The sequence below is a fragment of the Methylobacterium fujisawaense genome (assembly GCF_039619325.1).
Taxonomy (GTDB): Bacteria; Pseudomonadota; Alphaproteobacteria; order Rhizobiales; family Beijerinckiaceae; genus Methylobacterium; species Methylobacterium fujisawaense.
This window is the reverse complement of the sequence record NZ_CP155000.1, coordinates 2,836,471-3,058,372: the sequence shown is the minus strand read 5'-3', so window position 1 is coordinate 3,058,372 and position 221,902 is coordinate 2,836,471. Positions and strand designations below refer to the sequence as shown.

224 protein-coding genes and 1 pseudogene (1 of these 225 cut by a window edge) are annotated in these 221,902 nt (G+C 71.1%); 113 read left to right on the top strand and 112 right to left on the bottom strand.

Going from position 1 to position 221,902, the window contains the following annotated elements; all coding sequences use genetic code 11:
- Positions 1–327 carry the 3' portion of a cupin domain-containing protein gene (locus ABC766_RS14575; protein WP_043389080.1) on the top strand. 198 nt of this gene lie to the left of the window's left edge, so the window shows 327 of its 525 coding nt (coding positions 199–525); its start codon lies off the left edge, out of view; the stop codon is at positions 325–327.
- Between the two features lie 115 nt (positions 328–442).
- On the opposite strand, the gene ABC766_RS14570 is transcribed toward ABC766_RS14575, so the two are convergent.
- Entirely contained in the window at positions 443–1,303 is an 861-nt protein-coding gene (locus ABC766_RS14570; protein ID WP_043357896.1) for a hypothetical protein, read from the bottom strand.
- 59 nt (positions 1,304–1,362) lie between these two features.
- A complete protein-coding gene (locus ABC766_RS14565; protein ID WP_342143749.1) occupies positions 1,363–1,638 on the bottom strand; it encodes a hypothetical protein in 276 nt (91 codons plus the stop codon).
- 154 nt (positions 1,639–1,792) lie between these two features.
- Here ABC766_RS14565 and ppk2 point away from each other — a divergent pair, with 154 nt between their 5' ends.
- From ppk2 to ABC766_RS14550, 3 genes are all read left to right on the top strand, one after another.
- The gene (ppk2, locus tag ABC766_RS14560) at positions 1,793–2,710 is read left to right on the top strand and encodes a polyphosphate kinase 2 (protein ID WP_043357892.1); all 918 of its coding nucleotides are present in this window, start codon (positions 1,793–1,795) and stop codon (positions 2,708–2,710) included.
- 80 nt (positions 2,711–2,790) lie between these two features.
- Positions 2,791–3,039 (top strand): hypothetical protein, encoded by a 249-nt coding sequence (locus ABC766_RS14555; RefSeq protein ID WP_124262955.1) that lies wholly within the window; start codon positions 2,791–2,793, stop codon positions 3,037–3,039.
- 523 nt (positions 3,040–3,562) lie between these two features.
- Positions 3,563–3,790: a hypothetical protein gene (locus tag ABC766_RS14550; RefSeq protein ID WP_043357889.1), complete on the top strand. Its 228-nt coding sequence runs from the start codon at positions 3,563–3,565 to the stop codon at positions 3,788–3,790.
- A 7-nt stretch (positions 3,791–3,797) separates the two neighbouring features.
- Here ABC766_RS14550 and ABC766_RS14545 read toward each other — a convergent pair whose 3' ends face one another.
- On the bottom strand, positions 3,798–4,754 hold the full coding sequence (locus ABC766_RS14545) for a helix-turn-helix domain-containing protein (protein WP_279900038.1): 957 nt from the start codon (positions 4,752–4,754) through the stop codon (positions 3,798–3,800).
- A gap of 121 nt (positions 4,755–4,875) precedes the next feature.
- Between ABC766_RS14545 and ABC766_RS14540 the strand changes: the two genes are divergently transcribed.
- Positions 4,876–5,319 (top strand): MucR family transcriptional regulator, encoded by a 444-nt coding sequence (locus ABC766_RS14540; RefSeq protein WP_420845336.1) that lies wholly within the window; start codon positions 4,876–4,878, stop codon positions 5,317–5,319.
- Between the two features lie 141 nt (positions 5,320–5,460).
- Here ABC766_RS14540 and ABC766_RS14535 read toward each other — a convergent pair whose 3' ends face one another.
- The 16 genes from ABC766_RS14535 to ABC766_RS14460 all read right to left on the bottom strand — a co-directional run bounded on the left by ABC766_RS14535 (position 5,461) and on the right by ABC766_RS14460 (position 23,946).
- The gene (locus tag ABC766_RS14535; RefSeq protein WP_345822520.1) at positions 5,461–5,964 is read right to left on the bottom strand and encodes a hypothetical protein; all 504 of its coding nucleotides are present in this window, start codon (positions 5,962–5,964) and stop codon (positions 5,461–5,463) included.
- Positions 5,965–5,995: 31 nt separating this feature from the next.
- Positions 5,996–6,520, bottom strand: coding sequence for a hypothetical protein (locus ABC766_RS14530; RefSeq protein ID WP_043389068.1), 525 nt, complete (start codon positions 6,518–6,520; stop codon positions 5,996–5,998).
- A 168-nt stretch (positions 6,521–6,688) separates the two neighbouring features.
- The gene (locus ABC766_RS14525) at positions 6,689–7,627 is read right to left on the bottom strand and encodes a pirin family protein (protein ID WP_345822519.1); all 939 of its coding nucleotides are present in this window, start codon (positions 7,625–7,627) and stop codon (positions 6,689–6,691) included.
- Between the two features lie 197 nt (positions 7,628–7,824).
- Positions 7,825–8,856 (bottom strand): aldo/keto reductase, encoded by a 1,032-nt coding sequence (locus ABC766_RS14520; protein WP_345822518.1) that lies wholly within the window; start codon positions 8,854–8,856, stop codon positions 7,825–7,827.
- Between the two features lie 111 nt (positions 8,857–8,967).
- Entirely contained in the window at positions 8,968–9,963 is a 996-nt protein-coding gene (locus tag ABC766_RS14515; protein WP_179697585.1) for an HlyD family secretion protein, read from the bottom strand.
- A 1-nt stretch (position 9,964) separates the two neighbouring features.
- The gene (locus tag ABC766_RS14510) at positions 9,965–10,180 is read right to left on the bottom strand and encodes a DUF1656 domain-containing protein (RefSeq protein ID WP_236952766.1); all 216 of its coding nucleotides are present in this window, start codon (positions 10,178–10,180) and stop codon (positions 9,965–9,967) included.
- Positions 10,177–12,033 carry an FUSC family protein gene (locus ABC766_RS14505; protein WP_345822517.1) on the bottom strand — a complete coding sequence of 619 codons (1,857 nt, stop codon included), beginning with the start codon at positions 12,031–12,033 and terminating at the stop codon, positions 10,177–10,179. Before ABC766_RS14505 ends, ABC766_RS14510 begins: the two co-directional genes overlap by 4 nt.
- A gap of 47 nt (positions 12,034–12,080) precedes the next feature.
- Complete coding sequence (gene cydB / locus ABC766_RS14500; protein ID WP_345822516.1) at positions 12,081–13,067, bottom strand: cytochrome d ubiquinol oxidase subunit II; 987 nt, start codon at positions 13,065–13,067, stop codon at positions 12,081–12,083.
- Between the two features lie 6 nt (positions 13,068–13,073).
- Entirely contained in the window at positions 13,074–14,498 is a 1,425-nt protein-coding gene (locus ABC766_RS14495) for a cytochrome ubiquinol oxidase subunit I (protein ID WP_053609659.1), read from the bottom strand.
- A gap of 107 nt (positions 14,499–14,605) precedes the next feature.
- Positions 14,606–16,117 carry a malate dehydrogenase (quinone) gene (gene mqo / locus ABC766_RS14490; protein WP_342143259.1) on the bottom strand — a complete coding sequence of 504 codons (1,512 nt, stop codon included), beginning with the start codon at positions 16,115–16,117 and terminating at the stop codon, positions 14,606–14,608.
- A 31-nt stretch (positions 16,118–16,148) separates the two neighbouring features.
- Positions 16,149–16,544: a hypothetical protein gene (locus tag ABC766_RS14485; protein ID WP_043389052.1), complete on the bottom strand. Its 396-nt coding sequence runs from the start codon at positions 16,542–16,544 to the stop codon at positions 16,149–16,151.
- Positions 16,545–16,574: 30 nt separating this feature from the next.
- Positions 16,575–18,302, bottom strand: coding sequence for a ubiquinone-dependent pyruvate dehydrogenase (gene poxB, locus ABC766_RS14480; RefSeq protein WP_342143260.1), 1,728 nt, complete (start codon positions 18,300–18,302; stop codon positions 16,575–16,577).
- Positions 18,303–18,348: 46 nt separating this feature from the next.
- A complete protein-coding gene (fumC, locus tag ABC766_RS14475) occupies positions 18,349–19,806 on the bottom strand; it encodes a class II fumarate hydratase (RefSeq protein WP_345822515.1) in 1,458 nt (485 codons plus the stop codon).
- 270 nt (positions 19,807–20,076) lie between these two features.
- Entirely contained in the window at positions 20,077–21,519 is a 1,443-nt protein-coding gene (locus ABC766_RS14470) for a CoA transferase (protein ID WP_345822514.1), read from the bottom strand.
- Positions 21,520–21,745: 226 nt separating this feature from the next.
- Complete coding sequence (locus ABC766_RS14465) at positions 21,746–22,609, bottom strand: class II aldolase/adducin family protein (protein WP_043760040.1); 864 nt, start codon at positions 22,607–22,609, stop codon at positions 21,746–21,748.
- A 32-nt stretch (positions 22,610–22,641) separates the two neighbouring features.
- Positions 22,642–23,946, bottom strand: a complete 1,305-nt coding sequence (locus tag ABC766_RS14460; RefSeq protein ID WP_053609664.1) for an MFS transporter — start codon at positions 23,944–23,946, stop codon at positions 22,642–22,644.
- 131 nt (positions 23,947–24,077) lie between these two features.
- Here ABC766_RS14460 and ABC766_RS14455 point away from each other — a divergent pair, with 131 nt between their 5' ends.
- Complete coding sequence (locus tag ABC766_RS14455; RefSeq protein ID WP_345822513.1) at positions 24,078–24,971, top strand: LysR substrate-binding domain-containing protein; 894 nt, start codon at positions 24,078–24,080, stop codon at positions 24,969–24,971.
- A gap of 296 nt (positions 24,972–25,267) precedes the next feature.
- Positions 25,268–26,629, top strand: coding sequence for an NAD(P)H-dependent oxidoreductase (locus ABC766_RS14450; protein WP_345822512.1), 1,362 nt, complete (start codon positions 25,268–25,270; stop codon positions 26,627–26,629).
- Positions 26,630–26,633: 4 nt separating this feature from the next.
- Here the strand turns inward: ABC766_RS14450 and ABC766_RS14445 are convergent, their stop codons facing one another.
- Positions 26,634–27,524, bottom strand: a complete 891-nt coding sequence (locus tag ABC766_RS14445) for an AraC family transcriptional regulator (protein ID WP_075381212.1) — start codon at positions 27,522–27,524, stop codon at positions 26,634–26,636.
- An 81-nt stretch (positions 27,525–27,605) separates the two neighbouring features.
- Positions 27,606–27,836, bottom strand: coding sequence for a hypothetical protein (locus ABC766_RS14440; RefSeq protein ID WP_043357549.1), 231 nt, complete (start codon positions 27,834–27,836; stop codon positions 27,606–27,608).
- A gap of 553 nt (positions 27,837–28,389) precedes the next feature.
- On the opposite strand from ABC766_RS14440, the gene ABC766_RS14435 reads away from it, so the two are divergent.
- Positions 28,390–29,706: an HlyD family secretion protein gene (locus tag ABC766_RS14435; RefSeq protein ID WP_043357543.1), complete on the top strand. Its 1,317-nt coding sequence runs from the start codon at positions 28,390–28,392 to the stop codon at positions 29,704–29,706.
- The gene (locus ABC766_RS14430; RefSeq protein ID WP_345822511.1) at positions 29,703–31,835 is read left to right on the top strand and encodes a peptidase domain-containing ABC transporter; all 2,133 of its coding nucleotides are present in this window, start codon (positions 29,703–29,705) and stop codon (positions 31,833–31,835) included. Before ABC766_RS14435 ends, ABC766_RS14430 begins: the two co-directional genes overlap by 4 nt.
- Positions 31,836–31,845: 10 nt before the next feature.
- Here ABC766_RS14430 and ABC766_RS14425 read toward each other — a convergent pair whose 3' ends face one another.
- From ABC766_RS14425 to ABC766_RS14410, 4 genes are all read right to left on the bottom strand, one after another.
- Positions 31,846–32,805 carry a helix-turn-helix domain-containing protein gene (locus ABC766_RS14425; RefSeq protein ID WP_342143270.1) on the bottom strand — a complete coding sequence of 320 codons (960 nt, stop codon included), beginning with the start codon at positions 32,803–32,805 and terminating at the stop codon, positions 31,846–31,848.
- A gap of 124 nt (positions 32,806–32,929) precedes the next feature.
- Positions 32,930–34,339 (bottom strand): MFS transporter, encoded by a 1,410-nt coding sequence (locus tag ABC766_RS14420; protein WP_342143271.1) that lies wholly within the window; start codon positions 34,337–34,339, stop codon positions 32,930–32,932.
- A 250-nt stretch (positions 34,340–34,589) separates the two neighbouring features.
- Positions 34,590–34,835: a hypothetical protein gene (locus ABC766_RS14415; protein WP_342143272.1), complete on the bottom strand. Its 246-nt coding sequence runs from the start codon at positions 34,833–34,835 to the stop codon at positions 34,590–34,592.
- Positions 34,836–35,067: 232 nt separating this feature from the next.
- Positions 35,068–35,481, bottom strand: a complete 414-nt coding sequence (locus ABC766_RS14410; RefSeq protein WP_043389239.1) for a MucR family transcriptional regulator — start codon at positions 35,479–35,481, stop codon at positions 35,068–35,070.
- Between the two features lie 529 nt (positions 35,482–36,010).
- Between ABC766_RS14410 and ABC766_RS14405 the strand changes: the two genes are divergently transcribed.
- From ABC766_RS14405 to ABC766_RS14395, 3 genes are all read left to right on the top strand, one after another.
- Positions 36,011–36,271: a hypothetical protein gene (locus tag ABC766_RS14405; RefSeq protein WP_043357527.1), complete on the top strand. Its 261-nt coding sequence runs from the start codon at positions 36,011–36,013 to the stop codon at positions 36,269–36,271.
- Complete coding sequence (locus tag ABC766_RS14400) at positions 36,271–36,678, top strand: hypothetical protein (protein ID WP_342143274.1); 408 nt, start codon at positions 36,271–36,273, stop codon at positions 36,676–36,678. Before ABC766_RS14405 ends, ABC766_RS14400 begins: the two co-directional genes overlap by 1 nt.
- Positions 36,679–36,763: 85 nt before the next feature.
- Positions 36,764–37,075 (top strand): hypothetical protein, encoded by a 312-nt coding sequence (locus tag ABC766_RS14395; protein ID WP_342143276.1) that lies wholly within the window; start codon positions 36,764–36,766, stop codon positions 37,073–37,075.
- Positions 37,076–37,102: 27 nt separating this feature from the next.
- Here ABC766_RS14395 and ABC766_RS14390 read toward each other — a convergent pair whose 3' ends face one another.
- The 7 genes from ABC766_RS14390 to osmF form a co-directional block, all read right to left on the bottom strand.
- Positions 37,103–37,555, bottom strand: a complete 453-nt coding sequence (locus tag ABC766_RS14390; protein WP_043389021.1) for a hypothetical protein — start codon at positions 37,553–37,555, stop codon at positions 37,103–37,105.
- Between the two features lie 52 nt (positions 37,556–37,607).
- Positions 37,608–37,970, bottom strand: a complete 363-nt coding sequence (locus ABC766_RS14385; protein WP_345822510.1) for a hypothetical protein — start codon at positions 37,968–37,970, stop codon at positions 37,608–37,610.
- Positions 37,971–38,437: 467 nt separating this feature from the next.
- Positions 38,438–38,650: a hypothetical protein gene (locus tag ABC766_RS14380; RefSeq protein WP_043389020.1), complete on the bottom strand. Its 213-nt coding sequence runs from the start codon at positions 38,648–38,650 to the stop codon at positions 38,438–38,440.
- A 257-nt stretch (positions 38,651–38,907) separates the two neighbouring features.
- Positions 38,908–39,651, bottom strand: a complete 744-nt coding sequence (locus ABC766_RS14375) for an ABC transporter permease (RefSeq protein WP_053609670.1) — start codon at positions 39,649–39,651, stop codon at positions 38,908–38,910.
- The gene (locus tag ABC766_RS14370) at positions 39,648–40,580 is read right to left on the bottom strand and encodes an ABC transporter ATP-binding protein (protein ID WP_345822509.1); all 933 of its coding nucleotides are present in this window, start codon (positions 40,578–40,580) and stop codon (positions 39,648–39,650) included. The genes ABC766_RS14375 and ABC766_RS14370 overlap by 4 nt, the downstream gene beginning before the upstream one ends.
- The gene (locus ABC766_RS14365) at positions 40,577–41,767 is read right to left on the bottom strand and encodes an ABC transporter permease (RefSeq protein ID WP_278306262.1); all 1,191 of its coding nucleotides are present in this window, start codon (positions 41,765–41,767) and stop codon (positions 40,577–40,579) included. The genes ABC766_RS14370 and ABC766_RS14365 overlap by 4 nt, the downstream gene beginning before the upstream one ends.
- A gap of 118 nt (positions 41,768–41,885) precedes the next feature.
- Positions 41,886–42,779, bottom strand: a complete 894-nt coding sequence (osmF, locus tag ABC766_RS14360) for a glycine betaine ABC transporter substrate-binding protein OsmF (RefSeq protein ID WP_043389235.1) — start codon at positions 42,777–42,779, stop codon at positions 41,886–41,888.
- Between the two features lie 419 nt (positions 42,780–43,198).
- Here osmF and ABC766_RS14355 point away from each other — a divergent pair, with 419 nt between their 5' ends.
- On the top strand, positions 43,199–43,414 hold the full coding sequence (locus tag ABC766_RS14355; protein ID WP_043357502.1) for a hypothetical protein: 216 nt from the start codon (positions 43,199–43,201) through the stop codon (positions 43,412–43,414).
- A gap of 16 nt (positions 43,415–43,430) precedes the next feature.
- On the opposite strand, the gene ABC766_RS14350 is transcribed toward ABC766_RS14355, so the two are convergent.
- From ABC766_RS14350 to ABC766_RS14330, 5 genes are all read right to left on the bottom strand, one after another.
- Positions 43,431–44,906: a protein adenylyltransferase SelO gene (locus ABC766_RS14350; protein WP_345822508.1), complete on the bottom strand. Its 1,476-nt coding sequence runs from the start codon at positions 44,904–44,906 to the stop codon at positions 43,431–43,433.
- Between the two features lie 332 nt (positions 44,907–45,238).
- Complete coding sequence (locus ABC766_RS14345; RefSeq protein WP_043357512.1) at positions 45,239–45,499, bottom strand: hypothetical protein; 261 nt, start codon at positions 45,497–45,499, stop codon at positions 45,239–45,241.
- A gap of 178 nt (positions 45,500–45,677) precedes the next feature.
- On the bottom strand, positions 45,678–46,208 hold the full coding sequence (locus ABC766_RS14340) for a MucR family transcriptional regulator (protein WP_043357498.1): 531 nt from the start codon (positions 46,206–46,208) through the stop codon (positions 45,678–45,680).
- A gap of 352 nt (positions 46,209–46,560) precedes the next feature.
- On the bottom strand, positions 46,561–46,863 hold the full coding sequence (locus ABC766_RS14335) for a hypothetical protein (RefSeq protein ID WP_043357496.1): 303 nt from the start codon (positions 46,861–46,863) through the stop codon (positions 46,561–46,563).
- Between the two features lie 180 nt (positions 46,864–47,043).
- A complete protein-coding gene (locus ABC766_RS14330; protein ID WP_043357494.1) occupies positions 47,044–47,424 on the bottom strand; it encodes a hypothetical protein in 381 nt (126 codons plus the stop codon).
- A 96-nt stretch (positions 47,425–47,520) separates the two neighbouring features.
- Between ABC766_RS14330 and ABC766_RS14325 the strand changes: the two genes are divergently transcribed.
- The 3 genes from ABC766_RS14325 (at position 47,521) to ABC766_RS14315 (ending at position 49,122) form a co-directional block, all read left to right on the top strand.
- On the top strand, positions 47,521–48,279 hold the full coding sequence (locus ABC766_RS14325; RefSeq protein WP_345822507.1) for a CDP-diacylglycerol diphosphatase: 759 nt from the start codon (positions 47,521–47,523) through the stop codon (positions 48,277–48,279).
- Between the two features lie 85 nt (positions 48,280–48,364).
- Positions 48,365–48,694, top strand: coding sequence for a hypothetical protein (locus ABC766_RS14320; RefSeq protein WP_236952769.1), 330 nt, complete (start codon positions 48,365–48,367; stop codon positions 48,692–48,694).
- A 182-nt stretch (positions 48,695–48,876) separates the two neighbouring features.
- Positions 48,877–49,122 carry a hypothetical protein gene (locus tag ABC766_RS14315; protein ID WP_345822506.1) on the top strand — a complete coding sequence of 82 codons (246 nt, stop codon included), beginning with the start codon at positions 48,877–48,879 and terminating at the stop codon, positions 49,120–49,122.
- A gap of 16 nt (positions 49,123–49,138) precedes the next feature.
- Here ABC766_RS14315 and ABC766_RS14310 read toward each other — a convergent pair whose 3' ends face one another.
- Both ABC766_RS14310 and ABC766_RS14305 read right to left on the bottom strand, forming a co-directional pair.
- Positions 49,139–49,327, bottom strand: a complete 189-nt coding sequence (locus ABC766_RS14310; RefSeq protein WP_043357488.1) for a hypothetical protein — start codon at positions 49,325–49,327, stop codon at positions 49,139–49,141.
- A gap of 173 nt (positions 49,328–49,500) precedes the next feature.
- Positions 49,501–49,764 (bottom strand): hypothetical protein, encoded by a 264-nt coding sequence (locus tag ABC766_RS14305; RefSeq protein WP_043389003.1) that lies wholly within the window; start codon positions 49,762–49,764, stop codon positions 49,501–49,503.
- 238 nt (positions 49,765–50,002) lie between these two features.
- Here ABC766_RS14305 and ABC766_RS14300 point away from each other — a divergent pair, with 238 nt between their 5' ends.
- From ABC766_RS14300 to ABC766_RS14285, 4 genes are all read left to right on the top strand, one after another.
- Positions 50,003–50,389, top strand: coding sequence for a hypothetical protein (locus ABC766_RS14300; protein WP_043357484.1), 387 nt, complete (start codon positions 50,003–50,005; stop codon positions 50,387–50,389).
- Positions 50,390–50,409: 20 nt separating this feature from the next.
- Positions 50,410–50,595, top strand: coding sequence for a hypothetical protein (locus ABC766_RS14295; RefSeq protein ID WP_345822505.1), 186 nt, complete (start codon positions 50,410–50,412; stop codon positions 50,593–50,595).
- A 64-nt stretch (positions 50,596–50,659) separates the two neighbouring features.
- On the top strand, positions 50,660–50,923 hold the full coding sequence (locus ABC766_RS14290) for a hypothetical protein (protein WP_043357480.1): 264 nt from the start codon (positions 50,660–50,662) through the stop codon (positions 50,921–50,923).
- Positions 50,924–51,219: 296 nt separating this feature from the next.
- Complete coding sequence (locus tag ABC766_RS14285) at positions 51,220–51,465, top strand: hypothetical protein (protein ID WP_043357477.1); 246 nt, start codon at positions 51,220–51,222, stop codon at positions 51,463–51,465.
- An 18-nt stretch (positions 51,466–51,483) separates the two neighbouring features.
- On the opposite strand, the gene ABC766_RS14280 is transcribed toward ABC766_RS14285, so the two are convergent.
- Both ABC766_RS14280 and ABC766_RS14275 read right to left on the bottom strand, forming a co-directional pair.
- Positions 51,484–52,224 carry a DUF4336 domain-containing protein gene (locus ABC766_RS14280; RefSeq protein WP_345822504.1) on the bottom strand — a complete coding sequence of 247 codons (741 nt, stop codon included), beginning with the start codon at positions 52,222–52,224 and terminating at the stop codon, positions 51,484–51,486.
- 358 nt (positions 52,225–52,582) lie between these two features.
- Positions 52,583–52,882: a hypothetical protein gene (locus ABC766_RS14275; protein ID WP_345822503.1), complete on the bottom strand. Its 300-nt coding sequence runs from the start codon at positions 52,880–52,882 to the stop codon at positions 52,583–52,585.
- A 190-nt stretch (positions 52,883–53,072) separates the two neighbouring features.
- Here ABC766_RS14275 and ABC766_RS14270 point away from each other — a divergent pair, with 190 nt between their 5' ends.
- Positions 53,073–53,801: an SDR family oxidoreductase gene (locus ABC766_RS14270; RefSeq protein ID WP_345822502.1), complete on the top strand. Its 729-nt coding sequence runs from the start codon at positions 53,073–53,075 to the stop codon at positions 53,799–53,801.
- An 18-nt stretch (positions 53,802–53,819) separates the two neighbouring features.
- Here ABC766_RS14270 and ABC766_RS14265 read toward each other — a convergent pair whose 3' ends face one another.
- The 3 genes from ABC766_RS14265 to ABC766_RS14255 all read right to left on the bottom strand — a co-directional run bounded on the left by ABC766_RS14265 (position 53,820) and on the right by ABC766_RS14255 (position 56,196).
- Positions 53,820–54,581: an amino acid ABC transporter ATP-binding protein gene (locus ABC766_RS14265; protein WP_043357471.1), complete on the bottom strand. Its 762-nt coding sequence runs from the start codon at positions 54,579–54,581 to the stop codon at positions 53,820–53,822.
- Positions 54,578–55,258: an amino acid ABC transporter permease gene (locus ABC766_RS14260; RefSeq protein ID WP_043760078.1), complete on the bottom strand. Its 681-nt coding sequence runs from the start codon at positions 55,256–55,258 to the stop codon at positions 54,578–54,580. Before ABC766_RS14260 ends, ABC766_RS14265 begins: the two co-directional genes overlap by 4 nt.
- 221 nt (positions 55,259–55,479) lie before the next feature.
- Positions 55,480–56,196 carry an amino acid ABC transporter substrate-binding protein gene (locus ABC766_RS14255; protein WP_374701391.1) on the bottom strand — a complete coding sequence of 239 codons (717 nt, stop codon included), beginning with the start codon at positions 56,194–56,196 and terminating at the stop codon, positions 55,480–55,482.
- A gap of 388 nt (positions 56,197–56,584) precedes the next feature.
- On the opposite strand from ABC766_RS14255, the gene ABC766_RS14250 reads away from it, so the two are divergent.
- Positions 56,585–57,511 (top strand): dihydrodipicolinate synthase family protein, encoded by a 927-nt coding sequence (locus tag ABC766_RS14250; RefSeq protein WP_043357464.1) that lies wholly within the window; start codon positions 56,585–56,587, stop codon positions 57,509–57,511.
- Between the two features lie 158 nt (positions 57,512–57,669).
- Here the strand turns inward: ABC766_RS14250 and ABC766_RS14245 are convergent, their stop codons facing one another.
- A complete protein-coding gene (locus ABC766_RS14245; protein WP_043760080.1) occupies positions 57,670–58,890 on the bottom strand; it encodes a pyridoxal phosphate-dependent aminotransferase in 1,221 nt (406 codons plus the stop codon).
- A gap of 261 nt (positions 58,891–59,151) precedes the next feature.
- Between ABC766_RS14245 and ABC766_RS14240 the strand changes: the two genes are divergently transcribed.
- The 4 genes from ABC766_RS14240 to ABC766_RS14225 are packed head-to-tail and all read left to right on the top strand — an operon-like array spanning position 59,152 to position 62,331.
- Positions 59,152–60,570 carry a cytochrome ubiquinol oxidase subunit I gene (locus tag ABC766_RS14240; RefSeq protein ID WP_345822501.1) on the top strand — a complete coding sequence of 473 codons (1,419 nt, stop codon included), beginning with the start codon at positions 59,152–59,154 and terminating at the stop codon, positions 60,568–60,570.
- A 7-nt stretch (positions 60,571–60,577) separates the two neighbouring features.
- A complete protein-coding gene (cydB, locus tag ABC766_RS14235) occupies positions 60,578–61,585 on the top strand; it encodes a cytochrome d ubiquinol oxidase subunit II (RefSeq protein ID WP_287089261.1) in 1,008 nt (335 codons plus the stop codon).
- Positions 61,585–61,707, top strand: coding sequence for a DUF2474 family protein (locus ABC766_RS14230; RefSeq protein ID WP_043346965.1), 123 nt, complete (start codon positions 61,585–61,587; stop codon positions 61,705–61,707). The genes cydB (ABC766_RS14235) and ABC766_RS14230 overlap by 1 nt, the downstream gene beginning before the upstream one ends.
- A gap of 45 nt (positions 61,708–61,752) precedes the next feature.
- The gene (locus ABC766_RS14225) at positions 61,753–62,331 is read left to right on the top strand and encodes a GbsR/MarR family transcriptional regulator (RefSeq protein ID WP_075381225.1); all 579 of its coding nucleotides are present in this window, start codon (positions 61,753–61,755) and stop codon (positions 62,329–62,331) included.
- Positions 62,332–62,373: 42 nt separating this feature from the next.
- On the opposite strand, the gene ABC766_RS14220 is transcribed toward ABC766_RS14225, so the two are convergent.
- Positions 62,374–63,069 carry a GntR family transcriptional regulator gene (locus ABC766_RS14220; RefSeq protein ID WP_345822500.1) on the bottom strand — a complete coding sequence of 232 codons (696 nt, stop codon included), beginning with the start codon at positions 63,067–63,069 and terminating at the stop codon, positions 62,374–62,376.
- A 284-nt stretch (positions 63,070–63,353) separates the two neighbouring features.
- Positions 63,354–64,292, bottom strand: a complete 939-nt coding sequence (locus ABC766_RS14215) for a LysR family transcriptional regulator (protein WP_345822499.1) — start codon at positions 64,290–64,292, stop codon at positions 63,354–63,356.
- A gap of 119 nt (positions 64,293–64,411) precedes the next feature.
- On the opposite strand from ABC766_RS14215, the gene ABC766_RS14210 reads away from it, so the two are divergent.
- The 5 genes from ABC766_RS14210 to ABC766_RS14190 all read left to right on the top strand — a co-directional run bounded on the left by ABC766_RS14210 (position 64,412) and on the right by ABC766_RS14190 (position 68,421).
- A complete protein-coding gene (locus ABC766_RS14210; RefSeq protein ID WP_345822498.1) occupies positions 64,412–65,335 on the top strand; it encodes a ring-cleaving dioxygenase in 924 nt (307 codons plus the stop codon).
- A 71-nt stretch (positions 65,336–65,406) separates the two neighbouring features.
- Positions 65,407–66,039: an alpha/beta hydrolase gene (locus ABC766_RS14205; RefSeq protein ID WP_345822497.1), complete on the top strand. Its 633-nt coding sequence runs from the start codon at positions 65,407–65,409 to the stop codon at positions 66,037–66,039.
- A gap of 34 nt (positions 66,040–66,073) precedes the next feature.
- On the top strand, positions 66,074–66,484 hold the full coding sequence (locus tag ABC766_RS14200; protein WP_345822496.1) for a DoxX family protein: 411 nt from the start codon (positions 66,074–66,076) through the stop codon (positions 66,482–66,484).
- Between the two features lie 37 nt (positions 66,485–66,521).
- Entirely contained in the window at positions 66,522–67,343 is an 822-nt protein-coding gene (locus ABC766_RS14195; RefSeq protein WP_043346975.1) for an alpha/beta fold hydrolase, read from the top strand.
- A gap of 100 nt (positions 67,344–67,443) precedes the next feature.
- The gene (locus ABC766_RS14190) at positions 67,444–68,421 is read left to right on the top strand and encodes a Gfo/Idh/MocA family protein (RefSeq protein ID WP_043760089.1); all 978 of its coding nucleotides are present in this window, start codon (positions 67,444–67,446) and stop codon (positions 68,419–68,421) included.
- Between the two features lie 171 nt (positions 68,422–68,592).
- Here the strand turns inward: ABC766_RS14190 and ABC766_RS14185 are convergent, their stop codons facing one another.
- Genes ABC766_RS14185 through argJ form a run of 3 tightly spaced genes read right to left on the bottom strand, consistent with a single transcriptional unit; the run spans position 68,593 to position 70,981 of the window.
- Entirely contained in the window at positions 68,593–69,021 is a 429-nt protein-coding gene (locus ABC766_RS14185; RefSeq protein WP_043346979.1) for a (deoxy)nucleoside triphosphate pyrophosphohydrolase, read from the bottom strand.
- Entirely contained in the window at positions 69,018–69,734 is a 717-nt protein-coding gene (locus ABC766_RS14180; RefSeq protein WP_043346980.1) for an SIMPL domain-containing protein, read from the bottom strand. The genes ABC766_RS14185 and ABC766_RS14180 overlap by 4 nt, the downstream gene beginning before the upstream one ends.
- Positions 69,731–70,981 carry a bifunctional glutamate N-acetyltransferase/amino-acid acetyltransferase ArgJ gene (gene argJ, locus ABC766_RS14175; RefSeq protein ID WP_345822495.1) on the bottom strand — a complete coding sequence of 417 codons (1,251 nt, stop codon included), beginning with the start codon at positions 70,979–70,981 and terminating at the stop codon, positions 69,731–69,733. Before argJ ends, ABC766_RS14180 begins: the two co-directional genes overlap by 4 nt.
- A 228-nt stretch (positions 70,982–71,209) precedes the next feature.
- Here argJ and ABC766_RS14170 point away from each other — a divergent pair, with 228 nt between their 5' ends.
- Both ABC766_RS14170 and ABC766_RS14165 read left to right on the top strand, forming a co-directional pair.
- A complete protein-coding gene (locus ABC766_RS14170) occupies positions 71,210–71,644 on the top strand; it encodes a histidine kinase (protein ID WP_342143024.1) in 435 nt (144 codons plus the stop codon).
- Positions 71,645–72,184: 540 nt separating this feature from the next.
- A complete protein-coding gene (locus ABC766_RS14165; protein WP_342143025.1) occupies positions 72,185–74,131 on the top strand; it encodes a methyl-accepting chemotaxis protein in 1,947 nt (648 codons plus the stop codon).
- Between the two features lie 13 nt (positions 74,132–74,144).
- On the opposite strand, the gene ABC766_RS14160 is transcribed toward ABC766_RS14165, so the two are convergent.
- The 7 genes from ABC766_RS14160 to ABC766_RS14130 all read right to left on the bottom strand — a co-directional run bounded on the left by ABC766_RS14160 (position 74,145) and on the right by ABC766_RS14130 (position 81,019).
- Complete coding sequence (locus ABC766_RS14160; RefSeq protein ID WP_342143027.1) at positions 74,145–74,966, bottom strand: TetR/AcrR family transcriptional regulator; 822 nt, start codon at positions 74,964–74,966, stop codon at positions 74,145–74,147.
- A 102-nt stretch (positions 74,967–75,068) separates the two neighbouring features.
- A complete protein-coding gene (proC, locus tag ABC766_RS14155) occupies positions 75,069–75,878 on the bottom strand; it encodes a pyrroline-5-carboxylate reductase (protein ID WP_053609270.1) in 810 nt (269 codons plus the stop codon).
- An 8-nt stretch (positions 75,879–75,886) separates the two neighbouring features.
- Entirely contained in the window at positions 75,887–76,396 is a 510-nt protein-coding gene (locus ABC766_RS14150) for a YbjN domain-containing protein (RefSeq protein ID WP_043346992.1), read from the bottom strand.
- Positions 76,397–76,686: 290 nt separating this feature from the next.
- Positions 76,687–76,971, bottom strand: coding sequence for an accessory factor UbiK family protein (locus ABC766_RS14145; RefSeq protein WP_345822494.1), 285 nt, complete (start codon positions 76,969–76,971; stop codon positions 76,687–76,689).
- Positions 76,972–77,119: 148 nt separating this feature from the next.
- Positions 77,120–77,368 (bottom strand): hypothetical protein, encoded by a 249-nt coding sequence (locus ABC766_RS14140; RefSeq protein WP_043346996.1) that lies wholly within the window; start codon positions 77,366–77,368, stop codon positions 77,120–77,122.
- Positions 77,369–77,501: 133 nt separating this feature from the next.
- The gene (locus tag ABC766_RS14135; protein WP_012321860.1) at positions 77,502–78,218 is read right to left on the bottom strand and encodes a PhoH family protein; all 717 of its coding nucleotides are present in this window, start codon (positions 78,216–78,218) and stop codon (positions 77,502–77,504) included.
- Between the two features lie 419 nt (positions 78,219–78,637).
- Positions 78,638–81,019 (bottom strand): ATP-dependent helicase, encoded by a 2,382-nt coding sequence (locus tag ABC766_RS14130; protein WP_043389230.1) that lies wholly within the window; start codon positions 81,017–81,019, stop codon positions 78,638–78,640.
- A gap of 509 nt (positions 81,020–81,528) precedes the next feature.
- On the opposite strand from ABC766_RS14130, the gene ABC766_RS14125 reads away from it, so the two are divergent.
- Positions 81,529–84,984, top strand: coding sequence for an AsmA-like C-terminal region-containing protein (locus ABC766_RS14125; RefSeq protein ID WP_345822493.1), 3,456 nt, complete (start codon positions 81,529–81,531; stop codon positions 84,982–84,984).
- Between the two features lie 141 nt (positions 84,985–85,125).
- Here ABC766_RS14125 and ABC766_RS14120 read toward each other — a convergent pair whose 3' ends face one another.
- From ABC766_RS14120 to ABC766_RS14100, 5 genes are all read right to left on the bottom strand, one after another.
- Complete coding sequence (locus ABC766_RS14120) at positions 85,126–87,261, bottom strand: S9 family peptidase (RefSeq protein WP_053609259.1); 2,136 nt, start codon at positions 87,259–87,261, stop codon at positions 85,126–85,128.
- A gap of 297 nt (positions 87,262–87,558) precedes the next feature.
- A complete protein-coding gene (locus ABC766_RS14115) occupies positions 87,559–88,473 on the bottom strand; it encodes a manganese catalase family protein (protein WP_043355261.1) in 915 nt (304 codons plus the stop codon).
- 553 nt (positions 88,474–89,026) lie between these two features.
- Positions 89,027–89,359: a hypothetical protein gene (locus tag ABC766_RS14110; protein WP_345822870.1), complete on the bottom strand. Its 333-nt coding sequence runs from the start codon at positions 89,357–89,359 to the stop codon at positions 89,027–89,029.
- 266 nt (positions 89,360–89,625) lie between these two features.
- Positions 89,626–95,076, bottom strand: a complete 5,451-nt coding sequence (locus ABC766_RS14105; protein ID WP_345822492.1) for a S8 family serine peptidase — start codon at positions 95,074–95,076, stop codon at positions 89,626–89,628.
- 1,034 nt (positions 95,077–96,110) lie between these two features.
- Positions 96,111–96,422, bottom strand: a complete 312-nt coding sequence (locus ABC766_RS14100; protein ID WP_345822491.1) for a hypothetical protein — start codon at positions 96,420–96,422, stop codon at positions 96,111–96,113.
- A gap of 184 nt (positions 96,423–96,606) precedes the next feature.
- Here ABC766_RS14100 and ABC766_RS14095 point away from each other — a divergent pair, with 184 nt between their 5' ends.
- Both ABC766_RS14095 and ABC766_RS14090 read left to right on the top strand, forming a co-directional pair.
- A complete protein-coding gene (locus tag ABC766_RS14095; protein ID WP_345822490.1) occupies positions 96,607–103,416 on the top strand; it encodes an amidase family protein in 6,810 nt (2,269 codons plus the stop codon).
- 397 nt (positions 103,417–103,813) lie between these two features.
- On the top strand, positions 103,814–104,197 hold the full coding sequence (locus ABC766_RS14090) for a nuclear transport factor 2 family protein (RefSeq protein ID WP_075381239.1): 384 nt from the start codon (positions 103,814–103,816) through the stop codon (positions 104,195–104,197).
- Positions 104,198–104,484: 287 nt separating this feature from the next.
- On the opposite strand, the gene ABC766_RS14085 is transcribed toward ABC766_RS14090, so the two are convergent.
- Positions 104,485–104,655, bottom strand: a complete 171-nt coding sequence (locus ABC766_RS14085) for a hypothetical protein (RefSeq protein ID WP_164706349.1) — start codon at positions 104,653–104,655, stop codon at positions 104,485–104,487.
- 527 nt (positions 104,656–105,182) lie between these two features.
- Between ABC766_RS14085 and ABC766_RS14080 the strand changes: the two genes are divergently transcribed.
- From ABC766_RS14080 to ABC766_RS14070, 3 genes are all read left to right on the top strand, one after another.
- Positions 105,183–106,670: a PAS domain-containing protein gene (locus tag ABC766_RS14080; protein ID WP_345822489.1), complete on the top strand. Its 1,488-nt coding sequence runs from the start codon at positions 105,183–105,185 to the stop codon at positions 106,668–106,670.
- 162 nt (positions 106,671–106,832) lie between these two features.
- The gene (locus tag ABC766_RS14075) at positions 106,833–107,069 is read left to right on the top strand and encodes a hypothetical protein (protein ID WP_051976022.1); all 237 of its coding nucleotides are present in this window, start codon (positions 106,833–106,835) and stop codon (positions 107,067–107,069) included.
- Between the two features lie 93 nt (positions 107,070–107,162).
- The gene (locus ABC766_RS14070; RefSeq protein WP_345822488.1) at positions 107,163–108,014 is read left to right on the top strand and encodes a DUF6456 domain-containing protein; all 852 of its coding nucleotides are present in this window, start codon (positions 107,163–107,165) and stop codon (positions 108,012–108,014) included.
- A gap of 5 nt (positions 108,015–108,019) precedes the next feature.
- On the opposite strand, the gene ABC766_RS14065 is transcribed toward ABC766_RS14070, so the two are convergent.
- Both ABC766_RS14065 and ABC766_RS14060 read right to left on the bottom strand, forming a co-directional pair.
- A complete protein-coding gene (locus tag ABC766_RS14065; protein ID WP_345822487.1) occupies positions 108,020–108,448 on the bottom strand; it encodes a SufE family protein in 429 nt (142 codons plus the stop codon).
- Positions 108,449–108,528: 80 nt separating this feature from the next.
- Positions 108,529–109,620 carry a PAS domain S-box protein gene (locus tag ABC766_RS14060; protein WP_345822486.1) on the bottom strand — a complete coding sequence of 364 codons (1,092 nt, stop codon included), beginning with the start codon at positions 109,618–109,620 and terminating at the stop codon, positions 108,529–108,531.
- 345 nt (positions 109,621–109,965) lie between these two features.
- On the opposite strand from ABC766_RS14060, the gene ABC766_RS14055 reads away from it, so the two are divergent.
- From ABC766_RS14055 to ABC766_RS14045, 3 genes are all read left to right on the top strand, one after another.
- A complete protein-coding gene (locus ABC766_RS14055; RefSeq protein ID WP_342143224.1) occupies positions 109,966–110,349 on the top strand; it encodes a DUF3761 domain-containing protein in 384 nt (127 codons plus the stop codon).
- Between the two features lie 121 nt (positions 110,350–110,470).
- Entirely contained in the window at positions 110,471–111,109 is a 639-nt protein-coding gene (locus ABC766_RS14050; RefSeq protein ID WP_043381487.1) for a helix-turn-helix domain-containing protein, read from the top strand.
- The gene (locus tag ABC766_RS14045; RefSeq protein ID WP_342143225.1) at positions 111,075–112,376 is read left to right on the top strand and encodes a DNA-packaging protein; all 1,302 of its coding nucleotides are present in this window, start codon (positions 111,075–111,077) and stop codon (positions 112,374–112,376) included. The genes ABC766_RS14050 and ABC766_RS14045 overlap by 35 nt, the downstream gene beginning before the upstream one ends.
- A gap of 321 nt (positions 112,377–112,697) precedes the next feature.
- Here the strand turns inward: ABC766_RS14045 and ABC766_RS14040 are convergent, their stop codons facing one another.
- Positions 112,698–113,675 (bottom strand): hypothetical protein, encoded by a 978-nt coding sequence (locus ABC766_RS14040; protein WP_342140972.1) that lies wholly within the window; start codon positions 113,673–113,675, stop codon positions 112,698–112,700.
- A gap of 30 nt (positions 113,676–113,705) precedes the next feature.
- On the opposite strand from ABC766_RS14040, the gene ABC766_RS14035 reads away from it, so the two are divergent.
- From ABC766_RS14035 to ABC766_RS14025, 3 genes are all read left to right on the top strand, one after another.
- Positions 113,706–114,899 (top strand): phage portal protein, encoded by a 1,194-nt coding sequence (locus tag ABC766_RS14035; RefSeq protein WP_342140973.1) that lies wholly within the window; start codon positions 113,706–113,708, stop codon positions 114,897–114,899.
- 93 nt (positions 114,900–114,992) lie between these two features.
- Positions 114,993–115,505, top strand: a complete 513-nt coding sequence (locus tag ABC766_RS14030) for an HK97 family phage prohead protease (protein ID WP_182591287.1) — start codon at positions 114,993–114,995, stop codon at positions 115,503–115,505.
- Between the two features lie 26 nt (positions 115,506–115,531).
- Positions 115,532–116,824 (top strand): phage major capsid protein, encoded by a 1,293-nt coding sequence (locus ABC766_RS14025; RefSeq protein WP_342140974.1) that lies wholly within the window; start codon positions 115,532–115,534, stop codon positions 116,822–116,824.
- Between the two features lie 243 nt (positions 116,825–117,067).
- On the opposite strand, the gene dps is transcribed toward ABC766_RS14025, so the two are convergent.
- The 3 genes from dps to ABC766_RS14010 all read right to left on the bottom strand — a co-directional run bounded on the left by dps (position 117,068) and on the right by ABC766_RS14010 (position 119,546).
- The gene (gene dps / locus ABC766_RS14020; protein WP_043353382.1) at positions 117,068–117,613 is read right to left on the bottom strand and encodes a DNA starvation/stationary phase protection protein Dps; all 546 of its coding nucleotides are present in this window, start codon (positions 117,611–117,613) and stop codon (positions 117,068–117,070) included.
- Between the two features lie 112 nt (positions 117,614–117,725).
- The gene (locus ABC766_RS14015; protein WP_078947095.1) at positions 117,726–118,649 is read right to left on the bottom strand and encodes a S1 family peptidase; all 924 of its coding nucleotides are present in this window, start codon (positions 118,647–118,649) and stop codon (positions 117,726–117,728) included.
- A 126-nt stretch (positions 118,650–118,775) separates the two neighbouring features.
- Complete coding sequence (locus ABC766_RS14010) at positions 118,776–119,546, bottom strand: S1 family peptidase (RefSeq protein WP_342140975.1); 771 nt, start codon at positions 119,544–119,546, stop codon at positions 118,776–118,778.
- A gap of 25 nt (positions 119,547–119,571) precedes the next feature.
- On the opposite strand from ABC766_RS14010, the gene ABC766_RS14005 reads away from it, so the two are divergent.
- Genes ABC766_RS14005 through ABC766_RS13950 form a run of 12 tightly spaced genes read left to right on the top strand, consistent with a single transcriptional unit; the run spans position 119,572 to position 129,826 of the window.
- Positions 119,572–120,135, top strand: coding sequence for a head-tail connector protein (locus tag ABC766_RS14005; protein ID WP_342140976.1), 564 nt, complete (start codon positions 119,572–119,574; stop codon positions 120,133–120,135).
- 34 nt (positions 120,136–120,169) lie between these two features.
- Entirely contained in the window at positions 120,170–120,523 is a 354-nt protein-coding gene (locus ABC766_RS14000) for a head-tail adaptor protein (protein ID WP_342140977.1), read from the top strand.
- Positions 120,520–120,948 carry a tail completion protein gp17 gene (gp17, locus tag ABC766_RS13995; protein ID WP_043349542.1) on the top strand — a complete coding sequence of 143 codons (429 nt, stop codon included), beginning with the start codon at positions 120,520–120,522 and terminating at the stop codon, positions 120,946–120,948. The genes ABC766_RS14000 and gp17 overlap by 4 nt, the downstream gene beginning before the upstream one ends.
- Positions 120,949–120,959: 11 nt before the next feature.
- A complete protein-coding gene (locus tag ABC766_RS13990) occupies positions 120,960–121,370 on the top strand; it encodes a phage major tail protein, TP901-1 family (RefSeq protein ID WP_043349538.1) in 411 nt (136 codons plus the stop codon).
- Positions 121,371–121,375: 5 nt separating this feature from the next.
- On the top strand, positions 121,376–121,708 hold the full coding sequence (locus ABC766_RS13985; RefSeq protein ID WP_345822485.1) for a gene transfer agent family protein: 333 nt from the start codon (positions 121,376–121,378) through the stop codon (positions 121,706–121,708).
- A gap of 14 nt (positions 121,709–121,722) precedes the next feature.
- Positions 121,723–121,926: a phage tail assembly chaperone gene (locus ABC766_RS13980; protein ID WP_345822762.1), complete on the top strand. Its 204-nt coding sequence runs from the start codon at positions 121,723–121,725 to the stop codon at positions 121,924–121,926.
- 9 nt (positions 121,927–121,935) lie between these two features.
- Positions 121,936–122,508, top strand: coding sequence for a phage tail tape measure protein (locus ABC766_RS13975; protein WP_345822484.1), 573 nt, complete (start codon positions 121,936–121,938; stop codon positions 122,506–122,508).
- A gap of 43 nt (positions 122,509–122,551) precedes the next feature.
- Positions 122,552–123,193 carry a DUF2460 domain-containing protein gene (locus tag ABC766_RS13970; protein ID WP_345822483.1) on the top strand — a complete coding sequence of 214 codons (642 nt, stop codon included), beginning with the start codon at positions 122,552–122,554 and terminating at the stop codon, positions 123,191–123,193.
- Between the two features lie 14 nt (positions 123,194–123,207).
- Positions 123,208–124,083: a DUF2163 domain-containing protein gene (locus ABC766_RS13965; protein ID WP_345822482.1), complete on the top strand. Its 876-nt coding sequence runs from the start codon at positions 123,208–123,210 to the stop codon at positions 124,081–124,083.
- Positions 124,080–124,655 (top strand): NlpC/P60 family protein, encoded by a 576-nt coding sequence (locus tag ABC766_RS13960; RefSeq protein ID WP_345822481.1) that lies wholly within the window; start codon positions 124,080–124,082, stop codon positions 124,653–124,655. Before ABC766_RS13965 ends, ABC766_RS13960 begins: the two co-directional genes overlap by 4 nt.
- Positions 124,643–128,551: a baseplate multidomain protein megatron gene (locus ABC766_RS13955; RefSeq protein ID WP_345822480.1), complete on the top strand. Its 3,909-nt coding sequence runs from the start codon at positions 124,643–124,645 to the stop codon at positions 128,549–128,551. The genes ABC766_RS13960 and ABC766_RS13955 overlap by 13 nt, the downstream gene beginning before the upstream one ends.
- An 18-nt stretch (positions 128,552–128,569) precedes the next feature.
- Complete coding sequence (locus ABC766_RS13950) at positions 128,570–129,826, top strand: DUF2793 domain-containing protein (RefSeq protein WP_345822479.1); 1,257 nt, start codon at positions 128,570–128,572, stop codon at positions 129,824–129,826.
- Between the two features lie 39 nt (positions 129,827–129,865).
- On the opposite strand, the gene ABC766_RS13945 is transcribed toward ABC766_RS13950, so the two are convergent.
- Positions 129,866–130,426 carry a GDSL-type esterase/lipase family protein gene (locus tag ABC766_RS13945; protein WP_342140980.1) on the bottom strand — a complete coding sequence of 187 codons (561 nt, stop codon included), beginning with the start codon at positions 130,424–130,426 and terminating at the stop codon, positions 129,866–129,868.
- A gap of 86 nt (positions 130,427–130,512) precedes the next feature.
- Between ABC766_RS13945 and ABC766_RS13940 the strand changes: the two genes are divergently transcribed.
- The 17 genes from ABC766_RS13940 (at position 130,513) to ABC766_RS13860 (ending at position 146,596) form a co-directional block, all read left to right on the top strand.
- A complete protein-coding gene (locus ABC766_RS13940) occupies positions 130,513–131,022 on the top strand; it encodes a phage tail tip lysozyme (RefSeq protein WP_287091396.1) in 510 nt (169 codons plus the stop codon).
- A 66-nt stretch (positions 131,023–131,088) separates the two neighbouring features.
- Positions 131,089–131,610 carry a hypothetical protein gene (locus ABC766_RS13935; RefSeq protein ID WP_051976246.1) on the top strand — a complete coding sequence of 174 codons (522 nt, stop codon included), beginning with the start codon at positions 131,089–131,091 and terminating at the stop codon, positions 131,608–131,610.
- 40 nt (positions 131,611–131,650) lie between these two features.
- Positions 131,651–132,010, top strand: a complete 360-nt coding sequence (locus tag ABC766_RS13930; RefSeq protein ID WP_287091395.1) for a hypothetical protein — start codon at positions 131,651–131,653, stop codon at positions 132,008–132,010.
- 1 nt (position 132,011) lies between these two features.
- Positions 132,012–132,233 (top strand): hypothetical protein, encoded by a 222-nt coding sequence (locus tag ABC766_RS13925; protein ID WP_043354856.1) that lies wholly within the window; start codon positions 132,012–132,014, stop codon positions 132,231–132,233.
- Positions 132,234–132,430: 197 nt separating this feature from the next.
- Entirely contained in the window at positions 132,431–132,802 is a 372-nt protein-coding gene (locus ABC766_RS13920) for a PepSY domain-containing protein (protein WP_043354854.1), read from the top strand.
- Positions 132,803–132,837: 35 nt separating this feature from the next.
- Positions 132,838–133,515 carry a response regulator transcription factor gene (locus ABC766_RS13915; protein WP_012321897.1) on the top strand — a complete coding sequence of 226 codons (678 nt, stop codon included), beginning with the start codon at positions 132,838–132,840 and terminating at the stop codon, positions 133,513–133,515.
- On the top strand, positions 133,512–133,877 hold the full coding sequence (locus ABC766_RS13910) for a PrpF domain-containing protein (RefSeq protein WP_345822478.1): 366 nt from the start codon (positions 133,512–133,514) through the stop codon (positions 133,875–133,877). Before ABC766_RS13915 ends, ABC766_RS13910 begins: the two co-directional genes overlap by 4 nt.
- Positions 133,878–133,892: 15 nt before the next feature.
- Complete coding sequence (locus ABC766_RS13905; protein ID WP_043349505.1) at positions 133,893–135,311, top strand: ATP-binding protein; 1,419 nt, start codon at positions 133,893–133,895, stop codon at positions 135,309–135,311.
- Between the two features lie 192 nt (positions 135,312–135,503).
- Positions 135,504–136,994, top strand: a complete 1,491-nt coding sequence (gene ccmI / locus ABC766_RS13900) for a c-type cytochrome biogenesis protein CcmI (protein ID WP_345822477.1) — start codon at positions 135,504–135,506, stop codon at positions 136,992–136,994.
- Between the two features lie 184 nt (positions 136,995–137,178).
- On the top strand, positions 137,179–137,691 hold the full coding sequence (ccmE, locus tag ABC766_RS13895) for a cytochrome c maturation protein CcmE (RefSeq protein ID WP_043388080.1): 513 nt from the start codon (positions 137,179–137,181) through the stop codon (positions 137,689–137,691).
- Between the two features lie 10 nt (positions 137,692–137,701).
- Positions 137,702–139,702, top strand: coding sequence for a heme lyase CcmF/NrfE family subunit (locus ABC766_RS13890; protein WP_043760138.1), 2,001 nt, complete (start codon positions 137,702–137,704; stop codon positions 139,700–139,702).
- Complete coding sequence (locus tag ABC766_RS13885; protein WP_043388082.1) at positions 139,702–140,166, top strand: cytochrome c-type biogenesis protein; 465 nt, start codon at positions 139,702–139,704, stop codon at positions 140,164–140,166. Before ABC766_RS13890 ends, ABC766_RS13885 begins: the two co-directional genes overlap by 1 nt.
- A gap of 97 nt (positions 140,167–140,263) precedes the next feature.
- Positions 140,264–140,920 (top strand): glutathione S-transferase family protein, encoded by a 657-nt coding sequence (locus ABC766_RS13880; RefSeq protein WP_053609266.1) that lies wholly within the window; start codon positions 140,264–140,266, stop codon positions 140,918–140,920.
- A gap of 459 nt (positions 140,921–141,379) precedes the next feature.
- Positions 141,380–141,853 (top strand): formate dehydrogenase subunit gamma, encoded by a 474-nt coding sequence (locus ABC766_RS13875; protein WP_010684574.1) that lies wholly within the window; start codon positions 141,380–141,382, stop codon positions 141,851–141,853.
- On the top strand, positions 141,850–143,409 hold the full coding sequence (locus ABC766_RS13870) for a formate dehydrogenase beta subunit (RefSeq protein ID WP_342140985.1): 1,560 nt from the start codon (positions 141,850–141,852) through the stop codon (positions 143,407–143,409). Before ABC766_RS13875 ends, ABC766_RS13870 begins: the two co-directional genes overlap by 4 nt.
- Before the next feature lie 10 nt (positions 143,410–143,419).
- Positions 143,420–146,293: a formate dehydrogenase subunit alpha gene (gene fdhF / locus ABC766_RS13865; RefSeq protein WP_043349489.1), complete on the top strand. Its 2,874-nt coding sequence runs from the start codon at positions 143,420–143,422 to the stop codon at positions 146,291–146,293.
- 9 nt (positions 146,294–146,302) lie between these two features.
- Positions 146,303–146,596: a formate dehydrogenase subunit delta gene (locus ABC766_RS13860; RefSeq protein ID WP_043349488.1), complete on the top strand. Its 294-nt coding sequence runs from the start codon at positions 146,303–146,305 to the stop codon at positions 146,594–146,596.
- Positions 146,597–146,864: 268 nt separating this feature from the next.
- On the opposite strand, the gene ABC766_RS13855 is transcribed toward ABC766_RS13860, so the two are convergent.
- On the bottom strand, positions 146,865–147,527 hold the full coding sequence (locus ABC766_RS13855; RefSeq protein WP_342140986.1) for a 3-oxoacid CoA-transferase subunit B: 663 nt from the start codon (positions 147,525–147,527) through the stop codon (positions 146,865–146,867).
- A gap of 24 nt (positions 147,528–147,551) precedes the next feature.
- Entirely contained in the window at positions 147,552–148,292 is a 741-nt protein-coding gene (locus ABC766_RS13850; protein ID WP_043349483.1) for a CoA transferase subunit A, read from the bottom strand.
- A gap of 307 nt (positions 148,293–148,599) precedes the next feature.
- On the opposite strand from ABC766_RS13850, the gene ABC766_RS13845 reads away from it, so the two are divergent.
- A complete protein-coding gene (locus tag ABC766_RS13845) occupies positions 148,600–150,432 on the top strand; it encodes an AsmA family protein (RefSeq protein ID WP_345822476.1) in 1,833 nt (610 codons plus the stop codon).
- Positions 150,433–150,499: 67 nt separating this feature from the next.
- Positions 150,500–151,279 carry a DUF1499 domain-containing protein gene (locus tag ABC766_RS13840; RefSeq protein WP_043349473.1) on the top strand — a complete coding sequence of 260 codons (780 nt, stop codon included), beginning with the start codon at positions 150,500–150,502 and terminating at the stop codon, positions 151,277–151,279.
- A 13-nt stretch (positions 151,280–151,292) separates the two neighbouring features.
- On the opposite strand, the gene ABC766_RS13835 is transcribed toward ABC766_RS13840, so the two are convergent.
- Both ABC766_RS13835 and ABC766_RS13830 read right to left on the bottom strand, forming a co-directional pair.
- On the bottom strand, positions 151,293–152,213 hold the full coding sequence (locus ABC766_RS13835; RefSeq protein ID WP_345822475.1) for an MBL fold metallo-hydrolase: 921 nt from the start codon (positions 152,211–152,213) through the stop codon (positions 151,293–151,295).
- A 228-nt stretch (positions 152,214–152,441) separates the two neighbouring features.
- Positions 152,442–152,618, bottom strand: coding sequence for a hypothetical protein (locus tag ABC766_RS13830; protein WP_164706346.1), 177 nt, complete (start codon positions 152,616–152,618; stop codon positions 152,442–152,444).
- 208 nt (positions 152,619–152,826) lie between these two features.
- On the opposite strand from ABC766_RS13830, the gene ABC766_RS13825 reads away from it, so the two are divergent.
- Entirely contained in the window at positions 152,827–153,003 is a 177-nt protein-coding gene (locus tag ABC766_RS13825; RefSeq protein ID WP_007568853.1) for a DUF1328 domain-containing protein, read from the top strand.
- Positions 153,004–153,188: 185 nt separating this feature from the next.
- Here the strand turns inward: ABC766_RS13825 and ABC766_RS13820 are convergent, their stop codons facing one another.
- Positions 153,189–153,536: a NepR family anti-sigma factor gene (locus tag ABC766_RS13820; protein WP_236952776.1), complete on the bottom strand. Its 348-nt coding sequence runs from the start codon at positions 153,534–153,536 to the stop codon at positions 153,189–153,191.
- A gap of 173 nt (positions 153,537–153,709) precedes the next feature.
- On the opposite strand from ABC766_RS13820, the gene ABC766_RS13815 reads away from it, so the two are divergent.
- Together ABC766_RS13815 and ABC766_RS13810 are read left to right on the top strand one after the other, a co-directional pair.
- Positions 153,710–154,513 carry a response regulator gene (locus ABC766_RS13815; protein ID WP_043349459.1) on the top strand — a complete coding sequence of 268 codons (804 nt, stop codon included), beginning with the start codon at positions 153,710–153,712 and terminating at the stop codon, positions 154,511–154,513.
- A 466-nt stretch (positions 154,514–154,979) separates the two neighbouring features.
- Positions 154,980–155,354, top strand: a complete 375-nt coding sequence (locus ABC766_RS13810) for a hypothetical protein (RefSeq protein WP_345822474.1) — start codon at positions 154,980–154,982, stop codon at positions 155,352–155,354.
- A 147-nt stretch (positions 155,355–155,501) separates the two neighbouring features.
- Here the strand turns inward: ABC766_RS13810 and ABC766_RS13805 are convergent, their stop codons facing one another.
- Complete coding sequence (locus tag ABC766_RS13805; RefSeq protein ID WP_043349455.1) at positions 155,502–155,690, bottom strand: general stress protein; 189 nt, start codon at positions 155,688–155,690, stop codon at positions 155,502–155,504.
- 243 nt (positions 155,691–155,933) lie between these two features.
- Here ABC766_RS13805 and ABC766_RS13800 point away from each other — a divergent pair, with 243 nt between their 5' ends.
- The gene (locus ABC766_RS13800; protein ID WP_342140991.1) at positions 155,934–156,140 is read left to right on the top strand and encodes a hypothetical protein; all 207 of its coding nucleotides are present in this window, start codon (positions 155,934–155,936) and stop codon (positions 156,138–156,140) included.
- Positions 156,141–156,158: 18 nt separating this feature from the next.
- Here the strand turns inward: ABC766_RS13800 and ABC766_RS13795 are convergent, their stop codons facing one another.
- Positions 156,159–156,974, bottom strand: coding sequence for an electron transporter (locus ABC766_RS13795; protein ID WP_345822473.1), 816 nt, complete (start codon positions 156,972–156,974; stop codon positions 156,159–156,161).
- Between the two features lie 79 nt (positions 156,975–157,053).
- On the opposite strand from ABC766_RS13795, the gene ABC766_RS13790 reads away from it, so the two are divergent.
- The gene (locus ABC766_RS13790) at positions 157,054–157,497 is read left to right on the top strand and encodes a Crp/Fnr family transcriptional regulator (protein WP_345822472.1); all 444 of its coding nucleotides are present in this window, start codon (positions 157,054–157,056) and stop codon (positions 157,495–157,497) included.
- Here ABC766_RS13790 and ABC766_RS13785 read toward each other — a convergent pair whose 3' ends face one another.
- The gene (locus tag ABC766_RS13785; RefSeq protein ID WP_345822471.1) at positions 157,498–157,938 is read right to left on the bottom strand and encodes a VOC family protein; all 441 of its coding nucleotides are present in this window, start codon (positions 157,936–157,938) and stop codon (positions 157,498–157,500) included.
- A 171-nt stretch (positions 157,939–158,109) separates the two neighbouring features.
- Between ABC766_RS13785 and ABC766_RS13780 the strand changes: the two genes are divergently transcribed.
- On the top strand, positions 158,110–158,790 hold the full coding sequence (locus ABC766_RS13780) for a L,D-transpeptidase (protein WP_043349444.1): 681 nt from the start codon (positions 158,110–158,112) through the stop codon (positions 158,788–158,790).
- 46 nt (positions 158,791–158,836) lie between these two features.
- Here ABC766_RS13780 and ABC766_RS13775 read toward each other — a convergent pair whose 3' ends face one another.
- Entirely contained in the window at positions 158,837–159,097 is a 261-nt protein-coding gene (locus ABC766_RS13775) for a hypothetical protein (RefSeq protein ID WP_053609223.1), read from the bottom strand.
- A gap of 221 nt (positions 159,098–159,318) precedes the next feature.
- Between ABC766_RS13775 and ABC766_RS13770 the strand changes: the two genes are divergently transcribed.
- Positions 159,319–159,813: a thermonuclease family protein gene (locus ABC766_RS13770; RefSeq protein WP_345822470.1), complete on the top strand. Its 495-nt coding sequence runs from the start codon at positions 159,319–159,321 to the stop codon at positions 159,811–159,813.
- A 13-nt stretch (positions 159,814–159,826) separates the two neighbouring features.
- Here ABC766_RS13770 and ABC766_RS13765 read toward each other — a convergent pair whose 3' ends face one another.
- The gene (locus tag ABC766_RS13765; protein ID WP_043350201.1) at positions 159,827–160,945 is read right to left on the bottom strand and encodes an AI-2E family transporter; all 1,119 of its coding nucleotides are present in this window, start codon (positions 160,943–160,945) and stop codon (positions 159,827–159,829) included.
- A gap of 302 nt (positions 160,946–161,247) precedes the next feature.
- Between ABC766_RS13765 and ABC766_RS13760 the strand changes: the two genes are divergently transcribed.
- From ABC766_RS13760 to ABC766_RS13735, 6 genes are all read left to right on the top strand, one after another.
- On the top strand, positions 161,248–161,556 hold the full coding sequence (locus ABC766_RS13760) for an acyl carrier protein (protein ID WP_010683687.1): 309 nt from the start codon (positions 161,248–161,250) through the stop codon (positions 161,554–161,556).
- 22 nt (positions 161,557–161,578) lie between these two features.
- Positions 161,579–162,058, top strand: a complete 480-nt coding sequence (locus ABC766_RS13755) for a 3-hydroxyacyl-ACP dehydratase FabZ family protein (protein WP_043350198.1) — start codon at positions 161,579–161,581, stop codon at positions 162,056–162,058.
- Between the two features lie 7 nt (positions 162,059–162,065).
- Positions 162,066–163,193 carry a beta-ketoacyl-ACP synthase gene (locus ABC766_RS13750; protein ID WP_345822469.1) on the top strand — a complete coding sequence of 376 codons (1,128 nt, stop codon included), beginning with the start codon at positions 162,066–162,068 and terminating at the stop codon, positions 163,191–163,193.
- 370 nt (positions 163,194–163,563) lie between these two features.
- Positions 163,564–163,773, top strand: a complete 210-nt coding sequence (locus ABC766_RS13745; RefSeq protein ID WP_010683690.1) for a cold-shock protein — start codon at positions 163,564–163,566, stop codon at positions 163,771–163,773.
- A 123-nt stretch (positions 163,774–163,896) separates the two neighbouring features.
- Positions 163,897–164,265, top strand: a complete 369-nt coding sequence (locus ABC766_RS13740) for a DUF6481 family protein (protein ID WP_345822468.1) — start codon at positions 163,897–163,899, stop codon at positions 164,263–164,265.
- Between the two features lie 35 nt (positions 164,266–164,300).
- On the top strand, positions 164,301–164,501 hold the full coding sequence (locus ABC766_RS13735) for a hypothetical protein (RefSeq protein ID WP_043350192.1): 201 nt from the start codon (positions 164,301–164,303) through the stop codon (positions 164,499–164,501).
- A 12-nt stretch (positions 164,502–164,513) separates the two neighbouring features.
- Here the strand turns inward: ABC766_RS13735 and ABC766_RS13730 are convergent, their stop codons facing one another.
- Both ABC766_RS13730 and ABC766_RS13725 read right to left on the bottom strand, forming a co-directional pair.
- Positions 164,514–164,996, bottom strand: a complete 483-nt coding sequence (locus ABC766_RS13730; RefSeq protein WP_043761689.1) for a GNAT family N-acetyltransferase — start codon at positions 164,994–164,996, stop codon at positions 164,514–164,516.
- 2 nt (positions 164,997–164,998) lie between these two features.
- Positions 164,999–165,766: an NAD kinase gene (locus ABC766_RS13725; RefSeq protein ID WP_043350190.1), complete on the bottom strand. Its 768-nt coding sequence runs from the start codon at positions 165,764–165,766 to the stop codon at positions 164,999–165,001.
- 143 nt (positions 165,767–165,909) lie between these two features.
- Between ABC766_RS13725 and cutA the strand changes: the two genes are divergently transcribed.
- From cutA to ABC766_RS13710, 3 genes are all read left to right on the top strand, one after another.
- Complete coding sequence (gene cutA, locus ABC766_RS13720) at positions 165,910–166,263, top strand: divalent-cation tolerance protein CutA (protein ID WP_043350188.1); 354 nt, start codon at positions 165,910–165,912, stop codon at positions 166,261–166,263.
- Between the two features lie 140 nt (positions 166,264–166,403).
- Positions 166,404–166,883, top strand: a complete 480-nt coding sequence (locus ABC766_RS13715; RefSeq protein ID WP_342140995.1) for a hypothetical protein — start codon at positions 166,404–166,406, stop codon at positions 166,881–166,883.
- 85 nt (positions 166,884–166,968) lie between these two features.
- Positions 166,969–167,556, top strand: a complete 588-nt coding sequence (locus ABC766_RS13710; protein WP_342140996.1) for a hypothetical protein — start codon at positions 166,969–166,971, stop codon at positions 167,554–167,556.
- Positions 167,557–167,603: 47 nt separating this feature from the next.
- Here ABC766_RS13710 and ABC766_RS13705 read toward each other — a convergent pair whose 3' ends face one another.
- From ABC766_RS13705 to ABC766_RS13690, 4 genes are all read right to left on the bottom strand, one after another.
- The gene (locus tag ABC766_RS13705) at positions 167,604–168,740 is read right to left on the bottom strand and encodes a glycosyltransferase family 2 protein (RefSeq protein WP_345822467.1); all 1,137 of its coding nucleotides are present in this window, start codon (positions 168,738–168,740) and stop codon (positions 167,604–167,606) included.
- Between the two features lie 67 nt (positions 168,741–168,807).
- Positions 168,808–169,566 carry a lysophospholipid acyltransferase family protein gene (locus ABC766_RS13700; protein ID WP_345822759.1) on the bottom strand — a complete coding sequence of 253 codons (759 nt, stop codon included), beginning with the start codon at positions 169,564–169,566 and terminating at the stop codon, positions 168,808–168,810.
- Positions 169,567–169,661: 95 nt separating this feature from the next.
- Entirely contained in the window at positions 169,662–171,191 is a 1,530-nt protein-coding gene (locus tag ABC766_RS13695) for a phytoene desaturase family protein (RefSeq protein ID WP_345822466.1), read from the bottom strand.
- A gap of 105 nt (positions 171,192–171,296) precedes the next feature.
- Positions 171,297–172,139 (bottom strand): type 1 glutamine amidotransferase, encoded by an 843-nt coding sequence (locus ABC766_RS13690; protein ID WP_345822465.1) that lies wholly within the window; start codon positions 172,137–172,139, stop codon positions 171,297–171,299.
- Positions 172,140–172,658: 519 nt separating this feature from the next.
- Between ABC766_RS13690 and ABC766_RS13685 the strand changes: the two genes are divergently transcribed.
- Both ABC766_RS13685 and ABC766_RS13680 read left to right on the top strand, forming a co-directional pair.
- A complete protein-coding gene (locus ABC766_RS13685) occupies positions 172,659–173,000 on the top strand; it encodes a hypothetical protein (protein WP_345822464.1) in 342 nt (113 codons plus the stop codon).
- Between the two features lie 78 nt (positions 173,001–173,078).
- Positions 173,079–173,531, top strand: a complete 453-nt coding sequence (locus ABC766_RS13680; protein ID WP_345822463.1) for a cache domain-containing protein — start codon at positions 173,079–173,081, stop codon at positions 173,529–173,531.
- Positions 173,532–173,563: 32 nt separating this feature from the next.
- Here ABC766_RS13680 and ABC766_RS13675 read toward each other — a convergent pair whose 3' ends face one another.
- The 6 genes from ABC766_RS13675 to croR all read right to left on the bottom strand — a co-directional run bounded on the left by ABC766_RS13675 (position 173,564) and on the right by croR (position 179,523).
- Positions 173,564–174,772, bottom strand: coding sequence for an ABC transporter permease (locus ABC766_RS13675; protein WP_043386036.1), 1,209 nt, complete (start codon positions 174,770–174,772; stop codon positions 173,564–173,566).
- Positions 174,769–175,746 carry an ABC transporter ATP-binding protein gene (locus ABC766_RS13670; RefSeq protein WP_043350168.1) on the bottom strand — a complete coding sequence of 326 codons (978 nt, stop codon included), beginning with the start codon at positions 175,744–175,746 and terminating at the stop codon, positions 174,769–174,771. The genes ABC766_RS13675 and ABC766_RS13670 overlap by 4 nt, the downstream gene beginning before the upstream one ends.
- Before the next feature lie 4 nt (positions 175,747–175,750).
- On the bottom strand, positions 175,751–176,170 hold the full coding sequence (locus ABC766_RS13665; RefSeq protein WP_043350167.1) for a DUF2141 domain-containing protein: 420 nt from the start codon (positions 176,168–176,170) through the stop codon (positions 175,751–175,753).
- Positions 176,171–176,217: 47 nt separating this feature from the next.
- A complete protein-coding gene (gene crtI, locus ABC766_RS13660; protein WP_043350165.1) occupies positions 176,218–177,807 on the bottom strand; it encodes a phytoene desaturase family protein in 1,590 nt (529 codons plus the stop codon).
- A gap of 413 nt (positions 177,808–178,220) precedes the next feature.
- Positions 178,221–179,048, bottom strand: a complete 828-nt coding sequence (locus ABC766_RS13655) for an RNA methyltransferase (RefSeq protein ID WP_345822462.1) — start codon at positions 179,046–179,048, stop codon at positions 178,221–178,223.
- 1 nt (position 179,049) lies between these two features.
- Positions 179,050–179,523: a 3-hydroxybutyryl-CoA dehydratase gene (gene croR, locus ABC766_RS13650; protein WP_043386041.1), complete on the bottom strand. Its 474-nt coding sequence runs from the start codon at positions 179,521–179,523 to the stop codon at positions 179,050–179,052.
- Between the two features lie 189 nt (positions 179,524–179,712).
- Here croR and ABC766_RS13645 point away from each other — a divergent pair, with 189 nt between their 5' ends.
- From ABC766_RS13645 to ABC766_RS13635, 3 genes are all read left to right on the top strand, one after another.
- A complete protein-coding gene (locus ABC766_RS13645) occupies positions 179,713–180,318 on the top strand; it encodes a cation transporter (protein ID WP_182591268.1) in 606 nt (201 codons plus the stop codon).
- 21 nt (positions 180,319–180,339) lie between these two features.
- Complete coding sequence (locus ABC766_RS13640; protein ID WP_345822461.1) at positions 180,340–181,191, top strand: metallophosphoesterase; 852 nt, start codon at positions 180,340–180,342, stop codon at positions 181,189–181,191.
- Positions 181,192–181,331: 140 nt separating this feature from the next.
- Positions 181,332–182,225: a transporter gene (locus tag ABC766_RS13635; RefSeq protein WP_043350152.1), complete on the top strand. Its 894-nt coding sequence runs from the start codon at positions 181,332–181,334 to the stop codon at positions 182,223–182,225.
- A gap of 227 nt (positions 182,226–182,452) precedes the next feature.
- Here ABC766_RS13635 and ABC766_RS13630 read toward each other — a convergent pair whose 3' ends face one another.
- Positions 182,453–183,898 carry a homospermidine synthase gene (locus ABC766_RS13630; RefSeq protein WP_182591266.1) on the bottom strand — a complete coding sequence of 482 codons (1,446 nt, stop codon included), beginning with the start codon at positions 183,896–183,898 and terminating at the stop codon, positions 182,453–182,455.
- Positions 183,899–184,274: 376 nt separating this feature from the next.
- Between ABC766_RS13630 and ABC766_RS13625 the strand changes: the two genes are divergently transcribed.
- From ABC766_RS13625 to ABC766_RS13610, 4 genes are all read left to right on the top strand, one after another.
- The gene (locus tag ABC766_RS13625; protein ID WP_164706345.1) at positions 184,275–184,451 is read left to right on the top strand and encodes a hypothetical protein; all 177 of its coding nucleotides are present in this window, start codon (positions 184,275–184,277) and stop codon (positions 184,449–184,451) included.
- Positions 184,452–184,553: 102 nt separating this feature from the next.
- Positions 184,554–185,261 (top strand): invasion associated locus B family protein, encoded by a 708-nt coding sequence (locus ABC766_RS13620; protein WP_043760167.1) that lies wholly within the window; start codon positions 184,554–184,556, stop codon positions 185,259–185,261.
- Between the two features lie 127 nt (positions 185,262–185,388).
- Entirely contained in the window at positions 185,389–188,781 is a 3,393-nt protein-coding gene (locus ABC766_RS13615; RefSeq protein ID WP_345822460.1) for a hypothetical protein, read from the top strand.
- Complete coding sequence (locus ABC766_RS13610; protein WP_279901022.1) at positions 188,778–188,939, top strand: hypothetical protein; 162 nt, start codon at positions 188,778–188,780, stop codon at positions 188,937–188,939. Before ABC766_RS13615 ends, ABC766_RS13610 begins: the two co-directional genes overlap by 4 nt.
- Before the next feature lie 124 nt (positions 188,940–189,063).
- On the opposite strand, the gene fliP is transcribed toward ABC766_RS13610, so the two are convergent.
- Genes fliP through ABC766_RS13595 form a run of 3 tightly spaced genes read right to left on the bottom strand, consistent with a single transcriptional unit; the run spans position 189,064 to position 191,370 of the window.
- The gene (gene fliP / locus ABC766_RS13605) at positions 189,064–189,828 is read right to left on the bottom strand and encodes a flagellar type III secretion system pore protein FliP (RefSeq protein ID WP_043350145.1); all 765 of its coding nucleotides are present in this window, start codon (positions 189,826–189,828) and stop codon (positions 189,064–189,066) included.
- A 14-nt stretch (positions 189,829–189,842) separates the two neighbouring features.
- Entirely contained in the window at positions 189,843–190,910 is a 1,068-nt protein-coding gene (locus ABC766_RS13600; protein ID WP_427902307.1) for a lysylphosphatidylglycerol synthase domain-containing protein, read from the bottom strand.
- 55 nt (positions 190,911–190,965) lie between these two features.
- Positions 190,966–191,370 carry a hypothetical protein gene (locus ABC766_RS13595; RefSeq protein ID WP_345822458.1) on the bottom strand — a complete coding sequence of 135 codons (405 nt, stop codon included), beginning with the start codon at positions 191,368–191,370 and terminating at the stop codon, positions 190,966–190,968.
- 219 nt (positions 191,371–191,589) lie between these two features.
- On the opposite strand from ABC766_RS13595, the gene ABC766_RS13590 reads away from it, so the two are divergent.
- Both ABC766_RS13590 and ABC766_RS13585 read left to right on the top strand, forming a co-directional pair.
- On the top strand, positions 191,590–192,900 hold the full coding sequence (locus ABC766_RS13590; RefSeq protein ID WP_043386053.1) for a capsule biosynthesis protein: 1,311 nt from the start codon (positions 191,590–191,592) through the stop codon (positions 192,898–192,900).
- Between the two features lie 102 nt (positions 192,901–193,002).
- On the top strand, positions 193,003–193,287 hold the full coding sequence (locus ABC766_RS13585; protein ID WP_043347393.1) for a hypothetical protein: 285 nt from the start codon (positions 193,003–193,005) through the stop codon (positions 193,285–193,287).
- 109 nt (positions 193,288–193,396) lie between these two features.
- Here ABC766_RS13585 and ABC766_RS13580 read toward each other — a convergent pair whose 3' ends face one another.
- From ABC766_RS13580 to ABC766_RS13545, 8 genes and pseudogenes are all read right to left on the bottom strand, one after another.
- The gene (locus ABC766_RS13580) at positions 193,397–194,758 is read right to left on the bottom strand and encodes a sigma-54-dependent transcriptional regulator (protein ID WP_043386056.1); all 1,362 of its coding nucleotides are present in this window, start codon (positions 194,756–194,758) and stop codon (positions 193,397–193,399) included.
- A 93-nt stretch (positions 194,759–194,851) separates the two neighbouring features.
- Positions 194,852–195,184, bottom strand: a complete 333-nt coding sequence (gene fliN, locus ABC766_RS13575; RefSeq protein WP_012321962.1) for a flagellar motor switch protein FliN — start codon at positions 195,182–195,184, stop codon at positions 194,852–194,854.
- Between the two features lie 10 nt (positions 195,185–195,194).
- Complete coding sequence (locus ABC766_RS13570) at positions 195,195–195,806, bottom strand: FliH/SctL family protein (RefSeq protein ID WP_043347399.1); 612 nt, start codon at positions 195,804–195,806, stop codon at positions 195,195–195,197.
- Positions 195,803–196,861 carry a flagellar motor switch protein FliG gene (locus ABC766_RS13565; protein ID WP_043347401.1) on the bottom strand — a complete coding sequence of 353 codons (1,059 nt, stop codon included), beginning with the start codon at positions 196,859–196,861 and terminating at the stop codon, positions 195,803–195,805. The genes ABC766_RS13570 and ABC766_RS13565 overlap by 4 nt, the downstream gene beginning before the upstream one ends.
- Before the next feature lie 25 nt (positions 196,862–196,886).
- Positions 196,887–198,516 (bottom strand): annotated as a pseudogene (gene fliF / locus ABC766_RS13560) (flagellar basal-body MS-ring/collar protein FliF).
- Between the two features lie 370 nt (positions 198,517–198,886).
- The gene (locus tag ABC766_RS13555; RefSeq protein ID WP_007569077.1) at positions 198,887–199,162 is read right to left on the bottom strand and encodes a DUF1153 domain-containing protein; all 276 of its coding nucleotides are present in this window, start codon (positions 199,160–199,162) and stop codon (positions 198,887–198,889) included.
- Positions 199,163–199,253: 91 nt separating this feature from the next.
- Positions 199,254–199,943, bottom strand: a complete 690-nt coding sequence (locus ABC766_RS13550; protein WP_043386058.1) for a flagellar hook assembly protein FlgD — start codon at positions 199,941–199,943, stop codon at positions 199,254–199,256.
- A gap of 89 nt (positions 199,944–200,032) precedes the next feature.
- Positions 200,033–201,520 (bottom strand): flagellar hook-length control protein FliK, encoded by a 1,488-nt coding sequence (locus ABC766_RS13545; RefSeq protein WP_345822457.1) that lies wholly within the window; start codon positions 201,518–201,520, stop codon positions 200,033–200,035.
- A 333-nt stretch (positions 201,521–201,853) separates the two neighbouring features.
- Between ABC766_RS13545 and mnmA the strand changes: the two genes are divergently transcribed.
- The 4 genes from mnmA to ABC766_RS13525 all read left to right on the top strand — a co-directional run bounded on the left by mnmA (position 201,854) and on the right by ABC766_RS13525 (position 206,176).
- On the top strand, positions 201,854–203,008 hold the full coding sequence (gene mnmA, locus ABC766_RS13540; RefSeq protein ID WP_345822456.1) for a tRNA 2-thiouridine(34) synthase MnmA: 1,155 nt from the start codon (positions 201,854–201,856) through the stop codon (positions 203,006–203,008).
- Positions 203,009–203,033: 25 nt separating this feature from the next.
- Positions 203,034–203,687, top strand: a complete 654-nt coding sequence (locus ABC766_RS13535) for a class I SAM-dependent methyltransferase (RefSeq protein ID WP_043357432.1) — start codon at positions 203,034–203,036, stop codon at positions 203,685–203,687.
- Positions 203,684–204,478, top strand: a complete 795-nt coding sequence (locus tag ABC766_RS13530; protein ID WP_043357430.1) for a TVP38/TMEM64 family protein — start codon at positions 203,684–203,686, stop codon at positions 204,476–204,478. Before ABC766_RS13535 ends, ABC766_RS13530 begins: the two co-directional genes overlap by 4 nt.
- A 210-nt stretch (positions 204,479–204,688) precedes the next feature.
- On the top strand, positions 204,689–206,176 hold the full coding sequence (locus tag ABC766_RS13525) for a sensor histidine kinase (RefSeq protein WP_053610827.1): 1,488 nt from the start codon (positions 204,689–204,691) through the stop codon (positions 206,174–206,176).
- A 107-nt stretch (positions 206,177–206,283) separates the two neighbouring features.
- On the opposite strand, the gene bioB is transcribed toward ABC766_RS13525, so the two are convergent.
- Both bioB and ABC766_RS13515 read right to left on the bottom strand, forming a co-directional pair.
- The gene (bioB, locus tag ABC766_RS13520; RefSeq protein ID WP_043386070.1) at positions 206,284–207,297 is read right to left on the bottom strand and encodes a biotin synthase BioB; all 1,014 of its coding nucleotides are present in this window, start codon (positions 207,295–207,297) and stop codon (positions 206,284–206,286) included.
- A 513-nt stretch (positions 207,298–207,810) separates the two neighbouring features.
- Positions 207,811–208,695 (bottom strand): fumarylacetoacetate hydrolase family protein, encoded by an 885-nt coding sequence (locus tag ABC766_RS13515; RefSeq protein ID WP_043357420.1) that lies wholly within the window; start codon positions 208,693–208,695, stop codon positions 207,811–207,813.
- Between the two features lie 413 nt (positions 208,696–209,108).
- Here ABC766_RS13515 and ABC766_RS13510 point away from each other — a divergent pair, with 413 nt between their 5' ends.
- A complete protein-coding gene (locus ABC766_RS13510; protein ID WP_345822756.1) occupies positions 209,109–210,422 on the top strand; it encodes an OmpP1/FadL family transporter in 1,314 nt (437 codons plus the stop codon).
- A gap of 82 nt (positions 210,423–210,504) precedes the next feature.
- Here the strand turns inward: ABC766_RS13510 and ABC766_RS13505 are convergent, their stop codons facing one another.
- On the bottom strand, positions 210,505–212,286 hold the full coding sequence (locus ABC766_RS13505) for a class I poly(R)-hydroxyalkanoic acid synthase (RefSeq protein WP_345822754.1): 1,782 nt from the start codon (positions 212,284–212,286) through the stop codon (positions 210,505–210,507).
- A gap of 216 nt (positions 212,287–212,502) precedes the next feature.
- On the opposite strand from ABC766_RS13505, the gene ABC766_RS13500 reads away from it, so the two are divergent.
- The 4 genes from ABC766_RS13500 (at position 212,503) to ABC766_RS13485 (ending at position 215,038) form a co-directional block, all read left to right on the top strand.
- A complete protein-coding gene (locus ABC766_RS13500; RefSeq protein WP_287089840.1) occupies positions 212,503–212,880 on the top strand; it encodes a hypothetical protein in 378 nt (125 codons plus the stop codon).
- A 120-nt stretch (positions 212,881–213,000) separates the two neighbouring features.
- Positions 213,001–214,218 (top strand): LL-diaminopimelate aminotransferase, encoded by a 1,218-nt coding sequence (locus ABC766_RS13495; protein WP_043357422.1) that lies wholly within the window; start codon positions 213,001–213,003, stop codon positions 214,216–214,218.
- A gap of 134 nt (positions 214,219–214,352) precedes the next feature.
- Positions 214,353–214,565 (top strand): hypothetical protein, encoded by a 213-nt coding sequence (locus ABC766_RS13490; RefSeq protein WP_020090818.1) that lies wholly within the window; start codon positions 214,353–214,355, stop codon positions 214,563–214,565.
- A 113-nt stretch (positions 214,566–214,678) separates the two neighbouring features.
- A complete protein-coding gene (locus tag ABC766_RS13485; protein ID WP_043357408.1) occupies positions 214,679–215,038 on the top strand; it encodes a hypothetical protein in 360 nt (119 codons plus the stop codon).
- A gap of 21 nt (positions 215,039–215,059) precedes the next feature.
- On the opposite strand, the gene ABC766_RS13480 is transcribed toward ABC766_RS13485, so the two are convergent.
- Positions 215,060–215,398 carry a DUF3140 domain-containing protein gene (locus tag ABC766_RS13480; RefSeq protein ID WP_043385613.1) on the bottom strand — a complete coding sequence of 113 codons (339 nt, stop codon included), beginning with the start codon at positions 215,396–215,398 and terminating at the stop codon, positions 215,060–215,062.
- A gap of 199 nt (positions 215,399–215,597) precedes the next feature.
- Between ABC766_RS13480 and prfB the strand changes: the two genes are divergently transcribed.
- Positions 215,598–216,726 (top strand): peptide chain release factor 2 gene (prfB, locus tag ABC766_RS13475; protein WP_100794053.1). Its coding sequence is split into 2 segments (ribosomal slippage): positions 215,598–215,666 and positions 215,668–216,726, totalling 1,128 coding nucleotides; the frame shifts between segments, so codons are not numbered across the junction.
- Positions 216,727–216,943: 217 nt separating this feature from the next.
- Here the strand turns inward: prfB and ggt are convergent.
- The 4 genes from ggt to ABC766_RS13455 all read right to left on the bottom strand — a co-directional run bounded on the left by ggt (position 216,944) and on the right by ABC766_RS13455 (position 221,607).
- A complete protein-coding gene (ggt, locus tag ABC766_RS13470) occupies positions 216,944–218,545 on the bottom strand; it encodes a gamma-glutamyltransferase (protein WP_287090101.1) in 1,602 nt (533 codons plus the stop codon).
- 202 nt (positions 218,546–218,747) lie between these two features.
- Positions 218,748–219,671 (bottom strand): ABC transporter ATP-binding protein, encoded by a 924-nt coding sequence (locus ABC766_RS13465; protein ID WP_345822455.1) that lies wholly within the window; start codon positions 219,669–219,671, stop codon positions 218,748–218,750.
- Complete coding sequence (locus ABC766_RS13460; protein WP_342142338.1) at positions 219,668–220,696, bottom strand: ABC transporter ATP-binding protein; 1,029 nt, start codon at positions 220,694–220,696, stop codon at positions 219,668–219,670. The genes ABC766_RS13465 and ABC766_RS13460 overlap by 4 nt, the downstream gene beginning before the upstream one ends.
- Entirely contained in the window at positions 220,693–221,607 is a 915-nt protein-coding gene (locus ABC766_RS13455; protein ID WP_342142339.1) for an ABC transporter permease, read from the bottom strand. The genes ABC766_RS13460 and ABC766_RS13455 overlap by 4 nt, the downstream gene beginning before the upstream one ends.
- Positions 221,608–221,902 lie beyond the last annotated feature (295 nt).

Below are 221,902 nucleotides of genomic sequence, written 5' to 3'. Positions count from 1 at the left end.
GCCGGCACGGTGGCGATCCAGCCCGACGCCAAGACCGGCGTGCACCATCACGGCGAGCTGGAGAGCGTGATCTACGTGGTCTCCGGCCGGGCCCGGATGCGCTGGGGCGACAAGCTCGAATACGTGGCCGAGGCCGGCCCCGGCGACTTCATCTTCGTGCCGCCCTTCGTGCCGCACCAGGAGATCAACGCCTCGACCGACGAGCCCCTGCATTGCGTGCTGGTGCGCTCCGACAACGAGGCGGTGGTGGTCAACCTGCCCGATGTCGAGGCCGCCGAGACGCCCGAGACCGTCTACTGGGTCGATCCGATCCACAGGCATCCGTGAGCGACCGGCGCCCGCGGCGATAGGCCGGACGCCGCGCCCCGGCGGCCGCGTCGAGTGCGACAGCGGCCTCGCCCGGCCGGCCCACCGCGTCTTCCCGCCGGACGCTTCGCCGGCCTCAGACGGGCCCCGATCCGGGATGCGGGCCCATGCGGCGGCGGTCGTGTTCGATGGCGAAGACATGGGCGTAGAGGTTGGCGACCCAGCCCCGGCCCTCGACCGTGAGGTCGAGGAAGCGGATCGCATCCCCGATCACGGGCTCGATCTTGCCCCAGAAGAAGGACGGATAGCGCTCGGCAAGGTCGGCCGGGCTGTCGTAGCCGAGTTCCGCGTTGACGCCGATCTCGGCGAATTCGTGAAACAGCGCATTCAACTTGCGCGGATAAAGCGGGTCGCCGAGCTGCCCGATCAGGTCGGCCGCCCGCAACAGGCCCGCCTCGGTCCCGGTCTCGCGATGCGCGTCGTCTTCCGGCACCGGGAAGCGGGTCAGCTCGATCGCCCGGATGACCCGGCCCGCATCGACGAGATCGTGCGTGCCGAAGCGCTCCTGGACAGCGAGTTTCGAGCGCTCGACGTGATACGGCGCCAGCGCCGCATCGGAGGCCCCGCGGGGCAGGCACACGGTCCCGCCCCGCGCGTCGATGACGAAGGCCTGGGCCCGGTCGCCCGCGCAGACGCCGCGCACGTAACCGATGTCGTGGTAGAGGGCGGCCAGGATCATGTGCAGCCAGTCCTCCGGCGTGACACCCTCGTGCAGGAAGCGGCCGCGCAGGATGTCCTGGGCGACCAGGGTGACGAGGGCCGTATGATCGCCGTCATGGTAGAGGGCATCGCTCCCGACGATCCGCTCGATCGTCAGGCGCGCCGAGGCCTCGATGATCTCGGCATAGCGCGGCTCCCGGCTGCCGAAGGTCCGCTGGTAGGTGACGGCGAGGTGCTCGCCGAGGGCATCGGCGAGCATCTTGGTCGCGTCGAACATGGTCGGGCCTCGCCGTCAGCTGCGGCCGGCGGCGACGCGCCGGGCCGGGTCGGTGCAGATCACGTGGACCGCTCCCCGCGTTGCACCAGCCGTTCTTCGAGATAGGCCGCCGCATCCGCGTAGAGTTCGTAGCGGCGGAGCAGGACCGCGCGCTTCTCGGCCGGCGTCGCCGCATCGAGCTTGCCGTGGGCCTTGTCGGCGCGGGCGCGCAGCTTCCTGGCGAGCTTCTCGAACGCCGCGTCGATCCGGGCGCCGACCTTCTCGCCTTCGGCCCGCGCCGGATCCAGATCGCCCGGCGCCCGCCCCGGCGGGGGCTTCGTCGCTTCTCCAGCCATGACGCGTCTCCGGTCGCGGTGCTCCGTGGCCGAAGCGTATGACGGAACGATCACGGGGGCGATACCGGATCGTCCGCCCGCGGACCGATCGCTTCTCAGGCCTGTCACGGAAGGCTGCTCTAGCTCGGCCGTCCGACACGCAGGGGGACCCGCGATGAGGCTCGACGACAGTGCTGCCCTGGATGCCGCCCTGGAGGCGATCCGGCGCGACCTTGCCGACAGCTACGATGAGGAGGTGGAACTCGGGCTCGAGGAGGAGCGCCTCGATCGGCTCGCCGCCGACGGCGCACAGCCCGAGCGCCTGGACCGCAAGGTCTATTTCCGCGAACTGCTGCGCCTGCAGCACGAACTGGTCCGCCTCCAGGACTGGGTGCAGGATCGGAAGCTGCGTGTCGTCGTCCTCTTCGAGGGCCGCGATTCGGCCGGCAAGGGCGGCGTGATCAAGCGGATCACCCAGCGCCTCAACCCCCGCGTCTGCCGCGTGGCCGCCCTGCCGGCCCCGAGCGAGCGCGAGCGGACGCAATGGTACTTCCAGCGCTACGTCTCTCACCTGCCGGCCGGCGGGGAGATCGTGCTGTTCGACCGGTCCTGGTACAACCGCGCCGGGGTCGAGCGGGTGATGGGCTTCTGCACCGAGGCGGAGGTCGAGGAGTTCTTCCGCTCGGTGCCCGAATTCGAGCGGATGCTGGTGCGCTCCGGCATCGTCCTCCTCAAATACTGGTTCTCGATCACCGACGCGGAACAGGAATTCCGCTTCCAGATGCGGATCCGCGATCCGCTCAAGCAGTGGAAGCTGTCGCCGATGGACGTCGAGTCGCGTCGGCGCTGGGAGGATTACACGCGGGCGAAGGAGGACATGCTGGCGCGCACCCACATCCCCGAGGCGCCCTGGCGGGTGGTCGAGGCGGTGGACAAGCGCCGGGCCCGCCTGAACTGCATCAGCCATCTGCTCGGCCAGATCCCGTACGGCAGCGTGGAGCACCCGCCGGTCCACCTGCCGGCCCGCCTGCGGCATGCGGATTACGTGCGCGGTCCGGTCCCCGCCGAGATGTACGTGCCGGACGCGTACTGAACGGGGCGCCGCGGCCCGGGGCGGGAGTCGTGATCCTGTCGTGCAGACGCCGCTATAGCGCCGCCATGGCGAAGCGCCCGATGACCCTCGACCTGTTCACGACCCTCGACATCGTCGATGACGACGTCTCGGCCGTCGTGGACGCGTATCTGGCCGATCCCACGCCCGGCTCGGTGGCGTTCGGGGACGGCTTCCGCATCGACCCTGCGGTGGCGGTGGCCTCGCATCCCTTCGCCCGGACGCTGATCGATCAGCCCTGGGCCGATACCGGACTGCGCCGGGCGGCGATCCGCGCCGCCATCCTGCTGGCGGAGCCCGAACGGGTCTGATCGAACCGGGCCGTTCGGCCCGTGACTGCCGCACTCGGGATGGCGGGGCCCGTCGCACCGCCGGCGCGGTCGCGTCGCGGCGGCGCCCGGTCGGCCCGCTTGCGCGCGATCTGCGCCCGATCTGCGCCCGGGTCGGACCTCCTCCTAAAGCGGTATGCGCGCGGCCTTCCATCGGCGCGGCGACCCGGATCTATCCTGGGGCGATCACGGGGCGGATGGACGGCCCGCCGCCACGGTGAACGATTGGTTTACCCAATCGGCAAACTTGCACCGACCGCCCCGATCCGGATGCGATCGGCCGGCGTTCTACGGGCAGTTCCACCGGAGACGTGCTGCCATGCTGATCTTGAATCCGCTGACCGGACAAACCGTCGAGGTGCGTGTTCCCCGGCCGAAGCCGAAAGCCGCCTGAACGCGCGTCGCGTTCCGCTCGGCGGGCGGCCCCGGAGGCCTCCCGCGCTCCGCTCGCTTCCCCTGCACGTCCGCGGCATCGGCGGCGTGCCCCTCCAGACCCGCCTACGCCATGATGCCGACCGACCTCGACAGACCCGCCGAACTGACTCTCTGGCCGGGCTACGCGCCCGCCCGGGTCGCCGACTCGCGCAGCTTCCCGACGCTGCGGGCCGCCCTGGCCGCCGCGGTCGCGGCGATCGACGCCGAGGATGCCAGCCCGTGGATCATCACGGAGGACGGCGACATCCTCGCGCCGGGATGGATCCGGGCGAACTCCGCGGGGGCCCGTCCCCAATAGCCGGCCGTCAGCCCGCGATCCCGGGCGCCCTCCGGTAATCGCTCGGTGAGAGTCCGTAGCTCTCCTTGAAGCGTCGGCTGAAGTGGCTCTGGGTACTGAAGCCGCAGCTATAGGCCAGCTCGCCCACGGACAGGTGGCTGAAGCCGGGATCCGTGAGCCGCTGTGCGGCGCTCTCCAGACGCCGCCGCCAGATCCAGTCTGCGATGTTGCGGTCCTGCTCGCGGAACAGCGTCTGCAGGTGGCGCAGCGACACGCCGACCGCCGCCGCGAGCTGGGCGGGGTCGAGATTCACGTCGCCCAGATTGGCCTCGATATGGGCCAAGGCGCGCTGAAAGATGAGGATCCCCTGGATGTTCCTCGGGGGCTCGTGGGCGAGGCGCTCCGCGATGCTGGCGACCACCAGATCGACGCCGATCGAGGCCATGCGGTTCGCCATGTCCGGGCTCATCTGACCGGCGGTGCGGGCGAGCTCCTGGAAGAAGGTCGTGACCATCGACGTGCCGACCTGGTCGGCCCCGATCGTCAGGGCCGTGAAGCGGCGCGTCGAGCCGAGCGCCCGTTCCAGGCACGCGCGCGGCATCTCGATGAACAGCGTCTGCGTGTCGCCATCCGAACCCATGACGGCTGGCCGCCGATCCATCACGACGATGTCGCCGGGATTTTGGATCGCCGTGCGATCGTCCTGCGCGCTGAACACGCGGCCCTTCAGCGTGATCGCGACGTTCAGCGTCTCGTATTTGCCGTGCCGCCGGATCGTGTCCGGGGTCGCGACGGTCGTGACGGCACTCTGCGTCACCCGGGTGATGAGCAGAGGTCCGACCTCGGCGGCCTCCAGGGAGCCGGCGAATCCGTGAGCGGCGGTGGGCGTAAGTTCGACAGGCACAATGCGATCGAAGATCGTCTCACGCCAGAAGCGGAAACTGTCTTCTGGCGCGTAATCCGCCGTCGAGAACAAAGTCCTCATTGCAACTTCTTGTATTCGGGCGCCCGCGTGCGCGCTCAGGAAAACGGTAGCACGCTTCCAGGCAAGCGCAATGGGACGGACCAACCTATGAAGGTTTTCATCCCATTCAGGAGGCCGCCCCGTGTCCCCATCGACTCCGATGAGCCCCCAATCCAATATCGAGCTGGTTGCTGGGCTCGTCGTTGCCTACGTGTCGAATAACCGGGTCCCCGTGAGCGAACTGCCGGCCCTGATTGCGCAGTGCCACAGCGCGATCAGCGCCCTGGCGTATCCCGGGAGCGGGCCGGTGACGGCGGCCCCGGATCTGCAGGTGCGGCTCGACAAGCCGAGCGCGGCACAGGTCCGCGGCTCGGTCCGGCCCGACGGCATCATGAGCTTCATCGACGGGCGCGTCTACAAGACCCTCAAGCGCCATCTGACGGCGCATGGGCTGGACCCGCAGAGCTATCGCGCGCGCTTCGGCCTGCCGGGCGACTATCCGATGGTCGCCCGGGAATATGCCGAACGCCGGGCCGCGCTGGCGCGTGCGATCGCCCAGGGCGTGCCCCGCGACCGGGCCGCCTGAGCAGACGGATTTCGCCAAGCTGAGGCCGACCCACGTCGGATTCCGCCGAGGGGCTTCTCCTGACCGGGCAACGGGCGGTCTTCCCGGGGCCGATGACCCACCGGGAGACCGGCGTTTCCGAAAGGCCCGGCGTCCCGCGCTTCAGGCGGCCGCATGCCGGCCGTCCGGCAGCAGATCCCGGCTGGCCTGTTCGATACGCTTGAGCCAGTCCTCGGCCGACTCCGCCCGCACGATCGCGGCCTCGGCGCGCTCGTCGGCGTCCCGGACCCGCCCGTCGGCCAGCGCCTCGACCTCGCGGACGCGCGATGCCGCCTGGGTCTGCACCTCCTGCAGATGCGCCCGCAGCGCCTCGATTTCCTGCCGGGCCGCCTGCAACTCCGCAGACAGGGTCTCGCAGGTGGCGGATCGCTGGCGCAGGCGCTGATCCTGCTCCTGGGCCGCGATGCTCGCGGCCGACAGCGTGTCCAGAACCTGGCTCCAGTCCGCATCCGGCCGCGACGGTGGCTCGGACGGCGTCTCGGGACCCGCTCCGGAGGCCGCCACCGGGTGCGGCCCGGCGACCGCCGGATTGCCGTCGGCGGTCGCCGGGGCCGGCTCCGCGCGCGCGATGCGTGCGTCGAGCTCTGCCCAGAAGGCCGCGTTCATCGCCGCCGCGATCCGGCCGGGCCCGCGCGGGTCACGAGGCCGCCCGGGTGGCGGAGGCCCGGGTCCGGGCGTCCTGTGGGCCCGCCTGCGTCACGAACTCCGCGTCGATCGTCTCGGCGATGCGTTGGAGCATGAGTTCCGCCGCTGCAGCCCGCTCTTCGGCGGCCGCGGCCCGGTCCTCGGCGGCCTGGATCAGTTTGATCGCCTGCGCATGGACCTCGTGGGTCTCCCGCTCGGCCGCCTGCACCTGGGCGCGGGCCGCATCCATGTCGGCCCGCACCTGCCGCAGGAGATCCTGGACGTGCGTCTCCTGCTCCTGCGCCCGGTCTTCGACGTCCCGGATGTACCGGGCCGCGCCCTGCACCCGCTCCAGCAGGTCCGGCCACCGCTCCACCGGCGACGGGTTCGGGTTCCGGCCCTGCGCGGTGGCGCGCTCGTCCGCGGCGAGAAGGACCAGGTTACCGGTCCGGATCCGGGTCGTCGGCTCGCGGACGTCGCGCGCGGCGGCTTCGATCGGGGTCAGCGTCTCGGCCTTGGGGTGCTTCGTCTGTTCCATCATGCGTCCTGCCGGCAGGGTGCAGCGCAAGCCTCCGATGAGGCATCGGTGTCCGTCCCACACCGATGGAAAATGGTTAACAACTCCTTAATACTCGCGCTAGGGTTGCGTTCGAGCGACCATGATCGCCTGTCGCTGCACGCCGGACCGCCGGATCGGGCTGTCGGCTCAGGGGTAGCGGACGGGCTGCGGATCCTCCGGCAAGGGGATGAATTCGGCGTCGTTCGGCACCGTGTCGAATCGGCCCTGGCGCCAATCCTCCTTGGCCTGCGCGATCCGCTCGGGGCGGGAGGAGACGAAGTTCCACCACAAGTGGCGTGGACCATCCATCGGCTCGCCGCCCAGCACCATGATCCGGGCCCCCTCCAGGGCGCGCACGCTGATGCGGTCGCCGGGCCGGAACACCAGCAGCTGGCCGGGCCCGAAGCCGTCGCCGGCGATCTCGATGGCGCCCGCCACCGTGTAGATCGCCCGCTCGTCGTAGGTCGGATCGAGGGGCAGGACGGCCCCGGCCTCGAGCGCCACGTCGGCGTAGACCATCGGGCTCGAGGTGCGCACCGGCGAGCGTGCGCCGAAGGCCTCGCCTGCGATCAGCCGGACGGTCTTGCCTTCGCCGGTGAGGACCGGCAGCGCGGCGGCGTCGTAATGCTCGAAGGTGGGGGCGTTCTCCTCGTCCCGGTCGGTGAGGGCGACCCAGCTCTGGATGCCGAACAGCCGGGAGCCGGTCTGCCGCAGCGTCGGGGCCGTGCGCTCCGAATGGGTGATTCCGCGGCCCGCGGTCATCCAGTTCAGCTCGCCCGGCCGGATCGGCAACTCCGTGCCGAGGCTGTCGCGGTGCATGATCTCGCCGTCGAACAGGTAGGTGACGGTGGAGAGGCCGATATGCGGATGCGGCCGCACGTCCATGCCCTGCCCGAGCAGGAACTCGGAGGGGCCCATCTGATCGAAGAAGATGAAGGGGCCGACCATCCGGCACTCGGTGGAGGGCAGCGCCCGCCGCACCGCGAAGGAGCCGAGATCGCGCGAGCGGGGCACGATCAGGGTCCGGATCGCGTCGCAGCTGAAATGGTCGCCCGGGATCGGATCCTCGGCACTGTGCCAGCTCATCGCCTTGCTCCTTCGCGCGGGGAGGGAGGAGCGCCATCGGCTGCTGCGCGGCGCCCCGGATGGCGGAGCCGACATCGTTCGGGATCGGCCGGCCATCCGCAGGCATCCTGGACCGGGACCGCACGAGTTGAAACAGAAACGATCGAAACGCATCGTTTCCGATTTCCGCCCTCAGGGTCCCGGCCGCGCGCCGCTGGCTACCAGACCGTCGGCTTCGGGTTGCGCTCGTCAAAGCCCTTCTGGTGCCAGTACGGATAGATCGGCGTCTCGTGGCTCGCCGCGTCGAGGCGGGCGACCTGCTCGGCGGTCAGGGTCCAGCCCAGGGCGTCGAGATTCTGCTTCAGCTGTTCCTCGGTGCGGGCGCCGACCACGATGTTGCACACGGTCGGCCGGGTCAGCAGCCAGTTGAGCGCCACCTGCGCCACCGTCTTGCCGGTCTCGGCCGCCACGGCGTCGAGGGCGTCGACCACGCCGAACAGGTATTCGTCGGAGACCGGCGGCCCACCTTCGGCGCCACCGGCGGCGATGCGGCCGCTCTGGTTGGCCTGTCCGCGGCGGATCTTCCCGGTGAGGCGGCCCCAGCCCAGCGGACTCCAGACCATCAGGCCGACACCCTGGTCGATCCCGAGGGGCATCAACTCCCACTCGTAGTGCCGGCCGATCAGCGAATAGTAGCCCTGGTAGGCGACGTAGCGGGCGAGGCCGTGGCGCTCCGAGGTCGCGAGCGCCTTCATGAGCTGCCAGCCGGAAAAATTCGAGGCGCCGATGTAGCCGATCTTGCCCGCGCGGGTGAGGTCGTCCAGCGCCCGCAGGGTCTCGTCCACGGGGGTGAGCGCATCGAACCCGTGCATGAAGTAGACGTCGATATGGTCGGTACCGAGCCGCTTCAGGCTGGCCTCGCAGGCGCGGACCAGGTGGTAGCGCGAGGAGCCCACCTGGTTCAGGTCGTCGTTGAACCGGAAGGTCGCCTTGGTGGAGATCAGCGCCCGGTCGCGCTTGCCCTTGAGGGCCTGGCCCAGGATCTCCTCGGAGGCGCCGCCCGAGTAGATGTCGGCCGTGTCGAAGAAGTTGACCCCGGAATCGAGGCAAAGATCGACCATGCGGGTCGCCTCCGCGACGTCCGTCTGGCCCCAGCGCTGGAAGAATTCGTTCGTGCCGCCGAAGGTGCCGGTGCCGAAGCTGAGCACCGGCACGGTAAGGCCGGAGCGTCCGAACTGCCTGTAGTCCATCGGATCCTCATCGCGATCGCGGGCGCCGCATGTCGGCGCGCCTGCCGGTCTAACGCGGCCGCCGCCCCGGTTTTCCCGGCGGCGGGCATGCCACGACGAGGGCCGTGCGCGTCAGCGCCGCGACTCGACGACCGGCGCCCCCTCGCAGCGCTGGCCGGCGGCCGCGCCCGTGCGCCGGTCGGGCGGCAGGGCGTCCGGGGATCCGGCCTTCTCGGGCAGGATCGCGACATTCGCCGTCATCCCCGCCGCCAGCACGATCGGGCACGGCACGTCGTCGAGGTCGATCCGGATCGGCACCCTTTGCGCCAGCCGGACCCAGGTGAAGATCGGGTTGACCGTCGGTAGCCCCTGAACGCCCGGGGCGGCGTCGGCGACGCTGATGCCGCGGCCGAGGCCGGTCACCCGGCCTTGGATCGGACGGTCCGGCCACGCCATCAGCGACACCCGCGCGGCGTCACCCTCGCCGATGCGCGGCAACTGAGTCTCCTCGAAGTAGCCTTCGATCCAGAAGCTGTCGCCGTTGACCAGCGTCAGCGCCGGCTGCCCCGTGGCGGCGAACCCGCCCTCCTGCAGCAGCAGGTTGGTGACCCAGCCGTTCACGGTGGCCCGCAGGGTCGTGCGCTCCAGGTTGAGCCGCGCCTGCGCCAGCGCGCCCTCCGCCTGGACCACGTTGGCCTGGGCGGCCTGCGCCTGGCCGCTGGTCGTCTGCTTCTGCTGCGGGGTGGTGGCGAGATCGTCGAGTTCGGCGGTGCGCTGCGCGATCCCCGCGAGGTAGCCGGCCTGTGCCCGGGCGCTGGCGAGGGCGCCCTCCGCCTGGGTCACGGCGTTCCTGAACGTGCCGGGATCGATCGTGAACAGCACGTCGCCCTTGCGGACGAACTGGTTGTCCCGGACGCGGACCGCCACCACCGTCCCGGAGACCTCAGGAGCCACCTGCACGGTGTAGACGCGCACGCGCCCGTCCCGGGTCCAGGGCGTGTAGGCGTAGTAGAGGAAGGCGAGGTAGGCGAGGCCCATTGCCGCCGCCAGCGCCAGCAGGGTGGCGGCGACGTTGTAGGCGGGCGGCGGCTGCCAGTCGCGCAGGGACGGTCGCGGGGTCGTGGCCATGTCACGGACCCTGGACGCGCAGGGACAGGATCAGCAGAGCCGTCACGGCGGTCAGGAGGCTGAAGTCGAACAGGGCGCGGTTCCAGACAAGGTGGTTGATGCCGATCCAGTCCAGGATCCAGCGCAGGCCCCAGGTGATCACCAGGGCGGCGAGCAGGCAGATCACCGCGGGCTCGACGTAGAGCCCCAGCACGTCGACCGCCCGCAATCCGATCACGCCCGCACCCCCGGATCGAGGTTCGGCCAGCCCGCGCGGTCGAGATCCGACACGAGGGCGGCCAGCGCCCCGATGCGCTCCGCCTGGAGCGGCAGGGTCGCCCGGTCGGCGAGCTCGCGCAAGGGATCCGGCACCGCATCCGCCTCTGCCGGACGGGACGCGGCGAGCCGGGCCCAGACCGCCCGGCCGACCCGGCGGCCTTCCCGGTCGTCCGTCTCCCGCAGGGCGAGCAGCAGGAGCCCGATGACGAGCAGGCGCTCGCCGCCCCGGGCCATCGCCTCATCCGCGCCGATGAGGGCGAGCCGGCCGAAGCCCCGGGCGAGGTAGCGGTCGCGGGGCGGCAGCAGGAGCGCCGGATCGAGGGCCGCGCCGCGCACCGACCGGACCAGCCGGCGGCGGGCCCGCAGCCGCAGCGTCGCGGGGCTCACCGGCGGCGGCAGGGCGGCGAACGCGACCGCCGCCACCGCCATCCCGAGCAGCTCGGCCAGCACGGTGTTGAGCGAGTCGGCGAGGTCGTAGGTCATCGGGTTCTTGGGATCGAGGACGCCGAAGACGAAGAAGCCGAAGCCGATGCCGTAGATCGCGCGCTTGTCGGCCCGGCCGACCACCGCCAGCATCGCCACCGGCAGCAGCACGGCGGCCAGGAGCACGAAGCTCCCGGTGGTGGTCAGCAGGGTGTAGCGCAGGGTCAGCCCGACCACGGCGGCGAGCAGCGCGCCGATCAGGAAGGCGCGGGATTCCGCCCGCGGGTCGGCGTGGGCGGCGAGCAGGACGCAGACGAGGCTCGCCCAGGTCGCGGCGCCGGCCCCGTGCGACCAGCCGGTGACGTACCAGAAGCCGTTGACGAGCAGGACGGCGGCGGCGGTGCGCAGGCCGTTGTCGAAGGCGTGCCAGCCGTCCCAGTCCAGGTCGTTCCACAGGAGCAGGTGCGGGCGGAACGGCACGCGCCGCCGCCCCACCCGGCCCCCGGCCCGCAGGAGCCGCGCCGAGACCCGGACGCGCCCGATCTGCCGGACGGCGATCGCCCCGCCGGCCCCGATCAGGTCGGTCGAGCGCGATCCCGGCCGGTCCGGCAGCAGGGCCCGCAGCAGGCCTGCGGCGAGCACGCGCCGCAGCCGGGGGGCGGCGTTGCGGATCCCCCGGCCGCCGGAACGGAGGGAGGGCTGCTCGGTGAACGTGTCGGTGACCTCCTCGCCGAGCGTCATCACGGCGGCGATGGGCATCGGGCCCGGCCGCTCGCCCCGCCGCAGGGCGGCCATCCAGGCGTCGCAGGCCTGCGCGGCCGCCTCGAGCCGCCCCGCCAGGGCGCGGCTGACGGCGGGGACGCCCGGCGCCACGAACACGTTCGACGCGTAGGCGCAGCCGATCCCGAGCAGGATCGTCGAGCAGCGGTCGACGCCGATCTGGAACACCGTCTCGGGGCTCTGCACGTCGGCCAGGGCGATGATCGGCACCGTGAAGCCCATGGAGGCGAAGCCGTAGGCGCGCTGGCCGCTCTCGACGCTGGAGGCCGCGGTGAGCAGGCCCATCCACAGGGCCAGGGCGAGGTCGAAGGCCAGGGTCGCCTGGGCGAAATTGGCCACCAGCACCATCGCGACGGTGACGCCGACAAGCGTGCTGCCGGCCCGCCACAGGCTCTTGCGCAGGGAGGCCGCGCGGGTGGCGAGCGTCACCGAGATGACCGTCCAGCCGGCCCAGTGCGGCAGCGCCAGTTCGAGCCACATGGCGAGCCAGATCGCCGCGATGGCGGTGAGCGCGATGCGCACGGCCTCGGCCGCCTCCCGCGGCCACCACGCGGCGAGGCGCTGCAGGAGGCCCGGCGCGTCCTCGGAGAGCGCGACCTCACCGGCCACGGCGCGGCCTCAGCGGCCGGGGCGGGTCGGGGAGCCCGGTCGCGGGCTCACTCATAATGCTCGGCGACGTCGACCTTCCCCTTGAACACCCGATAGACGACCAGGGTGTAGATCAGGGTGATCGGCAGGACCACGATCCCCGCGCCCCAGAACATGAAGGACAGGCTCGCCTCCGGCGCTGCCGCCTCGGTCACCGTCACGCTGAACGGCACCATGTAGGGCAGGAACGAGGCGGCGAGCGTCGCGAAGGCGGCGGCGAAGATCAGCGCCACCAGCGGGAACGGCAGGGCGTCGTTCCGGCGCCGCGCCGCGTAGAGGAGCCCCGCGCAGGCCGCGGCCCCCACGAGGGGCAGGACCAGCATCTCGGGCCGCTCGATCCAGCGGTGCAGCACCCGCAGGTTGATCGCCAGCGCGTACACGAAGGCCGCGCCCAGGAAGGCCAGCACCCCGAGCAGGAGCCGCGGCAGCAGCCGGAAGCCGAGGTCGCGCACGTCGGACTCGGTCTTGCCGCACAGCCACGCGGCGCCGAGCAGCGCGTAGCCGAGGCACAGGCCGAGCCCGCAGAGCAGCGAGAAGGGCGTGAGCCACCCGAACGCCCCGCCGACATAGAGCCCGTCCCGGACCGGCAGTTCCTGCACCAGCGCCCCGACCGTCACGCCCTGCACGAAGGCCGCGCAAAAGGAGCCGCCGACGAAGCCCGCGTCCCAGACCCGCCGCAGCCGCCGGGACTTGTAGCGGAACTCGAAGGCGACGCCGCGCAGGATCAGGGCCGCGAGCATCAGGAGGAGCGGCAGGTAGAAGGCCGAGAGCAGCAGCGCGTAGACCGCGGGGAAGGCCCCGAACAGGATCGTCGCGGCCAGAACCAGCCAGGTCTCGTTGCCGTCCCAGACCGGGGCGATCGCCTGCATCATGTCGCGGCGCGCCGCCTCGTCCGGGGCGATCCCGAACAGCATGCCGACGCCGAGGTCGAATCCGTCGAGCAGCACGTAGAGCATCAGGGTGAGGGCGAGGGCGGCAGCCCAGAATTCGATCATGGCTGCTCACTCCGCCGGTGTGCCGGTCGGCGTGGCGCCGGGTGTGCCGGGACTGTCGCCCGGTACGGCGAGCGGCCTTTTGGGGTTGGCGGCGCTCCCCGCATGCGCGGGCGTCGGCAGGATGCCGGCCCTGAGCATGCGGTAGATGTAGACGGTGCCGGCCGCGAAGATCAGCGCGTAGACCGCGCCGAACACGGCGAGGGAGGTCGCCACCTGCGGGGATGTCAGGAACGGCGTCGCCGCATCGGCAGTGCGGAGCTGGCCGTAGACCGTCCAGGGCTGGCGCCCGACCTCGGCGGTGAACCATCCGGTCAGCGTCGCGACGAAGCCCAGGGGGAACGACAGGAAGATCGCCCATTGCAGCCAGCGCGCCCGCTCCAGCCGCCCGGTGGCGTAGAAGGCCATCCCGCCCCAGGCGAGCGCCAGCATCAGCAGCCCGCAGCCGACCATGATGCGGAAGGCGAAGAACGGGATCAGCACCGGCGGCCGGTCGGCCTTGGGGATATCCTTGATGCCGATCACCTTGCCGGTGAGGGTGCCGTCGTCGATCAGGCTGCCGGCGGGGGCGGGCAGGGCGATGACGAAGTGGTTTGTCTCCTGCGCCTCGTCGGGCCACGCGAACAGGATCTCGCCGGCCGGCGCCCGGCTCTCCCAGTGGCCCTCGATGGCGGCGATCTTCGAGGGCTGGTGCCGGACGACGTAGTCGCCAGTGAGGTGGCCGAAGAACAGCTGCAGCGGCACGAGGACCGCGGCGAGGCCGAGCCCCATCCGGACCATGGCGCGGGCCTCCACACGGTCCCGGCCCCGCAGCATGGACCACGCGCCCGTCGCCGCCACGCAGAAGCTGGTGGTGACGTAGGCGGCCAGGACCATGTGGGGGAAGCGGACCCAGACGACCCCGTTGAAGAGGATCGCCCACCAGTCGGTCGGCACGAACACGCCGTCCGGCCGCAGGGCGAAGCCGGTCGGATACTGCATCCACGAGTTGTTCACGAGGATCCAGAACGACGACAGGCTGGTGCCGAGGCAGACCATCAGGCAGGCGAACAGGTAGAACCAGCGGGGCACGCGCCGCCGGCCGAACATCAGCACGCCGAAGAACGAGGCCTCCAGCGCGAAGGCCGTGAAGCTCTCGTAGCCGAGGAGCGGTCCCTGGATCGGCCCGGTGCGGCGGGCGAGCTCGCTCCAGTTGGTGCCGAACTGGAACGCCATGACGATGCCGGAGACGACTCCGAGCCCGAAGGCGACCGCGAAGATCTTGAGCCAGAAGTCGAACAGGCGGTCGTAGACCGGCTCGCCCGAGATCATCGCCCGCGCCTGGAGGAAGGCGAGCCAGGCCGCCAGCCCGACCGTGAAGGCCGGGAAGATGATGTGGAACGAGACCGTGAAGGCGAACTGGATGCGCGACAGCATCAGGGCGGAGATGTCCATCGTTCCTCTCTCCAGCCGAAGCTCGCCGGTCCGCCGCCCCCGTTCGGGCGCGTCGCACCCTCAGATGTCCACCGGCGGGGCGCGGGGAACCGCGCCTCGCGGAAGTGTCAGACGGTGTCGATCCTCAGGATCGGCGCCGTCTCGGCCCGGCTGCGCCGACAGGCCTCGGCGTCCTGCTTGAGGTCGATGCCGTAGGTCGGGATCACGGCCTTGAGGCGGGGCAGCCAGCCCTCCGGCGTCAGCCGGTCGGCGAAGCACTTCTCGAGGACCTCGACCGCGATGAAGGCCGCCGTCGAGGCGCCAGGCGAGGCGCCGAGCAGCGCGCAGATCGAGTGGTCGGCGGCGGCCACGAGCTCGGTGCCGAACTCGAGGTAGCCCTCCTCCAGCGGGTTCGACTGGCCGGTCGGCTTGATCGTCTGCACCCGCTGGCCGGCGACCGCCGACGTCCAGTCCTGCTTCAGCGCCTTGGGGAAGAACTGCTTCAGGGTCGCGAACTGGTGGTCGGAACTCTGGAGCACTTGGCCCACGAGGTACTCGGTCAGCGCGACGTTGTCCTTGGCGACGTCGAGCAGCGGCACGATGTTGTGCGGGGTCAGCGCGGTGAACAGGTCCGTGAGCGCGCCGTGCTTGAGGAAGCGCGACGAGAAGCCCGCATAGGGTCCGAACAGCAGCGAGCGCTTGCCGCCGATGATGCGGGTGTCGAGGTGGGGCACCGACATCGGCGGCGAGCCGGAGGCCGCCTTGCCGTAGACCTTGGCGTGGTGGCGCGCGCTGACCGCGTCGACGTCGCAGCGCAGCCAGATCCCCGAGACCGGGAAGCCGCCGTAGCCGCGCCCCTCCGGGATCTTCGAGGCCTGCAGCAGCGGCAGCGAGCCGCCGCCCGCGCCGATGAACACGAACTTCGCCGTCACGGTCTGGCGCGTGCCGTCGTAGGTGTCCTCGACGGTGACGGCCCAGCGGCCGTGGTCGACCCGGTCGAGGGCGACGACCTTCCGGTTGTAGTGCACGGAAAAGCCGGGCTGCGCCGCGAGCTGCTTGACCAGCAGGTGCGTGAGGGCGCCGTAATCGACATCCGTCCCGGTGACGATCCGGGTGGCGGCGATGGGCTCGCCGGGGGCGCGGCCCTCGATGATCAGCGGCGCCCAGCCGGCGATGACCTGCGGGTCCTCGCTGTACTCCATGCCGTGATAGCAATGATGCGCCGACATCGCGGCGTAGCGCGCCTTGAGGAACGCGACGTTCTCGGCCCCCCAGACGAAGCTCATGTGCGGGCAGGGATGGATGAAGGCGCGGGGATCGGGGATCGCGCCCTTCCGCACGAGATGCGCCCAGAGCTGGCGCGAGATGTCGAACTCGGTGTTGACCTCCAGGGCCTTGGCGATGTCGACGCTGCCGTCGGGGCGCTGGGGCGTGTAGTTCAACTCGCAATTGGCCGCGTGGCCGGTGCCGGCGTTGTTCCAGCCCTCCGAGCTTTCCTGGGCGCAGTCGTGGAGCGTCTCGAACATCGCGATCCGCAGCGACGGCTCCAGCTCCTTCAGGACGGTGCCGAAGGTCGCGCTCATGATCCCGGCGCCGATCAGCACCACGTCGGGAGTGTCGTCGTCGCTTAGGCCGGCCATCGCGGAACTCCTGGCACCGGTTCGGGGGAACTCACTGGGCGTTCGGGACGAAGGGCAGCCGGGCCTCGGCGCCGGGGGCGAGGATCACGTAGGCCCGGCACCAGGGCTCGTCGTCGACGAGGCGCCAGGAATGGCCGGAGCCGGCGGTGTCCTCGGCGATGAGGATGTCGCCGGGGCGGATCGTGAAATGCGCCCCGGCCTTCGTCTGGAAGTCGAGGGTGCCGCGCAGGGTGATGACGAACTGGCGGGTCGGGGCCGTGTGCCACGCGTAGGTGCCGCCGGACTGCGTCTCCCGGAAGGAGATCGAGACCACGTCGGTCGTGCCGCTGAGGATGTCGCCGCGCTCGCCGTGGGGCAGGTCAATGACGCCCTCCGCGAAGTGGGAATTGCCGTCGTCACCGGTCCAGATGCGAACGCAGCGGATCATCGGGCTGACCTCCAGCTTGGGATCGGCGCGTCAGCGCCAGAGGTTGGTCTTGGCGAGGTCGACGATCTCGGTCCCGCGCCCGTCGATCACCGCCTTGGCGAGCCACATCCCGAAGCCCGTCACCTGCTCGAGGCCGACCTTCGGCGGCATCGACAGTTCCTGGCGGGCCGAGACGACGTCGAGCAGGGCGGGGCCGTCATGGGCGAGCATCTCGGCCATCGCGTCCGGCAGCGCGGCCGGATCCTCCACGCGCCGGGCGAAGATGCCGGCCCCGCGCGCCATGGCGGCGAAGTCCGGGTTCACCAGTTCGACGCCGGTCTCGAGGAAGCCCGCGGCCTTCATCTCCATCTCGACGAAGCCCAGGGTGCCGTTGTTCAGCACCACGATCTTCACCGGCAGCTTGTGCTGGTTGAGGGTCAGCAGGTCGCCCATCAGCATGGCGAAGCCGCCGTCGCCGGAGAACGAGATGATCTGCCGCCCGGGATAGGCCGCCTGCGCGCCGATCGCCTGCGGCAGGGCATTGGCCATGGAGCCGTGGTTGAGCGAGCCGATCAGCCGGCGCTTGCCGTTCATAGCGAGGTAGCGGGCCGCCCAGATCGTCGGCGTGCCGACGTCGAAGGTGAAGACCGCGTCCTCGGAGGCCGCCTCGCTGAGCGTCCGTGCGACGTATTGCGGGTGGATCTTGCCGCCGGGCTTGCCCACCGCCAGGGCGTCGAGCCCGGCGCGGGCCTTGCGGTAATGGGCGAGGCTGTCGTCGAGATGCGCCCGGTCGGTCTTCGCCTGCAGCTTCGGCAGCAGCGCCGTGATCGTCGCGCCGACGTCGCCGATCAGGCCGAGATCGATCCGGCAGTGGCGCCCCAGGCTCCCGGCCCGCAGGTCGACCTGCGCGATCTTGGCGTCCTCCGGGTAGAACTGGCGATAGGGGAAGCCGGTGCCGAGCAGAAGCAGGGTGTCGCAGTCGAGCATCGCCCGGTAGCCTGAGGAGAAGCCGATCAGCCCGGTCATGCCGACGTCGTAGGGATTGTCCCACTCGACGTATTCCTTGCCGCCCAGCGCGTGGACCACCGGCGCCTTCAGCGCCTCGGCGAGCTGCAGCAGCTCCGCGTGGGCGCCGGCGCAGCCGCGGCCGCAGAACAGGGTCACGCGGCCGGCATCGTTGAGCATCCCGGCCAGCGCATCGAGGTCGGCGTCGCGCGGGCGCACCACGGGCGGGGCCGGCACCAGGGCGGCGGAGAGTTCGGGCGCGTTCCCCGGCATGGCCATGAGGCCGACATCGCCGGGGATCACCACCACGGCGACCCCGCGCTCGGCGACGGCGACGCGGATCGCGGTCTCGATCACGCCGGGCAGCTGGGCCGGCGAGGAGACCAACTCGCAATAGTGGCTGCATTCCTGGAACAGGTTCTGCGGGTGCGTCTCCTGGAAGTAGCCCCGGCCGATCTCCGCCGAGGGGATCTGGGCCGCGATGGCCAGCACCGGCACGCGGGAGCGGTGCGCGTCGAACAGGCCGTTGATCAGGTGGAGGTTGCCCGGTCCGCAGGAGCCGGCGCAGACCGCGAGGTCGCCGGTCAGGTGCGCCTCGGCGCCGGCCGCGAAGGCGGCGCTCTCCTCGTGGCGCGTGTGGATCCAGGCAATCGAGCCGTCCTGGCGCAGGGCCTCGGTCAGCCCGTTGAGGCTGTCGCCGACGACGCCGTAGATGCGCTTCACGCCGGCCTGCGCCAGCGCCCGGACGAACAGATCGGCGACCTTCGTGCTCATGGTGTCTCGCTCAGCTGAGGGGCCCCGACGGATGGTTCCGGCGGGTTCAGGCGCCGGCCAGCCCGTGGCCGGTCATGGTCTTGGGATCGCACACCGCGTCGAAGCGCTCGGCCGGAACGCCCTCGGCCAGGGCGGCCTCGCGCAGCGTCGTACCCTCGTCGTTGGCGCGGTGGGCGATTTTGGAGGCGAGGTCATAGCCGATCACCGGCGACAGGGCCGTGACCAGCATCAGCGACTGGTTCACGGTCTCGTCGATCCGCTTCCTGTTGAGCTCCGTGCCCGCGACCGAGTAGGTCCGGAATTTCTCGCAGGCATCGCCCAGCACGCGGATCGCGTGCAGCGCGTTGTTGATGATGATCGGGCGCATCGCGTTCAACTCGAAATTGCCCTGCGCGCCCGCGAAGGCGACCGCGTTGTCCTCGCCGATCACCTGAATGCAGACCATCACCATGGCCTCGCACTGGGTCGGGTTGACCTTGCCGGGCATGATCGAGGAGCCCGGCTCGTTGGCGGGCAGCAGCAATTCGCCGAGACCGCAGCGCGGCCCCGAGGCGAGCCAGCGCATGTCGTTGGCGATCTTCATCAGCGCGACCGCGAGCCCGCGCACCGCCGCCATGGCGGCGACCATGGCGTCGAGGGAGCCTTGGGCGGCGAACTTGTTGGGCGCCGTGACGAACGGCTTGCCGGTCAGCGCGGCGATCTGGCCGGCGATCTCCGCGCTGAAGCCCTCCGGGGCGTTGAGGCCGGTGCCGACCGCGGTGCCGCCGGCCGCGAGCTTGTAGAGCCCGGCCCGCGACGCCGCGACCCCGGCCAGCGCGTCGCGCATCTGCTCCACGTAGCCCGACCATTCCTGGCCGACCGTCAACGGCGTCGCATCCTGAAGATGAGTCCGGCCGGTCTTGACCACATCCATCCAGGCCTGCGCCTTCGCGTCGATCGCGTCGGCAAGGGCGTGCGCCTGCGGGAGGAGCACCTCGTCGAGTTCCAGCACCGTCGCGATGTGCATCGCGGTCGGGAAGGTGTCGTTCGACGACTGGCCCATGTTGACGTGGTCGTTCGGGTGGACCGGGCTCTTGGAGCCGAGTTCACCGCCGAGGAGCTGGATCGCGCGGTTCGACAGCACCTCGTTGACGTTCATGTTGGACTGGGTGCCGGAGCCGGTCTGCCAGACGTAGAGCGGATAATGCGCGTCGAGCTTTCCCGCGATCGTCTCGTCGGCGGCCCGGACGATGGCCTGCGCCCGCCAGTCCTCCAGGCGTCCGGCCGCGGCGTTGACCAGGGCCGCGGCCTTCTTGACGTAGCCGTAGGCGTGATAGACCCGCTTGGGCATGCGATCGTTGCCGATCGAGAAATGCTGGAGCGAGCGCTGCGTCTGCGCGCCCCAGTAGCGGTCCGCCGGAACGTCGATCGCCCCCATCGAATCCGTCTCGCGGCGTGTCCCCGTGGCGGAGATGCCGATCGGGATTTCGCGCAGGACAGGATGGTCCGGGGCAGACGCGGGCATCGTCATCCTTCTCGGTGTCGAACCGTATGGCACAGAGCAAGTCTGGGTCGGCGAAACGGATGTGCTTTGAGGTAAATCGTATTAATATACCCTGTTGCTTGATGGACTTTTGCCAAATCGAGATCTTCAGGAATTTTCTGTTCCTTTTTTACAAATTTCTGAATATATTAACATAGTGTCATGCATATCGTACGTGCCGATTGCCAGACGACGCGGATCGATGTCAAGGGTCGTGTAATGTCGCCGGTGCAAAAATATTAGATGGATTGATCAATTTATAGCGCGGCTGCTGTTCGGGCTGGAAAATTGCGCGCTATCGAAATTGGAAACCAGTGCAGCCTCCGTAGATCCGAGATCTCGGGCGGGCCTATCCCATCGCAGGGGAACGCCGTCGATCCGCGCGGGCGCGTACAGCCTGAGGGCGGGTCCCCACGCCGTGTGTTCGATCTTTGGTAAGAAGTCCCGGTCCTGATCTCCGCTGAAGGCGGGCCCCGGCGCGCCGCCGGCATGGTCGGTGAGCAGAAACGCCGTGCGGGCCAGGGAGAGCTTCGCGGTGACGGCGCGCCCCTCTCGCAACCGGGCGATCAGGCCCCGTATGGACGCCGCCGCCATCAGATAGCCGGTGGCGTGGTCGAGCGCCTGGACGGGCAGCGGCACCGGCCGGTCGGCCTGTTTCCAGCGCTGTCCGGCCGCCGCGATGCCGGCCGACATCTGGACGAGGCTGTCGAAGCCGCGCCGACCGGCCCAGGGCCCGGTCCAGCCATAGGCGCAGAGCGTGACGTCGATCAGGTTCGGATTGAGCGCCCGGCGATGCTTCTCCCCGTAGCCGAGCCGCTCCAGGGCATCCGGGCGGTATCCATGCACGAGGATGTCCGCCTTCGAGAACAGCCCCTCGAACCGCTGTCGGTCGGCGGCCCGATGGAGGTCGAGCCGGGTGCAGACCTTGCCCAGGGTGACGTCGGGCGCCAGGGACGGCTCGTCCCAGCCGGGCGGGTCGATTCGCAGGACGTCGGCGCCCAGCCCGGCCAGGAAGCGCGTGGCCACAGGCCCCGCCAGGATGCGGGTCAGGTCGAGGACCCGGATCCCCGCGAGGGGACGGGCCGGGTCCGGGCGCCACCGTCCGGAGTCGTGGCCGGGCGCCTCCGTGACCGCCACGAGGGGCTCGGCCCGGACCGCCCGGCCCTGGTCCAGTCGCTGCCACGCCTCCAGGCTGCGCATCGCCGCGGCGCAGCCCCCCGCGCGCAGGATCGCCGATTCCAGGGTCTCGGCCGCCTCCCGGGCCACAGCGGCCGCAACCGCCTCCCGGTCGCCCGGACAGTCGAGCACCGAGAGGGCGGCGGCGCGATGGTGGGGCGCGTTGGTGTGCAGCCGGATCCAGCCGTCCGCCGCCCGGTAGTCGCCGGCGATCGGGTCCCAGGCGGCCGGCATCGTCCATCCGCGCGGCCGCACCGACGGGCCGAACCACGCCGAGGCGAGATGCCGGTCCACCGTCACGGCGGGCGCATCTCCGAACAGGCCCAGAAGTTCGGAGACGGCGAGGCCGGCGGCACCGATCGCCGCCGTCGCCAGCTCCGTGACGGGGAAGCAGGACGGCAGGCTCTCCGTGCCGGTGACCGTCAGCCGGTCTCCGGCATCGGGCGGCAGCGCCAGGGCTGCCAGCGCCTCCGCGAAGATCGACCGCAGGGCGTCCTCGTCGGCGTGTCGCTTGCGCATGGTCGCGGCCCTCACATGACCTGTGCAGGGTGGCGGCCGCCGACGGATGAATCAATCTTGTACCGCTGATGGGCAGGACGGACCGGCTCCCCGCTCCATCCGGATGGCGCCGCCCGGGCGCCGGCCCATACCGGCCCATACCGGCCCATAGCGGCAGGGCCGGCCTCGCGGCCGGCCCCGATGCGCGTCGCGGCGCCGTCCGCGCGGGGGCGGCGCCCGCCGGGCCTCAGGCGAACATGTCGGGCTGGGTCTCGGCGATGTGGTTGTACAGCGTCTGGAAGTGCAGCCAGCCGATATAGTCGCTGCCGACATGCTCGCGGCTGTAGCGGGCGGTCTTCTCCGAGAGGAGCTGCGGCTTGATGCCGGAGGCCTCGACAAGGAGCTGCTGCTTGCAGGCCCGCTCCAGGGCGATGAACCAGAAGGCCGCGTCGTCGATGCTGTGGTGCGAGCAGGTCAGCAGGCCGTGGTTCTGGTGCAGCACGCCGCGGTTGCGGCCGATCTGCTGGGCGACCGAGAGGCCGCTCTCCTTCTCCACCGCCACGGCGCCCGCCGAGGCGCCGATCACCGCGTGGCTGTTGTAGAAGGCCGCCGCGTCCTGGCTGATCATGTCGAGGGGCCGGCCGGTGGCGCACCACGCGGTGCCGTAGGTGGTGTGCGCGTGGCACATCGCCATGACCTCGGGGTACTCGTCGTGCACGGCGGCGTGGAGGACGAAGCCCGCCCGGTTGATGGCGTGGCGCCCCTCGACCACCCGGCCCTTGTGGTCGGCCAGGATCAGGTTCGACATCCGCACCTGCGAGAAGTGCACGCACATCGGGTTGGTCCAGTAGAGCTCCGGACGCTCCGGGTCGCGGATCGTCAGGTGCCCGGCGAAGCCGTAGTCGAAGCCGTGCATCGCGAAGGCGCGGCAGGCGGCCACGAGGTGCTTCTTGCGGTAGTCGCGCGCCTCGGCGTGGTTGGCGAATTCCGGGATCTCCGGGAAGATCAGGCCGGCCTGCTCCGGCTGGTAGATCGAGGTCCGCTTGCGGCCGGCATCGTCGTCGGGCAGGTCGAGGGCGACGGGCGCGTCGTGGGAATGATCGTCGAGCATGGCGTATCCTTTCGTCGGGTGAGGGGAGGGCGTCAGCGGTTGACGAGGCGCTTGGGCACCGTCAGCGCCAGGAGGCTGCCCAGGGCGAGGCACGCGGCGAGGGTGTAGACGCCGAGGCTCGTGGACTTGGTGGTGTCGATGATCCAGCCGATCAGGTAGGGGCTCACGAAACCCGCGAGGTTGCCGACCGAGTTGATCACCGCGATGCCGGTGGCGGCGGCCGCCCCCGCCAGGATGGCGGTCGGCAGGCACCAGAACTGGGCGAGCGTCACGAGCACGCCGATCGTCGCCACGGTGAGCGCCGCCTCGGCGATCACGAGGTCCGTGCTGAACCGGATGCTGACCAGCCAGCCCGCCACCCCGACGAGGCCCGGCACCGTGATGTGCCAGCGCCGCTCCCGGGCCGCGTCGGACAGGCGCCCGACCGTGATCATCGCCACGGCGGCGGCGCCGTAGGGCAGCATGGTCAGGAGGCCGATCTGCAGCGGGTCGGAGACGCCCGCGCCCTTGATCAGGGTCGGCAGCCAGAAGCCGACGCCGTAGAGGCCCATGATGAAGAAGAAGTAGATCCCGCAGAGCAGCCAGACCCAGCCGCTGGTGAAGCCGTCCCGGAACCGGTGCGCGGTCACGGAGGCGCCGTCGGCGGCGACGTTGTGGGCGAGCAGCGCCTTCTCGTCGGCGCTCAGCCACTTGGCCTTCTGGATGCCGTCGTCGAGATAGGCGAGGACGCAGAAGCCCAGCACGACGGACGGAAGCGCCTCGATCAGGAACAGCCACTGCCAGCCCGCGAGGCCGCCCGTGCCGGCAAACGCGTTCATGATCCAGCCGGAGACCGGTCCGCCGATCAGGCCTGCGATCGGGATGCCGGTCATGAACATGGCGATGATGCCGCCGCGGCGCTCGGACGGGTACCAGTAGGTCAGGTACAGGATCACGCCCGGGAACAGGCCCGCCTCGGCGAGGCCCAGCAGGAAGCGCAGGACGTAGAACCAGGTCGGCGAGGTCACGAACATCATGGCCGCCGATATGACGGCCCAGCTCAGCATGACCCGGGCGATCCAGATCCGGGCGCCGACCTTGTGGAGGATCATGTTGCTCGGCACCTCGAACAGGAAGTAGCCGAGAAAGAAGATTCCGGCGCCGAGGCCGTAGACGGTTTCGCTGAACTGCAGGTCGCTCAGCATCTGCAGCTTGGCGAAACCGACATTGACGCGGTCGAGATAGGCCGCGACGTAGCAGGCGAACAGGAACGGCACGAGGCGCCACGTAACCTTGCGGTAGACCCGCGTCGTCTCGTCGATACTGGGCTCGACGAGGGTCATGACCCCCTGTGCCATTCCGGTGTCTCCCTAGACTTTATCGTTTCGCCACCGTCTGCGCGGCGCGGCCGGCACTATCGTGCTGCGTCCAATCGTTGACAAACGACGATTTTTCACGCTTTTCGTGAATTAAATTCACGGATTGTCCCATGCGCCGGATCCCGAGCTTCCCCGCCCTGCGGGCCTTCGAGGCGGCCGCGCGCCTCGGCAGCTTCGCGCGGGCGAGCGAGGAGCTGCACCTCACGCCCTCGGCGGTGAGTCACCAGATCCGCGCCCTGGAGCGCTGGTTCGGACGGGCCCTGTTCCGGCGGGCGAATCGTCAGGCGACGCTCACCGCCGACGGCCAGCGCCTGCTCGCGGGGCTCTCCAGCGCCTTCGACGCCATCGAGGCGGTCTGTGCCGAGCTGAGCCCGCCGCCGCCCTCGTCGCTGGCCGTCCACTGCACGCCGAGCTTCGCGGCGAAGTGGCTGGGCCCCCGGCTCCCCGCCTTCGTGGAGACGCATCCCGGCATCGCCATCCGCCTTTCCACCAGCGCCGACCCGGTGGATCTCGCCCGGCACGAGGAGATCGACATCCTGATCGCCTACGGCCGGCCGCCGCGCGGGCCCGGCCTGACCGTCGAGTCCCTTGGGCCGGAGGAGATCGCCGCCCTGTGCACGCCGGAGGTTGCCCGGGCCGCGGGGTCGGCCGGGGCCTTCACCCGACTGGACTCGTCCTTCAGCCCCATCCGCTGGCCGGACTGGTTCGCCCATAACGGCCTGCCCATCCCGACCGGGGCATCGGGCGCGGCCTTCGACCGGGGTTCGCTGGTGATCTCGGCGGCCGTCCAGGGGCTCGGCGTGGCGCTGGAGACCCTGCGGTTCGCCCGGGACGAACTCGCCGCCGGGCAGTTGGTGCGCCTCGGCGGCGGGCGGTTCGAGAGCCTGTCCCGGGACCTGCACTTCATCTGCTACCGCGAGCGCGACGGGGCCCTTGAGAAGATCCGGGCCTTCCGCCGCTGGCTGCTCGACGTGGAGGTGGAGAGCCGGGCGGTTCCGGCCTGACGCGGAAAGGTGTTGGCGCGGAAAGACATTGGCGCGGTGATCGTCGTCGGCCGGATCGCTTCGGCGACAGGCGGGCGCCTCACGCCGTCGATCCGGGGCACGCGAGGCGAGCCCGGAACCCGGAGACACGGGCGGCGCAGGGTCCGGCGCGCGTCCCCTCGGTCGCAACGGTTATGTCAGTCTTGTCATGCGGCGGGTCTCAACGGGATCGCGAGCCGCGCTAGGTGCAAGTCCAAACAACGCGGCAAACGCGGCGGGACCCGAGCCCGACCGTGCGCCCCAAGGGAGAACGCCCCATGTCCCTCTTCGCCAAGCTGCAGCGGCGCGCCGACGAGGGTCGGCCCGTCCGGGTCGGCCTGATCGGGGCCGGCAAGTTCGGCGCGATGTACCTCTCGCAGGCGCCACGCACGCCCGGGATCCACCTGATCGCCGTGGCCGATCTGTCGCCCGACCGGGCGCGCGCGTCGCTGCGGCGGGTCGGCTGGGAGGAGGCCCGGTTTGCGGCGCGCGGAATGGAGGAGGCTGCCCGGGCCGGCACGACTCTCGTCACCGAGGATGCCGACGCGATGATCGCGAGCCCGTTCGTGGATATCGTCATCGACGCCACCGGCAGCCCGGCCGCCGGAATCCGCCACGCGCTGCGGGCCTTCGCGGCGGCCAAGCACATCGTGATGGTCAACGTCGAGGCCGACGTGCTGGCCGGGCCGCTGCTGGCGCGCAAGGCGGCCGAGGCCGGGGTGATCTACTCCATGGCCTCGGGCGACCAGCCGGCGCTGATCGCCGAGCTGGTCGACTGGGCGCGCACGATCGGGCTGGAGGTGATCTGCGCCGGCAAGGGCACCAAGTACCTGCCGGCCTATCACGCCTCCACGCCCGACACGGTCTGGGGCCATTACGGCTTCAGCGAGAGCCAGGTCGCGGGCGGCGACTTCAACCCGCAGATGTTCAACTCCTTCCTCGACGGCACCAAGTCGGCCCTGGAGATGGCCGCGGTGGCCAATGCCTGCGGGCTCACCCCCCCGCGCGACGGCCTCGCCTTCCCGCCCTGCGGCGTCGACGACCTGCCGAGCATCCTGAAGCCCGTGGCGGATGGCGGCCTCCTCACCGAGCGCGGCACCGTCGAGGTGGTCTCGTCCGTCGAGCGGGACGGGCGCCCGGTGTTCCGGGACCTGCGCTGGGGCGTCTACGCGGTGTTCGAGGCGCCGAGCCCCTACGTGCGCGACTGCTTCGCCCAGTACGGCCTCAAGACCGACGCCAGCGGCCGGTTCGCCGCCACCTACAAGCCCTATCACCTGATCGGGCTGGAGCTCGGGATCTCGGTGGCTTCCATCGCGGTCCGCGGCGAGGCCACGGGTGCCACCGGCGACTGGCGCGGCGACGTCGCCGCCACCGCCAAGCGCGCCCTGCGGGCGGGCGAGCGGCTCGACGGGGAGGGCGGGTTCACCGTCTACGGCAAGCTGATGCCGGCGGCGGAGTCCCTGGCGCAGGACGCCCTGCCGATCGGGCTCGCCCACAACATGGTCCTCAAGACCGACGTGCCCGCCGGCCGGGCCGTGCGCTGGAGCGACGTCGCGTACGAGGCCGACCAGGAGGCGATCCGCGTCCGGCGCGAGATGGAGGACCTGTTCCGCGGGGCGACGGGGCGGGCCGCCGGCTAGGCGCTCAGGCGCGCCGGCCGGCCGTGCGCCCGGTCGGCGAGCGCCCGACCAGCTTCCGGAACGTCCGGCTCATGGCGCCGGCGCTCGTGAAGCCCGACCGCGCGGCGACCTCCGCCATGGACCCCGCGCCGGAGCGGATCAGGGCCTCGGCCCGGCCGACGCGCTCGCGCATGATGTACTGGTACGGCGTCACCCCGGTGCTCTGGCGGAAGGCCCGGATGAAGTAGCCCTCGCTGAGCCCGACGATACCGGCCAGGGCCGACACGGTGATCTCTCGGTCCAGGTGCTCCCGGATATACGCGCAGGCGCGCCCGGCCTGCGATGCCGACAGATCGGGTCCGGCCGACCGGCCCTCCGTGCGGACCGCGATGACCGAGCGCAGGACCGCCAGATGGAGGCTCTCGATCAAAAGCGGGTCTGGCGAAGGATCGTCCCGATGCGCGCAGCTCAGCGCGCTGAGGATGTGACAGGTGCTCCGGCAGGCGCGGAGGTCGCGCCCGTCGGTCGCAAACGCGATCTTTCCGATGGGCGCTTCCGCGAGGCGCTCGACGGCCGCCGCCGAGAAGGACAGGACCCGGCCGGTATACGGGCCGACCCACCGGGTCGTGCCGTGCAGACCGGGGCGCCGGACCAGCAGGCCCTCGCGGTCGCTCAACCGCGCCGCGATCTCGTAATCGACCTCGTGATGCGCCCCCGCGGGCTGCGTGCTGGCCGCGACTTCGAGACCGGAGACCGCATGCGTGCTCCAGCCCCCGGTGGCGAAGCGGAAATCGATGAAGGTGATCTCCGGGAGACCGCGGTCGCCCGGCGCGCAGCAGGTCAGCTCGGGACGGCCGGAGAGATGTCCGGAACTGCCGCTGGTGGCGTACGTGATGGTCTCGGGCGTGCTGTCCATGCGGGCCAGTCGGTTCCGGCTTCGTCGCCCTCGGGCGCCTGAGGAGGGCGGCCTCGCGGCCGCCCTCCCGATTCTCCTCCGTCAGCGAAGGGCGCCGGTCACGCCGCCTACGAGGCCGCCAACCGCGCCGAGCACGCTGCCCACCAAGCCGCTCACGAGGCTGCCCGCTTGGCCGACGACCCCCGAGACCGCACCGAGTTCCTGGCTTGCGTCGACCCCCAGGCCGACGGTGAGGCCGACCCCGAGGCCGCCGCCCACCTGGTCAAGCTCGGTGGCGCTCAGCTCGCGGACGGTATCGATGCTGTCCTGCATGATCGTTCTCCTGATTGAGATTCAAGAAGAAGTTTATTCTGCTCGATCTATTGTCTGATCGCAGCGTCGAGGCGCCTTGGACGTCGGCACCTGCCTTTAGGATTACAGAGATGTGCTTCGTGTCAATCGGTATCTGGCTCCCGATACGTATCGAGTTATCTCGAATTCGGCGAATGCGCAAAAACTGACCGGGCTTGCCTTTCCCAGGGCGCGCTCCAGGCGCTTTCGCATCGAGCGCCGTCTTCGCTGGGGGCCCGTGCCTCTCGACAGCATCGCGAAGACGCGATCTTTGCGCTGCAGCACGAGAGCGCGCAAAAATTGACCTTGTTTTGCGGCGCAAAACAAAACGGACCCTCATTCCACTCAAGCAATTGAGATCGTTGAAGTTTTACAGAAAACTGCGACGATCTGACGCGGCATCGGGAATACAAAATTCGCATTCCCGTGCAGTGTTGACACAGCACTCGTACGATGCGACCGAACAAGCCGGATGACGCCGAGGCGTGCTATCCTCGAAGATGTGGTCTCGTTCTGGGAAGGTTGCTTTAGCCGGGTGCCAAGTCCGCTCTTTCGACTGGAAGTTATAGAGGCACGACGCAATGCGTGGCTGGGCGAGGCGCAGATCATCCAGCCCTTGCCGATCCGCATCGTGGCCCTGTCCTGCGTGGCCATGGTGGCGGCCGTCGGCCTCTATGCCTGGCAGGGCACCTATACCCGCCGCATCCACGCCGTCGGCCTGCTCGCGCCCGATATCGGTCTGATCAGTCTCGCCAGCCCGGTCGCCGGCCGCGTCGGCTCGACGGGGGTGCGCGAGGGCGACAAGGTCGCCCGCGGGCAGCTCCTGTACACGATCGACCTCGACGCCGTGTCGGCGAGCGGGCCTACGCAGGAACGGGTGATCGCCGAGCTGGAGCGCCAGCGGCAGAGCGTGGAGCGGCAGCGGGCCGCCCGGGCCGATCTGGCCGGGACGGAGCGCCAGGCCCTCCGGGAGCAGGTGGCGAATCTGAGCGAGCAATCCGCCCAGCTCGCCAAGCAGATCGACCTGCAGGAGAAGCTGGTGCCGCCACTCCGGTCGCGGGTCGAGGAACTCGCCGACGCCGTGGCGCGCGGCTTCGCCCGCGCCGCCGATCTCCAGAGCCAGAACTACCTCTACATGCAGGCGAGCGCGCAGCTCGCGCAGTTCCAGCAGAGCCGCCTCCAGGTCGACGGCAAGCTCGCCGACACGAAATCCCAGCTCGCCGCCTACGACGACCGGCTGGCCCGCGACCTCGCCGACCTCGACCGGACCGCCGCCCAGCTGGCGCAGCAGAAGGCCGAGAGCGAGGCGCGCCGCGCCATCGAGGTCCGGGCACCGGAGGCCGGGACCCTGACGTCGATCCGCGCGCAGGTCGGCCAGACCGTGGCGGCCGGGGCGACGCTCCTGACCCTGCTGCCGAGCGCGGGGCGCCTCCAGGCCAACCTGTTCGTCGATTCGTCGGCCATCGGCTTCGCCGAGGCCGGCGCGCCGGTGATGCTGCGCTACGCCGCCTTCCCGTTCCAGCGCTTCGGCTTGCATCGCGGCGTCGTCACCGAGGTCACGCGGGCGCCGCTGGGCAGCGATGACGCCCCGGATTTCGCGCGGCGCGCCTCCGCCCGGGGGGAGGGGACCGACCTGTACCGCATCGTCGTCCGGCCCGATTCCGACACCGTGCTGGCCTATGGCGAGCGGCGCAGCCTCGAGGCGGGCATGCGGGTCGAGGCCGATATCGCCCTGGAGAAGCGGTCGCTCTACCGCTGGCTGCTCGATCCCGTCGCGCATGTCCGGGAAAGCCTCGCCCTCGTCACGCGCGGCGGCCTCGACGCCCTGCCGGTCCGGAAGGCGGCCCCGTGACGGCGCCATCCCGTGCCGCCCGGCTGGACTTCGGGCTTCGCCGCCGGGTGCCGGTCGTCCTCCAGGCCGAGGCCGCCGAATGCGGCATGGCCTGCCTCGCCATGGTCCTGGCCTATCACGGGCGCCAGCTCGACCTCGCCACGCTGCGGCGGCGCCATCCCCTGTCGCTCAAGGGCATGACCCTGCGCAACCTGATCGACCTCTGCGGCGCCCAGGGCCTGACCGCCCGCGCCCTGCGGGTCGAGCTCACGGATCTGCCCCGGCTCCGGCTCCCCTGCATCCTGCACTGGGGCCTCAACCACTTCGTGGTGCTGACCCGGGTCGAGCGCGGCGGCCTCGTCATCAACGATCCGGGCCGCGGCCGGCGCCGGATCAGCCTTGCGGAGGCCTCGCGGGAATTCACCGGTGTCGCCCTGGAGGCGGTGCCGAACCCGGGCTTCAAGCGCGAGCGAGCCACCCCGGGCCTGCGGCTGCGCGACCTGTTCCGCAACATGTCCGGCGTCCGAGCCGCCCTGGCCCAGGTGCTGGCCCTCTCCCTGGGGATCGAACTCGTCGCCCTGCTGATGCCCATCGCCTCGCAGGTCGTGATCGACGAGGTGATCGTGAATGCCGACCACGACCTGCTCCTCGTGGTGGCGATCGGCCTTGGATTGCTGCTGCTGCTCCAACTCGGCCTCAGCATCGCCCGGACCTGGGCGATCATGCTGGCCGGGACCCGGCTGAACTACCAATGGTCGGCCGGCCTGTTCGACCACCTGTCGCGGCTGCCCCTCGACTATTTCGAGAAGCGCCATGTCGGCGACGTGATCTCCCGGTTCGGCTCCCTGGCCACCATCCAGAAGGGCCTGACGACCGACCTCGTCCAGGCCGTCCTCGACGGCCTCATGGCGGTCGGGATGCTGGCCATGCTGATGGTCTATGGCGGCTGGCTGGTCGCCGTGGTTCTGGCCTCGACGGCGCTCAACGCGATCCTGCGGGTCTTCGCCTACGGCGCCTATCGCGAGGGCAGCGAGGAGGCCCTGGTGGCCGAGGCCCGCCAGCAGACGCACTTCATCGAGACGGTCCGCGGCATGGCGAGCGTCAAGCTCCTCGACCTGCGCGAGCGGCGCGGCGGCGCCTGGATGAACCACTTCGTCACGGCCTTGAACGCCCGGCTGCGGCTGCAGCGCCTGGACCTCGTATTCGGCCGCGCGAACGAGTTCCTGTTCGGCCTCGACCGCCTGATCCTGCTGGTGCTGGGCGCCCGCGCCGTGATCGGCGGGTCGCTGTCGCTCGGCATGCTGGTGGCGTTCCTGGCCTATCGCGACCAGTTCGCCACGCGGATCGGCAGCCTGATCGACGCGTGGTTCAAGCTGCGCATGCTCGACGTGCAGACCGACCGGCTCGCCGACATCGTGCTGTGCGAGCCCGAGGAGCAGGATCTCGCTGCCGCCGCGGCGCCGGTCGTCGCCCTGAAGGCCGGGGCGCTCGCCGGCGTAGGCCTGGCGCTGCGCTACGGCGCGGACGAGCCCTGGATCTTCCGCGGGGTCTCGCTGTCGGTCCGGGCCGGCGCCTGCTTCGCGATCACCGGTCCCTCGGGATGCGGCAAGACCTCGCTCATGAAGGTGATGATGGGGCTGACGCCCCCGACCGAGGGGATCGTCGCCGCCGACGGCCAGGACATCCGCACCGCCGCCGGACCCTACCGCCGCCGGATCGCCGGCGTGATGCAGAACGACGGCCTGTTCGCGGGCTCCATCGCCGAGAACATCGCTGCCTTCGACGAGCATCCGGATGCCGGATGGATCGCCGAATGTGCGGCCCGGGCCGCGATCCTGGACGATATCCGCCGCATGCCGATGGGCTTCGAGAGCCTCGTCGGCGACATGGGCTCGACCCTGTCGGGCGGCCAGAAGCAGCGCATCGTGCTGGCGCGCGCCCTCTACCGGCGGCCCGAGATCCTGTTCCTCGACGAGGCTACGAGCCATCTCGACGAGGCCACCGAGGCGGTGATCGCCGAGGCTCTGCGGGACCTGCGCATGACGCGGGTCATCGTGGCCCATCGCCCGGCGACGATCGCCCATGCGGACGCGGTGTTCGATTTCCCCGCCCAGGTCAGGGGCGCGGCGGATCTGGCTGCCGCGGGCTGACGCGGTTCGCCTAAGGCCGCGCGGGCCGGAGGTCGCCCGGTGCCAGGCCGAAGCGCTTGCGGAACCCGCGGTTGAAGGTCGGCACGTCGGTGAACCCGCACGCATAGGCGATCGAGGCGATCCGCACCTTGCCGTCGCGGGCGGCTTCCAGCCGTCGGCGCGCGAGGTCGAGGCGCGCGTCGCGGATCGCCGTCGCGATGCCGCCGGTCTCCGCGAAGGCGCGGTACAGGCTCGTCCGGGACAGGCCCAGCGCCCTCTGGATGTCCTGCGGGGTCAGGTCGGGATCGTGCATCCGGCGCGCGATATGGGCGCGGGCGAGCGAGACCACCGCCGCCTGCGAAACCTCCGCGGGCTTCGTGCGCCGGGCCGTGCCGTCGACGAGGTGGCCGAGGAGGTGCAGCACGCCCTCGATCGCGGTCTGGGCCTCGCCCTCGGACATCCAGGCGATGGAGGCGGCCACGGTGCACAGGCGCGTCCGGAACGCCACCCCGGCCGGGTGCGGGTTGAGGCTGCGGCCCGCGAAGGCGTCCGCATCGCCGACCCAGGCTTCGAAGACCTCGCGCGGCACGGCGAGCCGGATCTCGCCGTAGGCGCTCTGGGTGCCGGCCACGAAGGGCCGGTTCCGCGACAGGAAGCTGATATCGCCGGGGTTCAGTTGGGCGCCGCGGCCGTGCTGCTCGTGATAGCCGACGCCGTCGAGCCCGAGGCCGATCACCACCATCGCGCGGGCATTCCGGTCGACGTGCCGGGACCGGAACTCCAGCTCCACCGGGCTGCTGACCGTATGGGTCAGCGACCAGCCGGCCGACGCCACGGTCAGGCGTTTGGCCGCGAAGCGCTCCCGGGGATGCCGCCGGCCGATGTCGCCGAAAGCGGCCAGGGCCGTGCAGCGCCAGAATTCGAAGGCCTGCTTGGGCTCGACGTGATTGGTCGTCTCGACGAGGCTTGGGACGAGCACCGGGCTCAACACGTGTGACACTCCCGTCCGGCCCGGCGGCGCTGTCCCAGCGCCTGTGCAACTCTATCGTGTGAATCTTGCCGGATTGGCAACCGACGCCGATCGGGCCTGACGATGCGGGGCGTCCCCGCGCGGCCTATGCAACGGCCCGGCCGGACAGGCCGCGCGGTCCGGCAAGCAGCAGCGCGGCGCTGGCCCCGAGGACGATCGTGATCACCGCGAACATCGCGTGCGGTCCGTAGGCCGAAAGGACCGGCAGGAGGATGAGCGGCGCCAGGGCGGCGGCGACCCGGCCGCCGGCCCAGGCGCAGGTCATGGCCGAGGCCCGCAGCGGCGTCGGGAGGAGTTCCGTGGCGTAGACGGCGAGGACGCTGCCGTAGGTCGCCGCGGCGGTGTTGAAGGCGATGCCGACGAGAACCAGCGTCAGGAACGTGCCGCTCGCCGCGAAGGCCGTGCCCAGGGCCGCCATCGCGGCCGCCAGGGCCGTCAGGCAGGCGCGCCGCTCGAGCCGGTCGATCACCAGCGCGGTCAGGAGGGTGCCCAGCGGCGGGCCGAGCATCGACAGAGCGGCGAAGGCGAGGGATTGATCGACCCGGAAGCCCTTCTCCACCATCACGACGGCGCTGAGCAGCGGGAAGGCGATCGTCGCCAGGGGGGCGAGCGTGAAGAGGCCCACGAACAGGGCCGTCTGGCGCGTCTGGCGTGTCCCGGTGAACAGGGCGCGAAAGCCCGCCGGCCCGTGTATCGTCGGCCCGTGTATCGCCGGCGCTGGGGCGAGGTCGGCTGCTCCGACGACCGGCGCCCGGCCGGCCGCGCGCTCGAACCGGCGGCAGGCCCCGTCGGCCTCCACGGGTCGCCCGACCGAGGCCAGCCATCGCGGCGATTCCGGCAGCCCCGCGAACAGGATGCTGCCCAGGGCCGCCAGGGCGCCCCCGAGGATCAGGGCCCAGCGCCACGGTTCGACGCCGAGGGGAGTCCCCGGTGCGAGCGCCTGCACCAGGAGGAGGACGGCCAAGCCGCCGAGGAGCCCGATCCCGGCACAGACCAACAGTGTCGCGCCGCGGTGGCGCGCCGGCGTCACCTCGGCGAGGTAGGTCGCGACGAGGGGCGGAAACCCGCCGATTGCGAAACCCGAGACGGTGCGGGCGAGCGTCAGCGCCGTGAGCCCCTGGCTCGCGGCGGCCGCCAGAGATCCGGCGGCCATCAGCGCCAGGGAGGCCTGAAGGGCGCGCCTGCGGCCGAAGCGATCACCGAGGATTCCGAAGAAGGGGGCGCCCACCGCCCCGCCGGCGAAGACGGAGGCGAGGAGCAGCGAGAGGCTGCCCCGCGGCATGTTGTGGGGCGGTGCGAGGAAGATGGCCGCCAAGGCGTTGCTCAAGGCGACCTCGGCGATGTCGGTGAACAGGCCCAGCGTGCAGACAGCGAGCGCCGCCACGTGGAGCCGCGTGATCGGGAGGGAATCGAGCCGCCGCGTGACGACCGCCACCGATCCGGCCGCGGGCGCGGCGCTATGGGAGGGCGTCGCGGCCTGCAGGCGGGCGTCCATCAAGGGCGTGTGTCCTATCCCGACCGGAGCGTGGGCGCAACCGGTGCCGCACCGCCATAGCTGCGCGCCTCGAACCGGGAAACGTGGCGGCGCTCACAAACGCACGATGCGCTGCTGTCGCGGGTCACACGAGATCCGGCGCCGCGCAGGCCGGCCGGCTGCCGCGGACGTCCCTGCCTCCCGCTCGTTTCGCCGACGGAGCGAAGCCGGCCCGGGCGCACGCCGCTCTGATAGGGTCCGCAGCCGCCGGCTAGAAGCGCGGTTGCGTGTGCTTAGATCGATCGCGCTGCGATTCGGGAGCGACCGGGCCGGGCCGATGGCCGATCACGTCGCCGTTGCGGTAGGCCTCCCGGATGTTGCGTCGTGCGGAGCGACCGGCCGTCCCACCGGGCTGCGTCACGGCCGAGTCGCCGGATGGCGCCAGGACGGTCTGTGCGGAGGCCGCTCCCCCGCCGAGCAGGGACAGGATGACGACGCAGCCCGACAGACCCTTCATGCCCGCATTCCCCTCGCCTGATCGCGTCGTCCCAGCGGACGGTTCCAGCATCGCCGGCGCGCGTCATAGGTCCGGGGTATCTACGTCCACGCGGACGATCGGTTCACAAGCGAGCGCGAGGCTGGTCCGCCGAGCCCGGTGAGGCTCCCGGCGGGAGCCCGCCCGGCCATCGTGCGCGGGTGCGGTCGGGGTGCCGCGCGGCAGCCGGGAGGGGCGCCGGGGATCGCGCCGGTCAGGCCGCGTTGCGGCCGAGCCGGATCGCCTTGGCGATTTCCGAACGTCGCTCGGCATAGCCGGGCGCGGTCATCGGGTAGTCCTCCGGCAGCCCGTAGCGTGCGCGATACGAGGCCGGCGTCAGCCCATGCGCCGTAAGATGCCGCTTCAAGGTCTTGTAAGATCGGCCATCGATGAAGCTGACGATGCCGTCCGGGCGGACCGACCGATGGATCTGCGCGGGGGTCGGCTGCTCGTAGGGGATCTCGGCGGCCTTCGGCCGGTCTGTCAGTGCGAACAGGGCGCCGTGCACGGTGGCCAGAAGCGGCGGCAGGCTGGTGTGAGGAATTGCGTTGTTCGACAGGTAGGCCGTGACGACGCGCACCGCGACCTCGCTGATCGTCGATTCGAGATGGTCTTGGTCTTTCGGCAACGCGATCGATCGCATCTCTGGTCCCGGCAACCTCGCTCGGTCCTTATGACTACTCGTACATTATGGCCTGTCAATACTTGTTCGCATGTCCGGTAACCCTCTTATTATGCATACAAAATTTTATTGAGATCTTAGGGAGCCGGATCCGAAGGCTTATCGGTCTGCGCTGTTGTCTGAGATTTCCGGCCTTCGCGCCGGGGTGGTCCACCGTCGGGCGCAGGGAATGTGCGGCTGCCTGAAGCCGGGCGAAGGAGCGCGGCCGATGCGACGGTCCGACGGGGCCGAGCCGTCGATGGATCCAGGCCGGCGCCGGACCTTGCCGGGTCATGCCTCGTTCGCGATGAGAGGCGCGCCGGACGGGGCGGGCTCTCGGGCGCGGCCGATCTTCGAAGGGTGGCGGGTGTGAGGCTGCGCCGGTTCTGTCTCGGCCGTGACGAAAATGTGGCAGAAGCTTGACTATTTCAGCGGAATCAGTTTATCCCTTGACCGTTGCCTTGCGGTTACACCCCCGAGACCTCTGGAGGTTCGGATGTGCGCGCGGAAGACCTTCTACATTTTCGTGGCGGCCACGGACGGTGAGCAGTTCTGCGCCGTCCGACAAGACCAGCCGATCCCGGCGATCATCGACGGTGTGCACTGGATGTATGTGGGCTGCATCGATACCGCGCGGGACAAGCCGTACGGGTTCGATGCGGACGCGGCGCATGCGGCGATGCGGCGGGGCGGCGTCTACCTCTACCGGCGCGAGCTGATGTTCCGGCGGGCCAATTTCCTGCTCGAAGCCGCCTGATGGGGGGCCGGGCCGGTGCGGTTCTGGCGGGCGCGCTCGTCGTCGGTTTCGGGCTCGCCCCCGGGGCCGCCGCGGCGCAGATGCCGACACGAGTCGGCACCTGCGTGGCGACCACGATCTCGCGGATCGGGACGCGGTTCAGCGACAAGCTCGTGAAGCCGAAGGGCGACGGGATCGACGAGGGGACGAGCGTCGATCTCAAGAACGGCGTCTACGGCGTCTCCTACGCCTATATCGACGCGATCGCGCGGTCGCGGGTTGGCGATCGGGTGATGACCTGCCTCGTCGCCCTGCCGACCGGCTGCCCCAAGGGCGACGATCGCGGCAAGATGTATACGACGACCAACCTGCGCACGCTGGATTCCTGGACTCTGCCGGACTCCCAGCACATGTGCGGCGGGGCCTGACCCGGCGGCGGTGAACCCGCCACCGGTGTGACCGCGTTTCCCCGCCGGGGGCCGGAATCGGGTCTCGGGGAGCGGAGGAGCATCCGTGTCGATCAGGAACGATCTTGTCGCCCTCGTGCTGGCGGCGGTGGGGATTGTGCCGGCGTCCGCCTGGGCGTGGGGCGTTCCCGGATGCACCAACCTTCCCGAATACAACCGCGCCCTGGGCGCCCTGCAGGGCATGACGAGCGCCTGCGACATGAGCGTCGAGGAGGCGCGCCGGATCGTTGCGGCCCATGACGGCGTCGCGCCCGGTCCCCCGGCCGTCGCCGCGGAGCCGCAGGCCACGCCGCGGGCCGTCCCGCGCCATCGCCGGGCGCGGGCGCACCGGAGCGCGCGTCCGCAGCCCCGCCGCTGAGACGGCTGTCCGCCGGCCGAGCGACGCTCAGGCCTCGTCCCCCGGCGCGGCCGGAGGATCCGTGCGGGTGCGGGCCCAGTCCCGGTCGCGCTCCGCCTGCCGGGCGCGCTGCTCCGCCACGTAGGCGTCCTGGTCGGCGCGCTCCCGCTTCCGGCGGCGGTCGGCGGCGGCCGCCGACCGCTTCTGCCACGCCTCCGTCTCGGCCTTCTGGCGGAGCAGTTCCTCGACCGTGATGGGCGTCACCGGCGCCTTGGGTTGCGCCCAGGGATAGGGCTGCCGGGGCGGTGGCGGACGGGTCGCCCGGTGGGCGGATTCCTGTCCCGTCCGCCGGAGCGCTTCGGCCGCCTCGGCGAAGGTGAGGCCCGCGCCCCGGGCGATGCGCTCGGCGGCGGCCCGGGCGGCCGCGCGTTCGCCCATCGTGGCGCCCTGGGCGGCGAGGGCGAGGCATTTTTCGAACCGGTCTCGGTCGGCGGGCGTCATGAACGGCGTCTTACCGCCAAGTCGGCCCGCCTGTCCCGTCGCCCCGAACCTGTCAGTCCCGCTTCGCGCTGGCCACCGCGTTGGTGAAGCTGTAGCTGCCGAGCTTCTCACCGACCACCTGGATGGCGCCGTCCGTGAGGGAGTTCAGCCTTCGGGAGCGGATCTTCATGGTCCCGGAAATGCCGGCGAACTTGCCGGTTCCGCCGATCCACTCGCCCGTGCCCTCGTTGACCGCGCCCAGGGGCTGGACCGGATAGTCCCACTTCTCGAAGACGTGGTCGCCGTCGGCGTCGACGTAGTCGCAATAGCCGTGATTCTCGAGGGTCTTGGCGGCGGTGTCGATCAGCGGGGCGGAGGTGCAGCGTCCGGCCATGTTGTGCAGGAGCCGCCCGGCCGATTCGTTGACGGCGGTCATCATGTTGATCGTTGCCGAAGCCGTTCGGTTGTCGCCGATCGTGACAGGTTTCGGCACAGAGATATTTGTCGATGTGTAAGTTATCCTGAAATCGCCCTGTCGCGGCATGTCCTCGGCGCGGGCCGTTATGGCAGCGGGCAGCATCAGGACGAGCGCGACAGCGGAGAGTCCTGGGGCGAATGCTGTGTGGATGGTCCTTTGTGTCATGGCGACCTCCCAGTCCGACGCTTTCAAGACCGGTCGGCATCGATCGCGCAATTGGACGACGGCCGAACGAATCGTGTGCGTCGAGTTAATATTGTTATAGCGAGTTTAAATATTCAATATGTTTGGAGTTTGACAGTTTTTGTCGCTCGATCTGCGCGTCGCCATCGCTGCCGGGCCGGCTGGCGGTCCATATGCGCCTGGCCCGCCGTGCGTCTGGGGCCGGTCATGCCGCGCGATTCCGGCGCGTGGGCGGGCCGATGCTACGAGCGGGCGCGTCCGTCCCCGCCCGGACCGATCACCGGCAAGCCGGTCCCGTCCGGCAGGCCGCCGAGCACCACGAGGATCCGTCCCAAGAGCGCCCGCGAGTGCCGCGCGCCACTGCCGGCGCGGTCCGGCCGCCCCGGACGGCCCTCGTAGGCCGCGCGCAGCCGGGCGAGCTGACGTCCGCGCGTTTCGGGATCGCTGGAGCCCATGGTCCATCCCCCCGGCGGGCTCTGATCCGCGGTGCGCCCCCGCGAACGAGCCTTCGACCATCCCGAGTCGGGGAGTTGGAAAACCGTGTCTGAACGGTCCCTACGACCTTTAGCGCCGGAACGCCTGGACATGCGTCGCAGGCTCCCCGACCGTATGGCCAAGGATGCGGGTGCCGTTCTGGTCGGCACCAACCATCAGACAGGGGGTTCCACGCCCCAGGGCCGCGCGTACGGCCCCGCTGGCGTTTTAGTCGCGTCTAGGAACGAAATCCAGCCCGGCGTGCCGCCCCGCGCTCGACATGGCGGAAGCCGGCATCGATCAGGAGAGCCAGCGCCGACACCACGAGGCCGCCCTGCAGCACGTAGGCGGTGTTGCCGGTGAGGAGGCCGGAGATGATCACTTCGCCGAGGGTGCTGGCCGCCACCGTCGAGCCGATGGTCGCCGTCGCGAGGCCGATGACGGCAGCGAGGCGGATCCCCGACAGGATCATCGGCAGCGCCAAGGGCAGTTCGACGCGGAGGAGCCGCTGCCGGTCGGTCATGCCCATGCCGCGCGCGGCCTCCATCAGCGCGGGATCGAGCCCGTCGAGCCCGGTGAGCGCGGTCTCGAAGATCGGCAGGAGCCCGTAGAGCACCAGGGCGATCAGGGTCGGGACGGCGCCGAACCCGAAGATCGGCACCGCCAGGGCCAGGACCGCCACCGGAGGAAAGGTCTGCCCGATCCGGGCCACCGACCGGGCGAACGGCAGCACGTCGCGCCCGGCCGGCCGGGTGGCCGCGACCGCCAGGCCGACGGCGATCGCGGCGGCCGTCAGGGTCGCGGCGGCGACCAGCAGGAGGTGGTTGACGGCGAGCGTCAGCAGCGGCGTCTGCGCGTAGATCGGCGGCGTGTCGCCGGGGGCGAACGGCTGAAACAGGGGCGCGAATCGGCCCGGAGCGACCAGAAACACGCCGAGGAGGGCGAGGAGCGCGGCCCAGGCGAGAGGCGGGGCCCGGCTCACGGCCGGCCGCCCTGCGCCTCGAGGGCCGCCCGCGTCACCCGTCCCAGGATGACGCCGTCGCGGCTGACCGGCAGGGCCGGGCGCCGGGACCACAGGCTCTCCGCGAGGGCGGCCCGAACCGAGGTCCCGGCCGGGATGGGCGGGCCCGGCGCCGGGCCGGGCTCCACCAGATCGTCCACCACGCGCAGGGCCATGAGCTGGAAGGCCCGGTCGCCGCTGCCGAGGAGGGTGCCGACGAAGGCGGTGGCGGGTGCGCCGAGAAGGTCTGCCGGCGGCGCCTCCTGCACGAGGCGCCCGGCATCCATCACGGCGATCCGGTGGCCGAGGTGCAGGGCCTCGTCCATGTCATGGGTCACCAGCACGATCGTGGTGTTGTAGCGCTGCTGGATCGTCCGCAGATCCTCCTGCGCCCGACCGCGGATGATCGGATCGAGGGCGCCGAAGGGCTCGTCCATGAGCAGGATCGGCGGCTCGGCGGCGAGCGCCCGGGCCACGCCGATCCGCTGCTGCTCGCCGCCGGAGAGCGCCGCCGGCAGGCGATCCCGGTAGGCCGCCGGATCGAGGTTGAACAGGCTGAGGAGTTCGTCGACCCGGGCTGCGATCCGCCCCCGGTCCCAGTCGAGCAGCTTCGGCACCACCGCGATGTTCTCCGCGACCGTGCGGTGGGGGAACAGCCCGTGTCCCTGGATGGCGTAGCCGATCCCGCGCCGCAGGAGATGCGGGGGCACGTCCCGGATGTCGCGGCCTGCGATCCGGATCGTGCCGGCGCTCGGCTCGATCAGGCGGTTGATCATCCGCAGCAGGGTGGTCTTGCCCGATCCCGAGGTGCCGACCACCGTCAGGATCGTCCCGGCCTCGACCCGGAGGGTCACGTCCGCCACGACCGTGCGTCCTTCGAAGACGCGGCTCACCTGGGCGAGGTCGATCATGGAACCCGCTCCGCCGCCCGGCCCCGGCTCAGATCGACGACCGCGTCGAGCAGCACCGCGGCGCCGGTCGCCATGGCGACGGTCGGCAGCGCGCCGAGCAGGACGAGGTCGCCCGCATTCTGGCTGATGCCCTGGAAGACGAACACGCCGAGGCCGCCGCCGCCCACGAGCCCCGCGATCACCGCAAGTCCGATGTTCTGGACGAGGACGATCCGGATTCCGGTCAGGATCGCCGGGAGGGCGAGGGGCAGCTCCACCTGGAGCAGCCGCTGCCGCGCGGTCATGCCGACGCCCCGGGCGGCGTCGCGCACCGGCCAGGGCACGGCATCGAGGCCCGCGACAGTCGCGGCGGCCACGGGCAGGAGCGCGTAGGCGAACAGCGCCACGAAGGCCGGCGCGGCGCCGATTCCCGCAATGCCGAGGGCGGCCGCGCCCGGGACCGCCCGGCCGATCCAGGCCAGGGGCGCGATCAGCATCCCGAACAGCGCCATGGACGGGATGGTCTGCACGACGTTGAGGGTCGCGAGCAGGCCCGTCCGCAGCGCAGGAACCGGGCGCGCCAGGATGGCCGCCGGGATCCCCAGAGCGGCGGCGGCCGCCACCGAGGTGAGGGCGAGAACGGCATGGGTCCGCAACTCCCGGCCGAACGTGTCGGAGCGGCTGGCATATTCCCGCAGCACCGAGAGGTTGTTCCAGAACCCGGTCCGCAGGGCGAGTCCCGTCGCGGCGACCAGCAGGGCCAGCAGGGCGATCCGCAGGATCGGTCCCGGCCGCAGCCGCGCCAGCCCGTCGCCGACGGCGAGGGCCGCCGTCGCGAAGGCGAGCCACCAGCCTGCATCCGGCGAGACCCGGCCGTACCGGTCGCCCGGCAGGGTCAGGTGATCGGCCGCCCAGCCGGCCGACAGGCCGAGGAGCAGGAGGATCGCGGCGGCGGCGGCGAGGCGCAGGGGCGGCGCCGCCCGGAGCGCCAGCAGCGGCAGACCGAGGGCGACGACGCCTCCGAGGAGGAGCACCGCACCCGACGGGAGGGCGGACCAGGCCGTCAGCCCGGTGCCGGCCGCGATCCGGTTCGGCCGGGTCGTCATCAGCGGGAGCGCGAGCAGGCTCAGTCCCAGCAGGGCCGCGAAGGCCGAGCCCAGCGGATCGACGCCCGGGCGGAGCAGCCCCGTCGCGGAATGTCCCCCCATCCTCAAGCTCCGACGGCGCCGGCGCGCGCGGGCCCGCGCAAAAGTGGCCGGCCTCGCGACGAGTCCCCGCGACCCGCCGAGAACCCATGCCGGCAGAGCTTCGGCTTGTCGACGCGTGTCAGCGCACGAATCCGTTCTGCCGGAGGAAGTCCGCCGCGACCGCGGAGGCGGGCTCGCCGCCGATCTGGACGCGGCCGTTGAGATCCCGGAGCGTCGCCAGGTCGAGTCTGCGGAAGATCGGATCCAGCACCGTGGCGATCTCGGGATGGGCCATGAGGACCGCCCCGCGGACCACCGGCGCCGGCTGATAGACCGGCTGGACGCCCTTGTCGTCGTCCATCGTCACGAGGCGCGCGACCGCGAGGGCGCCATCGGTGCCGAACACCATGGCGGCGTTCGTGCCGGACGTGCCCCGCGCCGCCGCGGCGATCGTGGCGGCCGTGTCGCCGCCGGCCAGGATGACGAGCTGCTCCGGCTTGAGGGTGAAGCCGTAGGTCCTGCCGAAGGCCGGCAGGGCGCCCGGGGCGGTCACGAATTCCGACGCGGCGGCGAGCTTGATCGCGCCGCCGCCCGCTACGTAGCGGCCGAAGTCGCTCAGGGTTTTCAGGCCCGCGGCCTGCGCGATCTCCTGGCGCACCGCGATCGCCCAGGTGTTGTTGGCCGAGGCGGGCGTCAGCCAGACGAGGTCGTTGGCCGCGCGATCCAGGTCCCGGGCCGTCCGATAGGCCGCCTCGGGATCCTTCCAGACCGGGAGATCCGCCTTCCCGAAGAAGAACGCCGCGTTGCCGGTGTATTCCGGATAGATGTCGATCTGACCCTCGATCAGGGCCTGGCGCACGATCGCGGTGGCGCCGAGCTGGATCTTGTCGACCGTCGGGAGGCCCCGGGCCTGCAGGGCCTGCAGGATGATGTTGCCGAGCACCCCGCCCTCTGTGTCGATCTTGGAGGCCACGACGATCCCGGCCGCCGGCGCGCCGGGCGTCGGGCCACATTGGGCGACCAGCAGCGCCAGGGCCGGTGCGACGAACCACGCGAGGATCCGCCTCACCTTGGCCTTCGGATCCCCCGTTCGCGTCGTCCGGTCTCGGCGGGGGCCTGCCGCGCGCGATGTCCGGCTGGGGCGGGCGATGATCCCGTTGAGCCCGGGCGACAGGCCGGCGGCCACGGTCGCGACGCGATTCGACTTCCGTTTCATGGGGATGGCTTCGCCGCCTTTGCACGCGCCGCTCATCGCTCCCGCGCCGCTCTCGGTCCCCTCGCGAGGCTCGTGACGACAGGGATGACCTCCGCGCCCGGCGCCTCCGATCTCGACCGTATCAAATCAACGCACTCCGGTTAATAATGTTTAACCTTTACACGATGCTGACGCGAACAATCCTAGCCTTAGAGATATAATGTTGAGTAGATCGTTTGCGTCGAAAGGAGGGGAGTATGTCGTATTCGATTCTGGTCCGCGATCTCGCCCGCGAACCTGGCGGTGCTCCCAAACTTCTAGCCTACGACATTCACGACCGGTCGGCGGCGGAGACTCTCGTTTCCGTGATCGCCACGTCGTACCGGGATCACGGTTTCAACCCCGCCACCCGCGTCCATTGGTTTCGGCACGAGGGCGGGGTGCGCGAGATCTTCACCTGGCCGCGGCAGTGACCGCCGGCGCGACGCCTCAGGTGCCGCAGAAGGTGCGGTAGCCGACGCCACCGTCCTCGGGCGCCATGGCGAAGGCGGCCTGATCCGGCTGATCCACGTAGGGGCGGGACAGCACGGTCAGGAGCGTCTCGAACGGGGCGAAATCCCCCCGCTCCACGGCTGCCTCGATCATCGCCTCGACCCGGTGGTTGCGCGGGATGAAGGCCGGATTGACCCGGCGCATTGCGGCGGCGGTCTCGGCCGGGTCGCGGGCCTCCTGCGCGAGCCGCCCGCGCCAGTCCTTCGCCCAGGCATCGTAGGCCGTTGGATCGACGAACAGGTCGCGCACGCCCGCGTCGGCCTCCGGCCGCTCCGCGGCGGCGCAGAGCGTGCGGAACGTCAAGGTGAAGTCGGCCCGATTCTCGGCCATGCGCTTGAGGAGGTCGCCCGCCAAAGCGGCGTCGCCGTCCCGGGGCTTGGCGAGGCCGAGCTTGCGGGCGAGGCCGCCGTGATAGGCCGTCTCAAAGCGCGCCGCATAGGAGGCCAGCGCCGCCTCGGCCTCGGCGACCGAGCCCGCCTCGTCCTCGGCGAGCAGCGGCAGCAAGGTCTCGGCCAGCCGCGTCAGGTTCCACAGCGCGATGCGCGGCTGCTGGCCGTAGGCGTAGCGGCCGTTGCGGTCGATGGAGCTGAAGACGGTCTCGGGATCGTAGGCGTCGAGGAAGGCGCAGGGGCCGTAATCGATCGTCTCGCCGGCGATCGACATGTTGTCGGTGTTCATGACCCCGTGGACGAAGCCCACATGCAGCCAGCGGGCGACGAGTTCGGCCTGGGCGGCGATGACGCCCTCCAGCAGCGCCCGGTAGGGGTTCGCGGCCGAAGCGGCCTCGGGATAGTGCCGGTCCACGACGTGGTCGGCGAGCGCCCGCAGACCCTCGACATCGCCCCGGACCGCGAAGAACTGGAACGTCCCGACCCGGATGTGACTCGCGGCCACGCGGGTGAGGACCGCGCCCGGCAGGAGCGTCTCGCGCACCACCGGCTCGCCGGTCGTCACGGCGGCGAGCGCCCGGGTGGTCGGGATGCCGAGCGCCGCCATGGCCTCGCTGACGAGATACTCGCGCAGCACCGGACCGAGCGCCGCCCGCCCGTCGCCCCGCCGGGAGAACGGCGTCGGGCCCGCGCCCTTCAGCTGGATATCGCGGCGCTGCCCAGTCCGGTCGAGCACTTCGCCCAGGAGGACCGCGCGGCCGTCGCCGAGCTGCGGCACGAACTGGCCGAACTGATGTCCGGCATAGGCCGCCGCGATCGGATCGGCGCCCTCCGGGACGGCGTTTCCCGCAAGCGCCGCCACGCCGTCCGGGCCGGCAAGCCAGTCCGGATCGAGGCCGAGCTCCGCGGCGAGCGCCCGGTTCAGCCGGACGAGACGCGGGGCCGCCACGGGCGTCGGCGGCCGGCGCGCGTAGAAGCGCTCCGGCAGGCGGGCGTAGCTGTTGTCGAAGGGGAGTGCCGTCATCGTCGGGATCTATGGACGGTGGGCGCGGGGGACAAGCGGAAGCCTGAAGGAGCTCGTCGATCGCGTCACCGCCGGCCGGCCGGGTCGTTTCCACCGATGCGTGCCGCAGCGCTCGCGGCAGACGGGCCCGGTTCCGTGCACCCGCTGCTCTGGCCCCACCGGCAGGCGCGGCCTGTGATGGCGGCCCGATCCGCTGGGCGCGACGGCCACGGCGGCGGGCCCACGCCGCGTCTGTCCCGCCGGACCGATATCCCTCGAAGTCGCGCCCCGGCGGGGACAGGCCCGTGCGGCTGCGCAAGTTCGGCTGGGGGCGCCGGGGCTGTGACGGGACGCTAGCGGCTCGTCGTCGGAGGGGTCCCGGTGGCCGGAGGCTTGCCGGTGCCGACCTGACCCTCCGTCGGCGGAACGGCCGACGGATGGGTGACGGCTTCCGTCGCCGTCCGGCCGGGATCCTTCGTATCGGCCGCCGGCTTCGGTGCGGTCTCGGTCCGGGGCGCCGGTCCGGTTCCGGGCCGATCCTGCGCCCAGGCTGCGGCCGGGAGGGCGGCCACGGTCGCGGCGGCGAGGAGAAGGGCGGGGATCGGTCGGTTCACGTTGGGCTCCGTGGCGTTCAGCCGGGCGTTCCGCAGGGCCAACGGATGGCCGCAGGCGTCGTTCCGGCACTCCGCGCCGCGGTTTTGACGGGTGGATGCGGCCGCCCTGGCCGCGCCCGATCCCGTCATTCCGAGTCCGGGCCCCGGGATCGCACGTCAGGGCCCGCAACCTCAGGGCTCACGCCTCCGCGTCGGCCTTCCGGGTCTTGCGGCCCTTGGCCACCTTCGTGCCGTCCGCATCCGGCGCCGCGGTGGACGCCGCAGGCTCGCCCCGCTTCGCGGCCGGGCTCCGGCGCTTGTGGCCCAGGCCGGCATTGCGGGCGAACTCGGCCCGCATCGCCGAGTAGGTGGATGCGGTCGTCGGATAGTCCGGCGGCAGACCGTAGCGCTGCCGATACTGCTCGATCGTCATGCCGTTGCCGGTGAGATGCCGCTTCAGCGTCTTGTACGGCTTGCCGTCGATGAAGCTGATCAGGGCGTCGGGGGTGATCGATTTCTTGATCTGCGCAGGCGTCGCCTTCTTGAATTCCGGCTCGGCCGAGACCGTCGTCTGGCTCAGGCCGGCGAGTGCGGCATGAACGCCGGACAGCAGCGACGGAAGATCGGGGACCGGGACGGAATTGTTGGCTACGTAAGCGGAAACAATGTCGGCCGTCAGCTCCACAAAATCGACTGGATCCTGATGCGGTGCGGGATTGCTATCTTCCATGAACGCCTCTCACGTTGGAGTGATGCATGAACGTTGATCCGCCTCTCGACAGTCAAGTCCATATATGAGCGAAGATAACCTATTATGGCTGTTATCTACCGAATGTCTGGGCGAATACCAACATAGATCAGTAGCGATTCTGCCGCTGGATCATTCCGGTCGGAGCTGGCTGCGCGGCTTCCCTCGGATCGGCCGCACGGGGGCCTGCGGCGCGGGCCCGGGCGGGCGGCTTCAGGAAGTGTTAATCCTGCCGTGATCAGTGGCAGGGTCGCTCCGGCTTTGGGGGTAAGAAGCCGAACGGCAGGCGGGCCGAGCCCTGCCCCTCCATGCTCGGCCCGCGCCCCTGCGGCGCTCACGCGTTGACGGCGGTCCCGATCGGCGTGGCGATCGCGCCGCGCGTCCCGGGTGGGACCACCGATTGCAGAATCCGCGCCGGACCGGATGCGGGATCCCCGCGATAGCCGCGCTCGAGCGTCATCAGCGCGTGCATCGGGGCTTCAGCCAGGTCGAGAAGGCGCGCGTCGCGCCAGCGGCGCTTGGTGAGGCCGGTCCGGCTGAGCCACCGGGGCTTCTCTTCCTCGACGAGCAGGACCAGCTTGCCCGTCCACGTCTTGCGAAACCAGAACCGTCCCGTGAGCTTGGCTGCGCCGAACATGCCGCACCTCGCGTGAGAGCCCCCTGAGCCAACGTGGGTCAAGCTCGGCGGTTTCCGCCGGAGACCGACCGCAGGATGCCGGGCTGGCGGCGCAGACATGCATCGGCGACATGCATTGGGACATGTGCAAACGTCCGCGTCCGCGTCCGCGTCCGCGGCGACGGTCCGGCCGGGCCGGATTCATCGGCAGGTCGCGTCGTCCGGGCGCCCGCGGCCCAGGACGGCGAGCAGGCGGCCCGCCACCGCGCCGGCCAAGGCCGCGACGGCTTTCACGAGGAAATCGTCGAACCGGCCGTGGCGGGTCCCGGTAAGGGTCTGCCCAAACTCCAGGCCGCCGGCGAGGAGGATGCTGCCGACGAGGATCCAGCGCCCGTGCCGCGGGTAGCCCATGGCCATCAGCAGCCCGGCGAGCGCGTAGGCGGCGAAGCGCTCGATGCTGGGTTCGGCCGTGACGACGGGGCGGAGCCCGATCGGCACCAGCGTGACGGCGGCGATCAGGGCCACCAGGATCCAGGCCGCGATCCGGATCAGGCCGAGCCACGGCACCTTCCCTCTCAGCATCGCGGAATCGTAACCTCGCGCCGACGGCGCCCGCGTACAGTGATGGCGCGCTGCCGCCTGTAGCATAACGGCGGCCGGGGACCGGAACATCTGCTCATGCTTCGTCGTCTGGTCGCCGTGATCCTGTTCGCCTTCGCCACGGTGCCGGCCGCCATCGCGGCGAACCCGGTGCGGGACGTGCTCTGGGTGGCGCTGCAGGGCTGCGTGCTCGCCAAGAAGGCGGCGGGCCGGAGCTTTCCCTGCCTCTCCGTCGACCTCGGCGATGGTGCGCGCTCGGGGACGGCGGTGCTGCGCGCGCCGGGACAGCCCACCCACACGGTGGTGATGCCCACCGACAGCATCTCGGGCATCGAGGCGCCCGTGCTTCAGGGACCGCGGGGCGCCGCCTATTGGCGTGCGGCGCTCGCGGCCCGGCACTTTGTGTCTGATGCGCTGCCGGGCCGGCTGCCGGTCGCAGCGGTGGGTCTGGAGGTGAATTCCGTCGGCGGCCGCAGCCAGGACCAGCTTCACATCCATCTCGACTGCATGCACCGGAGCGTCATGGCGGCCCTGAAGGCCCATGGCGGCGCCGTCGGCGAGACCTGGGCCCCGTTCCCCGTGCCGCTGGAGGAGGCGCGTTACGTCGCGCTGCGGATTCCCCCGGACGCGGTGGCGGAGTTCAATCCGTTCGCGGCGCTGGCCCGGGTGCCGGGCTGGCAGGGGCATCTGCACGACGCGAGCTTCGCGGCGGTGGAGGCGGATCCCGGGGATCCGCAGGGCGGGATGATCCTCCTGGCCTATCGGGAGCAGGAGGCCAGCGCCGAGTACCTGATGGATCACAGCTGCCGGATGGCCAAGCCCGGCCGGCACGGCTGATCGGCCGCCATCCCGAGCCACGGCCACTGTTGCTGCTACGTTCTATCCGAGCTGGGCGCGAATCGGGCATAAAGCGATCATGCGCATGCCGGTGCTCAGCTTGTCCGCGATGCTCCTCCTGACCACCGGTCCTGCCGTCGCGGGTCCGGTCGCCGGAGCGTCCGATCCGGCCGAGCTGGAGCGCGCGTGGCACCGCTGCCTTCGAGACGCCTCCGGGCATCAGCCGACAGGTCAGAGCCGCGCCGGGGACGAGCGCAACGCCCTCGACGAGTGCAAGTCCCGCGAGGATGCCCTGGTGGCATCCCTGATGGCCGGCGCCCGCCCGGCGGACGCACGCACCGGCACGGTGTGGTCGCGGACCTGGGCCGCGTTCGCGGAGCCCCTTGTCACCTGGTTCGGGGCGCTGCGGCGCTGAGGGCGCCCCGCGCCGCGTTTCTCGCGTCCGATCCAGTCCCGCCTGGCCGGCACGATCTTGTGCGCTGCGTGTCCGCAACGCTCACGAACCGTCGCGGATATCGCGTTCGCTGAAGCCCGCTCCGCGGCGTCGCACCACGCCTTGCGCGACGAACCGCCGCCGCCGCCGATCGTTGGGCATCCATGAGCGCGCAGAATCCCAAGCTTCATTCCGATGCCGTCGCCGAGGCCCGTCGTCGCGAGATGGCGACCGAGCATCTGCTGTTCGGGACGGTCCGGTTTCTGGCGCAGCGTCATCCGGAATTGCTGGACGAGCTTGAGGGCAGCCTCGCCCACCTGTGGGATCCGGTCGAGGGCGAGGCGCGGGACGATGAGGCCGTGCGGACCATCGCCCGGCGCATCATCAAGGGCCTGCGGGCCGAAGGCTGATCCGGCCCGTCCGGGCTCACCGCTGGGCCGCGTCGTTCACCTTGACGGTCGGGATCATCGCGACGGCCTTCGCGGTCACGCGGTCGAAGACATCGCCGGTGAGGCCGCGCTCGGTCGCGAGCTTTCGGATCCGCTCCGCATGCTGCGCGAGGGTCAGCCCGAAATAGGTCTTCTCTGTCGCCTGTTCGACAGACTCGTTCGCCACGCTTCGACTCCTGTTCATGGTGGGTGAGGGCCGATGATTTGGGCCGCGGCGGCCGCGGCTTCAAGCCCCGCCCGGAACAGGGCGCCCCGGACATGACGGTTCGTCATACCCTTGGGGGCGCCCTGCAGATGGCCCGCTTGGCCGGGCGCGATGGGGCCGGACGGCCTGCGGTCTCAGCGGCTGCAGCCGATGCAGATTCCGCGCGTGATCGCGTCGTTGCGCTCCTCGATGGCATCCCGCCGCTCGATGCTGCCGGTCTCGCTCGGGCCGAGGGCGCCGGGGTTGGGCACCGTCTGGCCGGTCGCGGCGGTGTGGGGCGCCTTGGCGGTCGTATCGGGGCCGCCCCCGGTTCCCGTCCTGCCGACGGGGTCGGCCCAGGCGGTGGCTGAAGCCAGGCTCAGGGTGGCGGCCATGGCGAGGGTTGCGGATCTGCGCATGTGAAGCTCCCGGAACTGCGTGCGTCGGTCTGCGAGAAACCGACGCCTGTCCGTTCATGAAGTTCCCGCGCCCGCGACGCGCCCGCGCCGGCATGTGGTGCATTCGGGGGCGCCGTTTCGCGGCGATACCGTCGAATTCCGCGGTTAACCTTCGGGCGTAATGGCTAATCAATTTTGAGAGGTATTTCGCCGGCGGAATTGGCGGATCGTGGCGCAGTAACATACGGAGGCGTGCGTCATGAACCCGACCGTCAAAGCCGTTCTGCTGAACGAGCGGGCCGCCGTGCTGTCGGCCATCGCGGCGCGCCAGGGCACGGTCTCCGACCTGCTGGTCCAGATCAACGGCGTCGAGAACGACATCTGGCGCCTGCGCCACCGCCTGATCGACCTCGAAGCGTACCTGATCGGGCATCGCGTCGACCTGCCGAGCGCGGATGGCGGATCCGCCGGGACCGCGGAGGCCGCCGGAACCCTGACCCGGTGCGATCCGGTGCCACCGGCCGGGATGCGGCCCGCGGAGGTGATCGGCCTTCCGGCCTGCAAGCCGCTCGGCGAATTCGTCCGCACCAAGGGCGGGGCGCGGAAGGCGCAGGCCGCCGCCGGCCGTCTGGCCGAGACCGCCTGAGAGGGTCGGGGGATCTGCGCATGCGCCGCATCCGCACTGGCCTGCGCTGGCGGCGCGGGCCGCCGGCACCGATCCTGCCCGAGAGTCTGACACGCTTCGTCTCGGAGCCGGGAGCGTTCACCGCTCCGCTGTGGGACATCGCCCTGGCGTTGCTGGCCGGCGTCGTCGTCGCTCTCGCCTGCGGCTGGATCCTCCAGGCTTGGTAGCCGGTCCTGACTGTATCCCGCCCATGGCCTATGAGGATCGGCGAGGATCCGGAGGGATGGACGGATGAGCGACGGCAGCGGCGCGCCGAGCGTGAAGATCGCGGAGGTCCAGCGCCTCGCCACGGCGCTTGCGGCGCGGGTGCGCTACGCGCAGCTCGTCGGCCGTCCCGTCTATGAGGCGCAGATCGCCGCCCTGGTCGGCGCTGCCCGCCTCATGGACGAGGAGAAGGCACCCTGGCCGCCGATGGTGGAGGAGGTGCTGACCGAACTCGCCCGCTCGATCGAGGGGGCCGTCACCGTCGCGGCTGACCCGCCGGAAGAGCCCTGAACGGCCGCCCGTCTCCCGGTCCACGCATCGTCGGTGCCCCGCGCGAAGGCGTCCGCCGGGCCGAGCCCGGACCGAATCGGCGCGCGGGCCGTCATCCATCTGCACGCCTGCTACGCGGGGCGGGCGATCCCCGTTTGCGCCATCGCGGGGGGCGGCTGCCGGCCGGACCCTATCGACGTCGGAACTTCGGCGCGAAGGGTCGATTGACCAGAGGGATCGGTACGGAGATCTGCGCCCGTCGCCATCGTGCGATGGACTGATCCGGCCGAAGTCTTCGCCTTGAAGTCGATGGCCGAATGATCCTGAGCCTGCAGGCCGTGCAGGTCGCGACCAGCAGCGACGATACCGAGAGCCAGCTCGTCTTCGCCGACGGATTTCTGGTCGCGGTGTTGGTCCGCCTCTCGGCGCAGCACGGCGAGGACACCGGAAAGTGGTTCCTGGAGGCCGGATTCGGCCCGCTCGCACCGGCTTGTCCGCCGCTCTTCGCGGATCTCGCGGCCGCCCGGGCCTGGATCATGCGGCGGCTGATCGCTGCGGCGTAATCCCGATACCGCCCGCCTTCAGAGGCCTTTCGCGAGCCAGCGGAGCGCGTGTCTGAGGCGCGTTGCGCCGTCCCCGGCGAACCAGAGGCCGTGTGCGAAGATGACCCGCTCGGGAGCCAAGGTGAGAAGCTCGCTCGCTGCTCTCGCGGCGTCGTGCCGGCGGAGTTTGATCACGAGGCGCAGGTAGGGTGGCGGCTGGCCGTGCGGTCGCGTCATGCGGGCGAGGCGCAGGAAAGGACGCAGGAGCGCCGGCATCTTCTCCGGTTCCAGGTTGAGGACGAGATCGGTCAGGATCAGCGTCCGGCTCGCCCCGTGGAAGAACGCGACCTCCCGGAACCCGAAGCCGCCCGGCACGACGATCTGGCGCAAATCGGCCGCCCAATCGGAGGGGGCGTCGTCCCCGAGAACCCGGTCGATGCGGAGGCCGGCGCGGCGGACCGGGCGACGCTGGCGGAGATTCGGAGCCGCCCAGGTCAGCGCCTCCGGACAATGCGCCTGCCACGCCTTCAGGAAGGTCCAGTGGGCGATGTTGGGGGCGACCAGATGCCGGATCGGCCCCAATGCGGCGATCTCGCGGTACAGGTGCGGATCGAACCGTGTCGGTGAGTGCAGCCAGAGTCCGCCGTCGCGAAGGCGGACGACGGTCATGCGGACCGGTAGGGGGATGCCGAGGACGCGGAGCGGTCCGCTGTCGACGATCCAGACGCCATCGGCCACCGGCTTGAGGATGTCGAGGGGCGGATAGGTGGCTTCGGGCAAGTCCCGGTCTCTCCCTCGGCCGCGCAACGTCGCGCCCACGAACCTGTGCAACCGCGGAAGCGCAACGGATTTCCCGGATGGATCGCCGCAGGCCGGCGCGCCCGGCGTCCTCACAGGAACCAGGACGGCGCGTCGAAGCGCGCTCACGATCCTGACGATCGTGTCGGCGTGTGGCAGGCCCGTCCGAGAGCCGGACCGTCCGGACCGATCCAGATGCGCGTCGCCGCCGCCCCCTTCGGTGCAGCCCAGGGTCCGAACGGATCGAGGCGCAGGGCGGGCGCGGCGGATGGGATGATGCGGCGCTTGTTGGCCGGGAGGTGGAAATCTCCACCTCCACCATCCGCCGCCTCAGCGGGCCCTACACGGCCTGGATCGGTGCGTGCTTGCCGTCATGCGCCGCACCCGAATCCAGGCTCTGCGTCTCTGCGCTGTCCTGCTGGTCCCGCGTCGGCGGCGGATAATCCGTCAGCGGACGCCAGGGAGCAGCCGGGGCGCCCAGGCGGGCGCCGGACGGACGCAGCGAGAGCCAGATCGCCACGGCCATCCAGGGCACGACGAAGAAGACGAAGGCGGCAAGCCCCACGGCGATCCTCCACGAAACGATTTCGTCGTGAGAACGCCGGACGGGCATCCAGAGATCCACCGCCGGGCCGGTCATCCCGCGCGGTCGGTGGATCGCGGCGCTCCGGCAGACGGCGTCGGGTCGGATGGACGGGGCGATCGGGCCTGGAGCCGCGCCCATCCGGAACCTACAACGCTGGGGGCACTCCGCCCGGATGCCCGGATCTGGCCGGCGTATCCCGGTCCGGGAGTCGACGCGGCGAAGTGCAGCCTGCTGGGAGCGAACAATGGCAGATCTGTCCGGGAAGACGGTCCTGATCACGGCGGCGGGGCAGGGGATCGGGCGGGCGAGCGCGCTCGCCTTCGCCCAAGCCGGGGCTCGGGTCCACGCCACCGACATCAACGCGGACGCCCTCGCCGGGCTGCGCGCCGACGGTCTCAGCACCGCGATCCTCGACGTTCTCGATGCGGGCGCCGTCAGCGCCCTGGTCGCGCGGATCGGCGTGGTCGACGTCCTGTTCAACTGCGCCGGCATCGTGCACGCCGGCACCATCCTGGAGATGCGCGACGACGACCTCGACGTCGCCCTCGATCTCAACGTCAAGGCGATGATCCGCACGATCCGGGCGGTTCTGCCGGGGATGCTGGAGCGCCGCGACGGCGCCATCGTCAACATGGCGTCGGTTGCTTCCTCGGTGAAGGGCGTGCCCAACCGCTTCGCCTACGGGTTGACGAAGGCGGCGGTGATCGGCCTGACCAAGGCGGTGGCGGCCGACTATGTCGGCCACAACATCCGCTGCAACGCGATCTGCCCCGGCACGGTGGAGAGCCCGTCGCTCCAAGAGCGCATCCGCGCGCAGGGCGACTACGAGCAGACCCGCGCGGCCTTCATCGCGCGGCAGCCGATCGGGCGGCTGGGTACCGCCGAGGAGATCGCCGACCTCGCCGTTTACCTGGCGGGCGCGACCTACACGACCGGCCAAGCCGTCATGATCGACGGCGGCTGGACGATCTGATCCGGGCCGTATCGCCCTTCACGCCTCCTCCGCGGCTTCACCGAGCAGAGTCCGGATGAAGCGGCGGGTGCGCGGATCCTTCGGGTGGGCGAACAGGTCCGGCGCCGGTCCCCGCTCGACGATCGTGCCGCCCTCCAGGAACACCACCGTGTCGGCGACGCGCCGCGCGAGGCGCAGGTCGTGGGTTGCCATCAGCATGGTCATGCCCTCCCCCGCGAGGCTGGCCAGCACATCCACCACTTCGGCTGCGAGTTCCGGGTCCAGGGCCGAGGTCGGCTCGTCGCAGAGGAGCAGGCGCGGGGAGGGGGCGAGCGCCCGGGCGATGGCGACCCGCTGCTGCTGGCCGCCTGACAGGTTGGCAGGCCAGTCCCCCGCCTTGTGGGCGAGGCCGACGCGCTCCAGCAACTCCAGCGCCCGCGCCCGCGCCCTGGCCTGCGGCCACTTGGCGACGGTGACGAGCCCCTCCGTGACGTTCTCGATGACGGTGCGGTGGGGAAAGAGCTGGAAATTCTGGAACACCATGCCGGTCTGGCGGCGCACCGCGAGCATCTCGCGCCGGGTCGGCGGCCGGTCCGGTCGGAAGGTGAGTCGGATATCGCCGAGGTCGAGCGTACCGGACCGCGGCATTTCCAGCAGGTTGACGCAGCGCAGGAGTGTCGACTTGCCCGAGCCGGACGGGCCGATCAGCGCCGTGACGCGGCCCTCGGGCACTGCGAGATCGATGCCCCGCAGGACCGCGTTGCCGCCAAAACTCTTCTCGATGGCCGACAGGGCGATCATGCGCGCGCCTCCAGATATCCGCCGTATCGCCCGAGCCGCCGCTCCAAGAGCGTCTGGAGCCAGGACAGGCACGTGGACAGGACGAGGTAGATCAGCGCCACTTCGATGTAGAGGATCAGCGGCTCGTAGGTGACGGCCACGATGCGCTGTGCGGCCTGGAACAGTTCCGGCACGGTGATCGCGGCCGCGAGCGAGGTGTCCTTGACCAGCGCGATGAAGGAGTTGGCGAGCGACGGCACCGCCACCCGCGCTGCCTGAGGCAGGATCGTGCGCCGCAGGGCTTGAGCGGGCGTCATGCCGGTGGCGTAGGCCGCCTCCCATTGTCCCCTCGGAATGGAGGCGATGGCGGCGCGGATGATCTCGGACGTGTAGGCGCCGACATTGAGCGTGAATCCGATCACGGCCGCAGGGAAGGCGTCGATCAGGATGCCGGTGCTCGGCAGCCCGTAGAAGATCACGAAGAGCTGCACGAGGAGCGGCGTGCCCCGGAAGATCCACACGTAGAACCAGGCCAGTGCCGCCAGCGGGCGTGGGGCGAACAGGCGCACGAGCGCGGTTCCGAGCCCCAGGCCGAGCCCCAGCATGAAGGCGATCAGGGTCAGCGGGACCGTGAAGCGGAGGCCGGCCGCGAGCAGCGGCCCCAGCGACTGGAGCATGAGGTCGAGCCAGTGCGGCACGGGGCGACGTTTCCTTTCGGTCGAACAGGGTTACGGGTTTCGCAGGTTCGGCCTCGGGGCATGGCCTTCGCCGAAGGATATGTGCGGATCCCCGCGTCCCCTCGGGGAGGGATCCCGATGCGCTCTGCCTTCAGAGGCGCGCCCGGATCCTTGCAGCCTTCAGGCTTGCAGGGGCCTGCAGGCGACCCGCAGGGGCGCCGCGACGGGCCCCTTCCGGACGGCTACTTCGAGACGTCGGCGCCGAAGTACTTCTGGGCGATCGCCGCGTAGCTGCCGTCGGCCTTGATCGACTCCAGCGCCTTGTCGATGGCAGCCTTCAGCGCGGGGTTGTCCTTGCGCATGATGATCCCGGATGCGTCCGCGTCCGTCTGCTCGGCGACGATCTTCACGGGCGCATTCGGCTTCTGCTTGTGGAAGTCGAGGAACGACAGGCTGTCGTTGACGGTCGCGTCGGCGCGGCCGGTGGCCACGAGCTGAACCGACTGATCGAATCCGTCCGTGCCGACGAGCTCGGCACCGGACTGCTCGGCAAGGCGCGCGAAGTTGCTGCTCAGGCTCTGCGCGGCCTTCTTGCCCTTCAGGTCGGCGAAGGACGTGATGTCCGCCCGGTCCGCGCGTGTGATCAGCACGGCCCGCGCCCGGATATAGGGCTCGGAGAAGTCGAACTTCGCCTGACGCTCCTTGGTGATGCCGACTTGGTTGATCACCACGTCGTAGCGCTTGCCGTCGAGGCCGGCGATCAGGCCGTCCCATTTGCCTTCGAGGAATTGCGGCGTGACGCCGAGCTTCTCGGCGACCTTGCGGCCGATCTCCACGTCGAAGCCGACGAGCGCCCCGGAGGCGTCGTGGAACGTGAACGGCGCGTAGGTGCCCTCCGTCCCGATGCGCAGGGTCTTGGACGCACGGATCGCGTCGAGGTCGTCCGCCTGCGCGGGCATTCCGAGGAGGCATGCCGCAGCGGCGAGGACCAGGGCGAGGCGGGTCGAGACAAAGCGCATCGTGATTGGCTCCAGCGCGATAGAAGGTCCTGCCGCTGTCGCCGAGGTCGCTCTCAGCTGTCGACGCGGGACGCAGAAAAGGTTTCGGGCGGCCAGCGCGTGGCCGGGACTTGATGGACCGTCAGGAAATGCCGCCGCATGGCGCCACGCTCATGAAGGCCGCGCTTCCCATATCAAGGGGAACCCGGGACGCCTACCGACAGGGGCATCGTCCCGGGGATATGATGCGGCCGCGGACAGGCCGGCTCCGTGCTAGGAGGAAGCGGGTCTCGAATCCGGACCGATTCACGCGCCGGGGAACGCGGCCTTCTCGATGGAAGGAGCGTGCATGACCTCGCCTGCCCAATCCTACCGGGGCGTCTTCCCGGTCGCCCCGACGGTCTTCGACGCCGCGGGCGCCCTCGACCTCGACGGGCAGCGCCGGGCGATCGACTTCATGATCGACGCCGGCAGCCAGGGCTTGTGCATCCTCGCCAACTTCTCCGAGCAGTTCGTCCTCACCGACGCGGAGCGGGAGACCGTCATGCACGCCGTGCTGGAGCACGTGGCCGGCCGCGTGCCCGTGATCGTCACCACGACCCACTTCGCCACGCAGGTCTGTGCCGAGCGCTCGCGGCTGGCGCAGGAGGCCGGGGCCGCCATGGTGATGATCATGCCGCCCTATCACGGGGCCACGATCCGCGTGCCGGACCTCGGCATCTACGAGTTCTTCCGCGCGGTCTCGGACGCGATCTCGATCCCGATCATGATTCAGGACGCTCCGGTTTCGGGGACGCCGCTCTCGGCCGCGTTCCTGGCGCGCATGGCCCGGGAGATCGCCAACGTCGCCTATTTCAAGATCGAGACCGCGCAGGCTGCAGCCAAGCTCCGCGAGTTGATCGCGCTGGGCGGCGAAGCGGTGGTGGGCCCCTGGGACGGCGAGGAGGCGATCACCCTGATGGCCGACCTCGATGCCGGCGCCACCGGAGCGATGACCGGCGGGGCCTATCCGGACGGGATCCGGCAGATCACCGACGCCTACGCGGCGGGCCGCCGGGACGAAGCCATGGACGCCTACGCGCGCTGGCTGCCGCTGATTAACTACGAGAACCGGCAATGCGGCCTGCTGGCCTGCAAGGCGCTGATGGCCGAGGGCGGGGTGATCGCCCACGAGACCGCGCGGCTGCCGATCCAGCCGCTGCACCCCGACACGCGCGCCGGGCTGATCGAACTGGCCCGCCGGAACGATGCGCTGGTCCTGCGCTGGGGGCGCTGAGAGGGCGCTGCGGCCTCGGACAGGCGACTCCCTGAGCTAAGGAAGGCCCGTAGGCCTTCACCGCCTCTGCTTCACCGCCTCTGCTTCACCGCCCTGCTTCGTCGCCCTGCTTCGTCGCCGCGCGTGCAAGGCGAGCGGGGCCGCCTAACCCGCCCCGCTCAATGCGCCGACGCGGCCGGGTCGCGGGTCCCGAGTGCGCCCGAGAGCCGCCGTACCGCCTCTCGCGCCAGGGCCGGGCTGATGGCGAAGCAGATCCGGACCAGACCTTCGCCCTCCGGCCCGAAGGCGGTCCCCGGCGCCACCCCGACCTTGGCCTCCCGCAGCAGGCGCAGCGCCAGGTCGAGGCTGGGCTCGTCGCCGCCCATCCGGGCCATGAGGTAGAAGGCCCCGTCAGGCGGTGCGACCGTGACGCCCGGGAGACGGGACAAGCCCTCCATCAGGATCGCCCGGGCCTCGGCGCAGCGGTCGACCATGGTGCGGATGAAGCCGTCGCCCTCCTCGAGGGCCGCGATGCAGGCGTGCTGGACGAAGGTCGGGATCGAGGTGGTGCTGTACTGTCCGAGCTTGGCGAAGGTGGGCGCGAGGCCACGGGGATAGATCACCCAGCCGGCGCGCCAGCCGGTCATGGCCCAGTTCTTCGAGAAGGTGTTGGTGACGATCAGCCGGTCGTCCTCCGAGCAGATCTGCAGGAAGGACGGCGCGATCCGGTTGCCGTAGGTGAAATGCGCGTAGACCTCGTCCGAGAGGATCCAGAGGCCGCGCTCCCGGGCGAGGTCGCGCAGGGCCTTCATCTCCGGCAGCGGCATGGTCCAGCCGGTTGGATTGGAGGGTGAATTCACCATGATCACCCGGGTGCGCGGGGTGAGCGCCGCCTCGATATCGGCGAGCGGCAGCGCGAAGCGTCCGTCCGGCAGCCTGCGGTACGGGACCGTCACCGGGATGCCGCCGGCGATGCGGACCGCCTCGCCGAGATTCGGCCAGGCCGGGGACGGGATGATCATCTCGTCGCCCGGCTCCAGCAGCACCTGGGCGGCCTGCATGATCGCGTTCATGCCGCCCGCCGTGACGGCGAACCGGTCGGGCGGGATCTCCACGTCCCAATGGCGGGCGTGATAGGCGCCGAGCGCCGCGCGCAGCGCCGGCAGCCCCAGCGAGGTCGTGTAGCGGGTGTGCCCGGCGAGCATCGCCTTGTGGGCCGCCTCGACGATGAAGGGCGGGGTCGGCAGATCGCCCTCGCCGATCCAGAGCTTCACGACCTCCGGGTCGTCCCGCCCGCGATCCGCCACCAGCCCGATCTGGCTCGTCCCGATGCCGCGGATGCGCGCCGAGAGGGCGGAGGCGAGATCGACGGGCGCGGCGGATGCGGGGATATCGGCCATGGCGGCGCATGCTCTGCTTGCGTCGGGATGCGGCGTGCCGTGGCGCGGCATGCACCGGAGCGCCTGCAGGGTCCCGACCTGTGGGGAAGGCCGCGACCCTGCCGCGTTCGGGCGCGGACGTCCAGACCCGCGCGTCGCCCGGATCAGCCCCGGAGGCCGACGCGCGCGGCCGCCCCGACGCGCGGCCGTTCTGCATTCTGACTTTTCAGACATTTCTGAAATTGCTATATGCCGAGTCGCGCTCAGTGCCGGAGGCCCGACGTGCTCGCCAATCTCGATCCCCTGATCCTCGCCCGCATGCAGTTCGGGTTCACGGTGGCCTTCCACATCGTGTTCCCGGCCTTTTCGATCGGCCTCGCGAGCTTCCTCGCCGTGCTGGAAGGGCTTTGGCTCGCCACCGGGCGTCAGGTCTTCATGGACCTGTTCAAGTACTGGATTAAGATCTTCGCGACCGCCTTCGCCATGGGCGTCGTGTCGGGGCTGGTGATGTCCTACCAGTTCGGCACGAACTGGTCGGTCTTCTCCGACAAGACCGGCCCGGTGCTGGGCCCGATGATGGCCTACGAGGTGCTGTCGGCCTTCTTCCTAGAGGCGGGCTTCCTCGGCGTGATGCTCTTCGGCATGACGAAGGTCGGGCCGCGGCTGCACTTCGCGGCGACGCTGATGGTGGCGTTCGGGACCTTCTTCTCGGCCTTCTGGATCCTGTCGGTGAATTCCTGGATGCAGACCCCGGCGGGCTACGGCACGAACGCGGACGGCCAGTTCGTGCCGCTCGACTGGTGGGCGATCGTGTTCAACCCGTCCTTCCCGTTCCGCCTCGTGCACATGGTGCTGGCCGCCTATCTCACCACCGCCCTGGTGGTCGGCGCGGTCGGCGCGTGGCACCTCCTGCGCGACCGGTCCAATCCGGCTGCCCGGACGATGTTCTCGATGGCGATGTGGATGGCCGCGCTGGTGGCGCCGGTCCAGATCCTCGCCGGCGACGCGCACGGTCTGAACACGCTGGAGCACCAGCCCGCCAAGGTCATGGCCATGGAGGGGCACTACCAGAGCCACCCGGACGGCGCGCCGCTGATCCTGTTCGGCCTGCCCGACCAGGAGACCGGCACCGTCCGCTACGCGGTCGAGATCCCGAAGCTGTCCTCGCTGGTGCTGAAGCACGATCCGAACGCGCCCCTGAAGGGGCTCGACAGCCTGCCGCGGGCGGAATGGCCGCCGGTGCCGATCGTGTTCTGGTCGTTCCGCATCATGGTCGGCCTCGGGATGCTGATGCTGCTGCTCGGCGCCCTGAGCCTCCTCGCCCGCTGGCGCGGGACGCTCTACGCGTGGCCGCCGCTGCACCGCTTCGCGGTGGCGATGGGCCCGGCCGGCTTCGTGGCGGTGCTGGCCGGCTGGATCACCACCGAGGTCGGGCGCCAGCCCTACACGGTCTACGGCCTGCTGCGCACGGCGCAGTCCGCCTCGCCGCTCCACGCGCCCGCGGTGGCGGCCTCGCTCACCGCCTTCGTGGTGATCTACTTCGCGGTCTTTGCCATGGGCACCGCCTACATCCTCCGCCTGATGGCCAAGCCCCCGCATGCCGGCGAGCGCGGCATCGAGCCCGGCGTGCCGATCCGGACGGCGGGCCTCACCCCCGCCCCGGCGATCGATCCCGACCGCCATCTCCAGCCGGCCGAGTGAGGATCCCATGGCCTACAGCTTCGACCTCACGGTGGTCTGGGCGTTCGTGATCGCCTTCGCGGTCTTCGCCTACATCGTCATGGACGGCTTCGATCTCGGCATCGGCCTCCTGTTCCCCCTCCTGCGGCCCGGCGCGGAGCGGGACACCGCGATGAACTCGGTCGCCCCGGTCTGGGACGGCAACGAGACCTGGCTCGTGCTGGGCGGCGGCGGCCTGTTCGCCGTCTTCCCCCTGGCCTACGCGGTGATCCTGCCGGCGCTCTACGCGCCGATCATCGCGATGCTGCTCGGCCTGATCTTCCGCGGCGTCGCCTTCGAGTTCCGCTGGCGCGATCCCCGCCACCGCGCCGCCTGGGACGTGGCCTTCGCGGGCGGCTCGCTGGTGGCGGCCCTGGCCCAGGGCATCACGCTGGGCGCCCTCCTGCAGGGCATCACCGTCGAGGGGCGGGCCTATGCCGGCGGCTGGTGGGACTGGCTCACGCCCTTCAGCATCCTCGTCGGCGCGAGCTTGGTCGTCGCCTACGCACTGCTCGGGGCGACGTGGCTGGTGATGCGCACCGAGGGCCAGCTCCAGGCGCAGGCCCGGCGCTATGCCCTGGGCCTCACCGTGGCGACGGTCGCGGCCATCGCCCTCGTCAGTGCGGTGACGCCGTTCCTCCAGGGCCGCTACGCCGAGCGCTGGCTGGCGATGCCGAACGTGCTCGTTACCGCGCAGGTGCCGCTGCTCGTGGCGCTCGCCGCGTATGCCCTGTGGCGGGCCCTGCGCAGCGGCGCCGAGCGGGCGCCCTTCCTGATTGCCCTGGGCCTGTTCGCCCTGACCTTCCTGGGACTGGGCATCAGCATCTTCCCCGACGTCGTGCCGGGCCGGATCACGATCTGGCAGGCGGCCGCTCCCGAGGCGAGCCAGATCTTTCTCCTCGCCGGCGCCTCGGTTTTGATCCCGATCATCCTATCCTACACCGCGTACGCGTACTGGGTTTTCCGCGGCAAGGTCGACGCGCACGGATATCACTGATGGCACCCGCATCGGCACAACCCCTCTGGAAGCGCCTCGCTTGGTTCGCGGTGCTCTGGGCCTCGAGCGTCGTCGGTCTCGCCTTCGTGGCGACGCTCCTCCGGTTCTGGCTCAAGTCCTGATAAACCGGGGGCGACCCCGTACCTTCTCCGCGTCGGACCCTCGCCGTGCAGCTGCCTCCCCTCGTCCAGACCTTCGTGCTGCACTTCGGCGAGATGGGCTCGCGCTGGGGCATCAACCGGACCGTGGGGCAGATCTACGCCCTGCTGTTCGTGGCCGAGCGGCCGTTCAACGCCGACGAGATCGTGGAACGGCTCGGCGTGTCGCGCTCCAACGTCAGCATGGGCCTGAAGGAACTGCAGGCCTGGAATCTCGTGCGCCTCCAGCACCGGCCGGGCGACCGGCGCGACTACTTCACGACGCCCGAGGACATCTGGCAGATCGTCCGGACGCTGGTCGAGGAGCGCAAGAAGCGGGAAGTCGATCCGACGCTGACCCTCCTGCGCGAGCTCCTGATGCAGGACGCCGCCACCGAGGAGGAGCGGCACGCCCAGGAGCGTCTCAAGGAGATGCATGACCTCTTCGAGCTGTTCGCGGGCTGGTACGCCGACGTGCGCCGCCTCGAAACAGAGCGCCTCGTCCAGCTCCTCACCCTCGGCGCAAAGGTCCAGAAGGTGCTCGAGATGAAGGATCGCCTGACCCGTCTGCCGGGGCGGATCGGCGGTCGGGCATCCAAGCCGGACTGAGTTGGCCGGATGCGCCGGGGCGCACGGCTTCGCCAGGTCCGATCAGGCCCGGGCGAGAGCACGCCGGTAGAGGGCGATGAGGGAAGTGCCGACATGCTCGATATGGCCGCGCAGGCAGGCCGCGGCCTCCTCAAACCTGCGCGCCTCGCACAGGTCGAGGATCTGCGCATGTTCGCAGAGGGCGCGGGTCGCGTCGTTGGAGGTCGAGATCTGCAGCCGCGTCGGCCGTTCGCAATCCTGCAGCAGTCCGGACACGATCGTCAGCGACCGCGGGCGATTGGCGTGGCGGAGCAGGTCGAGATGGAAACGGCTGTTCAGGTCGCCCCATCGGAGGACCTCGCCCATCTCCAGCGCCGCGCCGTACTCCTGCGCGAGCGCGTCGAGATCCCGGATCTCGTCGTGCGACAGGTGCGGGGCCGATAGCAGCAGCAATTGCGGCTCCAGCTGGACGCGCAGCTGGAAGATGTCCTCGACCTCTTGCAGCGACAGGCCGGTCACGACCGCACCCCGATGCGGCATGATCTTCACGAGATTACTGGCTTCCAGCTGGAGCAAAGCTTCGCGGATCGGGATCCGGCTGATCCCGAATTCCTCAGCCAGGGCATCCTGGCGAAGCTGCACCCCGGGCGGCAGGTCCCCGTTCAGGATCTGCTGACGCAACGAGTCCGCGACGGCCGCGGACACGGTCTTGTGCCGCAGCCGATCTGGCGCCGGTCGTCCGGGGACCGCAGGGGACATCAACGCCTCGCCGAATGTATACATTTATGCAGGACACTGTCATGCCGCGGAAACGCTCGCATGTCCAATACCAGATTGTCCTGAGCGAACTTGAGGTTGCAAATTCGCGGGCCCCTGCTGTTGGGTTGTACGTCTCGGCCCCCGCCCGCGATGTCATTCAGCCAGCAGGAACATCATGCGACTCACCTGCTGATCGCCGATAACGCACGCCGACGTGGACGGCACTGATCCAGATTGCGAAAACCAGGACCGAAACCGGGTGGGGCACGGCCCCGTCGCGCGGCCTATCGTTCTGGTGGATCGCGCCGGTGGTGCGGATCGGCCCAAGGCGACTGGGCGAGGGTCTGCCCCAGGTATGCGATCAGCGCCGTCACCCGCGCAGGCCTCGGATCGCCGGGGGGCATGACGAGATGCAGCGCGATCGGGGGCGGCGACCAAGCGGGCAACACCCGTTCGAGGCGCCCGGCCTCGAGGTCGTCCCAGATCATGAAGTCCGGTTGCAGGGCGAGGCCGAGACCGGCCCGAAGCGCCGGTGTCAATGCCTCGGCATTGTTCGCCCGAAGCTGGCCCGCGGGCACCACGACGGCCTCGGTCCCGGCTCCGTCCACGAATCGCCAGCGATCGGGAGTCGGCAGGTAGGCGTAGCCGAGGCAGGTGTGATGGACGAGATCGTCCGGATGTTCGGGCCTGCCGTGCCGGTCGAGATAGGCGGGCGTGGCCACCAGCGAGCGGCGGATCCCGCAGAGCCGGCGCGCCCGCAGCGATGAGTCGGGCAGGGCGGCGATGCGCAGCCCGGCATCGAATCCGCCCCCGACCAAGTCGACGACCGCGTCGGACAGGTGCAGGTCGACCGAAACGGATGGGTATTGCTGCAGGAAGGCCGGCAGAATCGGCGCCACGTGCATCACCCCGAAGGTCATCGGCGCGGCGAGGCGCACGAGGCCGCGCGGCTCTGTGGCGCTCGCCGTCGCGAGGGCCTCGGCGGCCTCACCTTCGGCCAGGATGCGTGCGGCGCTGTCCTTGGCGCCTTGCCCAGCCGCCGTGAGGGCGAGTTTCCGGGACGTGCGGTTGAACAGGCGGGCACCGATCCGGACCTCGAGCCGGCTCACCGCCTTCGAGACCGTGGCCTTCGACAGGCCGAGCTCCGTGGCAGCCCGACCGAAGGAGCCGGTCTCCACCACCTTGGCGAACACCGCCCAGGCCTCAAAATCGGGCAATCGCATCGGTCATTTCCAGAAACGATAGGTTTCCATCGTTTCTATTTTTGCGAGGCATGGCAAGGGGCACATTCCCGTCATCGAAACACGCCGCCCTCCGCGGTGGCCTGTCGGGAGACATCGCCATGGTTCAGACCGGCCTCCATCATGTCACGGCCTTCTCCGGCCCGGCCCTCCGCAACCTCGACTTTCACACCCGCGTCCTCGGGCTGCGTCTGGTGAAGAAGACCGTCAACTTCGACGATCCGGGCACCTATCACCTGTATTACGGCGATGCGGCCGGGCGCCCGGGCACGATCCTGACCTTCTTCCCCATCGAGCACGCCGCGCCGGGCCGCGTCGGGATCGGCGAGACCCAGGAGACCGCGTTCCGGGTTCCCCGCGCCTCCATCGGCTGGTGGACCCATCGCTTCATCGAGAAGGGCGTCGCCCACGAGCCGCTCGTTCAGGTCTTCGGCGCGCCGACCCTGCGCTTCCGCGATCCGGACGGCATGATGCTCGCCCTGGTGGGCGTCGATGTCGGCGATGCGGAGGGCTGGGCGTCGAGCGAGGTACCGGCCGAGCACGCGATCCGCGGCCTCCACGGGGTGACGCTGCTCCTCGACAGGGCCGAGCCCACGGCCGCGATCCTCACGGAGGTGCTCGGCCTGCAGGAGGTCGGCCGCGAGGGCAGCCTGATCCGCTTCGCGGGCAGCATCGAACTCGGCGGGCTCGTCACCCTGCGGGCGGTGGGCGGCTTCCTCCCCGGACGGCCGGGGGCGGGCTCGGTCCACCACATCGCATTCCGTGCGGCGGACGACGCCGCGCAGGCTGCGATGGGGCAGGCGCTCGCGGCGCGGGGCCTGCACGTCACGGAGCAGCGCGACCGGCAGTACTTCCGCTCGGTCTACTTCCGCGAGCCCGGCGGCGTGCTGTTCGAGATCGCCACGGACGCGCCCGGCTTCGCGGTGGACGAGCCGATCGAGGCCCTCGGCCAGGCCCTCAAGCTCCCCGCCGGCCTGGAGCCGCACCGGGCCGAGATCGAGGCCGTCCTGCCCAAGGTCGCCTGAGCCGCGACACCATCATGCCCGCCCCGCATCCGTGCGGGGCGGGACCGCGCCCCATCAGCCGTGAGGCCATCATGACCCAGGATACCACCGGCTTCATCCACCGCTTCGAGCCCGGTCCCGACACCGCGCGTCCCCTGCTGCTCCTGCACGGGACCGGCGGCGACGAGAACGACCTCCTGCCCCTCGGCCGCATGGTCGCGCCGGAGGCCGCGCTGCTCGCGCCGCGCGGCGGCGTCAGCGAGAACGGCATGCCGCGCTTCTTCCGGCGCCTGGCCGAAGGGGTCTTCGACGAGGCGGATCTCCGTCGGCGCACCGGCGACCTCGCCGCCTTCGTGGCGGCGTCCCGGGCACGGTACGGCCTCGGGGCCCCCCTGGCTTTGGGATTCTCGAACGGCGCCAACATCGCCGCCTCGCTGCTGATGCTCCGGCCGGAGACCCTGACGGGTGCCGTGCTGATCCGCCCGATGGTGCCGTTCGCCGAGCCCCCGGCCGCGGACCTCGCGGGCCGGCCGGTCCTGATCCTCTCCGGGGCGTTGGACCCGATCGTACCCGTCGAGAATGCAAGGCGCCTCGCGCAGCAGCTTTCCGCCTCCGGGGCGCGCGTGGAGCATAAGATCCTGCCGGCCGGCCACGGCCTGTCGCAGGCCGATGTCAGTCAGGTCCTCGCATGGCTTCGCAGCCTCCCACGCCCCGAAGCGGCCTGATTCCGCAACTGACGACAGGATGGAGCGATTGACGATGTCCCCGATTTCCTCTCCCGGCGCGACCGCCCTGCTGCCGGTGGCCGGCCGGGTCCTGATGAGCGCGATCTTTCTCGTGAGCGGCGCCGGCAAGCTCGTCGCCCCCGCCGCGACGCTCGCCACCATCGAGGCCGCCCATCTGCCGTTGCCGCCGCTCGCCTACGCGGCGGCGACGAGCGTGGAGGTCGTCGGCGGGCTGCTGCTCATCGCCGGCTACCGCACCCGGCTCGTCGCCCTGATCCTCGCGCTCTTCGCGGTCGCCACCGCGGTGACCTTCCACGCGGCCCTCGGCGACCAGAACCAGATGTTCCACTTCCTGAAGAACCTCGCCATGGCCGGCGGCTTGCTCCAGGTCGCGGCCTTCGGGGCCGGTCCGTTCAGCCTCGACGCGCGGCAGGGCCGGGCCTGACCCGTCCTTCGACTGTTGCGACTATCGGGAGACCACCATGCCCTACTTCACCACGCAGGACGGCACGCAGATCTACTTCAAGGATTGGGGCACCGGGCAGCCGGTGGTCTTCAGCCACGGCTGGCCGCTCAACGGCGACGCCTGGGAGGACCAGATGCTGTTCCTCGGGCAGCACGGGTTCCGGGTCATCGCCCATGACCGCCGGGGGCACGGTCGCTCCGAGCAGCCCTGGTCCGGCAACGACATGGACACCTATGCGGACGATCTCGCCGGGCTGATCGCCCATCTCGACCTGCGCGACGCGGTGCTGGTCGGCCACTCCACCGGTGGCGGCGAGGTCGCCCGCACCATCGGGCGGCACGGCACGGCGCGCATCGCCAAGGCGGTGCTGGTCGGGGCCGTGACGCCCCAGATGGTCCGGACCCCCGCGAATCCGGGCGGCCAGCCCAGGGAGGTGTTCGACGGCATCCGCGACTCGGTCCTCCGCGACCGGTCCCAGTTCTTCAAGGACCTGAGCGGCCCCTTCTACGGCGCCAACCGACCGGGCGCCGCTGTCAGCGACGGTCTGCGGGACACGTTCTGGATGCAGGGCATGATGGCCGGCCTGCGGAACGTGCACGCCTGCGTGGCGGCCTTCTCGGAGACCGACTTCACCGCGGACCTGAAGCGCATCGACGTGCCGACCCTGTTCGTGCACGGCGACGACGACCAGATCGTGCCGATCGACGCCGCGGCGCGCGCCGCCGTCAAGCTCGTGCCGAACGCCGTGTTGAAGGAGTATCCGGGCGCCCCGCACGGGCTGGCCGCCACCCACAAGGACCGGCTCAGCGCAGACCTGCTCGCCTTCATCCAAGGTTGAGGAGACCGGCGGCCTTTCCCGCGCGGGTCCGGGCTCCTAAAGCCTGCGACGGGCCGCACGCCGCGGTCCGTCAGACCCGAACCTCCGCACGGATCCTCGCATGCCGACCTCCGACGCACCCCTCGCCCTCGGGATCATCGGCGCGGGCATCATGGGCGAGCGCCTGCTCGGCGCGATCCACGGGGCGGCGGATTCGCCCGTGCGGGTCGCGGCGATCTGGGATCCGGCCCCGGAGGCCCTGGCCCGGATCGGCGCGGCCTTCCCGGCGGTGCCGCGCGTGGCCGACGCCGCCGCGGTCGTGGCGGCGAGCGACTGCGTCTACGTCGCCTCGCCGCCCGCCTCGCATCTCGGCTATGCCCGCGCCGCCCTGGCCGCCGGCCGGAGCGTCTTCTGCGAGAAGCCGCTCGCCATCGATCTGGCCGATGCCCGCGCCTTCGTGGCGGACACCACGGGTGCCGGCGCGGTCAATTTCCCGTTCGCCTCGTCGCCGGGCGTGGCGACGATCGAGCGCTGGATCGAAGCGGGCGCGGTCGGCACGCCCCGGGCGCTCACCATCGCGGTGGAATTCGCTCGCTGGCCGCGCCCCTGGCAGGCCGACGCCGCGCACTGGCTCGACGCCCGGGCGGAGGGCGGCTTCACCCGCGAGGTGGTCTCGCATTTCCTGTTCCTGGCCCGCCGCCAGCTCGGCCCGCTCCAGGGCCTCGCCGGACGGATCGCCTTCCCGGAGCCGGGCCGGTCCGAGCGCGCGATCGACGTGACGCTCACCGCGGGTGGGATTCCCGTCACCCTGACCGGCCGGGTCGGGGGCGTCGAGGCCGACGACCACAACACGTGGACGCTGGAGGGCGACGCGGGCGCCGTCCGGCTGCGCGACTGGGCCATCGCCGAGCGTCGGGGCGCCGACGGGCGCTTCGAGCCGGAGCCGGACGCGATCCCCAACGAGCGGCTGCGGCCGATCACCCTCCGGCGACAGCTTGAGGGCGTCGTCCGGATGGCCCGCGGCGAACCCCACCCCCTGGCCACCTTCGCGGAGGCGCTCGCCGTGCAGGAGGTCGTAGAGGGTATCCTGGCCTTGTGAGGACCGGGCGCGGGCCCGCGCCCGAAGAACGAACCCGCCGAGGCTCCGCCGTCTTCGAGCGGAGGGCGGCCATCCAGGCCGCGGGACGCGGGTTGGCCTCTCGCTACCCTGGATCGCTGCGCTCGCGATGACGGAGCGGACCGGGACCGAGCGACCCGGACCGTGAGGCGTTCAGCTTCCCAGCAGGTCGACCAGGAACGGGATCAGCGGCGCGTCGGCGGGCGGCATGGCGAGATCGCGCAGCGCCTTCGGCCGCACCCATTTGAGCGCCTGTCCCTCCATCGGGCGCGGCGTGCCGGTCCAGCGCCGGCAGACGTAGAGCGGCATCAAAAGGTGGAAGTCCGGATAGGCATGGCTGGCGAAGGTCAGCGGCGCGAGGCAGGGCTCCTCGACCCGGATGCCGAGTTCCTCGGCGAGCTCCCGGATCAGGGTCTGCTCGGGGCGCTCGCCGGGCTCGACCTTGCCGCCGGGGAACTCCCACAGGCCGGCGAGCTGCTTGCCCGCCGGACGCTCGCTCACCAGCACCCGGCCGTCGACGTCGACGAGGGCCACGGCGACCACCAGGAGCAGGCGCAGCGCGCCGCCTTCGAGCCCGCTCATTGCGCCACCGCGAAAGCGGCCGAGACCTCGGAGGACATCTGTATCGTGCCCGCCTCGATCGGCACCCGTCGCCCTTTGGCGGCCATCGGTGCCGCGCGGGCCATCTCCAGCGCCGGGCGGTACGGTGTCCCGACCGTGGTGGTCAGCGTGCAGAGCGCGCCGAGCTTGGCCCCGACCGCCTCGGCGAGCGCCTCGGCCCGGCTCCGGGCGTCCCGGGTCGCCGCGACCTGAAGGGCTGCTTCGCTCTTGTCCGGGTCGCGCAGTCCGAAGCTCACGCCGTCGATGCGGTTCGCCCCGGAGTCCAGTGCTTGCCGGAGAAGGTCGCCGAGGCGGTCCATATCGGCGAGGCGGACCGTGACGAGGTTGCTGGCGCGGTAGCCGTCGGGCTCCTCGGTCACGGCGCCTCCGGGCCGGGCGACGGTGCGGGTCGCCGTCTGCAGGGTGACGGCGGCCGTCCCGATATCGGCCGGCGGGACCCCGAGGGCACGGGCCTGCGCCGAGACGCCGGACACCGCCTTCGAGGCCGCGTCGAGGGCGGCTGCCGCGGTCGCGGCGCGCGCCTCAATGCCGACGGTCACCTCGGCGAAGTCCGGTGCCCGCGTCTCCGCCGCGCGTCCGACGACGCTGATATGCCGCTTGCACGCCGCGTCGTCGGCCTGAACCGGGGCCGCCAGGACCGTGACCAGCAGGGCGCCGGACAGGATGGCCCTCACGAGCGGTAATCCCCGTTGATCTCGACATAGGCCTTGGTCAGGTCGCAGGTCCAGACGCGGGCATTGCCGTCGCCCAGGCCGAGATCGACCCGGATCTCGATCTCCGGTTCGCGCATCACGGCGCTGGCAGCCGCTTCGCTGTAATCGGGGTCGCGGGCGCCCTGGACGGCCACCCGGACGTCGCCGAACCAGATCGCGAGCCGGTCGCGGTCGGCGGGCTCGCCGGCCTTGCCCACGGCCATCACGACGCGGCCCCAATTGGCATCCTCGCCGGCCACCGCGGTCTTCACCAGCGGCGAGTTGGCGATCGACATCGCGATGCGGTGCGCGGAGGCGTCGCTCTCGGCGCCGGTGACCCGCACGGTGACGAACTTGCGCGCGCCCTCACCATCCTTGGCGACGAGCTGGGCCAGCTCGATCAGCAGGCCGTCGAGCGCCTCCCGGAAGCCGGCGAGACGCGGGTCGGCGGGATCCGTGATCGCCGGATGGCCGGCCCTGGCGGTGGCGAACAGCATCAGCGTGTCGGAGGTGGACGTGTCGCCGTCCACCGTTACGCAGTTGAAGCTCGTCTTCGTGCCCGCCGAGAGGAGCGCCTGCAGCACGTCCTGCGGCAGGGCCGCGTCGGTGAAGACGAAGGACAGCATCGTCGCCATGTCGGGGGCGATCATGCCGGCGCCCTTGGCGATCCCGTTGATGGTCACGGGCACGCCGGCGATCTCGGCCGTGCGGGTGGCGAGCTTCGGGAAGGTGTCGGTGGTCATGATCGCGCGGGCCGCCGCATTCCAGGCGGCCGGTCCATCCTCGGCCCGGGCCGCGCACGCCGCGAGCACGCCCTCGAACCGCTCCGCCGGAAGCGGCTCGCCGATCACGCCGGTCGACGCCACGTACACCTCCCCCGTGCGGCAGCCCGCCGCCTGCGCGGCGATCTCGACGGTGCGCGCCACCGCATCGCGACCGAGCCGGCCCGTGAAGGCGTTGGCATTGCCCGAATTGACCACCAGCGCCCGCGCGGATCCGTCGGTCAGGGCGTCGCGACACCAATCCACCGGCGCCGAGGGACATTTCGACCGGGTGAACACCCCCGCGGCCCGGGTGCCGGATTCCAGCGCGACGTAGAGCACGTCGGTTCGGCCGCTGTAGCGGATCCCCGCCTGAGCGGTGGCGATGCGCACGCCCGGCAGCGGGGGCAGCTCGGGCATCGCGGTGGGCGCCAGCGGGGAGACGGGAGGGGCTTTCGCGGATGACATCGGCTCAGGCTCCGGCACGCGCGGCTCAGGTTCCGCGGCGGCCCGGTGTTGCCCGCGCGACCCCTGCGGCGTCAACCGTGTGCTCAGCCTATGGCCACGCTTCGAGCTGCTTCGGTTTTGTGCACCGACGGCGCCGAATGCGGCGGTATCACGGCGTCGGGCTTGCGTGTGGATTGCATCCCAGCCTAGCATGCTGCATCGCAAAGTCAGCGCGAGGTCGAGTGCGGAATGCCCCCAGCCGACGTCGAGACTGCCTCGGGCAGCCTTCCCCAGGGCAGCTGCTATCGAATCCAGGTTCTGGTGGTCGGCTGCCACAAGCGCTGGCGCGACGAGGTCTCCGCGCAAGTCCGGATGCTGGGTTATCAGGTCACTTCCTGCGATCGCGGCGTCGATGCCATGACGGTGCTGGCCCTCGGCCTCCCCGTGGATGTGATCGTGGTGGATACCGCGCTCCAGGGGGGATTGTGCTGCGCGCAGCTCGCCGTCGAGGCGCGGGCCCTGCGCCCGGCCCTGCGCATCATCCTCGCCAGCGACCCGGTGGACGCGATGGAGCCGGAGGCGTCGGCCCGCGTGCCCGACGCGCTGCGCGTCCCGCGCGACCAGCTTCAGAACGGCATGGTCGCCACGATGATGCGCGAGGCGCTGGCGAGCCGCGCGGCCTGAGGTCCGGCGCGACGGCCTGAGGGGCCTCGCTAGGCGTCGAGCGAATCGCGGCCGACGCGACTCACGACGTCGCCGCGCCTCCGTGCCGGTTCGGGACTGTTGCAATCGGGACGGCCCGCTCGATGTCAGCAACGCGGGTCGGGCCGTACGGCAATCCAAATGCAGCGGCCGCGTGATCCGGTGAAAGAGGGATCCGGGCGCAGTTTTAACGCGGCTCAGCAACGGACACGCGCAAGGCGAAGCTTTCGGGCGGCCCAGAACGCGTTGTCAGAACTGGTCCATCGCGACGAGAACGCCCCGATTGCCGTTTGCGCTTGCCGCCCTGCGTCTGCGGCTGCCATGCTTGACCTGAACATCAAATATATCTCAAGATATTGTCGCTAAATATCTATAGTACAAGTTGAACTTGATCGCGTGACACGATGTTGTCATGATTGCGGCGTCTATCGTTCGGCCGAGAACTTGGCCTGTTCCGTGGAAGATACGCCTGTGAGAACTGGGATACGCTCTCGCCTCTACGCGGGATTTGCGATGCTCGTCATGATCACGGGTATCATCGGTGCATTCGCGATCTACCAGCAGGGTGTGATCAGCGAAGACCACGCGCTTCAGGAGCGGGTGGAGCGGGGTGCGCAATCGGTCCTGATGATCGACGGTCACGCCGCACGCCTCATCGGAACCGCCGAACGGTACCGGCTCCAGCCGGATCCCGATCTGATCGTCGCGATGGAGCAGACCCGGCGGGCGATCGAGCAGACCTGCGACAAGTACTTCTCGCTGGCCATGACCGACGGCGGGCGGAAGCTGTACGACGACGTGCGGGAGGCCGCCCGCGCGATGAAGCCGGAGCTGGAGCGCCTCGCGGCCTCGGGCGCGAGCCTGCGTGACGCCAGGGCGAAGCTGTACGAGACCGGCAATACCCTCACCGTTCTTCTCGGAAACCTGCTCGCGGACGTGCGCGCCCGAGGCGGCGAGGCGATGCTGGCGCGGACCGAGCACATCGAGAATGCCGTCCTGCGGTCCCGCATCGCATCGGCCCGCTTCGTGATCGGCCTGGATCCGCAGGACCGCAGCACCTTCGAGCAGCGGGTCGAGCAGGCTCTGGCGGCCCTTGACGCGTTCAAGGACACGCAGGGCGGCGCGGTCTTCGCGCAGCAGGTCAGGACCGTTCGCGACGCGCTGGTCGCCTCCGCGACCGGCTTCCGTGCGTACGATCAGGCGGTGGCTTCGGCAAAGGCGACGTTCGAAACCGGGATCAAGCCCCACACCGACGCGATCGAACGGCTCGGCATCGCGCTGCGCGACCGGATCGTGGCCGCCGGCGAGAGGATTTCCCGGGAGACTGCGTCGGCCGCGTCACGGGCCCGCTACATCCTGATCGGCCTCGTCGGCGCGGCCCTGCTCCTCGGGGGCGTCCTGGCCTTCATGCTGGCCCGCAGCATCATCCGGCCGATCGCCGGCATGACGGAGGCGATGACGCGGCTGGCCGGCGGCGACCTTCAGGTCGTGGTGCCGTACCGCGACGCGGCCGACGAGATGGGCGCGATGGCCAAGGCCGTCGACATCTTCCGGCAGAACGCGGTCGCCCGAGCGGAGCTCGAGGCGGCGCAGGCCGCCGAGCGGGAGGCTCGCCTGCGCCGGGCCGAGCGGGTCGAGCAGCGCGTCCAAGCCTTCCAGGCGAAGATCGCCGCCTCGCTCGCCATCGTCACGGCGGCGACCAGCGAACTCGACGCGACCGCGCAGGCGATGACCCGGGTGGCCGACAACACCAACAGTCAGGCGGTGACGTCGAGCTCGGCCGCCGCGCAGACCTCGGCCAACGTCCAGACCGTCGCGGCGGCCGCCGAGGAGATGGTCTCCTCGCTTCAGGAGATCGAGCGGCAGGTCGTGCGCTCCAACGAGGTGGCCGGTCACGCCGCCCACGAGGCCGAGGCGACCAACGCCGCGATGGCGAGCCTGCGCGCCGCCGCCGAGCAGATCGGCGCCGCCGTGATCATGATCTCCGGCATCGCGAACCAGACCAACCTGCTGGCCCTCAACGCCACCATCGAGGCGGCGCGGGCCGGCGAGGCGGGGCGCGGCTTCGCCGTCGTGGCCTCCGAAGTGAAGGAGCTCGCTTCGCAGACGGCGCGGGCCACCGAGGAGATCGGCAGCCAGATCGCCGCGATCCAGGCGGCCTCGGGGCAGGCCGCGGAGGCGATGGCCCAGATCGGCCGCACGATCGCCGCCGTGAACGAGATCAGCGGCGCCATCGCCGCAACGGTGGTGCAGCAGACGGCGGCTACGAGCGAGATCTCGCGCAATGCCGGTGAAGCGGCGCGGGGCACAGAGAATGTGTCAGCCAACGTCACGCGCGTGCTGGCTGCTGCCCGCGAGACCGGCAGCGCAGCCGCGCAGGTCCAGAGCGCTGCGTCCGAGCTTGCCACCCAGTCATTGACGGTCAAGCGCGAGATCGACAGCTTCCTCGACGACATTCAGGCGGCGTGAAGGCCAGGGCGGCCTAGATGGCGGCGGTGTCGGTCTCGTCGCCGTCGCGCGTCCGCCGCTCGCGGGGGCGTCGATCGAGGAAGGAACGGCCGAGGGCGCGCAGCGGCGCCGTCAGCCGGCGGACATCCTCGGCGCGTTCCATGACGCGCTCGCCGTTGCGGATCTCCTTGTCGAGCTTCGCCATCGTCCGGGCCAGGGCCGGGTCGTCGTCGTCGAGCCAGACCTGGGTCACGCGGGCGAAAGCGATGACCACGCCCTGCAGCTTGAGCTGTCCGAGGGGGCCTTCGGTGTCGATCCCGGCCGCCGCCAGCATGTAACGGTGCGAGTTCAGCATCACACCGTTCAGCGCCAGCATCGACAGCGGCTCACCGCGCAGCGCGTAGGCGATCCGGCGCAGGGCGGGCTTGTAGGGCTCCATCGCGTCGATGCGGCGCATCAGAACGTCGAACAGCCGCTCGCGGGTGGGCTCCTCCTCGAGGCCGGCGAGATCGCCCTCCAGAACCTTGCGGTCGATGATGCGGGTCAGGCCGCCGAGCACGGCGCCCTTCGACGGGAACAGGTCGCGCAGTTCGGCGAGCGTCAGACCCGCCTCCCGGGCGATGTCGCTCACCTCGATGTCGTTCCAGGGCTGCTCGGCGGCGAGCCGCATCAGAGCCTCGACGGCGGCCTCCCGGGGCGGCAGCTTCGGCGCGCTATCCTCCGGCGCCGCACCGGCGCTCCGCGCCGCGCCATCCTGAGCGGAGGCCGCGGGGGCGACGCTCTCGGTGGCGCTGCTCGCCTTGGGGGACGTCGCGCCCTTGCGGGGACGCTTGGAGGTGGCTCTGCTCTCGGTCATGGATCGGTCGCCCGGTCTGTCGGTCGTGACGCCTCATGTAGGCGAGCCGGCGGCGAAGGGCAGGGCCGTCGCGCGGCCATGCCGCACGGACGCCGCGCCGTGTCAGCCGGCGAGGTCCTCCGCCCGTCTGCGGGCCGCCGCCACGGCCTCCCGCATCAGCGCGCCGAGGCCGTCCGGCCGCATCAGCACGTCGAGGGCCGCCGCCGTGGTGCCGCCGGGGGAGGTGACGTTGCGGCGCAAGTCCGCCGCCTCGGCGGGGTCCGCGTCGAGGAGCGCACCGGCCCCCGCCACCGTCGCCCGGGCGAGGCTGCGGGCCACGTCGGGATCCAGGCCGGCCGCGATGCCGGCATCCGCCAGGGTCTCGGCGAGCAGGAACACGTAGGCCGGCCCGGAGCCCGAGACCGCCGTCACGGCGTCGATCTGCGCCTCGTCGGTGAGCCACGCCACCGTGCCGTTCGCCGCGAACAGCGCCTCGGCGGCCGCGCGCTGCGCGGGCGTCACCTCGGGATTCGCGCAGGCGCCGGTGGCGCCCCGGCCGATACTCGCCGGCAGGTTCGGCATGGCCCGGACGACGGCCCGCGCCCGCGGCAGGCGGGCGCGGAGATCCGCGATGGTCTTGCCCGCCAGGATCGAGACGAGGAGCGTGTCGCGGCCGATCAGCCGGTCGAGCCCCGGGGCGGCCGTCTCCAGACCCTGCGGCTTGATGCCGAGGACCAGAACGGCGCCGGGCTCGGGGGCCGGGGGGTTCAGGGCGATGCCCCGTTCGGTACAGAGGTCCACGATAGCGCCGGACGGCACGGGGTCGATGATCGTTGTCCGGCGCGGGTCGAGGCCAGCATCCAGCCAGCCCGCCAGCATCGCGCCGCCCATCTTGCCGGCTCCGGCCAGGACCAGCGAGGCGGGCATCGGCATCGGGCCGGTCACGCCTCGCCTTCGGTCTCGAACAGGACCGCGTCCAGCGCTTCGCGGGCGCTCTTGCCGGCCCAGAGCACGAACTGGAACGCCTGGAAGTAGCGTTCGCAGGCGTCCACCGCGGTCTTCATCATGGTGGCGCATTGCGGGTGGGTCGGCACCGCGCCCCCCGTCAGCAGCAGGGCGTGCCGGAACATCACGACATTGTCGGTGGTCCAAAGGTCGAAATGGCCGACCCACAGCTGTTCATTGATCATCGCGATCAGGCGCATCACCTCGGTGCGCTGCCGCTCCTGCACCTTGAGGTCGAAGGCGCAGGCGACGTGAAGCGCCTCGACATCCTCGATCCACGTGAAGGCCACGTTGTAGTCGGTCCACCGGCCGGGGCTCGTGACCGACATCTCGTCGGTCTCGGCCCGGTCGAAGATCCAATCGCGCAGGGAGGCCAGCCGCTCGACGACGTCGAGCGGATGCTCGTTCCGGTCCGGGTCGTGGAAGTCGACGTTGAGAAGCGGCATGACGATCCAAAAGGACGGCCCGGACGAGATCCGGCCCGACGTGACGGTGACGCGAAACCGGAGCGTGAGAACACTCCGAGAACTGGAACGATCGGCAGATCTAGGCCGGTGGTGATGCGATCGACTGTCGAAGCTCTGCGGACATCGCCCTGCAGCCCCCGAATCACCCTATGCCCGACTATAGACCGGCCGTGACTCGCGACACAAAGTGCAGGTCACAATCGGTGAACAGGAAACCGGATCGTCGCCGCGGCTTCCTGTGTAAAAGCCGGGGGCGTTGCCGCGGAGACTCAGACGGCCTCGCTCAGGCCCGCGGCGCCCGCTCCGGCGGCGCCGGATTTCGCCTCCAGGGCCGCAATGCGGGCCGACAGGGCCTCGTTCTGCGCCTGCAGCTGAGTCACGAGGTCGCGGAGCACGTCGAGCTCCTCGCGCGAGGCGATGTCGAGGTCGCGGATGACGCGTTCGAGCTGCGCCCGGACCACGGTCTCCGCCTCGCGGCGGACGCCCTGCGCGGCGCCGGCCGCGTCGGTCATCAGGCGGGCGAGATCGTCGAACAGTCGATTGGAGGGGGGCATCGAGGTCTCCCGGATCGGCCGGCTGCCGCGGCGGCCGCCTGACGGCGCGATTCGAGAGGACGAGATAGGAATCTTCGCGATGGGGAGCAACGCCCGGTCGGTCCGGGACGGCGAGGCGGAGGCGCGAGGCCCCCGCTTCGCCGGCTGATCACATGTGGCGCATCATGCGGCGATGCATGCGGTGATGCATCATGCGGCGCTCCATCCGGCGGTGCATCATGCGGCGCTCCATCCGGCGGTGCATCATGCGGTGCTCCATCGGGGTCATGCGGACATGGGTCACGGCGTCGGGCGCCGTGACGGCGCCGGGCATCGCCGGAGCCGCCGAGGCCGGCTGGACGAGGGCGGCGCCGCCCAGGGAGGCCAGCACGGCAAAGGCGAAGGTCAGTTTCCTCACGAGGAGACTCCAATTTTCTGGTGGCCGGGTCGGGTGCCCGGTTCCTCCTCCCGGACGGGAGGTGCGGAGAGTCGTCTCGTGCCGCGGGGCGGCACGGCGGGTCTGCGAGGACCCGCCGCCATCAACTGCCAAGTCAGAGATTCGTTTCCTCGAAGGCCTTCACCCATTCGGCACAGATTCCCGAACGCACGATGTCGTTGCGGGTGAACTCCACCACCGGGATCGGCATCATCCGGCTCTTGACCATGTGCATGACGGTGCGCAGGCCGGAGGTCTCGCGCAGGTCGGTCTGCGACACATCGCCGTTGATGATGACCTGACAATCGTCGCCGATCCGGGTCAGGAACATCTTGATCTCGTTGATCGTGGTGTTCTGTGCCTCGTCGAGGATCACGAGGCAGTTCTTGAAGGTCCGCCCGCGCATCACCTCGAAGGGGACGATCTCGATGTCGCCGGTCTTGAGGGCGATCTCGAAGGCGGCGGCGCCCATGCGCTCCTTCATGGCCTCGGTCAGCGGGGCGACCCAGGGGGCGATCTTCTCTTCCAGCGTGCCGGGGAAGTAGCCGAGGGACCGGCCCGAGGGCACGTTCGGGCGGGTGATGACGACCTTGGCGATCCGGCGCTGGCGGAGCTGGTCCGCCGCGCGGGTGCCGGCGATGAAGGTCTTTCCGGTGCCGGCCGGCCCCAGGACGATGACCTGCGGGGAGCGGGCGAGGGCGTCGAGATACTCGGCTTGGCGTTCGGTGAGCGGCTGGATGGGGGCGAGGTTGCGTTCTTCGTCGAAGCGTGTGCGGTGAATGCGGGACGTGCGGTCTTCAACCAGTTCAAGTCGTGCGCGGCGTCTCTTCATGGATGTACACTCCAACGGGACTAGCCAACCTGGATCTGTATCTGAACTGCCGTTTACCTGCGTGCTCCCGGTTCTATTCGTTTGCGAAACTTAATACCGGCCCCAGGCCGAAGGTTCCGCCCCGCGCTCGTCCGCCTGTGGAGAGCGTCACGACGATCCGTGCGCGGCCGAATACACGATGCAACTGGCGCACCAGTGCGATTCGCATCCGACGAATGCGCGCCGGGTGTGACCAAGGGGTGACGGTGGGCAAGGGGGCTTCGAAAAAGCCGCGCGGCTGGCGCGGATGCATCAGGTTCGGGACGGGGGAGACGCGATGACGCGGCATCCGGCACGATCACGATCCTCCCCGCCCGCAGGGGCGAAGCCGGCCGACCCTGCCGCCCTGAAACGTCCGGGCTTGGTCGGCGGGACGGGCCTCACCCGGCCTGGATGAAGCTGTCGAGCACCATTTTCTGGCCGGCCTTGTCGAAGTCAACGGTGAGCTTGTTGCCATCGACGCCCGCGACCGTTCCGGGCCCGAACTTGGTGTGGAAGACCCGCTGGCCGGCCTGGAAGGCCGAGGGCGCGCCCGTCGACTTGGCGATCAGCTCGCCCTCGATCTGGCGGGGTCCGCCGGACTGGCCGCCGGAGCGGCCGCCCGGGCCCGCGGACCGGAAGCCGCCGCCGGACCCGGACCGGCCACCCGGCGCGGTGTTGGCCTGCGCCCGCTGCCAGCCCGGCGTGCCGTAGCTCGATCCGAACGGCGCCGGGTTGCGGTCGAACCGCGAGGCGCCGGCCGAGAAGTGGGCGGGGGCTTCGACCACGTCGACGGCGGTCTCGGGCAACTCGTCGATGAACCGCGACGGGATAGTCGACGACCAGAGCCCGTGGATGCGCCGGTTGACCGCGAAGGACAGCTTCGCCCGCTTGCGCGCCCGGGTCAGGCCCACATGGGCGAGGCGCCGCTCCTCCTCCAGGCCGGCGCGGCCGCTCTCGTCCAGCGCCCGCTGGTTCGGGAACAGGCCGTCCTCCCAGCCGGGGAGGAACACGGTGTCGAATTCGAGCCCCTTGGCGGCGTGGAGCGTCATCAGCGAGACCCGCTCGGCACCTTCCGCCTCGGAGGCCTCCATCACCAGGGAGACGTGCTCCAGGAAGGCCGCGAGGTCGGGGAATTCCTCCATGGAGCGGACGAATTCCTTCAGGTTCTCCAGCCGGCCGGCGGCGTCGGCCGAGCGGTCCTTCTGCCACATCTCGGTGTAGCCGGATTCCTCGAGGATCGTCTGCGCGACCTCGCTGTGCGGCTGCGCCTCGACCAGCCGCGCCCACCGCGCGAAGCTCTCGGTGAGCGCCCGCAGGGTCGAGCGGACCCGGGGCTTCAGCTCGTCGGTCTCGCACAGGCGCTCGGCGGCGATCCGCAGGGGCAGCCGGTTGGCGCGGCCGTAGGTGTGGAGCTGCTGCAGGGTGGCGTCGCCCAGGCCGCGCTTGGGCGTGTTCACGATCCGCTCGAAGGCGAGGTCGTCGCTGACATTCACGGTGGCGCGCAGATACGCCAGGGCGTCGCGGATCTCGGCGCGCTCGTAGAAGCGCGGGCCGCCGATGACCCGATAGGGCAGGCCGAGCTGGACGAACCGATCCTCGATCTCGCGCATCTGCGCGGAAATCCGCACCAGCACGGCGATCTCCGACAGGGGATGCTGCTTCACCTGGAGGGATTCGATCGATTCGGCGAGCATCCGCGCCTCCTCCTCGGAATCCCAGGCGCCCGTGACGGTGACGCGCTCGCCCGGCTCGTCGTCGGTGCGCAGGGTCTTGCCGAGGCGGCTCTCGTTCTTGGCGATCAGCCCCGAGGCGGCGGCGAGGATATGGCCGGTGGAGCGGTAGTTGCGCTCCAGCCGCACCACCACCGCGCCGGGGAAATCGTGCTCGAAGCGCAGGATGTTGTCGACCTCGGCGCCGCGCCAGCCGTAGATCGACTGGTCGTCGTCGCCCACGCAGGCGATGTTCTTGCGCTGTTGCGCCAGCAGGCGCAGCCACAGGTACTGCGCGACGTTGGTGTCCTGGTACTCGTCCACCAGGATGTAGCGGAACCGGTCCTGGTAATTGGCCAGGACGTCGGGGTTCTCCCGCCAGAGCTTGAGGCAGAGCAGCAGGAGATCGCCGAAATCGACGGCGTTCAGCGTCGCGAGCCGGGCCTGGTAGGCGGTGTAGAGCGCGCCGCCCTTTCCGAAGGCGAACGAGGCAGCCTCGCCCGGGGGCACCTGCTCGGGGCCGAGGCCGCGGTTCTTCCAGCCGTCGATGGCGTGGGACAGGGCCCGGGCCGGCCAGCGCTTCTCGTCGACGTTCTGGTCGGCGATCACCTGCTTCATCAGCCGGAGCTGGTCGTCGGTGCCCAGGATGGTGAAGTCGGATTTGAGCCCGACCAGCTCGGCATGGCGGCGCAGGATCTTGGTGCCGATGGCGTGGAAGGTCCCGAGCCAGGGCATGCCTTCGCCGGCGGGGCCGATCAGCGTGCCGATCCGGTGTTTCATCTCCCGGGCGGCCTTGTTGGTGAAGGTCACCGCCAGGATGTCGAAGGGGCGCGCCCGCCCGGTGGCGATCAGGTGGGCGATGCGGGTGGTCAGCACCCGGGTCTTGCCGGTGCCGGCGCCGGCCAGCACGAGGATCGGGCCCTCCGTGGTCTCGACGGCGCGGCGCTGCTCGGGATTGAGCCCCTCGAGATAGCCGGCGGCGTCGCGGCGGAGGGCGCCCATGGCGCGGGCGGTGATGGACGTGGCGGGCGCGCCGTCCCCGGCGGGCTGCGCTTGCGGGCGGTTCTGCATCCCGCATCCCTGGACCAAATCGCGAACGGCGTCGAGGCCGTTCGCGCCGCCGAGGGGGCGCGGAGCCATGAAGCGCGGCTGTCCGCGCTGGGACGATCCGCGCCCTTCGGGGCCCGCGGCCGGCTGCGGGGCGCCGCCGTCTCCCCGGTGGCCGCGGATCGGCACGTGTGTGATCGGGGGCCGACAGCGGCGGCGGAGCGCGACAAGCCCCCTCTCCCGTGCGGGAGAGGGTTGGGGTGAGGGATCAGGTCTTTCCGGAGAGGTCGCATCCCTCACCCTGTCCCTCTCCCGCACGGGAGAGGGGACCCGCGCCCGGTCCGGAGCTCCTGGCCCGGGGTGCCGCGGGCCGCCGCGCGCGCGCCGAGAGCCGCTCCGGACCGTGGCATCGCCGCTGGCGCTCCCGGGGGCTTATCGTGCTATGGCCGTGACAACTGACTCGCGGGGGCACGCGGGGCACGGCGGCACGGTGATGGCGCGGCCTCGCGGAGAGATGGTGCGGAACAGGACCATTGCGTGATCTTCTGACCGCGCTGGCGTGCGCCGTCATCCTGGTTCTCGTGGCGGCGCTCGCCGTTCCGCCCTTCGTCGACTGGCAGGCCCATCGCGCGCTCGTCGACCGGGCGCTCGCCCGGTCCCTCGGCGTCCCGGTCCGGACCGACGGCCGGATCGAGGTCCGGCTGCTGCCCTCGCCGCGGCTGCGCGTGGACCGCCTGCATCTCGGCGCCGATCCGGACCGGCCGAGCCTGGACGCCCGGTTCGTCAAGGCCGAGATCGCCCTCGCGCCGCTCCTGAAGGGCGAGTTCCGTTTCACCGAGACCCGGATCGGCCGGGCCGAGATCAAGCTCCCGGTCGCCGGCCCCGACGCCCTGAAGCTGCCGGCCGATTTCGGTGGCGCCCTGCGCGACCGCGACCTCGCGATCGAGAACCTGCAGATCCAGCAGTTCCTGGTCACCACGCAGGTGCCCGCCACCGGGCGGACCGACCAGCTCTACGTCCAGGACCTGCACCTGCAGGCGCCGGCCCTGGTCGGCCCCTGGCGGGTCGAGGGGACGAGCGGCGGCATCCCGTTCCGGGCGGTGAGCGGCACGCCGGGACCCGACGGGCGCCTCGCCGCCAAGATCTCCGGCGGCGGCGACGCGGCTCCGCGCTTCGAGGCGGATGCACGCTTCGGCCTCGCGCCGAGCGAAGCCGGCGGCTCCCTGGTCGAGGCCGAGGGCTCGGCGCGCCTCGTCGTCGGGCCGCCGACCCAGGCCGCGGGCGCCTACCTGCCCTTCTCGCTGGCCGGCACCTTCAAGGCCCGGGGCACGCAGGTGCGGTTCGAGGGCGTCGACCTCGCCATCGATCCCGGGGGCCGGAGCCTGCGGTTCGGCGGCACCGGCCGGCTCGATCTCCGCCAGTGGCGCGGCGGCCTGACCCTCGAGGCCCGCCGCCTCGACCTCGACGCCTTCCTGACCTCGGCGGAGGGCCAGAACCTGATCGGCCGCGGCCTGCCGCGCTCGGCCGGCAGCCTGCCGGCCATGCTCGATCTCGACCTCACGGTGGGCAGCGCCGTGCTCGGCGGCGAGGATTGGTCGAACCTCGCCCTCACCGGCACCCTGGAACGGGCCGGCGGCCTGCTGCTGCGCCGCCTGTCGGTGACGGGCCCGGCCGACGCCACCGTCGCGGCGAGCGGGCAGGTCGAGACGGCCCCGTTGCGTTTCACCGGCCCGGTGGCGCTCACCGCCCCCGATTCGGAGGCGTTGGGCCGCTATCTGCGCCGCCTCGGCGCCGAGGGGCCCCTCGTCGCGCTCCTCGACGGGCGCACGGTCGAGGCCGCCGCCGACCTGTCGGCCGCCGCCACCGGCCTGTCCCTGCGCAACCTGCGCCTCGGCCTCGGACCGGCGCGGATCACCGGCAACGCCCGCTACACCGCCGCCGAGGGCACCGAGCGCGGCCGCTTCGAGGCCCAGATCCGCGCCAGCGGCCTCGACATCGCCGGCCTGCCGCCCCTTGGGACGACGCTCGGGACCCTGCGCGACACCGACCTCGCCCTGACCCTGGAAGCGAAGGATGTCCGGTTCGGCGCCACGGGCTCCGGCACCGGGACGATCGCGGCGCGGATCCAGTCCGACGGCGCCGGCCTCACGGTCGACAGCCTCGACGTCACCGATCTCGCCGGCGCCAGCGCCCGGCTGTCCGGCCAGATCGGCGCGGACGGGACCGGCCGCGTCTCCGGACGGCTGAAGGCCCCGGCGGCGGCGCCGCTGCTCGGCCTGCTTGAGCGGGTCTGGGTGGGCGAGATCCGCCTGCTGCCCGCCGTCCTGCGGGACGCGCCCCTCGACCTCGCCGTCACCCTCGACCGGGCGGGCGGCGCGGCCGCGGCTTTGCGGACTCAGGCGCGGGGCAGCGCCGGCGGCGGCACCCTCGACCTGACCCTGGCGAGCCGCGGCACGCGGATCGAGGGCGGCACCGCCACGCTCACCGCGCCCCGGGCGGGGGCGTGGTTCGGCCGCACCGACATCGTTGGCCTCCAGCAGCCCGCCGAACTGCACGTGACGGCCGAGCGGCCGGACGGGCAGGCCCTCGCCCTGACGGCGAACGGAACGGTCGCGGGCCTCCGGCTCTCCACCGGCCGCCCGATCCTGGTCGGTCCCGACTTCGTGCCCACGGGCGGCGAAGTCCGGGCCGACACGGCCGATCTGGCGCCGTTCCTGACGCTCGCCGGCGCCGCGACCCTGGCCCCCGGCGCGTGGCCGGCCGACCTCACCGTCACGCTGTCGCGGCAGCAGGGCGAGACCGCCGCCGCCATCGCCGGCACGGTCTCGGGTTCGGGGGTGAACGGGACGCTGCTGCGGGCGGCGGGCGGCGCCCTGCACGGCCGCCTCGCCCTCGACCGCCTGTCCGTGCCGCAGCTCGCCGCCGCCCTGGTGATCCCGCCGGGGGCGAACGGCACGTTCGGGCCGCCGACGGCCCATCCGGCCCTGTCCCTCGACGCCCGCGTCGCCAGCCTGGATCTCGGGCGCGGCCTCGTCGCCACGGAGGCGACGGCCGCCCTGGGCCTCACCGACGGGAACCTGATCCTGCGGGACCTGTCCGGCAAGCTCGCCGGGGGACGGCTCGTGGGTTCTGTGACGATCGCCCGTCTCGGGGCCGGCGCCGCGGTCTCCGGCTCGGGCAGCCTCGACGGTGCGGCGCTCCCGACGCTGGCCGGCGGCCCGATCGGCGGCCGCCTGAGCGCCGATCTGCGGTTCGCCGCCACGGCCGAGACCCTGCCGGGCCTCGCCGACAGCCTCTCGGGCAGCGGCGCGCTCACCCTGACCGATCTGAGCCTGCCCGCGGCCGATCCCGCGGCCCTCGGCCGGGTGCTGGCCCGGGCGGCCGAGATGGACGACCCGCTCCGCGAGGGGCGGCTCCAGGCCCTGGTCACCGAGGAACTCGCCCGGGGCGGCGGGCAGGCGCGGGGATCCGCCCGGGCCGCCGCCACCATCGTGGGCGGCGTCCTGCGGGCCGGGCCGTTCGACCTCGATCTCGGCCCGGCCCGCTGGGCCGGCACCGTCGGCTACGACCTGCGCGCCGGCCGCCTCGACGTCCGCGGCACGCTCGTGGGCGGCCCGGTCCCCCGGGGCTGGAATGCCGGCCCGCCCGCGGTCCAGTTCGGCCTGACCGGGCCCCTCGGCGCGCCGGAGCGCGTCCTGGACGTCGGCACCCTGTCGAACGGCCTCGCCGCCTTCGTGCTGCAGCGCGAGCTGGAGACGATCGAGCTGACCGAGGCCGACCAGGTGGAGCGGCAGCGCCGCCGCGCCCGGATCGAGATGGACCGGGCCCGCGCGGCGGCTCTCAAGGCCGCGGCCGATAAGGCTGCCGCCGAGAAAGCGGCTGCGGAGAAAGCCGCCGCGGAGAAGGCCGCCGAGGAGGCGGCGAAGCGGGCCCGCAATCCGGACGAGGGGATCGCCCAACCGCCGGCTCCCGCCGAGGTCCGACCATGAGGCCGGCCGCATCCTGAGGGGGGGGCTCCCATCTCCGTGGGACCGGCCCCTCTGAACGCCTCAGGCGCCGCGCCCCGTCATCGCCCCGTCACGGCCCCGTCATCGCCGTCATGGGCCATGCGCCCGCACGGACGACGGCGCTCAAGCCTTCCCCACCGCCATGAGCGCGAAGGCGTAGATCAGCGCCACCTCCTCCAGCCGGTCGAACCGGCCGGCGGCGCCGCCATGGCCGGCCTCCATGTTGATCCGCAGGAGCACCGGCCCGCCGCCCGTCATGGTGGCGCGCAGCCGCGCGACCCACTTGGCCGGCTCCCAGTAGGTCACCCGCGGGTCGGTGAGGCCCCCGAGCGCCAGGATCGCCGGATAGTCCTTGGCGGCGACGTTGTCGTAGGGCGAGTACGACAGGATCGTCCGGAAGGCGGCCTCGCTCTCGCCCGGGTTGCCCCATTCGGGCCATTCCGGCGGGGTCAGGGGCAGCTCCGCGTCGAGCATTGTGTTGAGCACGTCGACGAAGGGCACGTCGGCGACGATCCCGGCGAACAGCTCCGGCGCGAGGTTGGCCACCGCCCCCATCAGCATCCCGCCCGCCGATCCGCCATGGGCGACGATGCGCTTCTCGGCGGTGTAGCGCGCCGCGATCAGGGCCCGGGCGCAGGCGATGAAGTCCGTGAAGGTGTTGGGCTTCTTCTCGCGCTTGCCGTCGAGGTACCAGCGCCAGCCCTTCTCGGTGCCGCCGCGGATATGGGCGATCGCGTAGACGAAGCCGCGGTCGACGAGGCTCAGCAGGTTCGTGCGGAACGCCGCCGGCATCAGCGTGCCGTAGGAGCCGTAGCCGTAGAGCAGCAGCGGCGCGCTGCCGTCGAGGACGAGATCCCGCCGGTGCAGCAGCGAGATCGGCACCTGCGCGCCGTCGGGCGCGGTGGCGAAGAGCCGCCGGGTCACGTAGGCGGCCGGATCGTGGCCGCTCGGCACCGCCTGACGCTTGCGCAGGACCCGCGTGCGGGCCGCGCAGTCGTAGTCCCAGGTCTCCGACGGGGTCGTCATCGACGCGTAGACGAAGCGGATCGTGGCCGTGTCGAAGGCGAGGCCGGCGCGCAGGCCGAGGGAATAGGCTTCCTCCTCGAAGGCGACCGTGTGCTCGGCGCCGTCGGCCAAGTCGCGCACGACGATCCGCGGCTTGGCGTTCTCGATCTCCAGACGGATCAGGTGGCCGGTGAGCAGGTGCAGGTGGCGGATCATCACCCCGGCCCGGTGCGGCACGAGGTCGGTCCAGCGGGCGCGGCCCGGATCGTCCAGCGGCGCGGTGACGATCTTGAAGTCCTCGGCGCCGTCCGCGTTGGTGCGGATGAACAGCCGGTCGCCGCGATGCTCGACCCCGTAGATCAGCAGCGGCGTGCGCGGCTCGACGAGGCGCAAGGGGGCGTCCTCCGCGTGCCGGTCGAGGAGCCGGACCTCGGAGGTCTCATGGTCGCTCACCGTCACGTCGAGGAAGGCGCCGGACTGGGTCTTGCCGATATGGACGAAGTAGCCGGCATCGGCTTCCGTGTAGACGGTCTCGTCCTCGCTCTGCCCCGTGCCGATGCGGTGCCGCATGACCTTCGCGGGCCGGTGGTTGGCGTCCACCGCCACGTACCAGAAGCTCGCTCCGTCCGCGGCCCAGACCGCCTCGCCGGAGGTCGCGTCGACCCGGTCGTCGAGATCGAGGCCGGTGGCGACGTCGCGCACCCGGATCGTGTAGAGTTCCGAGCCCTTGGTGTCGGCGCTCCAGGCGAGTCGTTCGTGGTCGTCGGAATGCACCGCGGCGGCGATCTCGAAGAACGGCAGGCCCTCGCCCTCGCGGTCGCCGTCGATGAGGATCGTCTCGTCCGGGTCCGGCCCCGTTTCGGGCACGTCGGGCGATGTGGCCGGCCGCCGGCAGATCAGCGGGTGCTGGCCGCCCGCGCGATGGCGGGTGTAGTAGGCGAAGGGCCCGTCCGGCTCCGGGACGCCGCTCTCGTCCTCCTGGATGCGCCCGCGCATCTCGGCGACCAGCTGCCGCCGCAGCTCCGTGCTCCCGGCGAGCGCCTGTTCGGCGAAGGCGTTCTCGGCCTTCAGGTAGGCGGCGATGTCGTCGGGCAGCGCCGACGGGTCCTTGAGGACCGTCTGCCAGTTCTCGGCCTTCAGCCAAGCGTAATCGTCGGTGATCTCCTGCCCGTGGACGCTGAAGCGTCGCGGCCGGACCTCGGCGACCGGCGCGCCGGACCGGTGAGCGAGCAAGCCGTGGCCGATCTCCGTCATTGTCTCTCCCGTCGGGTCCCGTCACGTTCGGGTGACGGGATGTGTCCCGCCCGGCGCCGGGATGCAAGGCACCCGGGGCGCAGGGCGGCAGGGCGAGGGCTGTGTTGCGGGGCAGAACGGCGCGGTGATCCCGGGATCTGCGTCACCCCGTCGTCCAGGGGCATCCGGGCCGGGCGCACCGCGCCCGGGGTCTGAACGCCATCGGCTCGGCCGTCCGAGCGGCAGAGAGCCGCCGAGAGAGCCTCCGCGCCCCGCGGCGTCGCATCCGCGGGGCGATCTCCATCCACCGTCGTCCGTTCAGCGGCTCTTCTTGTAGAGCTTGCTCGCGATCTCGAAGATCTCCTGGGGCGCGTAGTTGGGCGCGAATGCCCCGTAATTGCCGTCGAGCTCGGGGATCTTGCCACCCTCGGGCAGACCGTCCACCACTTCCAGGTTGCCGGGCGGATCGCCGGGCAGCGCCACCTCGTCGTTCGACCACACGCCCGCCGCTTCCTTGTAGTCGTCGGGGCTGAACCGGTAGAGGCGCCGGTGCGAGCCCTCCTGCAAGTATTTCTGGCATTCCGGTATCTTGTCGAGGACGATGTTCGGCGTGGGCAGCATCTTCTCGATCTCGACGCCGGTGAGCTTCTTGAGCGCCAGCGCGTAGGCGTGGGCGTGGACCGAGCCGCGCACCAGGAGATATCCGCAGACCTCGCGACCGGTCGGGTCCGTCAGGGTCTCGTAGACCCGCAGCTTGTGCAGGCGGGCGCCGCACTCCAAGTGGAAGTTGTGCAGCAGGTCGATGATGATGTTGCCCGTGGTCGTGACCATGTCGACGTTCCACGACTGGGCGTTCGAGTTGACAGGTGTCGCGCCGCCGCCGTTCGACAGGAAGCTGCCGGCCAGCCGGATGTCCTGCATGTCGTGGAAGGGGGCCTTGGAGACGTCGACCTCCTCGGTGTCGTCACCCGGACCGTTGTTCAGCATGGCGATGCCGGTTGAGACCAGCTCGACATGCCCGAGTTCCTCCGCGAAGATGCTCGATACCAGGCTGTAGAAAGGGCGCAGCTTCGACTTGTTGCGGAAGTTGAAGCTTTGGAACATGTAGTTTCCGAGCGTCGACATCTCGCCGTATTTTCCGCCGAGCAGCTCCTGCAGGGCGGCAGCGGCGTTGGGATCGGGCTTCTTCGGCTGGGGCAGTTCAGCCTGAAGGCGGTCGAGCTTCATGAACATGCGAGCAGCTCCGTTTGCGCGGTGTGCGCAAGATGGCATCTGTTCGGGCGGATGATTGTTCCTGTCGCCTCGCAGATCGACAGGTGCGGGATCTGGCAATTACGCCAGGCAGGATTACGAATTCCGCCTCGATACGGTGGCAGCTGAGAAGCAGCCCGTCGCATATCCATCCGCACCGGCCGGCCCGCTTTCGCCCCCTGTCGGCCGTGCGGAACGCCGTCGCCGCTTCCGGGTCGCGGCCCCTTGTCGGTCAGCCGGCAGCTTCGGCTTGGAACGGGGCGCGGCCCCTGGCGCGTCGCGCCGAAGGGGGCATCCGCCTCCGACCCATGCCGGCCGCCGGGACGGCCGTCGGCCGAGTCCGAAAGCAGCCCCGCATCCGTCAACTTCGGCTCGCGGTGGAAAGCGGCCGCCAGGTGCCGTTCCACACCCGGGATTGCAGACATCACGTCCGGAGCGGACGCTTCGCCCTTCCCGTGAGAGGGTAGATCGGCCCCGATCGCCGAGGCATTCGCGATCGGGCCGGTCCCCATCACCGCCGTATCACGCGCCGGGGTTACTGACGGTCGTCCAGCTCCGGCACGCCGCTGCTGCGATCGGCGTAGGCCGCTCGAAACGCCGGGCGCTCCTGCCATCGCCGCCAGAAGGCATCGAGGTGCTCGAACCGCTCGTCCAGCGGCGTGGCGCAGACGGGGAATTTCGAGACAGCCACCGCCGTCGCCAGCGTGATGTCCGAGAAGGTCGGCGCATCCCCGCCCAACATCCAGGCGCGGCCGTCCAGCACGATGCGGGTCTCCTCCTCGGCCGAAAACTGCCGGCGCGTGGCTCGGCGAATATCCTTGATCAGGACTTCTGCCGGCTTCGTTGCCGGTCCGGATGGCTGCTTCATCTTCGCTCCTGGGGCTACGATGAACCAGCCATCCTCCGTCCGTTAAGGCCCTCGATCTGTCTCAAGAGTGCTGACGCCGGATACAATCGGCTTTGTCCCTGATTTTTAGTACTTCGGACCTCCCGCAACGAACAGGTATGATAACGGGCGGTAAAGGCACTTCTACCTTCCGTTTCCACGCTCACGACAAGCCGCAATGTCGCGCGAATACGGCGCCGCATCGGTGACCCGCGCGCCCGTTCCGGCCCAGGCCCGAGACGCCGCGTTCACCAGCGGTACGAGAGGCTGGCCTTGACGGCGTGGTCGCGCGTCCGCGCCCCGATCTGGCCGTCATAGCTCAGACCCATCACCGTTCGCGGCGCCACCGCCCAGTCCAGGCCAGCCGATGCCACCGCCGCGTCTGGAGCCAGCGGCGCGCCGGCCGTCCGGAATGCCGTGCTACCTCGGAACGCCAGCAGCGCGGCCGGCGCCACATCCCCGAACGCCCGCCGGTAGCCGATCAGACCCTGCGCCAACAGCGGGCCTGCGCCCCCGAACAGATCTGCCACCACCGCCTGCGCCTGAATGCCCGCCGTGGCCGTCTCGATCAGATCGGTCCCCCCGAACGCCGCCAGCGCCGACGAGCCCCCCGTCTCGGTGTAGCGGTCCCGGCGCAGGCGCAGCGCCGCCACGCCCACGAACGGCTCGACATAGCTCTCCACCCAGCCCATCCGGTAGCCGACCTCGCCGAAGCCCTGCAGCGTGCTGCCTCCAGCGCGGCCGCTGACCGCCTGCGCGAAGCCCGGGAACAGCACCGTACGGCGGGTGTCGAGAGCGTCCCTGCCATACATGGCGCTGAGCCGGACCTGCACGGGTCCGAGAGTTCCGTTGACATAAGCGGCGCCGAAGCTGCCCTCGATCCGGCCGGACGACTGGCGGGTGGCCGCGTCGAACTGCGTGACACCGGAGCCGCCCGCCACGCCAACGCGCCAGCCGTCGAGGCCGGAGCCCAGCCCGTCGCCGAGCACGCCCGGGCCGGTCTCGGCGCCGAGCATGAAGCCGCCGGTCTCCCGGGTGAGGCGGGCGGTATTGCGGGTGGCATCGCTCGATCCGAACACCCCGAAGGCCTGGCCCCAGACGCCGTAGCGCGGCGCGAGCGGCCGCTCCGGCACAAGGCAGGTGGCAGGCCCGTCCGGGGTGAAGGCCGTGTAGCCGGCCAGCAGGATGGTGCCGGGGGTGCAACGCTGGCCGGCAGCGCCGGTCAGGCCGTGACCGCCGGCCGGACCGGCGCCGAAGCGCAGGTGCTCGAGTAGGGTGCCCTGCGCGACGAAAGCGGTCTGCGCCCGCACGGAGACGGCGGAGCCCTGGATCTCGCCCGACAGGCTGTTGAGCGCCTGGACGGCGCCGGGCGCGCTCTGGTTCAGAAGCGCCGTCGTCACCTGGGCAGCCGGGCTCGACACAACCGTCGTCGTGCCGGTGCCGGTGCTCACAGCGGTCGTGACCGTGCCCGTGGCCGACACGCTCGTGGTCACGGCGGGAGGCGCGCCGCCGACCGTGGTCGGCGTGCTGGTGACCGTCGGCCCGGTGCCGTTGAGGGCACTCGCGATCCTGGCCTGGTTCGTGGTGGTGGCCGCGCTGGTGAGCGGCGCGGTCTGGGCGAAGCCGAGGGCGATGCCGTGGGCCTCGTAGCTCAGCGACGGCGTCAGGAAGGCGAGGTTGCTCGTCGTCTGCAGGCTGGTGAACGTTCCGGTGATGCCGCCGGTGGCGGTGAGGATCGTGTAGCGCAGCGCCGGCGTGTAGGTGCCCGAACCCGCCAGCACCTGCACGGTGCCGCCCTGGATCGTCACCGGGCCGGTCACGTCGGTGCGGTCATTCGACCTCGGCGTGATCCGGACCGTGTAGAACGCCCCCGGCGCGAAGGTCAGCGGGCCGTGGATCGCCAGGGTGCCGATCGCCGCGGCACTGCCCGGGGCGAGCCGGCCGCCGGCCTCGATCAGCGGGTCGCCGATCTTGCCCGTACCCGACAGCGTGCCCCCGCGTCGGATCGTGACCTCCGAGGCGGTGAGTACGCCGTCGATCTCCAGCGTGGCGTCCGCCACGCTGGTCGCGCCCGTGTAGGTGCTGGTCCCGGTCAGGATCTGACGGCCGCCGGTCAGACTCAGGCCGCCGGTACCGGTGATCGTACCGCCGAAGCTGCCGCTGGCGTCGGCCAGGGTCAGGGTCCTGGTGCCGAGGGTGACGGTGCCGGCCTGCCCGGTGGCGTCGGCGAGGCCGGCGATCGTGGCGCCGGTCCCGGTCAGGCCAGCGATATCGAGGCTGGCTCCGGTGGCCAGCGCCACGCCGCTGGAGGCGGCAATCGAGCCGGCCCCGGCCAGCGCGAGGGTGCCGCTCCAGATCGTGGTGGCACCCGTGTAGCTGCTGGCGCCGGTGAGGATCGCGGTGCCGGTGCCGACCTTCGACAGGCTGTCGCCGTTGCCGCCGCCGCCGATGGGGCCGGAGAGCGTCAGGGTGCCGCTGCCGCCGAGGGCTGCGTTGCCGGCCAGCGTGATCGCTCCCGAAATGCCAGCCGTGCCGGTACCGGTCAGTGCGCCGACGCCGCCCGGGCCGCTGCCCGCCAGCGTCAGGCCGTTGGCGAGGGTGACGCCGCTGACGTCGAGGGTGCCTCCGGCGGTGACCGTGGCCGCTCCGGTGCCCAGCGATGCGGTGTTCGCCGCGCGGAGCGCGCCGGCCGCGATGGTGGTGCCGCCGGCGTAGGTGTTGGCGCCCGTCAGCGCCTGGGTGCCGCCGGTCAGGCTCAGGCCGCCGGCGCCACCGATCACGCCGCCGAACCTGCCGCTGGCGTTGGAGATCGTGAGCGTCTTGGCGCCGAGCGCGACGCTGCCGGCTTGGCCGTCGACGGTGTCGGACAGGCTCGAAATCGTGGTGTCCGTCCCGCTCAGGCCGGAGATGTCGAAGCTGGCGCCGGTGGACAGCGCCACGCCGCTGGAAGCGGCGATCGAGCCGGCCCCGGCCAGGGACAGCGTACCGCCGGTGATTGTGGTGCGGCCGGTGTAGGTGCTGCTCCCGGTCAGCGTCTGCGTGCCCGCCATGAGGGTCAGCCCGCCGCTCCCGGTGATGCTGCCGCCGAAGCTGTCGCTGGGGTTGGCGAGCGTGAGCGTTCTGGCGCCGAGGGTCACGGTGCCGGCCTGGCCGACGGCCGTGTCGGCCAGGCCGGCGATCGTGGTGCCGGCGCTGGTCAGGCCGGAGATGTCGAAGCTGGCGCCGGTGGCGAGCGCCACGCCGCGGGAGGGGCTGATCGAACCGGTCCCGGCCAGCGCGAGGGTGCCTGCCGCGATCACGGTGCGGCTGGTGTATGTGCTGGCGCCGGTCAAGGTGAGTGTCCCGGGACCGGCCTTTGTCAGTCCTCCGGTTCCGTCGAGGGTGCCGGCGAAGGTTGTGGTGGTGCCGTCGCCGCCGGCGGTGAGGCGGGCGGCGCCCAGCGCGACGCGTCCCCCTCCGGCGAGGGATCCAACGGTCTCGCTATCGGCGAGTGCCAGGGTGGCCCCCGCCGCGATGGTGACGGCGCTGCGGTCGCCGATGGCCTGTCCGCCGCGGGCGAGCAGGGTGCCTTCCGCGAGGGTGGTGGCGCCAGCGTAGGTGTTGGCGCCCGCCAGGGTGAGGGTTCCGGGGCCGAGCTTAATCAGGCCTCCGGGTCCGGAGAGGGACTGGGCGAGGGTGAAGGTGTTGGCGGGATCGGCGATGTCGAGGCCACCGCCGGTGCGGCCCCAGGTGATCGGGCGGGTCGTGGCGGTGAAGGCGGTTCCGGCGATCTGAAGGGTTCCGCCGTCGAAGGCGAGGGGACCGCTGGGGGCGCCGAGGTTGGCGTCGCGCGCCACCGAGAGGGTGCCGCCTGCCAGGACGACGCCGCCCGAGAAGGTGTTCGTCCCGCTCAGCGTCAGCGTCCCGTCCCCGAGCTTGATCAGGCTGCCCTGGGTGGGCAGGCCGGCGAAGGAAGCGATCCGCGTGGTCTCGATCTGAGTCTCGGCCTGCCAATCCCGGACGATGAAAGCAATGGTGCGGTCGTAATCGGCGCTGGTCAGTCCTGATAAATAGGTATTCAGGAGGTTGCCCACGTCGGCGCGGGCGGAAGCGTAGGCCGGGTCCTTGAAGGGCTGGAAGCCATCATATCCCTGGGATTGGACGAACGTCGCCAGGATCTGATTGGCGACGGCATCAGCGGCGGCGATCGTGATGGCGCTCAGGATCGCGGATTCGCTGCCGGTGCGCAGCGCGCTGACGACGCCGTCGAGCGCGGTCCGGCTGGCCGGTAGGCCGGCCGTCAGGGCCGGGACCTGAAGGCGGAGATCGAGGGCGGCCTTACGGGTCGCCCAGGCGGCGGTCTCGGCGTCGTTCTCCTGCCTGCGCTGGATCAGAGCATCCTCTGAGATAGCGTTAGACCATGTATCCTTGATGCCGGCCGGCAAGTTGGCCGCGACGGGGCCCAGGAGCTGGCCGGGCCCCCTCATGGCCTTGTCGAGGTCGATTACGCCCCAGCCCCAGACCGCGTTGGGCGCATTCGGGTTGGCGTCGGGCACGCCGTCGACGGCATCGCGGTGATAGGCGGTGGTGAGCAGGACGTCGCGGGCCTGCGTGTTGGTCATGTACGGATAGCGCTGCATGATGACCGCCAGCGCGCCGGTGGCGTGCGGCGCCGCCATCGAGGTCCCATCGACCGTGGTATAGCCGGTCTGATGGTTCGGATCGATGTTCCAGACATTGGGATCCCAGACGGCGCTCCGCGTGTATGTCGGTGCCGTACTGTTGATTGCATCGCCGGGAGCGACGACGTACCAATACTTGGCGGCGCCGGCGCGGTTCGAGTATGAGGCGAGGACGAGATCCTCGGGGGCCGTGCTTCCGTTCGCGCCTCGTCCGGCCGCGCCGACCGCGAGCCAGTTCTTCTCGATGTCCGGCCGGAAATACGGCAGGGACGAGCGCACGTTCGGATTGTCCCAGCCGGTGTTTCCCGCAGCGAAGACCTGGATGATGCCGTATTGCTTGGCCACATCGGACACGGCATCGACGTAGCTGAGTCGGCCGTCGAATTCCGTGTACGCTTGGCGCAAGCCCGGGAGGGTGTTGTAGTTGTCCGTGGGCGGCGGGCTGCCCCAGGACGAGTTGAGCGCCCGGGCCCCGGCGGCCGCGAGACTGCCATAGGCGTTCTTGAAGTACGCGTAGTCGGCGTTCGCGCCGTAGATGCTCTCATCGGTGGCGTGCGTGTTCGCGACGTAGACAGTGGCGTCGAACGCCACGCCATGCATCCCGTTGCCGTTGCGGGCGGCGGCGATCGATCCGCTCACGTGCGTGCCGTGCGGATCGTTGACAGCAGGATCGTAGGTGCCGGGGATGGTGTAGGCCTCGCCCCGGCTGAAGAAGCTCGGCTGTGGAGACAGGTCTGCCGGTGCACCGGAGCCGTCCATGAAGTAATAGCCGTCCGATCCGAAGGTGCCGGTGATCGTGAGTGGCGTCACGCGGCCGTCGGCGAATTCCGGGTGGGCGCTGTAGAGGCCCGAATCGACCACACCGACCGTGACGCCCAAACCCGTGTAGCCGGCCGCATAGGCATCGGCCGCACGCATGGCCTCAAGCCCCCAATCGGCCCGATATTCCGGCGTGCGCCAAGCGTTCGGATCAGCGCTCAGGGAAGTCTGCGCCCACGCGAGGTTCGAACCGGACCATCCGAGGGCAGCGAGGCTCAAACCCGCGCGCCACGAGATCGACAGAACTGAAACTCGAAGACGCCTCTTTTCAGTGGAGAACAATGAAGATTCGATGTTCTTGCGCATGTGACCCATCAATGAGTCTTTTCTTCGGCAAAATAGAATATGTTTTACCGTAAGATGAAGCATTCCGGAGAATGAGACCGATATTTCTCCAGGAATAAATGTAGAAGTAAGTTCTATCGCCGCGCAACTGGCGGAAATAAAGCGATTAATTTAGTCCCAACGTGGCCGATCAGCGTCTTTTTGCCGATGAGTTCTGCGTTTTACGAATGCTGGTTCATCCATTACATCAGCTATTCTTGGTATTGGCACAGAAATTGCTCAGTGCTTGAAAGCGCGACGGCGCATTTACAGCGAGGCGCGCTGCATTTTTGCCACACCGTCGCTGCCTGCTGATGGAGTCGGCCTATCTCCGGTGCGGAGGTGGTCCCGATGCGCCTTGAGCGAGCACGAGTTCCTGAGCCGGCGTCGAAAGCCGCGCTCATCGCGCCGGATGGTCGGTCAAGCCCCAAACATCAGGCACCCGCTGCCGAACTGGACCGCGGCTCGGCGCAGCTACGGAGCGCCCGGGCCAGTCCCGGCCGGTCTGCGGGGACGGATCGATACTTCGTCCGGACATGTCCCGGATTGACCGAAGGCCTTCCGAAGCCGGCGGCCAGCCCCTGGGGTGCCGCTCAATGCACGTCCGTCCCGCCCGCAGAAGCGCGCGCTCGTGCGCCTGATGAGACCGCCCATGGGCGTCGAGTGACCCGCCCGGCCGACCCGGATCGTCTTTCGCACCAAATCGATCGGAGGAATTCGATTCTGCCCCGTCGCACAGACGGGATAGGCCAGCCGAAGTGTGGCGACATGGACACATATCCAGCCAAACGGTCGTGCTTGTCGAACTTTGTGCCCCGGCCTGACAAAGTTCCCGAGATCGACTGAGGCAATTATTATGCCATCATCGAGGAATGATCGGACATGACATGGTCTGTCGCCAGATAAATTCTGAAATCGCGGATTGTAAATCATTCTTCGTGATCGAATTGGGAGATATATAACGCGTTTACCGACATCACTTGAAAGAACAGCAGGTTATTTTCTAGTTTGTCCGGCATGAACGCCGCTGATTTATCCACTGATATGCCATGCCATGACTTGAGCGACCGAAAGGGAATTTTCGGTTGTGCGAACTTAAAGCCTGCAACCGCCGCGCATCGCTCTCGAAACGACAGGTTCGATCGGAGAGACCAAGTGACCGGCGGCGGGCCGGGCCACCGCGTGGCGCTCGCGCCCCGGCCATCCATCGCTTTCCCTTTTGCCGAGCCAGCCGAAGCCATGAGGGCATGGGCATCGCGCCCCCTCCTGCCGAAGGCCTGGGCTCGGCCGTCGAGGGCGCCGGGCCGGTCGGCACACGGGTGCCGTCACCGACGGTGGAAGCCCGGGTGAGTCCGTCCGCGGATCGCAGGCCGCGCCCTGGCCCATCGAACACGCTTGTCCAAAGCACAGCTCCGGAGATCGACCATGTTCCTTGGCCTGCCCGCATCACGGGGGCGACTGCGCGTTTCCGGAACCCTCCTGAGCGCCCTCTGGCTGACTGTGCCGGCCTCCGCGCAGGCGATCGATCTCCAGGATCCGCTCGACCTGCGTGACGTCGTTCGCGCTGCCTATATCCGCGCCGGCCAGCCCAAGACCGACACAGAGATCGACGCCTTGTCGGTCACCGCCCGGCCGCTCGTGACCTTCGATCCGCGCGCCGCGACGGAAGCCGACATCGTCGGTCTCGTGGGACGGCTCGGCCTCGCGGATGCCTCGCTGCCGCAGCCGCCGGAACCCGTTTCCCTGACGCGAACCCTGTCGACCGATCCGCTGCGCGGTTATGGGGGCGTCGACTTGACCGGACGGACGGCCGTGGATCTCGCCGGCATGCTGCAACGGGGCGAGACGACGTCGCGCGAGATTGCGTTGCAGTACCTGTACAAGATCCAGCAACTCGACCATGCGGGCCCGGCCCTGCGCTCCGTCGAGCAGATCAATCCGGATATCCTGACGCTCGCCGATCAGGCGGACGCGCAGCGGATGGAGGCGCAGCGCCAGGGCCGGGCGCTCCCGCCGCTCTTCGGCGTGCCGGTCCTGCTCAAGATGAACATCGGCACCGCAGACGATCTGCGCACCACCGCGGGCTCGGCCGCCCTGATCGGATCCCGTCCGGCCGCCGAGGCGACGCTGGTGACCGGGATGCGGGAGCAGGGCCTGCTCATCATGGGCAAGGCCAATATGGGCCAGTGGGCCGGGCTATCGAGCAACAATCACAGCGACACGGGCGGCCAGACGATCAGCCCGGTCGATCCAGCGATCGCGGTGGCCGGATCCAGCAGCGGGCCGAGCATCGCGGCCGCCATGCGCTTCGCGCCGCTCACCGTCGGATCGCAAACCTCCGACTCGATCATCTATCCGGCCCAGCAGCAGGGTCTCTACGCCCTCAAGCCGACGGCGGGCCTGATCAGCACGACCGGTATCGCCCCCTATTCCCAACAGATCGACACCGCCGGCCCGATGGGCAACAGCGTCCACGACCTGGCGCTAGCCCTCAACGGGATGGTCAAGCTCGACACGACCGACACGCGCAGCAAGGACTTCGTCCGGCCTGCCGACTACAATGCCGACCTGACCGGTGACCTGATCGGCCTGAAGGTCGGCATCTACAGCGCGACGTCCACCGAGGATCCGCAGCGGCCGGCGCAATTCGATTCCCTCGTCGGCGGGATGCTGACGGCCGCGCACGCCGCCGTCGTGTCGCTCGATCGCGCCGGAGTCGACGCGGCGGTCAAGACGGCGGTCCTGGCGATGCCGGACGACGATTTCGCTCAGTTCGTGAAGTTCGTCGATTCGTCCATGACGATCCCGGCCGATCCGGCCGCCAGGGCCGCGTTCCTGAACGATATCCGGCAAAATTTCACCGACGGGGCCAGGTGGATCGAGGCCGCGACCAACGGGGCCGTACAATTCTACTTCTACGATGCTTACGTTTCGATTTCGAGCTATCTTGCCTCGCGCGTCTCGTCGCCCGACGATTACAAGAGTGCGTTCGTCCGGCTGCTGGGAGACAAGTTCTCGCGGCTGAACGTGGACCCGAAGGTTTTCGCCCGCACGATCGACGATCTCGTGGCCTTCGCCCAGAAGAACCCAGGTCTCAGCGGCGATGCAGCCCTGGCGGGTCTGGCCGTGGATAAGGTCGGCCACTTCGCGTCCATCGACGAGTTCAATCGCGCCTACGCGAACTGGATCCGGATCTCGACGGCGCTGATGTCGAATGTCCGCAATGCCCTCGGTGTCGATGCGGTGGTCGGCTTCCTCGGCACGGACGACGACACCAATGACGGCCTCGGCATCTTCACCTTTTCGACGGAACAGACGTCCACCTCGCCCCAGCTCAACGTGCCCTTTCAGGTGGGCGGGACGCCGGCGAACATCCTCATCGACGCCAATCCCTATCAGGAGCAGACGCTGCTGAAGATCGGCCAAGCCCTCCAGCAGCAACTGAGCTCCGATGCGTTCCGGCAGTATCAGGCCGTGGCGCCCAATCCCCCGGCGACCGGGTATGGCGACGATCAGCCGGACGATAACGGGCCGCTCCTGCCGCTCGTCCTCAAGAACCTCGACGATCATGGCCGCGCCACCAGGGCCCATCTGCTGACGACCGAGATGGCGCCGTTGGTGCTCGACGTTACCGGCGCGACCATGGCGCCGCACTTCGACGGGCGCATCTCCGGCAATGGCGGCTTGATCAAGGACGGGACCGGCATTCAGCTCCTGACCGGGACGAGCGACTTCACCGGCGGGGTCCTCGTCTGGCAGGGCGGGCTCGCCGTCGACAAGACGGAGGCGCTCGGCGCCCCCAGCAACACCGTGACGCTGGAGAACAAGAGCGCGCTGATCGCCACCCGGAGCTTCGCGCTCGGGCGGCCCGTCATCCTGCACGACGGCGGTACCCTCGGGGCGCTCGCCGGTGCGACGCTGACGGAGGATGCGGTCGTGTCCGGCAATGGCGGCCTGTCCAAGACGGGCCCGGGCCGATTGAGCCTTCTGGCCGACAATACCTATACGGGCGGAACGCAGATCCTGGCGGGCACCGTTTCGGTATCGCGGGAGGCGAATCTCGGCCGGGCCTACGGTGCAGTCACGATCGGCGACGGGGCCGCCCTGGAGGCGACGGCGAGCTTCACGACCACGCGTCCCTTCACCCTGGAGGGTGCCTCGGGTCTGGCCGTCGACCCGGCTCAGACCCTGACGGTGTCGAACGTCGTGTCCGGTCCGGGAACGTTGTTCACGCTCGGGCTCGGCACGCTGACGCTCTCCGGCACGAACACCTTCTCGGGCGGCGTCGTCCTTGCGGGCGGCATCCTCTCGGTGTCGCGCGATGCCAACCTCGGCGCCGCCAGCGGTCCCCTCGCCTTCGACGGCGGAACCCTCCAGATCACCGGAACCGCCTTCACCGCCACCACCCGCCCGATCACCTGGGGCCAGAACGGCGGCGGCCTCGACATCGCCGATCCCGCCAACACCTTCACCCTCGCCCAGTCCCTCTCCGGACCCGGAGGCCTGACCAAGCTCGGCCCCGGAACCCTCGCCCTGTCGGGCGCCAACACCTACACCGGCGCCACCACCCTCGCGGAAGGCACCCTGCTCGCCCGCGGCGGACAGGCCATCGGCGACCGCAGCGCCGTCACCATCGCGGCCGGCGCGACCCTGGCGCTCGCCGACAGCGAGACCATCGGATCCCTCGCCGGACAGGGCCGCGTCGCGCTGGGCTCCGCCCGCCTCACCGCCGGCGGGGACGGAACCTCCACCCTCTTCGCCGGCACCCTCGACGGGACCGGCGGCCTGACCAAGGCCGGCGCCGGAACCCTGACGCTGATTGGCGCCAGCACCTACAGCGGCGGCACCACTATCGCGGCCGGCACCCTCAACCTCTCCGCGACCGCCCGTCTCCTCGCCCCACTCGTCAGCCGGCCCGACACCGTCCTGGTCAACGCCGGAACCCTGGCGGGCGGGCTCATCAATGTCGGCACGGCGTTCAATAGCGGCGCCATCACGGGCGGCGTCGCCAATATCGGCAGCCTGACCACTTCCGGCACGGTGGCGGGCGGGCTGACCAACACCGGCACGGTGCTGGCCAGCGCCGGCCGGATCGACGGCGCCATCCGCAACGACGCCGGGACCCTCGCCGTCACCGGAACTGTGGCCAGCGACGGAACCTTCGCCAACGCCGCCGGTGCGACGCTGGCGGTCACCGGCGCCTACAGCCTCGCCGGGCCGCTCACCAACGCCGGCACGGTCGCGGTCGCGCGGGCCGCCAGCCTCACGGCGTCCGCCGGCCTCGGCAATGCCGGCAGCCTCACGAATGGCGGGAGGATCACCGGAGGGGTCGCAAACACCGGCTGGCTCACGACCAGCGGAACCATCGCCGGCAGCCTCATCAATGCCGGCTGGACCCAGAACAGCGGCGCCGTCACGGGCGGCGTGTCGAACAGCGGTACGCTCGCCACCTCCGGCACGATCGCGGGCGGGCTGACCAACACCGGCACCGTCACGGCTAGCGCCGGCCGGATCGACGGCGCCATCCGCAACGAGGCCGGCACCCTCGCCGTTACCGGCGCGGTGGCCGGCGACAACACCTTCACCAACGCCGCAGGCGCAACGCTCGCGGTCACCGGCGCCTACAGCCTCAGCGGGCCGCTCACCAACGCCGGTACGGTCGCGGTCGCGCGGACCGCGAGCCTCACGGCGGCCGCTGGCCTCGGCAATGCCGGCAGCCTCACGAATGGGGGGACGATCACCGGCGCGGTCGCGAACACCGGCACGCTCACGAATGACGGAACCATCGCCGGCGGCCTCGCCAATGCCGGCTGGACCCAGAACAGCGGCGCCATCGCGGGCGGCGTGTCGAACAGCGGCATGCTCGCCACTGCCGGCACGATCGCGGGCGGGCTGATCAACACGGGTACCGTCACGGCCTCCGCCGGCCGGATCGACGGGGCCATCCGCAACGGGGCCGGCACCCTCGCCGTCACCGGGGCGGTGGCCAGCGACAGCACGTTCGCCAACGCCGCGGGCGCGACCCTGGCGGTCACCGGCGCCTACAGCCTCAGCGGGCTGCTCACCAACGTCGGCACCGTCACGGTCGCCGACGGCGGCCGCTTCCTGGCCGGCGGCATCGCCAATGCCGGCCTGCTCACCGTGGCGCAGAATGCCAGCGTCGTCGACGACCTGCTCAACACCAGCCGCCTCGTCAACGCCGGCAGCTTCACCGCCGACGCCGTCAACGCCGCCGGCGCCACGCTCGTCAACACCGGCACCTTCACCACGGTCTCCGCGCCCTTCGCCAATGCCGGCACCCTGATCAGTTCCGGCACCCTCACGGGTGGGCTGGCCAATACCGGCATCGTCCAGGCCTCGGGCGTGCTCGCGGGCGCTGTGAGCAACGCCCCCGGCGCCACGTTCGCGCTCAACGGACCGACCAGCGGCATCACCCGGCTCACCAACGACGGCAACCTCGACCTCGGCCGCACCGACCTCGCGATCGGCTCGCTGGCCGGCTCAATGCCTGAGGCCGTGCTGGGCAACGGTCAGCTCACCGTCGGCGGCGACGGCGCCTCCACCCTCTATGCCGGCCGGATCGTCGACGGCGCCACGCAGACCAGCCTGACCAAGGTCGGGCCCGGCACCCTGACGCTGTCGGGGCTCAGCACCCTGTCCGGGCCGGTCCGCGTGCTCGGCGGCGAACTCGCCGTCACCGGGGCCCTGCCCAACGCCACCCTCGCGATCGGGCCAGGCAGTCTGCTGACCGGCGAGGCCCGGTTTGGCAGCCTGAGCCTCGGCACCGGTGCGACGCTCGCCCCGGGCATCGGCGCGGGAGCGCTGGGCCGGATCGGCGTAGCCGGCAACCTCGTTCTGGCGCCGGGGGCGCTCTACCGGGTCGATGCCACCGCGGACGGCCGCGCCGACCGGGTCGACGTCGGCGGCAGCGCCACGGTGACGGGCGCCACCGTCCAGGCGGTTGCCGGCACCGGCCAATATGCGCCGCGTACGCGCTACACCATCCTGACCGCGGCGGCCGGCGTGCAGGGTCGGTTTGCCGGGGTGAGCAGCAACTTCGCCTTCCTGACCCCGTTCCTGGGATACGCCTCCAACGCGGTGACGCTGACGCTGGCGCGCAACGACCTCGACTTCGCCGCGGTGGCGCAGACGCGCAACCAGCGCGCGGCGGCTGCGGCCGCACAGGCGGGCGCGGTCGGTTCGCCGCTCTACGACGCCGTGGCGATGCTCTCGGCGCCTCAGGCGCAGTCAGCGTTCGGCGCGCTTTCGGGGGACGGGCATGCCACCCTCGCCACGACCGTGTTCGCCAATGCCGGCCTTCTGCGCGAGGCGGTGCTCGACCGTCTGCGCTGGGACGCGGCTCCGGCCGCGCGGCCGGGCGATGGGTTGGAGCCGGCCGTGAGCCTGTGGGGACAGGGGCTCGGCAGCGTCGGGCGCGTGCGCGCGGATGGCAACGCCGCCGGGCTGTCGCGCCACAGCGCCGGCTTCCTGCTGGGCCTGGACGCGCGGGTCGGCACGTCGCTTGGCGCCCTGCGCATGGGCGCGGTCGGCGGCAGCCTGGAGTCTGGCTTTGCCAGCCCGGCCCAGGTCCAGGCCGGCGCGCTCACGAGCACGTTCGGGGGCGTCTACGGCGGCCTGGAGGCGGGATCGGCCCTACTGCGGTTCGGGGCGCTGGCGGCGGACGATCCGGCCCAGCTCCGGCGCGTGGTCGCGTTCCCGGGTCTGTCGGACAGCGCCACGGCGCGGCTGGGCGGGCATAGCGTGCAGGGCTTCGGCGAGGCGGGCTATCGGATCGGCCTGAGCGCGGCGGTTGAGCTGGAGCCGTTCGCGGGCGGGACGGTGGTGTCGGTCACGCGCGAGCGGTTCGCAGAGCGGGGCGGAGCGGCCACGCTGACCGGCTTCGGGCAGGAACACACGGTGCCGAGCGCCATCATGGGCTTGCGGATGCAAGCGCCGCTGGACCGCGACGTTCCTGCTCTGGCGTTCGTGCATGGGATGATCGCCTACCGGCGGTCGTTCGGCGACTTGGCGCCGAGTGTGCCGCTGGCCTTCCGGGGGACCGGGGCGCGGTTCGCGAGCCGGGGTCTGCCGCTCGACCGGGACGTGCTGGTGAGCGAGGTCGGGCTCGGGCTGATGCTCGCGCCGGGCCTGAGCGCCGGGCTTTCTTATACCGGGCAGATCGGTGCGCGCGCCCAGGATAACGCCACCAAGGGGATCTTGATCTACAAATTTTGAGATTTTGACTAAAATTATGCTGTAGTTTAGCAGTACTCTTTGCGTCATGGGGCGGATGGATGCGAAGCGTTTTTGGTTCCGCGATTCGGAGGTCATCCGTACCATTACACCGCCGGATCAAACACCTAGGACTGACCCTGACCCAGCCAACTGGTCGGCAAGGCGATCTGCTGTTCGGTGAACCTGCTCTTCTTCACGGCTCTGTTCCTCCCATCAGGGTCTCGCAAACCGGAAAACTCGTATTCAGGCCGGACCAATGCGATGGGAGGACGTCATTGCCTGCCCTAGGCCGACATGCTCCCAATCACCGGGCGCAGACGGCCACGATCAAGACGCCCTCGATCCGACTGGCTGTCGGGGGCGAAAGACTGGCTTTGTCGTTGTAGAGGGAGGCCGCATGGCAGATCTCATGCGAAATAAGGCAAACGTGATCGCGTTCTACGAGCTGATGTTCAATGAGTGCCGTCCGCGTGAAGCAATCGAGCGGTATGCCGGCGACGCTTACATCCAGCACAACCCGCATGTGGCCACGGGCAAAGACGGCTTCATCGCCTATTTCGAGCGCATGGCGCGCGAGTGGCCGGGGAAGCGGGTGTCGGTGAAGCGGGCAATTGCCGAGGGCGATATGGTCGTGCTGCATTGCCATCAGCACTGGCCGGGCGACCACGATTACGCGGCAGTGGACCTTTTCCGTCTCGATGAGAACGGCCGGATCGTAGAGCACTGGGACGTGCTGCAGATCCTGCCAGAGGCCTCAGCCAACCCCAACGGGATGTTTTGAACGCCGACACGCGCCTCCGCATCGGCGTGCCGCACGATTCGAGGCCGGCATGCGAGCGCGTCGCGCGGGCGCTGCGGCGGGTCGTGAGCGGATGGGTGGCCTCGTCCGCTTCCGCACAGGGCTGCGTGGGGCGGACGGGCAGGAACCCACCCCTGGCAGTCCATCCAGGGGGTTCGGTTCGGGTATGAGCCTCGCGACCGGGGCGGTGACGTCAGCCCCGGTCGCGATCGGCGGGCCCTGTGGCGCTGGGATGCGTGCCAGGGCCCGCCGCCCTTGAGGCCCGTTGGCTACGGCTTGTTGGCTGGGGCCGGGTTGGTCGTCGTCGCCGGAGGCGCCGGGTTTGCCGGTGCGGTGCTGGCAGGCGGCGGAGGAGGCGGGGGGGTCTCGGCCTTCTTCTCGTCTTTGCAGGCCGTGAGCGCGAGCAGGCCGACGAGCGGCAGCAGATAGCCAATACGCATGAGCGTTCCTCCTGTTTGGACCGGGTAGGCGGTAAGGAACGTCACCCGACCGCTGTTCGATCCGGCGCGCGGTGATCCCGGCCCGGCGCCTGATGCCGGTTCATCATGGGGATGGTCGCGGCTCACCACGGCCACCGGTCTGATTTGGATGTCCCGCGAGACCATCCGGAACAATTCTCTCACCCCGTTCCATCATCGCAGACCGTCAAATCGGGACGGCACGGAGCGGGGATCGCGAGATTCTGCTTCAGGCCGGAAACAGGCGCGGCGACGACGTCCGCGGCCCTGAATTCTTGCCCGAAGGCGGACCGGGGGAAACCCACCCCGAGCGGTCGCTCCGTTCCCCACCCATGGGGGCCTAGGGAAGGCTGTCACGCCCTCCCGGGAGCAACGCGCCTCGCCCTCTGGTCCCGAGCAATCCGGTTCAGGTGGATGGGCGCTTCAACGGTCTTCGGCGCTCTTCATGCGCAGGCGCCGACGCGCTATACGGCAGCGCTTGAGGTCTGATGTGTTCAGGACGTGCCCAGGTGCCGGACTATGAGGAAGAAGCCCGCATCATTCGCGAGCTGACGCGGGCGGGCGCCGGACCAGACCCTTTCTCGTCGGCCGTTCGCGCCACGCGCATGCCGATGCTCATCACCGACCCGCGACAAGACGACAACCCGATCGTCTTCGCCAACGCAGCGTTCGCTCGGCTGACGGGCTACGACCGGGGCGACGTCATCGGGCGGAACTGCCGCTTCCTGCAGGGACCTGCGACCGACCGGGCGGACATCGCGCGCTTGAGGAGCGCGATCGACAGCAGGACGCCGATCGAACTCGACCTCCTGAACTATAAGAAGGATGGCTCGACATTCTGGAACCGCCTCCTCGTCTCTCCCGTGTTCGGGGAAGACGGTCAGCTCACCTACTTCTTTGCGTCCCAGTTCGATGTCACCCTGGAGCGTGAACGTTTGGTTCGCCTCCAGCGCGACCGCCACAATCTGGAGGCGGAGGTCGCGCGGCGCAATGTCGAGTTGCAGGCGAGCGAGGAGCGCCTGCGCTTTGCTCTCGAAGCGGGGCAGCTTGGCAGCTGGAGCATCAACCTCGACACGGGGCATCTGACAGCGTCCGACAGCTGCAAGGCGATCTGCGGACGCCAGCCCGACGACCCGCTGAGTCTCGAAGAGCTGCGCGCCTCCATCCACCCGGACGATCGTGCGGTCCAGCAGGAAGCGATCGAGCAGGCGATCGCGAACCGGTCGCTTCTCGACGCCGAGTATCGCCTGACGACGCCCGCCGGTCAGGAGCGATGGGTCCAGATTCGGGGGAAGGCGCATTACCGGGCCGACGGGACGCCGATCCTGATCACGGGAACATCGCAGGACATCACGGACCGTCGGGCGGTTCAGAGCCATCGCGCGCTGCTGACCCGCGAACTCCACCATCGCATGCAGAATACGCTGGCCTCGCTGCAAGCCGTCGTCTCGCAGACCATGCGGCGCGCCAACTCGCTGCAGGACGCCGCCGCGACGCTGACGGCGCGCATCCAGGCGATGTCGGCCGCCAATACCCTTCTGATCACGGAGGATTTCGGCAGCGTCTCGATGCAGGGCCTCATCATGCGTTCGCTCGCTCCCTTCGGGGTCGAAGACGGCGACCGCTTTCAGCTCTCGGGACCGGATCTGCGCCTGCCCCCACAGGTTGTGGTCGCCTACGCCCTGGCACTCCATGAGCTGGCGACCAACTCGACCAAGTACGGCGCGTTGTCTGTCGCCGCGGGTGTGGTCGACGTGGCGTGGAGCGTTCAGGGCGGGGAAGAGCCTCCGCTCCTCCATATTCGCTGGCAGGAGCGCGGAGGTCCCCCGGTCGTGGCCCCGCGGCAGACGAGCTTCGGAACCCAGCTGATCAAGCGCGTTTTGGCCACGGAGATCGGTGGGCGGGTCGATATCGACTACCGGGCCGAGGGCGTCGTCTTCACAGCCGTCGCCCCATTGGCGAACGCCGACCGGGATGACCGCGCTCAGGCCGAATAGCGCCGTCCGCCGGCCATCCGGTTCCTGCCCCGGGCGGACCGTCGTCGGCCCGAGCGACCCGGCTTTCGGTTGCGGGACCGCGGGAGCCACGCCCGACCTCGGGCGTTGCATGACGGGCCGTGGCGTCGAACACGGTCGCCGGTTCGATCCCGAGGTGCCGCCATGGTCGCGATCCCCAATCCGTCGCCGGATGCGCAGGACGATCACCCCGAGGCGGAGCTGGACCGGGTGAACGATCTCCTCGCCGTCTGGGCGGCCCGCTCCGCCGCCGAGAGCGCCGCGCTGATCGAGCGGTTCGAGGCGATGGGCTACGAGGTCCGGGACAAGTCCGAGGACGAGATCGCCGAGATCCTCCATCGGGCACCGACCCGTGCCGCGCGAAAGACCGCGGCGCGATAGCTGAGAGTTGTAGGTAAAAAAACCTTGAAATTCTGAGTTTTCCTGATATGGTGGCCCCTCGGTGCGTCTGTGGTGAACCATACGGAACAAAGCATGAACAAACCTTTCAAGGGTGGCCGCGTGGCTTCGGTGCAGGCGCGGCCGCGCGGCGCCGGACCTGGGGATCTGCCGGCGGATGCGTGCCGCCTTCTGGCGCGACTGGGCGAGGCGGGCGCCGATGCGCGGCCGGATCCCCTGGTTGAGGATGCGCTGGTGATCCGGCGCGGCGGCGGCGGTGTCTCGGTGGGGGGCGGGCGCTTCGCGGCCGCGGCCGGCCGGGCTCTGGCCGCGGCCGATCTGGCGACGTGGAACGCGGCCGGCACGCGGCTGACGATCACGGAGGCCGGGCGGGCGCGCCTGCGCCGGCAGGCCATGCCGGGCGATCTGGCCTTCGCGGCCCAGCACCACGACCTCGCCGTCGTGGAGGGGGGTGGTGCGGGGCCGACCCTCCGCAACGCTGCCGAGAACCCCCTGGCCTGGATGGTGCGCCGCCGCGACCGGGACGGCACGCCGCTCATCGACGCGGCGGCGTTCGAGGCCGGCGAGCGGCTGCGGCGGGACATGACCGCCGCCGCGTTGCTGCCGCGCATGGGCTCGGATTTCGGGGCCCCCCGGGTCGATGGCGGCGGTCCCCGCGACCCGGCCAGCGCGGCCGACCACGTGATCGCGGCCCGGCAACGGGTGCGCGGGGCCCTCGATGCGGTCGGGAGCGACCTGTCGGGCCTGCTGATCGACCTCTGCGGCTTCCTCAAGGGCCTGGAGCGGATCGAGGCCGAGCGGCGCTGGCCGGCCCGCTCGGCCAAGGTCGTGGCCCGCATCGCCCTGGGGCGGCTGGCCGAGCATTACGGGCTGGAGCGGGAGGCGACGGGGCCCGATCGGGGCCGCCTGCGCCTCTGGCGGGGGTGAGGCCGTCAGGCCCCGGCGGCAAGCCGGACCGCGTCGCGGTGGATGCGTTCCGCCATCGCCCGCACGCCGTTGGAGCGCTTCGAGGTCACGTGGGCGCCGAAGCGGAGCTGCCGGAACAGGTCGAGGCCGTCGGTCTCGGCGGCCTCCCGGGGCGTCTTGCCGGTGTAGAGCGCCACCATAAGCGCCACGAAGCCGCGGACGATGAACGAATCGCTGAAGCCTTGGAGGACGAGGCGCGGCGTGCCGTCGGACGGCTCCGCCTTCGTGTCGATCCAGACCTGGCTCTCGCAGCCATGGACGCGGTTCGCCTCGGTCCGCTCCGACTCGGGCATCGGCGGCAGGGCGCGGCCCAGCTCGATCAGATACTCAAGCCGCATGTCGTCGTCTTCGACGATCTCGAAATTCTCGATGATGGTGTCGATCGGAGGAAGCATGCTCGCCGGGGTCCGGTAGGGTCCACGCCGCTATAGGCCGACCGCGCCGTCATGGCGACGGGGCCCGGCGACGCGGTCGCTCATTGCGCGGCGGGGCGGGTCGCCGGCAGGGTCAGCCACAGGGGATCGCCCGGGCTGGCATCGCCCGACACGCTGATCTCGGCCTGGGCCGCGTAGGCGGCGATGAGGCGGGGGCCGAGCTTCGGGACGTTCGACCGGCCGGAATCGGCCATCTCGCTCACCCCGGAGACGATCGACAGGCGCGCCGGGAGGCCGGACTCGATGTCGATGGCGATGGAGCAGGCGACGTGCTCGGCCGTGACGTCGAGGCACTCGGCGACGATCTCGGCGACGATCATGCCGAGGGCGTTGGCGGTGCGCGGCTCCACGAGGCCGTTCCCCGAGCCGCCGACATGGACGCTGATCCGCCCGGCCCGCCGGAGCTGCCCGAGCCCGGAGGCGAGGCGGTGGAGGTAGTCCTTGAGGTCGATCGACGCGATGTGCGGCGCCTCATGGAGATGTTGCTGCACCAGCGCGATCGCCCGGACCCGCTGGCCCAGGGCCTCGAAGCTGCCCCGGCAGGCATCCGGCGCCGCCCGGCCGTAGAGGCCGATCAGGCTGACCATCACTTGGAGGTTGTTGCGGACCCGGTGGTAGACCTCGGCCAGCAGCGCCTCCTTCTCGGCCAGCGCGTGCTCGATATGCTCCTCCGCGTGCTTGCGGTCGGTGATGTCGAAGCAGGAGCCGAGATAGCCCTGGAACCGGCCATCCTCCATGAGGGGGCGGGCCGTGTCGAGCAGCCAGCGGTACTCGCCGTCGTGCCGCCGCAGCCGGAACTCGACGGTGAACGGCGCCCGCGCCTCGAAGGCCTCGGCGACGATCCGGGCATGCCGGTCGAAATCCTCGGGATGCAGTCCGCTGCGCCAGCCGAGCCCGAGTTCCGCCTCGAGGGGGCGTCCGGTGAATTCCAGCCAGCACTCGTTGTGGTGGATCGCGTGACCGGCCTCGTCCGAGCGCCACATCATCAGGGGCACGACGTCGGCGAATCGCTTGAAGCTGTCGCTCAGGGCAGCGGCTTCCGCGGTCCCCTGTGCCGGACCCCGACCAGGATCCCCCGAGGGGCCGTTATCCGGCGGTTGTGCCGCGCCGGACCCTGGTGGCTCACCGACCATTCTGTACCCGATTCACTTTGACGAACTGCGTAAAAGGCGATGCCTGCGTGCGGATGGCGCCGGTCAACGTGTCGACCGGACGGCCGTTCCGGTCTTCCACCGCCTTCAACAGCGCACTTTCGGCGACGATAGCCGCGATACCTTTCGAGCCCGTTCCGCGCCCCACCGCCCGGCGCGCCCGGACCGGGGCGCATGGCCGGACCGCACGCGCCGGCGAGCCGGTCGGACAGACCGGCCATCACGCGGGAGCGACAACCTGTGAGTGACGATGAGATAACTTTAGATAGTTCGTGACGCGATGCTCTGGTTGTGTCTGATGATGTTTGACACAACCTTGAGGGCGCCGTGCTGCCTGGCCCGATCGCGACCGTTCCCATCCTCCGCCGGAGAGGCGCCGGTGGCGACGCCAGCCGGTGGCGGATCACGCTGCGGGACAGAGCCTTCCGCCGGGGTGCTGCCCGCTGGTGCGCCCTCGGTGGCTGCCTCCTCCTCGGCATGGCGGGCAGTGCGACCGCGCGGCCCTTCTCCGAACCGGACGACCGGAACCTCGACCGGCACGGCCATTACCGGAGCCGGGACGGATCCGAGGTCCATCAACCGGCCAAGAGCCTCGACGGCGCCAAACCGACCGGCGCCACCGCCAAGTGCCGGGACGGGACGTGGAGCTTCAGCCATACCCATCGCGGCACCTGCTCCCGCCACGGCGGCGTCGCCCGGTGGGAGGGCTGAAGCCCAGGGCGAGCTCTGCCTTAAATCCTATCCCGGGCCAAGAATAGGAATTTGTGCTTGACACCGTCGCGCTGCCCGTGTATCAACACGGCACGGTCGAGACGTGTGCGGAGAGACGCCGATGTGGCCACCTCCTCCCAGCCGGGCGGATAGCCGCGCCGAGGCCCTGAAGCTTCTCCGAGAGACCGATCTGCCGTTCGACGCGATCAGCGCCCGCCTCGGTGTCCATCCGAGCACGGTCCGCACCTGGAATGTCCGGGCCGGCTGGCTGAGACCGCGGAAGCATCGGCCCAGGCTCCTGACGGCGCGGTGGCCGGCGGCGCGTCGGGCGGCGCTGATCCGCCTACTCTGCACCCCGGGCGCCGATCCCGGCGACGTCACCGAGATCCTGGGACTCGGCCGGCTCGATGCCGCGATGCTGGCCTCGGCCTTCGGGGCGGATCTGCCGCCGACTTTGATCCGGCGCGGCGACCCGGCGACCGATCCGGCGACCCTGCGGACGCATCTGCGCGCCCACATCGTCCGGCAGATCGCCGCCTTCGACGCGACGCTGAGCGGGGTGGGGCCGGCCGCGCGCGACTCCGCCCGGATCCTGCGCGACCTCGGCGGGCTCAAGCGGCTCCTCGACACGGTGGATGCGGACAGGGCGCGGAGCGCGGGGGAGGAGGGGGGCGATGGGAGCGAACCTGACCTGCCCGCCCTGCGCGCGGAGATCGCGCGACGCTATGCTGGCTTTGTCGGCGGCCGGACGGCTGCCTGACTTCCTCGGGACCCTGCCTCAGGACCTGCTCCGGGCCCTGGCCGGCGACTGGCTGCATCAGGCCCGGCCCGATCAGCTGCCGCCGCCCGAGCCCTGGACCACCTGGGCGGTGATCGGCGGCCGCGGCAGCGGCAAGACCCGCACCGGGGCCGAGTGGGTCGACGCCCTCGCCCGGGGCGATCCGGCCTTCACCGAGGACCCGGTCGGACGGATCGCGCTCGTGGGCGAGACCCATCTCGACGTGCGCGACGTGATGGTCGACGGTCCCTCGGGACTCCTCGGCCTTCCGGCGCGGGGGCGCGCCCGCCCGGTCTGGTCGCCGAGCCGCCGCCGCATCGAGTGGAGCAACGGTGCGGTCGCGCTGGCCTTCTCGGCTGAGGAGCCGGACGCCCTGCGCGGTCCGCAATTCGGCGCCGCGTGGTGCGACGAGGCCGCCAAATGGCGCCGGCCGGACGCCGCCTTCGACATGCTGCAATTCGGCCTGCGCCTCGGCGCCCGGCCGCGCAACTGCGTGACGACGACCCCCCGGCCGGTGCCGCTGATCCGCCGCCTGCTCGCCGATCCGCGCACGGTGGTGAGCCGGGCCCGGACGCATCACAACGCCGCACATCTCGCGCCGGACTTCCTCGACCAAGTGGTCGGGCGCTACGCCGGCACCCGGCTCGGCCGTCAGGAACTCGACGGCGAGCTCATCGCCGACCGGGACGACGCCCTGTGGAACCGCGCCGCGCTGGAGGCGGGCCGGGTCGCCGCCGCGCCCGATCTCGGCCGGATCGTCGTGGCGGTGGATCCCCCGGCCGCCTCCGGGGCGCGCTCGGATGCCTGCGGGATCGTGGCGGCCGGGCGCGCGGGGGGGCACGCCTACGTCCTGGCCGATGCGAGCCTCGCCCGCGCCACCCCGCAGGCCTGGGCGGGTGCGGCGCTGGCGCTCTATCACCGGCTCCAGGCCGACGCCCTCGTGGTCGAGGTCAACCAGGGTGGCGAGATGGCCGCCGCCGTGCTCGGCCAGTGCGACCCCGCGGTGCCGGTCACGCGGGTGCACGCCACGCGCGGCAAGTATCTCCGCGCCGAGCCGGTCTCGCTGCTCTACGCCCGCGGACTGGTCCACCATGTCGGGGCGTTCCCGGCGCTGGAGGATGAACTGTGCGATTTCGGGCCGGACGGCCTGTCCGGCGGGGCCTCGCCCGACCGGCTCGACGCCCTCGTCTGGGCGCTGACGCATCTGATGCTCGGGCCGCAGGCCGAGCCGCGGATCCGGCGGCTTTGACCGCGGCGGCGAGAAAACAATTCGGCGCGCTTCCGTGAGAAGCGCGCCGGAGGTGGTTCGTGGTCTCTGGAACGAACTGCATCCTGTATACACAATGTCGTGCGCCAAAGCTGTAGCTGTCCTGCCACGGCGTGCCGTCCCGTGCTGGGAATCCCCACCACAATTCTTCGGCTTGTGCGACGGCGGCTGGTGGATCGGGCCGCGCATCCTGGGGGCACGATCCGCGCCGTCAGCTCGGGGCGTCGCAGGCGCGCCCGGCATCCAGAAATCCGGGCCCCCGGCGGGTCCTGCAATCCGGACGGTCCAGCACGGGGGGCGCCGTCACGGAGGCGCGGTCAGGGTCCGCAGGGCGGCCCGGACGTCGGCCAGGGAACCGACCAGGGCATAGCAGGCGAAAGCGTGCGCGCCGGCGGCGGCGTGCGTCACCCGGAACCGGCAGCTCAGGCGGTTCGCTCCGGCCTCGGCGTCGACCGCGAAGCCCGGTCGCGGCGCGTCGGGCTCCTGCTCCGGCGGACCCGGCGCCCAGATCGCCAGGGCGTGCGAGCCCTCCGGCGTCGCCAGGATCACGGGGTCCGGCCGCTCCCCCGGTTCGGGATCGAGGGGCGCGATCCCGCCGCTGGCCGGGTCGAAGCGCCAGGCCGACGAGAATTCCGCCGGCACGGCGGCGGCGAGGGGTTCGAGCAGGAGCGCCGCCGCGGCCTCGGCCAGGTCGAAGCGGGTCTGCACCTCCACGGCGTTGCCGAGGCCGGGCAGGCCGAGGGCAATCCGCTTGTGCAGGATCGGCGCGGGCAATGCCGCGGCCGCGGCGCCCGTCGGGCAGTCTGACGGGGGCTCGTCGGCGGGATCGGACGGCCCGTCCCAGGCCATGCGGGTCTCGGTCTCGGCCCAGCTCCGTCCGGCGCGCAGGGCGCGCAGACGGCGGGCGGCGGGTTCGCCGGTGGGGTCCTGCGGGGTGCCCGCCTCGCTCGCCCGGCGGCAGCCGCCTCCGGACCCGACCTCCGCCCGCGCCTGCAGGGCATCGCCCGGTTCGGTATCGGCCAGGAACGTGACGCCGTCCCAGGTCAGGGTGTCCACCGCTCCGGCGACCCGCCGGGACAGGCGCAGGCTGATCTCGGACCGGCCGAAGGGGCGCGCCAGGATCAGGGTTCCATCGGGTTCCGGCCAGAGGGGCGCGGGCCCGGGCGCATCCCCGGCCCGGGCGGGCGCGGCGAGGAGCGCCGCGACGAGGCCGCCGAAACGGGCGGCGCGGAAGCGCGCCCGGAACCGCGCCTGGGGCCGTGTGGGGAACCGGGGCTGCATCGCGTGACCATAGCTCAGGAACGGACCGGCATGTCGACCCTCCTCGAACGGCTGGCGCGGGTGGCGCGCCGCGCCAGCGGCGGCCCGGTGCTCGCCACCAAGGCCGCCGCGGCCCCGGCCTTCGCCCTCTATGCCGAGGGCCGGGCCAGCTGGACGCCCCGCGATCCGGCGGCCCTCGCCCGGGCCGGCTACCAGGCCAACCCGGTGGTCCACCGGGCGGTGCGGCTCGTCGCCGAGAGCGCCGCGAGCCTGCCGCTGATCGCCACCGGCGCCGGGGCCGAGCGGGCGGGCGACCTCCTGGCGCTGCTGGCGCGGCCGAACCCCCGGGAGAGCGGCACGCACCTGCTTGAAACCGTCTATGCCGACCTCCTCCTCGGCGGCACGGCCTATCTCGAGGCGGTGAGCCTCGACGGGCGGATCGCGGCGCTCCAGGCTCTCCGGCCCGGGCGCATGCGGATGCTGCCGGGCCCGGACGGCTGGCCGATGGCCTATCTCTACACGGCGGGCGGACGCAGCCGCCGGTTCGATCTGCCCGAGCCTGGGGCCGCCGTGGCGCCGATCCTGGCGCTGGCGCTGTTCCACCCGGACGACGAGACCGGCGGCCTCGCCCCGATCGCGGCCGCCGCCGCGGCCCTCGACATCCACAACGCCGCGAGCGCCTGGAACAAGGCGCTCCTCGACAATGCCGCCCGGCCGTCCGGGGCCCTGGTCTTCGCCGGGGCGTCGCTGTCCGAACCGCAATTCGACCGGCTGAAGGCGGAGCTGGAGGCGAATTACCAGGGGGCCGCCAATGCCGGCCGTCCCCTGCTGCTGGAGGGCGGCCTGGACTGGAAGCCCCTGGCGCTGTCACCGCGGGACATGGATTTCGTCGCGGCCAAGAACGCGGCGGCCCGGGAGATTGCCCTGGCCTTCGGCGTGCCGCCGCTGCTGCTGGGGCTGCCCGGCGACAACACCCACGCCAACTACGCCGAGGCCAACCGCGCCCTCTACCGCCAGACCCTGATCCCCCTCGCCACCCGCACCGCGCAGGCGCTGGCCGGTTGGCTGGAGCCCGCCTTCGGCCCCGTCGACCTGGAGCCGGACCTCGATCGAATCGAGGCGCTGGCGGTGGAGCGGGAATCCCTGTGGCGCCGGGTCGAGGCCGCCGATTTCCTGTCGGTGGCGGAGAAGCGCGAGGCGGTGGGCTACCCGCCCGCGATGCCGCAGGAGCCGGGTTCCCGATGAGGCGCAGGTCTCCCTCCTCCCGGCGCGGGGGAGGGAGGGCCCGTGGCAGCTCCGAACGTCCCCTCACGACCCGCTTCACGCGAGGATCCCCCCATGGACGGGCATTTCTCCGGCTATGCCAGCCTCTTCGGCGTGCCCGATCTCGGCCGCGACGTGGTGGTGCCCGGCGCCTTCGCTGCGAGCCTCGCCCGGCGTGGGGCCGCGGGGGTGCGGCTCCTGTTCCAGCACGATCCCGCCGAGCCGATCGGCCGGTGGCTCGCCCTGCGCGAGGATGGCCGCGGCCTGTTCGCGGAAGGCCAGCTCAACCTCGCGGTGCAGCGCGCCCGGGAGGTCGACGCCCTGATGCGCGGCGGCGGCCTCGACGGGCTGTCGATCGGCTTCCGCACGCTGCGCGCCCGGAAGGGCGCCGGCGGCGAGCGCCGGCTCCAGCAGGTCGATCTCTGGGAGATCTCGCTCGTGACCTTCCCGCTGCAGCCGGGGGCGAGGGCGAGCCCGAGCCCCGAGCCGGATCCGGAGGCCGACGCGATCCGCGGCCTCGCCGGCCTGATCGCACCGCTCCGCACCGCCAGACCCGCCGCCCGGCCTCGGCTGGCCGCGCGGTCCTGACTTTCACCCCGCCGACGAGGCTCACGATGGACGCCCGGACCCTGAACACCGATCCCGCCTTCGCGACGAAGAGCGGCCTGCCTCTCCTGGAGAACAAGGCCGCGCAACCCGAGGGCGGCCCGGTCCGCTCGGCCCTCGACGAGCTTGCCGCCGCCTTCGCGGCCTTCAAGGAGACGAACGACGCCCGGATCGACCAGATCGAGGGCCGCCTCGGCGCAGACGTGCTCACGGAGGAGAAGCTCGCCCGGATCGACGCGGCCCTCGATGCCGCCCGCACCCGCCTCGACCGGATCGCCCTGGAGCGGGCCCGGCCGCCCCTCGGGCAGCCGGACATCCGCGAGGCGGGGGCCGCGCACGAGCACAAGGCCGCCTTCGATCTCTACGTCCGGGCCGGCGAGAGCGGCGGCCTGAAGCGCCTGGAGGCCAAGGCCCTGTCGGCCGGCTCCGGGCCGGATGGCGGCTACCTCGTCCCCGACACGATCGAGCGCACCGTGCTGACGCGTCTCGGCCAGGTCTCGCCGATCCGGTCGATCGCCAGCGTGCAGCAGATCTCGGGATCCCAGTACAAGCGGGCGGTCTCGGTGGGCGCGCCGGTCACCGGCTGGGCCGCCGAGACCGCGCCACGACTGGAGACCGCCGCGCCGGCCCTGTCGGAGATCGCGTTCCCCGCCATGGAACTCTACGCGATGCCCGCCGCCACCCAGACGCTTCTCGACGATGCCGTGGTGGATCTCGACGCGTGGCTCTCGGCCGAGGTGGAGACCGCCTTCGCCGAGCAGGAGGGCGTCGCCTTCGTGTCCGGCAACGGCGCGAGCCGCCCGCGGGGCTTCCTCAGCTACGACACGGTCGCCAATGCCGCCTGGGTGCCGGGCAAGCTCGGCACGATCGCCACGGGGGCGGCCGGGGCCTTCCCGTCCGCCAGCCCGGCGGACGTGCTGTTCGATCTGGTCTACGGGCTGCGGGCGGCCTACCGGCAGAATGCCGGCTTCGTCATGAACCGGCGCACCCAGAGTGCGATCCGCAAGTTCAAAGATGCGGAGGGCAACTACCTCTGGCAGCCGCCGCTCGCCGCCGGCCGGTCCGCCACGCTGATCGGCTTCCCGGTCACCGAGGCCGAGGCGATGCCGGATCCCGCCAAGGACAGCCTGTCGGTGGCCTTCGGCGATTTCCGCCGGGGCTACCTCGTGGTCGACCGCACCGGGATGCGGGTGCTGCGCGACCCGTACTCGGCCAAGCCCTACGTGCTGTTCTACACCACCAAGCGCGTCGGCGGTGGGGTACAGGATTTCGACGCGATCAAGCTGCTGAAATTCTCATGAGGGGATGCCGCGACGCTCCCCCTCGGCGCTTTCGGATCGTCGCGCCGGTTCATCCGCGATGCGCGCTCCTCCGCCGTCAGGGAGAACCGGGACGGGGGCGTTCGGACGTAACCGGACCGCTCGGTCCAAAGCCGCCCTCACCCCTGGCCCCTCCCCACAGGGGGGGGACTGCACGCGTCCGGGACGGCGCCGGTCTCGGATGGGGTTCCCCCGGGCCGGCGCCTTCCGCAGGACCGCGCGCCTTCAGCGGCCCGGATTGCCGTCGCGCAGGGCGCCGGTCGGCTCCTGGACGTGGGCCTCCAGGAACCAGAGGTGCTTATCGACCGCCCGGGAGATCTCGGTGAACAGGTCGGCCGTGCCGGGATCGCCCGCTTCGTCGGTCTCGTCGATGTTCTCGCGCACGGCGTTGGCGTAGCCGGCATAGCTGTCGATCAGCGCCGCGACGTGGTCGGCGATGGCGTAGATGCCGGTCGGGTAGGGCGGCAGCTTCGTGCGCTCGGCGACCACCTGGGCCGATCCGAAGGCCGTGGCGCCGAGCTGCACCGCGCGCTCGGCGACCTTGTCGTTGAGGTCGTCCAGCTCGGTGCGGAACCCGTCGAGCATCTCGTGGATGCCGATGAACTGCGGGCCCTTCAGGTTCCAGTGCGCCTGCTTGATCGCCAGGGCGAGGTCGATGCCGTCCGCGAGTCGTGCGTTCAGGGCGTCGATCGAGACCTTCTTGGCATTCGAGTCAGTGTCGTTGCGGGTCTTGTGGGTCCGGGGTGTGGTGCTGGTGCCGCTCTCGGCCATGCTTTCGCTCCGTCAGTCGAAAAGGTTCGGATGCGAAAGTGCCGGTGCGGCCTCAGGTTCCCGCAGCTGCGACGGATCCGCGGCGGCGGGACTGTTTCGCCGCAGGGCGCGCCTAGCGGTTGCGGCCGGGGCGCGCCATCCAGTCCGACCGGTTGCCGCGGGAGGCCGCCTCGCCGACCTGGATCCGCTGCAGTTCCGCCGAGCGCGAGGCGATCCAGCCGGCATGCTCGGCCACCGGCGTCACGGCGGTGAAGCCGCCGCAGGCGGTGCGCCGCGTGCCCTGCTGCAGGGCCCCGCTCGACCAGCTCACCACGCCGACGATCCGGTAGCCGCCGGGGCCTCCGGTCAGGATCGGGCCGCCGGAATCGCCCAGGCAGGCGCCGGCGCCCGAGGTCTCGGCCATGCGCCGCCGGTCCGTCACGACGGTCACCCGGTTGGCGACCTGCAGGGAGCCGATCGACACGAGATGGGCGAGACGCAGGACCCGCGCCGAGTTCCGCCGATTCTCCGCCACCACGCCGAAGCCCGCGATGTCCACCGGCTCGCCGTTGCTGATCGAGCCGGCGCCCCGGGGATCGAGGGGCACGTAGTCGTTGCCGAGCGGCTGCTCGAGCTTGAGCAGCGCCAGATCGACGCCGGGCTGATCCTCGGGGGTCGTCCCGGGCACGAAGTCCGGATGCATGGAGGCGGCGATCACCGGGGTCCGGTGCTGCCGGAAGCTCCGGTCGACGCTGATCACCGTGTATCCGGCGGGGCGCATGACGCAGTGGGCGGCGCTGAGCACGAGGTCCGGGGCGATCAGCGTCCCCGAGCAGATCTCGCCCTCGGTGCTCTCGATGCGCACCACGAAGCTGCGCGCGCCGTTCGGATCCCGCGTCGTCGCGCCGTTGATCACCGCGGCGGCGGGCGTGGGGAGCAGGCCCGTCAGGGCGCCGAGCAACGACACGCCGAGCAGGCCGCCCCACAAGCCGCCCCTCAGGCCGCCGCGCAGGCTGCGCTCGCGGGGGCCGGCCGTCCGGATCGGGCGAGGGGACATCGGGATCTCCGGGCGCGCGCTCTGCGCGGGTGGGGGCGCCGGATACGGGAGGCGGCGCGCGTTGAGCCTAGAGCAAGGCAAGTGCCCGGCCAAGCTGAGGTTCCCTGCGCACACGTCGCCGTGACGTTACTCCGTCCAGCGCGCGGTCCGGTTCCAGCCACCGAGCACGCGATCGATCCAGCCGCGCTGCGGCCCCGTCAGGATGCCCTGGGTCAGGCCGCCGCAGGCGCCGCCGATCCAGGCCGACAGCGCCAGGACGGCCCCGTCCGGTCCCGCGATCGGGCCGCCGGAATCCCCCTGGCAGGCGCCGCCGCCCGTGCCCTTCAGCCAGACCAGGACCCGGCTCGGCCCGTAGGGCTCGATCACCGGCAGCCCAACGCTGCGATAGGTGCCGGTGGAGCGCGGATCGCCGGGCTTGGCCGCGCCGTAGCCCGACAGGGTCAGGATCTCGCCCGCCCGGGCCGGGGCGGCGCTCAGGGTCACGGGCGCGAAGCGGGTCGGCAGCGGCGTCGCGGTGCGCAGCAGCGCGAGGTCGATGGAGCGCCGCCGGGCCGCCGCCGCGCCGGGCGCGTAGCCCGGATGCAGCGCCTGCGCGGCAACGTCGACGAGGACCGGTTCGCCGGCGGCGTCGCGGAAATGGACGCGGTGCTCCCTTGCGTCGGCGAGGCAGTGGCCGGCGGTCAGCACCGTGTCGGGGGCGAGCACCACGCCGGTGCAGACGCCGCCCTTCGACGACAGGACCATCACGGCCCCGCCGGCCGGCGCCTCGGTGCCGCCGATCACCGCCTGCGCCGGGAGGGCGGCGAGCGCCAGGATCGCCGCCAGGGCCGCCGCAAGGACCGCCGCAAGGCTCCCCCCCGCCGGGTGGCGCACCGGGCGGCGCTTCGAGATCGGCATCGGACCACCTGCAGAGAGACGCGCGATGATCCCGTTACGCATCGAGGCCGCCGCCGTCGAGCCGGTGGGCGTGCCCGACCTGCGCGCCTACCTGCGGTTCGAGTCCGATGCGGGTGCCGACGAGGACGGGCTGCTCCAGGCCCTGATCAGTGCGGCGCGCGCGAGCCTGGAGATCGAGACCCGCCGGATCCTGATCCCGGGCCGCTACCGGATCGCCCTGTCCGCATGGCCGCCGGACGGGCAGGTGCCGCTGCCCCTGAGCCCCCTGGTCGCGCTCCTCCGCGCCGGCTTCGCGGAGGCTTCGGGGGGCGTCACCGCCCTCGCCGCGGGGCTCGTGCGCCTCGGCCCCGATCCGGGCGAGGCGCCGTCCCTGCGCATCGATCCCGCCGTGCCGGATCCCGCCGGCCGCACGATCCTGATCGAGGTCGCGGCGGGATACGGCGGCGACGGGCCGCCGCTCCCCGAGCCTCTGCGCCTCGCGATCCTGCGTCTCGCCGCCGCCCGCTACGAGCATCGCGGCGACGAGCCCGATGCCGCCCGTACCGACGCGGCCGAACTCGCCGCGCCGTTCCGGCGGATGCGGCTCTGACACGGCTGTGACGCTCGCTCCCGGAGTCTCCCCGATGGCGTCCTCGTCCCAACACCCGCCCCTCGGCGCGCGGCGCCGCCGCTTCGTGCTCGAACGGCCCCTGGAAGAGCCGGACGGCTTCGGGGGCGTGCTACGCCGCTACGTGGCCGGCCCGGTCCTGTGGGGGGCCCTAGCCCCGGCGGGGATGGCCGATCGCCCGGCGGGCGGCCGCGCCGACACGCTGCCCGCCTACCGCGTCACCCTGCGGAGCCGGGCCGAGCTCGACCCGACCATGCGGCTCGCCGCCGGCCCCCGCCGCTTCGCGATCCGCGCCGTCACCGAGCCGGATGCGCGGGGCCGCGACCTGATCTGCCACGTCGAGGAACTGCCCCGGGAGGGCCGGTCGTGAGCGATCCGGGCCCGCTCCTGGCGCTCCGCGCCGGCCTGATCGCCCGCTTCGCCGCCGATGCCGCCCTGGCCGCCCTGCTGGGCGGCCGGGTCCGGCTCTACGACGAGCCGCCGCGGGGCACGCTCCCGGTCTACGCCCTGTTCGGCGACGCCGAGATCACGGACGACTCCGTCGACGGCGCCGAGCGCCACCGGCACAGCCACGCGATCGTGGTGATCGCTCAGGCCGGCTCGGTGCGCACCGCCCTCGACGCCGCGGCGCGGATGGCGGCCCTGCTGCAGGACGCCGCGACGCCGCCCGTCCTCCCCCTTGCAGGCTGCCGGCTCGTCACCCTGCGGGTGCGGGCCGTCCGCGCCCACCGCGACGCCCGGACCGGCGAGGCCCGCGCGAGCCTGACGGTCGAGGCCGTCACCGAGACCCTGTGAGGAGAAGGCCGATGGGCGCGCAGAAGGGCAAGGACCTGCTAATCCGGGCCGGCGACGGCGCGGGCGGCTTCACGGCGGTGGCGGGCCTGCGCAGCCGCCAGATCACCCTCAACGCCGAGACCGTCGACGTCACCAACGCCGATTCCGCCGGGCGCTGGCGCGAATTGCTGGCCGGCGCCGGGGTGCGCCGGGCCGCGATCGCCGGCTCCGGCGTGTTCCGCGACCAGGCGTCGGATGCGCGCCTGCGGCTGCTGTTCTTCGAGGGCGCGGTCGAGGTGTTCCAGATCGTGATCCCGGCCTTCGGGACCCTGGAGGGACCGTTCCAGATCGCGAGCCTCGAATACCGGGGCGACCATGCCGGCGAGGTGACCTTCGACATGAGCCTCGAATCCGGCGGCGCACTCGCCTTCGCGGCGGCCTGAATCCCATGGCCAACCGGATCCGCGGCGAGGTGCCGCTCAACCTCGGCGGGCAGCGCTACACCCTCTGCCTCACCCTCGGGGCGCTGGCCGAGCTGGAGACCGCGCTCCAGGCCGGCGATCTTGCGGGCCTCGCCGCGCGCTTCGCGGGCGGGCGCGTCTCGGCCCGCGACCTGATCGCCCTTCTGGGCGTCGCCCTGCGGGGCGGCGGCCAAGATCTCGACGACGCGGCGGTGGCGCGGCTGCCCCTCGCGGGGGGGCTCGATGCCGTCTCGGCCGCCCTGGGGGACGTCCTGGCGGCCGCCTTCGGGGAGGCGCCGGGCCCGGCAAACCCTCCCTAGAGCCGGATGCGGATCTGCCGCCGCGTCCGGCTCCGGGCCGCTTCCCCTGGGAGGACGCCCTGGCCCTCGGCCTCGGCGCTCTGGGCTGGCGACCCCGCGATTTCTGGTCGGCGACCCCGCGCGAATTCGCCGCCGCGCTCGGCCGGCGCGGCGGGCCGGAGCCGCTGACCCGCGCCGCCTTCGCGCGGCTGCTCGCCGCCTATCCCGATCCGACATGAGGCGCCCCGATGGCCGAGAGCGAGACCGACACCCAGGCCGACGACCGGATCAGGCAGCTCGAGACCCTCAACCGCCTGGCGCAGACTTTCGGCCGCAGCCTCGACACGGCCCTGACCCGCGGGGCCGCCTCCGGTCGCAGCCTCGACGGTGTGCTCGGCACGATCGGGGCGCGCCTCGCCGGCGTGGCGGCGCGGGCGGCGGCCGGGCCGATCCAATCGGGCGTCACGGGCCTCATCGGCGCGATGCTGGGCTCGGGCTCGGAGACCGGCTTCGCCCGGGGCGGCGTGTTCCGGGGCGGCCGCGTCCAGCCCTTCGCCGCCGGCGGTGTCGTGGCCGCACCGACCTACTTCCCCATGGCGGGGGGCGCCGGCCTCATGGGCGAGGCCGGCCCCGAGGCGATCCTGCCCCTGGGCCGCGGTCCGGACGGGCGGCTCGGCGTCGCCGCGGGTGGCGCTCAGGCCCGGCCGGTTTCCGTGACCGTCAACATCGCGACTCCCGACCCGGGAGCCTTCCGCCGCTCCGAGGCCCAGGTGACCGCGAGCCTCGCCCGGGCGGTGGCGCGCGGCCAGCGGGCGACGTGAGGGATCCCGCCGCCGACGCCCCGCTCCAACCGCCGAGTTCGCCATGGCCGACGACTTCCACGAGGTGCTGTTCCCCCTCGACGTGTCCCTGCGCGCGAGCGGCGGCCCGCAGCGGCTCACCGAGATCGTGACCCTGGCCTCGGGCCGGGAGCACCGGAACAGCCGCTGGGCCGATTCCCGCCGCCGCTACGATGCCGGGTTCGGCATGCGCGGCCTCGACGCGCTGCATGCTGTGCTCGCCTTCTTCGAGGAGCGGCGCGGGCGGCTCTACGGCTTCCGGTTCCACGACCGGGTCGACGACCGCTCCGGGCCGCCCGGCCGGCCGATCGGGCCCCTCGACCAGCCTCTCGGCACGGGTGACGGCACCGCGACCGCCTTCCCCCTGGTGAAGACCTACGGCGCCGGTCTTGCGCCCTATCGCCGCCCGATCGCCAAGCCGGTGGCGGGCAGCGTCCGGGTGGCGGTCTCGGGCCGGGAGATCGAGCCCGGCGCCTTCGCCTGCGATCCGACAACCGGTCTCGTCACCTTCGCCTCCGGCCAAGTCCCGCCCCCGGGCGCCGCGGTGACGGCGGGCTTCGCCTTCGACGTTCCGGTCCGCTTCGACACCGACGCGCTGACCATCGACCTCGCCGCCTTCACGGCCGGGGAGATCCCGAAGGTGCCGCTCGTCGAGATCGTGCCCTGAGGAGGCGTGAGGCCATGCGCGACATCCCGGAGGCCTTCGCGGCCCATCTCGCGGGCGGCGTGACCACTCTGTGCCACTGCTGGTCCCTCCGGCGGCGCGACGGGCTCGCCCTCGGCTTCACCGACCACGACCGCGACCTGACCGTCGCGGGCCTCGTCCACGCCGCCCGCACCGGGCTGGAGGCGGCCGAGGCCAGCGCCGAACTCGGCTTCGCGGTCTCGGGCGGCGATGTGGCCGGGGCGCTCAGCAGCCTCGGCCTCACCGAGGCGGACATCGCCGGCGGCCTCTACGACGGTGCCGCGGTGGAGACCTGGCTGGTCGACTGGACCAACCCCGAGACGCGGCTTCTCATCGACGTCGCCACCATCGGCGAGGTGCGCCGCGACGGGGACGCCTTCGTGGCGGAGCTGCGCGGCCTCGCCCACCGGCTCGGTGCCGAGCGGGGCCGCACCTACCGGGCGACCTGCGGTGCCGATCTCGGTGATGCGCGCTGCCGGGTGGACCGCGCCGCGTGGACGACCACCGGCCGGGTGACCGGCGTGCCGGAGCCGGCCACGCTCGCGGCGACGCTCGTCGGCGCCTTCGCGGACGGCCTGTTCACCGGCGGGCGGCTCACCTGGACCGCGGGGGCCAATGCCGGGCTCGCGGCGGATCTGCGCCTCCAGCTCGGGTCCCTGATCGAGCTCTGGACCGTGCCGCCCCGGCCGGTCGCCGTCGGCGACGGTTTCAGCCTCACGGCCGGGTGCGACAAGCGCCTCGCCACGTGCCGCGACCGCTTCGCCAATGCGGTCAATTTCCAGGGCTTCCCGCACATGCCCGGCAACGACGCGGTGATGCGCGCGGTGCCGGGGTCCGACCACGTCCTCGACGGCGGGAGCCTGTTCCAATGAGTGCGATGCGGCGGGATATCGGTGTTGCGGCGCTCGGCGAGGCGCGCCTGTGGCTGGTCACGCCCTACCGGCATCAGGCCTCGCTCCGGGGCGTAGGGTGCGACTGTCTGGGCTTGCTGCGCGGGGTCTGGCGCGGGCTCTACGGGGACGAGCCGGAGGGGCCGCCCCCCTATTCGGGCACCTGGGCGGAATCGGCCGCGCCCGGGACCGACCCCCTCACCGAAGCGGCCGCCCGCCACCTCGTGCCGATGCCGGGACCCCTGGCGGATCTGGCGCCGCGGGCGGGCGACGTCCTGCTCTTCGCCTTCCGCCGCCACCTGCCGGCGCGCCACTGCGCCATCGCCACCGGCGACGGCGCCATGATCCATGCCCACGACGGCGCGGTGGTCGCCGAGGTGGCGCTCACCGGCTGGTGGCGTCGGCACGTGACGGGGGTGTTCCGGTTTCCGGACGTCCCGTCGGGCCGCCTCGGCGTCGCCGAGTCCGACCTGCGGCCCGGCCGCGGTGCGCATCGAGACTGCCGAGTCGATGGCGAACAGGTCGATCTCGGAGCCCCGTCATGGCGACGCTGATCCTGTCCTCGGCCGGCGCGGCCGTGGGCACCGCCCTCGGCGGTCCGATCGGCGGCATGGTCGGTCGGGCGCTCGGCTCGGTCGCGGGCGCGGCGCTGGGCGGCGCCCTGTCGGGGTCCGGGCGATCTACGCGCTTCGTCGAAGGGCCGCGGCTCGCCGACGTGGCCGGGCTCACCTCCACCGAGGGCGATCCGATCCCGCGGGTCTACGGCCGGGCGCGGATCGGCGGCACCCTGATCTGGGCGACCCGTCCGCTGGAGGTCGCCAACACCGCGGTGCAGCGCGCCGCCGCGCCCGCCAAGGCCATGGGCGGCCTGACGGGCGGCCAGAGGACCGTCACGACCCGCTACACCTACTTTGCCAACCTCGCGGTCGGTCTGTGCGAGGGCGAGATCGCCTTCGTCCGCCGGATCTGGGCGGACGGCAAGGAGATCGACCAGGTCGGCCTGAACCTTCGGGTCCATACCGGCGGCCCCGGCCAGGAGCCCGACCCGCTCATCGTCGCCAAGGAGGGGGCTGAGAACGCGCCGGCCTATCGCGGCCTCGCCTATGTGGTGTTCGAGAACCTGCCGCTCGCCGCCTTCGGCAACCGCGTCCCGCAATTCGCCTTCGAGGTGATCCGACCGGTCAACGGCCTGTTCGGTCGGGTGCGGGCCGTCGACCTGATCCCCGGCGCCAGCGAGTTCGGCCTCGATCCGGACCGGGTCACCGTCGATCTCGGGCTCGGCCGGACCGAGGCCGCCAACCGGCACCAGCTCCAGCGCGGCACCGACGTCGTCGCCTCCCTCGACGCCCTCCAGGCGCTCTGCCCGAACCTGCGCCGGGTCGCCGTGGTGGCGACGTGGTTCGGCACCGACCTGCGGGCGGGATCCTGCCGGGTCGTGCCGAAGGTCGAGGCCGCCCACAAGCGCGCCCTGCCGGAGGATTGGCGCGTCGCCGGGATCACCCGCGACCGGGCCGAGGTGGTCTCGACCCTGCCGGACGGCAGCCCGGCCTTTGGCGGCACCCCCGCGGATGCGGGCCTGACCCGGCTGGTGGCCGAGCTGGCGCGCCGGGGCCTCGCGGTGTCGCTCTATCCGTTCGTCATGATGGACGTGCCGGCCGGCAACGCGCTGCCCGACCCGCACGTCCCCGGCGCCGCGCAGCCCGCCTATCCCTGGCGCGGCCGCATCACCTGCGATCCGGCCCCGGGCCGCCCGGGAAGCCCGGACGGGACCGCCGCGGCCGACGCGCAGGTCGCGGCCTTCTTCGCGGGCGGGTACCGTGCCGCTCTGCTCCACTACGCCGGCCTCGCGGCCGGCTGGGCGGCCTCCGGGGTGCCGCTCGCGGCCTTCGTGATCGGCAGCGAGCTCGTCGGCCTCACCCGGGTGCGCGGCGCCGCCGGCTACCCGGCCGTGGACGCCCTGCGCGACCTCGCCGCCGCGCTCCGCGAACGCCTCGGCCCGGCGGTCACCCTGGTCTACGGCGCCGACTGGACCGAATACGGCGCCCATGTCCGCGACGGCGGCGCCACGGTGCGCTTCCCCCTGGACGCGCTCTTCGCCGATCCGAACATCGGCGCCGTGGGGATCGACTGGTACCCGCCCGTCTCCGACTGGCGCGACGACCCGGACCACGCCGACCTCGCGGTGACGGGCGACATCGCCGACCGGGCCTATCTCAAGGCGCGCGGCGCGTCCGGCGAGGCCTTCGACTGGTACTACGCCGACGCGGACGACCGGGCCGCCCAGGCGCGCCGGCCGATCACAGACGGCGCCGCCGGCAAGCCGTGGCTCTACCGGGCCAAGGATCTCGTCGCGTGGTGGTCGAGCCCGCACGTGGAGCGCGACGGCGGCGTCGAGACCCGCAGCACCGCCTGGGTGCCGGCCGGCAAGCCGATCTGGCTCACCGAGATCGGCGTGCCGGCGGTGGACAAGGGCACCAACGGGCCCAACGTCTTCCCGGACCCGAAATCCTCCGAGAGCGCCTTCCCGCCGGAATCCCGGGCCCTGCGGGACGAGCTGATCCAGCTCCGCGGTCTGGAAGCCGTGATCGCCCGGTTCGACCCGGCCGTGCCGGGCTTCCGGGAGGCCGACAACCCGGTCTCGCCGGTCTATGGCGGCCGCATGGTCGATCCCGACGGGATCTTCGTCTGGGCCTGGGACGCGCGGCCCTTCCCGGCCTTCCCGACGGTGCGGGGCGTCTGGGCCGACGACGCCAACTGGCGGGTGGGCCACTGGATCACCGGCCGGATCGAAGGCTGCGACCTCGACCTGCTGGTCCTGAGGATCCTCGCGGATTTCGGCTTCGACGCGCCGGTCTCCGTGGAGGCCGCTGCCTATCTCGACGGCTACGTGATCGACCGGCCGCTCACGGCACGCGGCGCTCTGGAGACTCTGGCGCAGGTCTACGGCCTCGACGTCTCGGCGGTGGCCGGGACCCTGCGCATACGCGGTCCCCGCCGCGACCGGCCCGTGGTCCTGGCCGAGGCCGACCTCGTCCGGCTGTCCGAGGACCGGCCGGTCCTGCACCAGGTCCGGGCCGAGGAGAGCGCCCTGCCGCGCTCCGTGGAGCTCGGGATCACCGAATCCGAGAGCCCGGATTACCGACGCGCCACGGCGGCGGCCGTGCGGCCCGCCGGCCTGCGGCGGCGCGAGACCCGGATCGAGTCGGCGATCGTCACCCGCCGCGAGACCGGCGACGGGCTCGCCGAGGCGCTGCTCGACCGGCTGATCGCGGCCCGCGACAGCGCGGTGTTCACCGTGAGCCCGCGCCGGGTCGAGCTGGAGCCCGGCGACCTCCTGGCGGTGCCCTGCGCGGTTCCGGGCGGCACGGTCCTGCGCCGGATCGACCGGATCGACGACGCGCCCACGGGCCGCCGGATCGAGGCGAGCGGCGTGCCGCCCCGGGCGGGGCCCGGGCGCGGGCTGCCTCGCCAGATGGCCCAGGCGGCGGTGGCGCCGCCCGCCTTCCCGGGGCCGCCGCTCGCCCTGGCCCTCGACCTGCCGGTCGACCGCGGCAGCCCGACCGTCCTGCAATACGCCGCGGTGGCGGCCGAACCCTGGCCCGGCGCGGTCGCGATCTGGCGCGCGGCGGGCGACGGACCGCTCGCCCTGCACCGCGTCGTCGACTACCCGGCCTGCCTCGGGCGCACCCTGTCGGCGCTGCCGGCCGGCCCGCTCTGGCGGATCCAGCGGGATGTGCATCTCGACGTTGCCCTGCGGCGCGGCGCGGCCCTCGCGTCGATCGGGGAGGGCGCGATGCGCGCCGGGGGCAACCTGTTCGCCCTGCTCGGCGCGGATGGCGCCGTGGAGCTGCTCTGCGCGGCGAACGCGCTGCTGACCGGGCCCGACACTTACCGGCTGTCCGGCTTCCTGCGCGGGCTCGCCGGAAGCGAGGCGGCGGCGGGGCGCGTCAGCCCGGCGGGGAGTCTGATCGTGCGCCTCGACGACGGCGCCGTGACGCCCCTGATCGACCGGCTGGACGAGGTCGGCCGCGGGTTCCGCTACCGGATCGGGCCTGCGGACAGCGATCCGGCCGATCCGGCCTTCACTGAGATCACCGCCACGGCCGGCCTCGCGGCGCTGACGCCGCTGCGGCCGGTCCACCTGCGGGCGCGGCGCGGCGCGGATGGCGTGCGGCTCTCCTGGATCCGCCGGGCCCGCCGCGACGGCGACGCCTGGGAGCCGGCCGAGATCCCGCTCGACGAGCCGGAGGCCTACGCGGTGACGCTGTTCTCGGCCGCCGGCACGGCCCTGCGCACGCTCCGGGCCGAGGCCCAGCACTGCATCTACGCGGACGAGGCGGCCGATTTCGGCGGGGCCCAGGCGCATCTCGACGTCGCCGTGGCGCAGATCGGGCAGGTCGCCGGCCCCGGCCCTGCCTGTCGCGCCCGCATCCTCGTCCGCACGGCCTGACCGCCCGGGAGTTGCCCCATGTCCGACGCCACGCCCCATCTCGGCCTGCCGCTGATCGCCGCCAGCCAGGCGCAGAAGCACGTCACCCACAACGAGGCCCTCGGCCTTCTCGACGCCCTCGTCCAGCTGGCCTGCCTGGACAAGGACCTCACCGCGCCGCCGCCGAGCCCCGCGGAGGGCGACCGCTACCTCGTGGTCGCCGCCGAGCCCGGGGGCGCCTGGGCGGGACTCGCCGGACAGGTGGTGCGCTACGGCGACGGGGTCTGGACCGGCGCGGTGCCGCGGGCAGGCTGGCTCGCCTGGCTGATCGACGAGGCCGACCTCTACGTCTTCGAGGGCGCGGCCTGGACGAGCTTGAGCCGGACGCTGACGGCGATCCAGAGCGTCAGCCGCCTCGGGATCAACACGGGGGCGGACGCCACCAACCGCCTCGCCGTCAAGGCCGATGCCGCGCTCCTGACCTGGGACGACGCCACGCCGGGCAGCGGCGACATGCGGGTGTTCGTCAACCGCAAGGCCGCCGCCCGCGACGCCGCTCTGGTCTTCGAGACCGGCTACGCGGCGCGGGCGATGCTGGGCACCCTCGGGAGCGACGACTTCAGCCTGAAGGTCTCGCCCGACGGGTCCGCCTTCGCCACGGCGCTCACCGCTTCGGCCCGGACCGGCGGGATCGACTTCGCCTCGGCCGAGACCGCGCTCGCGGCCGCCCCCACCACCGACCTCGGCGGTGCGGGCACGCGGCGGGTCCTCGTCACCGGCGCGGCACGGATCGCGAGCTTCGGCGCCGCGGCCGACCGAGAGCGGTTCGTGCGCTTCTCGGGGGCCGCGACCCTGGTCCACGATCCTGAGGCGCTGGCGCTGCCGACCCGGGCCGATCTCGTCACGGCCCCCGACGACACCTGCATCGCCACCTCGGACGCGGCGGGCCGCTGGCGCGTGCACCACTACCAGCGCGCCGACGGGACGCCGCTCGCGACCGGCGCGCAGGTGCTCGGCGCGAACGGGTCGGTCCGGCTCCCGGGCGGCCTGATCGTGCAATGGGGGCTCGTCACCGCCGCCGACGCGGACGTTGCGGTGGCGTTCGGCACCGCCTTCCCGGGGAGCTGCCTCGGGGTCTGGGCGCAGCCGGTCGCCGGGGCCGGCGCCGCGCTCTACGCCGCGCAGGTCAGCGACGTGGCCGTCGCCGGATTCACGCTCCGCACCCGTCGCGCGACGGCCGGTTCGGTGGCGGGCGCCGGGTCGGTGCCGACCTACTGGCTCGCGCTGGGTGCGTGAGCGCCTGACCCTGCGGGTCCGTCGCGGCCGCGTCCGCTGTCAGTCCGGGACTGCGCCGAGGGCTCGCAGCATGACCGGCTCCACGGCCGCGTACCCCGCCCCGTTGAGGTGGATGCCGTCGTCGGTGAGATCCCGCCGGAGCGCCCCCTCCGCCGTGGCGAGCGCCGGCCCGTAATCGACGAGGCGGGCGGGGCCCGCCGCGCAATAGCCGCGCAGCCATCCGTTCAGGGCGCGGATCCGCGCCACCGGGCGCAACTCGGGGCGCCAGCCCCAGAAGTCGCTCGGCATCACGGTGCCGATGGTGAGCGGCAGACCGGCCGCGAAGGCCATCCGCCCCATGGCGATGATGTTCTGGGCGATCGCCCGGTCCGGGACCGGGCCGCCGATCTCCGCGATGTCGTTGATCCCGCAGAGCAGGTGGACGCCGCGCGCATCCGCGGTGTCCCGGAGGAAGCGCGCCCGGATCTGCGCGCTCGTCTCGCCCGGCACCCCCCGGGTCACGAAGCCGTGTCGCGCGAAGGTCTCGGCCCGCACGACGCCCCAGGCGGCGGTGATCGAATCGCCGATGAACACGAGCGGCCGGTCCTGTCCGCGTCCCACACGTCCCCCATCGGCGCCGCGCCCGGGATCGGGCGGCGCCGCCTTAGCCCGGCGGGGTCGGGCACGCCATCGTCCGGAGCACGCCCATGTCGAGCCCCCTCCCGAATGCGCGGGATTCCTTCGCCGCCTCATGCCGCCGCCTCGGGCCGCGGCTGATGCGCGATCTCGGCCTGAGTGACGTCCAGGCCGCCGGGCTCCTGGGCAATCTCGGCTACGAGACCGGCGGGTTCCGCCACCTCCAGGAGATCGCCCCCGCGGTGCCCGGCTCCCGCGGCGGATGGGGGCTGGCCCAGTGGACCGGCCCCCGGCGCGTCGCCCTGGAGGCCTGGTGCCGGGCGCGCGGCCTCGATCCCGCCGATCCCGAAGCGGGCTACGGCTATCTCTGCGCCGAGCTGCGCACCACCGAGGCGCCGGCCCTCGCCGCCCTGAGAACCACGACGACCCTCGCGGCCGCCACCGAGACGGTCTGGCGGCGCTACGAGCGGCCGGGCGTCGTCGCCCCCGCGCGCCGCCTCTCCTGGGCCCGCCGGGCGCTCGACGCCCTTCGCGACGGCCCCGCCGCTCCGGCACCGGCCCGGCGGCCCGGACGGGCCTGACCGGCCCCGTCGCACCCGATCCCGAGCCGGCCGGGTCCGCCGCGCGCATAGCCACGGAGATCGACGATGATGCACCGTATCCGGGCGGGCCTCGCCCTCGCCTGCACGAGCCTGTCGCTTGCCGCGCTCGCCGAGCCGGCCGCCGCCCGTTCCGCCACCGACCTGGCGATCCCGTGGGGCGACTGGCTGGTCGGCCTGCTCCAGCCGGTGACCGCCGCCCTCGTGCCCCTCGCCGCCGCCGCCGTCACCGCCGGCATCGCCCGGGTCGCGCCCTGGGCCGCCTCGGTGCTCACCCGCGATCGGATCGAGGCCGCGATCCGCGCCGGGGCCGAGTTCGGGCAGAATGCCGTGGCCGGGGCCGCCCGGGGTCGGACCGTCGGCGTCGATGTCGGCGCCGCAGTGGTGGCCGCCGGCGCCCGTCACGTGCTCGCGACCGCCCCCGCGCACGTCGTCCGGAAGGCGGGCGGGCCCGAGGGCGTCGCCGCGCGGATCTTCCGGGCGCTGCCCCTCGATCCGCAGGCGAGCGCCGCCAACGTCCTCGCCCCGGCGCTGACCCAACTGCGCGAGCCGGACAAGCGCCCCGGCTGAGGCCGGCGCCCCGCGAGCCCGTGGAACAGGGATCGACGCCATGAACACCGCCCGCACCACGACCCGCAGGGCCTCGGGACGGGCGGTCGAGCCCCCCGAGGACGGGACCGGTCCCGGCGTCGCGCTGGGCGGCCGGCCCCGGACGATCCGCTTCCCGCCCTTCTGGCACGCGTGGTTTGCGCGTCAGACCGAGCCGCGGCTCGCCGCCCTCGACGAGTTGGTCGATGCGCATGTCGAGCGCCGGGCGCTGCGCCGCTACCTGCGGCGGCTGAAGCACGCGACGGTGTTCGCCTTCGTCGCCGCGGCGGCGGCCGCGCACTGGTTCTCCGATCAGGTCGCGTGGCTCGCCGCGCATGTCCCCGCCCTGCGGGCCCTCTGGAAGCTGCTGACGGGAGCGTGAGATGCGCCTGCGCTGGGACAGGGTTCTCGACCGGGCCTGGCTCGCCCTGGCCGCCACCGCGGCGGTGACGGTCGCCGTCCACGAGGGCGGTGCGGTCGGCCGGCGCGCCTGGACGCTCGGGTCCGGCGGCGGCGCGCTGGCCGCGCCGGCGGGACCCGGCGGGGTCAACCCGCCGGCCCGCGCCGCCCTGGCCTGCGGGCCCGCCCCGGCTCCGTCGCCATGACAGCGGTCGACGCGCCTGTGCGAAGCGGCCCGCGGCGTGGAACCGGGCGCCGCCTCGGCCGTCATGTCGGCACGATGCCGTCCGCCGCCAGATCAACCGCGAAGGGAATGTCCGGACCGACGCCGACAACCGCCGGGGTTGACGCACGGCTACGTATTCAGGACGCATTCAGTGCCCTGGGCGCACATCGTTCGCCAATGCGCTACGCCATCGCCCTCGTCGCCATCAGCCTGACCGCCGCGGCCCTCGCCGCGGGCGGGTTCGGCTCCATGGCGGATGACGGGCCGGCCCCCCAGACGGGCGCCGTCTCCAGCCAGGCGCCGCTGCGCATCGAGAGCTGCCTGTCCCCCGCCGACCTGCGCGAGGAGGTCGGCGAGCGGCGGGTGATCCCGCCCGTGGCGGCGATCCGCGCGGCCCGCACGGTGATCCCCCGGGCCGAGATCCAGCGGGCGAGCCTCTGCCGTCACGAGGGCGGCCTCGTCTATATGCTCACCGCCTTGCGCCGGGACGGGCATTTCGTGCACGTGATCGTGGATGCGCGCACCGGCACCGTGGCGGGACAGTATTGAGCGGGCGCCGCAACCGTGTCGGAGGGGAGTAAGCCGTGCGACTGCTCGTCGTCGAGGATGACAAGGACATCAACCGGCAGGTCGTGGCCGCGCTGGAGGAGGCCGGCTACGTGGCCGACAAGGCCTATGACGGCGAGGAGGGCGGCTATCTCGGCGAGAGCGAGCCCTACGACGCCATCATCCTCGACATGGGCCTGCCCAAGGCCGACGGCGTCACGGTGCTCCAGAAGTGGCGCCGGGCCGGCGTGAAGACGCCGGTGATCATCCTCACCGCCCGGGACCGCTGGTCCGACAAGGTCGACGGTTTCGATGCCGGTGCCGACGACTACGTCACCAAGCCCTTCCACATGGAGGAGCTGATGGCCCGCGTCCGGGCGCTGCTGCGCCGCGCCGCCGGACACGCCACCAGCCAGATCGCCTGCGGGCCGGTCACCCTCGACACGCGCTCCGGCAAGGTCTTCGTCGACGGCGCCCAGGTGAAGCTCACGAGCCACGAGTACCGGCTGCTCTCCTACCTGATGCACCATACCGGCCGGGTCGTGTCCCGGGCCGAACTCACCGAGCACCTCTACGATCAGGATTTCGACCGTGACTCGAACACGATCGAGGTGTTCGTGGGCCGCCTGCGCAAGAAGCTCGCGGTGGACCTGATCCAGACCGTGCGCGGCCTCGGCTATCTCGTGGATCCCAACCAGCCGCCGGCGCGGATGTGAGCGCGGCCGCACGTTCCGGCACGCTGCCGGCCGTCTTCATGCGCGGCGGCACCAGCAAGGCGCTGATGCTGCACCGCCAAGACGTGCCGGGAGATCTCGCCGCCCGGGAGCCGGTCTTCCTCTCCACCATGGACAGTCCCGACCCGTTCGGGCGGCAGCTCAACGGCATGGGCGGGGGCGTCTCGTCGGTGCCGAAGACCTGTGTGGTGGAGCGCTCCGCGCGGCCGGATGCCGACATCGACGACACCTTCTTGCAGGTCGTGGTTGGCGACGGCTGGCGGGTCGCGCGCGGCGCGTTCGTCCGCACGGCGCGCCCGCTGATGCGGGGCGCCGTGTTCGACGATGCGCCGCCGCCCGTCTGAGCGACCGACGCATCCATGATCGACCTCATCGGCCTCTTCTCCCTGCGCCGCCGCTCCATCGCGGTGCGGCTCGCCGTGTCGGCGTTCCTGTCGAGCTCCGCGATCCTGCTGATCGCGGCCTGGATCCTCACGACCCTCTATCGCGAGAACACCGAGCGCTCCTTCGACAGCCGGCTCCTCGTCTTCGCCAACAACCTCGCCACCGATCTCGTCTCGCCCAACGATCCCGAGAGCCGGACCTTCTCGCTGGGCGATCCGCGCTTCGACCTGCCCCTGTCCGGCTGGTACTGGCAGGTCGGCAAGCCCGACGCGAAGCCGCGCGACGTGCGCACCTCCCGCTCGCTGGTCGGCGTGCCGCTGCCGGCGGCCACCGATTCGGACGGCAAGGCCGGCGTCGGCCAGATCCGCCAGGGTTACGGCAAGGGGCAGGACGGGCGCCTCCTGCGCATCATGGAGCGCGACGTCGACCTCGGCGAGGAGGGCCGCTACACGGTCCGGGTCGCGGGTCCCGCCGACGAGATCGTCAACGACGTCGACCGGTTCCGCAATTCGCTGACCATCACCTTCGGCCTGCTGGGCCTGTCGCTGGCGATCACAACCCTGCTGCAGATCCGGTTCGGCCTCGCGCCGCTCAAGAAGATGCGTGCGGCGCTGGGCGCCGTGCGCCGGGGCGAGGCCGACCGCATCACCGGCACCTATCCCCGCGACATCGCGCCGCTCACCGGCGAGGTGAACCTCCTGATCGAGACCAACCGGGAGATCCTGGAGCGCGCCCGCACCCAGGTCGGCAACCTCGCCCACGCCCTGAAGACGCCGCTCTCGATCATCGTCAACGAGGTCGGCGCCTCCGATGCCCCCGAGGAGCTGACGCACAAGATCCGCGAGCAGGCCGCGGTGATGCGCGATCAGGTCAATTACCATCTGGACCGGGCGCGGGCCGCGGCGCTCGCCGGCACGCTCGGCACCTCGACCGAGGTGGAGCCGGCGCTGGCCGGCCTCGTGCGCACCTTCGGGAAGATCTACCGGGACAAGGATATCGCCTACGACGTCCACGTGCCTCCCGGCCTGCGCTTCCGCGGCGAGCGCCAGGACTTCGAGGAGATGGTCGGCAACCTCGTCGACAACGCGTCGAAATGGGCCCACGGCCGGGTGGCGATCCGGGCCGAGGCGGTCGACAAGGACGATTATCCCCACCTCGTCGTCGCCATCGAGGATGACGGCCCCGGCCTGCCGCCGGAGGCCCGCCAGGCCGTGCTCGGCCGGGGGCGGCGCCTCGACGAATCGAAGCCCGGATCCGGCCTCGGCCTGTCGATCGTGGCCGACCTCGCCGCCCTGTACCGGGGGCGGTTCACCCTGGAGGAGGGAGCGCTCGGCGGCCTGCGGGCGGTGCTGGAGGTGCCGGGCGACCTGCCCGTCGGCACCGCGACCCACTGAGGCCGTCCGCGAGTTCCGCGAGGGGGGCGCGGTGTGAGGCGGACGCGGCCTCATGGCCCAGCCCAGGCCCTTGTCATCGTGGGAGAGTTGCGTGACACCGTGCCGCCGTCGGGAGGCGTCGTGGCATCACGCTGCCGGCTCCACAGGGCGTGGGGAGGGGCGGGCCGGTCCGGCTCGTTGGCGGAAAGGTCCATGACGGCGATCTGGTTCATTCTGGCGGCCATGACCGCGGCGACCGTTCTCGGCCTGCTCTGGCCGATGTCGCGGCGCGCCGCCGTGCCGACCGGCGAGGCGGGCGGGAGCGGGCTCGCCACCGAGACCGCGTTCTACGAGGATCAGATCGCCGAGATCGACCGCGACCTCGAACGCGGCCTGATCGCTCCGGACGAGGCCGAGACCGCCAAGGCCGAGGCGGCCCGCCGCCTGCTCCGGGCAAGCCGCGAGGCGCAGCGCGAGGCCGAGGATGCCGGCCTCGTCGAGGCCGCGCGCCCGGCCGAGCCGCGCCTGCGCCGACGGCGGGCCGCCTCGGCCTTCGCGCTCTCCACAATTCCCCTCGTGGCGCTGATCGCCTACGGCCTCTACGGCTCGCCCGAACTGCCCGCCCAGACGGAAGCCGACCGGCAGGCCACCCGCGGCGGGGCCGACGAACTCATGAAGGCGGTGGGGCAGATCGAGGCGCGCCTCGCCCGGGACCCGAACGACGCCCGCGGCTGGGCGGTGCTCGCCCCGGTCTACATGCGCACCGGCCGCTTCGACGATGCCGCCCGCGCCTACGCCAACATCGCGCGCCTGAAGGGCGAGACCGCCGACACCCTCGCCGATCAGGCCGAGGCCCTCACGGCGGCCGGCGACGGCACCGTCTCGCCCGAGGCCAAGGCCCTGTTCGAGAAGGCCCAGGCCAAGGAGCCGAACGCACCGAAGCCGCGCTTCTATCTGGCCCGGGCGGCCGAGCAGGCCGGCGATACCGGTGAGGCAATCCGCCAGCTCACCGAACTCGAGGCCAGCAGCCCGCCGACCGCCCCCTGGCTCGGAATCGTCAAGCAGAGCCTCGCCCGCCTCAAGGGCGAGCCGCCGCCGCCCCCGACGCCGCCCCAGGCCGCCCCGAAGATCCCGGCCGAGCAGCAGGCGGCGATCCGCGGCATGGTCGACGGGCTCGATGCCCGCCTCAAGGCCGGCGGCGGCACCTCCGACGAATGGCTGAGGCTCGTCCGGTCGCGGGTGGTCCTCGGCGAGCCCGATCAGGCGGCCGCCGCCCTGGCCCGGGCCCGGACCGCCCTCGCGGGTGACCCGCAGGGGCTCGCCCAGGTGGAGCAGGGCGCCCGCGCCGTGGGACTCGGCGCGGAGGGCGCGGCGCCCGGGCCCGCCGGGTCGGGTGAGTCCGGCCCGACCGCACTGGCCGAGAAGGAGGCCGCGATGGCGGCGGTGCGCGCCATGCCGCAGGCGGAGCAGCAGGCGGCGATTCGCAGCATGGTCGAAGGGCTCGACCGGCGCCTCGCCGCGCGGGGCGGCACGCCGGACGAGTGGATGCGCCTCGTGCGCTCCTACAGCGCGCTGGGCGAGCGCGACCAGGCCGTGAAGGCCCTCGACCGCGCCCGGATGGCGCTGGCCGCCAATAGCGACGCGGTGGCGCGGCTCGACGGACTCGCCCGGGAGCTGGACCTCGCCGCCAAGCCGAATCCCTGACAAGCCCGATCCGCGACACCGCGAAATCGTGAGGCCGCCTGCGCGGGACGGGGCCCGTACGACAATCGGTCCTGATGCCCGCCCTTGACCCGCGGGCGCCTGGAGCCGACACCCTCAAGACTAGAATGAGAACGGTTCCGGTCGGGGCGGGTCTCCGCGCGCCGGACCGCGGGGTGGAAGTATCGTGACGCGTAAGAAACGCCGCCTGATCCTGATCGCCGCCTGCGGCAGCGTGCTGGCGCTCGCCGTGGGGCTGATCCTGTACGCCATGAGCGGCTCGATCGTGTTCTTCCGCTCGCCCACCGACATCGCCCAGCAGGCCATCGCCCCGGGCACGCGCCTGCGGCTCGGCGGTCTGGTGAAGGACGGCTCGCTCAGGCGCGGCCCGGACCAGACGGTCGATTTCGCCGTCACCGACACGAACGCCACCGTCGCGGTCCATTACAAGGGGCTGCTGCCGGACCTGTTCCGGGAAGGGCAGGGCGTGGTCGCCGAGGGGGTCCTGGAGCCCGGCGGCGAGTTCCGCGCCGACACGGTGCTCGCCAAGCACGACGAATCCTACATGCCCCGCGAGGTGGCCGACGCGCTGAAGGCGCAGGGGCGCTGGCAGGAGGGGGGGCCGAACAAGGCGGCCCCGGCGCCGAAACCCGCTACGGCGGCGGCGGACAGCACCCTCGGCCCCCGCAGCGAGCGGTGAGGGAATCCGCATGATCGTCGAGACCGGTCACTTCGCCCTCGCGCTCGCGCTGGCGATCTCCCTCGTCCAGATGGTGATGCCGATCTGGGCGGCACGTTCGGGCGATCCGGCCCTGCGCCAGACCGCTTCGCAGGCGGCGCTCGGCGCCTTCGCCTGCGTGCTGTTCGCCTTCGCGGCGCTCACCTGGGCGCACGTCACCTCCGATTTCTCGGTCCAGAACGTCGTCGAGAATTCGCACACGCAGAAGCCGCTGATCTACAAGCTCTCCGGCGTCTGGGGGAACCACGAGGGCTCGATGCTCCTCTGGGTGCTGATCCTCACGCTGTTCGGCGCCTGCGTGGCCGCCGCCAAGAACGCGGTGCCGCCGCGGCTGCGGGCCAACACCCTGGGCGTGCAGGGGCTGATCACCTTCGTGTTCGTGCTGTTCATCATCACGACCTCGAACCCGTTCACCCGCGTGATCCCGGCGCCGCTCGAGGGCAACGACCTCAACCCGCTGCTGCAGGATCCCGGCCTCGCGATCCATCCGCCGCTCCTCTATGTCGGCTATGTCGGCTTCTCGATCAGCTTCGCCTTCGCGGTGGCCGCGCTGATCGACGGGCGGATCGACGCCGTCTGGGCGCGGGCGGTGCGGCCCTGGACGCTGACCGCGTGGTGCTTCCTGACCCTCGGAATCGCGATGGGCTCCTATTGGGCCTATTACGAACTCGGCTGGGGCGGCTGGTGGTTCTGGGATCCGGTCGAGAACGCCTCGCTGATGCCGTGGATCGCCGGCACGGCGCTGCTCCACTCCACGGTGGTGATGGAGAAGCGCGACGCCCTGAAGGTCTGGACGGTGCTGCTCGCCATCCTGACCTTCTCGCTCTCGCTGATCGGCACCTTCCTGGTCCGCTCCGGGGTCATCACCTCGGTGCATTCCTTCGCCACCGACCCGACCCGCGGCGTCTTCATCCTGGCGATCCTGGTGCTGTTCATCGGCGGCTCGCTGACGCTGTTCGCGTGGCGCGCGCCGCTGCTCCGGCAGGGCGGCTTGTTCGCGCCGATCTCCCGCGAGGGCTCGCTCGTCCTCAACAACCTCTTCCTGGTGGCGGCCTGCGCCACCGTGCTGGTCGGCACCCTCTACCCGCTGGTGCTGGAGATGCTGACCGGCGAGAAGATCACGGTCGGGCCGCCCTTCTTCAATTCCACCTTCGTGCCGCTCGCGATCCCGCTGCTGCTGATCGTGCCCGTGGGGCAGGCACTGGCCTGGAAGCGCGGCGACGTGCTCGCCGCCGCCCAGCGCCTCTTCGCCGCGCTGGCGGTGGCCCTGGTCGTCGGCTTCGTGGTCCTGGCCCTCACCTGGGGCGGCCCGGTCCTGGCGCCGGTGGGGATCGGCCTCGGCGCCTATCTGCTGATCGGCTCCGTTCTGGAGATCGTCACGCGCGCCCGCGGCTACGGGGCGAGCCGGGCCCGCTCGCTCGGCCAGATCGGGCGCCGCGCCGTCGGCCTGCCGCGCTCGGCCTGGGGCACCGCCATCGCCCATGCCGGGGTCGGCGTGGTGGTGCTGGGCATCGCCGCACAGGGCTGGGCCACCGAGGGCTTGGCGACCCTCAAGCCCGGCCAGACTCTGGCGACGGGGCCCTACACGGCCACCCTGGACCGGGTCGCGCCGCGCAAGGGACCGAACTACGAGGAGGCCGCCGCCTACCTCACGATCCGCACCCGCGCCGGCGACGAGGTCGGCCAGGTCGAGACCGGCAAGCGCTTCTACCCGAGCCGCAAGATGGCGGTGACGGAGTCCGGGCTGCTGACGATCGGCGCCAGCCAGGTCTATGCGAGCCTCGGCGAGATCGGCCAGGACGGTGGCGTCGGCCTGCGCCTCTACTACAAGCCGCTGGTCCTGCTGATCTGGCTCGGGGCGGTGGTGATGGCGGTCGGCGGCGGCCTGTCGCTGACGGACCGGCGGATGCGCGTGGGCGTCCCCGCCAAGGCGAAGGCGCGGCCGCTCCCCGTCGCGGTGCCGGCCGAATGATGGCGCGCCGCTCCCTCCGACCGGCCCTGGCGGCGCTGGCCCTGCTGGCGTCGCTTCCCGCCCACGCGGTCCAGCCTGACGAGGTGCTGAAGGATCCCACCCTGGAGCACCGCGCCCGGGAGATCTCGGCCGAGCTGCGCTGTCTCGTCTGCCAGAACCAGTCGATCGACGATTCCGACGCGCCGCTCGCCAAGGACCTGCGCCTGATCGTGCGCGAGCGGCTGCAGAAGGGGGACAGCGACAAGGCGGTGCTCGACTACGTCGTGGCGCGCTACGGCGAGTTCGTGCTGCTGCGCCCGGTCTTCGCGCTGCACACCCTGCTGCTCTGGCTGACCCCGGTTCTGGCGGTGCTGCTGGGCGGCTTCGGCCTGTGGCGCCTCGCCCGCCGCCGGCCGCCCGCACCGGTCCGGACTCTGTCGGCCGCCGAGCAGGCGGAGGTCGCGGCGCTGCTGCGACGCGATTAGAATTGGGGGCGGTAGCGATTCGCCCGCCCCATTCGGCACGAGTCTTGGATCGGGCTTCGCAGACCGCATGATCGGCGACGCGCCCCGGGGCAGGACGATGACGGCCGCTACGCTCACCATCTCGAGCCGCAATTATTCCTCGTGGTCGCTGCGGGGCTGGCTGATCTGCCGGATGGCCGGTCTCGACTTCCAGACCGAGGTCCTGTCCGGCACGGATGCCACCAGCCGGGCGGAGCTGCTGCACCTGTCGCCGTCGTTCCTGGTGCCGCGCCTGCGCCACGGCGACGTGGTCGTCTGGGACACCCTGGCCATCGCCGAATACCTCGCCGAGACTTTTCCCGCGGCCGGTTTCCTTCCCGGCAACGCGGCGGAGCGCGCCCATTGCCGGTCCATCTCCGGCGAGATGCATTCCGGCTTCGTCAATCTCCGCTCGGCCCTGCCGATGAACCTGCGTGCCTTCCACCCTGACTTTCGGGTGTTCAACGGCGCAAAGGCCGACATCGAGCGTATCGTGACGATCTTCGACGATTGCCTGGATCGCTACGAGGGGCCGTACCTGTTCGGAGCGCGACCGTGCCTGGCGGACGCCATGTATGCCCCGGTCTGCACCCGCTTCCGCACCTACGACGTCGCCCTGCCGCCCCGCGCCGCCGCCTACCGCGACACGATCCTGCACTGGCCGCTGATGGTGGAATGGGCGGAAGCCGCTGCCGACGAGCCGGACGAGATCGAAGAACTGGAGATGGAGTTCTGACGAGCCGCCTGCTTGGCGTCCGGCCTGCGCAGGTCGTCCCTGCGAGCGGGGCGCGCAGGCAACCCGGATGCCCTCCTTCGGTCGCTCCCTGTCGCCGCCGGACGAAGGCGACCCACGCACCCTACGATCCAGGTGACGGGACACGGGCCAGCGTCGCGGAGGTGCATGGCTCGCGCCGCTCGGAAAGGCAGAGGCGGACGACTGAGCAGATTCACCGTGTGGATGCAATTTATTGCAGGGCACAAACTCATGTTGCGCCGCACGCAGATGTGGTCCGTCACCACTCCGATACAAAAAATGAATTTCAGACAAAGAATTAGCCGGGATCGGCCGAGGCGCGGTCGGCCGGGTTACAGCTCGACAAACGTCCTTTGTCGAGCGACCGGACTGCGCGATTGAAGCCAACCGGCATTTCTGTTCCTCTTCGCATTAGAACAGGAACAGACTGGGCTGGAAACCATGGCGCGTCACGAGCCCTGGAGCGCGGAGCGCGCATCCGGGATCATCGCCGAACACACCCATCTCGAAGGGGCCACGCTGCCGATCCTGCACGCGCTGCAGGAGACGTTCGGCTACGTGGATTCCGGCGCCGTGCCGCTGATCGCGGACGCGCTGAACCTGTCGCGCGCCGAGGTGCACGGCTGCATCACCTTCTACCACGATTTCCGCGCCCACCCCGCCGGCCGCCACGAGGTGAAGCTGTGCCGGGCCGAGGCCTGCCAGGCCATGGGCTCCGACAAGCTCCATCGCGAGATCCTCGGCCGCCTCGGCTGCGGCTGGCACGAGACCACCGCCGACGGCAGCGCCACGGTGGAGCCGGTCTACTGCCTCGGCCTCTGCGCCAACGGTCCCGCCGCGCTGGTGGACGGTGAGCCCGTCGCGCACCTGACCGCCGACGCCCTCGAAGCTGCCCTGACGGAGGTGCGCCAGTGAGCGTGACCCTCTACATTCCCCGCGATGCCGTCGCCCTCGGCCTCGGCGCCAACAAGGTCGCCCGCGCCCTCTTCGCCGGCGCGGAGCGCCGCGGTCTCGACGTCACCATCGTGCGAACCGGTTCCCGCGGCCTGTTCTGGCTGGAGCCGATGATCGAGGTCGGCACGCCCGAGGGGCGCGTCGCCTACGGCCCGGTCAAGCTCGCGGATATCGATGCCCTGCTGGATGCAGGCCTCGCCACCGGCGGCGACCATCCCCTGCGCCTCGGTGATCCTGAAAAAATCCCCTACCTCGCCCGGCAGCAGCGGCTGACCTTCCACCGCTGCGGCGTGATCGATCCGGTCTCCGTGGAGGATTACCGGGCCCATGGCGGCTATCGCGGCCTCGAGGCCGCCCTGAAGCTCGATGCCGAGGGCATCGTCGCGGCGGTGCGCGATTCCGGCCTGCGCGGCCGGGGTGGTGCCGGCTTCCCGGCCGGCATCAAGTGGAACACCGTGATGCTCGCCAAGGCGGACCAGAAGTATGTGGTCTGCAACGCCGACGAGGGCGATTCCGGCACCTTCGCCGACCGGATGATGATGGAGGGCGACCCCTTCAACCTCATCGAGGGCATGACCATCGCGGCCGTCGCGACTGGTGCCACCCGCGGTTACATCTACTTGCGCTCCGAGTACCCGCAGGCGTTTGCCACCCTGAAGGAGGCCATCGCCAACGGCGTGACCGCCGGCGTGCTCGGCGAGAACATCCTGGGCTCGGGCAAGACCTTCCATCTGGAAGTGCGCCTCGGCGCCGGCGCCTATATCTGCGGCGAGGAGACCTCGCTGCTGGAGAGCCTCGAGGGCAAGCGCGGCATCGTCCGCGCCAAGCCGCCGATCCCGGCGCTGAAGGGCTTCCTCGGCAAGCCGACGCTGGTCAACAACGTCATGACCTTCACGGCCGTGCCGTGGATCCTGGAGAACGGCGCCAAGGCCTACGCCGATTACGGCATGGGCCGCTCGCTCGGCACCCTGCCGATCCAGCTCGCCGGCAATATCAAGCACGGCGGCCTGATCGAGATGGCCTTCGGCATCACCCTCCGGCAGGTGATCGAGGATTTCGGCGGCGGCACCCGTTCGGGTCGGCCGGTCCGGGCCGTGCAGGTCGGCGGGCCGCTCGGGGCCTACTTCCCCGACCATCTCCTCGACACGCCCCTCGACTACGAGGCGATGGCGGCCAAGAAGGGCCTCGTCGGCCACGGCGGCATCGTGGTGTTCGACGACACCGTCGACATGGCCGCCCAGGCCCGCTTCGCCTTCGAGTTCTGCGCCACCGAGTCGTGCGGCAAGTGCACCCCCTGCCGCATCGGCGCGACCCGCGGCGTCGAGACCATGGACAAGGTCATCGCCGGCATCCGGCCGGACGCGAACCTGAAGCTGGTCGAGGATCTCTGCGAGGTCATGACCGACGGGTCGCTCTGCGCCATGGGCGGGCTCACCCCGATGCCCGTCATGAGCGCGATCACCCATTTCCCCGAGGATTTCAGGCGCGCCGGCGATCTGCCGGCCGCGGCCGAGTAAGGAGGCGTCGATGGGCCTGATCAAGGAGATCGACTACGGCACGCCGATCCGCGTGGCGGAGCAGACCGTCACGCTGACGATCGACGGCATGTCTGTGACGGTGCCGGCGGGCACCTCGGTGATGGCGGCGGCGATGCATGCCGGGACGCAGATCCCGAAGCTCTGCGCCACCGATAGCCTGGAGCCGTTCGGCTCCTGCCGCCTCTGCCTCGTGGAGATCGAGGGCCGGCGCGGCACCCCGGCCTCCTGCACGACCCCGGCCGAGAACGGCATGGTCGTCCACACGCAGAACGAGAAGCTCGCCAAGCTCCGCAAGGGCGTGATGGAGCTCTACATCTCCGATCACCCGCTGGACTGCCTGACCTGCGCGGCCAACGGCGATTGCGAGCTGCAGACGCAGGCCGGCGTCGTCGGCCTGCGGGACGTCCGCTACGGCTATGACGGCGACAACCACGTCAAGCCGAGCGCCGAGAAGTATCTGCCGAAGGACGAGTCGAACCCGTACTTCACCTACGACCCGTCGAAGTGCATCGTCTGCAACCGCTGCGTGCGCGCCTGCGAAGAGGTGCAGGGCACCTTCGCGTTGACCATCGCGGGCCGCGGCTTCGACAGCCGCGTGGCCGCCGGCCCGACCAACTTCTTCGAGTCGGAATGCGTCTCCTGCGGCGCCTGCGTGCAGGCCTGCCCGACCGCGACCCTTCAGGAGAAGTCGATCCACGAGTACGGCCAGCCCGAGCACGCGGAGGTGACGACCTGCGCCTATTGCGGCGTCGGCTGCTCGTTCAAGGCCGAGATGCAGGGCGAGCGCGTCGTCCGCATGGTCCCCTACAAGGGCGGCAAGGCCAATGAGGGCCATAGCTGCGTGAAGGGCCGCTTCGCCTACGGCTACGCCACCCACAAGGACCGCATCACCAAGCCGATGATCCGCGAGAAGATCACGGATCCGTGGCGCGAGGTCTCCTGGGAGGAGGCGATCGACCGGGCCGCGAGCGAGTTCAAGCGGATCCAGGCCAAGTACGGCAAGGATTCGGTCGGCGGCATCACCTCGTCGCGCTGCACCAACGAGGAGGCCTACCTCGTCCAGAAGCTCGTGCGCGCCGCCTTCGGCAACAACAACGTCGATACCTGCGCCCGCGTCTGCCACTCGCCGACCGGCTACGGTCTGATGTCGACGCTCGGCACCTCGGCCGGCACACAGGACTTCAAGTCGGTGGAGCATTCCGACGTGATCCTGGTGATCGGCGCCAACCCCACCGACGGCCATCCGGTCTTCGGCTCGCGGATGAAGAAGCGCCTGCGTCAGGGCGCCAAGCTGATCGTCGCCGATCCGCGCAAGATCGACCTCGTGAAGTCGCCCCACATCAAGGCCGATTATCACCTGCCGCTGAAGCCCGGCTCCAACGTCGCCTTCATCAACTCGCTGGCGCACGTGATCGTCACCGAGGGGCTGATCGACGAAGCCTATGTCCGCGAGCGCTGCGACCTCGCCGAGTTCGAGTCCTGGGCCCGGTTCATCGCCGATGAGCGGCACTCCCCGGAGAGCCAGCAGCCCTTCACCGGTCTCGACCCGGCGGAAGTCCGCGGGGCGGCCCGGCTCTACGCCAAGGGCGGCGCGGCCGGCATCTACTACGGTCTGGGCGTCACCGAGCACAGCCAGGGCTCGACCATGGTGATGGGCATGGCCAACATCGCCATGGCCACCGGCAACATCGGCAAGCTCGGCGCCGGCGTGAACCCGCTGCGCGGCCAGAACAACGTGCAGGGCTCCTGCGACATGGGCTCGTTCCCGCACGAGCTCACCGGCTACCGCCACGTCTCGGACGACGCCACCCGCGAGAGCTTCGAGGCTCTCTGGGGCGCCAAGCTCGACAACGCGCCGGGCCTGCGCATCACCAACATGCTCGACGAGGCCGTCGAGGGCTCGTTCAAGGGCATGTACATCCAGGGCGAGGACATCGCGCAGTCCGACCCGGACACGCACCACGTCACCTCGGGCCTGATGGCGATGGAGTGCATCGTCGTCCAGGATCTGTTCCTGAACGAGACCGCCAAATACGCCCACGTCTTCCTGCCGGGCGCCTCGTTCCTGGAGAAGGACGGCACCTTCACCAACGCCGAGCGCCGCATCTCGCGGGTCCGCAAGGTGATGGCCCCGATGGGCGGCTACGGCGACTGGGAGGGCACCGTGCTGCTCTCCAACGCGCTGGGCTACAAGATGGAGTACAGCCACCCGTCCGAGATCATGGACGAGATCGCCTCGCTCACCCCGAGCTTCACGGGCGTGTCCTACGCCAAGCTCGACGAGCTCGGCTCGGTGCAGTGGCCCTGCAACGAGAAGGCGCCGCTCGGCACGCCGATGATGCACGTGGACCGGTTCGTCCGCGGCAAGGGCCGGTTCATGATCACCGAGTTCGTGGCCACCGAGGAGCGCACGGGGGCGAAGTTCCCGCTGATCCTCACCACCGGCCGGATCCTGTCCCAGTACAATGTCGGCGCGCAGACCCGGCGCACCGAGAACTCGCGCTGGCACGAGGAGGACGTACTGGAGATCCACCCGTTCGACGCGGAGCTGCGCGGCATCGTCGACGGCGACCTTGTTGCCCTGGAGAGCCGTTCGGGCGACATCGCCCTCAAGGCCAAGATCTCCGAGCGGATGCAGCCGGGCGTCGTCTACACCACGTTCCACCACGCGAAGACCGGCGCCAACGTCATCACCACCGACTACTCGGACTGGGCGACCAACTGCCCCGAGTACAAGGTGACGGCGGTGCAGGTCCGGCGGACCAACCGGCCCTCCGACTGGCAGGCGAAGTTCTACGAGGAGGACTTCTCCCTGACCCGGATCGCCAATTCCCAGGGCACTGCGCTCGACGCGGCAGAGTAAGAGTATCCGATGAGTGCCGTGACGCAGGCGGACAAGCTCGTCCGCATGGCCAACCAGATCGCCACCTTCTTCCGGTCCTACCCGGAGGAGGAGGCGGTCGCCGGGGTCCAGAAGCACATCAAGGCGTTCTGGACGCCCAAGATGATCGCGCATCTCGAGGCCGCCCTCCCGGAGCAGGGCGACCGGGTCGACAGCTACGTGCGGCGGGCGTTGCAGGGCGAGGAGCCGGCGGCCGACAGCCCGGTGCGGCCCGCGACTCGGGATCCGCAACTCGCGGGCGCGGGCGCCAGCGACGCGGGCTGACCGATCGGCACTGGTCCGAGGCTTCGGGCTCTGACCCGGCCGGAGCCGAGCGGCAAAGGATCACGCGAAACGCCCCCCTCTTCCGACAGGGAGAGGGGGGCGTTTCGCGTCTGGCCTGTGCCGATGCGTGAAGGGGGGCTGGCGCTGACGAGGTGCGCCGACATCGGGCGCGTCTGAAGGGCGCCTGCGCCGTCATGCGATGGCCGCCCGATCTGGGCGGCCATCGCCCCGTTGGACCCGGCGACGTCGGTCGCCGGGCCTGCGGATGTCAGTTCTTGAGGGCGACCGTGAAGTCGGCCTCGGTCTTCTTGCGGATCTCGTCCTCGGTGACGCCGTCGGCGAGTTCGATCAGCGTCATGCCGCCGTCGCCCTTCTTGTCGATGGCGAACACGCCGAGATCGGTGATCACCAGATCGACCACGCGGGTTCCGGTGAGCGGCAGGTCGCAGGCCTTGAGCAGCTTCGGGCTCTCGGTGCCGTCCTTGTTCTTGGCGACGTGCTCCATCACCACGACCACGCGCTTCACCCCGGCCACGAGGTCCATGGCGCCGCCCATCCCCTTCACCATCTTGCCGGGAATCATCCAGTTGGCGAGGTCGCCGTTGCCGGCCACCTGCATGGCGCCGAGGATCGACAGGTTGATGTGCCCGCCGCGGATCATCCCGAAGGAATCCGCCGAGGAGAAGTAGCTCGTCGTCGGAAGCGCGGTGATCGTCTGCTTGCCGGCGTTGATCAGGTCCGGATCCTCCTCACCCTCGTAGGGGAAGGGGCCCATGCCCAGCATGCCGTTCTCCGACTGGAGCTGCACCGACATGCCCTCGGGGATGTAGTTCGACACCAGCGTCGGGATGCCGATGCCGAGGTTCACGTAGAAGCCGTCCTCCAGCTCCTTGGCGGCGCGCGCCGCCATCTGCTCGCGGGTCCAGGCCATCGTTCTCGCTCCCTTCCCGTCCGGTCAGTGCGTGCCGCCGCCGGCCGCGGCGGCCGGGGTCGCATCGTTGCGCTTGCGCGTCGTGCGCTGCTCGATGCGCTTGTCGCGCACGCCCACGTCGACGATGCGCTTCACGAAGATGCCGGGCGTGTGGATCGTGTCCGGATCGATCTCGCCCGGCTTCACGAGATGCTCGACCTGCGCCACCGTCATCTTGGCGGCGGTGGCCATCATCGGGTTGAAGTTGCGCGCGGTCATCCGGTAGCGCAGGTTCCCCTCGGTGTCGCCCGTATGGGCGTGGACCAGGGCGAGGTCGGCGAACAGGCCGCGCTCCATGACGTAGTGCTCGCCATCGAACTCGCGGACCTCCTTGCCCTCGGCGACCTTGGTGCCGACGCCGGTCTTGGTGAAGAAGGCCGGGATGCCGGCGCCGCCGGCGCGGATCCGCTCGGCGAGCGTGCCCTGCGGGTTGAACTCGATCTCCAGCTCGCCGCCGAGATACTGGCGGGCGAATTCCTTGTTCTCGCCCACGTAGGACGAGATCATCTTCCGGACCTGGCGGGTGTCCAGAAGCTTGCCGAGGCCGACCCCGTCGATGCCGGCATTGTTCGAGACGACGGTGAGACCCTTGACGCCCGAGAGGCGCACCGCCTCGATCAGCTCGTCCGGGATGCCGCAGAGGCCGAAGCCGCCGCACATCACCATCATGTCGTCGTGCAGGAGGCCGGCCAGGGCCGCGGCGGCATCCGTGTAGACCTTCTTCATCGAACCGTCCTTTTCCCGCCGGACCCGACCGGCCGAAACCTTGGGAAGTGCGTGTCCTCGCGCCTGCTCTCCCCGATTCCGCGCGTGAAATCCAGTGGTGCACCGCACCGGTCCGCGCGGACGCGGGCGATCCGTAACCGGCACTGCGTTGGGGAGGGCAGGGCGGCCCTGCGCGGGCGCGGCAGACAAAGCCGGCCAAGGACGCTAAATTGCCCACTCGACGTGCAGACCCTGCCGGGCCGCGGCAGCCCGAGGGGCCGGCGCGGCGCCCGGCTTCCGGTCACAGCCGCCGCCCCTTCGGAGCATGATGTCGCTGCGCCGCCCGATCTTCGTCCTCGCTCTCGGGAGCCTGATCGCGGCCGGCCTCGGCCTGCGCGATTGGCCCCTGGAGGACGGCCGGGTCACGGCCTACGCGCGCCGCGCCTTCGACGCCTACGGCCTGGGCCTGACGCTGCAGGGCCCCGCGAGCGTCGCGGTGCTGCCTTGGCCGCGCCTGACCCTCGACCGCGTCCGGCTCGCCGCCGGTTCCGGCGGCCCGGTCCTGGCGGATGCGGGCCGCCTGACTATCGACCTCGACCCGCTGAGCCTCCTCGGCGGGCGCGCGGCCGTGAGCGGGCTTCGCCTGGAGGGCGCGCGGCTGTCGGATGACCCCGCCGGCTGGGACGCCCCCCTCGCGCGCCTCGCCGAGCAGGCCCGGTCCGGCGAGACGGCCCGGCCACGCCGCATCGTCGTGCGCGACGCGCGCCTCGCCGCCGGCGACACGGCCCGGGACATCGACCTGGACATCGCGTGGCCGCTCTGGGGCAAGACCGCCGAGGGCCGCGCCAGCCTCACGTGGCGGGGCGTGCCGACCCGGATCACCCTGACCCACCTGCGTCCGGCCGAGCTGGCCCAGCGCCGCCGCAGCCCGTTTACCGCGGAGGTCACGTGGCCGGACGGCAGCCTCGCGGCGGACGGAACGGTGGCGCCGCCCGCGGAGGGGAACGCTCTGCCCGTCCTGTCCGGGCAGGTCCGGTTCGAGACGCGATCCCTGCCGGAGAGCCTGGCCTGGATCGGCCGTGATGTGCCGCTGGCGCCGCTCGCCGGCGCCTTCTCGATCGACGGCCGGTTCGAGACGGCGGAGCGGTCCGTCTCGTGGCCGAGCCTGCGCATCGGCCTCGGTCAGAACGTGCTGGAAGGCGCCGGCGCCGTCGCCTTCGGACCCGGCAAGGCGCCGCGCCTCTCGGTGCAGGCGACCCTGGCGGCCGAGACCCTCGATTTCACGCCGCTCGTCGAGGATCTGACCCGGCTCCTCGATCCTGCCCCGGTATCCGTCGCCCTGGCGCCGCTCACGCAGGGCGACCTCGACCTCCGCCTGTCGGCGGCGGAGGGCCGCGCCGGCGCCGTTCGGGTGCAGGATCTGGCGGCGAGCATCCTGGTGCGGGATACCGCCCTTGAGGTCGCGGTGAACCGGGCCCGGATCCAGGACGGCACGTTCAAGGGGCGCGTGAACCTGACGAGCGGGACCGATCCGGCCGCGACGGAGCTGCGCACCCAGGGGAGCCTCGACCGCGTCGATCTCGGTGCGCTCCTCGGCGAGATCGGCGCGGCCCGCTGGGTGGTCGGGCCCGTCCAGGGGCATTTCGCCCTCGAATCCCGGGCGCGTGACACGGTCGGCCTCCTGGCGCATCTCGGCGGACGGGCCACGCTTGCCATGGATGGCGGCGCTATCGCGGGTCTCGATCTCGCCGACGTCGTCCACCGCAACGGTGCCGTGGCGTCCGGAGCTCTGGCGCGCCGGAACGGCCGGACCGCGTTCGAGCGGGCCGTGGTGACGCTGCGCTTCGTCGACGGTGTCGGCGAGATCGCCGAGTCGGGTCTTCTGGGGCCGAGTGTCGGCGCCACCCTTCACGGCCAGGTGTCGCTGCCGGAACGGCGACTCGACGCCAGGGGCGATCTCGTCCTGCGGCCGCCCGGCGATTCCGCCCGCGGGATCCTGTTCGCGGTATCGGGCCCCTGGAACGCCCTGACGGCTCAGACGGCCGCCCACAGCGAGCCGTCCGATCCGGCCGGCCGGATCGGGGATGCGATGCTGCCCGATCCTCTCAAATTGCCCGCCACCCTCGGCCTGCCCGGCAGTGTCCGTGCCTTCGCGCCGTGACGGTCGCGCGTTGGCGCCGGCCCCGGCCAAGCTCTAAGATCGGATCCCGATCGCCGTCATGATCCCCATGCGCCGCCTGCTCATCGAGGAACCCGTCACCCGCGCAGGGCCTCTGGCCCGGCGGCTCGCCGTGTTCTCCGTCATCGCCACCGGCATCGCCCTGATCTTGGTCCGGGACCCGCGTGCCGACACCGACGCGGCGCTCGCGGCCCTGGTGGCCGGGTTCGGGGTCGCGGTGCTCGCCGCGGCGGCTGCGGTCTTCGCCTTCGTGCGGGTCTGGCGCGAGGGGGCTCGCGGTCTCGGGGCCGCCCTCGCAGGGCTGATCCTCGCGCTGGCGGTTCTCGGCTATCCCGCTTTCCTGGGCTTGCGCAGCCTGCGGCTGCCGGCGCTGTCCGACATCACCACCGACATCGACAACCCACCCGCCTTCTCGCGCTCGCGGGCGGCCTTCGCGGCGCGCGGCGGCCGCTACCCGGCGGATCCCGGCCCCGCGATCCGCGAGCGCCAGCGCGGCGCCTATCCGCAGATCGCGCCCCTGACCCTCGATATCGGCGCCGACGAGGCCTTCGAACTCGCCCGGCAGGCGGCGCTGAAGCGGCACTGGCAGATCGTCGAGGCGATCCGGCCGGGGGGACGCACCGGGAACGGTCGGATCGAGGCCGTGGCCCGCGGTCTGATCCTCAACCTGCCCGGCGACGTCACCGTGCGTATCCGCCCCCGCGCGGACGGGGCGCGGATCGACGTGCGCTCGGCCTCGCGCCTCAGCGGCCGCGATTTCGGCAGCAACGCGGACCGGATCCGGGCCTATCTCGACGACGTCGCCAACCTCGCCCTCGCGGTGAAGTGACCCGTCGCGTCCCTCAGGCCGGCGCGTAGGTGCCGTCCAGCCGGGGGGCGCCGTCGCAGGTCGCGCGCCCGCGTCCGACAAGATCCTCCAGATGGGCGAAGACCGACAGCGCCGCGGCGCCGCGGAGGCGGGGATCGAGCCCCTGGTAGATCGCCGCGACGATGTCGGCGATCTGCCTGTCCCCGGCCGCCAGTCGTGCGCGGATCGCCGCTTCGCGCTGGCGGCGGTGCCCGGCCAGCCCGCGCAGGAGCCGGGCGGGCTCGCATACGGGTCCGCCATGTCCCGGCCAGTAGACGGTCTCGTCGCGCCCGCGCAGCTTGTCGAGGGAGTCCATGTAGGCCCGCATCGCGCCGTCCGGCGGGGCCACGATCGTGGTCGACCACGCCATGACGTGGTCTCCCGAGAACAGCGCCTGCGCTTCCGGCAGCGCGAAGGCGAGATGGTTCATCGTGTGGCCGGGGGTCTCGACGGCCACGAGGGTCCAGCCTCGACCGGACACGGAATCGCCCTCCGCCATGATCCGCTCGGGAGTGTGAGCCCGGTCGGCGCTGGCGTCGAGCATCGGCGCTTCCGCCTCCGAAAGCGCGCGTGCGGCCCTGTGTGGCCCGCATCCGACGATCGGCGCGCCGGTGCGGGCAGCGAGGAGCCGCGCGCCTGGAGAATGATCACGATGGGTGTGGGTGACCACGATGGCCTCCACACGCTCCCCAGCGAGGTCCTGAAGCAGCGCCTCGATATGCACCGGATCATCCGGGCCCGGATCGAGCACCGCGACGCGATCCTGGCCCACCACGTAGGTGCAGGTGCCGCTCGCCGTGAAGGGGCCGCCGTTCGGCGCGACCCGGCGGCGGATCAACGGGGCGACCGGCTCCAGCCGCCCGGCTGGGGGCATCGAACGATCAAAGGTCAGGCTGTTCTCGTCGGCGTCCGCCATCGCGATCCCATGCGATCGACACGGCGCGTCCTTGGACGGTTCGACGCCGCGTGGCAATCGGCCCGGAGGCCGCGATCCGACGGTCCGGGCATTCCCCGCGCGTCCGGCAAGTTCCGATGTCGCAGACACGCTCTGCGACCGGATGACCGCCCCTGCACCGACCTCGCCCCCTGGAGGCGGCCCTCGGTCTGGGCGTGACGCTTACGGGCCAGACCGCGACGAAGGACGTCAGCCCTGGCGGCGGGTCTGTCGAGCGCGCACGCGGACCGGTACGGGCGCCGGTGCCGGCAGGAGACCGAGCGCTGCCGCGCGCAAGGCATCGCCGGTTCTATCGACGAGATCGGCGAGGCGCACCGCCAGCGCGGCGGCCTTCGATCGAACGGCACTCTTGGCAGATTGCAGCATCGCAAATCCCGGATCGAGCCTGGAGACCTCTCTTCGAACGCTAGCGCCCCTGTCTCGTTCCGTCACCCCTTGACGCGGACAGCGCACGAACCCCCCCCCGCTCCCCAGGGGACTTCGCGATCGGGGCGGAACCGGAGCGAAACCTTGGCGTTTTCGTGTTCAGAACGACGCGGCCCGCCCGCGTTGAGACTTTCGAAGGATCTGAACGATGCTCGGTTGGGCCGTAACTTTTCTCGTCGTCGCCCTCGTGGCCGCTCTGCTTGGCTTCGGCGGCATCGCCGGCACCGCGATGGAAGCTGCCAAGCTGGTATTCTTCGTGGCCATCGTCCTCTTTGCGATCTCGGCGGTCGTGGGACTGATGCGGGGCCGCTCGCCGACACTTTGAGGAACGACCGGAGACGCCGGCCCCGATCCCGGGCCGGCGCACGGCGCGATGAAAAGCCGCCGCCCCGTGCGGCGGCTTTTTCCGTCGTTCCGGCCCGCATACTGGGCTCGAGACGATTCCGTCTGGCCGAGGCGGGGATATCGGGATGGGCGTCCGCTGGATCCGGGGCCGAGGGCTCCCGACCGTCAGGCTTTGCGGTCGGCGCTGTCCAGCTTCGCGATCAGTTCGGCAAAGCGGTCGGGCACCGGTTGCTGCGTGACCGTATCGTACATCGCGCGCAGCTGCGTCGCGATACGATTGCGGGTCTGGTCGCTCAGGCCGTTCTTGGTCCGGTGGCCGGTGGTCTGGTCAGGGGTGTCGAAAGGTTGCTGATCGACGGCGCCGTCCTGGCCCTCCGACGAGCGATTCGAGACAGTCTCGGCATGCGAATAGCGCGCGCGAAGACCTCCCTCCTTTCCCTGGTCCACCATCAATAGGCCCCTTGTTGCCGAAGTCGGCTCGGCCGCATTGTGCTGCGGCTCGACATACGCCATGGCTGCGGCGGCAACGCCTGCCCGCCGGGATCGGTTCCGCCGGGGGGTGGAACGGAGTGCGGGCCTCCGCGTTGGGCGGTAGGCTGCGCAGGACACAAGCCGGCCCCGGCAGGACTTCGGTAAAGGACCGAGGCGTTCGCGGCCGGGCAACACGGCGAGGCACAGGGGATCGAATGTCGACATCGCAACTCGTGGTACAGCACCTGCCGTACCTGCGCCGCTACGCGCGGGCGCTCACGGGTAGCCAAGTGGCGGGCGACGCGTATGTCGCTGCCACCCTGGAGACCCTCGTCAACGAACCGGACACGCTCGGCCGGAGCACCAACATCAAGGCCGATCTGTTCCGCGTCTTCACGCGGATCTGGAACTCGCTCTCGGTGAACGGCCGCAGCGAGCAGGTTCAGCACGATCTCCCGGCGGAAGTCCGTCTCGGCCAGATCACGCCGCTGCCGCGGCAGGCGTTCCTGCTCTCCTGCCTCGAAGGCTTCTCCGAGGAGGATGCGGCCATCATCCTGGGCGTCGACGTGTCCGAGGTCCGTGACCTCGTGGACGAGGCCGGCCGCGAGCTGGCCGCCGACATGGCGACCGAGATCCTCATCATCGAGGACGAGCCGCTGATCGCGATGGATCTCGAGGCCCTCGTGGAGGGTCTGGGTCACAATGTCATCGGCGTCGCCCGCACCCGCACCGAGGCGATCAAGATCGCCGGCGAGGGTAAGCGTCCCGGCCTGATCCTGGCGGACATCCAGCTCGCCGACGGCTCCTCGGGTCTCGATGCCGTGAACGATCTCCTGAAGACCTTCGAGGTCCCGGTGATCTTCATCACGGCCTATCCGGAGCGGTTCCTCACCGGCGAGCGTCCCGAGCCCGCCTTCCTCATCGCGAAGCCCTTCCAGCCGGCGAATGTCTCGGCGGTGATCAGCCAGGCGCTGTTCTTCCAGCAGACGGCCCGTCGGCGCGAAGCCAAGACGGCCTGAGACGACGGCTTGAGCCGGGCTCGGCGGGTCTCGCCGGGCTGAACCGGTCCCAGGCCGCCTCCGAGCTTCGATGACGACAAAAACCCCGGCTTGCGCCGGGGTTTTTTGTTGTCCGTGCCGGAGACCCGCACATCCCAAATACAGGCGCAAAAAAAACGGGCCGGAGAAGTCTCCAGCCCGTCGCGAAGGTTCCGGCCGATGCACAAGGGGAATGCGGGGAGGACCAGGTGGCCGGGTGCAGAGAAAACGGATGCCGGACCGGGAGGTTCCAGCAAACGCACTTTTTCTAACGTGGTGGCCTTTTGGCCACATGTGGAGGGTGTGGATTGCGGGCGTGCGCCGCCGCACCAACGGCCGAGCTGTCATCGAATACTCAGGATACGTAGGCGCGTCACAGTCTAGGAACCTGCGATTGCAGGGCGCGTTATACGAACATCCTGTCAAGCTCTCGCATGAGGTCGGGGCAATGCTGCGGTCTGGTTTCCTCCTGGGCGTGAGTGCTCCTGCCGCTCTTCTCACCGTCCTCGTCCAACCGGTCGTGCGCGACACGGCAGATCGTTGGGTGCCCCCGGTGCCCCCGGTGCCCACCGCCCAGACGGCGCAGATTCCGCTGCCGGGGATGCGGCCGGTCTCCATCGCGCTCAGCCCGACGCGGGTCGCGGGCGTTCAGAAGGCCGACGGTCGGATTGCCCCGGTGGCAGGGGAAGCCCAGGATCTGGAGATCAAGCCGATCCTGCGTCAGCCGCCGCGGCGTATGGTCCGCGAAGGCTGCGAGACGGCGCTGAGTTCCCTGGTCGGGCCCGAGGCGCGCCGCATGACCCCCGGGCGTTGCATTTCCTGAACGTTGCCCAACGGATCCCGTAACGCAAAAGGCCCCGTCACCATGGCGGGGCCTTTTGCGTTGGTGTGCCGTGTTGGCATTGCCGAAACGAAAACGGCGCCGGTCCGAAGACGCGGCGCCGCTACGCGATACGCGTGAGCCGATGCCTCACTCGGCCCGGCCTGTCCCCGTGGACTGACCGCCCTTGCGACCGGCGGACGAGGCCAATTCGCGATCCTGCGAAAAGGAACGCTTCTCTGCCGGCACGCTGCGGCCGCCCTTGCTGGCGATCTCGCGCTGCCGCTCGAGGTTCATCGAGGCAAAGCCCCGCTTCGAGGTCGAATTTCCGGATGCCATCAGTTCCTCCTCAGGCTTCGCTTCACCCCGCAACAACCTTCAGCAATAACCAAGGTTCCTATCCCGAGACCTGCTCAAGCTTCCGCCAGCTAAGCTTGGCAGCAACCCGGACTTGTGTCGGGCGTTGGTCGACGTTCGACCTTGGTCGACATCCGCGGCCGTCTCGGCATGACCGGAGCCACGGCGACTTGGTCCGGGAGGCGGTGCGACAGTGCGACCGCAGAATGAGATGGGGTATCGCGCATGACGAACCGCAACATGGTCAAGGATCCTGCCCGGGGCACGGCGACGGCGCGGCCGAACACGCCGCCGATGCCGCCGATGCCGGCCCCGGAAGATTCCGCCACGCCGACCACCCGTGAGGAGCCCACCGACTCACCCCATCTGAATGCCAGCCTCAAGCGCGAAGCGCCCGCTCCCGGGCGCCAGGGCCTCTCGACCGAGCGCTGATCCAGGCCGAAGCCGCCTTCAAGCCTGCCGCCGGTGCGTGAGGCGGGTCAGGGCGGCGATCAGAAGGGCGATCGCCAGGATGGTGACGATCCCGGCCCCCGTCAGGATCCGCTGGATGAGCGGCGTATAGAGACCCCGTGCGGCATCGTAACCGTAGCAGAGCAGGGTGAGCCGGTCGGCGAGGCTGCCGACCCGGCCTTCGCCGGCCTCGGTCAGGGCGAGGCGGAGATCCCGCCCGGTCAGGGCGAGGGGCGACAGCACCCGTGCCACCCGGCCGTCGGCGGCGAGAAGAATGGCCGCCGCCGGATGGGCGAAGCTGTCGGTGCCGGCATCATAGACGGCCTGATAGCCCAGGGCGCCGGTGAGGCGCGCGAGGGCCGTGTCCGAGGCGATCAGCGCCCGGGGGCGGGCCGATGCATCCCGGTCTCCTAGCGTATCCGCGAGCATGCGGCGCGCGGCCGCGGGATCGTCGCGCGGGTCGATCCCGACCAGGACGAGCCCGTAATCGTCCCGCGGGAGTCCTGTCGCCGCGAGGGCCTCCACCGACATCGACACCATCGGGTCGCATACATTGCCGCAGGTGTAATCGACCGGCAGCAGCAGGGCGGCCCGACCGTCGAGGGCCTTGCCCAGGGTGGTGGGCTGCCCGGTGCGCGCATCGGTGACCGCAAGGTCGAGCGGGACGCGGGCCCCCGGGGGCGGCGTGACCGCGACACGGGCGAGATCGGCCTGGACCAGCCGGGCTGCGGCCGGCCTCGACCCCAGGATGAGGCCGAGTGCCAGCAGGGCGCCGAGACCACACCGCCAAGTTGCGTCCAGTGCAGGGCTGGACAAGTGCCTGACGAACCGCATGGATATACGGGCCCGTCCGGCCCCGCCGTCCTGGGCGTGAGACCCGTCGCGGAGCCCCCGAATGACCCTCGACACCGAGGTTTCCTCCCTGAAGCAGGTGCCGCTGTTCCGCGAGGTGGAACCGTCGCGCCTGAAGCTTCTGGCCTTCACCAGCGAGCGGGTGCATTTCGAGCCGGGGCAACGCTTCTTCGCCCGCGGCGATGTGGCGGATGCAGCCTACGTAATCCTCTCGGGCACCGCGGAGGTCAGCATCGATGGCCCCGCCGGCCCGGTGCGGCTGGCGTTGCTCGGCCAGGATGCCCTGGTCGGCGAGATGGGCATCCTGGCCGATCAGCCCCGGTCCGCCACCGTGACGGCGCAATCCGCGGTGACCGCCCTGCGCATCGACCGGGGCGTCTTCCTGGAACTGCTGGCACAGTTTCCCCAGATCAGCATCGCCCTGATGCGCGTCCTGGCCTTGCGGCTGGAGCAGACCAATCAGGCGCTGGCCGAGAGCCGCGGCTGATCACGCTTCGTAAGTGATGAATTCCAGGAGCGACCCGTCCGGATCCCGGAAATAGACGCTCTGGCCGGGACCCGCGGCGCCGTGCCGCTCCACCGGCCCGAGTTCCACCGCGATGCCGGCTGCCTCGAGATGCGCGATCGCCGCCTCGATCGGACCCGACCAGCGGAAGCACAGATCGCTGTTGCCGGGCTGGACGGGTTTGGCCGCCACGGGCACCGCCTCGACGCCAGGGCCATGGCAGTTGAGCTGGACGCCGCCGAACCGGTAGGCGAAGCCTGGGCCGCGCTCGATGATCTCGGCGCCCACCACATCCCGGTAGAAGGCATTGGATCGGGCCCAGTCGCTGACGTGGATCACACAGTGGTCGAGGTGTATCGCCGGGCTGAGCGGGACCTCGGGTGTGGTCGTCGCCTCGGTCGGAAGAGTTTGGGTCTCGGGCATCCTTCACCTCCGCGCCGGCCGCAATAGAGCGTTGCCGCGATTCTGAATTAGGGCGCAACCGTGGCCGCGCGAGCCGCCCGCGCGCGATCCGCTGCGGCGGAAAAGCTACATCGTCACGGGCGCTGAGGCGGTAGGCATGGCGCGACGACCGTATCCCGCACGACAGGACCTATGATCGCCACGCTTCCATCGGCCTGGAGCCGCCTGCGCCGGATCGCCCTCTCGCGGATCCTCCTCGCCGTGGTGGCGATCGCGCCGCTGGCGGCCTGTCAGACCCGTCCGGTCCAGGTCGCGCAGGACGACGAATCCGCTTGGTACATCGGTGCAAAGCCCGACAAGCCCTTCGACATTCCCCTCGTCGATACCCAGCGGCTCGACCCCAAATATCGCCGGCAGCAGGTCAGCTACAACGGCCCCGAGCAACCCGGCACCATCGTCGTCGACATCGACAAGCGCCAGCTGGTCCTTGTTCAGGCCGATGGCACGGCGATGCAGTACGGCGTCGGCGTCGGCAAGGCAGGCTTCTCCTGGAAGGGCGAGGCCCGGGTCGGGCGCAAGGGTGTCTGGCCGGATTGGAGCCCGACGGCTACGATGGTCTCGCTCCATCCCGACTTGCCACGGACCCGTAAGGGCGGCGTCGACAATCCGCTCGGTGCCCGCGCACTCTACCTGTACCAGGGCAACCGCGACATCCTGTTCAGGATCCACGGCACCAACGAGCCCTGGAGCATCGGTGAGCAGATGTCGTCGGGCTGCGTCCGGATGCTGAACGAAGACATCGCGGACCTCTACGAGCGCGTGCCGGTGGGAACCCGCGTTCTCGTCAAGCGCAACGGCCAATACCGGACCTGATCGGTCTGGCTTCCCCGACGTCGGCTGCGACGCGCAAACGCGGCGGTCAGCCGGCCGGCCTCACAGATGCGGCGTCGCGCGCCTCCTCGGAGGCGTGGCGCGCGAGACGGCCGAGACCCTCACGATCCAGCGCCGGGTCACGCGGGGCGCCGTCCCGTACCATGCCGTCGCTCGCCAGGACCGCGGCCGTGGTCAGCCCCGGGCTCGTACGGGCGGCCGGTCCTTCCGGCCCGATCGCGAGGCCGATCCAGGTGAGAAGGGCTGCGCTCAGGGCCACGCCGGCGAGCAGGGTCTTGAGAAAGCTCATGCGATACAACGACGGCTCCGGGGCGCCGTTCCGTGGCGCAGCCCGCCCGCAGGGTCGGAACGCTTTCGCAACCACGACGGGAGAAAGTCGGCGCCGGGGAAGCGCCGTTCCTCCGGTCGCCCGACAAATTCGCCACATTGGTCGTGCAGCGTGACGTCCCTCACACCGCTTTTCTTCGACGCCTTGCCTCCCGCGTGGACAGTTCCGTGATGATCAGACCGATGCTTGCCCTGCTCCTCCTGTGCTGCGGCCCTGCGGCCGCGGCCGGGACGATCAGCGGTCCGGCGACCGTGATCGACGGCGACACGATCGAGGTGCAGGGGACGCGCATCCACCTATACGGCATCGACGCCCCCGAGACCGCGCAGAGCTGCGAGAGCGCCAAGGGCCTGGAATATCGCTGCGGCCGCGAGGCCGCGCAGGCCCTGCGCGCGCGCATCGACGGCGGCGTCGTCACCTGCGAGCGGCGGGAGGGAGCCGTCGCCGGGCGTGTCACCGGGATCTGCCATGTCCATGGCGAGGATCTGTCCGCCTGGATGGTCGGCCAGGGCCTGGCGCTGGCCAGCCGCCACGTGACGCCCACCTATGTCCGCCACGAAGGGCACGCCTGGGCGACCCGCCGCGGCATCTGGGCCGGCACCTTCGAGAAGCCGGCCGATTGGCGCCAGGATCGGCGCCGGGTCGAGGCCACGGCCGGGGCGAGCGCGGCCGACTAGCGGGTCCGGCGGCTCAGGCCGTCGCGTCCTGCCCCTCGGTGAATTCCCGCCACAGCAGGACCAGGGCGGCCATCACCGCCGGGCCAACGAACAGGCCGAGCAGTCCGAAGGTCTCGACGCCGCCGAGGATGCCGAGGAGCACCCACAGGAAGGGCAGTTTCGTCGTGCCGCCGATCAGAGCCGGCCGGATGAAATGGTCGGCGACGAAGGTCACGACGAAACCCGCCGCAGCCACCACCAAAGCCGCCGTCACCGAACCCGCCGCCACCAGAAGAAGCGCCGCGATGGCGATGGCCACGGCGGCTCCGAACGGAATCATCGCCGCGACTGCCGTGAAGGCGCCGAGCAGCACGGGGTGGGGCACCCCCGCGAAGTGGTACACGATCCCCAGTACGAAGCCCTCGCCGAGGCCCACCAGCACGAGCCCGTCGACGGTGCCGTGCACGGAGGCCACCATCTGGCGGGCGACGCGCTCGCCGCGCGGGCCGAACAGCCGGTGGCAGGCGGTCAGCGACTGGTCCCGCACCGTCCGCCAGTCGCGGAACAGGAAGAACAGGGCCACGAGGCTGAAGCCGAACAGCACGATCCGGTGTACCACCTCGCGGCCGACATTGCGCGAGGCCCCAAGCACGGAATTGTTCTCGAACCGGCGCAGCAGGTCCGAGCCCGCCTGCGCGTGGCCGAGATTGTCGTTCCACCACGCGGTCGCCTGCGCGGCGCCGTAGGGCAGGTGCTGGAGGAATTCCGGCGCCGGGATGCCGTTCGCCTCGGCATTGCGGACGAACTCGGCCACGTCGTGGGCCTCGCGGGCGGCCTGGACGCCGAGGATCGCCAGCGGCGCCAGGAAGACCAGCGCCACCGCCGCCGTCATCAGCGTGGGCAGCAGGATGTTGTGCTTGCCCGGCGGGAAGCGGTGCTCCAGCCGCGTGTAGACTGGCCACAGGGCGATCGCCAGCACCACCGCCCAGGCCAGCGCGGGCAGGAACTCGTGCAGGATCCAGAGACCCAGGGCCGACAGGGTCAGCACGAGCAGGACGCGAGCCGCACCCTGGGAGCGCGCCCGCTCCTGTGGCGGGAGGGGTGGCGTCTCGATCCGCGCCGGCGGAGCGGCGGGCTTGGTGATCGGTGGCATCCGTCTGTTCTCCTGAGGACGCGCGGTCCTCTCGCCGTCAAGCTAGGGTCGGCGCGATCGGCGCACATGCGCGTCCGCACACCCGGCGGCGCACGCTTGTGGACAGGCGCTGAAACGCCGGGGAAGCGCCGCGGTTGCCGCCCCTGACACCCTCGTGTAGAGGTCGCCGCCATTCGACGGGGCCGCGTACGAGGGCCCGTATACGCGTAGGGTGGCCGCACGGGGCGTTTCCGCCGGGCCGCCCGGGCGGCGAGGGGGCTCCCGCACGACCGATCCGGAATTCGAACAGCCCGCGAGAAGACATGTCCGACGAGCCCGCCCACGGCAGCGCCACCTTCGAGCGCGTGGCCGATATCATAGCCGAGACCGCCGACATCCCGCGGGACAAGATCACGCCCGAGAGCCACGCCATCGACGATCTCGGCATCGACAGCCTCGCCTTCCTCGACATCGCCTTCGCGGTGGACAAGGCCTTCGGGATCAAGCTGCCGCTCGAGCGCTGGACCCAGGAGGTCAACGAGGGCAAGGTCCCGGCCGAGGAGTACTTCGTCCTCAAGAACCTCTGCGCGCGCATCGACGGCCTCGTGGCCGAGAAGGCCGCCAAGGTCTGAACGCAGGCCGATCCGACCCATCATGCGCCTCGAATATTTCGAGATGATCGACTCCGTGCGGCTCCTCGATCGGGCCGCCGGCCGCATCGAGGCGCTCGCCCGGGTGCCGATGGCCAGCCCGGTCTTCGAAGGGCACTTCCCCGGCCATCCCCTGGTGCCGGGCGTCCTCCTCACCGAGACGATGGCGCAGGCCTCCGGCTACCTCGTGCTTGCCCATCTCGACTTCGCCCGGATGCCGTTCCTCACCGGCGTCGACAAGGCCCGCTTCCGGTCCTTCGTGGGTCCCGGGGCGGACCTCCTCGTCACGGCGCACCTGGAGCATGACGGCTCGGGCTACGCGGTCACCAAGGCGGCGATCAGCCACGACGGCAAGGCGCTGTGCGACGCGGAGCTGCGCTTCCGCACCATGCCGTTCCCGGACGGCCTCGACGCGCCGATGCGCGAGCGGGCGCGGACGATCGGCCTGTTTCCCGATTCGGCGCCGGCCGAACGCGAGCCCTGAGTCAGCCATGAGCCGCCCCGTCGTCGTCACCGGCCTCGGCCTCGTCTCCTGCGTGGGTGAAGGCGTCGACGCCCACTTGGCCGCCCTTGCCGGGGAGGCGGCTCCGCGCACGGATAGCGAGACCTTTGCGCCCTACCCGGTGCATCCGGCGCCGGCGATCGCCTGGGACGGCCAGATTCCCAAGCGCAGCGATCAGCGGCAGATGGAGGCCTGGCAGCGGCTCGGCGTCTACGCCGCCGGCCTCGCCCTCGACGCCGCGGGCGTGAAGGATGAGGCCGCCTTCAAGCAGGCGCTCCATCTCGTCGTGGCGGCGGGCGGTGGCGAGCGCGATTACGCGGCGGACGGGGCGATCCTCACGGGCCTGCGGGACGCCGCCGATCCGGGCGCCTACCTGAACGAGCGGCTGCAGAACGACCTCCGGCCGACGCTGTTCCTCGCTCAGCTCTCGAACCTGCTCGCCGGCAACATCGCCATCGTGCACGGGGTGACGGGCGCGTCGCGCACCTTCATGGGCGAGGAATCCGCCGGGGTCGACGCCCTGCGGATCGCCCAGGCGCGGGTGGCTTCGGGCCAGATCGATGCGATCCTGGTCGGCGGCTCCTACAGCGCCGAGCGGCCGGACGTTCTGGTCATCCACGAGATGGGCGGCTACCTCGCCCGCGACGCCTACCGCCCGGTCTTCGCGCGGGGCGAGGCGGGCGGCTTCATCCTCGGTAGCTGCGCAGCGTTCCTGATGCTGGAATCGGCTGCGCATGCGGCCGCCCGCGGTGCCCGTGCCCTGGCCCGGCTTGAGACGGTGGCGAGCGACCGGACCCGGCGCAGGCCCGGCAGCGTCGCCAACAGCCTCGAGGCCCTCTGGCGACAGGCCGGCCTCTCGGGCCCCGATCACGTCCTGTCCGGTGCCACCGGAGTCGCGCCGATCACCGCGGAAGAGCACGATGCGCTGGCCCGTCTCGCGCCCGGCGCGCGGCTGCGCGCCCTCGGGGACGTGATCGGGCACGGGCTCGAAGTGGCGGCACCCTTCGGAACGGCGCTCGGGGCCGCCCTCGTCGCCGGCGGCAGCGCCCGCGAGGTCGCGGTGACCGCCGTCGGCCATCGGCGCGGCGAGGGTGTTCTGCGCCTCGTTCCGGCCTGAGCAAGCCCGTCCGGTGCCTGCGTGCCGACGGCGCTAGTTCGTGCGGCCGTAACCACAGACTTCATGCGCCCACGCCGCATTGAACTCCCTTATCTCGTTGTTCTCGCGGCCGTTCTGGCGTTGCTCAACCGCATTTTCCGCTGAGAATCTCCCGCATCGGCGGGCCTGTTGCCGGGTGAAATATTTCCCTGCGCTTGCCAAAAAACCGCCGGCGGTTTATTTAAGCCGCATCGGCACGTGTCCGGATATCTTGGACCGTTACGCCTTCGCAGGGCGGTTCTGACTTTCCTATCGCTATCGGTCGATGCCGGCGCCTTCTCGCATGAGCGGGTGCCATTCCTCACTATGCCTGCGAAGATCAAGGACTTCCATGAGCACCGGAACCGTCAAGTGGTTCAACGAGACCAAGGGCTACGGCTTCATCCAGCCGGATGACGGCGGCAAGGACGTGTTCGTTCACATCTCGGCCGTCGAGCGCGCCGGCCTGCGCAGCCTGAACGAAGGCCAGAAGGTTTCCTACGAGCTGGAGACCGACCGTCGCAGCGGCAAGCAGTCCGCCGGTCAGCTCCAGACGGCCTGATCGCCGTCCTAGGCGTTTCTGTCGAAGCCGCTCCCTTGGAGCGGCTTCTTCGTATCTGCATTCTCTTTCCTTGCCTTTCTCTCGTGGGCGACGGCCTTCGCCGCGCCCGATCCAGGAGTGTCTGTGAGCTTTTTGAAGAATCAGGGTGTCGTCGATCGTCTGGAGACCGCCGCGAAGGCGCGGTCCGAGATGCTGGCCCGGTTCCGGGCGCGCCCGTCTGCCGATGATCCCACGGTCCTGGCCCGCCAATCCGCCCGCCGCGCCGTGGTCGATGCCCGCGAGGCCCGTGCGGCCGAACGCGCCGCCCAGCGTCAGGCCGAGCTCGAGCGCGCCGCTGCCCTGGCCGAGGCCGAGCGCCTCGCTGAAATCGAGCGCAAGCACGCCGATCAGCTGGCCGCGCAGGAGCGCGCCAAGGCTCTCCAGGCCGAACAGAAGGCCCAGCGCGACGCTCGCTATCTCGCCCGCAAGGCGAAAGCGCAGAAGAAGCGCTGAGGCGCGGCAGCGGCAACACCCTCCAGGAGCCCGGCATGTCCCACAAGTTCAAGATCGGCCAGCGTGTCTGCCGGCCCCGGCTCGGGACCCCCGGCGAAGCGGGCGAGGTCGAGGTGTTCGAGGTCCTGCGGCTCATGCCGCAGGATCAGACCGGCGAGCCGAGCTACCGGATCCGCACGAAGGCCGGCGAGCGGGCGATCCGCGAAGGCGACCTCGTCGCGGCTGCGCAGCCCTGATCCGGGGGCACCTCAGAGCGTCCGGAACATCACCAGCGCATCGACCGGCCCGAGGTCCGGGTGTCGAAAGGCGCCCGGCAGCCGTCCGACCACGGCGAAGCCGAAGCTTTCCCATAGCCGGACGGCTCGGACGTTGGTGCTGACCACGAAGTTGAACTGCATCGCCGTGAAACCGCGCGTCCGCGCCCGATCGAGGGCATGCGCGCACAAGGCGCGGGCGATTCCGCGGCCGATCGCGGCTTCCCCCGTCATGAATCCGCAATTGGCGACGTGGGCGCCTCCGCCCGCCTGATTGGCGCGCAGGTAATACGTGCCGACCACCGTCCCCGCTTCCTCCGCCACGAAGGTCTCGCGGTCCGGTCCGGTCCAGTAGGCGAGGGCTTCGGCCTCGCCGAGGTCGCGGTCGAGGGCATAGGTCTCTCCCGCCCGGATGGTCGGCACGATGATGCGGGTGATCGCCGCGTGATCGGTCGCCCGCGCGGGTCTGATGTCCAGGCTCACCCGAATTGCTCTCGCAGGATGCGCTCGTCGAGGCTATGGCCGGGATCGTGGAGCAGCACGAGTTCGGTGGCGCGGTCGAGGGATGTCTCCACGGTGCAGACGCGGCGGAACTCGGTGTGGTCAGCGACCGCCGCCACCGGGCGGTGGGGCGCGTCGAGCACGTCGATCCGGATGCGGGCGTAATCCGGCAGGAGCGCGCCGCGCCAGCGCCGGGGGCGGAAGGCCGAGATCGGCGTCAGTGCCAGCAGCTTGGCGTCCAGAGGCAGGATCGGGCCGCCGACCGACAGGTTGTAAGCGGTCGAGCCCGCCGCAGTGGCGACGAGTACGCCGTCGGCGATCAGCAGGTCGAGCCGGACGTTGCCGTCGACTGCGATCTTCAGCTTGGCGGTCTGGTGGGTCTGGCGTAGCAGATAGACCTCGTTGATCGCCCGCGCCCGGTGTGAGCGGCCTTCGGTGTCGAGGACGTCCATCACCAGTGGGTGGATGACGCTGCGATGCGCCGTCTCCAGATGCTCCAGAAGGTCGTCGTCGCGAAACTCGTTCATCAGGAAGCCGACCGTGCCGCGGTTCATCCCGTAGATCGGCTTCGGGTTGTCCATGAAGCGGTGGAGCACCTGCAGCATCAGGCCGTCACCGCCGAGCGCCACCACGACGTCCGCCTCCTCGGGCGGGACGTGGTCGTAGCGACGCATCAGGGCGGCGGCGGCCTCGCGGGCATGGCCGGTCGGACTCGCCACGAAGGCGATCTTCTGGAAGAGCGCCATGGCTCAGGCGCAGCCGCGCAGGCGCGTCAAAATCGCCTCAGGGTTCACGTCACGGCTCCAGTCTGATGAGCGAACCGCCCGGTTGACGTCCTGGCTTGGCATGGGCCTCACTCTGACGGCACATGCGCAATCGGAGGCATAGCATGGAGCGTCCGCTCCTCGTCTACACCACCTTTCCCGACCTCGCCTCTGCGCTGAATATCGGCGAGGCCCTGGTCCGCGAGCGTCTCATCGCCTGCATCAACGTGATGCCGGGCATGCAATCCGTCTACAGCTGGAAGGGCGCCGTCGAGCGCGGCGCGGAGGTCGCGGCCCTTCTCAAGAGCCGTGAGGGTCTCGCCGACGCACTGACGGCCGCCCTGAAGGCGCGACATCCCTACGACACGCCGATCATCCTGCATCTGCCGGTCGCCGGCGCGGACGCCGACACCGCCGCCTGGATCCTGGCGGAAACGCAGCCGGACGGCTCGGCTGGAGCGGAGCCCCAGTCGGCCTGATCCAATAGGCCGAGCCGCGGCACGACAAACCGCTGTGCGATCACCGCACCCGGGCGAACACCGCTTTGGCACCGATCCGGACGCACGCGCCGGCCCACCGGCGCCAGGACGACCGGGCGGTCCGGCGCCGCGTTGCGGCGATGGACCATGCCGGCACCGAGCAGGCTGTTGCCGGCGAAGGTGACAAGAGCCGCCGTCGCTCCGGCGAACAGGACGGCTGCCGCTGCGCTGCAAGCCGGGCGCGCGCGGTCATGCGCTGCGAGCCACGACGAGGCGTATCCCGCGATGGGGAGCCCGGCATCCGAAGCCGTCGGATCCATCTGCGCCTCCGACCGGATCCTGCATCTGGCGGTCTGTGGGCGATGAGCGATTCTCGCCCCGATCTGCGGCCGCGGATCGGAGCCGAACCCGTCAGGTTGCCGGCCTCGCTGTCGGGCGTCTGTGGACAAGACTTCTGCGCCGTCGGACGCCGCATGGAGCGCGTGCATCCGGGTATTTCCTTTGCCTTGCTTCTCGGCGTCGTGAACAGCGCTAAATTTGCATGCAAAGGTTCGAGATTAAAGATCGATGTTTCAGATAAAGAAATGCATCGGAAGGTCGTTGCACGGGAAAAAGATTGAGAAAATCTGGCGGCCGATTTTAATGGGCTGCGGGTGCGCGTCGCGCCCGAGACAAAGCCGAGGGGAAACCATGGGATGGTTCAGGATGGCAGACCGCGCCGCTGCGGCTCTGCTGATGTCGGTCATGGGCGTCCTGAATGGTCAGGCGGCCGGCGATCCGAAGAAGGAACCGTTGATGACCATCGAGGCGGCGCCGTCCGGTCCGGCCGGTCTCGCCTCAGCCGATCCGCCCGCCTTGCGGTACGGGGTTCTCTATGCCGACGACAAGGGTCACAGCCATGTCCAATACTGTGACCTGAAGAATTTCATCTTCAAGAGCTACGCGCCTCCGGCAGCACCGCAATACGTCGGCTTTCCGCCGGGGGAGGTGGCGTCGATCAAGTATGCGGTCCTGCCCGTCGGCTATGTCGGTACGTGGCACACGGCGCCGGGGCCGCAATGGGTGATCACCCTGTCGGGCCGCTGGTCGGTGGAGGCCACCGACGGGAGCGTGCTCGAGCAGGGACCCGGCGAGGTGGAGTTCAACGCCGACATGGGCTCGACGCCGCAGGGGGCGGAGGGCCATGTCGGGCACCTGACCCGGCAGGTCGGCGATGTGCCGAACGTTCAGCTCATCGTCTCGCTGAAGCCGTCTTCCGGAAAGGCCCGCAACACCAACCCGTGCCAGCCCTGAACGCGTGATCCGGGCCGGCGGTGTACCTTCCCGTCGGCCTGCGCGGGTCAGCCGCCGCTCACGGGATAGCTGCGCCCCTTCCAAGTGGCCGCGCCGGCTCGCTCGCGGCGCAGGAGCACGTTCCACTGGATCGCCAGGGCCACCGCGACCGCCGCCGGGTGGAGCGGGATCGTCGCCCAGGGTGCCCGGACCGCCACCGTGACGGCCGTCCGGGTCGCCAGCGCCAGGGCCAAGGCCAGGGCGGCCAGGGCCAGGGCGGAGGCGGGCACCAGCCCGAGCAGTCCGGCCAGGATTAGGAGCGGCGGCAGGACCTGGCCGCAGCCGAGCAGGAGTGTCCAGACCGGAAGGGCGCGGGGCGTGGCCATGCCCTCGTGGGCGTTCTTGGAGAAGCCGGCCCAGGCTTGGGTGAAGCCATCGTACATCCGGCACGTCGCCAGCGCGGCGGCGGCCACGAGATCCGTCCGGTAGCCCGCGGCACGGAAGAGGCGGGCCAGGCGGACGCCGTCATGGAGGGATTTGCGGATCGCAGCGTGTCCGCCGACGGCCGTGTAGGCCGCACGATCGACCAAGATCAGCTGACCGCAGGCCGCGCCGAGCGACGGGTCCGGCAGCCGACGCATCAGCGGCACCGGCAGGAAGCCGAGGAGCAGGAAGTCGATCATCGGGACGGTCAGCATCTCGCCGAGCGTGTCCGTGCGCTGCCGGGGTACGCCGCTGACGAGCGCCGCGCCGGTGCGGCGGGCCTGGGCCGCCACGGCAGCCGCGGCCTCGGCTTCGAGGCGCACGTCGGCGTCCAGGAACAGCAGGTGGTCGCCGCGGGCGAGGCCGGCCATATGGCTGCAGGCGTGGTTCTTGCCCGTCCAGCCTTCGGGAAGGGCCGGCACCGAGACGAGGCGCAGACGCGGATCGCCGACGGCGCGCACGATCTCCGGGGTCGCGTCCGTGGAATGATCGTCACCGACGATCACCTCCACCGGAACCGATGTGCTGGCGAGCGCCGCCCGCACGGTGGCGTCGATGTTGCCGGCCTCGTTGCGTGCCGGGATCAGGATCGAGACCAGGCCCGTCCCGGTCTCCGGCATGGGCCGGCGCAGAGCCGCGAGATTCACCGCCGCCAGCACGGCCGGCAGGAGGGCGGCGACCAGGCAGAGCAGGGCCAGGGCCGTGAGGATCGAATCGGTCATCGTCCGCGCCGCGCTGGTGTCGAGTCTCGACCTGGGATCGTACGGGGCCGGGCGCGAGCGGAAGCGGTCATCCGGCGCGATCCTGGCCGCCCGCGGCGCGATGCGCCGGATCGAAGCGTCGCCCGGAGAGCCGGGCCGCCACGCGTCGCCACAGATCGTAGAGGCCGCCGACGCCCTTTCGGCCGGAGACCAGGGTGCGGAAGCGTCCGGGTTCCCGGCTGATCACATCGGCGCTCAGACGGTCGAGGGTCGTGGTCAGGTCGGATTCCAGGCGCGCGAGACGCTGGTCTCGCGGAAGCGCGGCGAGTTCGGATCCGCCGATCCCGGGACCGAAGGCCACGAAGGCGCCGGCACCGCGCTCGTCCCAGAAAGTGTATTCCACGGCGAGGGGAACGAACAGGGCGTCGGGGGCGATCTCGGCGAGCCGTGCCACGCCGGGCCTCAGGGCCAGCGGCCGTGCGCGGGCATCCGCGAAACGGCCCTGTGCGGTGATCCAGAGCATGCCGTCGGAGGACGCCAGGATCGACCGGGCGGCCGTGAGGAACTGCGCCGCCGCGCGCGGGCTGTCCAGGTCGACCCCGAAGGCGCCGATCCGCTCGAAGATCCGGTAGCGCGCCAGCATCGCGGCGTCGAACGGGGCGCGGCTCCATCGCTCCGGATAGAGGCGGCCGGCCAGCACGACGATCAGCGCGGCGTCCCACCACGCCGGGTGGTTGCTATAGACCACGATCGCGCCCGGATGGCTCGCCGCCGGCGGCGTGCTCCAGAGGGGCAGCCGCACGGCGTCGAGGTGGCGGTGCATATAGCGCTCGAACCACGCCACCATGAAGGCGCGGATTCCGGGCGAGATCGGGGGCAAGGGGGCGCCGCGCGTACCTCTCTCGCCCCCCGGGACGGAGGCGGGAGGTGGCGGCGTCGCCGTCACGCCGAGGCGCGCAGGGCGCCGCGGGCGTCCTGGTCGTGCGCGTCGGCGGCGATCCAGCCCGACATCATCACCATCGGCATGCCGGGACCCGGATGGGCGGCGCCCCCCGCGAGGTAGAGGCCGCGCACCTGCCGCGAACGGTTTCCAGGCTTGAATGCGCCCATCACGCGCCCGTGGGAGGCGAGACCGTAGATCGCGCCGTTCAGCACCTTGTAACGCTCGTGGATGTCCTGCGGCGTCAGGTGGCGCTCGACGACGATGCGCTCCTCCAGGTCCGGCATGCCGCCGGTGCGCTTGAGCTTGTCGAGGATCGTCCGGCGGTAATTCTGGAACAGCGGTCCGTCCGGACGCCAGTCGTGGTGCGGGCGCAGATACGGCGTATGCACGAGGACGTAGAGCGCCTCGCCACCCTCCGGCGCCACGCTCGGATCGGTGGAGGAGGGCGCCGCCAGATAGGCGGTCGGGTCCGGGGCCGGCTCGCCCTTGTTGTAGATGTAGTCGAACTCCTCTTCCGGATCCCGGGAGAAGACGAAGTCGTGGTGGTTCAGGTGCTCGTAGCGCTTGTTCAGGCCGAGATAGAGCACCACGCCCGAGCAGGCGGGCTCGGGGTTCTTCTTGGCGTAGACCTTGGCCGCTTCGCCGCCGACGAGTTCGCGGTAGGTGCGGACCGAATCCATGTTGGAGATCACCGCGTCGAAGGGCGTGACGCCGTGGGCGGTCCGCACGCCCCGCACGGCGCCGTTCGCGGTCTCGATTCCGGTCACCTCGGTGTCGGTCTTGCAGGTGGCGCCGAGTTCCTGGGCGAGCTTCGCCAGCCCCTCCGCCACGGCGCGGGTGCCGCCCATCGGGTACCAGACGCCGTCGGCGGTCTGCATGTGCGCGATGGCGCAGAGCACCGCCGGCGCGCCGTAGGGCGAGGAGCCGACATATTGCACGAAGTGGTCGAGCATCTGCGCGAGCCGGGCGTCCTTGACCTTGCCGCGGATCGTCGAGGCGACGGAGGCGTGCATGCGCAGGGAGAGCACGTCGCGCAGCGTGCCCGGGTTCATGTTGGCGCGGATGTTGATCGTGTCGAACAGGTCTTCGACCGGCTTCCAGAAGAAGAACTTTTCCGAGACGCCGTGCAGGTGTTCCGAGATCGAGAGGAACTTCTTGTAGCCCTTGCCGGTGCCGGGCGCGAAGCGCTCCATGTCGCCGGCCATCCGCTCGACGTCCTGCATCAGGTCGATCTGGGTGCCGTCATCGAAGAAGCACCGCCATTGCGGGTCGAGGCGGCGCAGATCCATGTAGTCGTGGACCGAGCGGCCGGCTTCCGCGAAGATCCGTTCCAGCACCCGCGGCACGGTCAGGATGGTCGGGCCCATGTCGAAGCGGAAGCCGCCCTCATGGAGCACCGCCGCCTTTCCGCCGAGCCAGCCGTTCTTGTCGTAGACCGTCACGCGGTGTCCCCGCGCGGAAGCGACACACGCGGCCGCCAGACCGCCGAGTCCGCTGCCGATAACGGCCACCGTTGAATCCTGGCTCATCCTGATGGGTCGCTCCCCGGGCCTTCCACGAACGTGACCCGCGACAGCGAAGCTAGCCCCGGGGTCGTGCGGGTCAACGCGCCACCCGGTCGCGGCCGCATCCGGTCAATCCTCACCTGTGGACAGCCGGGTCAGAAAGTTGCCGATCTCGCGGCGGCGGCGATCCGCCTCCAGCACTTCCGGCCCCAATCCGTGGCGCCATGCGAGCCGGCGCACGGCTGCGGGCTCGCCTGTCTGAAGGCCTGCGATCTCGTCGGCATAGGCCGCCACCGTCTCCGGATCCTCCGCCAGGCCCGCCGCGACGATGGCCGTGTCGCACAGGCGGAGCATCGCGGCGACTTCGTCCAGGTCGAGTTCGGGATGATACTGCGTCCCCCAGAACCATCCGTCCCCCTGGCGGATCTCGATCGCCTGGATGCCGAGGATCCGGTTCCCGGCAAGCACGCGGGCGCCCGGCGGCGGTTGGAGCACCGCATCCGCGTGAATCGCGGGGGCGTCCCACGTGGCGGGCCGGCCGGCGAGGAGCGGATGGGTCCGGCCCTCCTCGGTCGGGGTAATGGAGCGGGCGAAGCCGTATTCCGGCCCGCGCGGGTTCTCGGCGGCCCGCCCGCCCGCCACCGTGGCGGCGACCTGCACGCCCCAGCACGATCCGAAGATCGCCAGCCCCGCGTCCAGGGCGGCCCGCATCAGCACGAGCTGCCGCCTCACCTCGGGCGTGCCCTCGGAAACTCTGAGCGTCGAGCCGGTGAAGATCACGCCGTCGACATCCGCGAGGGTCGCCGGGAGGGTGGCGTCGGCATCGGCGGGGCTGACGAGATGGCAGCTGATCTCCGGTCGAAGATCCCGGACCACGGCCGCGTAGGACTCGGCCGAGGTTCGGCCGGTGGCCGCGACGTGCCGGTCCCGGGCCGCGCGGTCGTTGCCGTCGGCGATGAGCAGGCGGAGCATGGGAGTTCCGTGGAGCGGGGCCGTGCGGCGGGGAAGCTGCATGTGCGCTCGCGGAGCCGCGGGGAAACAGCGCGGATCGTCGCGGGCCGAGCATGCCGCAGCCCGGAGCGGCTCCCGGAGCCCGTCGCGGGCGACCGGGTCGGAGCGCCCCGGCCGGACGCACAGGGCAACGACCACGGTGTGACGGATGCCGAGCGCACGGGTCTTGGCGCGGGTCTCGGCACGGGCCTCACGCCCATCCCTCGGGCTGTCGAATATTATTTATTCGTTGGCGCATTCAAATGAATGATGCGCATTATCCCGCATACGATTTATATTGGATCAGATCATTACTGAAATCGGGCTATGCTGGAGGGCGAAATGCCGGATTTCACAGGGATCGAACTCTGTGTCCGAGAGGGGTGGGGTCTCCTCGTCCAAGACACGGAAGCCGTCCGCCGCGCGGCGCAGGCTGGTGCCTGCGCGCGGTCTCGCAGGACGGTCGTACCGAGGCGTGCCGCGATCGACGACCGTCATCCGATGATCGAGCTGAACGGCAATTGCCTCGCCTTCGCGACGCTGCCCGATGCCGTGGGCCGGCCGGTTTCCGGAAGGCGGGCCAGCTGTGCTCTCAGGGGGCACGGCCATGTCGGCGAAGTCCGCGCCTCGGCAACGCGCACCGGGCGGGATTATCCGGTGACCTCGGAGGGCTCCCGGCAAGATCCTGACGGGACGAGCGTGGACCCTCCGCTATCCGTTCGGCCGGACTCCCGCAGCCATTCCCGCTCCGCGCAGGCGGGGCTGGAGACGGTGCTGCGGCCGCACCTGCAGTTCGGCGCGCCTGCCGCCTTGGGCGGATCGCCGTGGCGCAGCGCGCCGTGATCGTCTCGGGATCGCCTGGGACGTCGCAGATTCAATCGGTGAGGCGACCACATGTGGAGAGCCCTGCTGATATGGCCGGTGTTGCTCGTGATCGGCCTGACGCTTCCCGCATTCCGGACGCGCTCGACTCCGCCCGTCCATCAGGCGGCCGAGATCGAGGCCCTGGTGAACCGGGCGGCCGAGGCGTTGGAAGACCGCGGCGCCGGGGCGTTCGGAGACTTCAGACGGAAAGGTAGCGTCTGGCGCTACGGGGACGTCTATCTGTTCGTCATCGACATGAAGGGGATCGTGCTGTTCAATGCCGCGCATCCGAACCGCGAGGGGCATGATCTTCTCGACGAGCGCGACGCCGACCGGAAGCAGTTCCACAGGGACTTCATCGAGGTTGTGGACCGCTTCGGTTCCGGCTGGGTCGATTACATGTTCCCGAAGCCCGGTCAGTCCGTCCCGACCGTGAAATGGAGCTACGTCTGCGCGACGCACGTCGCCGGTTCGGACGCGGTCATCGGTGCGGGCGTCTACGTCGAGTAACGCGGGTCCGATCCGCGCGCCCGATGGCTGCCCTACACGGTCCGCCGCGCCGCCAGGGTGAGGGCGAGGCCGAGCCCGCAGAGCGTCAGCGCGCCCAGCACCGCGAGCGACGGCGCTGCGGCGGAGAACCCTTCGCCGAGCGCGCTCTGATACGCCTCGATCGCCCAGGCATTGGGGGTGAGCCAGCCGGCCTGCTGCAGCCAGGGCGGCATCAGGAAGCGCGGAACCATGGAGCCTCCCACCGCCGAGAGCAGCAGCACTCCGAAGGTCGAAGCGAGGTGCGCCTGCTGGCGCGAGCCAGCCAGCGCGCAGGCAGCGAGCGCGAGGCCGGCGGCCATCGCCGAGACCAGCAGGCAGGTGGCCAGGAAGGCCGGCCAGTGCGGCCCGATCTCGACTCCGTAGAGCAGCGCGGCGGCCAGGAAGATCAGCCCGGCCTGGACGAGACCCTGCAGCGTCAGGAAGGCGAACTTGCCGAGCACGACCACCGGCAGGCCGCCCGGACCGGCCATCAGCCGTTCGGCGAGGCCCGTCTCGCGCTCCTCGACCAGGGACATCGCCCCCTGCATCGCGGCGAAGAGCAGGAACACCGCTGTGATCGCACCGGCATAGTAGCTCACCCGCGCATTGGCGCTGCCAGCGGCGGTGCTGCGCCGCTCCACCAGGGCGGCGAAGCTGAACGGCTCCTTCTTGGCCCGCTGCTCCGCGAAGGCCTCGTCGAGGAAGCGGCGCTCGTCGGGGCCGATCTTGCCCGTGCGCTCGACGTCGGCGACGATCCGCGACAGGACCACGTCGGGCAGCGCCTCGTTCAGGACCCGCTGGAGCTGGCCCAGGGCAATCGGCGTCGCCAACGCCTTGGCGGGGTTCTCCACCAGCACCACCGGTTGATCGACAGACCCGGATGCGGCTTCCGCAGGCGCGGCGATCAGGTCGCCGCGCAGGACCAGCGCCACGTCGACCTCGCCCGCACGAACCGCCTGCGCCACGGCGGCAATGTCGGTGGCGGGCAGGCGCGTCACGCGCAGCGAGGGATCGGCCGCGAGGGCGTCGGCGAGGCGCTCGGTGGCGGCGGTGTGGGCCAGATCGGCCAGTCCGAGATGAATGCGGATCCGGTCGCCGATCGCCCCGGAGAAGATGGCCGCGAAGATCGAGAAGATCACCGTCGGCAGCACGAAGGCCATCACCAGCGCGGCCCGGTCGCGCAGAAGGGTCAGGAGCATCACGCGGAAGGCGGCGGCGATCATCCGGCTGCACCGACCCGGAGCGGCGTGGCCGCGGGATCCGTAAGCTCCCGCGGCCGGAGGGCGTCGAGGTAGAGCGTCTCCAGCCGTGGCGCCCGAACCCGGATCTCGGCCACGGGAACGCCCTGGGCGCGCAGCGCGCCGAGCAGGGCCGCGCCGTCGAGGCCGGAGCGCTCGACGGACCGCCAGACGAGGCCTCCCGCCTCGGCGGGCGCGAACCCGGCCCGGCGTAGCACACCCTCGGCCGGTCCCGTCGCCGGGACGGCGAGGCTCAGCTCCCGCTCGGGGGCGCCCGTGCGCAATTGCGCGAGCAGATCGGCGAGCCGGCCGGCGCGCACGACCCGACCCTGGGCCAGGAACGCAACCCGGGAAGCGAGGCGCTCCGCTTCGGCGAAATCGTGCGTGGCGATCAGGATCGCGGTGCCGGCGGCCTTCAGGCGGTCGAGCACCGCGTGGATCGCGGCCCGGGCGGCGAGGTCGACGCCGCTGGTCGGCTCGTCCAGGAGGACCAGCCGGGGCCGGTTCATCAGGCTCGCCGCGATGTTGACCCGGCGCCGATATCCCCCCGACAGGACGCCCACCGGGCGTCGGGCCACGTCGGCGATGTCGGCCATGGTCAGGGCGGCCTCCACGGCCGCCTTCCGGTCGCGTCGGGCAACCCCCGCGAGCTGCCCGAAGACGCCGAGATTCTCCGAGACGGTCAGCCGGGGATAGAGGGCGATCTCCTGCGGCACCCAGCCGATGGCGCGGCGTGCGCGTCCCGCGCGATAGGGGTCCGCCTCGGCCACGCGCACCGACCCCGCGCTCGGACACAACCGCCCCGCGACGAGGCGCATCAGCGAGGACTTGCCGGCCCCGTTCGGCCCGAGCAGCGCGAGGGTCTCGCCGGCCCCGAGCTCAAGATCGACCCGGTCCAGAACCCGTCGCCCGCGGAGGTCGAGGCCGACGTCCACGAGGCTGACGAGGGGGCCCTCCATCGTCTCACCGTCTCGGAAGGGCACGGCCAAGGCGCACCCGCAGGGCGGCGCCCGGTTCCCGCAGGGCGAAGGCCGCCTCGGCGAAATCGGGCCGCGCCCGGCGCCCGACGGCGCCCGAGAAGCCGTAGGGCTCCAGCGGCAGGCCGAGGCCGGTCCGGTCGAGGCGTCCGTTGCCGTTGGCGTCCTGATAGGCCGCCACCGCGTAGGTCCCCGGCGGAACGTCCCGGAAGGTGAACAGCGCCCGGTCGGCCGTCGCCGGCGAGTCGTCGCCCCGCAGGCACGACGTCTCCGAAAGACCGCCCTGACAGAGCGCCACGCGCACCTGACCGCCGCCCGGCTCGATCCCGTCGACCTCGACCTGAACGGCGGCGGCCGAGACGGGCAGGGCTGCGGCGCAGAGCCAAGCCGACAGGGCGATCGTCACGCGGCCTGTCGGCCCGCGGCCGTGTCTCTTCCGATCCGTCGCCGCGCTCACGAGGCCTCGCCGGAGGTCGCCAAGGGCGCCGTATCGGGAATGCCCGCCGTGGCGGCGGCGCGGGCGCCGGCCAGTTCCTCGATCAGCAACCGCGCCGAGATGCGGGCACCCTCGTAGATCACCGGCAGGCCGGAGCCCGGATGCGTGCCGCCGCCGACGATGTACAGCCCCGGTCCGAAGCGGTTGTGCGGGCGGAAATACAGCATCTGCATCAGGTCGTGGGCGAGGTTGAAGGTGGCGCCCTCATGGACGGCGAAATCCTCCTCCCACTGGGTCGGATCGATGATCCGCTCGTAGCGGATGCGGGATTCGAGATCGTCGATCCCGAGGAGCTTCAGACGCTCCAGGATCAGCGCGCGGTAGGTCTCCCGCAGCGTCGACCAGTCGATCCCCGCCTTGAGGTTCGGCACCGGCACGAGAACGTAGAGGGCCGTATGCCCGGGGGGCGCCATGCCGCCGTCCGTGTAGCCCGCGTGCTGCACGTACAGGGAGGGCTGCATCGGCAGCGTGCCCTCGGTGATCTCGCGGATGTTCTTCTCGTAGCCGTCGGCCAGGAGGATCGTGTGGTGCCCGAGGCTGTCGGGCATTTTCCCCTCGAGGCCGAGATACAGCATGAAGGTCGAGCATGAGAGCCGGGCCTTCTGGATCTTGGCGTCGCGCCAGCGCGGCCGGTGCCGCTCCGGGACGAGGGCGCGGACGACCTTGGCGAAGTCGCCGTTGATCATCACCGCGTCGGCGTTGAAGGTTTCGCCGTCCGCCACCAGGCCGCAGGCGCGCTTGCCGTCGAACAGCACCCGCTCGACCGTGCTGTTCAGCCGGAGATCGACGCCCATGCGGCCGGCCAAGCCCGCCATGGCCTCCGAGACGGCGCCGCAACCGCCCACGGGGTGGTAGACCCCGTGCTCGTATTCGAGGAACGACAGGATGGTGAACAGGCTCGGGCACCGGAACGGCGACATCCCGAGGTATTTGGTCTGGAACGAGAAGGCGAGGCGCACCCGCGGGTCGGCGAAGTGGCGCTTGAGGTCGCGGTCGACGCTCCGGCCCGGATGCAGGTAGGGCAGGGCAGCCAGCATGGCCGGGCTCGCCATGCTGCGCAACGTGTGGAAGGCCTGTTCGAGGACCGGCTTGAAATAGTTCAGCTTGGTGCGATTCTCGGCAAAGAAGGCTTTGACGTTCTTGGCGTCGTCCGGCGCGAGGCGGGCGATCTCCTGCTCCAGGCGCCCGACATCGCCCGTGGCGCTGATCGTCCCCGAAATGCCGTCCTGCCCCTCGAAAACGAGGTGGTACTGCGGGTCGAGCCGCTCGAGCTTGACGTGGTCTTCCAGCCGCTCCCCGCAGCTCGCGAAAATGTCCGCCAGAATCTGCGGATAGAGGAAGAACGTCGGTCCGATATCGAAGCGGTATCCGCCGGGCGCCTCAACGGTTTTCGTCCGGCCGCCGACTTGGGAATCCTTCTCGAAGATGGTGACATGGATCCCGGCCCGCGCCAGGAGCAGGGCAGAGGCAAGCCCACCTGGCCCGGCCCCGACCACGGCCACCCGGCGCCCGGTCAGCGCTCGCAACCCATCCCCAGACTGAAGCAACGTCCCCGACTCCTCACAGAATCCCGACACCCATGTGGCCAAGCTAGCTTGGCATCATCGCGCGGCAATTGCAGCCGTTTGTCGCGCGCAGAACGCTGTATACGATCATACCAGGGACACCCATTCGCAAGATTTGCGCAAGGCCGCCGTTGTCCCGGCCATCGAGGCGCCCGAGGGCGGGCCGGCCCGCAGGCCGCGGACCTGCGCGGGCCGAGACGCGGCCATCATCCGGGAGCCGCCGGTCGGCGGACATCCTGCGCCTCAGCCCCGGCCCAGGCGTCGATACCATCCATGCCGGGGCCGGCCTCCGCTCGAAGGACCCGCTGCCGACCGCCCCCTGCATCGGGCGCCCGGCCAGGGCGGCGATGCCGAGATCGGATTCCGGACCCTGCCGACCCGCCGGCGCCGCGCGCTCACGTCGGACCGAGGCGCCCCTGGCCGCGGGCGATGGTGAACAGGGCGATGCCCGCCGCCGTGGCGACGTTGAGCGAATCGAATCCTGCGGCCATGGGGATGCGGAGCGGCCGCGCCTGGGCCAGCGTCGCCGCGTCGAGGCCCGGCCCCTCGGTGCCGAGGATCAGGAGCGCCCGCGCCGGCACGGTGACGGCATCCAGGGACTCGGTCGCCCCAGGGCTGAAGGCCAACGGCTGGAGGTCGAGGGCGTCGGCCAGCCGCAGCCAGTCCTGCCCCGCCGGGAGCCGCGCGAAGGGCTGGATCAGCGCGGCCCCGGCCGAAACCCGGATGCTCTTGCGATAGAGCGGATCGCAGCTCTCCCCGTCGAGGATCACCGCGTCGGCCCCGAAGGCGGCCGCGTTGCGGAAGGCGGCGCCGACATTGTCGTGATTGGTCAGGCCGGCAAGGCCGACCACCAGCGCGGGTGCGGGCGGCGGCGGCACGAGGGCGGTCGCCGCGGGTTCCGCGCCGCGCAGGCCGATGGCCAGGACCCCTCGGTGGATCGGGAAGCCGGTGACCGCGCTCATCACCGCCTTGCTGGCGCAATAGACCGGAGGCGGCTCCGGGCAGGCGGCGAAGTCGGCGACGAGGCTTGGCCAGCGCTCCGGGGCGATCAGGATCGATTCCGCGCGGAACCGGCTGCGGCGGCCGAGGAGCAGCCGCAGCGTCACCTCGCCCTCGACGATGAAGCGCCCGGCGCGGCCGACGAGGTCGCGCTCGCGCATCCGGGTATAGGGCTCCAGGCGGGGATCGTCCGGGTCGCCGAGGTCTTCCGGGTCCGGGGTCACCTCAGCCCTGGGCGCGCTCGGTGCGGTTCGCCAGCGGGTCGGCCTCGGCCTTGGTCGGCACCTTCACCAGCGCCTCGCCGTCGAGGACGGTCTCGCCCCCGACGGAGCACCGGCAGGCGAGGCGCGCCCGCCGCCGCTCGGGCATGAGTTCGGCCACCGTCACGGTGACGTCGACGACGTCGCCGATCCGCACCGGGGCGCGGAAGTTCAGGGTCTGGGAGATGTAGACGGCGCCCGGTCCGGGCAGGCGCGTGCCCAGCACCGCCGAGATCAGCCCGGCCGTGTACAGGCCGTGGGCGATGCGGGTGCCGAAGGGCGTGCGCGCCGCGAAGTGCTCGGACAGGTGGATCGGATTGCGGTCGCCGGTGATCTCGGCGAAACCCACCACATCCGACGAGGCAATGGTCTTCGACAGAGTCTCCGACAGTCCGACTTCGAGATCCTCGAAATAGAGCACGCGCAGTTCGGGCAGCATGACGCGGCAGACCTCCGGTTCGGGCCGGTCATTCGTCTCGTGCGGCCGGCTCCGGCAACGGCGTCGCACGATCCCGGCGCCGAATCCACCCGGACAAAGGCTCAAGGGCCTCGAACTTTCTTGAGCCGCCGACAGGGTTTTCTCAACAGCCGCTCGACAGAGCCGTGCGCGTCGGCGAAGAGGCGTCCCGTGATCGCCGATGATGTGCCCCCGCCCGCGCGGCCCGCCCTGCGCCCGGTCGTCGCCCGCGTGGCGGCGCTCAACCTCGGCTATTTCGGCATCGAGATCGCGGTGGCGCTCGCCATCGGCTCGGTGGCGCTGATCGCCGACAGCCTCGATTTCCTCGAGGACGCCGCGATCAACCTGCTGATCTTCGCGGGCCTCGGCTGGAGCGCGCGCAACCGCGCCCGCCTCGGGACCGCCATGGCGGGCATCCTGCTGCTGCCGGCGCTGGCGGGCGCCTGGGCGGCCTACGGCAAGATCGCCGATTTCACCGCCCCCGCCGCTCTGCCCCTGACCCTCGCGGGGCTCGGGGCACTGGCCGTCAACCTGACCTGCGCGCTCATGCTCGCCCGGCATCGCTCCGGCTCGGGCAGCCTGACCCGGGCGGCCTATCTCTCGGCACGCAACGACGCCTACGCCAATCTGGCGATCATCGCCGCCGGCCTCGTGACCGCCCTCCACCCATCCCCCTGGCCCGACCTCGTCGTGGCGGCCGGGATCGCGATCCTCAACGCCGACTCGGCCGCCGACATCCTCAAGGCGGCCGCGGCCGAGCGCAGAGCCGCACGATAGCGGCCCCCAGCAGCGACCATCATGCGCATCTTCCCCATCTCGGATCTGCACCTGGAGCGGCGCCGCCTCGACCTGATCGCGCCGCCCGCAGAGCCGTTCGACCTGCTCGCCTGCCCCGGCGACCTCCACGAAGGGCATCCCGAACGGGGGCTCGCGGCCCTGCTGCATCTCGCGCAGGGGCGGCCGATCGTACTGGTGCCGGGCAACCACGAGCGCTATGCCCCGACCGGGGACCGGCGCACCGCACCGGAGCTGCTCGCCGCCCTGGAAGGCGAGGTCGCGCGGCTCAACGCGCTGGGTGCCCGGATCCATCTACTCCAGCGCGCGCAGAGCTGCGTCATCGACGGCGTCCGCTTCGTCGGCACTACCCTGTGGAGCGACTGGGACCTCGCCGGGCGCTGGCTCGCCCCGGATGCCCCGGACCGGCCCGCCGATCCGGTGGCCTACGCGGCCGCCCGCATGACCGATCCTGTGACGGGCTCGCGGGAATATCTCGGCGCGATCCGCAAGGCCGGCGGCAGTCCCTGGCAGCCCGCGGACGCGATGGCGGAGCACCGGATCGAGCGGGCCGCCCTGCACGCGGCGCTGCAGATCCCGCACGACGGTCCGACCGTCGTGGTGACCCATCACCCGGCGAGCCCGTTGGCCGCGGACCGGTTCCGGGACGTGGCCGGCGTTCCCTGGTGGCTGCCGGCCTTCTATGCCAGCACGGCCCTCGACGCCCTTTCCGATCCCGCGCGACCGGCGCTGTGGATCTCCGGGCATTTCCACGCGGGCCACGACCTCGCGGTCGGGCGCTGCCGCTGGGTCTCGAACCCGGTGGAGGGCGCGACCTACCGCAGCGATTTCGTCGTGGAAGTTGAGAACCGGTGATTTAGTCCCGTCCCAAGAGATCGGACCGTCGAGGCTGTGCCGTTGCGCACGGCTTGGCCGTAACGGCGGGATGTTGTCGGAGCGAGCGCCCGTCCAACCCTGATCGGCCCCGCATCCCGGGGGCCTGGTTCGGGGTTCTCATGGTCGGATTTAGCCTGACGTCTCGCGGGTTCGCGGCGGTGGTTCTTGCCGTCACCGCTCCCATCTCCGTCGCGTCGACGGCGACGGGCGCCCGGGCGGCCTCCGCTGCGCAGCCGGGGCAGACGGTCGGTCTGCCGGTGGGCGATCAGCTTCCCGTCGGCCTGTATTTCGTGAACCTGTCGAGCTTCGGCGTGCGCGGCACCCGCCCGCGGGATTCCGCGACCAACGTCAACCTGCCCACCTTCGCGTGGGCGACGCCCTGGGACGTCGCGGGCGCGCGCCTGCAATTCTTCTTCACCCAGCCGATCGCGGCCGCGAGCAGCCAAGGGGCGCCCTACCAGAGCGGCGTCGGCCAGCAATTGCTCGCCGCGCAGCTCGCCTGGGATCTCGGCGGGGATGTGGGTGTCAGCTACCTGTTCGGCGGCTACCTGCCGATCCAGACGCGCTTCCTGACCCAGTCCGCCTCGCTGACCCACCGCTTCGCGGTCAGCTACACCGGCCAGGGCTGGAACCTCACGGCGAACCTGCTCTACGGCGTCTTCCTCGACCCGCGCTCGCCCAGCGGCACCCTGTACCCGGACTACCTGAACCTCGACCTGACCATGACGAAGAAGTTCGGCGCGTGGCAGGTCGGCGCGGTGGCGTTCGGGTCGACGGACCTTCCTACCGGGGTGGCGAGCTACCGCCCGCAGGGGCAGATCGCGGTGGGCGGTCTCGTCGGCTACAATTTCGGGCCCGTGAACCTCCAGGCCTACCTCACCCACGACGTGGTCGAGCGCAATTACGGCGGCCGCGAGGTCCGCGGCTGGCTGCGGGCGATCGTGCCGCTGTACCAGGACAAGAACGAGGTCGAGCCGGGCCGCACCCTCGTGACGCGGCGGCAGGCCGAGTAGCCAAGCCGGCTGACGCTGTCCGGGCTGGCGTCATCCCGGGCGCAGGCGGCGGATCCGGGTCACGGACCGCTGCCGCGCGGCGAATGCACGACGATGGGGCCGGACGGGGCGCCCGTACAAAAGGGGCCTCCGAGATCGTCGATCTCGGAGGCCCCTTTTGCGTGCAGGATTGCGCTGCCGTTCAGGCGGCGGATCCGCGCCCCGGCTGACGGGGCGCGGCAGAGCCTTCAGCCGTGCACCAGCACGTTGCGGAACTGCCAGGGATCGCTGGTGTCGATGTCCTCCGGGAACAGGCCCGGGCGGTCGGTGAGCGGCGTCCAGTCCGTGTACACGCCCACGACCGGGCCGAGATACGGGGTCTGGACCTCCAGGCAGCGGCGGAAATCCATCTCGTCGGCCTCGACGATGCCGGCCTCCGGGTTCTCCAGGGCCCAGACCATGCCGGCCAGTACCGCCGAGGTCACCTGCAGGCCGGTGGCGTTCTGGTACGGTGCGACCCGGCGGGTCTCCTCGATGGAGAGCTGCGAGCCGTACCAGTAGGCGTTCTTCTTGTGGCCGTAGACGAGCACGCCGAGCTCGTCGATGCCGTCGACGATCTCGGTCTCGTCGAGGATATGCTGCTGCTCCTGCACCTTGGCCGCCTTGCCGAACATCTCGTGGAGCGACAGCACGGCGTCGTCGGCCGGATGGTAGGCGTAGTGGCAGGTGGGCCGGAAGACCGGCTGATCGCCCTCGCGCACCGTGTAGTAGTCGGCGATCGAGATCGCCTCGTTGTGGGTCACGAGGAAGCCGAACTGCGAGCCGGCGGTCGGGACCCAGGTGCGCACCCGCGTGTCGGCCCCCGGCTGCAGCAGATAGATCGCGCAGCGCGAGCCCTTCTCCTGCTCGCGGGCGTTGTCGGGCTTCCAGGTCTCGTGCGTGCCCCAGCCGAGCTCGGCCGGCTGGTTGCCCTCGGAGACGAAACCCTCGACCGACCACGTGTTGACGAAGACGCCGCGCGGCTTCGGATTCTTGGCGCGCTGCGTGTCCCGCTCGGCGATGTGGACGCCCTTCACGCCCAGATCCTTCATCAGGGCGGCCCACTCGGCCTTGGTCTTGGGCTCCGGCCGCTCCAGGCCGGTATCCTGGGCGATATTCAGGAGTGCCTGCTTGACGAACCACGAGACCATGCCGGGATTGGCGCCGCAGCAAGAGACCGCCGTGGTGCCGCCCGGCTTCTGCTCGCGGGCATCGAGGATGTTCTCGCGCAGGGCGTAATTGGTGCGGTCGCCCTGGCTCTTGGTCTTGTCGAAGTAGAAGCCCGGCCAGGGCTCGGCCACGGTGTCGATGTAGAGGGCGCCGAGTTCGCGGCACAGCTCCATGATCGCCCGCGAGGAGGTGTCGACCGACAGGTTCACGCAGAAGCCCTGGCCGCCGCCTTCGGTGAGGAGCGGGGTGAGCACGTCGCGGTAGTTCTCCGGCGTCAGCGCCACCTTCTCGAAGCGCAGGCCGTGCTTCTCGGCGAGGGCGCGATGCGTGTCGACCGGGTCGATCACCGTGAAGCGGGCCCGGTCATACTCGAAATGGCGCTCGATGAGCGGCAGGGTGCCCCGGCCGATCGAGCCGAAGCCGATCATCACGATGGGGCCGGTGATCCGGCCGTGGATCGGGTGACGGGTCGGCTGATCGGTCATGCGGGATATCCTCGTTGGCGGATGCCGGGCGCGTCCGCTCATCTGGCTCGCGGGCGGGTTATGGCGCGCGTGTGACAGTGCAGCGACAGGCCCGCGCCGCCGGAGCGGTGCCGGTGCGGTCCAGGGGCCGAGTCGCCGGAAGCGCGCTCAATGGCCGCTCGCCCGTCGCCGGTCAACCGCGCGGATCCGCGCCTTCGTCAACGGCATCTTGCACGCGCCGGGTCGAAAGCATGACTTCGACGCATGCGCCCCCCGCCCTGGAACGGATGGCAGGCTCCGCGTGCAGGGCTCATATTGCAGTGCAGCAAGGTCACCGAGAGGACCGCAGGAACTGGGGAGCGTGGAAACGCCCGGGCCCTCGCACTTGGAGTCCGTCATGCTCGCGCTCATAACCTCCCGGATCCCCGGCCCGGCCGTCGAGACCGCCGACCGTGATCCCGGCTTCCTCACCCTCGTCTTTGCGGTCGCCCGTGGCCTGCGCAACGGAGCGGAGACCGCCTTCGCGCGCCGCTGCGCCCTGGCCCGCGCCGTCGGCGGCCCGAATCCGCTCTGAGGGCGGCCCCCGACCCACTGACGATGCTCCGGACGATTGCGTCGCCCCGGCTAGGGCATTAGGCGGCTCTGCCGTCCAATGGCTTCGGGGGATCGTGATTCCATGCCGACATTTCGTGCGCATCTGCGTCTCAGCCTGATCGCGACCTTGCTCACGGCGGTCCCGATCCTGGCGGCGCGCGCACAGGATGCCGAGCCCGAGGCCGCGCCGGCCGCCGAGGCACCCGCCAAGGCCCGTCCCAAGCCCCGGCCGAAGCCCGTCCCCCACAAGGCGGCCAAGCCCGCGGAGGCCGCCAAGCCCGCCGAGGCGGCGAAGTCCGAGGCGGCCGCCACGCCGGCGGCGGCGCCGGCCCACGCCGCGTGGCCCACCGGAGCCAGCACCGTCAGCGAGAGCTACGGCGACTGGACGATGACCTGCACGCGTCCGAACGAGAAGGTCACCTGCATCGTGGCCCAGGCGCAGGGTGATTCGCAGACCGGCCGGCGCAAGTTCGGCATCGAGCTGCAGACGCCGGCGAACGGCCGCTCCGAGGGGATCGTGCTCATGCCCTTCGGACTCGCCATCGAGCCGGGCGTGACCTTCAAGCTCGACGAGCAGACCCTGGGCAAGGGCGCGCCCTACACGACCTGCAGCGCCGAGGGCTGCATCGTGGCGATCAGCTTCCCGACGCTGGCCCTTGACGGGATGCGCACCGCCAAGGCGCTCACCGTGACCGGTCAGAAGGCGGGGGGCACCGAACCGGCCACCGTCTCGGTGCCGCTGGTGGGTTTCCCCCAGGCCTTCGACCGGGCCGTCGCCCTCAGCGGCTGAGGCCCGTCGCCTTTTCGGGTTACGGTTAAGCCAGCGTTAGCCGCAGCGCGGCAGGATCCCGCCGAGATGTGGCGCCGCGCGCCGCGGCGCGTCCAGTGCCGCGCGCCGGGTTCGGATCGGCGAGGCGATGGGATCGGTGGGCGGGCGACCCCGGGTCGGTCGAGGACGTGGCGTGCGGCTGCTGACGACGGCGTCGCTGGCGCTGCTTGCCCTTCTGGCGGCGATCGACCCGGTCCTGGCCGCACGGCTGATCGGCGCGAAGGGCAGCGAGAGCGGCAACGGTGCCGGCGGTTACGGCCGGATCGTGTTCACCTTCGACAAGCCGGTCGCGATCAAGACCAAGCTCGCCGGCGGCGTGCTGCTCGTCGGCTACGGCGAGCGGATCGCGGCCGGGCCCGAGCACCTCGCCGACGACATGCCGGCTTTCGTCGCCAGCGTCCGCCGCGATCCTGACGGGACGGGCCTCCGGCTCGCCCTGCAGCGGCCTTACCAGGTCAACGTCCAGACGGCCGGCGAGCGGGTGTTCGTGGACCTGCTGCCGGAGGGCTGGTCCGGCCTGCCGCCGCCGCTCCCGCCGGAGGTGATCGCCGAACTCGCCCGCCGGGCCCGGGCCGCCGAGGAGGCGCTCAGGGCGCGCATCCCGGAACCCGTGCGCCGGCCGCTGTCGCTCGAACTGGCGCGGCTTCCGACCTTGACGCGGCTGTCGCTGCGCCTGCCCGCCGAGGCCGTCTCAACGGTGACCGCCGAGGGGCCGGCGACGCGGGTGCGGGTGGTTGGGGCCTGGACCATCGACACGGGCGAGACCCGCGGCCGTCCAAGGCCGGGCATCGCCAAGCTGGCCACGGAGATCGACGCGAGTTCGGCGAGCCTGCTCGTCACCCCCGAGGACGGCTTCACGATCGGCACCGAGCGCGAGGACGGCGCCATCATCGTGGACGTGGTCCGGCGCAAGCCGCCGGAGCCGGCGACGGCCGCCGTCGACGTGCCGGGGCCAGCCGCTGCGACAGCGTCGCCGCCGATCCCGGTCCCGGTCCCGCCGCGCCAGGCGGCGCCGGCCGCTCCGCCCCGGCCTCCCGAGGCACCGCCGAAGCGCCGTGCCGGCGGCGGCCTGGTCTTCCCGTTCCAAACCCTGCCGCCGGCCGTCCTGTTCGAGCGCGGCGGCGTCGCGACCCTGGCCTTCGAGACCGCCGAGCCGGTGACCCTGCCGCCGGCGAGCCAGGGGCTCGCGCCGATGGGGCCGCCCGCCCGGAGCGGCCCGCTCACGGTCATGCGGTTTCCCGTCCCGTCCGGACGCCTCGTCGATCTCAGCGCCGTCACCACCGCCAGCGGGGTCGCCTGGGAACTCTCGGCGGGCGAGACGCTGAGTCCGAGCGACACGATCGATCCCGTCCGCAAACCCGATCCGTCCGGCCGCATGGCCGTCACCCTGGCGCTGCCGCATCCCGGTTCGGCGACGTGGCTCACCCTCGACAACGAGCGGATCGCGGTGGTCACCTCGGCCGCGCAGCGCCCGGTCGGCAACCCGAAGAGCCGCCGCTTCGTCGATTTCGAGATCCTGCCGAGCCGGCACGGTCTCGCGGTGCTGGCCGGCGCCGACGATCTCGCCGTGCGGCCCGAGCTCGAGAGCGTCTCGATCGGCCGTGAGGGCGGTCTCGCCGCCTCCATGGCGGCCCGCAAGCCGGAGGCGGTGCTCGCGGATGCGGGTGCGCTTGCGATCGCGAAGGAGCCCTGGGAGCGTGCCCGGATGGGCAACGTCCGCGAGACCCTGCGCGGCCTCTTCGACGCGGCCGTCGCTGCGACGCCATCCGAGCGCGGTCCGGCCCGCCTCGCTTTGGCGCGTGCGGATCTGGCCAACGGCCTCGACTACGAGGGCCTCACGGTCCTCGAGATCGCGGCCGCCGACGATCCGCTCCTGGCCTCCCAGCGCGAAACGGCCATCCTGCGGGGCATGGCCCTGGTGCGGATCGGCCGGAACGCGGAGGCGCTGAAGGCCCTCAGCGTGCCGCCCCTGGCCGATGATCGCGAGGCCGCCCTGTGGCGGGCGATGGCGGCAGCGGGTGCGGGCGACTGGAAGGCGGCGGAAGCCGGCTTCCTCAAGGTGCTGCCGCTGGCCAGCGGCTATCCCACGGATGTGGCGCAGCTGATCCGGGCGAGCGCGGCCGAATCGGCGATCGAGAACGGCGATGCCGAGACCGCCGCCGCCCGGGCCGAGGCAGAGCGTCATCTGGCGCCCTGGATCCGGGACCGGTTGGCCTTGGTCCGCGCCCGCGTGGCCGAGGCGACCGGCCAGACCGAGGCGGCCCTCGACGCCTATGCCCGCCTGGAGGATTCAGCCGTGCGGCCGGTCTCGGGCGAGGCCGCCCTCAGGGGGGCGCTCCTGGCTCGGGCTTCCGGCAAGCTGGCCCTCGATGCCGCCACGGAGCGGCTGGAGCGGCTCGCCCTGACCTGGCACGGCGGCCCGGTCGAGGACGGCATCACCGCCGGCCTCGCCCGCCTCTACCTCGACGCGGGCCGGTGGCGGGACGCCTTCACGGTGGTGCGCCGGGCCAATGCCTCCGCGCCCAACGCCCCCACCACGGAGGCCCTGACGCGGGAGGCGCAGATGGCCTTCGAGAACCTGTACCTCACCGACAAGGGCGACAAGCTCTCCGGGATCGAGGCCGTGGCGCTCTTCTTCGACTTCCGGGAGCTGAGCCCGATCGGGCGGCGCGGCGACGCGGTGGTGCGCCGGCTGGCCGACCGCCTCGTGGGCCTCGACCTCCTCGATTCCGCCGCCGACCTCCTGAAGTACCAGATCGACAACCGCCTCACCGGCCCGGCGCGGTCCGCCGTGGCGACGCGGCTCGCGACGGTGCGGCTGATGGACGACAAGCCGATGGAGGCGCTCAAGGCCCTCGACGCCACCGAGCTGCCCGAGCTCCCGGGCGAGCTCAGGCGCGCCCGCGGCCTGATCCGCGCCCGTGCCCTGTCGGACCTGACCCGGACCGACCTCGCCCTGGAGACGATCGACGGCGAGAGCGGCCCGGATATCGACCGGCTGCGCGCCGACATCTACTGGGGCGCACGCCGCTGGCGCGAGGCCGGCGAGGCCCATGAGGCGCTGCTCGGCGATTCGTGGCAGTCCGGCCAGCCGCTGGACGATCAGGCGCGCGCCGACGTGATCCGCGCCGCGATCGCCTACGATCTCGCGCACGAGGCCATCGGCCTGGAGCGGCTCAAGGCGAAGTTCTCGGAGGCCATGGCGGCGAGCCCGGACGCCCGCACCTTCGCGCTCCTGACCGGCATGGACCCGACCCGGGCGCCGGGCTTCCGGGACATCGCCGCGCGCGCCACGAAGGCCCAGACCCTGTCGGCGTTCCTGGCCGAGTATCGCAAGCGCTACCCGGACGCCGCCACACCCGCGCGCGGCGGGCCGGACGCACCCGGCGCGAGCGGCGAGGCGTCCCAGGAGGCTCCGCAGGCAGGCGGGGCGGGCGGCCAGCAGAGCAGCGCCGGATCGCCCGGCGCGCCGCCCGGGTGAGCCGGCCCGTCGATCCGGACGCCTTCCTGACGACCGACGACGGTCGCGTCTGCACGCCCGAACGGAAGGCCGAGCGGCGCGAGATCCTGTGCGGCCTGCAGGGCGCCGGCACGTCGAGCGGGATCGCCCGGCAGAGGCCGCAGGCCGGCCGCGTCTAGGCCGATGCCGCGCGGCCCGTCAGGCGACTCCGCGCACCGATCCCCGCCATCGCGCGATCCTGCGGTGTCGCCGCGGAGGCCGTCCGGATTCGCCCGGATCGTCGACGGCCGGTCGCGGCTGCCGTCATCCGCCGTAGCTCTGGACCAGCGAACCGGCGACCAGGGTCCAGCCGTCGACCAGCACGAAGAAGATCAGCTTGAACGGCAGGGCGACCGTCGCCGGTGGGACCATCATCATGCCGACGGCCATCAGGACCGACGCGACCACGAGGTCGATGATCAGGAACGGGATGAACAGCAGGAAGCCGATCTCGAAGGCACGGCGCAGTTCCGAGATCATGAAGGCCGGGGTCACGATTTCCAGGCCGACATCCTCCGGGCCCTTCGGCGCCGGCACCTTGGCGAGGTCGAGGAACAGCTTCAGGTCCTTCTCGCGCACATTGCGCAGCATGAAGGTCTTGAACGGCGCCGAGGCGCGCTCGAACGCCTGCGCCTGCGTGATCCGGCCGGCGACCAGCGGCTCGATGCCGGCGCTGTAGGCCGCGCGGCCCGTGGGGGCCATCACGAAGGCGGTCAGGAACAGCGCCAAGCTGACCAGCACCGCGGTCGGTGGCGCCGTCTGGGTCCCCAGCGCCGACCGCAGGATCGACAGCACCACGACGATGCGGGTGAAGGCCGTGGCCATGACCAGCACCGACGGGGCCACCGCCAGGACGGTGATCAGCGCCACGAGCTGCAGGGCGCGCTCGGTGGTGCCGCCGGCGCCCAGATCGAGGGTGACGCTCTGCGCGAGGGCGGGGCCGGCGGCGAGCAGACCGCCGGCCAGTCCGGCCAGGGCGAGCAGCCGCAGGCGCGGCTTCGGGACAAGGGCCGCCGGGCGAGGCGGCACGGGACGATTCTGGGTCACGGATTGTCGCAGCTGGGTGTGGCCGGACGCAGCCCGGCCCGGCGCGCTTCGAGGTTCTGCCAGACGAGGAGCGCCGGCAGGCCGAGCACCACGTCGGGCACCCGGCGGGCGAGCGAGAGGGCGAGGGCGGTGCCGGCATCGATGCCGAACAGACCGCAGACCAGGACGAGCCCGCCCTCCTGCACACCGAGGCCGCTCGGGACCGGAAAGGCGGCGGCCTTGATCGCCTGGCTGAGCGCCTCGATCACCAGGATGTCGGCCAAGCCGACATGATCCACGCCGATGCAGGCGAGGACGACGGCGACCTCTGCCGTGCCGAGCAGCCAAGCCAGCGCGTGCAGGACGAAGGATTGGGCCAGGTGGCCCCGTCGGCTCGGCGCCCAGACCGTGTCCAGAGCCCCCTGGATCCGCCGGGGCGGCTCGGGGCGCGCCTCGGTCTCGCGCACGAAGCGCCGGCCGAGGGCGATGAGCCGATCCTCGATCACCCGCACGATGCCGATCCGCTGGAGGGCGAAGAACGCCGCGACCACCAGACCGGCCACCGCCAGCGTCCGCAGCGTCCAGCTGGCGAGCGCAGCCGCTTCGGCGCCCTGGACCCGGCTCAGGAGGCCCGCGCCGAGACTGGCGAACAAAGCGAGGGTTCCGACCTGGAAAAGCAGGTCGGCCAGGACCGAGGCCGCCGCCAGGGACCCGGCAACACCCCAGAAGGTGAGGAGGCGTGCCCCGAGGACGTCTCCGCCCACCGAGGCGACGGGCAGCAGAACGTTGATGCCTTCGCGGACGAAGCGCAGGATCAGACAGGCCGGGCCGGCCGGGGGCGGCAGCCCGTCGAGGATGCGCGCCCAGGCGAGGCCGCAGAGGAGGATCACCAGGATCCGCACCAGCGTGACGCCGGCGAAGCCCGCGAAGCCGATCCGCCCGAAGGCCGTGGCCACGGCGGCCAGATCGTTGGTCGCCACGAGCCAGACGGCGAGACCGAGGCCGATCAGGGTACCGATCAAGGGGAGGCGACGCAGCACGGCGTGGGCTGCCCGCCGCTTCCGGGAAACGTGGTTGCCGGTCACGGTGCGGGGGCCTCGCGTCGAGAGGCGGGCAAGAGCGCGCTCCAGGTTGTGCCGGTCAGCGGACCGGCGGCGATTCGTCGGATGGTATCGCCGCTAGAGCGGTATTGGGGCCGAATTCGGGGATTGCACGGCGGGGCAGGACGGGATCGAGTACGGCGGCACGCGCTTCGGCCGGGCCGGCGGCGGGATCGAGCAGGAAAACGCGGCCCGCAGCCAGGCTCGCGCCGGTGGCGACCGCCACCGCGCGCTTGGGGCAGGGGCCGAGGCAGCCCGATTCCACGACACAGAGCTTCCTCCGGCGGCCGGCTCCCCCGTCCTGGGCGGCCGGCTTTCCGGCCTTTTTCAGCAGGGCACGGAGGTCTCGGCCGCGCAGACCCTGCCGCTTGGCGCATTTGGAACAGACGACGACGATCTCGGTGAGCTTGGTCTTGGCCGAACGGCCGGTCGGGCGGCCATCCACGCCCGGAACATGGGGTTCTGTCATCATCCAGAGACTGTAGGACGCGATACCCGGTGCGGGCTACGGCGCCTGTCGCCGCGGTGCAGCGACGGGCGGAGTGGCCAAGCCGGGTGCCATAAAAAGGGCCTAAAAGAACGGGATTCCGGTTATCGCGCACGGGCCGCCCCTCGGCCGGCGCCGCGGCAGCGGAACCGGCGCAGACCCAGGAACAAAGAGCGGATGAGCTTCGACGACGTCAAGGACGACACGCGCGAAGGCGAGATCGTGACGTTCGCCGCACCGACGATGACCGAGTTGCGGCGGAGCGCGGAGACGATCCGGCCGGTGCCGGAGAAGCGCACCGCACGAGCGCTCGTCGCCTCGGTCCGTGAGCGCCTGGACTGGACCCGTCTGCCCGGTCTGCGCCCGCGGCAGGAGGACACGTCGAGCTACGGCGCACGGATCATCCGCCGGATCGGCTTCTTCGTGCTTTTGCCCACCCTGGTGGTCGGCCTCTACCTGTTCGCCTTCGCGTCCAACCAGTACGTCGCGGAGGCCCAGTTCGCGGTGCGCGGCAATGTCGAGCCGATGGAGAACATCTCGCTCGGCCAGTACACGAACCTGATCCAGAAGCATAACAGCCAGGACAGCTTCATCGTCCGCGACTACATCAACAGTCAGACCCTGGTCGAGGCTCTCGAGAAGAGCATCGGCATTTCCAAGATGTTTTCGCGGTCCGAGGCGGACTTCTGGGCGCGCTTCGATCCGACCGATCCGATCGAGGATCTCACCAAATACTGGCGCAAGCACGTCGAGGCGCATATCGACTCGATCTCAGGCGTGATCCGCCTGTCCGTGCGCGCCTTCACGCCCGAGGACGCCCTGACCATCGCCCGCGCGGTGGTGTTGCGCTCCGAGGCTCTGATCAACGACATCTCGAAGCGGGCGCAGTCCGACATGGTCGCCCAGGCCGAGGCCGACGCCAAGGTCGCGCAGGACCGCCTGCGCAAGGCGCATCTCGCGCTGCAGGCCTTCCGCAATCAGTGGGGCGTGATCGATCCGATCAAGTCAGCGGAGGGAACGCTGACGGCCCTGACGTCCCTGCGGAAGGACAAGCTGAAGGCCGAGAACGACCTGCAGGTCCTGCGCGGCTCCAATCTGGACGAGCGGTCGCGCTCGATCCAGACGCTGGTGGCCAACATCGCGGCCATCGACCAGCAGATGAAGACGCTCCAGGATGAGATGACGAGCGCCACCGCCGGCGCGGGCGGGCAGAACCTGACCGAGGCGCTGCTCCAGTACGAGGGCCTGCTGGTCGAACGGACCATCGCCGAGAAGCTCGAGGAATCAGCCCACACCCTCCTCGACCGGGCCCGCGTCTCTGCCAGCAAGCAGCACATCTTCCTGGCCACCTTCGTGCCCCCGGTCCTTCCCACCGACAGCCTCTACCCCGAGCGGGGCCATACCCTGCTGGTGGCGTTCTTCTGCTTCCTGGTGATCTGGAGTTCGTCCGCGCTCCTGCTCGCAGGCATCCGCGACCAGAGGATGTAGTCGCGGTCGCGGCTCCCGGATCTGGATCCGGGGCGGCGCGGTCTGTAGAGGGAGGCGGCCCGGCCTTTCGGGCGTCCCAGAATGAGCGAACGCTAACACGCCATGTCGGATTTCTCCGATCTCGTCGCGAAGGCGATCCAGCCGTCGATGACCCGTGAGGAGCGCGAGGCGGTCTACACGGTGGTGCGGCAGGCCGTGCTCCGGCTGCAGGAGCGGGAGGCGCTGCCCGCCGACGATCCGCGGGTGGCCCTCCAGCGCCACCTGGTCGAGGAGACGATCCGCGACGTGGAGGGCGACGTGGCCCGCTACGAGTCGCTGCGCAAGCTCGACGCGGCCTTCGCGGCCCAGACCGAGGCTCATAAGGCGGCGCAGAGCGGGCGGCGCTAGGTCCGTTCACCACCGCGTTGAGACAGCGCCATCCACATCGATTCCGGGCCGGATTTCCGCCGAGCGGGAGCGCGCCTGAGCGGGGATCGGTCCCGCGACCCCTGGCGCGTCAGCCGCAGGCGACACTCGTCCGGACGCTCCCGGGCTCGGCCACTTCGAGCCCTGCCGAGACGTATTCGTTGAGCTTGTTGCGCAGGGTCCGGATCGAGATGCCGAGGATCCGGGCGGCGTGAGTCCGGTTGCCGAGGCAATGATCCAGAGTGTCGAGGATCAGGTCGCACTCGACCTGCGCCACGGTCCGTCCCACCAGCCCGCGGGTGGCGGCCTCGGCGACCTGCGCGGCGCGCGCGGCCGGTCCCTCGGCCGCGAAAGTCTCGCCGTCGGGCGAGAGAATCGCCTCCGGGCCGATCGTGTCGCCCGAGGCGAGCAGCACCGCCCGGTGAAGGGTATTCTCCAGCTCGCGGACGTTGCCGCGCCACGGGTTCTTCAGCACCAGGGTCCGGGCTTCCGGAGAGAGCGGGCGGACCGGCATCCCGTTCACCGCGGCGTATTTCCGGGCGAAGTGGGTGGCGAGTTCGATGATGTCGGCCGGACGCTCCCGCAGGGGCGGCAGCCGCAGGGCGACGACGTTGAGCCGGTAGAGCAGATCCTCGCGGAACGTGCCCTTCCGGACTTCCTCGGCGAGGTTGCGGTTCGAGGTGGCGAGCACGCGGATGTCGACCCGCACCGGCGCCGTGCCGCCGACCCTGTCGATCACCCGCTCCTGGAGGGCCCGCAGCAGCTTCGCCTGCAGGCGCACGTCCATCTCGGAGATCTCGTCGAGGAGCAGCGTGCCGCCATTGGCCTCCTCGAACCGGCCGATCCGTCGGGCGACCGCCCCCGTGAACGCCCCCTTCTCGTGGCCGAACAGCTCGGATTCGAGCAGCGCCTCGGGGATCGCCGCGCAGTTCACCGACACGAAGGGCTTGCCCGCCCGGTTGGACTTCTGGTGGACGTGGCGGGCCAGCACCTCCTTGCCGGTGCCGCTCTCGCCGGTGATCAGCACCGAGGCTTCGGAGCGCGCGACCTGCTCGGCGAGCTTGACCACCCGCTCCATGGACGGGTCGCGCCAGACGAAGGCCGCGCGATCCGTGGCGACCGCTTCCAGCACCGCGGCGATCATCTCCGGGTCGGGGGGGAGGGGGATGTACTCCTTGGCGCCGGCCCGGATCGCCGCCACGGCGGCCGACGCGTCCGCCGACACGCCGCAGGCGACCACGGGCGTGCGGATCCGCTCCGCCTCCAGGGCGGTGACGAGCTCGCGGATCGGCAGCCCGACATCGATCATGATCAGGTCGGCGCCCCGGGCGCGCAGGACGTTGAGGCCCTGCGGCACGGCATCGGCCTGCGTCACCGACGCGCCGCGCTGCATGCAAATCTTCGAGGCGGTGATCAGCTCGCCATTGAGCCGCCCGATCATCAGGAGCCGCATGGTTCGTCCCTCTCAAACATCCTGGCAAGGGTTACGCGCCGAACTGGCCTGCGGCCGTCGCCGGCGCCCGGGCCACATTCTCGGTCGCCCGGGTCATTCACCCTTGACGATCTCGGTCATCGTCACACCGAGCCGATCCTCCACGAGGACGACCTCGCCGCGGGCGACCAGCCGGTTGTTGACGAACACGTCGATCGCCTCGCCGACCTTCCGGTCGAGTTCGAGCACCGCCCCGGGCGCCAGCCGCAGCAGGTCGCCGATCGGCATCCGGGCCGAGCCCAGAACCGCCGAGACCATGACGGGCACGTCGAAGAGCTGCTCCAGGTCGGCGGCGGTCTTCGGGGTGGTGGGCGCGTCGCGGATCGAGCCCGCCGCGTAGTCGGTGTCGTGCTCGCCGAGCTGGGGCAGGCTGAAATCGTCGGACATCAGGATCTCCTCACAGGCTCGTCGGCAGGCCGAGGGCGTCCAGCACCGCCGCCTCGATGCGGGCGCGCTCGCGGACGATGCCGCCGTCCGCCCACTCGATGCGGGCGTCGCCCGCCGCCATGTCGGGGTCGCCGAGGACGACGAGGCGGCCCTCGTAGCCGCGCTCGCGGGCGAGGCGCTTCACCAGGGTCTCGACCTCCTCGACGAGGCTGTCGTGCACCCGCACCACCAAGTGCGGCACGCCGCGCAGATGTTGGAGCGCCGTCCGGGCCGCCTCGCCGATGCCGGCGAGCGGGGCGGCATCGAGGGCGTCGCCCGCCACCTTGCGGGCGATCAGCATGGCCACCTCGACCGCTTGCGCCTCGCGCTCGGTGTCGCGGGCGTCGGCCTGGGCGATCAGGCCCGCGGCGGCGAGCGCCAGGCGGGTCATGGCGTCGGCGAGCCGCCCCTGGACCTGCGCCTCGGCCTGGGCACGTCCCTCCTGCAGGCCGCGGGCATGCGCCTCGGCCTCAGCGCGGAGCGCGGCCTCGGCGGCGCGCTGGGCCTCGGCGCTCGGGCGGGCGCTGCGGAAATCGGTCTCGAACAGGAACGGCTTGGCGCTCCGGGCGGATTGGGCGCTCAATAGACCAGCTCCTCCTCGGCGCTATTCTTGGCGATCATGATCTCGCCCTTCTCGGCGAGGTCCTTGGCGATCTCGGTCATCTTCGCCTGGGCCTCGTCGACCTCCTTGAGCCGGACCGGCCCGAGGGCGGCCATCTCGTCGGTGAGGTTCTTGGCAGCCCGGGTCGACATCTGCTGCATGAAGAAGGCCCGGGTCCTCTCGTTGCCGCCCTTCAGGGCGCGGCACAGGGTGTCGTTGTCGACCGAGCGCATCAGCGTCTGGACGCTGCCGGGATCGAGCTTCAGCAGGTCCTCGAAGGTGAACATCAGCTCGCGGATGCGCTTGGCCGAGCCGCGGTTGGCCTGGTCCAGGGCGGCGAGGAAGCGGCCTTCCGTCTGCCGGTCGAAGGCGTTGAACACGTCGGCCATCATCTCGTGGGCGTCGCGGCGCTGGGTCTGGGCGATGGTGGAGACGAACTCGACCCGCAGGGTCTCCTCGATGTGGCGCAGCGCCTCCTTCTGCACCGTCTCCATGCGCAGCATCCGGTTGAGGCAGTCGATGGCGAAATCCTCGGGCAGGATGGTGAGCACCTTGGCGGCGTAGTCGGCCCGCACCCGCGACAGCACCACCGCCACGGTCTGCGGGTACTCGTTGCGCAGGAACGAGGCGAGGATCTCCGGGTCGACCTGGGCGATCGAGGCCCAGACGCGCTTGCCCGACGCGCCCTTGATCTCCGCCATGATCAGCGAGACCTGATCGCTCGGGAAGATCTTGAGGAGCAGCGCCTCGGTCCGCTCGAAATTCGACGAGATGCCGCCGCTGTTGCCGAGCTTCGTCACGAACTCGATGATCAGCTTCTCGACGGTCGTCGCCTCCAGCGTGCCGAGCTGGACCATCGCGGCGCTGACCTTCTTGATCTCCTCCTCTTCGAGCGCCTGCCAGATCGGCGCGCCTTCCTCCTCACCGAGCATCAGCAGGAGCGCGGCGGCGCGCTGCGGACCGGGCATCGCCGCGAACGAATCGCCGCCCGCCGTCGCCAGCGTGTTCGCCAAACCCTGTCCCGCACCTGCCGCCATCGTGTTGCCCTCGACGCCCTACGCTTCACTCTTCCTGGATCCAGGTGCGCAGCACCTCGACGGTCTCGGACGGGCTCGCCCGGACCATGTCGACCACGCGCTGGACCGTCTCGGCCTGGACCTGGCCGTTGATCTTGGCGAACTCCATCAGCCGCGCGGTCGGATTGTCGCGGTCGATGACCGTCACGGTCCCGCTCGGACCCGCAACCACGGCGTCGCCGGGAAAGCCCATGCCGGCCGCGGCCAGAGCCGGCGCCTCCGGCACCGGCGCGAGCACCTGGCGCACCAGGGGGCGGACCACCGTGAGAAGGACGATGAGGGTGAGCAGCGCCAGGACGGCGAGTTCGGCCATCCGCAGCACGTCCTCCTTGGTGGGGGCGAGCAACGACTGGATGAGCGTGGGCTCGGTGAATTGCGGCACGCTCGGCGCCTCCGCGAAGCGCAGGTTCACCACCTCGATCTGGTCGCCGCGGGCCTTGTCGAAGCCGACCGCGCCGCGGACCAGGGCGGTGATCCGCTCGATCTCGGCGGGCGTGCGCGGGCTGTAGGTCTGCTTTCCGTCGGGCGCGGTGGCGTACACCCCGTCGAGGACGACGGCGACCGACAGGCGCTTGATCCGGCCGCCCTCGGCGATCTCGGTCTTCGTCACGCGGGAGATCTCGTAGTTCGTGGTCTCCTCGTTCTTGTTCGTCGCGTCCTTCGGCGTGGGCGCCTTGTCGCCGCCATTGGCGCCGGGCAGCTCGTTGCCGACGCTGACCTGCCCTTCGGCATTGCCGGTAACCGCCGATTCGGTGCGGGTCTGGGCGGAGCGCACGACGCGGCTCTCGGGATCGAAGGTCTCGGAGCGGCTTTCGATCCGGTTGAGGTCGAGTTCGGCGTTGACCTGGACGCGGGCCCGGCCGGTGCCGACGATCCCGGCGACCACGTCCTCGATCTGGCCGCGCAGGCGCCGTTCGAGGGCGGCCTGCCGGTCCTCGAAGCCGCTGGCGACGTCGGTCCCCGCGTCCCGGGCGCCGTCCGCCAGCAGCCGGCCGCGCTCGTCGACGATCGAGACCCGGTCGGGCTTGAGGCCTTCGACCGCGGAGGCCACGAGATGGCGGATCGCCCGAACCTGCCCGGCGTCGAGGGTCGCCCATCAGCTTCAGCACGATGGCGGCGCTCGGGCTCTCCCGGTCGCGCTCGAACAGGCGGCGCTCCGGCAGGACGAGGTGGACCCGGGCCGCCTGGACCCGGCCGATCGCCCGGATCGAGCGGGCCAGCTCGCCCTCCAGGGCGCGCAGGTGATTCACGTTCTGCACGAAGTTGGTGGACGAGAACGCATCGCCCTTGTCGAAGATCTCGTAGCCGACCCCGGCCTGGGTCGGCAGCCCCTTGCCGGCCAGGTCCATGCGCAGCTTGGCGAGGTCGGGGCGGGGAGCCAGGATCGTCTGCCCGGCATCGCCTCGGGTCTCGTAGCGGATTCCGCGGCTGTCCAGCTCGCGGACCACGGAGGCCGAGTCCTGCATCGACAGGTCGGAGAACAGCACGCCCATATCGGGGCGCGAGACCCGCAGGATGATGAACGCGAAGAAGCCGATGAGGGTCAGCGTCACCGCCGCCATGGCGGCGATTCGGGCCGGTCCGAACTTCGTGACGAGATCGAGGACCGGCTTCACGGGAGGATTCGCTGCACTCTAACGCTGGCGGACCCCGGCGGCCCGCTCGGCAGAAATTGCCCAGGTCGTGGTTAGCGAGGCGTTAATGCCGCGCAACCGGGCTCCGAAGGCGGGCGCCGGAACAGCACGAAGCCGCGCCCGGAGTCCGGACGCGGCTTCGTGGGTTCTCGGATTCGGGCGATCCACCCCACCGGCGCCGTCGACGTGGTCGCTGCGGGAGTGAGGCCATCGCGTCAGTCCAGGATTGCGAAGCGGAGCCCGTCATCCAGAGCCGCCGACGCGCCGGGTTTCGGCACCCTCGGTCGTGTTGGGGTTCCGGGGGCGTCTGCAGCATCCCGGAACGATGGCGCCCGACAGAGGCGTCGGATAATCAGTGGCGGTAATGCTGGATCCGCGTCGTCCGCAGGCCGGCGAGACCGTGCTGGTCGATGGAGAACTGCCAGCTGAGGAATTCCTCGGTGGTCAGCGTGTAGCGCTTGCACGCCTCCTCCAGGCTGAGAAGGCCGCCGCGCACCGCGGCCACGACCTCGGCCTTGCGCCGGATCACCCAGCGACGGGTGCTCGGGGGCGGAAGATCCGCGATCGTCAGGGGGCTGCCGTCGGGCCCGATCACGTACTTCACTCTCGGGCGGCTCGGTTCGGTCATGATACGCTCTACACTCGACTGACCTGTCGAGCATTGAAGGTACTTGCGCCCGCTTAAGAGATGTTGAAGCGAGTCACTCGGATGTGATTCGTTAAGTGCCACTTGTGGACAACCCGATGGTCTGCACGCTGGACAGCGGCACTTTCTGGGAGCCGATGATCAGCACCGGTGTCGTCCCGCTGAGATCGACCTCGTCGACGGTGCCGGTGAGGCTCGTGTCGACCGCCACGGTGGCGCCGGTGGCGTCGGTGGCCGAGACCTTGATCGAATAGTTCCCATCCGGCGCGGTCAGGCCCGCGGAGGTCTTGCCGTTCCACGTGTAGGCCTGGCTTCCGGCGGTCAGCGTCGTGCTCTGCGTGGCCACGACGTTGTTCTGGGAATCGAGGATCGAGATCACCGCCTTGGAGGCGGCTCGGGCGGGCGTCAGCGTCCAGGAGGCCGAGCCCTTGGACAGCTGCGACGCGCTTCCATCCGCCGTCACGGTCTTGCCGATGTAGCTCGTGGCCGAGGCCGAACTCGCCGATTGCGACGCGCTCAGGATGCTGTCGAGGCGGTCATTCGATTTGAGCTGCTGCTCGACGCCGGCGAACTGGACCAGCTGCTGGGTGAACTGATTGGTGTCCATCGGATCGAGGGGGTTCTGATTCTTGAGCTGCGTGGTCAGCAGAGTCAGGAACTGCGTGAAGTTGCTGGCGATCTCGGTGGAGTTGCCGCTGCTGCTGCTCGACGACGCGCTCTTCGTCGCCGTCGTGCTGGTGAGGCTGGATATGCCGCTCGTCATGCTGATCTCTCCGGTGCTGCGCCCTGGCGCGGGCCTGGATGCGCGCTGTGTCTGTGTCGGTTCGCGACGCGGGCGCTTGCGCGCGCCGCCTAGATTCTCATGTCGACGCCGCCGTAGCCGCGCAGAAGGCGGATCGGGGCGATGTCCTGGGAGGCCTCGGCCTGATCCTGGGACCAGTTCGCCCCGTTGCCGCGGGGGGAATCCCCCTGCTGGCCGCCGCTGCCGCCCTGGGCGCTTCCGTCGCCCCGCAGCGACAGGTTGATTCCGCCGCCCGAGGGGTCGAATCCGGCCTGGGACAGCGCCTGTTGCAGCTGGCCGGCGTCGCGCTGGAGCAGGGCCAGGGTCTCGGGCCGGTCGACCACGAGGTGGGTCATGACCCGGCCATGCGCCTTGTCGATCTCCAGCTTGACGTCGATGCGCCCGAGTTCGGCCGGATCGAGCCGGATCTGGAACTCGTTCGATCCGCGCAGGGAGCGCAGGCCGATGGTCATCGGCACCTGGCCAAGGGGGATGGGCGGATCGGTCTGGACCGGCGCGGCGGTCTGGTTCGGCGCAGCGGTGCCCTCTGCGGCCTTCGTCGTGCCGACGGCCGGGCTCGACGGGACCGGCGGCGTCTGGCCGTCCTGCGGGGCCGGGGGCGTGCCTGGGAGCGGACCTGCGCCCTGTCCCATATCGGCCAGGGCAGTCAGGAAATCCTGGCCGTCCTTGTCCGATGTCGCGACCGCGGAGCCGCCGGCCGCCGGGCCCTCCACCGGGACGGTGCTCTTCCCCACCGAGCCCGGCTCGTTGCCGGCGCCTGCCGCCTTCGCCCCGGAGGGGATGCCGGCGATGCCCGATACGGCATCACCCGCGGGGCTGCCGACCGGCCCGCCGCTGCCGGGAGCGCCCACGGCCGCGCCCGTTCCGAGGAGCGCTGTCCCGCCGTCCTGCGCGGTCGCCGCGCCGGCGCCCGCGGGCGCCTCGGTCTTGACCGTTCCGGTCGCCGCGCCGCCCTCGGTCAGCGCGGCGATGAGGGCCAGCAGCGAGGCGGCAGGGTCCGAACCGGCGGGCGTGGCGGCGGGCTCGGCCGTCTGCGGCGTCGTCTGCGGCGCCGTCGTCTCAGCCTGCGCCGTCGTCTCGGCCTGCGCCGCCTCGGGAGCCGCCGTGTCGCCTGTGGCGGAGGCGCGATCCGATGAGGTCGTGGCAGCCTCGGAGCCCTGTCGTGCGGCGGGTTTCGCCTGGCCCGTCTGTGCGTCGCGCGCCGCGGCCGGCATCCGCGCTTCCGGGCGTGCGTCTGCGGCGGCGCGCGGTGCGTCGGCCTTGCCGGTACGCCCCGCCTCCGCCTGTCGGGCGCGGTCGGCCGTCCGGTCCGCGGCGCGGGCCTCGGCCTGCCGCGCCGAATCCTGCGCACGGTCGCCTGCCGCCCGGGCGGCCTGGGCCTGATCGCGCTGATCGGCCTGTCGGGTGCGGGCCGACGCGGCGAGGTCGCGCAGGTCGGCCGTGCGGGCGCGCGTCTCCGCCGCGTCGTCGCGGGCCTGGGCGGCGGTCAGGGCGGCGCCGAAGCGATCCTGCGTCGAATCCCCGGCCCGGGCGGCCACGCCCGCCGCCTCCCAGCCCGACCGCGGGGCAGACGCACTCCGCGCGGACGGAATCCAGGTGGTGACATCCAAACGATCCGCCGCACCGCTCGCCATACCGGACTCCTCTGGGCCGCCCGCAGCAAGCCGCGCGCCACCGGGGTGGCCCGCTAAGAGACTGAAAAATAGAGTGCTCTTCCGCGGCGCGCGGCGCGGCCCTGATCGAACCTGCCGCCCGATCGGCAGGATCTGCCGGGTGTCGGCGCTGGCCGCCCTGGAAAGCCGGGCGAAGTCCCGCTATAGACGGCCCGTGCAGCCAGGAAGCTTCCGGGCCGGCGGCTGCGGACCCTCGCGATGAACGCCCTCGATCTTCCCAAAGCCCCCCACGAGACGCGCGTCGTCGTCGCCATGTCGGGCGGCGTCGATTCTTCCGTGGTCGCTGGCCTGCTGAAGCGGCAGGGCTTCGACGTGGTCGGCGTGACGCTCCAGCTCTACGACCACGGCGCGGCGAGCCACCGCAAGGGCGCCTGCTGCGCCGGCCAGGACATCAACGACGCACGGGCGGCGGCGGAGCATCTCGGCATCCCGCATTACGTCCTCGACTACGAGGACCGCTTCCGCGACGCGGTCATCGAAAAGTTCGCCGAGAGCTACCTCGCGGGCGAGACGCCGATCCCCTGCGTCGAGTGCAACCGCACGGTGAAGTTCCGCGATCTGCTGGGCCTCGCCCGGGACCTGAACGCCGATGCGCTGGCCACCGGCCATTACGTGGCGAGCCGGGCGCTGTCGGGCGGCGGCCGGGCGCTCCACCGCGCCCTCGATCCGGCCCGGGACCAGAGCTACTTCCTCTACGCCACCACGGCGGAGCAGCTGGCATTCCTGCGCTTTCCCCTGGGCGAGATGGAGAAGACCGAGACCCGCGCGCTCGCGAAGGATCTCGGCCTGTCGCTCGCCGAGAAGCCGGACAGCCAGGACATCTGCTTCGTGCCGCAGGGCCGCTACAGCGACGTGATCGCCCGCCTGCGCCCCGATGCGGCGCGGCCCGGCGAGATCGTCGACCTCGCCGGCCACGTCCTCGGCCGGCACGACGGCATCGTCCACTACACGGTGGGGCAGCGGAAGGGCCTCGGCCTGTCCGGGCCGGAACCGCTCTACGTGGTGCGCCTGGAGCCGGATGCGGCCCGGGTGGTGGTCGGACCGCGCGCAGCCCTGGCCACGACCCGGATCCGCCTCTCGGACCTGAACTGGCTCGGCGAGGGCCCGGCCGAGGCCGTGCGCGACCTGCCGGTGGCTGTGCGGGTGCGCTCGACCCGGCCGCCGCGCCCGGCGACACTCACGGTCGGGCCGGACGGCACGGCCGAGATCGTTCTCACCGAGCCCGAGGACGGCGTGTCGCCGGGCCAGGCCTGCGCGATCTACGCGGATGACGGGCCCCGGGCCCGGGTCCTGGGCGGCGGCACCATCCGGCGTGTCGACGCGTTGTCGGCCCGGCCCCGCGAGGCCGCCTGATCTCAACCTCTGGAACCTTCGAACGATGCTGAGCGAGCCGCAGATGGCCGGGCCGAGCACGGCCCTGATGCGCAAGGCCTATGCCCGCTGGGCCCCCGTCTATGACGTGGTCTACGACAAGCTCACCGAGCCCGCGGCCCGCGCCGCCGTCGAGGCGGCGGCCGAGCACGGGCCGCGGATCCTGGAGGCCGGCGTCGGAACCGGGCTGGCGCTGGGCTACTATCCGACATCGAGCTTCGTCTGCGGCGTCGACCTCTCCGAGGACATGCTCAAGCGCGCCCGTGCCAAGGTCCGGCGCCGGAACCTGTCCCACGTGAAGGGGCTGCAGGTGATGGATGTCTGCCACCTGGGCTATGCCGATGCGAGCTTCGACGCGGTAGTGGCGCAGTTCCTCATCACCCTGGTGCCGGATCCCGAGGCCGCGATGTCCGAGTTCCTGCGGGTGGTGCGGCCGGGCGGCGGCATCGTGCTCGCCAACCATTTCGGCCAGAGCGACGGCCCGGTCGCCCGGGTCGAGGAGATCGTGGCCCCGCTCTGCACCAAGATCGGCTGGTCGTCGGACTTCAAGGCGACGCGGATCGAGGCCTGGGCCCGGCGCAACGGCGTCGAGGTCCTGGGATTGAAGCCGACCTTCCCGGGCGGGTTCTTCAAGATCCTGCGGATGCGCAAGCCCGGGTGATCGAGACCGGGAACGCGCCCGTCGGCGAAGAGCGGCGTGACGGACGCTGGAAGCGGCTGCGGCGCTGGCTCCCGCTGGTGCTGCTCCTGACGGTGTCGGCAATCGTCGTGGTCTCCGGTGCCGCCCAGCTCCTGAGCCTCGACCGACTCCTCGCCTCGCGGATCTGGCTGCGCGGCTTCGTCGAGGCCGGCTATCTCCGCGCCTTGGTCGCGGCCTACTGCCTCTATGTCGGGGCCGTGGTCGTGTCGGTGCCGGCCACGCTGATCCTGACGATGGTCTGCGGCTTCCTGTTCGGCATCGTGCCGGGCGCGCTCACCGCGGTCTGCGCGGCCACCACGGGGGCCGCCCTCGTGTTCGCCATCGGCCGGGGGCCGGGGGCCGACCTGCTCCGGCGGATCGGCGGCACGCGCCTCGCCGGGCTGGCCGAAGGCTTCCGGCGCGATGCCTTCGGCTATATCGCGGTCCTGCGCCTCCTCCCCCTGTTCCCGTTCTGGGTGACCAACCTCGCCCCCGCCGCCTTCGGGGTGAAGATGCGGGTCTTCGTCCTCGCGACCTTCCTGGGGCTGCTGCCCGGCGCCGTCGTGTACGCCACCACGGGAGCGGGCATCGAGGACGTCGTCGCCGCCCACGAAGCCGCCAAGGCGGCCTGCCTGGCGGCGGGGGCGGGCGGCTGCGACGACGCCCTGAGCCTGCGGGCCCTCGTCACGCCCAAGATGGTGGCGGGCCTCGCGATGCTGGCCGTCTTCGCCCTGGTCAGCGTGCTGCTGAGCCGGCGCGCCAGACGCGGCTGAGAGCGACGCCCGGGATACGCAATCCTCCGCCGGCTGTGTTTTTCCGTGTCTGAGGGCACATGCAACCGCCTGCGGGTGGATATCGTATAGTGCTCACTGCCGAGAGCCTGTATTGCCGCCTGCGAATCTGTGGCTTGCGAACATGTATCCCGCGAAGGCCGGACCCGGCTCGAGCTTTCTCAATCCGTCCTCCGCCGATCCGAATCCGCGATGCCCGCGCGGAGCGTGACCGGCGTGTCCGTCGAGTCCGATGAGGCCGCGGCACCGGCGATGCCGGCGTCCGCTCCGAGCCGCGATCTGCCGGAGCGGCGCACGGCCCGCCTCGGCCTGTCGGGGCGGCTGTTCCTCGTCACCGTCGCGTTCGTGGTGGTGGCCGAGGTGCTGACCTATGTGCCGGCGGTGGCCAATTACCGGGTCGAGTGGATGTCGGACCGCCTGGCGGCCGCGCAGGTCGCCGCCCTGGTCCTCGACGGCCGGACCGGGGAACCGGTCTCCGAGGCGCTGGAGAGCCGGCTCCTGGCCGGGGTGAATGCCCGGGCGATCGCGGTTCGCGGCGGTGGCGCCCAGCGCCTGCTCGCCATCGAGCCCATGCCCGAGCAGGTCGCCGACATCGTCGATCTGCGCGACGTCACAGCGCTGTCGGCGATCCGGGGGGCGTGGCGCACCCTGGTGGCGCCGGTCCGCGAGCCGATCCGCGTGATCGGGGAGGGGGGGATCGGCTTCGACCGGGTCGAGATCCTCCTCGACGAGGCGCCGCTGCGCACCGCCATGATCGACTATGCCCTGCGCCTGCTGGTCTCCTCGCTGATCATCGCGGCCGCCGCGGCGGGCCTCGTCTTCGTGGTGCTGCAGGTGCTCATCGTGCGGCCGGTCCGGCGGCTCGCCACGAGTATCACGGTCTTCGCGGATGATCCGGAGGATGCGGGGCGGATCATCGCCCCGTCCCGCCGCAGCGACGAGATCGGCCAGGCCGAGCGGGCGCTCGGGCGGATGCAGCGCAGCCTCGCCGACCAGCTCCGCCAGAAGCGGCGGCTCGCCGAACTCGGGCTCGCCGTCAGCAAGATCAGCCACGAGCTGCGCAACCTGCTGACCGGCGCGCAGCTTCTCGGCGATCGCCTGGAGGGTACCGAGGATCCGACCGTTCAGCGTGTGGCCCCGCGCCTCGTGGGGACGCTGGCCCGGGCGATCCGCTTCTGCGAGGCGACGCTCGCCTACGGGCGCGTCTCCGAGCGGACGCCGCTCCTGGCCAGCACGCCGCTGGCGCCCATCTTCGCGGAGCTTCCGGATCTCGCCGCGCTGGCGGCGCATCCGGTCTCCGTGCAAGTCGCGGCGGCCGACCTGAGCGTGCAGGCCGATCCGGAGCAACTGGCGCGGGCGCTGGCCAACCTCGTCCGCAACGCCGTGCAGGCGCTCGACGGGGCCGCCGTGCCGGAGGCTGCGGTCCGCGTCGTGGCCTCCCGCGCGGCGCCGGGCCGGATCACGATCCTGGTCGCCGACAACGGCCCCGGCCTGCCGGCGCGCGCCCGGGAGAACCTGTTCGCACCGTTCCAGGGCTCCATGCGCTCCGGCGGCACGGGGCTCGGCCTGCCGATCGCCGCCGAGTTGATCGGGATCAACGGCGGCACGCTCACCCTCGATGCCTCCGAGGCCGAGGGGCTGAGCGGCGCGCGCTTCCGGATCGTCCTGCCGGAGGGCTGACGCGATCGGCCGTGGGCGGCGGCCGTCACCACCCCATCAGCGCGCGCGGCAAGGTCCCAGCGGCAAGGTCCAAGCGGCAAGGCGCGAACGGAAAGGCGCCCGCGGGCCTATTCCGCCGCGGCCCGGACCGGTTCGCCGACCCGGATGCCGAGATCGGCCAGCAGGGCCGCGTCGTCGTCCTGCCCGTTATTGGCGGTGGTCAGCAGCCGCTCGCCGTAGAAGATCGAGTTGGCGCCCGCGAGGAAGCACAGCACCTGCGCCTCACGGGTGAGGCTCTTGCGGCCGGCGCTGAGACGGACCCGGGATCGCGGCATCACGATCCGCGCCGTGGCGCACATGCGCACGAGATCGAACGGATCGACCGCCGGCTGGTCCTCCAGCGGAGTACCGGGCACCGCCACCAGGGCGTTGATCGGCACGCTCTCGGGATGGGGGGCGTGGTTGGACAGCACCTGGAGCATCGCGGCGCGGTCGGTGACGCCCTCGCCCATCCCGACGATGCCGCCGCAGCACACGCCGATCCCGGCCTCGCGGACATTCGCGAGGGTCTGCAGGCGCTCGTCGTAGGTCCGGGTGGAGATGATGTCCTCGTAGAAATCCGGGCCGGTGTCGAGGTTGTGGTTGTAGGAGGTCAGCCCGGCCTCGGCGAGCCGTCCGGCCTGGGAGGGCGTGAGCATGCCGAGCGTCACGCAGGCTTCCATGCCGAGGCCGCGCACGCCACGCACCATGGCGAGAACCGCGTCGAACTCGGGCCCGTCCTTGGGCTGGCGCCACGCGGCGCCCATGCAGAAGCGTTGGGCCCCCGCGGCCTTGGCGGCGGCGGCCTCGGCCAGCACGGTCTCCACCGGCATCAGCCGCTCGCGGGCGACGCCTGCGCCCTTGTGGTGGGCCGATTGCGGGCAATAGGCGCAATCCTCCGGGCAGCCGCCGGTCTTGATGGACAGGAGCGACGCCCGCTGGATGTCGGCCGGGTCATTGTGCCGGCGGTGGACCTGCGCCGCCCGGAACACGAGGTCCATCAGCGGCAGGTCGTGGATCGCGCGGATCTCCGCGACGCTCCAGTCGTGGCGGATGTCGCCGAGGTCGGGCTGCGGGGAACCGGGAAGGGAAGTCGCGCTCATCCGGTGTTTGAGCCGGATCGGCGGCCAGAAATCAAGCGGGCCGGGCGCCCGAACTCCCCGCGGACGGATCGGTCTGGACGATGAGGCCGTGCCAACCGAGGCCGCGCGACGTCTCGCGGCCCGGTATCCGGGGAAGGGCCGTGCCCGTGCCGGTCCCGCACGACGCCGCTCGTGAGACCGTCCGGCTGGCAGGACGCCCGCCCGGTCAGGGATCCAGTCTGATCGGAGGCCCCAAGGATCCGGCCGCCGGCCCCGACCAGGCGTGCGCGGCGATTGGGCTGCGCCGCGATCCGCCGAATCCGGTCGGGCTCGTCCCGCACCGCCTGCTTGACGGTGTCGGCCCGGATCTCGATCGCCTTGCGCGTCGGCGGCTCGGGTTCCGATCCTGCGCGCGGGCCTGCGGACAATCCGATGTCGCAGTCTTGTCCGGCCGAAGCGCGGGACGATCACCGATACCGGTGTCTTTTCCTGGAACCGGCACCGCCGCCCGGGTGCGGGCGGCGGTGCGCCCAGTCAGTCCGTCGGCTCGCCGGCGGAGACCTTGGCGGTCCAGTCGTCGAAAGCGATGACCTGCTGGCGCTGCTCGCCGAGCCGGTCGATCCGCAGGACCATCTCGTCCCCGGCCTTGAGGTAGCGCGGCGGCTTCATGCCGAGCCCGACGCCCGGCGGGGTGCCGGTGGTGATCACGTCGCCCGGCTCCAGCAGCATGAAGTGCGACGTGTAGGCGACGAGCTGGGGCACGTCGAAGATCATCGTGGCGGTGGAGCCGGTCTGACGGCGCTCGCCGTTCACGTCGAGGCTCATGGCGAGGTTCTTCAGGTCGGGAATCTCGTCCAGCGTCACCAGCCAGGGGCCCAGCGGCCCGAAGGTCGGTGCGCTCTTGCCCTTGGTCCAGGTCGGACCGCGGTTCATCTGCCATTCGCGCTCGGAGACGTCGTTGCAGATGCAGGCCCCCGCCACGTAGCTCAGCGCCTCGTTGGCGTGGACGTAGCTGGCGCGCCGCCCGATCACCACGGCGAGTTCGACCTCCCAGTCGGTGCTGTGCGACCCCTTGGGGATGATCACCGTGTCGTTCGGCCCGCACAGGCTGGACGGCGCCTTGTTGAAGATGATCGGCTCGGCCGGGATCGGCGAGCCGGTCTCGGCGGCGTGGTCGGCGAAGTTCAGGCCGATGGCCACGACGTTGCGGGTGCCGCCCACGCAGGGGCCGAGGCGCACGTCCGGCGGCAGCTTCGGCAGGGTCTCGGGATCGAGGGCGCGCAGGCGCGCCAGCGAATCGGGCGACAGCGCCGGCCCGGCGATGTCCCGCACGATGCCCGACAGGTCGCGCAGGCCGCCTTTCGCATCCACGAGGCCGGGCTTCTCGTCGCCGCTCGGGCCGTGCCGGAAGAGCTTCATGGCCGCACTCCTCATCCTTCCCTGTGCCGGTCTGCGCCGGACGCCGGGACCATGGCCGGGCCTCGACCCGGGTGCAAGGCCGGCGGTCCGCACGCAGCGCCCCGCCGGGTGTCGCAGCCAAGCAACAGGCCTGCAAAAAAGTTCATGGTCTGATGATGGTGGATCTATTGTTCAGGGCGCGGCACAAGAGGAAAAGTTGGGTGCGTAATTATCGAAAACAGGTCTTCGCCGGGCATCGGCCCCGATGGGACAATGCATCCTGATGTCTCTACGGATCTTCTTTTCGCCTCCTGAGGCCGTCCTGGTCATTGCGGTTCAGTCCCCGCAAGCGGCACCATGCCCGAAAGGGTGCCACCTGATGAAGCTCTAACAATCCTCGGCGCCCGCCAGAACGACAACGCTTGGGGGACGAGATGGGCGGGACGGTGCGCGCTGCAATGCTGGCGGCGACGGCAATGATCCTCGGTGCCGGGCAGGTTCAGGCTGGGGCGTTCGGTCTGCGGGAGCAGAGCACGCAGGCGCAGGGGCTGGCGTTTGCGGGCGCGGCCTCGGGATCGGGCGGCGTGTCGTCGATGTTCTGGAACCCCGCGACCATCACGATGAACCCGGGCTTCGTCGCGGAGCAGAACTTCACCTATATCGGCCTGTCCTCCGAGATCCGCCCGGCGCCGGGCACCAATCCGGGCTTCGCGCGGCTGGGCGGCTCGGGCGAGCTCGGTCAGGGCGCCCTCGTGCCGGCGGGCGCGACCTCGTACCAGCTGAACGACCGCCTGTGGCTCGGCCTCTCGACCGGCGCGCCCTTCGGGCTCGTGACCAAGCCGAACCAGGTCTGGGCCGGGGAGGTCTACGGACGCTCGTCGCGGATCTTCTCCCTGGCGATCAACCCGGTGATCGGCGTCAAGGTCAACGAATGGCTGTCGATCGCGGCCGGGCCGAACATCGAGTATTTCCGCCTGACCCTGCGGCAGGCGCTGCCGGTCCCGGGCCTCCTGCCGACCGCCTATCCGAGTTCCTTCCTCAAGGGGGAATCCTGGGGGGTGGGCTTCACCGCGGGCGCCACGCTGACGCCCCGCGACGGGACCGTGCTGGGCATCGGCTACCGCTCCTCGGTGCACCACGACATCGACGGCTCGATCGGCGTGCCGCTGCTCGCCCTGGCCCCGCTCGCCGGCCAGGTCCGGGCGAGGCTGAACACCCCCGACAAGCTGAGCGTCGGCCTGACCCAGGCGGTCTCGCCGGTGGCGCGGGTGAACCTCGGCTTCGAGTGGGACAACTGGTCGAGGCTCGGGACCATCGGCATCGTGTCGAAGACCCTCGGCCTGCCGGTGAACACCCTGCCGCTCAACTACAAGGACGGGTTCACCTACGCGATCGGCGCCGAGTACGACGCCTCGCCGAACCTGACGCTGCGCACGGGCTTCGCCTACGAGACCTCGCCGATCGACTTCCGCAACCGTTCGGTGCGGCTGCCGGACGGGGACCGCTACATCGCCTCGGTGGGCGCCAGCTACCGCTGGAGCCGGCAGCTGACGCTGAACCTCGCCTATTCGCACTTCTTCCTGGACCGGTCGCGGGTCCTGGCGGGCCTCGGCCGCGACTACAACGTCGGCAACATCGCCTTCGCGGGGGTGGTGGATTCCAGCGCCGACATCGTCTCGGTGGGCTTCCGCTACGTGTTCGGCGCGCCGCCCGCCCCCGCCCCCGCGCCCCTCGTGCGGAAATGGTGATGCGCCTGCGCGGGGCGCCCGGTTCCCCCGGGCGATCCGCGACGGGTGGTGCGCCGCTCCGGTTCGCCGCGCATGGCGCGCCTCAGGCCCGCATGCGCACGTAGGTCCCCGGCGCCGGGCCGAGGGATTGGAGCGCATCCCCGCCGGGTTTCCGCGCCGGCACCCGCTCCGGCGCCTGCGCCTCGATCCACTGGAACCAATACGGCCACCACGAACCCTTGGTCTCGACCGCGGCGCTGATCCAGTCCTCCAGCGTCCCCTTGACCGGGCCGCCGGTCCAGTAGCCGTATTTCGGCTTGGACGGGGGGTTGATCACGCCGGCGATATGGCCCGATCCCGCCAGCACGAAATCGACCTTGCCGCCGAACACCTTCGAGCCCTCGAAGACCGAGAGGGCCGGCGCGATGTGATCCTCCCGGGTTGCGAGGTTGAAGATCGGGACCTGCACCTTCTTGAGGTCGAGGCGGACGTTGCCGAGCACCATCCGTCCCTGCGCCAGCGTGTTGTCGAGGTAGCAGTTGCGCAGATAGAAGGAATGATTGGCCGCTGGCATCCGCGTGGCGTCGGAATTCCAGTACAGCAGGTCGAAAGCCGAGGGCGATTTGCCCTTGATGTAGTTGTTGACGATGTAGGGCCAGATCAGATCGTTCGGCCGGAGCATGTTGAAGGCGTTCGCCATCCGGGCGCCCTCCAGGTAGCCCTGCTCGGCCATCCGGGCCTCGACCTGCCGGATCTGCTCCTCGTCGGCGAAGACCTTCAGGTCGCCGGCATGGGTGAAGTCGACCTGCGTGGTGAGCAGCGTCGCGCTCTTGATCCGCCGGTTTCCGGTGGCGGCCTGCATGGCCAGCGTCACGGCGAGCAGCGTCCCGCCGACGCAGTAGCCGGCCGCCGTGACCTCGGTCTCCCCGGTGGCGACCCCGATCGCGTCGATGGCCGCCTCGATCCCCTCGCGCATGTAGGACTCGAAGTCCTTGTCGGCATGCCGGGAATCCGGATTCACCCACGAGATGCAGAAGACCGTCAGGCCCTGGTCGACCATCCACTTCAGGAAGCTCTTCTGGGGATTGAGGTCGAGGATGTAGAACTTGTTGATCCAAGGCGGAACCATCAGGAACGGGCGCCGCAGCACGGTCTCGGTGGCGGGCGCGTACTGGATCAGCTCGATCAGATCGTTGCGGAACACCACCTCGCCGGGGGTGACCGCCATGTTGCGCCCGACCTCGAACCCGCTCGGGTCGGTCTGGCGCACGCGCAGATGTCCGCCGCCCGCCTGCAGATCCTCCTCGTACATCTTCAGGCCGCGGACGAGGTTGGCGCCGTTCTCCTGGAGGGTATGGCGGATCAGCTCCGGGTTGGTCGGCAGGAAGTTCGACGGCGAGAGCATGCTGGTGAGCTGGCGCAGGTAGAATTGCGCCTTATGGCGCGTGTGCGCATCAAGCCCCTCGGCCTCGTCCACGAGGCTTTCGGCCCAGCGGGCGGCGAGCAGGTAGGCCTGCTTGATGAAGTCGAAATACGGGTTGGTCGACCACTCGGCATGGGCGAAGCGCGCGTCCCGGGGCTCCGGAAGAACCACCGGGTCGGCGGGCTGGCCCTGCAGGCGCAGGTAGGTCGAGCCCCAGAGCGACAGGAAGGCCTGCGACAGGCGGGCCTGGGCCTCGGCGCTCCGCTTCGGGTCGGCGAGCCAGGTCTCGGCCACCTGCCCGAGGACCTTGGCGGCCTCGTTCATCTCGCTTCCGGGGGCGCCTCCCTGTCCCTCGGGCCCGAGGACGCGGGCGATATTGCGCCCCATCGCCTCGACGAACTGTCCGGCATTGCGGGACAGCGCCTCGAAATCCGGCATCGGAGCAGCCATGCCGTCCGGCATCGCGCCGTTCGAGACCGACTTCGGAGGGGCGGTCCGATCCGGCGCCTGCGGACTCGTCAAACGTGCCTCCCTGTGTTTCGTCTGTCGACCCGATCGCGCGGGCCTCGTTTCCGACAAAATAAGGAGCGAGCCAGAGCTTTCGCCACCCCGGTTGCGGACGTCGCCGAAACATCCGGCCGTTCTTTTCAAACCCATGTGACGATGGATCGTGCCATTTTGAACTCTGTCGTCCGCATGTCCCGCAGCGTGCCGCTGATCCGCACGGCCGGCCTCGGGCTGCTGGTCAGCCTGCTCGGGGCCTGCTCGGGCGACGTCGTCCGCTCGCTGGCCTCCGATGCAGGCTACGGGCCGCGGACCGTCGCCGCGCCGGATTTCGTCGCGGAATCCCGCAGCAAGGCGCAGCCCGACTTCATGCCGGTGGGCGTCGACGCGCCGAAGCGCCCGGTCCGGGCCAAGTCGGTCACCGGCCAGAAGGCCCTGGAGGCGGAGCTGGAGAGCGCCCGCGGCCGCAACGAGGTCCGCGGCCGGGCGGCGGCGAGCGCCGGGCAGGGCGCCGCGGCCACCATCAAGCCGGCCCCGGCGCCGCCGCAATAGCACCGATTTGAGCACCGATTTGTGGGTCGGCGGCGGCCCGCAACTCTGCTAGAGCATGGGGTTCGCGCGACCGGCCCAGACGAAAGACGCCAGATTCGGGACGCGCCGATGGACACGCCCATGACCGACTTCCACCGCATCAAGCGACTGCCGCCCTACGTCTTCGAGCAGGTCAACCGGATCAAGGCCGCCGCCCGCGCGCAGGGCGCCGACATCATCGATCTCGGGATGGGCAATCCCGACCTCGACGCCCCCAAGCACGTGATCGCCAAGCTGTGCGAGACGGCCGGGCGGCCCCGCACCGACCGCTACTCGGCCTCGAAGGGCATCGCGGGCCTGCGCAAGGCCCAGGCCGGTTACTACCAGCGCCGGTTTGGCGTGACCCTCAACCCCGACACGCAGGTGGTGGCGACGCTGGGCTCCAAGGAGGGCTTCGCCAACATGGCTCAGGCGATCACCGCCCCGGGCGACGTCGTGCTGGTGCCGAACCCGAGCTACCCGATCCACGCCTTCGGCTTCCTGATGGCGGGCGGCGTCATCCGCTCCGTGCCGGCCGAGCCGACCCCGGCGATGTTCCCGGCCCTCGAGCGGGCCATGCGCCACTCGATCCCGAAGCCGGTCGCCCTGGTCGTCTGCTACCCGTCGAACCCGACCGCCTACGTGGCGAGCCTCGACTTCTACCGGGATCTCGTGGCCTTCGCGAAGCAGCACGAGCTGATCCTGCTGTCGGACCTCGCCTACGCGGAGGTCTATTTCGACGACAACCCGCCGCCCTCGGTCCTGCAGGTGCCCGGCGCCATCGACTGCACGGTGGAGTTCACCTCGCTGTCGAAGACCTACTCGATGGCCGGCTGGCGCATGGGCTTCGCGGTGGGCAACGAGCGCCTGCTCGCGGCGCTCACCCGGGTGAAGTCCTACCTCGATTACGGCGCCTTCACGCCGATCCAGGTCGCCGCGACCGCCGCCCTCAACGGGCCGGACGACTGCATCCACGAGATGCGCAGCATCTACAGGAAGCGCCGGGACGCACTGGTGGAATCCTTCGGCAAGGCCGGCTGGACCATCCCGTCGCCCGCCTCCTCGATGTTCGCGTGGGTTCCGATCCCGGAGCGCTACCGGGAGATGGGCAGCCTCGAATTCTCCAAGCTGCTGCTGGAGAAGTCGGATGTCGCGGTGGCGCCCGGCATCGGATTCGGCGAATTCGGCGACGAGTATGTCCGCATCGCGCTGGTCGAGAACGAGCAGCGCATCCGGCAGGCCGCGCGCAACATCCGCCGGTTCTTCGACGGCACCGACAAGACCCTGCACAACGTCGTGCCGATGGTCCGGGCCGGCTAGCCGACCCCGCGCGGATTGTTGCCGCGGGGCGACAGGCTCCGCCAAAGGCGCCGACGCCCCGCGCCGGCGCTTGTCAGGACGGATCGCGATGGCCAGGGTCAGGTGCGGGGGTCCTCCCGCGTCCCGAGTGTCGCATGCGCCGCCTGAACCTGATCGCCGCCCTGCTGCTCGCCGCCGCGGCCTCGGCCTGTGCGCCGAACCCGATCATCGCCCGGGATCCGATCCCCGCGCCCGGCCCGGCGGACGTGTATGCGTGCGACTCGAAGCCGTTGCCGGTCAACGCCTTCACGACGGATTGCCGGCCCGTGCCGGCGAGCCCGCAGGTGGTCCTGCGCGCCCGCGGCTGATCCGCGCCGGCATTTCGGTAACCGGTCGATTCGGATGGGCCGGACAAGCCGCCCGCGATCAGCTAGACTGTAGGCCAGAAGCCGGCCCGGCCGGCCCCCTGACGGAGCATCGCGTGAGCACCAAGACCCTGATCGCCGCCGGACTGCTCGCCCTCCTGGCGGGGCAGGGCGCCTCGGCCTCCGACGCCGCCTACCCGCCCGCGCCTTACCAGCCCCGCGCCTTCGTGTTCACCGCGCCGAACGGGCCCACCGTTCTCGAGACCGAGGGGTGCTGCCAGGTGGTGGTGCCGCCGGGCCGTCCCGATCTCGCGCAGCCCGCGGTCCCGGTCGCCGAGGTGATGAACGGCGGCGGTTTCGGCTATACGGGCTTCGACTATTACAACGACCAGATCACCGAGGGCCGGTTCGGCGCGCGCAAGCGGCCGAAGGAGTACGTGATCGCTCCGTCCTACATCGTGCCGCCGCGCTACTGAGCCGCCGGGCGTTCCGGAGCCTCAATCCTTGTGCGGATCGTGGCCCCAATTCATCAGCGACAACCGCCACGGTGAGTCGGGGTCCTTCCGGGCCTCTCCGCCCTGCTTGAGATGGCGGTGGACGTAGCCCACCACCTTGCGCATGGCGGCGTAATCGTCGTCCGTCAGGTCGGCCTTCTTCGTATCCTTGATCGCCAGGATGCGCCGGCCCATCGCGTGGCCGGTGGACTCGCCGCCGCCCTTCTTCTGGCCGACCTCCTTGCTGGCCTCGCTGTCGAGGTGCTTCTTAAGCGCCGCGGGCGTCATGTTGACGGCCTCGTTGAAGTCCGCCCACGTCGCCGCGTGGTCGTCGTCCGCCATCCGCTTGCCTCCTGGGCCCTGTCGTTCGTGCCCGACAACGCGCCCGAGGCTTGCCGGCTCGCCTCCTTCCCTGCGGTCGGGCGCCGCACGGGCGGCATGCGACGCGACGCGGAAGCGTTTACAGGCCGGGTCCCGGGGGCTATCACCCCGACCCGACGAGCCTCCATTCTTTCCCCAAACCCCATTCCCGAAAAACCAGATGCGCGCCGAGATCGAGCAAGCCTCGGATGCCGCCAAGCAGTCTATAGGGCTGCTGAGGAGGCATCTTTGACTGGGATACAGTCGATAAACGCCTCGCGGAGCTGAACGCGGCTTCCGAGAACCCCGACCTCTGGAACGATGCCGAGGCCGCCCAGAAGGTCATGCGCGAGCGCCAGCAGCTCGACGAGGCCGTCACGGCGATCAAGAAGCTCGAGCGCGATCTCGAGGACGGCGCCACGCTGATCGAGCTCGGCGAGATGGAGGGTGACGAATCCTCGATCCGCGAGGGCGAGGCGGCGATCCTGGCCGTCGAGAAGGAGGCCGCGAGCCGGCAGGTCGAGACCCTGCTGTCCGGCGAGGCCGACGGGTTCGACACCTATCTCGAGGTCCATGCCGGGGCCGGCGGCACCGAGAGCCAGGACTGGGCCAACATGCTCCAGCGCATGTATGCCCGCTGGGCCGAACGCCGGAAGTACAAGGTCGAGGTCGTCGAGATGACCGACGGCGAAGAGGCTGGGATCAAGGGCGCCACGCTCCTGATCAAGGGCCACAACGCCTATGGCTGGCTCAAGACCGAGTCCGGCGTGCACCGTCTGGTGCGGATCTCGCCCTACGATTCCAGCGCCCGGCGGCACACCAGCTTCGCCAGCGTCTGGGTCTATCCGGTGATCGACGACCGGATCGAGATCGAGATCAAGGAATCCGACTGCCGGATCGACACCTATCGGTCGTCGGGCGCCGGTGGCCAGCACGTGAACACCACCGACTCGGCGGTGCGCATCACCCACAACCCCACCGGGATCGTGGTGGCGTGCCAGCAGGAGCGCTCGCAGCACAAGAACCGGGCGACCGCCTGGAACATGCTGCGCGCCCGCCTCTACGAGGCGGAGCTGAAGAAGCGCGAGGAGAAGGCCAACGCCGAGGCCGCGTCCAAGACCGATATCGGCTGGGGTCACCAGATCCGGTCCTACGTGCTGCAGCCGTACCAGCTGGTGAAGGACCTGCGCACCGGCACCCAGTCCACCGATCCGGACGAGGTGCTCGACGGCGATCTCGACCCGTTCATGGAGGCCTCGCTCGCCCAGCGGGTCTACGGCGGCGGCGAGGCGGTCGAGGATATCGACTGATCCCGACCTCCGGGGATCCGAACGACTGTCGTTCCGGTCCCCGGGGCGTCCAATCCGATCACCTCATCCTGAGGTGCCGGAGCGTAGCGGAGGCCTCGAAGGAGGTCTCCGGATACCGTTGCGATTGCTGGAGCTCTCCTTCGAGGCCCGCTGACGCGGGCACCTCAGGATGAGGGCGGTGGGGGGAAGGCCTTGAGCATCCCACCGGCCACGCCCCTCAGTACCCCAGCGCCGCCCCGTCCTTGCGCGGGTCCGAGCCGGCCGCCAGCGTGCCGGCCTTGCGGTCGATCCAGATGATCTGGCCGCCGCCGAGCGGCAGCGGCGCGCGGATCGCCGGGTGGCCGCGCTCGATCAGCCCCGCCATCACCGCGTCGGAGATCCCGCCCTCGACCTCCAGGCTGCCGCCATAGGCGAAGCTGCGCGGGGCATCGAGCGCCTCCTGCACGTCGAGGCCCCGGTCGATGAGGCCGGAGAGCAGCTCGACATGGCCCATGGCCTGATAGTGGCCGCCCATGACGCCGAACGGCGCGACCGCCTGGCCGTCCTTCATCAGCATGCCGGGGATGATCGTGTGCATCGGCCGCTTGCCGGGCCCGACGCTGTTCGGGTGGCCGCCCTCCGTGCGGAACGACAGGCCGCGATTGTGCAGCAGGACGCCGCTCTCGGGTGCCAGGATGCCGGAGCCGAAGCCCTGGAAGATCGAATTGATCAGCGACAGGGCGTTGCCGTCCCGATCGACCACGCAGAGATAGACCGTGTCCTTGTGGGCGCGGCCCTCGGCGATCTCCTGCCTGATCTCGGGATAGATCTCCGGCTCGCGGGCTCGGCCCATGTCGATCGCCCCGTGGGCGGCGGCCTTCCAGGCGTCGGAGAGGAGGTGCTCGATCGGCACCTGGGCGAGGGCGGCGTCGCCGAACAGGACGTCGCGGTGATGATAGCCCTGCTTGCAGGTCTCGGCGAAGAGATGCAGCCGGTCGAGGTCCGAGAGGGCGCCGACGTCGTAATGCGTGAGCACGTTGAGCATCATCAGCGCCGCCAGGCCTTGGCCTGCGGGCGGGCACTCGTAGACGTCGTAGCCCCGGTAGCGGGTTGAGACGGGTGTCACCATGTCGGGCCGGGCAGCGGCGAAGTCGTCCAGGGTGTGCAGGCCGCCGAGCGCGTTGAGCCGGCTCACCATGTCTTCGGCCACCGGCCCCGTGTAGAAGCTGCGCGCGCCCTCCTGGGCGATGCGCCGGAGCGTCGCCGCGAGCTTCGGCAGGCGCAGGACGCTGCCGATGGCCGGCACCTGCCCGCCGGGCAGGTAGGTCTCGGCGGCATGCGGATCGGCGGCGACGCGCTCCGCACCCCGCTGCCAGTCCCAGCCGACCCGTTGCTGGATCACGAACCCGTCCTCCGCGTAGCGGATCGCCGGCTGGAGGAGCTCACCCAGCGAGCGGGTGCCGTGCTCGCGGACGAGCAGGTCCCAGGCTGCGACGGCACCCGGCACCGTGACGGCGTGCGGCGAGGTCGGCGTGATGGCGACGCCGTGCTCGGCGTACCAGTCGGGCGTGGCGGCGGCCGGGGCGCGGCCCGAACCGTCCAGGGCGAGGGGCTTGGTGGCGCCGGCGGGGGCGTAGAGGGCGAAGCAGTCGCCGCCGATGCCGGTCATCAGCGGGTCGACCACGCATTGCACGGCGACCGCCGCGATGCCGGCATCCACGGCGTTGCCGCCCGCGCGCAGCACCTCGATGGCGGCGAGAGTCGAGAGCGGGTGCGAGGTCGCGACGGCGGCGTTGGCGGCATAGACCGGGGAGCGGCCGGGGGCGGAGAAGTCTCTCACGGGATGTCCTGCTGTATGGATCGTCTCGACGAGACGACGCTGCTTGATCCAAAAATCGGCCTCATCCTGAGGTGCCGGAGCGCAGCGGAGGCCTCGAAGGAGGGCTCCAGGGATCGCGCGGCTCGCTGGAGCCCTCCTTCGAGGCTCGCTGCGCTCGCACCTCAGGATGAGGGAGGAGGGTGGGAAAGAGAAAGTGGGCTTGTCACGCGCCCTGACCCTCGGGCATCGCCACCCAATGCCCCGGCGCCACTTCAACGAGCGGCCCGTCCGGCGGCTGGTCGTGGCCGGCGATGTCCCGCGCGGCGAGCCGGGCGCGCTCCTCGGCCGGGTGCGGCACCGGCACGGCCGCGAGCAGGCGGCGTGTGTAGGGATGGCGCGGATCCTCGTAGAGGGTGTCGGCCTCGGCCATCTCGACGATCCGCCCGCGCCAGAGCACCGCGACCCGGTGGCAGAGGTAGCGGACCATCCGCAGGTCGTGGGAGATGAACAGGTAGGACAACCCCATCTCGTCCTGCAGGTCCTGGAGCAGGTTCACCACCTGCGCCTGGATCGAGACGTCGAGCGCCGCGATCGGCTCGTCGGCGACGATGAAGCTGGGCTTCAGGGCGATCGCCCGGGCGATGCAGATGCGCTGGCGCTGGCCGCCCGAGAACTGGTGCGGGTAGCGCCCCATGAACCGCGGATCGAGCCCGACCCGCTGGAACAGCGCCGCGACGGCCTCGCGCCGCTCCGGGCTCCGCATGTCCCGCCGGTGCAGCTTGAAGGCTTCGGCGACATAGTCTCCGGCGGTCATGCGCGGGTTGAGGGCCGCGTAGGGGTCCTGGAACACGGTCTGCATCCGGGCGCGCATCCTCCGCATCGCCCCCGCCGAGAGCTTGGCGAGGTCGGTGCCCTCGAAGGCGATCGTGCCGGATGTCGGCGGGTTGAGCATCGTCACGGCCCGGCCGATCGTGGACTTCCCGGAGCCGGATTCGCCGACGAGCCCCAGGGTCTCGCCGGGACGGATGTCGAAGCTCACCCCCTCCACGGCGCGGAACACCGCGGCCTTGCCGCCCCACCACGAGCGCAGGGGATAGTGCTTGGACAGGTCCCGCACCGAGACGACCGGATAGTCCTGCGGGCTCATCGCGCGGCCTCCCGGCTCAGAAGCTGCGGCAGGTCGTACCAGGCGGCGACGAGGTGGCCGGGGGCGGCGCCGGGCGCCTGCGCCAGGGGCGGCATCTCGGTCCGGCACCGGGGCGTCGCGTAGGCGTTGCGCGGCGCGAAGGGATCGCCCTGCGGCAGATGGCGCATGTCCGGGGGCGCCCCCTCGATCTGGTGCAGGCGACGGCGCCCGGCCCGGCCGCCGGAGAGGTCCGGCAGGGAGCGCAGAAGCCCCAGCGTGTAGGCGTTGCGGGGATCCGAAAAGATGTCGTCCACCGGGCCGCGCTCCAGGATCCGGCCGGCATACATCACCTGCACGGTGTCGCTGATGCCGGCCACCACGCCGAGGTCGTGGGTGATCCAGATGATCGCCATGCCGAGCTCGCGCTTCAGCTCCTGCACCAGGCCCACGATCTCGGCCTGGACGGTGACGTCGAGGGCGGTGGTCGCCTCGTCGGCGATCAGCAGCTTCGGGCGACAGCTCAGGCCGATGGCGATCATCACCCGCTGGCGCTGGCCGCCGGAGAACTCGTGCGGGTACTGGTCGAGGCGCGCTCCCGCGTTCGGGATGCGGACGAGGTCGAGCAGTTCCTTCGCCCGGACGCGGGCGGCGCGGGCGTCGAGGCCCAGATGGATGCGCAGGGGCTCGATGATCTGCGCCGCTACGGTCATGCCGGGGTTGAGCGAACTCATCGGGTCCTGGAACACGAAGCCGATCGCGCCGCCCCGAACCTTTCGGAGGTCCCGCTCCTTCAGGGCGAGGAGATCGCGCCCCTCGAACAGCACCTGCCCGCCGGTGATGCGGCCGGGCGGGCGCGGGATCAGGCCCAGCATGGCGAGCACGTGCACGCTCTTGCCGGAACCCGACTCGCCGACGATCCCCAGGGTCTCGCCCTCGTGCAGGGTGTAGGAGACGCCGTTGACGGCGTGGACCGCGCCGCCGTCGGTGTCGAAGGCGACCGCGAGGTCGCGGACGTCGAGGAGAGGCTTGGTCATGGGCGCCGTCATGTGCGCTGCCTCGGGTCGAGGGCGTCCCGCAGGCCGTCGCCGAACAGGTTGAAGGCGAGGACGGCGAGGAAGATCGACAGGCCGGGCCAGATCGCCATCCAGGGCGCCTCGTCCATGAAGTTCTTGGCGGTGTTGAGCATCGCCCCCCAGGAGGGTTCCGGCGGCTGCTGGCCGAGACCCAGGAACGACAGGCTCGCCTCCGCGATGATGGCGGCCGCGATGGTCAGCGTCGCCTGGACGAGGATCGCCGGCACGATGTTGGGCAGGATGTGGACCCGGGCGATCCGCCAGGGCGGGTTGCCCATGGCCCGGGCCGCCTCCACGAACTCCTCCGCCGCCACCGCGCGCACCTGCGCCCGGGTCAGCCGGATGAAGGTCGAGGTCGCCGAGAGGCCGATGGCGATCATCGCGTTGACGAGGCTGGGGCCCAGGAAGGCCGCGAGCGCGATCGCCAGGATCAGGAAGGGAATTGCCAGGAGCGCGTCGGTAAGGCGCGAGATCGCCCCGTCGATCCAGCCGCCCGCGTAGCCGGCGAGCAGTCCCAGCGGCAGGCCGAGGGACACCGCCAGCGCCACCGACACGAGGCCGGCGCCGAGGGAGGCGCGGGCGCCGAAGATGATCCGCGAGAGGACGTCGCGGCCGACCTCGTCGCCGCCGAACGGGTGCGCGAGGCTCGGCGCGCCGCGGACGTTGCCCCAGTCGGTGGCGGTGGGATCGTAGGGGGCGATCCAGGGGGCGAAGACCGCCATGAGGATCAGCAGGCCGACGATGACGAGGCCCGCGACGGCGCTCTTGCGCGCGCGCAGGCGCCGCCAGAAGGCCGCGAGGGTGCCGGGTTCCTGGATGAGGGCCGGCGTGCCCGCGGGGGCCGCGAGGCCGGTGGCTTCGGCGATGGGGGTGCCGGTGCTCATCGGGGGCTCGCGGGGTTGGCAGCGATGCGTACGATCCGCGCACACTGCTTTTCAGCGCAGCCCATGATGGTTTCAGGCCGGCCAGTGCGAGATGCGACGCGCTCCCTCTCCCGTGCAGGAGAGGGTTGGGGTGGGGGATCAGGTCTTTCCGGAGAGTTCTCCTCCCTCACCCGGCTTTCTGCGAAAGCAGACCTCTCCCGCTCGGGAGAGGGGACCCGCGCTTCACTCTGTGCACTCAATTGTAACTCCCGAAGTCGCAGCTCTGAAGACTGCGAGAGCGAGGCGCGGGCAATCA

Bases quoted from the DNA above. Each gene is read 5' to 3' on its own strand.
- ABC766_RS14570 (WP_043357896.1), bottom strand. From the start codon at position 1,303: ATGTTCGACGCGACCAAGATGCTCGCCGATGCCCTCGGCGAGCACCTC.
- ABC766_RS14565 (WP_342143749.1), bottom strand. From the start codon at position 1,638: ATGGCTGGAGAAGCGACGAAGCCCCCGCCGGGGCGGGCGCCGGGCGAT.
- ppk2 (WP_043357892.1), top strand. From the start codon at position 1,793: ATGAGGCTCGACGACAGTGCTGCCCTGGATGCCGCCCTGGAGGCGATC.
- ABC766_RS14555 (WP_124262955.1), top strand. From the start codon at position 2,791: ATGACCCTCGACCTGTTCACGACCCTCGACATCGTCGATGACGACGTC.
- ABC766_RS14550 (WP_043357889.1), top strand. From the start codon at position 3,563: ATGATGCCGACCGACCTCGACAGACCCGCCGAACTGACTCTCTGGCCG.
- ABC766_RS14545 (WP_279900038.1), bottom strand. From the start codon at position 4,754: ATGAGGACTTTGTTCTCGACGGCGGATTACGCGCCAGAAGACAGTTTC.
- ABC766_RS14535 (WP_345822520.1), bottom strand. From the start codon at position 5,964: ATGAACGCGGCCTTCTGGGCAGAGCTCGACGCACGCATCGCGCGCGCG.
- ABC766_RS14530 (WP_043389068.1), bottom strand. From the start codon at position 6,520: ATGGAACAGACGAAGCACCCCAAGGCCGAGACGCTGACCCCGATCGAA.
- ABC766_RS14525 (WP_345822519.1), bottom strand. From the start codon at position 7,627: ATGAGCTGGCACAGTGCCGAGGATCCGATCCCGGGCGACCATTTCAGC.
- ABC766_RS14520 (WP_345822518.1), bottom strand. From the start codon at position 8,856: ATGGACTACAGGCAGTTCGGACGCTCCGGCCTTACCGTGCCGGTGCTC.
- ABC766_RS14515 (WP_179697585.1), bottom strand. From the start codon at position 9,963: ATGGCCACGACCCCGCGACCGTCCCTGCGCGACTGGCAGCCGCCGCCC.
- cydB (WP_345822516.1), bottom strand. From the start codon at position 13,067: ATGATCGAATTCTGGGCTGCCGCCCTCGCCCTCACCCTGATGCTCTAC.
- ABC766_RS14495 (WP_053609659.1), bottom strand. From the start codon at position 14,498: ATGGACATCTCCGCCCTGATGCTGTCGCGCATCCAGTTCGCCTTCACG.
- mqo (WP_342143259.1), bottom strand. From the start codon at position 16,117: ATGGCCGGCCTAAGCGACGACGACACTCCCGACGTGGTGCTGATCGGC.
- ABC766_RS14485 (WP_043389052.1), bottom strand. From the start codon at position 16,544: ATGATCCGCTGCGTTCGCATCTGGACCGGTGACGACGGCAATTCCCAC.
- poxB (WP_342143260.1), bottom strand. From the start codon at position 18,302: ATGAGCACGAAGGTCGCCGATCTGTTCGTCCGGGCGCTGGCGCAGGCC.
- fumC (WP_345822515.1), bottom strand. From the start codon at position 19,806: ATGCCCGCGTCTGCCCCGGACCATCCTGTCCTGCGCGAAATCCCGATC.
- ABC766_RS14470 (WP_345822514.1), bottom strand. From the start codon at position 21,519: ATGCGCAAGCGACACGCCGACGAGGACGCCCTGCGGTCGATCTTCGCG.
- ABC766_RS14465 (WP_043760040.1), bottom strand. From the start codon at position 22,609: ATGCTCGACGATCATTCCCACGACGCGCCCGTCGCCCTCGACCTGCCC.
- ABC766_RS14460 (WP_053609664.1), bottom strand. From the start codon at position 23,946: ATGGCACAGGGGGTCATGACCCTCGTCGAGCCCAGTATCGACGAGACG.
- ABC766_RS14455 (WP_345822513.1), top strand. From the start codon at position 24,078: ATGCGCCGGATCCCGAGCTTCCCCGCCCTGCGGGCCTTCGAGGCGGCC.
- ABC766_RS14450 (WP_345822512.1), top strand. From the start codon at position 25,268: ATGTCCCTCTTCGCCAAGCTGCAGCGGCGCGCCGACGAGGGTCGGCCC.
- ABC766_RS14445 (WP_075381212.1), bottom strand. From the start codon at position 27,524: ATGGACAGCACGCCCGAGACCATCACGTACGCCACCAGCGGCAGTTCC.
- ABC766_RS14440 (WP_043357549.1), bottom strand. From the start codon at position 27,836: ATGCAGGACAGCATCGATACCGTCCGCGAGCTGAGCGCCACCGAGCTT.
- ABC766_RS14420 (WP_342143271.1), bottom strand. From the start codon at position 34,339: ATGGACGCCCGCCTGCAGGCCGCGACGCCCTCCCATAGCGCCGCGCCC.
- ABC766_RS14415 (WP_342143272.1), bottom strand. From the start codon at position 34,835: ATGAAGGGTCTGTCGGGCTGCGTCGTCATCCTGTCCCTGCTCGGCGGG.
- ABC766_RS14405 (WP_043357527.1), top strand. From the start codon at position 36,011: ATGTGCGCGCGGAAGACCTTCTACATTTTCGTGGCGGCCACGGACGGT.
- ABC766_RS14400 (WP_342143274.1), top strand. From the start codon at position 36,271: ATGGGGGGCCGGGCCGGTGCGGTTCTGGCGGGCGCGCTCGTCGTCGGT.
- ABC766_RS14390 (WP_043389021.1), bottom strand. From the start codon at position 37,555: ATGACGCCCGCCGACCGAGACCGGTTCGAAAAATGCCTCGCCCTCGCC.
- ABC766_RS14385 (WP_345822510.1), bottom strand. From the start codon at position 37,970: ATGACCGCCGTCAACGAATCGGCCGGGCGGCTCCTGCACAACATGGCC.
- ABC766_RS14380 (WP_043389020.1), bottom strand. From the start codon at position 38,650: ATGGGCTCCAGCGATCCCGAAACGCGCGGACGTCAGCTCGCCCGGCTG.
- ABC766_RS14370 (WP_345822509.1), bottom strand. From the start codon at position 40,580: ATGATCGACCTCGCCCAGGTGAGCCGCGTCTTCGAAGGACGCACGGTC.
- ABC766_RS14365 (WP_278306262.1), bottom strand. From the start codon at position 41,767: ATGGGGGGACATTCCGCGACGGGGCTGCTCCGCCCGGGCGTCGATCCG.
- ABC766_RS14355 (WP_043357502.1), top strand. From the start codon at position 43,199: ATGTCGTATTCGATTCTGGTCCGCGATCTCGCCCGCGAACCTGGCGGT.
- ABC766_RS14350 (WP_345822508.1), bottom strand. From the start codon at position 44,906: ATGACGGCACTCCCCTTCGACAACAGCTACGCCCGCCTGCCGGAGCGC.
- ABC766_RS14340 (WP_043357498.1), bottom strand. From the start codon at position 46,208: ATGGAAGATAGCAATCCCGCACCGCATCAGGATCCAGTCGATTTTGTG.
- ABC766_RS14335 (WP_043357496.1), bottom strand. From the start codon at position 46,863: ATGTTCGGCGCAGCCAAGCTCACGGGACGGTTCTGGTTTCGCAAGACG.
- ABC766_RS14330 (WP_043357494.1), bottom strand. From the start codon at position 47,424: ATGCTGAGAGGGAAGGTGCCGTGGCTCGGCCTGATCCGGATCGCGGCC.
- ABC766_RS14325 (WP_345822507.1), top strand. From the start codon at position 47,521: ATGCTTCGTCGTCTGGTCGCCGTGATCCTGTTCGCCTTCGCCACGGTG.
- ABC766_RS14320 (WP_236952769.1), top strand. From the start codon at position 48,365: ATGCCGGTGCTCAGCTTGTCCGCGATGCTCCTCCTGACCACCGGTCCT.
- ABC766_RS14315 (WP_345822506.1), top strand. From the start codon at position 48,877: ATGAGCGCGCAGAATCCCAAGCTTCATTCCGATGCCGTCGCCGAGGCC.
- ABC766_RS14305 (WP_043389003.1), bottom strand. From the start codon at position 49,764: ATGCGCAGATCCGCAACCCTCGCCATGGCCGCCACCCTGAGCCTGGCT.
- ABC766_RS14300 (WP_043357484.1), top strand. From the start codon at position 50,003: ATGAACCCGACCGTCAAAGCCGTTCTGCTGAACGAGCGGGCCGCCGTG.
- ABC766_RS14295 (WP_345822505.1), top strand. From the start codon at position 50,410: ATGCGCCGCATCCGCACTGGCCTGCGCTGGCGGCGCGGGCCGCCGGCA.
- ABC766_RS14290 (WP_043357480.1), top strand. From the start codon at position 50,660: ATGAGCGACGGCAGCGGCGCGCCGAGCGTGAAGATCGCGGAGGTCCAG.
- ABC766_RS14285 (WP_043357477.1), top strand. From the start codon at position 51,220: ATGATCCTGAGCCTGCAGGCCGTGCAGGTCGCGACCAGCAGCGACGAT.
- ABC766_RS14275 (WP_345822503.1), bottom strand. From the start codon at position 52,882: ATGACCGGCCCGGCGGTGGATCTCTGGATGCCCGTCCGGCGTTCTCAC.
- ABC766_RS14270 (WP_345822502.1), top strand. From the start codon at position 53,073: ATGGCAGATCTGTCCGGGAAGACGGTCCTGATCACGGCGGCGGGGCAG.
- ABC766_RS14265 (WP_043357471.1), bottom strand. From the start codon at position 54,581: ATGATCGCCCTGTCGGCCATCGAGAAGAGTTTTGGCGGCAACGCGGTC.
- ABC766_RS14255 (WP_374701391.1), bottom strand. From the start codon at position 56,196: ATGCCCGCGCAGGCGGACGACCTCGACGCGATCCGTGCGTCCAAGACC.
- ABC766_RS14250 (WP_043357464.1), top strand. From the start codon at position 56,585: ATGACCTCGCCTGCCCAATCCTACCGGGGCGTCTTCCCGGTCGCCCCG.
- ABC766_RS14245 (WP_043760080.1), bottom strand. From the start codon at position 58,890: ATGGCCGATATCCCCGCATCCGCCGCGCCCGTCGATCTCGCCTCCGCC.
- cydB (WP_287089261.1), top strand. From the start codon at position 60,578: ATGGCCTACAGCTTCGACCTCACGGTGGTCTGGGCGTTCGTGATCGCC.
- ABC766_RS14230 (WP_043346965.1), top strand. From the start codon at position 61,585: ATGGCACCCGCATCGGCACAACCCCTCTGGAAGCGCCTCGCTTGGTTC.
- ABC766_RS14220 (WP_345822500.1), bottom strand. From the start codon at position 63,069: ATGTCCCCTGCGGTCCCCGGACGACCGGCGCCAGATCGGCTGCGGCAC.
- ABC766_RS14215 (WP_345822499.1), bottom strand. From the start codon at position 64,292: ATGCGATTGCCCGATTTTGAGGCCTGGGCGGTGTTCGCCAAGGTGGTG.
- ABC766_RS14210 (WP_345822498.1), top strand. From the start codon at position 64,412: ATGGTTCAGACCGGCCTCCATCATGTCACGGCCTTCTCCGGCCCGGCC.
- ABC766_RS14205 (WP_345822497.1), top strand. From the start codon at position 65,407: ATGACCCAGGATACCACCGGCTTCATCCACCGCTTCGAGCCCGGTCCC.
- ABC766_RS14200 (WP_345822496.1), top strand. From the start codon at position 66,074: ATGTCCCCGATTTCCTCTCCCGGCGCGACCGCCCTGCTGCCGGTGGCC.
- ABC766_RS14195 (WP_043346975.1), top strand. From the start codon at position 66,522: ATGCCCTACTTCACCACGCAGGACGGCACGCAGATCTACTTCAAGGAT.
- ABC766_RS14190 (WP_043760089.1), top strand. From the start codon at position 67,444: ATGCCGACCTCCGACGCACCCCTCGCCCTCGGGATCATCGGCGCGGGC.
- ABC766_RS14185 (WP_043346979.1), bottom strand. From the start codon at position 69,021: ATGAGCGGGCTCGAAGGCGGCGCGCTGCGCCTGCTCCTGGTGGTCGCC.
- argJ (WP_345822495.1), bottom strand. From the start codon at position 70,981: ATGTCATCCGCGAAAGCCCCTCCCGTCTCCCCGCTGGCGCCCACCGCG.
- ABC766_RS14170 (WP_342143024.1), top strand. From the start codon at position 71,210: ATGCCCCCAGCCGACGTCGAGACTGCCTCGGGCAGCCTTCCCCAGGGC.
- ABC766_RS14165 (WP_342143025.1), top strand. From the start codon at position 72,185: ATGATCACGGGTATCATCGGTGCATTCGCGATCTACCAGCAGGGTGTG.
- ABC766_RS14160 (WP_342143027.1), bottom strand. From the start codon at position 74,966: ATGACCGAGAGCAGAGCCACCTCCAAGCGTCCCCGCAAGGGCGCGACG.
- proC (WP_053609270.1), bottom strand. From the start codon at position 75,878: ATGCCGATGCCCGCCTCGCTGGTCCTGGCCGGAGCCGGCAAGATGGGC.
- ABC766_RS14150 (WP_043346992.1), bottom strand. From the start codon at position 76,396: ATGCCGCTTCTCAACGTCGACTTCCACGACCCGGACCGGAACGAGCAT.
- ABC766_RS14145 (WP_345822494.1), bottom strand. From the start codon at position 76,971: ATGCCCCCCTCCAATCGACTGTTCGACGATCTCGCCCGCCTGATGACC.
- ABC766_RS14135 (WP_012321860.1), bottom strand. From the start codon at position 78,218: ATGAAGAGACGCCGCGCACGACTTGAACTGGTTGAAGACCGCACGTCC.
- ABC766_RS14130 (WP_043389230.1), bottom strand. From the start codon at position 81,019: ATGCAGAACCGCCCGCAAGCGCAGCCCGCCGGGGACGGCGCGCCCGCC.
- ABC766_RS14120 (WP_053609259.1), bottom strand. From the start codon at position 87,261: ATGACGGAGATCGGCCACGGCTTGCTCGCTCACCGGTCCGGCGCGCCG.
- ABC766_RS14115 (WP_043355261.1), bottom strand. From the start codon at position 88,473: ATGTTCATGAAGCTCGACCGCCTTCAGGCTGAACTGCCCCAGCCGAAG.
- ABC766_RS14110 (WP_345822870.1), bottom strand. From the start codon at position 89,359: ATGAAGCAGCCATCCGGACCGGCAACGAAGCCGGCAGAAGTCCTGATC.
- ABC766_RS14100 (WP_345822491.1), bottom strand. From the start codon at position 96,422: ATGGCTTCGGCTGGCTCGGCAAAAGGGAAAGCGATGGATGGCCGGGGC.
- ABC766_RS14095 (WP_345822490.1), top strand. From the start codon at position 96,607: ATGTTCCTTGGCCTGCCCGCATCACGGGGGCGACTGCGCGTTTCCGGA.
- ABC766_RS14090 (WP_075381239.1), top strand. From the start codon at position 103,814: ATGGCAGATCTCATGCGAAATAAGGCAAACGTGATCGCGTTCTACGAG.
- ABC766_RS14085 (WP_164706349.1), bottom strand. From the start codon at position 104,655: ATGCGTATTGGCTATCTGCTGCCGCTCGTCGGCCTGCTCGCGCTCACG.
- ABC766_RS14075 (WP_051976022.1), top strand. From the start codon at position 106,833: ATGGTCGCGATCCCCAATCCGTCGCCGGATGCGCAGGACGATCACCCC.
- ABC766_RS14070 (WP_345822488.1), top strand. From the start codon at position 107,163: ATGAACAAACCTTTCAAGGGTGGCCGCGTGGCTTCGGTGCAGGCGCGG.
- ABC766_RS14065 (WP_345822487.1), bottom strand. From the start codon at position 108,448: ATGCTTCCTCCGATCGACACCATCATCGAGAATTTCGAGATCGTCGAA.
- ABC766_RS14060 (WP_345822486.1), bottom strand. From the start codon at position 109,620: ATGGTCGGTGAGCCACCAGGGTCCGGCGCGGCACAACCGCCGGATAAC.
- ABC766_RS14050 (WP_043381487.1), top strand. From the start codon at position 110,471: ATGTGGCCACCTCCTCCCAGCCGGGCGGATAGCCGCGCCGAGGCCCTG.
- ABC766_RS14045 (WP_342143225.1), top strand. From the start codon at position 111,075: ATGCTGGCTTTGTCGGCGGCCGGACGGCTGCCTGACTTCCTCGGGACC.
- ABC766_RS14040 (WP_342140972.1), bottom strand. From the start codon at position 113,675: ATGCAGCCCCGGTTCCCCACACGGCCCCAGGCGCGGTTCCGGGCGCGC.
- ABC766_RS14035 (WP_342140973.1), top strand. From the start codon at position 113,706: ATGTCGACCCTCCTCGAACGGCTGGCGCGGGTGGCGCGCCGCGCCAGC.
- ABC766_RS14030 (WP_182591287.1), top strand. From the start codon at position 114,993: ATGGACGGGCATTTCTCCGGCTATGCCAGCCTCTTCGGCGTGCCCGAT.
- ABC766_RS14025 (WP_342140974.1), top strand. From the start codon at position 115,532: ATGGACGCCCGGACCCTGAACACCGATCCCGCCTTCGCGACGAAGAGC.
- dps (WP_043353382.1), bottom strand. From the start codon at position 117,613: ATGGCCGAGAGCGGCACCAGCACCACACCCCGGACCCACAAGACCCGC.
- ABC766_RS14015 (WP_078947095.1), bottom strand. From the start codon at position 118,649: ATGTCCCCTCGCCCGATCCGGACGGCCGGCCCCCGCGAGCGCAGCCTG.
- ABC766_RS14010 (WP_342140975.1), bottom strand. From the start codon at position 119,546: ATGCCGATCTCGAAGCGCCGCCCGGTGCGCCACCCGGCGGGGGGGAGC.
- ABC766_RS14005 (WP_342140976.1), top strand. From the start codon at position 119,572: ATGATCCCGTTACGCATCGAGGCCGCCGCCGTCGAGCCGGTGGGCGTG.
- ABC766_RS14000 (WP_342140977.1), top strand. From the start codon at position 120,170: ATGGCGTCCTCGTCCCAACACCCGCCCCTCGGCGCGCGGCGCCGCCGC.
- ABC766_RS13990 (WP_043349538.1), top strand. From the start codon at position 120,960: ATGGGCGCGCAGAAGGGCAAGGACCTGCTAATCCGGGCCGGCGACGGC.
- ABC766_RS13985 (WP_345822485.1), top strand. From the start codon at position 121,376: ATGGCCAACCGGATCCGCGGCGAGGTGCCGCTCAACCTCGGCGGGCAG.
- ABC766_RS13975 (WP_345822484.1), top strand. From the start codon at position 121,936: ATGGCCGAGAGCGAGACCGACACCCAGGCCGACGACCGGATCAGGCAG.
- ABC766_RS13970 (WP_345822483.1), top strand. From the start codon at position 122,552: ATGGCCGACGACTTCCACGAGGTGCTGTTCCCCCTCGACGTGTCCCTG.
- ABC766_RS13965 (WP_345822482.1), top strand. From the start codon at position 123,208: ATGCGCGACATCCCGGAGGCCTTCGCGGCCCATCTCGCGGGCGGCGTG.
- ABC766_RS13960 (WP_345822481.1), top strand. From the start codon at position 124,080: ATGAGTGCGATGCGGCGGGATATCGGTGTTGCGGCGCTCGGCGAGGCG.
- ABC766_RS13955 (WP_345822480.1), top strand. From the start codon at position 124,643: ATGGCGACGCTGATCCTGTCCTCGGCCGGCGCGGCCGTGGGCACCGCC.
- ABC766_RS13950 (WP_345822479.1), top strand. From the start codon at position 128,570: ATGTCCGACGCCACGCCCCATCTCGGCCTGCCGCTGATCGCCGCCAGC.
- ABC766_RS13940 (WP_287091396.1), top strand. From the start codon at position 130,513: ATGTCGAGCCCCCTCCCGAATGCGCGGGATTCCTTCGCCGCCTCATGC.
- ABC766_RS13935 (WP_051976246.1), top strand. From the start codon at position 131,089: ATGATGCACCGTATCCGGGCGGGCCTCGCCCTCGCCTGCACGAGCCTG.
- ABC766_RS13930 (WP_287091395.1), top strand. From the start codon at position 131,651: ATGAACACCGCCCGCACCACGACCCGCAGGGCCTCGGGACGGGCGGTC.
- ABC766_RS13925 (WP_043354856.1), top strand. From the start codon at position 132,012: ATGCGCCTGCGCTGGGACAGGGTTCTCGACCGGGCCTGGCTCGCCCTG.
- ABC766_RS13920 (WP_043354854.1), top strand. From the start codon at position 132,431: ATGCGCTACGCCATCGCCCTCGTCGCCATCAGCCTGACCGCCGCGGCC.
- ABC766_RS13905 (WP_043349505.1), top strand. From the start codon at position 133,893: ATGATCGACCTCATCGGCCTCTTCTCCCTGCGCCGCCGCTCCATCGCG.
- ccmI (WP_345822477.1), top strand. From the start codon at position 135,504: ATGACGGCGATCTGGTTCATTCTGGCGGCCATGACCGCGGCGACCGTT.
- ABC766_RS13890 (WP_043760138.1), top strand. From the start codon at position 137,702: ATGATCGTCGAGACCGGTCACTTCGCCCTCGCGCTCGCGCTGGCGATC.
- ABC766_RS13885 (WP_043388082.1), top strand. From the start codon at position 139,702: ATGGCGCGCCGCTCCCTCCGACCGGCCCTGGCGGCGCTGGCCCTGCTG.
- ABC766_RS13880 (WP_053609266.1), top strand. From the start codon at position 140,264: ATGACGGCCGCTACGCTCACCATCTCGAGCCGCAATTATTCCTCGTGG.
- ABC766_RS13875 (WP_010684574.1), top strand. From the start codon at position 141,380: ATGGCGCGTCACGAGCCCTGGAGCGCGGAGCGCGCATCCGGGATCATC.
- fdhF (WP_043349489.1), top strand. From the start codon at position 143,420: ATGGGCCTGATCAAGGAGATCGACTACGGCACGCCGATCCGCGTGGCG.
- ABC766_RS13860 (WP_043349488.1), top strand. From the start codon at position 146,303: ATGAGTGCCGTGACGCAGGCGGACAAGCTCGTCCGCATGGCCAACCAG.
- ABC766_RS13855 (WP_342140986.1), bottom strand. From the start codon at position 147,527: ATGGCCTGGACCCGCGAGCAGATGGCGGCGCGCGCCGCCAAGGAGCTG.
- ABC766_RS13850 (WP_043349483.1), bottom strand. From the start codon at position 148,292: ATGAAGAAGGTCTACACGGATGCCGCCGCGGCCCTGGCCGGCCTCCTG.
- ABC766_RS13845 (WP_345822476.1), top strand. From the start codon at position 148,600: ATGTCGCTGCGCCGCCCGATCTTCGTCCTCGCTCTCGGGAGCCTGATC.
- ABC766_RS13840 (WP_043349473.1), top strand. From the start codon at position 150,500: ATGCGCCGCCTGCTCATCGAGGAACCCGTCACCCGCGCAGGGCCTCTG.
- ABC766_RS13835 (WP_345822475.1), bottom strand. From the start codon at position 152,213: ATGGCGGACGCCGACGAGAACAGCCTGACCTTTGATCGTTCGATGCCC.
- ABC766_RS13830 (WP_164706346.1), bottom strand. From the start codon at position 152,618: ATGCTGCAATCTGCCAAGAGTGCCGTTCGATCGAAGGCCGCCGCGCTG.
- ABC766_RS13825 (WP_007568853.1), top strand. From the start codon at position 152,827: ATGCTCGGTTGGGCCGTAACTTTTCTCGTCGTCGCCCTCGTGGCCGCT.
- ABC766_RS13820 (WP_236952776.1), bottom strand. From the start codon at position 153,536: ATGGCGTATGTCGAGCCGCAGCACAATGCGGCCGAGCCGACTTCGGCA.
- ABC766_RS13815 (WP_043349459.1), top strand. From the start codon at position 153,710: ATGTCGACATCGCAACTCGTGGTACAGCACCTGCCGTACCTGCGCCGC.
- ABC766_RS13810 (WP_345822474.1), top strand. From the start codon at position 154,980: ATGCTGCGGTCTGGTTTCCTCCTGGGCGTGAGTGCTCCTGCCGCTCTT.
- ABC766_RS13805 (WP_043349455.1), bottom strand. From the start codon at position 155,690: ATGGCATCCGGAAATTCGACCTCGAAGCGGGGCTTTGCCTCGATGAAC.
- ABC766_RS13800 (WP_342140991.1), top strand. From the start codon at position 155,934: ATGACGAACCGCAACATGGTCAAGGATCCTGCCCGGGGCACGGCGACG.
- ABC766_RS13790 (WP_345822472.1), top strand. From the start codon at position 157,054: ATGACCCTCGACACCGAGGTTTCCTCCCTGAAGCAGGTGCCGCTGTTC.
- ABC766_RS13785 (WP_345822471.1), bottom strand. From the start codon at position 157,938: ATGCCCGAGACCCAAACTCTTCCGACCGAGGCGACGACCACACCCGAG.
- ABC766_RS13780 (WP_043349444.1), top strand. From the start codon at position 158,110: ATGATCGCCACGCTTCCATCGGCCTGGAGCCGCCTGCGCCGGATCGCC.
- ABC766_RS13775 (WP_053609223.1), bottom strand. From the start codon at position 159,097: ATGAGCTTTCTCAAGACCCTGCTCGCCGGCGTGGCCCTGAGCGCAGCC.
- ABC766_RS13770 (WP_345822470.1), top strand. From the start codon at position 159,319: ATGCTTGCCCTGCTCCTCCTGTGCTGCGGCCCTGCGGCCGCGGCCGGG.
- ABC766_RS13765 (WP_043350201.1), bottom strand. From the start codon at position 160,945: ATGCCACCGATCACCAAGCCCGCCGCTCCGCCGGCGCGGATCGAGACG.
- ABC766_RS13760 (WP_010683687.1), top strand. From the start codon at position 161,248: ATGTCCGACGAGCCCGCCCACGGCAGCGCCACCTTCGAGCGCGTGGCC.
- ABC766_RS13755 (WP_043350198.1), top strand. From the start codon at position 161,579: ATGCGCCTCGAATATTTCGAGATGATCGACTCCGTGCGGCTCCTCGAT.
- ABC766_RS13750 (WP_345822469.1), top strand. From the start codon at position 162,066: ATGAGCCGCCCCGTCGTCGTCACCGGCCTCGGCCTCGTCTCCTGCGTG.
- ABC766_RS13745 (WP_010683690.1), top strand. From the start codon at position 163,564: ATGAGCACCGGAACCGTCAAGTGGTTCAACGAGACCAAGGGCTACGGC.
- ABC766_RS13735 (WP_043350192.1), top strand. From the start codon at position 164,301: ATGTCCCACAAGTTCAAGATCGGCCAGCGTGTCTGCCGGCCCCGGCTC.
- ABC766_RS13725 (WP_043350190.1), bottom strand. From the start codon at position 165,766: ATGGCGCTCTTCCAGAAGATCGCCTTCGTGGCGAGTCCGACCGGCCAT.
- cutA (WP_043350188.1), top strand. From the start codon at position 165,910: ATGGAGCGTCCGCTCCTCGTCTACACCACCTTTCCCGACCTCGCCTCT.
- ABC766_RS13715 (WP_342140995.1), top strand. From the start codon at position 166,404: ATGGACCATGCCGGCACCGAGCAGGCTGTTGCCGGCGAAGGTGACAAG.
- ABC766_RS13710 (WP_342140996.1), top strand. From the start codon at position 166,969: ATGGCAGACCGCGCCGCTGCGGCTCTGCTGATGTCGGTCATGGGCGTC.
- ABC766_RS13705 (WP_345822467.1), bottom strand. From the start codon at position 168,740: ATGACCGATTCGATCCTCACGGCCCTGGCCCTGCTCTGCCTGGTCGCC.
- ABC766_RS13700 (WP_345822759.1), bottom strand. From the start codon at position 169,566: ATGGTGGCGTGGTTCGAGCGCTATATGCACCGCCACCTCGACGCCGTG.
- ABC766_RS13695 (WP_345822466.1), bottom strand. From the start codon at position 171,191: ATGAGCCAGGATTCAACGGTGGCCGTTATCGGCAGCGGACTCGGCGGT.
- ABC766_RS13690 (WP_345822465.1), bottom strand. From the start codon at position 172,139: ATGCTCCGCCTGCTCATCGCCGACGGCAACGACCGCGCGGCCCGGGAC.
- ABC766_RS13685 (WP_345822464.1), top strand. From the start codon at position 172,659: ATGATCGAGCTGAACGGCAATTGCCTCGCCTTCGCGACGCTGCCCGAT.
- ABC766_RS13675 (WP_043386036.1), bottom strand. From the start codon at position 174,772: ATGATCGCCGCCGCCTTCCGCGTGATGCTCCTGACCCTTCTGCGCGAC.
- ABC766_RS13670 (WP_043350168.1), bottom strand. From the start codon at position 175,746: ATGGAGGGCCCCCTCGTCAGCCTCGTGGACGTCGGCCTCGACCTCCGC.
- croR (WP_043386041.1), bottom strand. From the start codon at position 179,523: ATGCTGCCCGAACTGCGCGTGCTCTATTTCGAGGATCTCGAAGTCGGA.
- ABC766_RS13640 (WP_345822461.1), top strand. From the start codon at position 180,340: ATGCGCATCTTCCCCATCTCGGATCTGCACCTGGAGCGGCGCCGCCTC.
- ABC766_RS13635 (WP_043350152.1), top strand. From the start codon at position 181,332: ATGGTCGGATTTAGCCTGACGTCTCGCGGGTTCGCGGCGGTGGTTCTT.
- ABC766_RS13630 (WP_182591266.1), bottom strand. From the start codon at position 183,898: ATGACCGATCAGCCGACCCGTCACCCGATCCACGGCCGGATCACCGGC.
- ABC766_RS13625 (WP_164706345.1), top strand. From the start codon at position 184,275: ATGCTCGCGCTCATAACCTCCCGGATCCCCGGCCCGGCCGTCGAGACC.
- ABC766_RS13620 (WP_043760167.1), top strand. From the start codon at position 184,554: ATGCCGACATTTCGTGCGCATCTGCGTCTCAGCCTGATCGCGACCTTG.
- ABC766_RS13615 (WP_345822460.1), top strand. From the start codon at position 185,389: ATGGGATCGGTGGGCGGGCGACCCCGGGTCGGTCGAGGACGTGGCGTG.
- ABC766_RS13590 (WP_043386053.1), top strand. From the start codon at position 191,590: ATGAGCTTCGACGACGTCAAGGACGACACGCGCGAAGGCGAGATCGTG.
- ABC766_RS13585 (WP_043347393.1), top strand. From the start codon at position 193,003: ATGTCGGATTTCTCCGATCTCGTCGCGAAGGCGATCCAGCCGTCGATG.
- ABC766_RS13580 (WP_043386056.1), bottom strand. From the start codon at position 194,758: ATGCGGCTCCTGATGATCGGGCGGCTCAATGGCGAGCTGATCACCGCC.
- fliN (WP_012321962.1), bottom strand. From the start codon at position 195,184: ATGTCCGACGATTTCAGCCTGCCCCAGCTCGGCGAGCACGACACCGAC.
- ABC766_RS13565 (WP_043347401.1), bottom strand. From the start codon at position 196,861: ATGGCGGCAGGTGCGGGACAGGGTTTGGCGAACACGCTGGCGACGGCG.
- ABC766_RS13555 (WP_007569077.1), bottom strand. From the start codon at position 199,162: ATGACCGAACCGAGCCGCCCGAGAGTGAAGTACGTGATCGGGCCCGAC.
- ABC766_RS13550 (WP_043386058.1), bottom strand. From the start codon at position 199,943: ATGACGAGCGGCATATCCAGCCTCACCAGCACGACGGCGACGAAGAGC.
- mnmA (WP_345822456.1), top strand. From the start codon at position 201,854: ATGAACGCCCTCGATCTTCCCAAAGCCCCCCACGAGACGCGCGTCGTC.
- ABC766_RS13535 (WP_043357432.1), top strand. From the start codon at position 203,034: ATGCTGAGCGAGCCGCAGATGGCCGGGCCGAGCACGGCCCTGATGCGC.
- ABC766_RS13525 (WP_053610827.1), top strand. From the start codon at position 204,689: ATGCCCGCGCGGAGCGTGACCGGCGTGTCCGTCGAGTCCGATGAGGCC.
- bioB (WP_043386070.1), bottom strand. From the start codon at position 207,297: ATGAGCGCGACTTCCCTTCCCGGTTCCCCGCAGCCCGACCTCGGCGAC.
- ABC766_RS13515 (WP_043357420.1), bottom strand. From the start codon at position 208,695: ATGAAGCTCTTCCGGCACGGCCCGAGCGGCGACGAGAAGCCCGGCCTC.
- ABC766_RS13510 (WP_345822756.1), top strand. From the start codon at position 209,109: ATGGGCGGGACGGTGCGCGCTGCAATGCTGGCGGCGACGGCAATGATC.
- ABC766_RS13505 (WP_345822754.1), bottom strand. From the start codon at position 212,286: ATGCCGGACGGCATGGCTGCTCCGATGCCGGATTTCGAGGCGCTGTCC.
- ABC766_RS13495 (WP_043357422.1), top strand. From the start codon at position 213,001: ATGACCGACTTCCACCGCATCAAGCGACTGCCGCCCTACGTCTTCGAG.
- ABC766_RS13490 (WP_020090818.1), top strand. From the start codon at position 214,353: ATGCGCCGCCTGAACCTGATCGCCGCCCTGCTGCTCGCCGCCGCGGCC.
- ABC766_RS13480 (WP_043385613.1), bottom strand. From the start codon at position 215,398: ATGGCGGACGACGACCACGCGGCGACGTGGGCGGACTTCAACGAGGCC.
- ABC766_RS13465 (WP_345822455.1), bottom strand. From the start codon at position 219,671: ATGAGCCCGCAGGACTATCCGGTCGTCTCGGTGCGGGACCTGTCCAAG.
- ABC766_RS13460 (WP_342142338.1), bottom strand. From the start codon at position 220,696: ATGACGGCGCCCATGACCAAGCCTCTCCTCGACGTCCGCGACCTCGCG.
- ABC766_RS13455 (WP_342142339.1), bottom strand. From the start codon at position 221,607: ATGAGCACCGGCACCCCCATCGCCGAAGCCACCGGCCTCGCGGCCCCC.